Raw genomic sequence first — 220,599 nt, 5'->3', positions numbered from 1 at the left:
GTGACCACCACTTCGCCCACCTCGCCCTCGGGCACCGGATCGCCGGTGCCGGGGCGCACGATTTCCAGCAGCACCCCTTCGTCCAGCACCAGGCCCTGGCGCGCCACGGTTTCATAGGCGATCAGGCCCAGGTCGGCGGTGGCGTAGCACTGCAATGCCTGCATGCTCCGCTCTGCAAACCACTCGGCCAGGCTGGGCGGGCAGGCCTCGCCCGAGACCAATGCCTTCGTCATGAACGACAAGGCCACGTTCTTCTCGGCGGCCTTCTCCAGGATGATCTTCAGGAAGCTGGGCGTGCCCGCGTAGCCGGCGGGCTTCAGGTCGGCGATGGCTTCCACCTGCTGCTCGGTCTGGCCGGTGCCGCCGGGAAAGACGGTGCAGCCCAGCGCATGCGCGCCGCTTTCCATGATCGATCCGGCCGGCGTCATGTGGTAGCTGAAGCAGTTGTGCACCAGCTCGCCGGCACGAAAGCCGGCCGCGTACAAGGCGCGTGCCGTGCGCCAGTAGTCGGGCGCCGCGCCTTCGGGCTCGTAGAGGGGGCCCGGGCTGGCGAACACGCGACGCATCAGGGGGCCACGGCCGATGGCGGCAAAGCCACCGAAGGCATCGGTGGCGCGCGCCTCTTGCTGCAGCGCCAGCAACTCGGACTTGCGCGTCACTGGCAACTGGGCCAAGGCCTCGCGCGAATCGACCTGCGCGGCATCCACGTCGGCCAGGATGCGCGCGAAGGCCGGCGCGGCCTTCTGCGCATGCGCAATCTGCTTGCACAGCCGCTCCAGCAGCGTCCGCTCGCGCGCCTGCGGATCGCGGGTTTCCAGTGCGTCGTAGTGTTCGTTGTTGCTCATCATGCCAACCACCTCTTGCGGCGCTTGTAGCTCTTGACGTCCCTGAAGCTCTTGCGGTCGGCCCCGCCCACGCCCAGGTAGAACTCCTTGACGTCCTCGTTCTCGGCCAGGCTCTTCGCCTCGCCGTCCATCACCACGCGGCCGTTCTCCAGGATGTAGCCATAGTCGGCGTAGCGCAGCGCCATGTTGGTGTTCTGCTCGGCCAGGAGGAAGGTGACGCGTTCCTTCTCGTTCAGGTCCTTCACGATGCCAAAGACCTCGTCGACGATCTGCGGTGCCAGGCCCATGGAGGGCTCGTCCAGCAGCACCATCGTCGGATTGGCCATCAGCGCGCGGCCGATGGCGCACATCTGCTGCTCGCCGCCCGAGGTGTAGGCGGCCTGCGACGTGCGCCGCGTCTTCAGGCGCGGGAAGTAGGCGTAGACCTTCTCCAGCGTCTCGTTGATTGCTGCCTTGCCGTCTTCGCGGGTGTAGGCGCCGGTCATCAGGTTCTCTTCGATGGTGAGGTGGGCAAAGCAATGCCGCCCCTCCATCACCTGCACCAGGCCGCGCCGGACCAGCGCGGCCGGCGACAGCGCCTCGATGCGCTCGCCGCGCAACTCGATGCTGCCCTTGGTCACCGCGCCGCGCTCGCCCGCCAGCAGGTTCGACACCGCGCGCAGGGCGGTCGTCTTGCCCGCGCCGTTGCCGCCCAGGAGCGCCACGATCCCGCCCTCGGGCACCTGCAGCGACACGCCCTTGAGCACCAGGATCACGTGGTTGTAGATGACCTCGATGCCGTTGACGTCAAGAACGATGTTGGATGAAGGTGTATTGCTCATGATGTTCGGAAGAGCCCGGCAAAGCCGCGGCTCGCCAGAGCCGCCGCCCCTCCCGCCTGGCGGGAGGGGTTGGGGAGGGTGCTACATGACAGGTGGCACACCTCGCCCCGACTGAATGTCAGGCCTCAAGCCTGACATTCGGCCGGGGTACGAGGTGTCAGTTTCTTGTCGGCCGCGTACTTGGCCGCCGTGCTCTTCACCAGCGGCTTGATGATCTGCTCATCCGCCTGCAGCCAGTCGGAAGTGAACTTCCATTGCTTGCCATCCCAGGTATGGATGCGCGCCCACGAAGACCCCATGTGGTCGGTGCAGGAGGTGCTGATCGGGCGCATCACGCCGGCAAAGCCCAGCGCATCCAGCTTGGCCTGCGTCAGGTTCAGGTTCTCCAGGCCCCAGCGCACCTGTTCGCCGCTCATGACCTTGCCCTTGCCGAAGCGCTCCTGCGCCGTGCGGATGCCTTCCAGCGCCAGCATCGCGCTCATGGCGCCGCGCATGTAGAGCACCTGGCCGACTTCTTCCTTCGGCCCGGTGCCCTGGCCCTTGTCGTGCAGCTGCGCCACCACGTCCTTAACCAGCTTGGACTGCGGCTCGGCGCCGTGCTGCATGGTCACGGCGTTGTAGCCCTTGGCGCCTTCGCCCACGTCCTTCACGTCGGGCTCGGCGCCCGACCACCAGACGCCATACATCTTTTCGCGCGGGTAGCCGGTGGCTTGGGCTTCCTTGATCGCGGTGGAGTTCATCACGCCCCAGCCCCACAGCAGCGTGTAGTCGGGCCGGCTCTGGCGGATCTGCAACCAGGTCGCCTTCTGTTCCACGCCGGGCGCCGTCACGGGCAGCAGCTGCAGCTCGAAGCCGAGCAGCTTGGCGCGCTCCTGCAACAGCGGAATCGGCTCCTTGCCATAGGGGCTGTCGTGGTAGACCAGCGCGATCTTCTTGCCCTTGAGCTTGTCCAGCCCGCCTTCTTTCTTGCCGATGGCCTGCACGATGGCGTCGGCCGCCACCCAGTAGGTGCCGGCGATCGGGAAGTTCCACTTGAAGACCGTGCCGTCGGCGCTTTCGCTGCGGCCATAGCCCACCGTCACCACCGGGATCTTGTCGGCCGGCGCCTTTTCGGTGATGGCGAAGGTGGCGCCGGTGGACAGCGGCTGCACGAAGGAGGCACCACGGCTCTTCAGCCGCTCGTAGCACTCCACGCTGCGCGCCGTGTCGTAGCCGGTCTCGCATTCCTCATACGTGATCTTCACGCCGTTCAGGCCGCCGCGCGCGTTGGTCAGCTTGATGTAGTCCACGAAGCCATTGGCCCAGGGCGCGCCGTTGGGCGCATAGGCGCCGGTGCGGTAGGACAGGATGGGAACGAACTGCTCCTGCTGTGCGAATGCCGGTGCCGCCAGCCCGGCCAGCGTCGCGGCCACAGCGGCCGCCAGTGCGAGTGATTTCAGCTTCATGCTTGTCTCCTAGTTATGAGCACGCCAAGGTGCGAGTGACATCGAAAAACGAAATCAGTGGGGGAAAGGCCAGAGCCGAAGTTTCTGCTTGCCCGTGGACCAGAGCTTGGCCAGGCCGTGCGGTTCGACGATCAGGAACCACACGATCAGGCCGCCGAAAATCATCAGCTCGGCATGCGCGATGCCGGCGGTGGAGATCTCGATGCCGAAGATGCCCAGCAAGGCCGGCAGGAACTGGTTGAGCGCGATCGGCAGGATGACGATGAAGGCGGCGCCGAAGAAGCTGCCCATGATTGAGCCCAGCCCGCCGATGATCACCATGAACAGGAGGCGAAAGGAGTAGTCGACCGAGAAGGCCGAGGGCTCCCAGGCGCCCAGGTAGATGAAGGCCCACAGCGCGCCGGCAAGGCCGATGATGAAGGAGCTGACGGCAAAGGCGCTGAGCTTGGCGTACACCGGCCGGATGCCGATCACTGCCGCCGCCACGTCCATGTCGCGAATCGCCATCCACTCGCGCCCGATGGCGCCGCGCACCAGGTTCTTGGCCAGGGTGGCGATGATCACCAGCACGATCAGGCAGAAGATGTACTTGGAAAGGGCGCTCTCGATCGGCAGCCCGAACACCTGCAGGTTGGACACCGCCACCGAGCCCGAGGGCGTATCGAGCGTGAACCACTTGATGCGCAGGAACATCCAGTCGGCGAAGAACTGCGCCGCCAGGGTGGCCACCGCCAGGTACAGGCCGCGCACCCGCAAACTGGGCAGGCCGAAGATGATGCCGAACAGGGTGGCGCACAGCCCGCCCAGGATCAGCGCCGGAATGAGCGGCATGCCCGGGATGCGCACGAAAAAGTTGTAGGCGCCGTAGGCCCCCACCGCCATGAAGGCGCCCGAGCCCAGCGAAATCTGCCCGCAGTAGCCCACCAGGATGTTCACGCCCACCGCGGCCAGCGAGAAGATTAGGAAGGGAATCAGGATGGCGCGAAACAGGTAGTCGCTGGCCAGCATCGGCACGCCGACGAAGGCGAAGACCATCAGGGCGTAGATGAAGACCCGGTCCTGCAGGATCGGGAAGACCGCCTGGTCGGCGCGGTAGCTGGTCTTGAACTGACCGTTTTCTCTGTAGAGCATTTCGTTCAGACCCGGTCAATGATTTTTTCGCCGAAGAGGCCCTGAGGCCGGAACAGCAGGAACACCAGCGCCAGCACATAGGCAAACCAGATCTCGATGCCGCCGCCCACGTAGGGTCCGAGGTAGACCTCCGACAGCTTCTCGCCCACGCCGATGATCAGCCCGCCGATGATGGCGCCCGGCACCGAGGTGAGGCCGCCCAGGATCACCACCGGCAGCGCGCGCAGCGCCACCGTGGCCAGCGAGAACTGCACGCCCAGCTTGCTGCCCCAGATCATTCCGGCGACCAGCGCCACCGTGCCGGCCACGCACCAGACGATGACCCAGATGCGCGACAGCGGAATGCCGATCGACTGCGCCGCCTGGTGGTCGTCGGCCACCGCACGCAGCGCGCGGCCGGTGCCGGTCTTCTGGAAGAAGAGGGACAGCAGAGCCACCAGCGCGGCGGCGATCGCCGCGGCGATCACGTCTTCCTTGTTGATCAGCACGCCGCCCTGGAACATGGACTCCAGCATGAAGATCGGCTCCTTGGGCATGCCGATCTCGATGCGGTAGATGTTGCTGCCGAAGAGGGTCTGGCCCAGCCCGTCCATGAAGTAGGCGATGCCCAGCGTGGCCATCAAGAGCGTGGCGCCTTCCTGGTTCACCAGGTGGCGCAGCACCAGCCGCTCGATCAGCCAGGCCACCACGAACATCAGCGCGCCGGCCAGCACGAAGGCGGCAATGTTGGCGAACCAGGGGTTGTCGATGCCGGTCCACTTCGGCACCCACTCGGCAAAGCGCGCCATCGCCAGCGCCGCGAACAGCACCATGGCGCCCTGCGCGAAGTTGAACACGCCCGATGCCTTGTAGATCAGCACGAAGCCCAGCGCGATCAGCGCGTACAGCATGCCCACCATGAGGCCGCCGATGAAGGTCTCTAGAAAAAATCCCATGATCAGTGTTCCGTGCCGAGATAAGCCCGGATCACGTCCTCGTTGCCGCGCACGTCATCCGGGGTGCCGTCGCCGATCTTCTTGCCGTAGTCCAGCACCACCACGCGGTCGCTGATGTCCATCACCACGCCCATGTCGTGCTCGATCAGCACGATGGTGGTGCCGAACTCGTCGTTGACGTCGAGCACGAATCGGCTCATGTCCTGCTTCTCCTCGACGTTCATGCCAGCCATCGGCTCGTCCAGCAGCAGCACCTGCGGCTCCATGGCCAGGGCGCGGCCCAGGTCCACGCGCTTTTGCAGGCCGTAGGGCAGGCGCCCCACCGGTGTCTTGCGGTGCGCCTGGATCTCCAGGAAGTCGATGATGTGCTCGACGAACTCGCGGTGCGCCAGCTCTTCGCGCTCGGCCGGACCCCAGCGCAGCGCCTGCGCCAGGATGCCGCTCTTCATCTTGAGGTTGCGCCCGCTCATGATGTTGTCCAGCACGCTCATGCCCTTGAACAGGGCCAGGTTCTGGAAGGTGCGGGCCACGCCCATCTCCGCCACCTGGCGCGAGTTCATGTGCTTGAAGGTCTGGCCGCGAAAGGTGATGGAGCCGTGCTGCGGCGTGTACACGCCGTTGATGCAGTTGAGCATGGAGCTCTTGCCGGCGCCGTTCGGGCCGATGATGGCGCGCACCTCGTGCTCGCGCACGTCGAAGCTGATGTCGGTCAGCGCCTTCACGCCACCGAAGGCGAGCGAGATGTTCTGGATGTCCAGGATCACCTCGCCGATGCGGCGCTTGGCGCCCACTGGCGGCGCCAGCAGTTCACTGTCTTCGCTGCGTGCGTTCATGCGGCGGCCCTCACGGCTGGGAAGCGCTTGGCTTCGACGATCTTCAGGGTGGCGCTCACCGCGCCGCTGCGGCCGTCCTCGAACTTGACTTGCGTCTCGATGAACTGCTCGGTCTTGCCGCCATACAGCGCGTCGAGCAGCAGCGCGTACTTCTCGGCGACGAATCCGCGCCGCACCTTGCGCGTGCGGGTCAGTTCGTCGTCGTCCGGGTCCAGCTCCTTGTGCAGCACCAGAAAACGCGCGATCTGCGTGTCGGCCATGCCGTCCTCGGTCGCCAGGTCGGCATTCACCTTGCCGATGCACTCGGCAATCAGTGCCAGCACCTCGGGCTTGCCCGCCAGGTCGACGTAGCCGCCGTAGGGCAGGCCGCGCCGCTCGGCCCAGTTGCCCACCGCCTCGAAGTCGATGTTGATGAAGGCGCAGACCTCATCGCGGTCGTTGCCGAAGCACACCGCTTCCTTGATCTGCGGGAAGAACTTCAGCTTGTTCTCGATGTAGTTGGGCGCGAACATGGCGCCGCTCTTCATGCGGCCCACGTCCTTGGCGCGGTCGATGATGCGCAAGTGGCCTTCGCTGTCGAGCACGCCGGCGTCGCCGGTGTGAAAGAAGCCTTCGGCATCCAGCACCTCGGCAGTGGCCTCGGGCCGCTTGTAGTATTCCTTGAGCACCGACACGCCGCGCACCAGCACCTCGCCGTTGTCGGCAATGCGCAGCTCCATGCCCGGCGCCGCCGCGCCCACCGTCTGCAGCTTGACCTTGCCGTCGCGCTGCAGGCACACGTAGGCGCAGGTCTCGGTCTGGCCGTAGAACTGCTTCAGGTTGACGCCGATCGAGCGGTAGAAGCGGAACAGATCCGGCCCGATGGCCGCGCCGGCGGTGTAGGCCACGCGGATGCGGCTCATGCCCAGCACGTTGCGCAAGGGGCCGTAGACCGTCAGGTCGCCCAGCTTGTAGAGCAGCCGGTCTTTCAGGGCCACGGGCTCACCGTTGAGGATGTCGGCGCCCACCCGCTGCGCCAGCGCCATGAACCTGGCATAGAGCCAGCGCTTGGGTGCGGCCGCGTCTTCCATGCGGATCGACACCGCGGTGAGCAGGCCTTCGAAGGTGCGCGGCGGGCCGAAGTAGTAGCTGGGCCCGATCTCGCGCATGTCGTTCATCACGGTCTCGGTCGACTCGGGGCAGTTCAGGGTGAAGCCGGCCACCAGCCATTGCGCCACCGAGAACAGGTGGTCGCCCACCCAGGCCATCGGCAGGTAGCTCATGATGTTGTCGCCCGGGCTTAAGCCGTCGGTTTCCACGCCGCCGCGGCCCGCGGCGATGAAGCCCGCATGGGTCTGGCACACGCCCTTGGGGCGCCCCGTGGTGCCCGAGGTGTAGAGGATCACCGCCACATCCTCTGGCTGCACGCTGGCCACGGCCCGATCGAAGTAGCCGGCGTTCTTGGCGTCGAAGGCGCGGCCCAGTTCGCGCAGGGCGTCGAAGCTGATCAGGCCCGGCTGGTCGTAGTTGCGCAGGCCGCGCGGGTCGTCGTAGATGATGTGTGCAAGCTGCGGCCAGCTCTCGCGGCATTCCAGCAGCTTGTCGACCTGCTCCTGGTCTTCGACCATGACGAACTGGATGCCGGCGTCCTGCAGCATGAAGACCATCTCGCCCGCCACCGCGTCCTGGTAGAGCGGCACCGGCACGCCGCGCAGGCTCTGCGCCGCCGCCATCGCCATGTACAGGTGCGGCCGGTTGGCGCCGACGATGGCCAGGTTGTCCAGCGGCTTGAAGCCCAGGCTGGCCAGGCCGCAGGCGATCTCGCGCACCTCCTGCGCGCATTGCTGCCAGCTCCAGGTCTGCCAGATGCCCAGGTCCTTCTCGCGCATGGCGGGTGCGCCGGGCCGCTGTGCCGCATGTTCCAGCAGCAGCCGCGGAAAGGTGGTGGGTGACGATTTAGTGTTCAAGATGGCGCGAATGTAGGCCCGCGCTTTGACGCTCCGTTGTCGTTCCAACGACAATCCTAGGGACACTACTCCCCGGAGTTTCCCGATGCATGCAGGCATGGCGTCAGTCCCCATCCCGGCCTATCCCCGCGAGGCCAAGGAGAGCGCGTCCAGAAACGCAGGTTCGCTGCGCGAGCGCGTCCGTCCGGCCACCAGGGCCGAGCTCGACGGCGTGCCCTGGCTGCGCGCGCTGGCGCCGGCCGAGCGCGAGCGCGCCCAGGCCGCCATCGTGGTCGGCGACGCCGAGCCGGGCGACCTGGTGTGCCGCGTCGGCCGCCCGCCCACCTACTGGTTCGGCGTGATCGAGGGCCTCTTGAAGATGAGCAAGGACCGCGCGGACGGCAGCTCCATGACCTACAGCGGCCTGCCTTCGGGCGGCTGGTTCGGCGAGGGCACGGCGCTCAAGCGCGAGCCCTACCGCTACGACATCCTGGCGCTGCGCAAGAGCATCGTGGCCGGCCTGCCGATCGACGACTTCCACTGGCTGCTGGACCACTCGATCGGCTTCAACCGCTTCGTCATGAACCAGCTCAACGAGCGCCTGGGCCAGTTCATCGCGGCGCGCGAGGCGGACCGGCTCAACAACCCGGATGCGCGGGTGGCGCGCAACCTGGCGCAGCTGTTCAACCCGGTGCTCTTTCCCGGTGTCGGCCAGCTGCTGCGCATCACGCAGCAGGAACTGGCCTACCTGGTGGGCCTGTCGCGCCAGCGGGTGAACGAGGCGCTGCGCACCCTGCAGGCACGCGGCGCCATCGCGGTGGAATACGGCGGCGTGCGGGTGCTCGACCTGGAGGCGCTGCGCAGCGGCGGCGTTTTCGGCGAGCGATGATGCTGAACGCAGGGCCAAGGCCCTGCAAGCCCGCGCAGGCGGGGTTTATTTCGGGATCGCCGGCGTCCTTTCCACCAGCAGTTGCTGCGTCGCATATGAAACCCAGACCTTGCGCGAGCGAAGGAAGTCCAGGCCGAGAATGCCGTCGTACGGCTTGACGTGGATACCGGCAACCCTGAGCGGAACAGCGCCATAGGCGCTTTGCCCAATCTGGACGCGGCCAAAGCGCTGCGTGAAGTTGTCGATGGGCGAGCCACTGACGCCATAGCTGGTCGAGCGCGGCGCTTTGGCCTTCAGCCGATCGATGTCCAGGCCCAACTTGACCGCAGCGTCGAAGGTGATGGTGGAGAACGTTGCGCCGGTGTCCAGAGCCATCGTCAACGGCTTGCCGTCCACGACAACCGGCAGCGAGAGAATGTGCCTTGGGCTGACCTCCAGCACAACACTGTCATAGGGCTGCCGCCAAGGTTTGAACAGGGCGCTGCCGCGATCGCAGTTCTTCACCTTGTAGAGATTGAGGCGCTGGGCCGGAAAGTCGAATTCGACGTCGTACCGGGAGAGCAGTGATGCCCCAACGATTCCTCGCGAAGCGCCCGCCTTGCCCGCACCTGGGGTGCGGACAGCCATCGCAAGGTCGGTGTGCTCGGCGCCGGCAAACGCAAGCTGTGCGGCAGTGACATCCGCGCGAGCAGGTCCGGCCACGCCATCCACGCCGATCTGGCGGGCGCGGGTGCCTCTGCGCTCAGGCAACGCCAATTCGGCTGCGAGGCTGGCGTCGACAACGCTGTTCTCCGCGCCGGTGTCCACCAGAAACACTGCGTTGGCGTGCCCATTGATGGTGACGGGCAAATTGAACTGACCGCGTTCCTCGATCAGTTCCGATGTTCCGACCTGTTCGACACTGCACCCTTCGGCCTGGGCGAGGCCCAGTGCGCATGTGGCGACCAGGCCGATGGCGAAGGACTTCGCCCGACGCCAGTGGGGGCTCGCACCTGAGCCTGCTCGAGCGTCGCGAAGCACGGTGGCTCCAATGCGGGACGGCCAAGGTGCTGGAAATGGCGGCGCTGGCGACAATGACGGCGCGCGCGACGTTGCTCGCATGATGTTCCTCCCGGGACAGCACCCCTCGAACGTGCGGGGGTTCGGATGACTTGTGCCGCCGACCTTAAGGGGGCAAAGCCGCGTGCGTCAAGAAGACGGGTGCGACCGCCTCAAGCGATGACAAAGCGCAGCCGCCCGCGCATGATGGCGGCTTCGCCTGGACGAAGGAGAGGGATCATGATGTCGACGCTGCCTTGCACCGTGCGTTCGCTCGGCCTGGCTGCCACGCTGGCGGCTTGCGCGCCGCTGACCCTTGCGGCCGGCTTCAAGCTGGAAAGCCCGAGCATCAAGCCCGGCGCTACCCTGACCGATGCGCAGGTCTTCAACGGCTTTGGCTGCAGCGGCAAGAACATCTCGCCGGCCCTGAAGTGGAGCGGCGCGCCCAAGGACACCAAGAGCTTCGCGCTGACCGTGTACGACCCCGATGCACCCACCGGCTCGGGCTGGTGGCATTGGGTGGTCTACAACATCCCGGCCAGCGCCATCGAGCTGCCCGAGGGCGCCGGCACGGCCGAAGGCAAGGGCCTGCCGGCCGGCAGCCAGCAGGGCCGCACCGACTTCGGCACGCCCGGCTTCGGCGGCGCCTGCCCACCGCCGGGCGACAAGCCGCATCGCTACATCTTCACCGTGTACGCGCTCAAGGCCGACAAGCTCGACATTCCGCCGGGCGGCACCGCGGCCCTGGTGGGCTACATGATCAACGCCAACAAGCTGGCTTCGGCCACCTTCACGGCGAAATACGGACGCAGAAAATAGATGTCCTGGCAATTCCTGTTCGACACCGCAGTCGCCAATCTCACGGCGGCGCTGACCACGACCGAAGGCATCATCGCGGCCATCTCGGCGGCGATCGCGGGGGCCTTCGTGGTCGCCAGCACCTTCGTCAAGACGATGATTCCGTTGCGCTGTCTGGCGGTGGGCAGCAACCTGGGCTTCCTGGTCTACGGCGCGCTGCATCCGTCGCTGATCATGCTGGCGCTGCACGCGACGCTGCTGCCCATCAACATCTTTCGCACCGCGCAGATGGTGAAGCTGACGCGGCGGGTGAGCGAGGCGGCGCAGGCCAGCGACTTGTCGGGCGTCTGGCTGCGGCCCTACATGCGCAACCGCCGCTACCGGGCCGGGCACGTGCTGTTCCGCAAGGGCGACAAGGCCGACCACCTGTTCTTCCTGGCTTCGGGGCGCATCGAGTTCGTCGAGATCGGGCAGGTGATGGAAGCCGGCCGCCTGTTCGGCGAGATCGCCTTCTTCGCCCCGGACAAATGCCGCTCGCTGACGGCACGCTGCGTCACCGACTGTCTGGTGCTGCGCATCGACGAGCTGACCTTCAAGCAGTTGTACTTCCAGAACCCGGCCTTCGGCTTCGAAGTGGTGTCGCTGATTGCCGGGCGCCTGATGGCCGACCGGCACCGGCTGGAGGCGATGGTCGCTGCTGCCGGACAGACGGAGTCGGTGAGCCATGCAACCTGAGGCGGGTGCGGCCAGGCCCGAAAAGAGGAACTGGCGGCTTGGGATCGCCATCGCCCTGGTGGTGCTCTACGTGGGGGCCGGCGGCATCGCCAAGCTGGCCGGCGTGCCCTACGTGCACAGCAGCTTCCCCAAGCTGGGGCTGCCGCCGTGGTTCGGCTACTTCATCGGCGTGTGCGAGGTGCTGGGCTGCATTGCCCTCTTCGTGCGCCCGCTGCGCGCGCTGGCGGCAGCGGGCATCGGCATCATCATGGTGGGCGCGACCTACTACCACGCGACGTACACCCCGGTCGTCCAGGCCGCGCCGGCCTTCGTGCTGCTGCTTCTTTGCGTCTACATCTTGCTCGGATCCCGGACTGGTCAGGGCTCGCCAGCGCAAAGGTGAAAAGGTGATGGCCAGCCCCTGGGGTTCTATTTCAGGCGCTTGAGCAATTCGCCGGCGACGCCGATCGCCGATGCGGGGTTCTGGCCGGTGATCAGTTCGCGATCGATCACCACGTTCGAAGTGAATGGCACCTGGTTGCTGTTGTAGCTGCCGCCGGCCTGCTGCAGCGCGGTCTGCGGGTAGAACTTCATGACGCCACCCTGGAGCAGGCCCTTGGCCAGTTCCTCCTCCTCATTGCTGATCACGGTCATGCGGTAGCCCGCGTAGATCCAGTCGGGGCGCCGCTCGACCGTGCCGCGCGCCGCCAGCCGCGTCGTGAAGCCTTGCGCGTCGGGCAGGGTCGAGAGCAGGGCGATCGGTCCGTGACACACGAGCGCCGTGGTCTTGCTGCGTGCATGGAAGTCCGCGAGCAGCTTGCCCAGTTCGGGGTTGGTGAGCAGGTCCTGCATGGGCGCATGGCCGCCCGGCACGTAGACGGCGTCGAAGCGCGCGTAACCGATCTGCGCGACGCGCGACAGGCTGATCACCGGCGAGTCGGTGCGCGAGGTGAGCTTCAGCTTGTCCAGCAGCGCCTGGTGCGCCTTCAAGGCGGCTTCGTCGCCGTCGAAATACATCTTGTCGACCGAGGTGGCGTCCACGGTGGGCGCATTGCCTTTCGGGGTTGCGAAGCTCAGCTGGTGGCCGGCGTCGAGCAGCAGCTTCACCGGCTGCATCAGTTCGTTCAGGTAGAAGCCGGTGGCGAAGACCTTGCCGTCCTTCAGGTCGAGGTGATCGGAATCCGACAGCACGACCAGCACGTTGGCGGCCTGGGCACCGAGTGCGCAAAGTCCGAGCAACGTGGCGGCGACGAGGGGGCGGAGGTGCATGTGTTTCATGGAAGGCTTTCAGTGGAATCGCATCGCGCCCGGTTCTGGCGCAGTAGAGGATGGACTGAATGTATTGATGGCTCGCGCGGAGATAAACTGGTCTTCGGGGGAAAGATTTGTTCTTCAGGAGACCAGATGGGCCGGCGATTCGATCACCTCGCGGATGTGGAGACCTTCGTCACGGTGGTCGAGAAAGGCTCCATGACGGCGGGCGCCGTGGCGCTGGCGACCACGCCATCCGTGCTCAGCCGTGCGATCACGCGCCTGGAGACGCGGCTGGGCGTGCAACTGCTGCGCCGCACGACGCGGCGCCTGAGCCTCACCGAGCAGGGGCGGCTGTACCTGGAGCAGTCGCGCGCGGCGTTCGCGCTGATCGACGACGCCGAACGCGCGATGCAAGGGCAGGGCGACGAGCTCGCGGGCAGCGTTCGCCTGAGCGTTCCCACCACCTACGGGCATCACCGGCTGCCGGCGCTGCTGCAGCGGTTCTCAGCGCAATACCCCCAGGTGCGCGTCGAACTGAACATCACCAACCGGAACGTGGATCTCGTGGCCGAAGGCTATGACCTCGCGATCCGGCTCGGGCAACTGCCCGACAGCGGCCTGGTCGCACGCAAGCTCGAAGACGCGCCGATGTGCCTGATTGCGGCGCCGGGCTATGTCGCGCGCGCGGGCGCGCCCAGCCACATCGGCGACCTGGCGCAGCAGGCCTGCCTTCCGTTCGTGATGCCCAGCACCGGCCGTGTATCGCCCTGGCTCCTGCGGGAGGACGGGCGCGACGTGGACTGGACGCCCCAGGGCGGACTTCAGGTGTCGGACGATGTGCTGGGCGTGGTGTCGCTCGCGCTCGGTGGCTGCGGCATCTGCCAGACCTATGACTTCATCGCGCGCCCTCTCATCGCGCAGGGGCAGGCGGTCGAGGTCCTGACGCAGGCGCGCGGGCGGTCGCGGCCGTTTTCGGTGATCTACGCGCCGCACCGGCGGCTGTCGTCCGCGTCGCGGGCACTGATCGAATTTCTGGCGCTCTGAGGTCTGGTTGTCGCCCGCTGCTGACGGGCGCGGCGCGCCTCGCACGGCATGAAGTCCGATAGGCAAACGCTCGCTAGTGCAGCGCCATGCGGCGCGCCGCCTCCAGGATCACGTCCTCCGACGGCAGCTTGCCGATGCCGGCCAGGCCTTCGTGCTGGCACTCGATGTCGACCCAGCGCACGATGCCGTCGCGGTCGATCATGTAGAGCGCCTTGAGCTGTGGCCACTGGCGCTCGATGTCGGCCTCGTCGGTGGGCGTGTTCACGTAGCCGTCGAGCGCCTGCATCCTGGCCGCGACCTCCTGCAGCGGCAGCGGCTCGGGCAGGTCGCCGAAGGGGTTGACGCGCACCTCGCCCATGGCCTGCATCATCTCCGGCGTGGGTTCCGGCTTGGGCACGCGGAAGGCCCGGTGGATGCTCAGCGCCGGGTCGGAGGCCAGGCGCAGCGTGGTCGGCCGGAACTTGAAGTACACCCGGGCATGCACCGGATCGGTGGCCACCACGGCCAGGCTTTGCACGCCCAGTGCCTTGAGCTTGCCCTCCAGCGTGCCCAGCTGCACCAGCTGGCGGCGGCAGAAGGGGCACCACAGGCCGACCATCAGCGCCAGGAAGAGCGGACTCTTGCCGCGGTAGTCTTCCAGCGAGACGGTCTCGGGGCCGGCCACCGCCGGCAGCGCAAAGTAGGGAGCCGGCTCGCCGGGCGCGACGGGCGGGTCCATCGTCATGGATACGGAACTCATGGCGAGACTCCTTCTTAGCAAAGAAAAGGAAGCACCATCAGGGCGTCGGGCTCGAGGCCGGCGCGTTCGCAAAGCGCCTGGGCCTTGGCCAGCCAGGCCTCGGCTTGCTGCGGGCGGCCGGCGTCCAGATACAAGGTCGCCAAACCATCGTAGCAGGGAAAGAGCAGCTGAGGTTCGTTCACTTCCTCGGCCAATTGCAAGGCTTCGTTATAGGCGGCGAAGGCGCGTGCGTGGTCGCCATGGCACTGATGAATCTGGCCCAGAACGATCAGCGGCACCGCCAGGTGGTCGACCAATCCGAGCCGCCGATCCAGCTGCACGGCGGCCTGCGCCGCCTCGATGCCTTCGGCCTCGCAACGGTTGGTGAGCGCGCAATAGGCCACTGCCAGATTGGCGTACAGGCGCGACTGAAAGGCCAGGTCGCCCACCTTGCGCGCGGTCTCCAGCCCGCGCAGGCAGGTCTCGATGCTGCGCTGCGGATCCAGCGTAGCGTAGAGCACGCCCAGGTTGGTGTAGCCGCGGCAAGCCGCCTGCAGCAACTCGTGCGCCTCGGCCTGGGCGACGCTGGCCTCGATCCGCTCCACCGCCTCGGCAGGGCGGCCGAGCCGCGCCAGCGCCACGCCCAGGGTGTTGCTGGCCTCGGCCCGCACGATGGTGGCGGCGCGTGCGTGCTCGTTGTTGTTGTCCGCCGTGGCGCAGTCTTCGGCCGGCACTTCGGCCAGCGCGCGCTGCGCCCAGTTCAGGGCGCCCGGGTTGTCGCCGGCGCGGAAGGCGAGCCGGCCCAGCTCCTGGAACAGGTGGGCCCGCTCGATGGCGTCGCCGCTGTCGCCCAAGGCGGCCAGGCCGGCGTTGAAGCAGGCGGCGGCGCGCTCGCGCTCGCCGGCTTCCCAGTGCAGGCCGCCGGTCTTGCGCAGCACGCGGGCGGCGCGCACCGGGTCGTCGTGCGTGCCGCCACTTTCGTCGGTCAGCGCCTGTTCGATGGCGGCGTAGTGCGCCAGCGCTTCCTCGCGCCGGCCGGCCAGGCCCTGTAGGTCGGCCAGGCGTTCGCCGGCATCGAGCCGCAGGGCTGACGCCTCGCCGCCGGCCGCGGGCAAGGCCTCGTCCAGCGTGTGCAGCGCCCGCTGGTAGTGGCGCATGGCGTCCTCGTTGGCGTAGACGGCACGCGCCCAGTCGCCGGCTTGCAGCAGGTAGCGCGCGCCGCGCACCTTGTCGTCCGACAGGCTCCAGTGGTGGCCCAGCGCCTCCAGCTCGGCCAGGCGGCGCGGACTGCGCGTGGCCTCGTCGTCGCGCTTCGCTTCCTCCAGTGCGCGGCCCGCGCGCCCGTGCAGCGCGCTGCGGCGCGTCAGCAGCAGGTTCTGATAAGCCACCTCGTGCAAAAGGGCGTGGGTGAAGCGCCAGCGCGTGCCATCGCTCCTGGCTTCGGGGTGCAGCAGCTCGGCGCTCGCGAGGCTGGCGAGCGCCGCGTCGGTGGCCTCGGGCGGCGCGCTGGCAATGTGGCGCAGCAGGGCGGCGTCGAATTCGGCGCCCAGCACGGCGGCCTCCTGCAAGGTCTGGCGCTCTTCGCCGCCCAGCCGGTCGATGCGCGAGAGCAGCAGCCCGTACAAGGTGGGCGGCACGTCCAGCGTGGCGACGTCCGGCCCGCAGACCCAGCGCTCGCCCTGGCGTACCAGCCGGCCGGCGCCGGCCAGGCTGCGTACGATCTCCTCGACGAACAGCGGATTGCCGCCGGCGCGCGCCGCCACCAGTTCGCGCACCGGCGCCAGTTGCGCCTGGCCCGGGGTGCCCAGCAACTGGTCGACCAGGCGGCGGGTGTCGTCGGTGGCGAGCGGACCCAGTTCGACGCGCGTCTCCTGGGCCTTCAGCGCATGCACCGGTCGGGCATCGGGGCGCTGCGACAGCAGCAGCATCAGCGGCCGCTCGGCCAGGTGGTCCAGCACCTCGGCCAGCAGGTCGATCGAGGCCGCATCGGCCCAGTGCACGTCGTCCACCACGATCATCAGCGGCTGCTGCGCCAGCCGCCGTTCGAGCAGGGCGCGCGCCGCCAGGCTGATCTGGCGCTGCAGCTGCTCGGGCTCGATGTCCTGCGGGCGCCCTTCCTGAAGGCCCAGCAGGTAGTTGAGCACGCGCGCCACCGCTTCGGCCTCGCCGGCGTCGGCGCCGAGCGCGGCCAGGCCTTCCTGCAGCTTGTGCTGCGCCACCGCCAGCGAGTCGTCCCGCTCGACCCGGTAGGCATCGCGAAACAGGGCGCCGAAGGTGCCGTAGGTCGGCTCCCCCAGCGACGAGCAGCTGCTGCGGCGCACGCTGGTGGCGGCCAGCTGCGGCGCGCAATCGCGGCCCAGGCGCGCGAAGAATTCGGCCAGCAGGCGCGACTTGCCGGCGCCGGCCTCGCCCAGCAGGCAGACCAGTTGGGCGCTGCCGGCCTGCATGCGGCCAAAGGCTTGCAGCAGTTGTTCCAGGGCCTCGTCACGGCCCACCAACGGGGCCACCAGTCCCAGCTCGGCCAGTCCGCGCGGCGAGGCCGCGCTGTCGCGCGAGCCGATCACCCGGTACACCTGCATAGGCTGCGCCTTGCCGCGCAGGGCCAGCTCGGCCGGCGGCGCGAAGTCGAAGCGATGGCGCGCCAGCGCATGGGTGGCGGCGGAGACCAGTACCGTGCCCGGCTCGGCCGCGTTGAGCAGGCGCGAGGTCGCGTTGACGGTGTCGCCCGTCACCGCATAGCTGCCGCCGGCGCCTTGCCCCAGGCTGCCGGCCACCACCGCGCCGGTGTGCACGCCGATGTGCAGGGTCACCGGCCGCGACAGGCGCGCCGCCCAGCGGCGGCTGAGCGTGTCGATGCCGGCCAGCATGTGAAGGGCGGCGTCGATGGCGCGCACCGGGTCGTCCTCATGCGCGCGCGGTGCGCCGAACACCGCCATCACCGCGTCGCCGACGAACTTCTCGACGAAGCCGTCGTAGTGCGCCACCGCCTGGGCCATGACTTCGAACAGGGCGTTCTGGAAGGCGCGCAGGGTTTCGGGATCCAGGCCTTCGGCCAGCGAGGTGAAGCCGGTCAGATCGGCAAAGAGCACCGTGACCTGGCGCCGGTCGGCGGCCTGGGCGTCGTTGTCATTGGCGGCGGCGGGTTCGGGCGGCTTTTGCTGGGCCATGCCGCAGCGCGGACAAAAGGCAAAGCCCGCCTCCAGTGCCAGGCCGCAGCCGCGGCAGGCCAAGCCGACCTTTTGCCCGCAGCGCTGGCAAAAGGCCGCCCCCGGCAGCAGGGCGCCGCCGCAACTGGCACAGCATACAGGGTTGATGGCCGACATGGGCCTCCATGCTGCGCCTGTTCGGGCGCGGGCGCCAGGTTCCCAGGAGATGCCCCGTGGGCGCGCTCAGCCCTCGGTCTGGATCGTCTCGCCCTGCAGCTTGCCCATGTCCTGGATGTTGAAGCGGTGCTTGCGCCAGCCGCGCCAGGTGCGGCGCGCGTTGAACCAGGAGATCAGGTAGTACAGCGCCTTGAAGCGGCGCAGCCCCCACCACATCGGCGTTGCGCCGTAGATGTCGCCGGCCAGCAGCGACAGCAGCGCCTCCTTCACCCGCAGCGGATTGCGCGGGTGCATGAACATGTCGCGAATGGTCGGGTTGGTGGCGCGGTAGATGAACCAGGCGTACTCGCGCGGGCCCTTGCGCATGGTTTCCTCGAACTCGCGGCGCGCCTTGGCATGCGAGGCCGGGCGGTCCAGCGCGGTGGCCACCAGCTCGGCGCCGTCGAAGGCGCTGTGCATGGCCAGGTACACGCCCGAGGAAAACATCGGGTCGATGAAGGCGAAGGCATCGCCCAGCATCAGGTAGCGGTCGCCGGTGGCGTGGCTGCCGTTGTAGGAGAAGTTGCCGGTGGCATGCACCGCGTCGTCGATCAGCTCGCCGTTCTTCACCCGGTCGGCCAGCTCGGGGCACATGGCGAGGGTTTCGTAGAAGAATTCCTTCAGCGGCTTGCTGCTGCCCCGCGACTTCAGGTAGTAGGGCCAGCACACCGCGCCCACGCTGGTGCTGCCGTCGGCCAGCGGAATGAACCAGAACCAGCCATGCGGAAACCAGCAGATGCTGATGTTGCCCTCGCGCTTGCCTTCCAGCCGCCGCACGTTGCGAAAGTGCCCGAACAGGGCCGTGCTGTTGTGGTCCGGGTTCTTTTCCTTGCTGCGGAATTTGTTGGCCAGCACCGTGTCGCGGCCGCTGGCGTCGACCACAAAGCGGGCGTGCCAAGTGCGCCGCGTGCCGTCATCCAGCACGGCCTGGATGGTGGCGCCATCGTCGTCGAACTGCACGTCGCGCACCTTGCAGCCTTCCAGCGTGCGGGCGCCGCGCGTGGCGGCATTGCGGAACAGCAGCTCGTCCAGCTCGGAGCGGCGCACCTGCCAGGACGAGGGCATGGTCTTGTCCCAGGCGTCGGCAAATTCCACATAGCTGCGGTGTTCGTGCTCGATCGAGACGAACTCGATGCCCCACTTCTTCATGCCGATCTTGTCGACCTGATCGTGCACGCCCAGTTTTTCAAAGAGCTGGACATTGGCCGGCAGCAGCGATTCGCCGATGTGAAAGCGCGGGTGGTGCTCCTTCTCGACCAGCACCACGTCGCGCCCTTGCTGCGCCAGCAGGGCGGCGATGGTGGAGCCGGCCGGGCCGCCGCCGATGACGAAGACGTCGCAGCCCTCGATGGGCAGGCTGTCAGGCGCGGCTGCGGCTGCGGTGGTGGTGGTGGTGGTGGTGGGAGACTGGGACATGACCATGGGAATACGGGCGCTCGGGACGGCGGAGCAATTTCAACGGACCCGCAGGATAGCGCGCCGACGGCTCCACCAAAGAAGCAACCCGGTGACGCACAGGGAAGCCGTCAAAAGCCCCAGCGCGCAGACCAGCACCCGGCCCGCGAGCCCCAGCACCTTGCCCGAATGCAGCGGGTACTGCCAGATGAGAAAACGGTCTGCATGGGTCCCGCTCTCGTAGCCGTTCAGGCCCCTGGATTCGCCGGTCTGGTCGTCGATGAAGACCTGCTCGTAGCGCAGCCGCAGCACGCGCTCGCGCATGCCGTCCTCCTTGAAGGCGATGCGGTAGACGCCCTGTTGCGGCAGGTGCATGGCGTACCAGGGCAGGAAGTCCTGCGCCGCCACCGGCAGCAGCGGGCGTGCCCGCGCCAGCGCCTCCTGCACGCCAAGGGCCGGCGGGCGCTGCGCTGGCGCAGCAATGCGCGGCAAGGTTTGCGCCGGATTGGGCGTCAGCGTCCCGAACAGGGAGACCGCCGGCCTGAACACTTCCTTGCCCAGGCTGAAGTAGACGCCCGACATCGCCAGCACCAGGGCCACCGGCAGGCTCCACAACGCGACGGCCCGGTGCAGGTCGAAGTTGGTGCGCTGCCAGGCGGCGCCGCGCTTCACCTGCCAGGCAGGTTTCCAGCGCCGCCAGAAGTCGGCCAGCCGTGCGCTTGCGCCACTCGTCCGGTGACCAGGCAAGGGCTCGGCCTTCTTCTTCCTGCGGCGCGGCAGGGTGAGGAAGGTGCCGATCAGCGCGGCGCCCAGCCAGGCGAGCGCCACGCCGCCGGTCACCCACATGCCCCAGGGATCGGGCAGCTGCAGCTTGCGGTGCAGCAGGTACAGCATGCTCATCAGGTGCGGCCGGTCCAGGCGCAGGGCGCCCCAGCGTCGCTGGCCGAGCACCTCGCCGCTGCTCGGGTCGACCAGCAGCCGGTCGAAGGACAGCGCCAGGGGCTTGCCGCTTTCCGGATCGATGCGCGGCGCCACGCGCAGCTCCAGCGCATCGCCGGGCTTGCCGTCCAGCGGCAGGAAGCTCACCCGCAGGCGCGCATCGGCCTGCTCGACGCGCGCCACGAGTTCGTCCGGCGGCAAGGCCGGCCGCGTGTGGCCGGTGCGCAGCAGGGCCGGGTTGAGCCAGGCATCGAGTTCATGCTCGAAGGCGACCAGGCTGCCCGTCAGCGAGATGACGAGCAGCAGGGCCAGCATGGCCAGGCCGAGGTAGCGGTGCAGCGCGACCCAGAAGCCGCGCCGCGCGATGGCGACCAACTCAGAACTTCGCGCGCAAGGTCAGTTGCACCTCGCGGCCGGGGCCCGGCAGGACCAGGTTGTCCACCGAGCCGTGGCCCGAGATGTAGTAGTCCTTGTCGGTGATGTTCTTCAGGTTGAGCTGGACCTCGTAGCGCTCGGCCTTGTAGTTGGCCGCCAGGTCCGCCGTCATGTAGGCGGGCAGGGTCACGCGATTGGTCAGCGAGGCGTAGCGTTCGCCCACGTAGTTGAGGCCGCCGCCGGCACTGAAGCCGTGGCCCAGCTCCTTCATGGCCCAGACGAAGGCCGAGTTGCGCGGCGTCAGCGGCGCGGTCTGGCCCTGCACCGGGATCGGCGCGCCGATGGGCAGCTGCTGCTGGCTCACGGTGGCGATCGATTTCGTCATCTCGGCGTCCAGGAAAGCGTAGCCGGCGCTCAGGTCCCAGCGGCCCGGCAGGCGGCCGTTCAGGGCCAGCTCCAGGCCGTTGGTGCGCTGCGTGCCCACGTTGATCTGGCGGCGTGGATTGTTCGGGTCGGTGTTCTTCATGCCCGAGCGCTCCAGGTTGAACAGAGCCGTGGTGAAGTTGAGCTGGCCGTCCAGCAGCTCGAACTTGGCGCCGATCTCGCGGTTGACGGTGACCTCGGGGTCGGCGTCCACCGTGCTGGTGGACAGCGCGAAGTTCTCGCCCGAGGGCTGGAAGGAGCGGCTCCACGAGACGTAGTAGGACTGCGCCGGCGTCGGCTGCCACACCAGGCCGGCACGCGGGCTGAATTCGCGATCGGTGCGCTGGAGCGTGTCCAGCTTGCGCTCGAAGCTCGTCTCCTGCCGGTAGTCGTCATAGCGCAGGCCGACCAGCGCCTTCCATTGCGGCGACAGCGTGATCTGGTCCTGGAAGTACACGGCCGCGGTCTGGAACTCGCTGTCGCTCGGGATGGCGCTGTCGGCGGCGAAGGCGGCGGCCGGAATCGGCAGCGGGTCGACCACCGGGTTGAAGATGTTCACGCGCTGGTAGCCGACGTTGGACGACACGGTGTAGGCGCGCTTGCGCTGCACGCCCAGCTCGGCGCCCATCAGCCATTCCTGCTTGAAGCCGCCGAGCTCGTTGCGCCAGGTGAAGTCGGTCTGGTTGAACCAGCCGTCTTCATCCCGGTCGACGAAGCCGCGGGTGCGGCCCACGGTGAGCGCCACCGGGTCGGTGGTGCCGCTGGGCAGGGTGTTGTTGCGGTCCAGCTTGTAGTCGGAAAAGCGGGTGGTGTTGCGCACTTCCAGCGTGTCGCTGAAGCGGTGGTTCAAGGTGGCGGTGAAGCTTTGCACCTTGCTGGTGACGGTGTCGTCGCGCTTGGCGTTGGCCGAGCCGTAATAGGTGCCGCGCGGCACGTCGACCGGACGGCCGTTGAGCGCCGGTACGCCGAAGTCGGTCAGGCGCTCGTCGCGCAGGTTGGTGTATTGCAGCAGCAGATCCGTTTGCGGGCTGAACTTGATCGCCAGCGAGGGCGCAACGTTGTAGCGCTGCGTGAACTGCTGGTCGCGGTAGCTGTCGGAATCCTCGCCCGCCACGTTCAGGCGAAAGGCCATGGCTTCGCCGATGGGCGTGTTGAGGTCGGCGGTGGCGCGCGTGTAGCCGTTGCTGCCCACGCCGAGCGAGACCTCGCCGCCAAAGGGGCTGCCGAAGATCGGCTTCTTGGTCACGCGGTTGATGATGCCGCCCGAGGAGCCGCGGCCGTAGAGCACCGCGGCCGGGCCCTTGAGCACTTCCACCCGCTCGACGTCCGACAGGTCGCGGAAGTACAGCGCGTCGTCGCGCACGCCGTCCACGAACATGTCCGAAATGGCGCTGAAGCCGCGGATCAGCACCTGGTCGCGCTGGCCGTCGCCGTGGCTCATGCTCACGCCCGGCACGTTGCGCAGCGCCGCTTCCATCGAGGTGGCGTTCTGGTCCTCGATCAGCTGCTCGGTCACCACGTTCACGCTCTGCGGAATGTCGCGCAGCGGCGCGCTGCTCTTGGTGGCGCTGCGGGCGGCGGCCGGGGCGTAGCCCTTGTCTTCATCGGCGCTGACGGTCACTTCGCGCAGGCCCGCGCTGGCCGCGGGCGTTTGCGCCAGGGCGCTGCAGGACAGGGACGCCAGCACGGCGCTGGTCAGCAGCGAAAGGTGGAAACGGGGGCGCGGCGTCGGCGTGGAAGGCTTCATTGGATGCGTTTGGTGTGACGAAGAAGAGACGAGTGCACACACCGACGCGGCCGCGCATGCCGACGGCGACCGCGCAGAAAAAAGCGCGGATCGGCGGCATGCCCTGCCTTGAAGCTGGTTCTGGGTTGGGCTGTGGTGCCTTTTGTCGAAGACCGGCGAGCAGTCCTCCTTTTGGCGCCACGAATGACGGCCGCCCTGGAGCGGCGGGCTGGATTGTAAAGTTTTAATTAAGAATTGTTCGCATTTGTGGTGCTGACACAACGCGGGATCAGAAGGTCTTCTCAGCGTTCGAACAGGTTGCGCAGCGGCGTGAAGCTCCTGCCCTTCTTCGCCGATGCGCTTTGCGGCGCCGAGGTCTTGGCGCTGCCGGCGTAGGCCGAATCGCAGGGATGGGCGTCGGTCACCTGGCCCAGCAGCCGCTCGCCGATCAGGGTGGCGCCGCCGGTGGCCACGGCGGCGCCGATGTTGACCGCTTCGCGCGCGGTGCCGGCCAGATTCATCTGCACCTGCGGCGCCGCCAGCGGGCCGGCGATCTTCACCACGCCGGCAAAGGCGCTGGGGTCGAGCCCGGTGCCTTTCTTCACCGTGGGCCGCATGCCCAGCTCGATGCGCTCTGCGCCCAGATCGATGTTGCCGGACATCACGATGTTCACCCGCTCGCCCTCCACCGCGATGGAGCGGTCGACGTCGATGCGCCCGGCCGCAACCGGCAGCCGGGCGGCGGCGCACAGCACCCGGATCCTGTCGTCCGGGCGGCGCAGCGGCGTCAGGGCATGCAGCAGGGCCTCGACCAGATCGCCAGGGCCGCTGGCGCGATGGCCGGCCGACGAGGCCTCGCCCATGCGCAGCCGCACTTCGCCATTGAGCGAGGCCGCCAGCCGATGCGGCGAATGGCCGGCGCCGGACAGGCGCGCATCCACCTCGGTGCGCCCGCCGGAGATCACGGCTTCGCGCCGCGTCAGTGCCAGGAGCGCGTCCATGGCCACGCCGCGCGCCTTGAGCTGCAGGCTGACGCGCGGCGGCGCCTGCGCCATTTCCGGGTGCAGCGGCTGTTGCCATTGGCCCGATACCTTGAAGCTGCCGCGCGCCAGGCCAAAGGCCAGCTGCGACAGCTCGATGCGGTCGGGCCGGCTGCTGCCGCGGGCCTGCACCGTGGTCAGCTCCAGCCCGCCCGGTAGTACCAGTCGTTCGGCGCGCAACTCGGCCTGGATCGCCAGCTGGGGCAACTTGACGATGGGGAAGGGCGTGTCGGAGAACACGCGTCCTTCGGCCTTGGCGGCCGCCCCGCCGGGGGTGCGCTGCGGCGGGTAGAGCCGTGCCAGGTCCAGACCCTCGGCGCGCAGTGCCAGTTGCAGGCCCTGCGGCGTGGCGGCGCGGTCCCAGGCGATGCGCCCGGCGATGGCCTGGCCCTGGCTTTCCAGCGCGAAGTTGTCGATCTGCAGTTCGCGCGGACGCCAGGCCAGGTCGCCGCGCAGCTTGGCCGGCACCGGCAGGGGCAGGGCTACGCCCAGCATCTGCTGCAAGGCCTTGGTGTGCTGCACCTCGGCCTGCACCCGTAGTTGGGCCTGGCCGGCCGCCTCGTCCAGGCCCAGCTCGCCATCGACGCTGGCGCTGGCGCCTTCCATGCGCAGATCCAGGTCCAGCGGGATGCTCCGCTTGCCGCTGCGCTCGTCGCGCTGCACGCCGACGCCGCCTTTGGCGTGCAGCTTCTGCGCGCGCCAGGCGGCGTCCAGTTCGAGCTGCCAGGCATCGGGCGAGCGCGCCGGGTCGGGGTGCCGGGTCAGTTGCAGGGCGTCGATGTCCAGCGTTTCGCTGTGGCCGCTGCGGCCGCTGCGCCAGGTCAGCTGGCTGTCCTGGGCCGTGAGATCGGCCAGCGTCACGCGCACCGGGCTGCTGACGGTGCGCGGCGTGCCCGCCGCTTCGGCGGCCGGGGTGCTGCGCTGGAAGTTCCAGTTGCCCTGGCCGTCGGCGTTGGTCTCGAGCAGCAGATCGGCGCCGCTCACCTCGACGCGGCCGATCTCCACCCGCCGCTCCAGGAGCGGTGCCAGCGCCAGGTCGAAGCGCAACTGCGCGATGCGCGCCATGTCCGGGCGCGAACCCCAAGGCGCATTGCCAAGCCGCACGCCCTCGGCCACAAGGGCCAGGCGCGGAAAGAGCTTCAGGCGCACCGCGCCGTCGACCGCGAAATCGCGGCCGGTGGCGGCCTTCACCTCCTGCACCGCGCGCGCCATCACGGCGCCGCGGTCGACGCCCTGCACCAGCGCCCACAGCCCGCCGGCCAGCAGCAACACCAGCAGCAGGGCGCCCAACAGCAGGGCGCGCAGCCATTTCCATTTCATGCGGGGGGATCTCCTCGTGGGTGTCGGATTTTTACGCTTTCTTTATGCCCGCACCCTGGGTATCTGCCCTGTTTTTACGCGCGCAAGAGAAGACTCCGGCGCATCGAGTTTCGCTTTGAGGAGCAAAGAAATGGACATCGTATGGATTGCCGCCCTGGCCCTGTTCTGGGTGGCGCTGATCGTGGGGGTCCACGCACTGGCCCGGCTCGTGCGCCCGAAGGGAGAACGCGCGTGATCGGAATGGAAGTCTTGTATGGATTGGGCGGCCTGATCGCCGTGCTGCTGCTGGCCTACCTGGTCTTCGCCCTGATCTGCGCCGAGGAGTTTTGACATGACGACTTCTGCGTGGATTCTTCTGGCGGTCTTCCTGACGCTGCTGGGCCTCATGGCCTGGCCGCTGGGCAAGGCCTTGGCGGCACTGTGCGAGGGGCGCGTGGCGGCCTGGATGCAGCGTGTCGAGGCGCCGCTCTACAAGCTCGCCGGCGTGCGCGCCGGGGAGTCGATGCACTGGCGCAGCTATGCGCTGGCGCTGGTGGCTTTCAATGCGGTGGGCGTGCTGTTCGTCTATGGCCTGCAGCGCCTGCAGGGTGCGCTGCCCTTCAACGCGGCCGGCATGAGCGCCGTGTCGCCGGACTCGTCGTTCAACACGGCCGTCAGCTTCGTCACCAACACCAACTGGCAAGGCTATGCGGGCGAGGCCACCATGAGCCATCTGACCCAGATGCTGGGCCTGTCGGTGCAGAACTTCCTGTCGGCCGCCACCGGCATCGCGGTGGCCTTTGCACTGGCGCGTGGTTTCGCGGCGCGCGGAGGCGCACTGGGCAAGGAGCGCGGCCACATCGGCAACTTCTGGGTCGACGTGACGCGCATCACCGTCTGGCTGCTGCTGCCGATTTCCTTCGTCATCGCGATTTTCTTCGTGAGCCAGGGCGCGATACAGAACTTCGCGCCCAATCTCGACGTCGGCACGCTGGAGGCCGGCAAGCAGTCCATCGCCATGGGCCCGGTGGCTTCGCAAGAGGCCATCAAGATGCTGGGCACCAACGGCGGCGGCTTCTTCAACGCCAACTCGGCGCATCCCTTCGAGAACCCGACGGCCATCAGCAACCTGGTGCAGATGCTGGCGATCTTCCTGATCCCGGCCGCCCTGTGCTTTGCCTTCGGCCGCGTGGTCGGCGACCTGCGCCAGGGCTGGGCCATCCTGGCGGCGATGACGGTGATGTTCGTGCTCGCAGTGGTTGCGGTGATCTCCGCCGAGCATGCCGGCAATCCTTTGCTGAACACGCTGGGCGTCGACCAAGTTGCCAATGCCTTGCAGTCGGGCGGCAACATGGAAGGCAAGGAAGTGCGCTTCGGCATCGATGCCTCGGCCCTGTTTGCCGCCGTCACCACTGCCGCCTCCTGCGGTGCGGTGATCGCGATGCACGACGCCTTCACGCCCCTGGGCGGCATGGTGCCAATGGTGCTGATGCAGCTGGGCGAGGTGGTGTTCGGCGGCGTCGGCGCGGGCCTGTACGGCATGCTGATCTTCGCCATCCTGGCGGTGTTCATCTCGGGCCTCATGATCGGCCGCACGCCTGAATACCTGGGCAAGAAGATCGAGACGCATGAGATGAAGCTCATGTCGATCGCCATCCTGGTCACGCCGATCCTGGTGTTGGTGGGCACTGCCATCGCGGTGATCGCGGCGCAAGGCAAGGCCGGCATCGCCAACCCGGGCGCGCATGGATTCTCCGAAATCCTCTATGTCCTCACCTCGGCCGGCAACAACAACGGCAGCGCCTTCGCCGGCCTGTCGGCCAACACGCCCTTCTACAACGCGCTGCTGGCCGTGGCGATGTGGTTCGGCCGCTTCGGCGTGATCCTGCCCGTGCTGGCCATTGCCGGCGCGCTGGCGGCCAAGAAGCGCCTGCCTGTCACCGGCGGCACCATGCCCACGCACGGCCCGCTGTTCGTCACCCTGCTGATCGGCACCGTGCTGCTGGTGGGCCTGCTCAACTACGTTCCGGCCCTGGCCCTGGGCCCGGTCGTCGAACACCTGATGCTTTGGAAGTGAGCCGAGCCATGAGCAAACATGCCAAGACAACAATTTCCCTGCTCGACCCGGCGCTCGTGAAGCCGGCCCTGTGGGCCAGCGTTGCCAAGCTGAGCCCGAGCGTCCAGTGGCGCAACCCGGTGATGTTCGTGGTCTACATCGGCTCGATCATGACCACGGCGCTGTGGGCGCATTCGCTGCGCTACCCCGGCGACAGCGCCATGCCCAGCGCCTTTGTCGGCGCCGTGGCCCTGTGGCTGTGGTTCACCGTGCTGTTCGCCAACTTTGCCGAGGCGCTGGCCGAAGGCCGCAGCAAGGCGCAGGCGGCCAGCCTGCGCAGCATGCGCAAGGACAGCTGGGCCAAGAAGCTGCATGAGCCGGTGCACGGCGCGGCCTTCACGCCAGTGCGTTCGCTCGAGCTGCGCAAGGGCGATGTGGTGCTGGTGGAAGCCGGCGATTTCATCCCGCTGGACGGCGAAGTGATCGAAGGCGTGGCCTCGGTCGACGAAAGCGCCATCACCGGCGAATCGGCACCTGTGGTGCGCGAATCCGGCGGCGACTTCTCGGCCGTGACGGGCGGCACCCGCGTGCTGTCCGACTGGCTGGTGGTGCGCATCGCGGTGAATCCGGGCGAATCGTTCCTGGACCGCATGATCGGCATGGTCGAGAACGCCAAGCGCCAGAAGACGCCCAACGAGATTGCGCTGAACATTCTGCTGGTGGCGCTCACCATCGTGTTCCTGATCGTCACCGTGACCCTGCTGCCTTTCTCGATCTTCAGCGTCGAGGCGGCCGGTGCCGGCACGGTGGTGTCGCTCACCGCGCTGGTGGCGCTGCTGGTGTGCCTGATCCCGACCACCATCGGCGGCCTGCTGTCGGCCGTGGGCGTGGCCGGCATGAGCCGGATGATGCAGGCCAACGTCATCGCCACCTCGGGCCGCGCGGTGGAAGCCGCCGGCGACATCGATGTGCTGCTCCTGGACAAGACCGGCACCATCACCCACGGCAACCGCCAGGCCAGCGCCTGGTTCCCGGCGCCGGGCGTGTCGCAGGGCCGACTGGTGCGCGCGGCACTGCTGGCTTCGCTGCCCGATGAAACGCCGGAAGGCCGCAGCATCGTCGAGCTGGCTCGCCTGGGCGGCTCCGACACGTCGCCGGTGGCCAACATGCAGTTCCACCCGTTCACTGCGCAAACGCGCATGAGCGGCGTCGACCTGCCGTCTGGTCCGGACACGCAGGAAGCCGGCCCGGTGCTGCTGCGCAAGGGCGCGGTCGACGCGGTGCGCAAGCACGTGGAGCAGCTGCGTGGCGTGATGCCGGCCGAAGTGCTGCGCGCCGCCGACGACATCGCACGCCGCGGCAGCACGCCGCTGGCGGTGGCTCAGGGCGCACGGGTGATGGGCATCGTCGAGCTCAAGGACATCGTCAAGTCCGGCATCAGCGAGCGCTTTGCGCACCTGCGCCGCATGGGCATCAAGACGGTGATGATCACCGGCGACAACCAGCTCACGGCAGCCGCCATCGCGGCCGAGGCCGGCGTGGACGACTTCCTGGCCGAAGCCACGCCCGAAGACAAGCTGGCCCTGATCCGCAAGTACCAGGCCGACGGCCGCCTGGTCGCCATGACCGGCGACGGCACCAACGACGCCCCCGCGCTGGCCCAGGCCGACGTGGCGGTGGCCATGGGCAGCGGCACGCAGGCAGCCAAGGAGGCCGGCAACATGGTCGACCTCGATTCGAACCCGACCAAGCTCCTGGAAGTGGTGGAGACCGGCAAGGCCTTGCTGATGACGCGCGGCTCTCTCACCACCTTCTCCATTGCCAACGACGTGGCGAAGTACTTCGCCATCATTCCGGCGATCTTCGCCGCGACCTATCCGCAGCTGTCGGCACTCAACGTGATTCAGCTGGCCAGCCCTTCGTCGGCCATCCTGTCGGCGGTGATCTTCAACGCGTTGATCATCATTGCCCTCATCCCGCTGGCGCTCAAGGGTGTGCGCTACCGGCCCGTGGGCGCCGCCGCGCTGCTGCGCCGCAATCTGGCCATCTATGGACTGGGCGGCCTGGTGGTGCCTTTCGTCGGCATCAAGATCATCGACTGGCTGCTGACCGCGGCCGGTCTTGTTTGAGGACTTCCCATGAAGAACATTCTTCGTCCCGCGCTGGTGCTGTTCATGGCGCTGAGCGTTGTCACCGGCTTGCTGTATCCGCTGGCCGTCACCGGGGTCGCGCAGGCGGCCTTTCCGAAGCAGGCCAACGGCAGCCTGATCCAGGGCACCGACGGCAAGGCGATCGGCTCCGCGCTGATCGGCCAGGCCTTTGCCGACCCGAAAAATTTCTGGGGACGTCCCTCGGCCACCGCCGACCAGCCCTACAACGCCGTGGCCTCCGGCGGCGCCAACCAGGGGCCGCTGAATCCGGCCCTCGCGGATGCGGTGAAAGAGCGCATCCAGGCCCTGCGCGAGGCCGATCCGCAGCAGCGCGCCGAGGTGCCGGTCGACCTGGTCACCACCTCGGCCAGCGGACTCGATCCACACATCTCGCCGGCGGCGGCACGCTGGCAGATCGCGCGCGTGGCCAAGGCCCGCGGCGTGGCGCCCGAAGCGCTGGAAACGCTGGTGCAAAGCCACACGGAAGCGCCCATGCTGGGCTTCCTGGGCGAGGCCCGCGTGAACGTGCTGGAACTGAACCTGGCTTTGAACGGCGCGCCGATGCACTAATCTTGGCCAGTTGCCCATGCACGAACTCGCCCGCCCGAATCCCGACGAACTGATCGCGCAGATGCGCGCGCAGGAAGAGCGGGCGCGGCGCGGCAAGCTGCGCATCTATTTCGGCGCCAGTGCCGGCGTGGGCAAGACCTGGGCCATGCTGAGCGCCGCGCAGCGCGAGCGACAGGCCGGCCGCGATGTGGTGATCGGCGTGGTCGAGACCCACGGCCGCGCCGACACCGCGGCCCTTTTGGCCGGGCTCGAGCAACTGCCGCGGCGCGCCATGGCCTACCGCGGCCGGGTGCTTGACGAGTTCGACCTGGACGCCGCGCTGGCGCGCAAGCCGGCGGTGATCCTGGTGGACGAGCTGGCGCATTCCAACGTGGAAGGCTCGCGCCACGCCAAGCGCTGGCAGGACATCGAGGAGCTGCAGGCCGCCGGCATCGAGGTCTGGTCCGCGCTCAACGTGCAGCACCTGGAAAGCCTCAACGGGACCGTCGGTGCGATCACCGGCGTGCGGGTGCAGGAGACCGTGCCCGACGCGGTGCTGGATGAGGCGCAGGAGGTGGTGCTGGTCGATGCCACGCCCGACGAGCTGACGGCCCGCCTGGCGGCCGGCAAGGTCTATGTTCCGCAGCAGGCCGAGCGCGCGGTGCAGAACTTCTTTCGCAAGGGCAACCTGATCGCGCTGCGCGAGATCGCCTTGCGCCGCACCGCCGAGCACGTGGAAGACGACGTGCGCGGCTGGCGGGTGGAGCAGTCCAGCAGCCGGGGCGCCGCCGCGGCCGGACCGCTGGCGGCCTGGAACACCTCGGGCGAGATCCTGGCCTGCGTAGGGCCGCATGAAGAAGATGCGGCGCAGGCGGTGCGCACCGCGGCGCGCCTGGCCGGGCAGCTCAACGTGAACTGGCATGCGGCCTACGTGGAGACGCCGCCGCTGCAGCGCCTGCCGGCCGCCCAGCGCGACCGCATCCTGGCGGTGCTGGCGCTGGCCGAGGAACTGGGCGCCGGCACCGCGGTGCTGACCGGCGACAACGTGGCGCAGTCGCTGGCCGGCGAGGCGCAGCGCCTCAATTGCGCCACCGTGGTGCTGGGGCGGCCCGGCGAGCGCCAGGCCTGGCACCGCGGATGGACCTTTGCGCCGGGCATCGCGAGCCAGCTGGCGCGGCTGTCGCCCACCCTGGACATCGTCACCACCGGCACGGCCGGCAGCTCGCGCCGCCTGCCGCGCGCGCCGCTGGGCAGCACCGACGAGGCCGATGCCGACCGCCCGCGTGCGCATTGGCCGGGCTATGCCCTGGCGGTGGCGGCCAGCGTGCTGCTGACCTTGCTGGCATTGCCGCTGGCCCATGTGCTGGAAGGCGCCAACATCGTCATGCTCTACCTGCTGGGCGTGGTGGGCGTGGCGCTGCGCTTCGGGCGCGGGCCGGCCGCCTTCGCCGCCATGCTCAATGTGGCGGCCTTCGACTTCTTCTTCGTCGACCCGCGCCTGTCATTCAGCGTGAGCGACTGGCAGTACCTGCTGACCTTTGCCGTGATGAGCGCGGTGGGCCTTTTGATCGGCCAGCTCACCGCCGGCCTGCGCTTCGCCGCCGGCGTCTCGGCCAGCCGCGAGCGGCGCGCGCAATCGCTGTTCGAGCTGACGCGCGAGCTCTCGGCGGCGCTGCAGACCGAGCAGGTGGTGGCCATTGGCGCCAGTGCCGTGCAGCGCCACTTCGGCGGGCCGGCGGTGGTGCTGGCCACCGATGAGGGCGACCGGCTGGTCATGCCGGCGAGCCCGCCGGCGGGCTTCGACGCCAGCGTGGCCGACTGGGCCTTTCGCCATGGCCAGCCGGCCGGCCTGGCCACCGCCACCTTGTCGGCGCAAAGCTGGCACTACGTGCCGCTGAAGGCGCCGATGCGGGTGCGCGGCGTGCTGGCGCTGCAGCCGGCCCGTGCGCGCTGGCTGCTCATTCCCGAGCAGATGCAGCAGCTCGAAACGCAGGCGCGCCAGATCGCCATTGCGCTGGAGCGGGTGCACTACGTCGACGTGGCGCAGCGCGCGGTGGTGGAGATCGAATCGGAGCGCCTGCGCAATGCCTTGCTGGGCGCCATCTCGCACGACGTGCGCACGCCGCTCACGGCGCTGATCGCGCTGGCCGAATCGCTGCGCGACCTGCCCGAAGGCCGCGAGGCGCAGGCGGCGCGCGCCATCGTGGCGCAGGCGCACGAACTCAATGCGCTGGTGGGCAACCTCCTGGACATGGCGCGGCTGGAAAGCGGCGTGGCCGGCGGCGCCGTCAAGCTGCGGCGCGAATGGCAGTCGGTGGAAGAAACGGTGGGCGCCGCCATCCGCTCCGCGCGCACGGCGCTGGGCGGGCTCGCCGTGCAGACCCGGTTGCCGCCCGATCTGCCGCTGGTGGAATTCGACGCGGTGCTGATCGAGCGGGTGCTGGTCAACCTGCTGGAGAACGCCAGCAAGTACGGCGCGCCGCCCATCGTCATCTCGGCGCGCGTCACCGGCAGCGCGCTGCTGCTGGCGGTGCGCGACCATGGGCCCGGCCTGCCGGCCCGGCTCAAAGGCAGGGAGCACACCCTGTTCGACAAGTTCACGCGCGGCCAGGCCGAGTCGGCCACGCCGGGCGTCGGGCTGGGGCTGGCCATCTGCAAGGCGGTGGTGGGCGCGCACGGCGGCGAGATCGAGGCGGCGAATGCCGGTGACGACAACGGCGGCGGGGCAGAATTCACCGTGACCTTGCCGCGGCGCCCGCCGCCCGAAACCATCGAATCATGAGTAGTTCCCAAGCCACCGCCGTCGTGATCGAGGACGAACCGCAGATCCGCCGCTTCGTGCGCGGCGCGCTGGAGGACGAAGGCTGGCAGGTGCACGAGGCCGCCAGCTTGCGCGAGGGCCTGGCCGCCGCCGGCACGCGCCAGCCGGACCTGATCGTGCTGGACCTGGGCCTGCCCGACGGCGACGGCCTGAGCCTGATCCGCGACGTGCGCGGCTGGTCGGCGGTGCCGATCATCGTGCTGTCGGCGCGGTCCGACGAGGCCGACAAGATCGACGCGCTGGATGCCGGCGCCGACGACTACCTCACCAAGCCTTTCGGCACCGGCGAGCTGCTGGCCCGGGTGCGCGCCAACCTGCGCCGGCCGCGCGCGGCGGCCGGCAGCGAGGACGCGGCCGCGCCCTTTCGTTTCGGCGAGATCGAGGTCGACCGCGCCGCCCGCATCGTGCGCCGCGCGGGGGCCGAGGTGCACCTGACGCCCACCGAGTACCGGCTGCTGTCGGTGCTGGTCAACAACGCCGGCCGGGTGCTCACCCAGCGCCAGCTGCTGCGCGAGGTGTGGGGCCCCTCGCAGTCGGGCCAGAGCCACTACCTGCGCATCTACATGGGCCATCTGCGCCAGAAGCTGGAAGCCGACTCGGCGCAGCCGCGCCATCTGCTGACGGAGACGGCGGTCGGCTATCGGCTGGTGCCCTAGGAGCCTGCTCCTAGCGGCGCCTCTCGATCGCTCTCAATCGATCAGGAAGCCGCCGACCCGGCAGTCGCCCGCCGGGCAGTTGGCCGGCTTGACCGTCAGCTGGCGCTGCGTATTGCTGGGCAGGATGTAGTCGCCCAGCGCCGCGGTGCCGCCGGCGCCCAGGTTGTTGGCATTGCGCAGCCAGTCGCTGAGCGTGGCCTGCGGCGCCAGATTGTCGTAGTCGAAGGTGATGGGCGAGGCCTCGTTCTTCTCGTAGATGGCCACCCGCGCGTCGTTGTAGAGGTATTCGTTGTGGAAGAAGAAGCCGCGCGCGCCCTGGGCGTCGAGCTCGCTGATGAAGCCGCTGTCGCTGGTCGGCTGCGCCTTGAACTCGTAGCGCCAGGTGGCTGCGCTGCCGGTGTCCTTGGTGAAGATGTGATAGTCGACGTTGGCGATGCGGTACAGGTAGCTGCGCCCGCGATAGCCCGCCGCACCCTCGGCGTTGAGCAGGGCCAGGTCGTCGGCGCTGGTCACCTTTCCTTGCAGCAGGTGGTGCACGAAGGTGCTCGAGTGGCTGCTGTACTTGACGTAGACGGCATAGTTCTCGAACGTGGTCGGCGTGGGCAGCACCGCATAGATCGAGCTCAGGCGAAAGCCGCGTGCGCCCTGCGCATCGAGCTCGGCCAGGAAGTTGGCGGCGTCGGTGGGCGCCGGCTTGAGTTCATAGCTGTAGCTGCCCTCGCCGTCCTTGACGTAGAGGGTGGCGACCTCTGCGGTGGTGGCGCTCTGCGTGAAGGCAAGGCCGCCCTGGAAGCGGAAGCCCCGCGCGCCCTGGGCGTTGAGCTGCACCAGGAAATCGCTGCCGCTGGTGGGCGGTGTCAGCCCTTCGAACAGGAAGGTCGATGCCGGCGCGGGGGCCGGAGCAGGTGCTGGTGCCGGGGCGGGCGCCGGAGCGGGTGCCGGTGCCGGTGCAGGGTTGGCACCGGAGTTGTTGTCGCTGCCGCCTCCGCAGGCAACGAGGCTGGCGGCGGCCAGGATGGTGACGAGAAAGCGCTTGTCCATTGAACATCTCCCCTTGTGGTGAACGGACCGGTTGGAAAGGGGCGAAGACTAGGGACGCCTCCGGCTGGTTCCCAGTGCCGAAAGTCATGAACGTGCAGGCGTCACAAAGTGCGCCCGACGCGCGTGCTCAATCGTTCTTGTCGAGCCGCAGCGCCTGATACAGGCTGTCGCTGGACACCGGCTTGAACAGCAGCGGGATGCCGCACGCGCGCACCGGCGCGAGAAGCGCCGGGCCGATCTCGCCGGTGATCAGGAGCAGCGCCAGCCCCGTGTACTGCGCGCGCAGGCGCTGGCTCGCGTCCAAGCCGTCCTCGCCGTCGGCCAGCCGCAGGTCGCTGATCAGGAGCTCGTAGGGCCGCTCCTCGCGCAGGCCCTGGGCCAGCGCGCGTTGCGCTTCGTCCTCGTTGGCGGCCGCGGTGGCGTCGATGCCGGCCTGCCGCATCCAAGCCAGCATGGCCAGGCGGATGTCGGCCTCGTCGTCGAGCAGCAGCACGCGCCGCGGCAGCGCGGGCGCGCTCGGCGATGCGGGCGCTGGCGTCGGCGCCGGCGCCGGCACAGACGTTGGAGCCGGCGTCCGCGGCGCATGAACGCGCACGCGCGTGCCGAGCCCGGGCCAGGAATCCAGCTGCAGTTCGTGCGACAGCTCGCGCGCCAGCCGCCGCACGATCGACAAGCCGATGCCCAGGCCGCGCGAGCGATCGCGCCCCGGGTTGTTCGCCTGGTAGAACTCTTCGAACACGCGCGAGCGCAGCTCGGGCGCGATGCCGATGCCGCTGTCGCGCACCTCGATGCACACGCGCTTGCCGCGCAGGCGCGCCGTCACCAGCACGCCGCCCTGGTGCGTGTACTTGAGTGCGTTGTCCAGCAGGTTTGACACAAGGCGCTGCAGCAGCTGCGGATCGCTGCGCACCCACAGGCCGCTGGCGCGCAGCCGCAGCTGCAGGCCGGATGCCTGCGCGCGCGGCGCAAAGGTGTGTTGCAGGGTCATGAGCAGGGCATCGACCGACACCGGCTGCCAGTGCGGCTTGACCGAGCCGGCGTCCAGGCGCGCAATGTCCAGCAGCGAATCCAGCGATTGGCCCAGCGCGCGCACGGCGCGCATCAGTCCCTGGGCCGGCTCGGCTTGGGCGCCGCCTTCCAGCTCGTGCTCGAGCGCGCTGCCGAACAGCGCGATGGCATGCAGCGGCTGGCGCAGGTCATGGCTGGCGGCGGCCAGGAAGCGGGTTTTCTCCGCACTGGCCTGTTCGGTGGCCGCGACCTGCTCGGCCAGGCGCCTGGCCAGCGCCTCGTTCTCGAAGCGCAGCGCCAGCGCTTCCAGCAACTGCCGATGCTCCTGCGCGCCCACGCGCAAGGTCATGAAGACGTAGATGGCGATGAAGCAGGCCAGCAGCACATCCAGCAAGCCGCCTTTCCACAACAGCGCCGCAATCAGGCTCAGCATGGGCGGTAGCACATGGGCCAGGGTGGCGCCGCGCAAGGGGCGCAGCGACTGCACCGCACGCGCGCAGTTGCCCATCATCACGGCGGCAAGCACGCAAGTGACCGGCAGGTTGCCCACGGGCACGAAGACCCAGGGCACCAGGGCGTCGGCCAGGCCGAGCAGGACCGCCGCCCGGGTCGCGTGGCGCGCCCAGTACGGGCCACGCGCCAGCGGTTCGCTGCGTTGCCAGCGCCGCCAGCTCAGCAGCCACAGGTACAGCACGACGTGCCCCAGCACCAGCGGCAGCACCCAGGGGCTGTGCAGCGTGTAGTGCATGAAGGCGCCGATCACGCCAATGAAGATCAGCCGCCCCTTGAGCGTGGTGCCGACGATGTAGTAGACCAGCGCCAGCTGTTCGGCCAGGACCTTGGACTGCAGCGTGGCGTCGTTGTCGTCTCTGGGATGCAAGGCGCTGGACACCTTCAGCGCAGCCGGCTGATGAGTTGCGCGCGCGAGCGCACGCCGTGCAGCAGCAAGAGCGCCGACACATGGTTCTTCACCGTGCCTTCGCTGAGCTGGGCCAGCACGGCGATCTCCTTGTTGCTGCGGCCTTGCAGCACCCAGGCCAGCACCTCTGACTGGCGGCGCGTGAGGCTTTCCAGCGGGCCCGTGCGGGCCGCGTCGCCGACCGGCTGCGCCTTGAGCAGCCCCGAAGCGCGAACGAAGCTGAGCACTTCGCCCAGGTCGGCCGACTTGTGCAGGAAGGCCGCCACGCCCAGGGCGCGCGCCTGGGCGGCCTCGGCCTCGCTGGCCGAGCCGGACAGCACGGCCACGCGCGCGGACGGAAAGCGCCGCCAGAAGGTCGCCAGGCCCTCCAGCCCCTGCACGTCGGGCAGGGCCAGGTCCAGCAGCACCAGGCGGATCTTCGATTCGTGCCGGGCGTACAGGGCCAGGGCTTCGGCCAGGTTGGCCGCCTCCAGGATCTGCAACTGCTCTTCGGCCGGCGCGGCCTGATTGCGCAGGAGCGTGCGCAAGCCGAGCCGAATCAGCTCATGGTCGTCGACCAGCAGCAGCGCATCGCGCTCAGGTTTCGCTCCCCTCGGCCCCACAAAATCCATGCGTGGATCTTAAAGGGGGGAAGCCAAGCGCCTGAGCGAGAATTGTGCGCATGTCCGACGCCCAAGATCCCGTTCGCCTCAATAAGAGAATGGCCGAGCTCGGCCTGTGCTCGCGCCGCGAGGCCGACGAATGGATCGAGCGCGGCTGGGTGCGCGTGAACGGCGCGGCGGCGCCGATGGGCCTGAAGGTACTGCCGCAGGACCGCATCGAGGTCGACCCCAAGGCGCGCGGCCAGCAGGCGGCGCAGGTCACCATCCTCCTGCACAAGCCGGTGGGCTATGTGAGCGGCCAGGCAGAAGATGGCCACGAGCCTGCGGTGATGCTGATCAATCCGCGCACGCACTGGAAAGGCGACGGCAGCGGCCTGCGCTTTACGCCCACGCAGCTGCGCGGCCTGGCGCCGGCCGGGCGGCTGGACATCGACTCGGTGGGCCTGCTGGTGCTGACGCAGGACGGCCGCATCGCGCGCCAGCTGATCGGTGAAGACTCCGGTATGGAGAAGGAATACCTGGTGCGCGTGGCCTACGGCGCCGTCAACACCAACCCGCAGGCGGCGTTTCCGCCCGAACAGTTGCAGAAGCTGCGCCACGGCTTGAGCCTGGACGGCCAGCCGCTCAAGCGCGCCCAGGTCGATTGGCAGAACCCGGAGCAGCTGCGCTTCGTGCTGACCGAAGGCAAGAAGCGGCAGATCCGCCGCATGTGCGAGTTGGTCGGGCTCAAGGTGGTGGGCCTGAAGCGCATCCGCATCGGGCGCGTGGTGCTGGGGCATCTGCCGCAGGGGCAGTGGCGCTACCTGGCGCCGGGCGAGCGCTTCTGAGCCCCCAGGGCCGGGCCAGCCCGGCCCGCCCCCCGTGGGGGTCAAGCAAAGTGGCAAAGCCACATTTGCTTGAGATCGAGCGCGGCTTGCTCACTCGCCACTAAGAAATCCGCGCTAGGGTAGAGCGCGGCCGCGGCATATGGCTTGGCTGCCTGGAAAGGACGTTCACAGTGCGCGTGCTGGTGGCAGAAGACGACGAGATGATCGGCGCCAGCCTGGTGCAGGCGCTGGAAGGCGCGGGCTGGTCGGCTGACTGGGTGCGCACCGGCCCGCTGGCGCAGAGTGCGCTGGCCGACGGCGGCTACACCTGCGTGCTGCTCGATCTGGGGCTGCCGGCGCAGGACGGCACCGAGGTGCTGCGCTGCGCCCGCCAGCGCGGCGACACCACGCCGGTGATCGTGCTGACCGCGCGCGATCGGCTCGACGACCGGGTGCTGGGCCTGGACCTGGGCGCCGACGACTATCTGCGCAAGCCCTTCGAATTGCGCGAGTTGTTGGCACGCATGCGCGCCGTGGTGCGGCGGCGCGACGGCAGCGCGCATTCGCTGATCGGAAGCGGCGCGTTGCAGCTGGACCTGAGCACCCGCGAAGTCTTCGTCAACGGCCGCCGCGAGGCGCTGACGGCGCGCGAATTCGCCTTGCTGCACGCACTGCTGGAGCGCCCGGGCGCCATCCTGTCGCGCGAGCAGCTGGAGAACCGCATCTACGGCTGGGGCGAGGAAGTGACCAGCAATGCCATCGACGTGCTGATCCACGGCATGCGGCGCAAGCTCGGCGCCGAGGTGATCCGCAACGTGCGCGGGCTGGGCTGGCGCGTGCTGGCCGCCTGAGGAAAGGCGATGAGCCGACCGCATTCGCTGCGCCGCCAGCTCTGGTGGTGGCTGGTGGCCTTGTGCCTGGCGGCGACGGCCGTCACCGGGCTCCTGTCCTACCTGGCCTATGGCCGGCTGATCGGCTCCTTCATGGACGAGCAGATGCGGCTGACGGCCGAGTCCTACGCCGGCGGCCGGCCGGGCGTGCTGCAGCCGCTGGCCGACGTCAAGGCCGTGCGTGCCGGCAGCTTCGTCGTGCAGCTCTGGAGCGCCGACGGCCAGGAACTGCTGGCGAGTTCCTGGCCGGCGCTGGCACTGCCGCTGCAGGCCGAGCCGGGCTTGCACACCGTGGCCTGGGGCGCCACGGGCGACGAGCACTGGCGCGTCTACACCGCGCGGCCCGGGCCGCTGGCGGATCAGCCGCGCGTGCAGGTGGTGCAAAGCGCGAGCTTTCGCCAGCACCGGGCGACGCGGCGGGCCTTGCTGGAGAGCCTGCCGATCGTGCTGCTGCTGCCGATCCTGCTGCTGGTGCTCTGGCTGATCGTGGCGGCCGGTTCGCGCTCGCTGCGCGTGGTGGCGCGCGAGATTGCGGCGCAGGACGAGCACAGCCTGGCCGAGGTCCCGGTTCAGCGAGTGCCCGAGGAGATCGGCCCGCTGGTCGCCGCCTTCAACACCTTGCTGGCCCGGCTGCGCGACGCCTTCGCGGCGCAGCGCCGCTTCGTGCAGGATGCGGCGCACGAGCTGCGCACGCCCATCACGGCCATCGGCCTGCAGATCGAGAACCTGCGCGCGCTGATCCCGCCCGGCGAGGCCACCGAGCGCTTCGCGCAGCTGGAGGCCGGCGTGACGCGCGCGCGGCATCTGAGCGAACAGCTGCTGCACCTGTCGCGCCAGGACGCGCCGCGCCCGGCCGACGGCGCCGACGGTGTCGACCTGGCGGCGGTGCTGCGCGAGAGCGTCGGCCAGCTGATGCCGCTGGCCGACCGGCGCCATGTCGACCTCGGCTTCGAGACGGAAGCGCTGGGCCCGGTCGGTCCGCGGGTGGCGGTGCCGGTGGCCGAGCTGCGCAGCCTGTTCGACAACTTGATCGACAACGCGGTGCGCTACGCCCCTGACGGCAGCATGGTGGACGTGCGCCTGCATGCGATGCAGGGCCAGCCGGTGGTGGACGTGGTGGACAACGGCCCCGGCATCGCGCCCGAACTGATCGGCCGCGTGTTCGACCGCTTCTTTCGCGTGCCGGGTGCGCCATCCGGCGGCAGCGGCTTGGGCCTGGCCATCGCGCAGGGCGCGGCCAAGCGCCACGGGCTTCGCATCGAGCTGCGCAATCGGGACGACGCGAGGGGATTGATCGCGCGTGTGCACCTGCGCGCAGCAGCCTGAGGCGCCGGGTGGCGGGGCTCACGCTCAGCTCATTCTTCGCTCACTGCCAGCTCAGTCTTGTTGCCTAGAGTGGTCGCATCCGATCTTCCAACCAGGAGGCCACTATGCGCACTTCCCGCCAACTCATCTCCATGGCCCTGCTCGGCGGCCTGGCCGTCGTGGGCAGTGCAGGTGCACAGACACAACAGCAGCAGACCAGCGACGGCAGTGATTACCGTCCCATGCAACTGAATTCGCCCGAGCGCCCCGAAGTGAAGCGTGCTGCGATCGAGGCCGCACGCAGCCATGGCGGCGCCGGCAGCGAGAGCACCGGCGGTTCGACGGCGCCGGCGCCCACCAGTGCAGCGACCAATTCCGACGAAGTCCGGCAAGGCGCCATGAACGCAGCGCGTTCGCATGGCGGTGCGGGTTCGGAGTCGACCGGAAGCTCGACGGCCCCGCGGCCGCCAGCGCGTCCAGGCAGCTGAGGCAGCCTCAGGAACCCGGTTGTTGCGCGGGCGGCTCGATGAGCGCGCCGGGCACCACCAGCGTGGTTTCGCCCACGCGCTCGAAGCGGTAGTCGCGGCCGTTGAGCTGCACCGTCTTCATGTTGGTCCACACGCGGTACTGGTAGCCGCCGGGCACCGGGCTGGTTTCGAGAATGCGAAAAGACGGCCGCACCGTCAGCATGACGCCGAAGCCGGACGAAGCACTCTTGGCGCCCGCGGCCGGCGCCTGCGCCGCGCCCTGAAGCGGCAGCAGCAGGCTCGTGGCCAGGGCCGCGTGCAAATAGGGGTGGCCGAACAGTGCGCTGCTTCGCGACATGGGCGCTCCTCCCCCTGGGTGGACATCCGGAGACCGTTCCGCCGCCGCCAGCGCGGTGAGGCGAAGGCCGACGTCGGGCCTTCCCTCCGGCTGGGGGAGATGTTCGCGCTCCTCGCGATGGTCGGCAAGTGTGAACGGCATGACCCGTCCATGGTGCCCGCGGAAGCCGAGAATTTATTCCCCAAAGAGAGGCAGGTTTGGCGGCTTGTTGCCCGGATGGACCCGGGCCCCGCGCGTGCTAGCCGGCTGGCTGGCTGCCGTCAGTAAGTGACGTTGACCGTCACCACGTCCTTGTAGCTGTCCGCCTGCACATTGGGCAGCCCCGGCACGCGGCCATAGACGGTGAGGGACTGGGTGAGTCCGGTTCCAGTGCCCGATACGTCGTTGGCGGCAAGGCTGCCCCAGGCGATGCTGCGCGCGGCATTGCTGTACAGGCGGTACGGCACGGTGTCGGTATTGCCGGCGGTCTGTCCCTTCATGGCCGATGAGCCGCCGGTGTCGCCGTTGGATGGGATCAAGAGCACGTTATAGGCCGTCGGCTTGGAACAGATCACCCGGATGGTGGTCGTCGAGTCGATGTTGGTGGACGAGGCGATGCCGTCGACCGTGCCGAAATCCAGTGGGTCGGCCGAGACCAGGCAGCTCTTGACCACGTTGGCCGATGCGGTGAAGCCGAAAGTGCCGCCGTCGGTGCCAACGGAGGCACAGTCCCCCGGCACGGCGCCCGAACTGTTGGCAATGCCGTAGCGAAAGGCCGTGTGATTGCCGGTGAAGCTGCTCTGGTACAGGCCGGGCGGCAGGCCTGCCTGGCCGGTGTTGATCTGGCCGCGCAGGGTGAAGCTGCCGGTGGTCACGCTGGGCGTGAAAATGCTGACCCGTTGCGGCAGGGTCAAGGTGACATCAAAGGCGTCGGAAATCGGCTGGGTGGTAGAGCCCCAGATGGCCGAGGTCGCGCCCTGGTAGAACTGCACGTTCATCTCGTTGGCCGCGCCGTCGCGCAGGATGCGGGGATCCCAGTGCCCGCCGGCCGAAGCCTGGGAGGCGGAGCCGTCGCCGATGTTGAAGCAAAGGCGCGCGTAGCGCGCGTTGCCGTTGTCGTTGCTGCAGGTGTAGTTCAGCGTGGCGGACGCCGTGATCGTGCCGCCGCTCACCAGGTCGACATTGCCGAAGTTCAGCGCGGTCATGGTGGCCGAACAGGAGGGCGCGGCCGAGGCCTCGCGCGCCGGCAGGCCCCAGAACGCCGCGCACAGCAGCACGCCCATCAGCAGGTGCCGCCAGCGCTGTGAATCACTCATGTTCATCCTCACGGGATCTCCTTGACGCAGCGCAGCGGGCCGATCTGCGGAATGTCATTTCCATTCTTGACGTAGTCGAAGCGCGTGGCGCACAGGCCGGCCGGCGTCTGCACCTCGATCGTGTTGCGTGCCTCGAGCGTATCCAGGTAAGTGGCGCCATCGAAGCCCACTAGCGCCGTGCCGGCCTTGCCGTTGGCGCGCACCGCCGAGCCGACCGGCAGGAACTCGCCCTTTTCATCCACCAGGATCAGCGCCGCCGCGCGCACCGGCTTGACGCCGAATTCCACCAGCGTGCCGGCCCGGTCGGTCGGAGCGGCAACGGTTTTGACGCGCTCGACCCGCACGTCCGCCGGCAAATGCATCGGATCGATGGACAGCTGGTTGTTCTGATACGAATTGAGCGGCGTCACCAGCAGCATGCCCTTGCCGTCGGTGGTGCCGATCAGCCGGTTCTCCAGCTTGACCGGCACGCCGGCCATGCCGTCGGTGGAGACCACGGCAAAGCCGTCGTCGATGCGGCGTGCCGCAAAGGGTTGGCCACCCATGAAGACCAGCGAGCCGGTGGCGCCCGCATAGGCGTAGCTGCTGCCGCCGATCGCGTTGACGCCGGCCAGGGCGCGGCCGTAGCGGCCCAGGTAGTCGACCTCGGCAGCGCCGCCGTTGATGTCCTTGTCGCCATACTGGCCGGCAGCGCGCCAGCCGAAGCCGCCCTCGGTCGGCGCCGAGTGCTGCGCGTTGGCGGTATAGATGGTGCGGTCGCGGTCGTGCTGCGCGCCCACGCCGGTCGTGATGTTGCCGTCCAGCGCATAGGTGAAGCCGACGAAGACGCTGCTGTTCTTGCGCTCGTTCAAGTCCTGGTTGAGGCTGACGCTGACCGAGCCGCGCGCGCCCAGCGAGCGCGCCCAGTTGGCGGCCACGTAGCGCGTGGCCTGCTCGCCGGGGTAGCGCAGGTACAGGTAGCTCAGGCCGAAGCTGCCGAGTTGCTCGGTGCCGTAGCCGACCGATGCGCGGCCCGAGCGGTCGGGGCCTCGAGCGCCGTTGAGCGAGGCGACGTCGCGGTATTCGCCCTGGGTGCGCGTGCCTTCCAGTGCAAAGTTGAACTGGTTGCTGCGCCAGGAATAGCCGAGATTGAAAAGCGAGCCTTCCCGGCTCTCGTTGCGGCTGTGCGCGGCCGCGGCCGTGACCACGCCGGCTCGCGGGCCGATCAGATAGACCGCGCCGGCGCCGGCGGTGACGAGATCGCGCGTGCTTTCCGCGTGCGTCTCGATCGTCAGGCTGTTGTTCAGGCCGTAGCGCCAGGTTCCGCTGGCCGCCGGATCGTTGGCGTAGTCGAAGGAGCGGAAGCCGTAGTTCTGGCGTACCGCGCCGACGTCCACCGACCAGTCCGACAGCCCGGCCTGCAGCATGCGCTGCTGCACGTCGTAAAGCGAGTAGTCGAGCGTGGTGGCACGGCCGAAGGCGTCGGTCAGCACCACCTGGGCGTTGCCGGCGCCGCTGATGCCCGGCACGGTGTTGAGCTGGAAGGGGCCGGACGGCAACTGGCCGGTGTACTGCTTCATGCCGTTCACATACACCTCGACCTGCGAGGGCAGGGCGGCCGAGCCGAGGAAGGCCGGAATCGGCGTGGTGGTGCGGTAAGGCTGCAGCGCGAAGTTGCGCGACAGCTGCACGCCGCCGATCAAGGTGGGGCGCGACCAGGCCAGCGCGGCGGTGGTGGTGTCGCCCACCCGCAGGGTGACCATGTCCTCCGGGAAGGACCGGCTCCAGGTGGTGTCCAGCCGCACCGACTTCTGCTGCCAGCCGTCGAACTCGGTTCGGTTGCCTTGCGTCAGGAAGGTGTTGCTGAACACCGACTTGCCGCTGAAGGCGCGCAGCTCGGCAAAGGCATTGAGGCTGGTGCTGTCGTGCTGGCCCCGGGTGCCGTACAGGTCGTAGTTGAGCGCCAGGCCGGGCGAGGCATTGGCCTCGGGCACCGGGATCTCGTTGGTGTTCACCACCGTGCGTCCCTGCTGCAGTGCTTCGGCCGTGGCGGTGATTTCCACCGTCTGGCGCTGCGCGTTGTAGCGCACCACCACGCCGGGCAGGCTGTTCAGGCGAACCGGGTCGGTGGCGCTGGCCGGCAGCACGAAGCCCAACTGGCGGAGGGTGGCGGCGCTGGCCCAGAGTTCGCCGTCGCGCAGGCCGAACTGTACCAGGCCCCGCGTATTGCCGTTGAGCGTCAGCTCCAGGATCAGGTCGCCGCCGCGCGGCCCCGCCACCTGCGGGTCGGCCTGTGCCAGCAAGACCGTGTCCCGGGCTGCGTCCGGCCCCGCCGCCGCACCGGCGGGGTGGGCAGCGAGAGCGAACAGCAGGTAGGGGAGAAGTTGGTCAGCGCGCGGGCTCGATCGGCGGAAGGTTCTGCTGCGTCGCGCTGCCATTGATCAAGGTATCGAGGGTGCCGCCGGCGGCAAAGGTGGCGGCTGGTGGCTTGATCCGCCAGCGCATCTGGGCGCCCGGCAGGATGTAGCCCAGCAGGCCGGGGTGCACCTCGGTGCGGCGGCCGCGGCTGTCGGCAAATTGAAGGTCGGCCAGCTGGGCGTGCATGCCGCCGGTGTTGGCCACTTCGAGCACCGCGTTCGCGCCTTCGCGGCGCATCTTCCAGCTCAGTTGGGGACTGGCCCCGCTGGCCGGTGCCATGAAGACGGGAACCGAGTAGCGCAGCACGAACTGCACGCCCTTTTTCGGCCCGGTGTCGGGGACCGGCAACTCGTCGATGACCACGCGGTACGCGGCCTCCGAATTGGCAGGGGGCGGGCCCGTGCGGATCACGCGGATCAGCTGGCGGTCGCCGACCGCCAGCTGGATCATGGGCGGGCTGACCAGCACTTCGCGCGAGGGCGCTTCCTTGTCCTCGCCGTTTTCCTGGGTCCATCGATAGACCCGAACCTGCGCGGTGACGGGGATGTCGCCGGTATTGCTCAGCCACAGGCCTTCGGCGTTTTGCGTGGCCTGCAGGGTGAGCGAGGTGGGGGCGACCTGCAGACCGCTGGCATTGGCCTGGCCAAGGAGCACCGCGCCCAGGACAAGTAGCGCAAGCAGTCGAAGTCGCTTCACTGGACGAGTCTCTCGGAGTTCAGGGCTGATCAGTAACGAACGGTCACCGTGACGGTGTCCTTGTAGGCGTCAGGCGTGACGTTCATGCTCGGCACAGTGGCGTAGACGGTATGCGACTTCGCCGCGCCGTTGCCGGTGCCGCTGACGCCGTTGCCGACGGTCGTGCCGTCGGTATTGGTGTTGCCCCACACGGCGCCGGTCAGGCCGGTGGCCGAACGCAACTGGTAGCCCACGGTGTCGGTGTTGCCGGTCACGGGTGCCACATTCTGCGCGGCCATCACGCCGGCGCCGGCTGTGCTGCTGTTGCTGGGCGTCAGGCCGATGGTGTAGGGCGTGTTCTTCGAGCAGGTCACGCTGATGGTGTTGCTGTTCTGCAGGTTGGTGGCGGTGGAATCCTGCGAGCCGAAATCGATGTCGGAGCTTGCGCCAGCCAGCACGCTGCAGGCCTTCAGGACCGTCAGCTTGACGTCGAAGGTGGCGGTTGCTGGGTTGGTCGCGGCGAAGGCGGCGGCGGAAGCCAGGCTGGCGGCGACGGCGATGAGGAGAATCTTCTTCATGATGTTTTTTGCGACACTAGGGTTAACAATTGGAACTAAAGGCCACTCGAGCGGCGGAAGTGTAGGCAAGTTCCTACCTAGTTGTGGGTAGATTCATACAAATAGAATTCCAAACGTTAAAAAGCGCACGGCGCAGTTGTCACCAACTTGTGACGGTTTGCGAGCTGATGTGAACTGCCGCACGCCTGGGGCGGCAGGGGCGCCAAGCATTGAAAATGGGGCCCCTGCCACCATCTCGGTGGCACCGCGCGCCGACCACCCGAGTCGGTGACGTGCCTGACCCTTCCCGAAATCAAGTTCCCTTCCAAGAAGCCATGACCAGCCCGACCAGCAAACTCCCGTTCCAGGCCGAAGTTGCCCAACTCCTCCACCTCGTCACGCATTCGCTCTACTCGAACAAGGAAATCTTCCTGCGCGAGCTGATCTCGAATGCCTCGGATGCCTGCGACAAGCTGCGCTTCGAGGCGATCAACGACGGCAGCCTGTACGAGGACGCACCGGATCTGTCGGTGCACGTGTCTTTTGACGAAAGCAAGCGCACGCTCACGATTCGCGACAACGGCATCGGCATGTCGCGCCAGGAAGCCATCGAGCACCTGGGCACCATCGCCAAGAGCGGCACCAAGGAGTTCATGAGCCGCCTGTCGGGCGACCAGAAGCAGGACGCCCAGCTCATCGGCCAGTTCGGCGTGGGCTTCTATTCAGGCTTCATCGTGGCCGACAAGATCACGGTGGAATCGCGCCGCGCCGGCCTGCCCACGGATGCGGGCGTGCGCTGGGTGAGCAGCGGCGCCGGCGACTTCGAGGTGGAGAACATCGAGTGTGCCGAGCGCGGCACCCGCGTGATCCTGCACCTGCGTGAGGATGCGCAGGAGTATCTGAACGCCTGGAAGCTCAAATCCGTCATCGGCAAGTACTCCGATCACATCTCCCTGCCCATCCTGATGGAAAAAGAAGAGTGGAAGGAAGGCGAGAACGATCAGCCCGGCGCCATGGTGAAAACTGGCGAGTGGGAAGCCGTCAACAAGGCCAGCGCCCTGTGGACCCGCCCCAAGAAGGATGTCACGCCCGAGCAGTACACCGAGTTCTACAAGACCCTGAGCCACGACTTCGAGGCGCCGCTGGCCTGGAGCCACAACCGGGTGGAAGGCAGCACCGAGTACACGCAGCTGCTGTTCATCCCCGCCAAGGCGCCGATGGACCTGTGGAATCGCGAGCGCGCCTCGGGCGTCAAGCTGTACGTCAAGCGCGTTTTCATCATGGACGACGCCGAGGCGCTGCTGCCCAGCTATCTGCGCTTCGTGAAGGGCGTGATCGATTCGGCCGACCTGCCGCTCAACGTGAGCCGCGAGCTTTTGCAGGAAAGCCGCGACGTGAAGGCCATCCGCGAAGGCAGCACGAAGCGCGTGCTTTCCATGCTGGAAGACTTGGCGCGCCAGGAAAAAGAAGGCGAGAACGATGAGGAAAAGGCGAAATTCGGCGCGTTTTACGCCGAGTTCGGCGCAGTCCTCAAGGAAGGCCTGGGCGAGGACTTCGGCAACCGCGAGCGCATTGCCAAGCTGCTGCGCTTTGCATCGAGCAGCACCGACACCGTCAGCGTCAGCCTGGCGGATTACAAGGCGCGCATGAAGGAAGGCCAGGAGGCCATCTACTACATCACGGCCGACACCCTGGCGGCCGCCAAGAACAGCCCGCAACTCGAGATCTTCCGCAAGAAGGGCATCGAGGTGCTGTTGATGACCGACCGCGTGGACGAGTGGGCGCTGAACTACCTGAACGACTTCGATGGCACGCCGCTGCAAAGCGTCGCCAAGGGCGCGGTCGATCTAGGCAAGTTGCAGGACGAAGACGAGAAGAAGGCGGCAGAAGAAGCCGCGGAATCGTTCAAGCCGGTGCTGGAGAAGCTGAAGCAAGCGCTCAAGGACAAGGCCGACGACGTGCGTGTCACCACCCGCCTGGTCGATTCGCCCGCCTGCCTGGTGGTGAAGGACGGCGGCATGAGCACCCAGCTGGCCCGCATGCTCAAGCAGGCCGGCCAGCCGGTGCCCGAACTGAAGCCGGTGCTGGAAGTGAACGCCGAGCATCCGCTGGTGAAGAAGCTGGACGGCTCGGCTCATTTCGACGACCTGGCCCACATCCTGTTCGACCAGGCCCTGCTGGCCGAGGGCGGCCTGCCGGCCGACCCGGCCGCTTATGTGCGGCGCGTCAACGCACTGCTGGCCTGACCGTCGACCCCGCCCTGAAGGCGACGGCGCGAAGCGCCGAAATGCCGGTCCCGCACCGAGGAACCGGCTTTGCCGGGCCTCAGGTGGGGTCTCCCCCACGGGGGAATTACACGCAGCGAAGCGAAGTGAAAAGCCGGGGGGCTAATGCCCCCGCTTGAAGTACTGCACTTCGCGCTCGTGCTTCTCGGCCGCCTCGCGCGTGGCGAAGGTGCCGAGGTTGCGCCGCGTGCCGGTGCGCGGGTCGGTCTTGCGGGAGTACAGGCGGTATTCGCCGGAGGCGAGCTTGCGGATCATGGCGGGCTCCTGGGGTGCAAGTCAGAGACCAGTTGCCAGTTTGGGTCTGCCTGCGCGCACCGGATGTCGGACAGGTGCTGCCGCGCCTGTGAGCCTGGACGGCACGATTGGGGCCCGCTGGCCAAGGCCATCGACGGAGCCTCCCGGCACCGAGCGCGCCGGCGCTCTGATTCATGAAAGGCGCATCAGGTCCGGGCGATGTTCTTGCAACCATCGTTTCGTGTGCCCCAGCAATCGCGCGCCTGCGGCCATGCAGGCCTCGAGAGTGGCCGTGGAGACCGGATCGCCCTCATAGTCGCTGGCATTTCGCTGTCGGCGTAGCGCGTCCAGCACGATGATGTCCTGCTGCGTCACGCTCATCGTCGTGCCCAGGCTCTGGATGGCCGTCTGGTGATGACCAGGTTGACTGGTGGCTGTTCGAAAGCCGTTGGCCCACAAGCCCAGCATGGCGCACTGCATGATGGATTTGTAGGCCGCATCGAAGCGGTTGTCTGCGCTGACCTGCTCGATGCGCGCGTCCGTCAGGTTGCGGCGCGCGGCTTGCAGCAGCTTGGCAATGCCCGCTGCATCAGGTGTGTGGGCCTGCAGGCGTCCGATCGCCAACAAGTTCTGCAAACTCATGGTCATCTCCCTTCACGAATAGTTTTGGCTTTGCAAGCAGGTCGCGTGCAAACGCATCGCCTGTGCGCGCCCGGTTGGCAAATTCGTCGGGTGTGTAGAGCACTGGGTTGACCTCCCTGCCCAGAGCCTCGTGCAACGGGTACAGCGCCTGCGCCAACTCGGCAAACCCCACACTGCCAAGAACCAGCACGTCCACGTCGCTGTCCGCCGAGGGAGTGCCGCGCGCCATAGAGCCGAACACCAGTGCCACGCGAATCTGCGCAATGAGCGGCGTGAGCGCCTCGCGCAGCGCTGGCACCACGCCATGCGTCTTGCGGAAAAGGGATGCAAGGTCGTCAAACAGTGGATGCCTGGTATTGGCCTGGTAGCGCACTTGATTGCCCTGCTCACGGCGCAGAAGCAGGCTGGCATGCGTCAGCTTGTCCAGTTCTCGCGCCAGTGTGCCGGCGTGGCTGCCCGTGCGCCGCGCCAGCTCGCGCAGATGAAAAGCCGCTTGCGGTTCCAGCAGCAACACAGCCAGTGCCCGCTGTCTGGCGGCCGGAAACAGCAGATCCATCAAGGAAGAATTGTTGCTCATTAGGCGACGATTGTTGCTCTAAAGGCGACAACCCGCAAGCCTCTCTTGCGCCGCCCGCACCTGGGGAGATCAACCGTACAGCGGTTCCTCCGCCATCGCCTCGCACTGGTCCTGCAGCATCTGGATCTGGCCTTTCCAGTAGTCGCTGGAGCCGAACCAGGGAAAGTTGATCGGAAAGATCGGATCCTGCCAGCGCCGGGCCAGCCAGGCGCTGTAGTGGACGAGGCGCAGGGTGCGCAGCGGCTCGATCAGCGCCAGCTCGCGCCGGTCGAATTCGCGGAATTGCTCGTAGCCCTCGAGCAGGCCCGACAGCTGGCCGGTGCGCTGCGCCCGGTCGCCCGACAGCAGCATCCACAGGTCCTGCACCGCGAAGCCGGTGCGCGCGTCGTCCAGGTCGACGAAATGCGGGCCGCCGTCCGGCCGGTCGGTGGGCGTCCACAGGATGTTGCCGGGGTGGCAATCGCCATGCAGGCGCAGCTGGCGCATGCCGCCTTGCTTGCCGTCGTCGCCCGACAGGGCGGTGGCCGCGATCATTTCCAGCGCCTCGTTGCAGGCGATCTCCCAGTCGCGCTGCACGTCCAGCGGCACCATGTCGTTGCGCAACAGCCAGTCGCGCGAGGCGATGCCGAAGCCTTGCAAGTCCAGCGTCGGCCGCAGTGCGAAAGCCGCGCCGGCACCCACGGTGTGGATGCGCGCCAGAAAGCGGCCGATCCATTCCAGCACCTCGAAATCGTCCAGTTCCGGCGCGCGGCCGCCGCGGTAGGGGCTCACGCTGAAATCGAAGCCGGCATGCCGGTGCAAGGTGGCGCCTTCCAGTGTCAGCGGCGCCACCGCGGGCACTTCGGCGGCCAGCAGCTCGGCCGAGAAAGTGTGCTCTTCCAGGATCTGCGCTTCGCTCCAGCGGCCGGGCCGGTAGAACTTGGCGACCACGACGCGCTGGTCTTCCAGGTGGATCTGGTAGACGCGGTTCTCGTAGGAGCTGAGCGCCTGCAGGCGGCCGTCGCCATGCAGGCCGAGCGTGGCCAGCGCATCCAGCACCACGTCGGGCGTGAGCGTTTCGTAAGGGTGATGCGCCAATTCGGCGGCGGGGGAGGTCATGGCGCGATTGTCGCCCGCGCCTGGGCGACGATCAGCGTGCGTTGGGCTCGATCAGCGACAGGATGTGTCCCGCGCGCGGGTCGCTGCGGCCGGCGAGCACCTGCGCGTAGGCGGATTGCGCAGCCTGCGCGCCGCGGTGCTGCGTGGGCACGAGCCAGGGGGCGGCAGGGTCGCTCACCTTGGCGGTGAAGGCGCGCCAGGCGGTCATCAGCCGGTCGGTGAAGCCGGCGGCGCCCCAGTCGTCGTGGCGCTTCTTGATCTGGTTGGGCGCGAAGAAGAAGGTGGCGCGCGGGCCGGGCAGGTCCTTGGCGCCGCCGCCGATCTCATCGACATGCGTGCCGCCGATCACCGCGGAATGGCGCAGGTTGACAAAGCCGGTATGGATGGCGCGGCGCAGCTTGGCGCTGCCGGAAAAATCCACGTAGACGCAGGCGGTATCGGGTGCGATCCGGTCCAGCTCGTCATAGGCGAGCACGCGCGAATAGCAGCCCAGGCTTTCGCAGAAGGCCTTGTTGGCCGGCGAGGTCAGGCCGGTCACCTGGATGCCGGGGCGCTGCGCCAGTTGAAATGCGGTGCCGTAGGCGGTCTTGGCGGAGGCGCTCGACAGGATGACGCTGTCGGCGCCGAAGAATTCGTTGTCCGCCAGGAAGTCGTCGATCAGCCAGGAGGTGGTGAACAGCGGGCGCAGCAGCGCCTGGATGTCTTCGCTGTCCGCCGTGTAGAAGGGGTCGGACGCGCAGCGGTTGTAGCGGTTGTAGACCGCATGCAGCTCGCCGCGGTGCGCTGCGGCGTCGACAAAGCTGTCGGGCCGCAGGCGATCGGGTTGCAGCACCACCTGGTCGGCCAGCGGAAAGTAGCCATACAAGCGCTCGCCCACTGCCACGCCCGGATGCGCGGACTGCACCACCGCGCCAAAACCCCACACGGGAATCGTGCCCCAGCCTTCTTCGCCGGTCGGGAAGAAGCCCCAGTAGTTCATCGAATCACCGAAGGCGCCATAGGTGATGTTGTTCGAGGTGAGGGCGAAGGTTTCGATCCGGACGCGGATCTGTCCGGGCGCCAGCGGCGTGTCCGCGCTTTGGTGCAAGCGCGTGGTGGCCAGTGCGTCCTTGCGGGTCTGCAGGGTGATGGTGCGCATCGTCGGCTCCTTGCCTTGAGTGGTGAAAGAAGCTTAGCGCGCATGGGCGCCTTGACGGATGACGCGCATGTGTCCGGCGTCGCAAAGGCGACGCCGGACAAAGGGCTTCAAGCGAAGGCCAGCACCAGGGCCAGCGCAACGGCCGCCGGCAGCGCCTGCATGTAAAGGATCTTGCGCGCGGCGGTGAGCCCGCCATACACGCCGGCCACGATCACGCAGGCCAGGAAGAAGATCATGAAGGTGCGGTTCTGCGTGGCCAGGCCCCAGAACAGGCCCGCCGCCAGGAAGCCGTTGTACAGCCCCTGGTTGGCGGCCAGCACCTTGGTGGCGTCGGCCATCTGCTGCGTCTGGCCGAAGGCCCGCAAGCCGGCCGGCTTGTTCCACAGGAACATCTCCAGCACCAGGATGTAGACATGTTCGATCGCGACGAGGAATACCGCGACGTGGGCGACAAGCTTGGCCATGCTGCCTTAGGCGATGGTCAGTTCGACGTCGATGTTGCCGCGCGTGGCGTTCGAGTAGGGGCAGACCTGGTGGGCGGCGTCGACCAGCTTCTGCTTGGCGTCGGCGTCCAGGCCGGGCAGGGTGATGGCCAGCTTCACGGCGATGCCGTAGGCGGCGCCGCCGTTCGTCGGGCCCAGGGAAACGCTGGAGTCGATGGCCACGTCTTCCGGCACCTTCACGCCGATCTTCGGGCCGACGGCCTTCATCGCGCCGATGAAGCAGGCGGCATAGCCCACGGCGAACAGCTGCTCGGGGTTGGTGCCGGGCTTGCCGGAGCCGGGCGAGCTCAGCTTGACGTCGATGGCGCCATCGCTGGACTTGCCGGCGCCGTCGCGGCCGCCCACGGTGTGGGCTTGGGCGGTGTAGAGAACCTTGTCGAGTTGGGTGGTCATGTCGAGACTTCCTTGGGTTGGGGGAGGGTGGTTGGGGGAGAGAGAAAGAGATCAGGCTGCCTGGATGCGGTCGCGCAACTGCTGCACCTGGTGGGTGAGCGACACCAATTCGTCGACCGAGCATTGGCTGGCCGCCATCAGGCAGGCCGGCACCTTGGCGGCGCGCGCCTTCAGGCGGCGCCCGGCGGCGGTGAGGCTGATGTGCACGCGCCGCTCGTCCTTGACGTCGCGGATGCGGCTGACGTAGCCGGAGGCCTCCAGGCGCTTGAGAAGGGGCGTGAGGGTGCCGGAATCGAGCGACAGGCGCCGGCCCAGCTCGGACACCATGAGGCCGTCTTGTTCCCACAGCACCAGCATGACCAGGTACTGCGGGTAGGTGAGTTCGAGCTGCTCGAGCATGGGCTTGTACAGCCGTGTCATCGCCAGCGACGCCGAGTAGATGGCAAAGCACAGCTGGTTGTCGAGCCGCAGCATGTCGTCTGCGTTCGAGCTTGAAGAGGTGGGAGTCTTCGCTGGCATGGATTGAATTGTAGTGTTCAATTCAATTGTGCGCAATCTAATTGCCGACACAAACCCTGCGCAGTGCAGGGTCAAGGCGTCAGCGCCCCGTGAACCGGGAGGGCCGGCGCTCGATGAAGGAGCGCACGCCCTCGGCCGCGTCTTCGCTGTTGGACAGGCGCTTTTGCGTCTCGATGAAATCGGCCATGGCGGCCAGCGGACCGTGCTCCACGGCCTTCAGCACGTTCTGGCGCGTCGCCACCACGGCCAGCGGCGCCTGTGCGGCGATGCGCTCGGCAAGTCGCAGCGCCTCTTCCAGCTCCTGGCCCGCCGGCACCACCTTCTGCACGAAGTGGAGGCGCAGCGCCTCGGCGCTGCCGAACTCGTCAGCCGTGAGCAGATGCAACATTGCATTGCCCAGGCCCGCGCGCTCGGCCATGCGCAAGGTGGCGCCGCCGGTGGCCATGATGCCGCGCTGCACTTCCAGTTGCGAGAAGCGGCAGTCGTCGGCCGCGATCACGATGTCGGCGCCCAGCATCAGCTCGATGCCGACGGTGAAGGTGATGCCCTTCACCGCCACCACCATCGGCTTGGTGCGGCGCCGGTAGCCGGGCATGCCCAGGTCGTGCGGCTCCACCAGGCCGAAGGGCACCGCCTTCTCGCCGCGCTTCATGTATTCGGTGATGGCGGGCAGATCGAGCCCGGCGGTGAAATGGTCGCCAAAGGCATGCAGCACGCCCACCCGCAACTCCGGGTCGTCGTCCAGCCGGGTGTAGGCCTCTGCCAACTGGCGGAACATCGGCGCCGTCCAGCCATTGCGCTTGGCCGGGCGGTTGATGCCGATCAACAGCACGTGGCCGCGCACCTCGGTGTCGATGCAGCCTTCGGCCGGTGGGGTGGTGGGGGTGACGACGCTCATGGCCGCGTCTCAGTAGGTGTAGACACCACGGCCGGTCTTGCGGCCGAGCTGGCCGGCGGCCACCATTTCCTTCAGCAGCGGGCAGGGGCGGTACTTGGAATCGCCGAACTCCTCCAGGAACACCTCCATCACGGCCAGGCAGACGTCCAGGCCGATCATGTCGGCCAGCGCCAACGGGCCAATCGGCTGGTTGCAGCCCAGCTTCATGCCGGCATCGATGTCTTCCGCCGTGGCGACGCCCTCGGCCAGCACGAAGAAGGCCTCGTTGATCATCGGCACCAGGATGCGGTTGACCACGAAGCCCGGTGCGTTCTTCACCGTGATGGGCGACTTGCCCAGGCGCTCGGACAGGTCCTGCACCTTGTCGTGCGTCTCGTCGCTGGTGAGATAGCCGCGGATGATCTCCACCAGCGCCATCATCGGCACCGGGTTGAAGAAGTGCATGCCGATGAAGCGGTCGGGGCGTGAGGTCGACGCGGCCAGCTTGGTGATGGAGATCGACGAGGTGTTGGAGGCGATGATCACCTCGGGCGCCAGCATCGTGTCGATCTGCTGCAGGATCTTCAGCTTGAGCGCATGGTTCTCGGTGGCCGCCTCGATCACCAGCTGGGCCTCCTTCAGGTCCTCGTACTGGGTGGAGCCCTTGATGAGGGCCAGCGCGGCGCTCTTCTGCTCGGTCGTCAGCTTCTCTTTCTTGACCAGCCGATCCAGGCTGCTCGCGACGGTGGCGATGCCCTTGTCGACCGCGCCCTGCGAAATATCGATCATGACGGCGCGGATGCCCGCCACCGCGCAAGCCTGTGCAATGCCGTTGCCCATGGTTCCGGCGCCGATGATGCCGACGGTCTGGATGCTCATTGATTCACTCCTGGAAAGTAAGAAAACGAAACGGCGGACGCCTGGGTCCGCGTAGCCTTCCATTGTCGCGAACATCCGCTGATTTAAAGTCGCCGGCATGACCACCCTTGGCACTCCACTTTCCCCTTCTGCAACCCGCGTCATGCTGCTGGGCTCCGGCGAACTCGGCAAGGAGGTGCTGATCGCCCTGCAGCGCCTGGGCGTTGAGACCATCGCCGTCGACCGCTACGAGAACGCGCCCGGCCAGCAGGTGGCGCACCACGCGCGCACCATCACCATGAGCGACCCGGCCCAGCTCAAGGCCCTGATCGAGGCCGAGAAGCCGATGCTGGTGGTGCCCGAGATCGAGGCCATCGCCACGCCCATGCTGCAGGCGCTGGAAGAAGCCGGCGTGGTGCGCGTGATTCCCACCGCCCGCGCGGCACGCCTCACCATGGACCGCGAGGGCATCCGCCGCCTCGCCGCCGAGACACTGGGCTTGCCCACCAGCCCCTACAAGTTCTGCGACTCGCTGGACGAGCTGCAGGCCGCCATCGACGACGGCATCGGTTATCCCTGCGTGGTGAAGCCGGTGATGAGCAGCTCCGGCAAGGGCCAGAGCAAGATCGACGGGCCGGCGGACGTGCAGAAGGCCTGGGACTACGCCATGGCCGGCGGCCGCGTGAGCCACGGCCGCGTCATCGTCGAGGGCTTCATCGACTTCGACTACGAGATCACCCTGCTCACCGTGCGTGCCATGGGCGACAACGGCCACGTGCAGACCGCCTTCTGCGAACCCATCGGCCACCTGCAGGTGAGCGGCGACTATGTGGAAAGCTGGCAGCCGCATCCCATGGCGCCGGCCGCGCTGGAGAAGGCGCAAAGCATCGCCCAGGCCGTCACCACCGACCTGGGCGGCCAGGGGCTGTTCGGCGTGGAGCTGTTCGTCAAGGGCGAGCAGGTCTGGTTCAGCGAAGTGAGCCCGCGTCCGCACGATACCGGCATGGTGACCATGGCCACGCAGTGGCAGAACGAGTTCGAGCTGCATGCCCGCGCCATCCTGGGACTGCCGGTGGACACCAGCCTCAAGAGCCCGGGCGCCAGCGCCGTGATCTATGGCGGCGTGGACGCCCAGGGCATCGTCTTCGACGGCGTGGATCAGGCCCTGCGCGTGCCCGGCGTCGACCTGCGCCTGTTCGGCAAGCCCGAGAGCTTCGTCAAGCGCCGCATGGGCGTGGCCCTCGCGCATGCCGCCGACATCGACACCGCCCGCGACCGGGCGCGCGAGGCGGCCAGCCGCGTCAAGCCGCGCAGGCCCTAAGCAGCCAGTTTCCGCAAGAAGGCGGACCGCGCGCGGCCTAGGCTTGGCGCATGTCCGGCCCGACCCGATCCAAACCTTCCGTCGTTCGCATCGGCGGCGCCTCCGGCTTCTGGGGCGACAGCAGCGATGGCCCGCGCCAGCTTGTGGGCGATGGCCGGATCGATTACCTGGTTTTCGACTACCTGGCCGAGACCACCATGGCCGTGCTGGCTGCCGCGCGCCTGCGCAAGCCCGAGATGGGCTGGGCCACCGATTTCGTCGAGATCGCCATGCGCGATGTGATGGCGGACGCGCTGGCCAAGGGCATCCGCATCGTCAGCAATGCAGGCGGCATCCACCCCGAAGGCTGCGCCCAGGCGCTGCGCGCGCTGGCAGCCGAACTGGGCATCGAGGCGCGCATTGCCGTGGTCAGCGGCGACGATGTCAGCGGGCAACTGCCGCAACTGCGCGCCGCTGGCACCCGCGACCTGGGCAGCGGCGAGCCGCTGCCCGAGCGCATGGTGAGCGCCAGCGCCTATCTCGGTGCGTCGGCCATCCGCGATGCCTTGGCGGCCGGCGCCCAGGTGGTCATCACCGGCCGCTGCGTCGACAGCGCCGTCACACTGGGCCCGCTGATGCACGAGTTCGGCTGGGCCGAGGACGATTGGGACCGCCTGGCCGGCGGCAGCCTGGCCGGCCACATCATCGAGTGCGGCTGCCAGGCCACCGGCGGGCTGCACACCGACTGGCAAGAGATTCCGGATTGGGACCGCATCGGCTACCCGATCGTGCTGTGCCGCGAGGACGGCAGTTTTTCCGTGACCAAACCGCCCGGCACCGGCGGGCGCATGCTGCGCGCCGCGGTGGCCGAGCAGATGCTCTACGAGATCGGCGACCCCGGCGCCTACCAGCTGCCCGACGTGGCTTGCGATTTCCGCGCCGTGCGCATCGAGCAGGAGGACGCCGAGCACGTGCGGGTGAGTGGTGCCCGCGGCCGGCCGCCGGGCCCGCACTACAAGGTGTCGGCCACCGCGCAGGACGGCTGGCGCTGCGCCGGCAGCCTGGTCATCGTCGGCTTCGACGCGGCCGCCAAGGCGCGCCGCACGGCCGAGGCCATCCTGGCGCGCACGCGCCGCATCTTTGCCGAGCGCGGCCTGGCCGACTACCGCGCCACGTATGCGGAAGTGCTGGGCACCGAGGTGCTCTACGGCCCGCGCGCCGCCACTGGGGCGTCGCGCGAAGTGATGCTGCGCCTGGTGGTGGACCACGCGTCGCGCCAGGCCCTGGAGATCTTTGCGCGCGAGGTGGCGCCCGCCGGCACGTCCTGGGCGCCGGGCACCACGGGGCCCGGGGCAGGGCGACCGGGCGTCTCGCCGCTGATCAAACCCTTCGCCTTCTTCATCGACAAGTCGGCGGTACCGGTGCAGTTCGCGCTCGATGGTGGTGCACAGCAGTCGGTGCGCGTGCCGGCCGGTGGCGCTGGCATGCCCGCGCCTCCGTTGGCGCCACCGCCGCTGCTGGCCTGGCCCGACGATGCACCGCTGCGTGAAGTGCGCCTGATCGACCTGGCCTGGGGCCGCAGCGGCGACAAGGGCGACAGCGCCAACATCGGGCTGGTGGCGCGCCGGCCCGAATGGCTGCCGCTGCTGTGGCAGCTGCTGACGCCCGAGGCGGTGGGCGAGTGGCTGGCGCACCTGGCGCACGGCCCGGTCGAACGCTTCCACCTGCCCGGCATCGCGGGCATCAACTTCCTCCTGCACCAGGCGCTGGCCGGCGGCGGGCCGCGCTCGCCGCGCCTCGATCCGCTGGGCAAGGGCATGGCGCAGCTGCTGCTCGACATGCCCTTGCGCGTGCCGGCTGCGCTTCTCGCGGACATATAGGGAAAGTCCCCGCGAAGTGATGCACACCCGCGCCGCTACGATGCCGCCAGCGCTGTGCCGCCACCTCTTCTTGATGAGGTCGAGTGGCCTACACGCGCAATGCACAGGAGACCGAATGCAGGACGAAGGCATGGCGACGCTGCCCGGCAACGGCGGCCGCCTGATGTGGCTGACGACGCAGCGTGTGTTCTACGCGGGCCTGCTGGGTCCGGTGGCGGAGCGTGTCCTGGGTGGCTGGGGCCTCTATGTGTCCACGTCCGCGCACGACCCCATCCGCGTATGCATCGGTGGCGGTGCCTGGCAAAGCGGCGAGTTGCTGGTGGTGCCGCCGCAAGTGCCGCACCGGGTCGAAAGCGCCAAGCCGCTGGTGCTCAATCTGCTGATCGAGTCGGAGTCGGTCGACCCCGCGCGGCTGCCGGCTTTTTTCCAGCAGTGCGGCCGGGTCGAGGCGCCCGAGTTCGTGGCGCGCGTGCGTGCCGTGCATACGCGGCTGCTGGCCGCATCGGGCGGCCGCGAGCCCTTCGAGGGCTTCGATTTCGACCTGCTCTTCTTTGGCGAAGCACTGGCGCCGCGCACGCTCGACGCCCGCATCGGCCGCGTGATCGAACGCATCAGCGCCGACCCGGCGCAGCCCTTTGCGGCCGAGGACTGCGCACGCTCGGTGCACCTCTCGTTCTCGCGCTTTCTGCATCTGTTCAAGGAAGAGACCGGCGTGCCCTTTCGCAGCTTTCGCGCCTGGAAGCGGGCGCGCAGCCTGCTGCGCCACGTGCACCAGGCGAGCAGCCTGACCAACATCGCGCTCGACGCCGGCTATCCGGACGCCACGCACTTCAGCCACTCGATCCGCCAGGTCTACGGCCTGCGGCCCAGCCAGATCCTTGCCGGCTCGCGCCGCCTGGCGCTGCACGACGCGGCTGCGTCGCGTTGCCACTAGGACAGCGTTGCAAGTCCTCCAGCTTCTGCTTTCCGGCATTGCCCAGGGCTGCATCTACGGCCTGATCGCGCTGGGCTTCGTGCTGATCTACAAGGCCACCGAAACCGTGAGCTTCGCCCAGGGTGAGCTCATGATGCTGGGGGCCTTCTGCGCGCTGGCCGCCATGACCATGTTAGGCCTGCCCTTCTGGATGGCGGCGCTGCTTGCAGTGCTGGTCATGGCCCTCCTGGGCGTGCTGCTCGAGCTGGTGGTGATCCGCCCGGTGCTGGGCCAGCCGCAGTTCGCCATCGTGATGCTGACCATCGGCATCGGCTACGTGATGCGCGGCGTGATCACCATGGTGCCGGGCATCGGCACCGACACCCACACCCTGCCGGTGCCCTACAAGGACGAGGTCTGGAAGCTGGGCGCGCTGGTGCTCAACGTCGAGCAGATGGTGGTGGTGCTGGCCACCGCCGTGCTGTGCGCGCTGCTGTTCGTGATGTTCCGCTACAGCAAGCTGGGCATCGCGATGCAGGCCTCGTCGCAGAACCAGCTCGCGGCCTACTACATGGGCATTCCGGTGAAGCGGCTCAACAGCCTGGTGTGGGGGCTGGCGGCGGCGGTGGCCGCCATTGCCGGCATGCTGCTGGCGCCCATCACTTTCGTGCACGCCAACATGGGCTTCATCGGCCTCAAGGCCTTTCCGGCGGCAGTGGTGGGCGGCTTCGGCAGCCTGCCGGGCGCCATCGTCGGCGGGCTGGTGATCGGCGTGGTGGAGTCGATGGCGGGCTTCTACCTGCCCGACGGCTTCAAGGACACCGCGCCCTACATCGTGGTGCTGGTGATGCTGATGGTGAAGCCCAACGGCCTGTTCGGCGAAAAGCTGCGCAAAAAGGTCTGACCGGAAGAAAGAGTCTGATCCATGCGCTTCATCTTCAAGACCAGCTACGCCCAGGACATCGATCTCGCCAAGCATGGCGGCCAGGTGTTCTGGTATGGCCTGCTGTGCGTGCTGCTGCTGGCGGCTCCTTGGGTCGTCGACGAGTACTGGCTGGCCCAGCTGACCTTCGTGCTGATCTACGGCGTGGTGGGCCTGGGGCTGATGCTGCTGGCCGGCTTCACCGGGCAGTTCTCCCTGGGCCACGCGGCCTTCCTGGGCACCGGCGCCTACACGCAGGCGGTGCTGGCCAACATGGGCGTGCCCTTTCCCCTGGCGATGCTGGGCGCGGCAGCGCTGTCGGCGGCGGCGGGGGTGGTGGTGGGCTTGCCGGCGCTGCGGCTGAAGGGCATCTACCTGGGCATCGCGACCCTGTCCTTCGGCTTCATCGTGGAGGAGATCTTTGCGCGCTGGGAAAGCGTGACGGGCGGCAACTCCGGCCTGCACGTGAAGTCGCCGCAGATCTTCGGCTGGGAGCTGGGCTCGGGCAACGGCTTCTACTTCCTGTGCCTGCTGGTGGCGGTTCTGTGCACCCTGGCCATCCTGAATTTGCTGCGCTCGCCGACCGGCCGCGCCTTTGTCGCCATCCGCGATTCCGAGATCTCGGCGCAGAGCATGGGCATTCACCTGGCGCGCTACAAGACGATGTCCTTTGCCATCTCGGCGGCGCTGGCGGGCCTGGGCGGCGCCTTGTATGCGCACAAGCTGAGCTTCATCTCGCCCGATCAGTTCAACATCCTTCAGTCCATCGACCTGCTGCTGCTGGTGGTGATCGGCGGCCTGGGCTCGGTGCACGGCGCCTTCCTGGGTGCGATCTTCCTCATCTCGATGCCGCAGCTCATCGCCCTGTCGAAGGATTGGCTGCCGCCGGTGATCGGCCAGGCGCCCGGCCTGCAGGGCCTGGTGTACGGCCTGGTGCTGATCGCTTTCGTGCTGTTCGAGCCCCTGGGCTTCTACGGCCGCTGGCTCAAGATTCGTACCTGGCTGCAGCTGTTCCCGTTCTACCGGCGCGGCCTGTTCAAGCGCCAGAAGTCCTTCACCAAGTCGGACCGCCTCAGATGACAACGATGAGCGGCGACATCCTTCTTTCGGCCAGCAACCTGAGCGTTCGCTTCGGCGGCGTGCTGGCGGTGAACAAGGTGAGCTTCGACGTACGGCGTGGCGAGGTGTTCACCCTGATCGGGCCGAACGGCGCCGGCAAGACGACGGTGTTCAACCTGATCAGCCGCATCTACAACCCAAGCACCGGCGAGATCACCTGGAACGGCGACGCCGCCCCGATCGCGCTGACGCAACAGGCCCCGCACGCCATTGCGGCGCTGGGCATTGCGCGCACGTTCCAGAACATCGAACTCTTCGAGCACGCCACGGTCCTGCACAACCTGCTGATCGGCCGGCATGTGCACCGCCAGACCGGCTTCTGGGGCGAGATCTTCTTCACCGGCGCCACGCGCCGCGCCGAGATCGAGGCGCGCGAGAAGGCGGAGCGGGTGATCGACCTGCTGGATCTGCAGCACCACCGCGATTCGATGGTGGCCGGGCTGCCGTACGGCGTGCGCAAGGTGGTGGAGCTGGCGCGCGCCCTGTGCACCGAGCCCAAGCTGCTGCTGCTGGACGAGCCGTCGTCGGGCCTGAACGTGGAAGAGACGGCCGACATGGCCTTCTGGATCCAGGACATCCAGCAGGAGCTCGGCATCTCGGTGCTGATGGTGGAGCACGACATGTCGCTCGTGTCCAAGGTGTCGGACCGCGTGCTGGCGATGAACCAGGGCGAGGTGCTGGCCATGGGAACGCCGCGGGAAGTGCAGTCGGATGCGAAGGTGATCGAGGCGTACCTGGGAACCGTGGATGACGTGAGCGGATTGCGGAGGGCCGCATGAGCGCAGATGAAGCAAGCACCATCCTCCAACTGCTCAACGTCGAGAGCGCCTACGGTCCCATCAAGGCGATCCGCGGCGTGAGCCTGAAGGTGCGCAAGGGCGAGATCGCCACCGTGCTGGGCTCCAACGGCGCCGGCAAGACGACGATCCTGAAGACCATCTCCGGCATCATCGATCCGCGCAAGGGCAGCATCGAGTTCAAGGGCCAGAACATCACGGCCAAGGACCCGGCCTACATCGTGCAGCAGGGGCTGTGCCATGTGCCGGAGGGGCGCGAGGTGTTTCCGCTGCTCTCGGTGCACGACAACCTGCTGATGGGCGCCTACACCCGCAAGGACCGCGACGGCGTGGCGCGCGACATGGAGACGGTGTACGCCTACTTCCCCATCCTGCGCGAGCGCAGCGCGCAAGAGGCCGGGCTGCTCTCGGGCGGCCAGCAGCAGATGCTGGCCATCTCGCGCGCCATCATGGCCGCGCCCGAACTGATCCTGCTCGACGAGCCCAGCCTGGGGTTGAGCCCCAAGCTCACCAGGGAAATCTTCGAGATCGTGGTGCGCATCAACCGCGAGCGCGGCACCACCATCTTGCTGGTGGAGCAGAACGCCAACATGGCGCTCAATGCGTCCGACTACGGCTACGTGCTGGAGAACGGCCGCATCGTGCTGGAAGACAGCTGCGATCGGTTGCGCGAGAAAGATGACATCAAGGAGTTCTACCTCGGCATGAAGGACGACGGCGTGCGCGGCGAGCGGCGCTGGAAGAAAAAGAAGACGTGGCGATGACAACGCGGCAGCAGGAGGCAAGCGCATCATGAAAGGCCTTTGGGACACCCAGCACATCCAGCCGCGCAATGACGTGGTGGCGCCCGGCGAGACCATTCCCGCCGTGTTCTGGAACGCTGTCGCCGCGCGCGGCGACCAGGTCTGGATGCGCCAGAAAGAACTGGGCATCTGGCGCAGCTGGACCTGGCGGCAGACCGCTGACGCCGTGCGCGAGATTGCCGGCGGCCTGCTGGCCCTGGGCCTGGCGCCCGGCGACTGCGCCTCCATCCTGTCGAACACGGTGGTCGAATGGGTGCTGGCGGATGTGGCCGTGCTCAGCTGCGGCGGCGTTTCCAACGGCATCTACCCGACCGATGCTGCCTCGCAGGTGCACTACCTGTGCGAAGACTCGCACACCCGCGTGCTGTTCGTGGAAGACGACGAGCAGCTCGACAAGGCGCTGGAAGTGCGCAGCCAGCTGCCGCTGCTGCGCCAGATCATCGTGTTCGACATGGAAGGCCTGCGCGGCTTTCATGACCCGGGCGTGATGAGCCTGGATGCCCTGCGCGAACTGGGCCGCGAGTACCTGCAAAGCCATGCCAGTGCCATCGAGGAGCGGGTGGCGCAGTGCAAGCCGCAGGACCTGGCGATCCTGGTCTATACCTCCGGCACCACCGGCAAGCCCAAGGGCGCCATGCACAGCCATGCCGGCCTGGTCTACACAGCGCGCGGCTACAACACCCTGATCGCGCAGGACGAGCGCGACGAGCGCATGTGCTTTTTGCCGCTGTGCCACATCGCCGAGCGCATGGGCGGCGAGTACTTCGCCATGTACACCGGCTCCATCCTCAACTTCGTCGAGAACCCCGAGACCGTGCCGGAGAACGTGCGCGAGATCGCGCCCACCGTCTTCACGGCCGTGCCGCGGGTGTGGGAGAAGTTCTATTCGGGCGTGATGATCGCGCTGAAGGAAGCCAGCCGCGTGCAGCAGGCGGCCTATGCCTGGAGCATCGGCGTGGGCGAGCAGATTGCGCACAAGGTGATGGCCGGCGAGGCGGTGGGCGCGGGGCTCAAGCTCAAGTTCCGCATCGCCCGGGCCCTGGCGCTGGACAACGTGCGCAAGCTGATCGGGATTCACCGCGCGCGCTTCCTGGTCACCGGCGCCGCGCCGATCTCGCCCGAACTGGTCAAGTGGTACATGGCACTGGGCGTGCCCATGCTGGAGGTCTGGGGCATGACCGAGACCTGCGGCGCGTCCACCGGCATGCCGGTGGCGCGCATCAAGCCGGGGTCGATCGGCCCGGCAGCCGGCTACAACGAAGTGCGCATCGACCCGCAGACCGGCGAGATCCTGGTGCGCGGGCCCAACGTCTTCATGGGCTACCTGCATCTGCCGGAAAAAACCGCCGAGACCATCGACGCCGATGGCTGGCTGCACACGGGGGATGTCGGCAGCATCGACGATGAGGGTTTCCTGCGTATCACCGACCGCATGAAGGACATCATCATCACGGCGGGCGGCAAGAACGTCACGCCCAGCGAGCTGGAGAACGAACTCAAGTTCAGCCCTTACGTCACCGACGCGGTGGTGATCGGGGACAAGCGGCCCTACCTCACGGTGATCATCATGATCGACCAGGAAAACGTCGAGAAATACGCCCAGGACAACGACGTGCCCTTCAGCAACTACGAGAGCCTGACGCGCGCCCAGGAGGTGCAGGACCTGATCCAGGCCGAGCTGGACCGCGTCAACGCCAGGTTCGCGCGGGTCGAGCAGATCAAGAAGTTCTTCCTGCTCGAGACGCAGCTCAGCGCCGAGGACGAAGAGCTCACCCCCACCATGAAGCTCAAGCGCAAGCTGGTGCAGACCAAGTATGCACAGCGCATCGAGGCCATGTACCAAGGCTGATTTTTCTTGTTCGTCATCAATCCCAAGGAGACATCCGTATGAAGCAGAAGACATTCGCAGTCTGGTCGGTGGCGGCGGTCGCCGCGCTTTGCGCGGGGTTGGCAGGCGCCCAGCAGTCGCAGGGCGTGAGCAAGGACGAGATTCGCGTCGGCAGCATCCAGGATCTGTCGGGCCCGATCGCCGGTTACGGCAAACAGGCGCGCAATGGCATGCAACTGCGCGTGGACGAGGTCAACGAGCAGGGGGGTATCAACGGCCGCAAGCTCAAGCTGCTCGTTGAAGACTCGGCCTACGATCCCAAGAAGGCCGTGCTTGCGGCGCAGAAGCTGGTGAACCAGGACAAGATATTCATCATGGTCGGCCACATCGGCACCGCGCACAACATGGCGGCCATGCCGATTCAGTTCGAGAAGAACGTCGTCAACTTCTTTCCGCTGACTGGCGCGCGCGAGATGTACGAGCCCGTCCACAAGCTCAAGTACGCGCTGTTGGCGACGTACTACGACCAGATGCGCCTGGTGCTGCCCAAGGTCGTCAAGGACAAGGGCGCCAAGAAGGTCTGCACCATCTATCAGGACGACGAGTTCGGTCTCGAAGTGCAGCGCGGCGCCGAGGCAGGCCTGAAGACCGTGGGCATGGAAGTCACCGAGAAGACCTCCTTCAAGCGCGGCGCCACCGACTTCAGTTCGCAGGTCGCCAAGATGAAGGCTGCCAACTGCGACCTGGTGGTGCTCGGCACCATCATCCGAGAAACCATCGGCACTGTGGCCGAGTCGCGCAAGACTGGCTTCAACCCGACCTTCCTCGGCTCCAGCGCGGCCTACAGCGACCTGATCCACAAGCTCGGCGGCAAGGCGGTGGAAGGCGTCTACGCCACGCACACCGTGCAGAACCCCTATCTGGACGAAGCCTCGCAGCCGTTGCGATTTTGGGCGAACAAGTACAAGACCAAGTTCAACGAAGACCCGACCGTGTTCTCGGCCTACGGCTATTCGATCGTCGACGCCTTTGTCAATGCCGCGCAGAAGGCCGGTCCCAACCTCTCGACTGACAGCTTCATCAAGGCCATGGACGGCATGACTATCGACCCTGACATCTTCGGGAGCCCGAAGGCCACCTTCAGCGCTACCAAGCGCCTGGGCAGCGACCTGTCGCGCCTGTCGCAGATCCAGGACGGCAAGTGGAAGGTGGTGTCCGACTACGTGGCGCCCTGAGCAGCAGCAGCGAGCGAGCGATGTGGCACATCGCTGCGCAGCCCTCGGGTGATCCCTGAGTGCTGGCGCCGCATGTTCCGCTAGCCTCGTCACCTATCAAGAACAAGCCGAGAGACAAGAAGAATGCACAGTGCAATCGCAATGGTGGCCGTGGGCCTGGTGCTGGCCTGCGTGGTGTCCATCGCGTACCTTTATCGCCACCACAACAAGCTGAGCAAGGCGGCAATCGGCCAAGAAGGCGCGCCGGCGTCCCGGGACTAAGGACCTAGCGAGTGCGCGGCCGGCAACGCGGCCATTTCCTCACTGATCGACGCGCTCGTACTGCTCGACCTGGCAAGCCCAGGTCCCCGGCTGCGTGGCGCATGCTGAGGGGGCCGGCACCGGCGCGGCCGACGTGCAGCCCGCGAGGATGAGAACCATCAGCGAGGCGGCGCCAAGAATGAGTGCGCGAAACATGGCATGCACCATAGCAAACTCGAAGTCGGGGTGCGTGCGCATCGTTCCTGTGACATCGGCGTGCTGCGGGGTACGCCAAAGCGCGTCCTGTCCGCGGCAATTCGCGCCTGCGTGACCCCGTCCCGGGTCCGATCGGGCATCGGCTGTGGATGCCTCGACGCACCTTAGGTGTTGCCCCTCGGTCCCGATCCTTCCTCGAGTGGGTCCAAAGGGGGCGCCAGTCGCGCATCCGGCGGCCGCCCTGGTCCGCGCAGGATCAGCGCCGCCAGCAGTGCCGCCCCCAGCGCCACCGCGGCGCTGAGGTTGGCCGAAAGCTGGAAAGCCGCCGCAAAGGCCTCGCGCGAGGCGTCCAGCAAGGCAGGCCCCTGTGCACCTGGCAGTGTGGCCGCCGTGGCCGCCGCCGCCCCCAGGTTCTCACGCGCTGCCGCCAGCGCATCCGCCGGCAAGCCGCCCGGCGCCGTCTCGACCAGCGTGCGCCGGTAGATCGCCACGATCACGCTGCCGAGCACCGCGATGCCCAGCGCGCCACCCAGCTCCGAGCTGGTCTCCTGGATCGCCGCCGCGGCGCCGGCGCGCTCGGGCGGCGCCGCGCCGACCATCAGGTCGACCGCCAGGGTGAACACGAAGGCCAGGCCGAGTGACAGCAGCGCATAGGCGGCCACCAGCAGGGCGGGGCCATCGCCGCGTCCCGCCTGCGCCATCACGGCAAAGCCGGCGCTGGCCATCAGCAGGCCGCCGGCCACCACTCGGCCGGCGGGCAGCATGCGCACCAGGCGCGCCGCCAGCGTCGAGCCGATCACGAAGGCGATGCCGGAGGGCACGGTCCACAGCCCTGCGCTCAGGGGGCCGAGCCCCAGCACCAGCTGAAGGTACTGCGCCACGAACAGGAAGGCCGCAAAGGCCACGAAGAAGCCCAGCGTGTTGATCGTCAGGGCCGCGCAGAAGGCGCGCGTGCGAAGAAGATGCAGGTCGATCAGCGGGTCGGCCAGCCGGCCCTGGCGCCGCACGAAGGCGATGCCGATCAGCACGCCGGCCACCATGGACGCGAGCGCCACCACGCCCATGCCGCCTTCCGCGATGCGCTTGATGCCGTAGATCAGGCCCAGCACCGCCAGCAGCGACTGCGCCGCGCTGACCAGGTCGAGCCGTCCCGCGTTCTCGTCGCGGTACTCGGGCAGCAGCCAGGGACCCAGCGCAAGCAGCAGCACCATCACCGGCACGCTGACCAGGAACACCGAGCCCCACCAGTAGTGCTCCAGCAAGGCGCCGCCCACCAGCGGGCCGATGGTGCCGCCTACCGAGAAGCTGGCAATCCATACGCCGATGGCGACGCTGCGCTCGCGCGCGTCCAGAAACATGTTGCGGATCAGCGAGAGCGTCGACGGTGCCAGCGTGGCACCGGCCAGGCCCAGCAGCGCGCGGGTGGCGATCAGCATCGCGGCGCTGGTCGAGTAGGCCGCCAGCACCGAGGCCAGGCCGAAGCACAAGGCGCCGATCAGGAGCAGCTTGCGCCGCCCGATGCGGTCGCCCAGCGTGCCCATGGTGATCAGCGATGCGGCCAGCACGAAGCCGTAGATGTCGACGATCCACAGCATCTGTGCGCTGCTCGGGCGCAGCGCCGCGCTCAGGTGCGGCACCGCCAGGTTCAGCACCGTGAGATCCATTGCATAGATCATGCAGGGCAGCGCGATCACGGCCAGGCCGATCCATTCGCGCGCGCCGGCCTTGTGGGCGACGGTGCCGTTCATGGCGTCTGCTCCGGCGGCGCTATCGGCCGCACTTCGATGCTGCCGATGCGTGCCGACGGAATGCCGGAGGCGATGCGCACCGCCTCGTCGTCGTTCGCCGCCTCGACCAGGTAGAAGCCGCCCAGTTGCTCGCTGGTTTCGGCGAAGGGGCCGTCGGTGACGGACAGCTGGCCGCGGCGCACCCGCACGATGGCGGCCGTGTGCGCGGCCTCCAGCGCCTCCGTTTCCACCAGCTGGCCGCTGGCGCGCAGCGCATCGTCGTAGTCGAGATGGGCATTGACGAACTGCGGCATGTCCTCGGCTGGCACGCCGGCCATCTGCGCCTCGCTGGCATAGATCAGGCACAGGTATCTCATGGCGCCATCCTTTCCACCTTGGCGATCGGGCGCACCTCGATGCTGGCGTAGTGCGCCAGCGGCGTGCGTGCCGCGACCTGGATCGCGGCATTGAGGTCCGGCACGTCGATCAGCAGAAAGCCGCCGAGTTGCTCCCTGGTCTCGGCGAAGGGGCCGTCGCGCTGTGCCGTCCGGCCGTGGCGCAACTGCACCACCTTGGCCGCCTTCACGCGCTGCAACGCATGGGCCACCACGAGCTGGCCGCGCGCGAGCAGTTCCCCGTCGTACGCACGAGACTCACGCTCCAGCGCTGCGCGTGCAGTGGCCGACAGCGTGTCGAGCAATCCTTCGTCGAAGTGGACAAGGCAGAGGTATCGCATAGGCATCTCCTGGAAAAGAAAGCGAGGCCGTCGGTGTGACGGCATCACTGGTCGAATGGCCTCGGCGCTTTTCGACATCGACGCGCGGAAAAAATTTGTATCAGCGCGCCGGGCCCAGCGCGGCCAGCCGCTTCGCCAGGAAGGCGCGCTCCGGGCCTTGCCGTGCCAGCGCCAGCGCCCGTTGGTACGAGGCGCGCGCCTCCTCGATCCGGCCCAGGCGCCGGCACAGGTCGGCCCGCGCGGCATGCGCCAGGTGATAGTCGGCCAGCGCACCGCTGGCCAGCAGGGCGTCGATCAGCGCCAGGCCGGCCGCGGGGCCGTCGCGCATGGCAATGGCGACCGCGCGGTTGAGCGCCACCACCGGCGACGGCGCGGCCCGCAGCAGCAGGTCGTACAGGCCGGCGATCTGCGGCCAGTCGGTGGCCGCGGCGCTGGGTGCCTCGCCATGCACAGCCGCGATCGCGGCCTGCAGGGTGTAGGGCCCGAAGCGGCGCGAGCCCAGCGCCTGCTCGACCAGCGCGCTGCCCTCGGCGATCAGCGCCGCGTTCCAGCGGCTGCGGTCCTGTTCCTCGAGCAGCACCAGCTCGCCCTTGTCCGAGCTTCGTGCAGCGCGGCGCGACTCGTGCAGCAGCATCAGTGCGAGCAGTCCCATCACCTCGGATTCAGGCAGCAGCTGCAGCAGCAGGCGGCCCAGGCGAATCGCTTCGTCCGACAGGTCGGGCCGCGTGAGCGCCTCGCCGTCCGAGGCCGCGTAGCCTTCGTTGAACACCAGGTACACCACGCGCAGCACCGCGTCCAGGCGCTCGGGCAGCGCGGCGGGTCCAGGAACCTGGTAAGGGATGCGTGCCTCGCGGATGCGGGCCTTGGCGCGCACGATGCGCTGGGCCATGGTGGGCGCTGGCACCAGGAAGGCGCTGGCGATGGCTTCGGTGCCGAGGCCGCAGACCTCGCGCAGGGTCAGCGCCACCTGCGCGTCGGGCGCCAGCGCGGGATGGCAGCAGGTGAACACCAGGCGCAGGCGGTCGTTCTCCAGCAGCTCGTTCTCCGCATCCTGCGCGTCCCAGTCGGGGGCAGGGGCGGGCGCGGATTCCACCGCATCGCTCGCCTCGTCCCACGCACTGAATCGGGCCTGCCGGCGCAGGCCGTCGACGGCCTTGAATCGGCCGGCCGACACGATCCAGGCGCGCGGGTGTTCCGGGATGCCATCGGCCGTCCAGCGCTCCAGCGCCACGCGGAAGCCGTCGTGCAGCGCTTCCTCGGCCAGGTCGAAGTCGCCCAGCAGGCGCACCAGCGTGGCGAAGATGCGGCGGCCCTCGGTGCGGTAGAGCGAGTCGATCGCCTGGCGGACCGCGTCCGGGTTCGGCGGCGGGGTCAAGGGTCTCCCGCCGCGAAGTACGCAGGGCGCCGGTGGTCGAACTCCATGGGGCCTCCTTACGGGCCGGCCGCAACCGGGCCGGCACGAGCGCGCAATGTATCGGCAACGCGATGCGGGAGGTCAGCCCACCTCGGGAATTCCCTGCCGCGCCATGACTTGAATCCATGAGCCCAATCAAGATAATGCGCATTAGCAAAGTGCTAATACGCATCAGCAACCCATTTTTGCCTCATGTCCACAAGTCGTCGTCTTACCCAGCTCGACATCGCCAAGCTCGCCGGCGTGAGCCAGGCCACCGTGTCGCTGGTGCTCAACGGCGCTGAAAATGCGCTGGCGCGCATTCCGCAGGACACGCGCGAGCGGGTGCAGAAGATCATCCGCGAGACCGGCTACGTGCCCGACCCGATCGCCCGGCGCATGGCCAAGGGTTCCAACCGGATCCTGGGCGTGTTCACCTACGAGCCGGCCTTTCCGAGCGCGCAGGCCGACTTCTTCCTGCCATTTTTGTTCGGCATCGAGGAAGAGGCGCAGGCGCGCGGCTACGACCTGCTGCTGCTCACCGGCGCCGGGCAGGGCGCGCAGCGCAAGATCTTTGCGGAAGAGAGCCGGTTGCGCATTGCCGACGGCTGCATCGTGCTGGGCCGCTCCTTCGACCGCGCCGAACTGCAGCGGCTGGTGGCCGGCGACTACCCCTTCGTCGCCATCGGCCGGCGCGAGGACGCCGGCGCACCGGTGCCTTACGTGGGTGCCGACTACGCCACCGCCACCGGTCAACTGGTGCAGCAGGCGCGCGCGCTGGGCCACAGCCGACTGGCCTATCTGGGCCCGACCGAGACCGCCGAATCGACCGTCGACCGCTGGCGCGGCTTCCATGCGGCGCTGGGCGATGGTGTGCAGCTCGCGCTGCACCTGGCCGATACCGCCGGCAGCGACGACGCCTTGCTCGATGCAGTGCTGCAAAGCCAGGCCAGCGCCGTGTTCTGCGTCGAGCTGGCCGACGCGGTGCGGCTGGAAACGGCGGCGCACGCGCGCGGCCTGCGCTTTCCGGAGCATCTCTCGGTCATGGCGCTGGGCTCGCACATCCGGTCCGAGGGCAGCCGCACCCGCTTCGCCTCCTTCCTGATCCCGCGCGAGGAAATGGGGCGCCAGGCCACCGCGATGCTGGTGCGCCGCGTGGAAGGCGCTTCTTCACCCGGCGATGCGGTGCCGCAGGCGCTGTTGCCCTGCGAGCCGATCGCCGGCGACACGCTGGGGCCGGCACCCTGCTGATTCACGACGAGACGATACGAGCAAGACACGCATGCAAGAAGAACTGAAGACCGACATCCTCATCGTGGGCGCTGGCCTGGGCGGTGTGGCCGCCGCGCTGGGCGCACTGGAGGCGGGCCGCCGCGTGGTGATGAGCGAGGAATTCGACTGGATCGGCGGCCAGCTCACCAGCCAGGCGGTGCCGCCGGACGAGCACACCTGGATCGAGCAGTTCGGCGCCACGCGCCGCTACCGCGCCGTACGCCACGGCATCCGCCAGTACTACCGCGACCACTACCCGCTCACCGCTGCCAGCCGCGCCTGGGGCGAGCTCAACCCCGGCGCCGGCTGGGTCAGCCGCGTCTGCGCCGAGCCGCGCGTCGGCCTGGCGGTGCTCGAGGCGATGCTCGCGCCGCACCGCGGCAGCGGCCGGCTCACGCTGCTGCAGCCCTACCGCCCGGTGCGCGCCGACTGCGAGGGCGACAGCGTGCGCGCCGTCACCCTGCGCCATCGCGACAGCGGGCGCGAAGTGACGGTGGCCGCGAGCTACGTGATCGACGCCACCGAGCTGGGCGACCTGCTGCCGCTCACCGGCACCGAGTACGTCAAGGGCTTCGAGAGCCAGGCCGACACAGGCGAGCCGAGCGCGCCCCCCACCGCCCAGCCGGACAACGTGCAGGCGGTGTCGATCTGCTTCGCCATCGACCACGTGGACGGCGACCAGACCATCGACAAGCCGAAGAACTACGACTACTGGCGCGCCGTTCAGCCCAGCTTCTGGGGCGGGCCGTTGCTGGGCTTCAAGGCGCCGCATCCGCGCACGCTGGAGATCGCCCTGCGCACCTTCACGCCGAACCCCGACGACGATCCGCTGCTGGTCGATGCCGATCAGCGCAAGGGCGGCGGCGACCACAACCTCTGGACCTTCCGGCGCATCGCCGCGCGGCGCAACTTCGTGCCGGGTGCCTACGCCTCGGACATCTGCCTGGTGAACTGGCCCATGATCGACTACATGGAGGCTTCGATCATCGACCTCCCGGAGGACCAGAAGGCACAGCACCTGCAGCGCGCAGCCGAGCTCTCGCATTCGATGTTCTACTGGCTGCAGACCGAGGCGCCGCGCGAGGATGGCGGGCAGGGCTTTCGCGGCCTGCGCCTGCGCGGCGACATCACCGGCACCGAGCACGGCCTGGCGATGGCGCCCTACATCCGCGAGAGCCGCCGCATCCTGGGCGTGACGCGCGTCGTCGAGCAGGACCTGTCGTACTCGGTGCGCGGCGAGCAGGGCGCGCTGAAGTACCGCGACAGCGTGGGCGTGGGCATGTACCGCATCGACCTGCACCCTTCCACCGGCGGCGACAACTACATCGACGTGCCGGCCTGTCCCTTCGAGCTGCCGCTGGGTGCGCTGCTGCCCCGCCGCATGAAGAACCTGCTGGCCGGCGGCAAGAACATCGCCACCACCCACATCACCAACGGCTGCTACCGGCTGCACCCGGTGGAATGGAACGTGGGCGAGGTGGCCGGCATGCTGGCTGCGCACTGCCTGAACACCGGCGCGACGCCGCACCAGGTGCAGGCGTCCGACGCAAAGCTGGCCGACTTCCAGGCACAGCTCGAATGCGCCGGCGTGCAGCTGCACTGGCCCGACGTGCGCGCCTACTGATTCGCAACGACGCCCCAGCCATCAACGAAAAACAGGAGACGACCACCATGTCCACGCCCGACTTCCACAAGCGCACGCTGCTCGCATCCATCGCCGGCGGCCTCGCCCTGTCCTTCGCGCTCGCCGGCCACGCGGCGGCGCAGGAGGTCAACCTGCGCATGACGATCTGGAGCGCCAACGAGGCGCACCTCAAGCTCTTCAACGACATCGCCGCCGGCTTCAAGAAAGACAACCCGAACGTCAACGTGCGCTTCGAGCCGCTGCCCTTCGAGAACTACACCACCGCGCTGACCACGCAGATCGCCGGCGGCAACGCGCCCGACATGGCCTGGATCTTCGAGACCGCGGCGGCCGACTTCGTCAATTCGGGCGCGCTGGTGCCGCTCACGCCGGTGCTGACGGCGGCGCCGGGCTACAACCTGGCCGAGGTTCCCGCCAGCGCCACCGAGCGCTGGTCGAAGGACGGCCAGCTCTACGCCTTTCCCTTCTCCACCTCGCCCTTTGCCGTCTTCGCCAACAACGACCTGATCAAGAAGGCCGGCGCCAAGACGCCGGCCGAACTGATCGCCGCCGGCCAGTGGACCTGGCCCAACGCCATCGCCACCGCGCAGACGGTGGCCCAGTCGCAGCCCGGCAAGGGCGGGCTGGTGGTGCGCGACTTCAACTACCAGGCCTGGCAGTTCCTTTCGTCCGTCACCTACGGCTGGGGCGCCACGCCCTGGAGCGCCGACGGCAAGCGTTGCACCCTGGCCGACAAGCCCATGGTCGATGCCCTGACCTTCGTGCACGACGCGGTGTTCAACAGGAAGGCCATGCCCGGCCCGGGCCAGAACGTCGACTTCTTCGCCGGCGACGCGGCCATGACGATCACCCAGATCAGCCGCGCCTCGCTGCTGCCCAAGGACAAGCCCTTCAACTGGGACCTGGTGCCGCTGCCCAAGGGCCCGGTGGGCGAGTACGCGCTGATCGGCCAGGCCGGGGTTGGCGTGCTCAAGGCCGGCAAGAACGCGCCGGCGGCAACGCGGTTCGTCGCCTACATGACCAACCCGGAGAACTCGGCCAGGCTGGCGCAGTTCTTCCCCTCGGCGCGCAAGTCGCTGCTCAATGCAGAGACGCTGAGCAAGACCAATGCGCTGCTGACCAAGGCGCAACTCGACACGGTGGTGGTGTCGGGCATCTCCACCGGCAAGCTGATGCCCGGCCACACCGGCTTCGCGCGGCTGCAGCAGACGGTGCGCTCGGGCATGGACGCGGTGTGGCAGCGCGAAGCCAACATCCCGGCCGCGATGCAGTCGCTGTGCGGCCAGATCACGCCGCTGCTGGCGCAGTAGGCGGCAGCGAGGCAGGTTCCGGCATGGCGCTCGTCCACGACGGCGACCCACGGCCCGCGCCCGAGCAGCGCCGGCCCTTCTGGACCATCGCGCGGCGCGACAGCCTGGCCGGCTTCCTCTTTGCCGCGCCGCAGCTCGTGGGCATCGGCGTCTTCGTGCTGCTGCCGCTGGCGCTGGTGTTCTGGTACTCGCTGCACGAGTGGAACGTGCTGGCCAATACCTTCAACTACACCGGCACGCAGAACTACGAGCAGCTGCTGAACGACACGACGCTGGCGCGCGTGCTGGGCGCCACCGCGCTGTTCTCGGCCGGCCTGGTGGTGTTCAACCTGAGCCTGGCGCTGCTGCTGGCGGTGCTGCTCAACCAGAGGCTGGCCGGCATCACCGTGCTGCGCACCCTGTTCTTCTCGCCGGTGGTGGTGTCGCTGGTGGCCTGGACCATCGTCTGGGGCTTCCTGCTGCAGCACAACGGCGGCATCAACGGCACGCTGGCGCTGGTCGGTATCGAAGGGCCGAACTGGCTGCGTTCGCCCGGCACCGCCATGCTGTCGGTGATCGTGGTGCAGGTGTTCAAGAACGTGGGGCTGAACATGATCCTGTTCCTGGCCGCGCTGCAGGGCGTGCCGCGCGAGCTGTACGAGGCGGCGCGCATCGACGGCGCACCGGCCTGGCGGCAGTTTCGCCGCATCACGCTGCCGCTGATCAGCCCGACCATCCTGCTCACGTCGATCATCACCATCGTCGGCTCGCTGCAGGTGTTCGCGCAGATCGCGGTGCTGACGCAGGGCGGGCCAGGCGTCTCGACCACCGTGCTGGTGTACTACCTGTACCAGCAGACCTTCCAGTTCCATCGCTTCGGCTACGGCGCCACGCTGGCCGTGCTGCTGTTTGCCATCGTGGCGCTGCTGACGCTGGCGCAATGGCAGCTGCGCAAGAGGTTCGTCTTCCATGAACAGTGAGCTGTCGCCGCGCGTGAAGGTCGCGCTCTACGGGTTGATGTGCGTGCTGCTCATCCCCTTCGTCTTTCCGACCTGGTGGATGGTGACCTCGTCGCTCAAGCCGATCAGCGACATCTTCGTGTTTCCGCCGCAGCTCTTTCCCGCGCATCCGGACTGGAGCAGCTACCGCCAGGTCTTCACCATCCAGCCCTTTGCGCAGCAGTACTGGAACTCGGCGTACATCGCCGCGGTGGTCACTGCCGGCACGCTGGTGCTGTCGTCGATGGCCGGCTATGCCTTCGCGCGCATCCGCTTTCCAGGCGCCAATGCGCTGTTCGTGGTGGTGCTTACCGGCCTCCTGATTCCTTCGGAGGTGACCATCGTGCCGCTGTTCCAGATGTTCCTGAAGCTGGGGTTGGTCAACACGCATTGGCCGCTGATGCTGATTCCGATCTTCGGCGCGCCGAGCGTGTTCGCCACCTTCGTCATGCGCCAGTTCTTCATCACCTTGCCGCAGGAGCTGGAAGAAGCGGCGCGGGTGGACGGGCTGGGCCGATTCAAGATCTTTTGCACCATCGCGCTGCCGCTGGCGCGGCCGGCGCTGGCCTCGGTGGCGATCTTCACCTTTTTGCACAGCTGGAACCTGTACCTGGAGCCGATCGTGTTCCTGTCCACGCCCGGCATGTTCACGTTGCCGCAGGCGCTCACCCAGTACACCGACGCCTACGGCGGCCCAATGTGGAACATCCAGCTGGCGGCCGCCACGCTCACCGCGCTGCCGGTGCTGATCGTGTTCGTCATCGCGCAAAAGCAGTTCGTCGAAGGCCTGGCCCATACCGGGCTCAAGTGAAATCCATGGCAGAAGTTCAGCTCGCACAAGTCCAGAAGCACTACGGCGCCACCGCCGTCATCCACGGCATCGACCTGCAGATTCGCGACGGCGAGTTCGTGGCGCTGGTGGGCCCCTCGGGCTGCGGCAAGTCGACCCTGCTGCGCATGATCGCGGGACTGGAGCCTGTGAGCCATGGGCGCATCCACATCGGCGGGCGCGACGTGACCGACCTGGACCCGAAGGACCGCGACATCGCGATGGTGTTCCAGAACTACGCGCTCTATCCGCACATGACAGTGGCGGCCAACATGGGTTTCTCGCTGGAGCACCGCGGCCGCCCGAAGGCCGAGATCGTCGAACGCGTGCGCTGGGCGGCCGGCATCCTGGGGCTGGAACAACTGCTGGCGCGCTATCCGCGCCAGCTCTCCGGCGGCCAGCGCCAGCGCGTCGCCATGGGCCGCGCCATCGTGCGCAATCCGCAGGTCTTCCTGTTCGACGAACCGCTGTCGAACCTGGACGCCAAGCTGCGCATCGTGATGCGTGGCGAGATCAAGGCGCTGCACCAGAAGCTCAAGGCCACCACGGTCTACGTCACGCATGACCAGGTCGAGGCCATGACCATGGCGGACCGCATCGTGGTGCTCAACGCCGGTCGGGTCGAGCAGGTGGGCGAACCGCTCGCGTTGTTCGACCGCCCGACCAACCAGTTCGTGGCTGGCTTCATCGGCTCGCCTGCGATGAACTTCATCGCCGGACGCTGCACGCCACAGGGCTTTGCGCTGGAAGGCGGCGTGGTGCTGCCGGTGCCGGCGCCAGCCGCCGTGATGCACGCGGGCCGTGCGGTGGTGTGCGGCATCCGGCCCGAGCATTTCGAACCCTGCGCCGCCGGCGAAGGCGTGCCGGCGCAGGTGCAGGTGGTGGAGCCGCTGGGCTCCGAGACCCAGCTCAACCTGCGGCTGGGCGATGCGCAGGTGATCGCACTCATCCGCGACCGCATGGCCGCGGCGCCGGGCGACGTCCTGCACCTGCGGCCCAAGGCGGGCGCCTTGCATCTCTTCGATGCAGCAAGCGGACAACGCCTGGACCTCGAAGGGGTCGCCTGAACGGCTGCCGGGGCGGACCCCGGCGCCGCAGATCCACGGCGACTTGCGCTGACCCCCGCCTCGGCGGATATTGGCACCATGTCCGTCCTATCCCGCGCCGATGCCGTGGCCGCCTGGTGGGTAGCGCTGCGTCTTCGTCGCCTGTGGGTGCTGCTGGCCTTGGGCTTGCTGTTGCATGTGCTGCCCGGCTTCAGTCCCGCGGCCCATGCACAGCCCGGTTCGACGGCCGCCGACAAGCGCATCGCCCTGGTCATCGGAAACTCGCGGTATCCGAAGTTTCCGCTCAGCAACCCGGAGAACGACGCCCGGCTGATCGCCGCCAAGCTGCGCACGCTGGGCTTCGAGGTCAGCGAGCACTACAACCTCAACGTGCTTCAGTTCCGGCGCGCCTTGCGCGACTTTGCGCGCAAGGTTGCGCAGGACGACGCGACCGCGGTGCTGTACTACGCCGGCCACGGCGTGCAGATCGATGGCCGCAACTACCTGCTGCCGGTGGACATCAACCTGCGCGACCAGGAAGAGGTGAAGGACGAATCGGTCGACATCGATGAGCTCTTTCTCTCCCGCATCGACAAGGTCGGGTCCTTCCCGCGCATCGTGATCCTCGACGCCTGCCGCAACAACCCCTTTGCCGGCAAGACCCGCAACATCCGCTCGGCCGGCGGCCTGGCCGAGATGGGCGCACGCGGCACCTTGATCGCCTTTGCCTCGGCGCCCGGTGCGCCGGCCGAAGACGGCCCCGACGGCGGCAACAGCATCTATACGCGCAGCCTTGCCGATGAATTGACCGTGCCCGGCGTCGAGGTCGAGCAGATGTTCAAGAACGTGCGGGTGAAGGTGCTGCGCGACACGCAGGGCCGCCAGCTGCCGTGGGTCAACACCTCGCTCACCTCGGACTTCAGCTTCAACCCGGCTCGGGCGGGTCGGCCGGCAACGCAGCAGACAGCCCGACCAACGCCGGCTGCGGCACCGCCGCCGCCGAAGGACATCGAGACGGCGCTGGAGCGGGCCCGCCGCGAGCGCGATTCCGAGGCCACCGCGGTGCCACCCGCCACAGCGCCGGCACCTGCCGCGCCTGCACCGCGGCCGGCTGCCGCGCCACCCGCCGCGCCGCCCGCCGCTGTGGCGGCCATCGCGCCTTCCGCACCGGCGGCGCTGCCTGGTGCGGTCCCCCTGCAATCACCCGCCGCACGCCAATATCTCAGCCGCGACGAACTGCAGCCACTGCTGATCGGCAAGTCGCACGGCTTCGAGGATGGCGGCCCCGGTGAGCTGATGCGCTGGGAGCTGCGCAGCAGCGGCCTGGTGTACTACAACAGTCAGAGCGTGGGTCGGGCCGGCGTCAACGGCGCCGGCCGCTGGGAGCTGAAGGACGACGGCAGCCTGTGCGTGCGCTTCAACGCCGCGCCGCCGCTGAATCCGGGCCAGGCGCGCCGGCCGGACAGCGGCTGCTGGTTGTTCTTCCGCGAGGGCGAGAGGCTGATGCGCGTCGGCGCCGCTTCGTCACCGGGTCAGCCACAGGTCCAGATCCTCAACCTGCGCTGAGCCGCCGCCCGGACATCTCTTCAGTGCTCCACGGCGCGTCGCGTGACCCGCGCCCCATGAAACCGCCACAACCGAGGCCAGTAGCGCCGCGGAACCGGCTTCGCCGGGCCGCAGGGGCTGCCCCCTTGAGGGGGTACTCGGCTACACGAAGTGAGCCGATACGGGGGTGGGACTAATTTGTCGCGAAGCAGTAGAGCAGCCCGTCGCCGCCGGTGCTGCGCAGCGCCTGTTGGCTGCAGCCGCCACGCGACTGGTGCGAGGAATTCCACGAGGTGGCCCAGGGGTCGCCGGTCGGGCCCATGCGGTCGTGGTGGCCCACCACCGCCACGCCGTCGCTGCCGCTCTGGGTCCAGTTGCTGCAGGTCTTGTCGCCGTCGCCGGGCGAGAAGGCGGTGCCGTCGGCGCGCGAGCCGGTCAGGATGTCGTGGCGGTTGGTCGTGTCGCTGCGGCCTTCGACCGTGCCGCCCTTCTCGTTGAGCGCCGTGAGCTTGGTGACGTTGTTGTTGGCGCTGTGCAGGTGATCGACGCTGCTGCCGATCACCACGCCCTTGATGTTGGTCCAGGGCCCCTTGCCAATGCGGTCGCGCGCGTTCACCGTCGGCACGTTGTCCTTGGCCTGGGTGCTGAGGTAGGCGCGCCAGGTCTTGCTTCCCGCGCCTGCCGCAGCGGCCAAGGTCTGGCAATGGCGGTCAGCGCCGGCCAGGCCGCCCAGGTCGGCGCCCTTGCCGCCGCCCACGCTGGTCACGAAGAAGCTCATGCCACCCGGGCCACCGGACTGCTGTGCCGTGGCGCAGGCCGCGACGACGATGGGAATGCCGATCAGCAGCGCCTTGCGGCGCCAGGAGAGGTGTTGCTTTGCCATGATGTTCTTCCTTGCTGGGTTCTTGATGGATTGAACTTGCATCGTCCGCGGCCCGGCCTGGAGCGCCGGGCCGCGCGGATTATTGAACCGGCGCAATGGGTTGAACAGGGGGCGCGCCCGTGACCGCGCTCGAAGTGGTGTCAGCGCGCCCAGCGCAGCACCTGCGCGTCCAGCCGGCGCGCGGTCTCGATCAACAGCGCGCGGCTGGCCGGATGCAGCGGGGGGAAGGGATGGCGCGGCGCTTCGCAGGCGATCACGCCGCCTTCCTTCATCAAGGCCTTGGCAGCCAGCGGGCCGCATTGGCGGTTCTCGAGATTGATCAAGGGCAGCCAGCGCTCGTAGGCCGCGATGGCGTCATCGCGCCGGCCATCGCGCCAGGCGTCCAGGATCGGGCGGATTCCGTCCGGATAGCCACCGCCGGTCATGGCGCCCGTGGCGCCTGCCTCCAGGTCGGGCAGCAGGGTGATGGCTTCTTCGCCGTCCCACGGGCCCTCGATGGCGTCGCCGCCCAGGCGAAGCAGCTCGCGCAGCTTGGCGGCGGCACCGGCCGTCTCGATCTTGAAGTAGCTCACCTGCTCGATCTCGCGTGCCATCCTGGCGAGGAAGGCGGGCGACATGGGCGTGCCGGCGGCCGGCGCGTCCTGGATCATGATGGGGATGTCGACCGCGTCCGACAGCCGCGCGAAGAAATCGTGGATCTGCGGCTCCGGCACGCGGAAGGTGGCGCCGTGGTAGGGCGGCATCACCATCAGCATGGCCGCGCCCATGTCCTGGGCGCGGCGGCTGCGCTCGGCGCACACACGGGTGCTGAAGTGGGTGGTGGTCACGATCACCGGCACGCGGCCGTTCACATGCTCCAGCACCGTGCGGGTCAAGAGTTCGCGCTCGTCGTCGGCCAGGAGGAACTGCTCGGAAAAGTTGGCCAGGATGCACAGGCCGTCGGAGCCGGCATCGATCATGAAGTCGACGCAGCGCTTCTGGCTCGCCAGGTCGAGCGCGCCGTGCTCGGTGAAGGGCGTGGGCACCACCGGGAAAAGGCCCTGGTAGCGCGCGCGGGTGCTCGTCTCGCTCATTCGATGATCTCGAACTGGTCCAGGTAGTCGCGCTTGAGCGTCAGGCCCAGGCCCGGCTTGTGGTCGTCCAGTTGCAGATGGCCCCGGTCGGCCACCGGCTCGCCGTCGAAGATGTAATAGAACAGCTCGTTGCCCACCTCGACGTCGTGCATCGGGAAGTACTCGCTCATCGGCGAGGCCAGCGAGCTCATCGTCAGGTGGTAGTTGTGCATCTGGCCGGCATGCGGCACCACCGGCACGCTGAAGGCCTCGCACAGGGCGTTGATCTTGTGCGCCGCGGTGATGCCGCCGACGCGGTTGGTGTCGTACTGCACCACGCTCACCGCCTTGCGCTCCAGCAGTTGCTTGAAGCCGTACAGCGAGAACTCGTGCTCGCCGCCCGAGATCGGAATGCTGGTCAAGGCGTTCAGCTCGGCATAGCCGTCGATGTCGTCGGCAATCACCGGCTCTTCCACCCAGCGCGGCTGGAACTTCTCCAGCTTGGGCAGCATGCGCTTGGCGTACTCGACGTTCCAGCCCATGTAGCACTCGAGCATCAGGTCGTTGTCGTCGCCGATCACTTCGCGCAGCGCTTGCACCGCCTTCAGGTTTTCCGCGACGCCCTGGGTGCCGTGCTGCGGGCCGTAGCCGAAGCGCGACTTGAACATGGTGAAGCCCTGGTCCAGGAACTTTTGCGCCTCGGCCTGCATGGCATCGAGGTCGGTGCGGTAGAGCTTGGAGTAGTAGCAGGGGATCTTTTCCTTGGTGCGTCCGCCCAGCAGCTTGAACACCGGCTTGCCGGTGGCCTTGCCCAGGATGTCCCAGATCGCGATGTCCACGGCCGAGATGGCGGCCATGGTGATGCCCTTGCGGCCCCAGGCATGCGTGGCGCGGTACATGCGCTGCCACAGGTACTCGTAGTCCCATGGGTCCTGGCCGATCACCAGCGGCGCCAGGTACTGGTCGATGATCGCCTTGGCGATGCTCGGCGCCAGTGCGACGTTGCCCAGTCCGACGATGCCGTCATCGGTCTCGATCTCCACCACGGTCCACGCGTGAAAGCGGAAGGTGCTCATGGTTTCCTGCGGCGCGTACAGCAGGTCCATCGCGTTGGAGCAGAAGTTGCCTTGCGGCGGAACGGTCTTGCCTTTCCATTGGTAGACGCGGGCGCGGACGGATTTGATCTTCATGGTGAGTGTGTGATGGAAGCGATGGGTTGTGGTTGATTGAAATCAGGCGGTCGCGGCCTGGCGGTGTGCATGGCCCATGTGGGCCGCGATGACAAAGGCCTGCCAGCTCGCCTCCACGCTGGCCAAGCCCCGGCCCGCGATGTCGTAGGCGGTGCCGTGCGCCGGCGTGGTGATGGGAATGGGCAGCCCGCCCTGCACGGTGACGCCGCGCTCGAAGCCCATCAGCTTGATCGCGATCTGCCCCTGGTCGTGGTACATGGTCACGATGGCCTGGTACTCGCCCGCCCGCGCCTTCAGGAAGATGGTGTCGGCCGGAAAGGGGCCGTGGAAGGGCGCCTCGGTCGGCCAGTCGCGCGCCTGCAGCGCCTGCACCGCGGGGACGATGGTGTCGATCTCCTCGCGCCCGCACACGCCGCCGTCGCCGCCGTGCGGGTTGAAGGCCGCGATCGCCACCTTGGGCTGGGCGTAGCCGCTGGTCAGCAGCGAGCGGTAGATCAGCTCCGCCGCCTGCGCGATGCGCTCGCGGGTGATGTAGCGGGCGGCATCCCGTGTCGGCACATGCGAGGAGATGCGCGAGGTCCACAAGTCGCCCAGCGTGTTGAATTCGCAGAAGTAGCCGGTCACGCCGAGGTAGTCGGCAAAGTGGTGCAGCTCGTCCTCGTGCCGCATGCCGCCGAGCTTCATGGCCTGCTTGTTCAGCGGTGCGAAGCAGATGGCATCGACCTCGCCGGCCAAGGTTGCATCCATGCAGCGATCGAGCACCTGCAGCACCGAGCGGCCGCCCGCCGCCTCGGCCCGGCCGCGATGCACCTGCGCCGCCTCGACGCTGTGCACCGGCAGGAAGGCCGCAAGCCGTGTGTCGGCCCGCGCGCGCACCGCGCCAAAGGCGGGTACTTCCTCGGTCGCGACCTGCACGCCGGCCATGCGCTGGCCTTCCTCCCACAGCCAGCGGTCGCCCACCAGCACGACATTGGCGCGCTGGCAGGCCTCGGGTCGGGCCAGCAGGCGTGCGATCAGTTCGGAGCCGATGCCGGCGGGGTCGCCCAGGGTCAGCGCGACGACGGGAAGGTGCGTGTTCATGTTCAATCGACTCGAATATTGTTTTTCTTGATCAGCTCGCCGAAGCGCTTGTATTCGGCGGCGTGGAACTGGGCGAACTGCGCTTGCGTCATCGGCGTGATCTCCGCGCCGATGGCTTCCAGCCGGGTCCTGGTCTCGGGCATCGCCAGTACCTGGTTCACCGCCTCGTGCACCTTGTCCTGCACGGCCTTGGGCGTGGCGGCCGGCATGTAGATGCCGTACCAGGCACTCATCTCCACACCGGCAACGCCGGCTTCGGCCATGGTCGGCACGCCGGGCAGTTGCGTGTTGCGCCTGGCGCTGGTGACGGCCAGCGGGCGCACCTTGTTGTTCTTGATCTGGCCGAGCACCGAAGGCAGGGTGTCGAAGCTCATCTGCACCTGGCCGCCGACCAGGTCGACCAGCGCAGGCCCGCTGCCTTTGTAGGGCACATGCGTGATGTCGATGCCGGCTGCGTCCTTGAACATTTCGGCCGCGATGTGCTGGGTGCTGCCCGCCCCGCTGGAGGCGTAGTTCAGCTTGCCGGGCTCGGCCTTGGCCAACCTGACCAGCCCCGCCACCGAATCGGCCGGCAAGGCGTTGTTGACCACCAGCACGTTGGGCACCGCACCGACAAAGGCGATCGGCACTAGGTCGCGGTTGCTGTCGTAGCCTAGCTTGAGCAGGTGCGGCGCGATCGCGTGCGCTGTCACCACGCCCATCACCAGGGTGTGGCCGTCGGTGGACTTGGCGGCGGCGTCTGCCGCCAGCGTGTTCGAGGCGCCCGGCTTGTTCTCGACCACCACCGCCTGCTTGAGCAGCGGACCGAGCCGGTCGCCCACGGCACGTGCCATGGCGTCGGTGCCGCCGCCCGGCGCCGAGCCCACGAGGATGCGGACACTGCGCGTGGGCCATTCCTGCTGCTGAGCCTGGGCGGGAGCGCCAAGGGCGGACGCGAGCGCAAGCGCCGCCGCCGTGGCCGCGGCCATTCGATGTTTCATGGGTTGTCTCCTTCTTGTGTGCGAAGCGAATCGATGGCCGGATCGTAGGAAGGCGGTCTGATTCCGTAAACTGAAAGCTTGTGATGAATCAATAGCCTCAGGTGATCAATCATGGGTTCCATCGACCGCCAGCAAAGTACGCCCCAATTGCTCAATCGGCTGCGCATGCGCCAGCTGGCGCTGATGCTCGCCATCGACGAGAAGCGCACCCTGCGTGCCGCGGCCGTCCAGCTGGGCATGACCCAGCCCGCTGCCACCAAGATGCTGCATGAGCTCGAGAACGCGCTCGGCCAGCCCTTGTTCGAACGCGTGGGCCGGGGGCTGCAGCTCAACGATGCAGGCGCGCGTGTCACCGGCTACTTCAAGGGCATCCGCGGCAGCATGGAGGCGCTCAACCGCGAGCTGGGCGAACTGCGCCTGGGAAGCGCCGGCAAGTTCTCGGTGGGCAGCATCATGGCGGCCTCGCCGGGCCGGCTGAGCGATGCCTTGCTGGGCTTGAAGCAGCAGTTTCCGCTGCTGGCCGTCGAGATCGCGGTCGACACCAGCGATCGCCTGCTGGCCCAGTTGCGCGAAGGCGTGCTGGAGGTGGTGGTGGGGCGGCTCGTGGGCCAGCCGCAGTTCGAGGTGGATTTCCGCCCCATCGAGGACGAGGGCCTGGCGGTGGTGGTCGGCAAGCACCATCCGCTGGCGCGCAAGCGGCGTGTCGAATTCGAAGCGCTGCTGGCCTACGGCTGGATCCTGCAGCCTCTCGGCAGCCCCATGCGCGACGTGATCGAGCACGAGTTTCGCGACCACCACGCGGCCCTGCCGCCGGGCCTGATCGAGACCGGCTCGATCCTCACCACCGTCAACCTGATCCGCCGCTCCGAGCTGGTGGCGGTGATCCCGGAAGCCATGGCGCGGCGCGATGCGCAGCACGGCTTGCTGCACATCGTCGACTACCGCATCCGCCAGCAGCTGCCGGCCTACGGCAGCCTGGTACGCAAGGATTGGCCGATTGGCAAGCCGGCCGAAGCCTTCCTGCGCCTGCTGCATGGCGAGCAGGCCGCGAAAGGCCCAGCCGCTGCGTCGGCTCAGGCGCGGCCTGGCCGCTCCAGCAGCGTCCGGATGGCAGCGTCGGTGCGGTCGTAGTCGCCCTCGCCGAAGTGCCGGTAGCGGATGCGCCCACGGCCATCAACGAGATAGGCCGCGGGCCAGAAGCGGTTGTCGTAGGCCTTCCAGGTGGCGTAGTCGTTGTCCAGCGCCACGGGGTGCTTGACGCCGTGGCGCTTGATCGCGGCCTGCACGTTGGCCGGGGCGCGTTCGAACGCGAACTCCGGCGTGTGTACGCCCACCACCACCAGCCCCGCGTCTGCGTAGCTGGCGGCCCAGCGGTTCACGTGCGGCAGGGTGCGCAGGCAGTTGATGCAGGCGTAGGTCCAGAAGTCCACCAGCACCAGGCGCCCGCGCAAACCGTCCAGCGACAGGGCCGGCGAGTTGAACCACTGCGTGATACCGCGGAAGTCCGGCGCGGCCCCCCAGTCGTGCAGGCCATCGGGCGCCGCGGTGGCGGCAAACGGGAGGCCGGCCATGGCCGCGAGAAAGGTGCGCCGGCGTAGCGTTGGGTTGTCGTGTGCCATGGTCAGAGCCCTCCGGTCAGTGACGGATAGAAGTCCGACAGCCACAGCGTCACCAGGGTGTCGTACTGAAGAAAGGTCAGGAGCCCCACGAGCGCCACCACCACGCCCATGACCTGCTGCAGTCTGTGCATGTGCCGTGTCAGCGTGCGAACCCGTGTCAGGGCCCACTGTCCGCCGTAGGCGATGCCCAGCATCGGCAATGCCGCACCAAGCGAGTACAGGCCCAGCAGCCCGGCCGCCTGGCTCCAGTGCGGCTGGGAGGCCACCAGCGTCAGGATGGAGGCGAGCACCGGGCCGGCGCAAGGTGTCCACACCGCGCCGAGCGACACGCCAACCAGGATCCCGCCTGCCCAACCGGGGCCGGCGCGGTCGCCCAGGCTGCTCACGCGGTTGAGCAGGCCGCTGGCGGAAGCGCTCAGCCGCTGGAACGGCTGCGGCCAGACCATGCACAGACCGAACAGCACCAGCATCAGTGCCGCGGCATCGCGCACGGTCTGCTGCTCCAGCCCGAGCAGCTGCTGCACCGAGCCGAACACCAGCGCCAGCAGCGTGAACGAGATTGCGAAGCCGGCCGCGATGAACACCGGCCGCGTGCCACCCGGCCCGCCCGCCGCCGAGGCGCCCAGCACCACCGGCAGCAGTGGCAGCACACAGGGCGCGCCCACGGTGAGCAGCCCGGCTGCAAAGGCCAGCCCGGGTTCCGCAAGAACGGGCGCCATCAATTGGCCTCCTGGCTGCTGGCGGCCGCGCGGTGCCAGAGTTGCGTCTTGCCAAAGAGCGGCAGCACCACGTAGGGGCGCACGAGCAACTGCCCTGGTCCGTCCATGGCCAGGTTCACGCTGTAGTGCCTGCCGTTCTCGCGGTTGTAGATCTGGCCGCGAAGCGCCTCGTCGCCCGCGGGCTGCAGATCCGTCAGGATCTTCATGCCCAGGACGGGGCGTTTGTCGGCAGGGTCCATCGGCGCACCGGGCGCGCTCATCGAACGCTGGGCGAGCTCGCGCACCACCGTGCCGCACAGCAGCGGCGCGTCGGCGCACGGGGCGATCTCGACCTCGAGGTTGCCCGATTCGGTGATCCAGCGTCCCATTTGCGCCGGCTGTGCCATGGCCAGGGGCGCGGCGATGGTGGAGGCGGCCGCCAGCGTGGCGCCAAGAAGGAAGACGGGTTTCATGCGGGCTCCTGTGTTGTTGAATGCCTGCATTGAGCCGGCCGCGCGTATCCGCGGCTTGTCGGCGGCGGCGAGATTTGTACGCGCAGATGTCAATCCGTGCGGCCGGACAAAGTGCGATACAAAACCGCCTTCCCCCGCCCGGGTCCTGGCACCGCGCTCAGGTACAAAGCAGGCATGAACCGGCAGGACCACATCCTCATCGTCGACGACGACTCCGAGATCCGCGAGTTGCTCACGCAATACCTCGCGCGCCAGGACCTGAAAGCCACGGGGGCTGCCGACGGCCGCGAGATGCGCCGCGTGCTGGCGCGCGAACGCGTGGATCTGCTGGTGCTCGACCTGATGCTGCCCGGCGAGGACGGCATCAGCCTGTGTCGCGAGCTGCGTGCCCCCGGCCAGCCGCCGTTGCCGATCATCATGCTCAGCGCCCGCGCCGACGAGGCCGACCGCATCCTGGGGCTGGAGCTCGGCGCCGACGACTACCTCCCCAAGCCCTTTGCCGCGCGCGAGTTGTTCGCGCGCATCCGTTCGGTGCTGCGCCGCACCCGCATGCTGCCTCCGCCCATCGCGGCGGAGGTGCCACAGGCGCTCCTGCGCTTTGGCGACTGGACGCTGGACACGGTGGCGCGCCACCTGATGGACCGCGATGGCACCGTGGTGTCGCTGTCCGGCGCGGAATATCGTCTGCTGCGCGTGCTGCTCCAGCACCCGCAACGCGTCCTCACCCGCGACCAGCTGCTGAACCTCACCCAGGGGCGCGACGCCGAGGCGTTCGACCGTTCGATCGACTTGCTGGTCAGCCGCCTGCGCCAGCGGCTGCGCGACGACACGCGCGAGGCGCGCTACATCAAGACGGTGCGCAACGAGGGCTACGTGTTTTGCGCCGCCATCGCGGCTGCGGGGGCCGAATGAGCTGGCCGCGCACCCTCTTTGGCCGGCTCATGCTGATCCTGTTCGCCGGACTCGCCGCCGCGCACGTCCTGACCTTCGGCTTCGTGCTGGGCGAGCGTGGGTTGGCGATGCGCGGGATGATGGTGTCTTACGCCGCGGCCGACATTGCCAGTTCGGTGGCGATGCTCGATCGCCTTCCTGCGGTCGAGCGCGAGGCCTGGCTGCCCCATCTGCAGCGGCCCAACTACCGGGTGTCGATGGGCGAAACGGCGAGCGCGCCACGCCAGCAACGCGCGCCGGACACCTCGCCCTTGTCCGAGGCCGTGACGCAAACCCTGAAGCAGGTACTGCCCGCACAGGCCTTGCGGGTCACCGACCCTGGCCTGCCGGGCATCTCGATGCGGCTGCATCTGCGCCTGCAGGACGGCACACCTCTTGCCGTGGACCTGATCCAGCGCGGCTTGTCGGTATCACCCTGGGTTGTCGGCACCCTGGTCCTGCAACTGGTCGTTCTCGCGGCCCTGTGTTGGCTGGCGGTGCGGCAGGCCGCGCGGCCGCTGGCGCAGCTGGCCGCCGCCGCGGGCACCCTGGATCCGGCACGGCCGGCTGCGCCATTGCCCGAGAACGGTCCGCGAGAAGTCAGCCAGGCCGCGGCCGCATTCAATCGCATGCGCCAGCGCATCGACGAGCACCTGGCCGAGCGCACCCAGATGCTCGCTGCGATCTCGCACGACCTGCAGACCCCGATCACGCGCATGCGGCTGCGGGCCGATCTCTTGTCCGACACGACCATGCGAGACAAGCTGCATGCCGACCTCGGGCAGATGCAGCACCTCGTGGAACAGGGGCTGGCCTATGCGCGCACATCCCATGCCGCCCTGGAAGCGCAAGCGCGCACCGACCTCGTGGCGTTGCTCGAAAGCATCGTTGCCGATTACCAGGACGCAGCGCAGCCGGTGCATTGGCTGGGCAGCCCGCCATGTACCGCGCATACCCGGCCGCAGGCGCTGCGCCGCGTGGTCGGCAACCTGATCGACAATGCACTGAAGTTCGCCGGCGAGGCGGAAGTGGCCCTGACCCTGCAAGAGGGCTGCCCCGTGATCCAGGTGCTCGATCGCGGCCCGGGCATTTCAGCCGATGAAGTGTCCAAGGTCATGCAACCTTTCTACCGCATCGAGGAATCACGCAATCGAGCGACCGGCGGAACGGGCCTTGGCCTTGCCATCGCACAGCGGCTTGCACAGGCCTGCCATGCGACGCTGGTCCTTGCGCCTCGCGCGGGCGGCGGGTTGTCGGCAAGTGTGCAGTTCCGGATGGAATGAGCGGACCCAAAAAAGAAAAAGGCGCGACTTGCGCCGCGCCTTTTTTTGCGTGAAGCCTGAGGCCGGTCAGACCGCCATGATCGAGACCGACTTGGCCACCAGGTAAGCCTCCATCGCCTCCGGCCCGCCTTCCGAGCCGTAGCCCGAATCCTTCACGCCGCCGAAGGGCGCTTCCGGCGTGGGGGCCGCGGGCTGGTTGATCCACAGCATGCCCACTTCCATCTGCTGCGCCAGCTGGTGCGCGTTCTTGATGGACTGGGTGAAGGCGTAGCCGGCCAGGCCGAAGGGCAGGCGGTTGGCTTCGGCAATGGCTTCGTCCAGCGTCTCGAAGCCGCGGATGGCGGCGATCGGGCCGAAGGGCTCGTTGTTGAACACGTCGGCTTGCAGCGAGACCTCGTCCAGCACGGTGGGGGCGAAGAAGTTGCCTTCGCTGCCCACGCGCTCGCCGCCCGTGAGCACCTTGGCACCGGTGGCGCGGGCGTCGGCCAGGATCTTGTCCATGGCGGCGATGCGGCGCGAATTGGCCAGCGGGCCCAGCGTGGTGCCTTCGGCCAGGCCGTCGCCCAGCTTGAGCTTTTCGGTCTGGGCCGTCATGGCCTTGGCGAACTCGGCGCGGATGCTGTTGTGCACCAGGAAGCGGGTCGGCGAGATGCAGACCTGGCCGGCATTGCGGAACTTGGCCGCGCCGGCGGCCTTCACGGCCAGTGCGATGTCGGCATCGGCCGCCACGATCACCGGGGCGTGGCCGCCCAGCTCCATGGTGGCGCGCTTCATGTGCTGGCCGGCCATCGCGGCCAGCTGCTTGCCCACCGGAGTGGAGCCGGTGAAGGTCACCTTGCGGATGATCGGATGCGAGATCAGGTAGCTCGAGATCTCGGCCGGGTTGCCATACACCAGGCCCACCACGCCGGGCGCAATGCCGGCGTCGACAAAGCACTGCAGCAGGGCGGCCGGCGAGGCCGGGGTCTCCTCGGGCGCCTTCACCAGGAAGGAGCAGCCGCTGGCCAGCGCCGCGCCCAGCTTGCGCACGATCTGGTTGATCGGGAAGTTCCAGGGCGTGAAGGCGGCGACCGGGCCCACCGGCTCCTTGATCACCAGCTGCTGCGCGTTGATGTTGCGCGAGGGGATGATGCGGCCATAGGTGCGGCGGCCCTCGTCGGCAAACCATTCGATGATGTCGGCGCCGGCAATCGCTTCGCCGCGCGCTTCGACAAAAGGCTTGCCCTGTTCCTGCGTGAGGATGCGTCCGATGTCTGCGGCGCGCTCGCGCAGCAGGCCGGCGGCCTTGCGCATGATGATGGCGCGCTCGTTGGCGGGCGTCTTGCGCCACTTCTCGAAGCCGGCCTGGGCGGCCGCCAGGGCGCGGTCCAGGTCCTTGATGCTGGCGTGGGCCACCTTGCCGATGGCCTTGCCGGTGGCCGGGTTGACCACGTCCTGGGTCTTGCCGCCTTCGGCGTCGCACCATTCGTTGTTGATCAGGAGTCGGGTGTCGGGATAGCTGGTCGTCGTCGTCATGCGTTGGTCTCCAATCCAAAGGGGGGTGATCTCTCAGGTACGGCGCGCGGCACGGGCTTGGCGCAGGGGCGCCAGCAGGGGCTTCAGGCCGTTGTGGTCGATTTCATGCATCAGCTGCAGGAGCCGGCCGATCTCGCCCTTTGGGAACCCTTCGCGCGCAAACCAGGTGAGGTAGTTGCCGGGCAGGTCGGCGATCACGCAGCCCTTGTGCTTGCCAAAAGGCATCGCAAGGCTGACCAGACGTTCGAGGTCTTCCGGCTTCATCTCTCGGGGATTTGGGGACGCGGGGGAACGAAAAAAGGGCGATCTCTGCCCCCATCATAGGGGCGCCGGCAAAGGCCCCCGGGCCGGCGGGTCAGCGCTCAGGCGGCCGTGGCGGCGTCGTGCAGGGGGCGGCCCCAGCCCTGCGGCAGGGCATGCAGCACCGTCCGCGCGTCGAGCGAAGCAATCGCCACCGCGGCGTCGGCGGGGATGCGGCCCTGGGCCAGCAGCGCCTGGTAGCGCAGCGCGCACACGCGCAGGAAAGAGGCGAAATTGCCCATCCCCTCGCCGCGCGCCGCCGCCAGTTCGTCGTACAGCTTCTCGATCAGCTGCACCACGCCCATGCCGTCACGCTGGGCGATTTCGTCCAGCACCTGCCAGAACAGGTTCTCGAGCCGGATGCTGGTGACCACGCCGTGCAGCCGCACCGAGCGGGTGCGGCTCTCGTAGCTTTGCGGGTCGGCGCTGATGAAGATTTCGCACATGGCGGCGCGCTCCTCTCGGGTGGATGAGCCGTCACTCTAGCGCAGCGGGTCAGCCCTCGATGCGCGTGCCCAGCACTTTGAGAAACTGGCCGATCCAGGCCGGGTGCGCCGGCCACGCGGGCGCCGTGACCAGGTTGCGGTCGGTCACCGCCTGGTCGACCGCGATGCCCATGTATTCGGCGCCGGCCAGCTCCACCTCGACCTGGCAGGCCGGGTAGGCCGATACCTTGCGGCCCTTCAGCATGCCGGTGGCAGCCAGCAGCTGCGCGCCGTGGCACACGGCGGCCAGTGGCTTGTCGGCAGCCAGGAAGTGCTGGGTGATCTCCACCGCCCGCGCGTTCATGCGCAGGTACTCGGGCGCGCGGCCGCCGGGAATCACCAGCGCGTCGTAACTTTCGGGGCGCACGTCGGCGAAGGTGGCGTTGAGCGTGAAGCGGTGGCCGGGCTTTTCGCTGTAGGTCTGCGCGCCTTCGAAATCGTGAATCGCGGTGTAGATCCAGTCGCCGGCCTTCTTGTCCGGCGCCACCGCGTGCACCGTGTGGCCGACGGCGGACAGCGCCTGAAAGGGCACCATCGTCTCGTAGTCTTCGGCGTAGTCGCCGCACAGCATCAGGATCTTGCGTGGCATCGAGCGTCTCCTTCTTCTTTGAAGATCAACAATCGGGCGGATCGGCAAGGTTGCGGAACACCGCCTGGGCCCATTGTTGGGAGGCTCGTGGCATCGGTGGTAGCACTGGGCTGTGACCCGACGGGCGGCTGAGGTCGCCTGCGTTTCAGCGCAACACCAGCACCGGCAAGGTCGAGTGCGTCAGCACATGCTGGGTCTCGCTGCCCATCAACAGCCGATTCAGGCCCTTGCGGCCGTGCGAAGCCATCACGATCAGGTCGCACTTGTGCTTCTTCGCGGCGGCGATCAGGGCTTCGGCCACCAGGTCGGAGCTCAGCGAAGCGGTCTTCACCTGCACGCCGGCGGCACGCGCGCGTTCGCTGACGGCGTCGAGCTTCTTCTGCGCGTCCTGCGCCCATCGACCTTCGATGGTGGCGATTTCGTCGGGCGAGAAGCCGACTGCGCCTTCGAAATAGCTCGTGGGATAGCGTGGCACCACCGTCACCGCCAGCAGCTCGGCCTCGTGGGTGGCGGCGAGCGAGATGGCGCTGGCCACCGCCTTTCTGGACAGCGTGGAACCATCGGTGGCTACCAGGATGCGTTTGAACAGCATGGGCCCAGCGTAGGCCGTGGCGTCGACCTGGCCTTGACGCAGATCAACACGGCGCATGCGCACGCCGCATAGCCTCGCTGCATGCCTGCTTCCCTTGCGCTCGATCCGGCTGGTCGCGCCGGCGACGACGGCGCCGCGGCGACAGCGCAGGCGCGCGGCGACTGGCGCCTGCTCGACGAGCCGGACCAGTGGTCCTTCTTCAGCCGCCCGCTGGGCAATGCCGTTGCCCAGCCCGGCGAGCGGTCCGCGCAGCGCTGGGAATCGCAATTCGTCATCGAGGGCATGCATTGCGCCGCCTGCGCCTTCAATGTGGAAGCGGCGCTGGCGCGCCTGCCGGGCGTCGAGCGGGTCGACGTCGACGGGGCCGGCCGGCGTGCCCGCATCCGCTGGTCGGACGCAGCGGCCCGGCCTTCGCAATGGCTGGAGGCCGCCGCCCGGGCCGGCTACGGGCTGGTGCCGGCGGGTGACCTGCAGGCCCGCGCACGCCGGCTGCGCGAAGGGCGGCTGGCGCTGTGGCGCTGGCTGGTCGCGGGCTTTTGCATGATGCAGGTGATGATGTACGCCTACCCGGCGTACACCGCGCGCCCGGGCGAGCTGGCGGCCGACAGCGCGCAGCTGCTGCGCTGGGCCTCCTGGGTGCTCAGCCTGCCGGTCCTGCTCTTCTCGTGCGGGCCCTTCTTTCGCGGCGCACTGCGCGACCTGCGCCACGGGCGCATCGGCATGGACCTGCCGGTGGCCCTGGGCATCGCCATCACCTTTGCCGTCAGCAGCGTCGCCACCTTCGACCCCGCCGGGCCGCTGGGCGCGCAGGTGTACTTCGATTCGCTCACCATGTTCGTGTTCTTCCTGCTCACCGGCCGCTGGCTGGAGTCGCGCTTGCGCGAGCGCACGGCCGGCGCGCTGGAGGGGCTGCTCAACCGCCTGCCCGACAGCGCCGAACGGCGCGCGCCCGACGGCCTGGGCTTCCAGCGCGTGCCGGTGCAGCGCCTGCGCCCCGGCGACGTGCTGCGCGTGCTGCCGGGCGAGCGCTTCGTTGCCGATGGCGTGCTGGTCGAGGGCGACACCGCGGTCGACGAGGCCCTGCTCAGCGGCGAGTCGCGCCCGCAGGCGCGCGCCTGCGGCGAGCACGTGCTGGCCGGCAGCCACAACCTGTCGTCGCCGGTGTGCATGCGGGTGGACTCGGTGGGGGAAGACACGCGCTTCGCCCGCATCGTCGCCCTGATGGACGGCGCTGCGCTCAGCAAGCCGCGGCTGGCGCGGCTGGCCGATCGGGTGGCGCGGCCTTTCCTGGTCGTGGTGCTGGCGGCGGCGGCACTGGCCGCCGCCGGGTGGTGGCCGGCGGGCCCCGGCCAGGCGCTGATGGTGGCGGTGGCCGTGCTGATCGTGACCTGCCCATGCGCGCTCTCGCTCGCCACCCCGGCCGCCATGCTGGCCAGCGCCGGCGCGCTGGCCCGGCGCGGCCTGCTGGTGCGCGAGCTGCAGGCGCTGGAGGCGCTGGCCGGCGTTGACACCGTGGTGTTCGACAAGACCGGCACGCTCACCCGCGACACGCCGCGTCTGACGCGCATCTACTGCCGGCAGGGCATGCGCCCGCGCGAGGCGCTGGAGCGCGCCGCCGTCATCGCCGCCGCCTCGCTGCACCCGGCGGCGCGTGCCCTGGTAGCGGCCTGGCGCGCCGCACCGCAGCCCACGCTGGGCGAGTGGACGCTGCTGCAAGCCACCGAGCATGGGGGCCTGGGGCTGGATGCGCGGCTCGCCCGCGGCGCGCGAAGTGGCGCTCCTTCCAGCCGGATGCGCCTGGGTGCCGCCGCCTTCTGCGACGTCTCGGCGCTTCCGCTCGAGGCGACGCAGGTGCATCTGGCCGATGAAAAGGGCTGGGCCGCCAGCTTCGTGCTGACCGAGGATCTGCGTGCCGACGCCGCCGACACGGTCGCGCTGCTGCGCGGGCGCGGCCTGGATGTGCACCTGCTGTCCGGCGACCGGGTCGGCGCGGCGCGGGCGCTGGCCGCGCGCGTGGGCATCCGGCACGTGCAAGGCGGCTGCGCGCCGGAAGACAAGCTGCGCTACCTGAAGACCTTGCAAGCGCAGGGTCGACGCGTGCTGATGGTGGGCGACGGCCTCAACGACGGGCCGGTGCTGGCGCGTGCCGATGCCTCGCTGGCTTTCGGCACCCAGGCGGCGCCGCTGACGCAGGCCCGGGCCGACTTCATCGTGCTGGGTGACGAGCTGCGCGTGATCGACAAGGCCTGGCTGCAGGCACGCGCCACCATGCGTGTGGTGCGGCAGAACCTGGCCTGGGCCGCGGCCTACAACCTCCTGTGCATTCCGCTCGCGCTGGCCGGCTGGCTGCCGGCCTGGCTGGCCGGCCTGGGCATGGCGGCCAGCTCGCTGGTGGTGGTGGCGAACGCGGCGCGCCTGACGTCCGCACGCAAGGCCGGGCCCTGATGGACATCCTGTTCCTGCTCATCCCCTTCTCCGTCGGCCTGGTGCTGCTGGTGCTGGCAGCGCTGTTCTGGGCGGTGGAGCGTGGCCAATTCGACGACGTCGAGCGCGAAGGCGAGCGCATCCTGCACGGCGATTGATCTGCATCAAAGGGGCCTGGCAAGGGCCCGTCGACACTGGCCGCAACCCCGACGACAGACAGCAGAAGAACGGAAGACCAGGCCATGCAAGACGCAAGCGACTCCCCCACGGCGATCTATCACGACACAGTGGTGCGCCAGCTCGCCTTCATGTCCGTCGTGTGGGGCGTGGTCGGCATGCTGGTGGGGGTGGTGATCGCCTCCCAGCTGACCTGGCCCGAGCTCAACCTGGGCATTCCCTGGCTCAGTTACGGGCGCCTGCGGCCGCTGCACACCAACGCGGTGATCTTCGCCTTCGGCGGCTGCGCGCTGATGGCCACCAGCTTTCACGTGGTGCAGCGCACCTGCCAGACGCGGCTGTTCGCGCCGGGCCTCGCGTCCTTCGTGTTCTGGGGCTGGCAGGCCATCATCGTGGCGGCAGCCATCAGCCTGCCGCTGGGTTACACGCGCGGCAAGGAATACGCCGAGCTGGAATGGCCCATCACCATTGCCATCGCGGTGGTCTGGGTGGCCTACGCCATCGTCTTCTTCGGCACCATTGCCAAGCGCAAGGTGCGCCACATCTACGTGGCCAACTGGTTCTACGGCGCCTTCATCATCGCGGTGGCGCTGCTGCACATCGTCAACGGCGCCTCGATGCCGGCCGGCTGGATGAAGAGCTACTCGGTCTATGCCGGCGTGCAGGATGCGATGGTGCAGTGGTGGTACGGCCACAACGCGGTGGGCTTCTTCCTCACGGCGGGCTTCCTCGGGATGATGTATTACTACATCCCCAAGCAGGCGGAGCGTCCGGTGTATTCGTACCGGCTGTCGATCGTGCACTTCTGGGCGCTGATCTTCACCTACATGTGGGCCGGCCCGCACCACCTGCACTACACCGCCTTGCCCGACTGGACCCAGTCGCTGGGCATGGTGTTCTCGCTGATCCTCCTGGCGCCCAGCTGGGGCGGCATGATCAACGGCGTGATGACCCTGTCGGGCGCCTGGCACAAGCTGCGCACCGATCCGATCCTGCGCTTCCTGATCGTGTCGCTGTCCTTCTACGGCATGTCGACCTTCGAGGGGCCGATGATGTCGATCAAGACGGTCAACTCGCTCAGCCACTACACCGACTGGGGCATCGCCCACGTCCACTCGGGCGCGCTCGGCTGGGTCGGCTTCATCACGATGGGATCGCTCTACTACCTGATCCCGCGCCTGTACGGCCGCACCGCCATGTACAGCGTGCCGGCCATCGAGCTGCACTTCTGGATCTCCACCATCGGCGTGGTGCTGTACATCGCCGCGATGTGGATCGCCGGCGTGATGCAGGGCCTGATGTGGCGCTCCATCAACCCGGACGGCACCCTGGCCTACACCTTCGTCGAGAGCGTGAAGGCGACTTTTCCCTTCTACCTGCTGCGCCTGATCGGTGGCCTGCTGTACCTCAGCGGAATGCTGGTGATGGCCTGGAACGTCTGGATGACCGTCATCACCGGCAGCTCGGCGCGCGCCGTCGTGCCGCCGCTGGTCCCGGCCCACGCCTGAGTGCCTGCAAGAAGAAAGAAAGCCACGCCATGACAACGCCTAACGATTCCAGCGCCGCCGGCAGCGGCAGCAGCACCGGCTTCAGCCACGAGAAGATCGAGACCAACAACTTCCTGATGATCGTGCTGATCCTGATCGTGGTGGCGATCGGCGGCGCGGTCGAGATCGTGCCGCTGTTCTTCCAGAAATCCACCACCGAGCCGATCGCCGGCATCAAGCCCTACAGCGCGCTGCAGCTGGCCGGTCGCGATGTCTACCTGCGCGAGGGCTGCTACGGCTGCCACTCGCAGATGATCCGGCCCTTCCGCTCCGAGACCCTGCGCTACGGCCACTACTCGGTGGCCGGCGAGTTCGTCTACGACCACCCTTTCCAGTGGGGCAGCAAGCGCACCGGTCCCGACCTGCACCGGGTGGGCGGACGCTACAGCGACGAGTGGCACCGCATCCACCTGAACAATCCGCGCGACCTGGTGCCCGAATCCAACATGCCGGCCTACCCCTGGCTGGACAAGACCCTGGTCGATGCGCAAGCCATGCCGGCCCGCATGCGCGCACTGCGCCGGGTCGGCGTGCCCTACAGCGACGAGGAGATCGCCGCCGCGCCCAAGCAGGTGGAAGGCAAGACCGAGATGGAAGCCACCATCGCCTACCTGCAATCGCTCGGCCTGGCGCTGAAGTAGCAAAGAAGAAAAGGAGTCACGCCATGGACCTCAACAGCCTGCGCATCGGCGCCACCGTCGCCTGCTTCCTGCTCTTCCTCGGCATCGTGCTGTGGGCCTACGCGCGGCGCAACGCGGGCCGCTTCGAAGAGGCCGCCCGGCTGCCCTTCGAGGCTGGCGATGAATGAGAAGAAACAAGGAGCCGTGCGATGAGTGACTTCCTGAACGCCTTCTGGGCCGACTACGTCGCGGTGCTCACCCTCGCGAGCATCGCCGCCTGCGCGCTGCTGCTGTGGGTCACCGCCCGCAAAAAAGTGGCCCTCAGCGCGGACAACACCACCGGCCACGTCTGGGACGAGGACCTGCGCGAAGCCAACAACCCGCTGCCGATGTGGTGGGTGGGCCTGTTCGTCATCACCATCGTGTTCGGCCTGGGCTACCTGGTGCTCTATCCGGGCCTGGGCCGCAGCGACGGCAAGCTGGAATGGAGCGCGCAGCAGCAGTACCGCAGCGAGCGCGCCCTGGCCGACCAGGCCATGGTGCCGATCTATGCGGGCTTCCAGGGCCTGCCGATCGAGCAGATCGCCGGCGACGCCAAGGCAAAGGCCATCGGCGAGCGCATCTTCATGAACAACTGCGCCCAGTGCCACGCCTCGGATGCGCGGGGCAGCCGCGGCTTTCCCAACCTGAGCGACACCGACTGGCTGCATGGCGGCAGCCCCGATGCCATCGTGCAGAGCATCACCAAGGGCCGCGCCGGCATCATGCCGCCGATGTCCGCCGCCGTCGGCACACAGGAAGAGGTACGCAACCTCGCGCAGTACGTGCTGAGCCTGTCGGGCCGCGCCACCGATTCGGTGCGCGCCGGGCTGGGCAAGTCCAAGTTCTCGGCCTGCGCGGCCTGCCACGGCGTGGGCGGCGTGGGCAACGCGGCCCTGGGCGCGCCGCGCCTGAATGACGACATCTGGCTGCACGGCTTCGGCGAGGACGCCATCGTCGCCATCATCAACAAGGGCCGGCACAACATCATGCCGGCGCAGGAGGAGCGCCTGACCGAGGCGCAGATCCAGGTGGTGGCGGCCTATGTCTGGGGCATGTCGAACAAGCCGGCGGCCAAGCCAGCGCCCTGAAGAGGATTCGCGCACCACCATGGTCCAGGCAGCCGGTCAGCCGCAGCGCAAGAACATCCCGATCATCCCGATCGCGCCGGATGGGGCGCTCGCCGAAGTAGGGCTCTATGCCCGCTCGCGCAAGATCTATCCGCGCACCATCAGCGGTCGGTTCAATCGCTGGCGCTGGGCGCTCGTTTTCGCGACACAGCTCTTCTTCTACGGCATGCCCTGGGTGCAGTGGGGCGGGCGGCAGGCGCTGCTGTTTGACCTGGCGGGGCGGCGCTTCTACATCTACGGGCTGGTGCTCTATCCGCAGGACCTGATCTACCTGTCGGGCCTCCTGGTGCTGTCGGCGCTGTCGCTGTTCCTGTTCACCGCGGTGGCCGGTCGGCTGTGGTGCGGCTATGCCTGCCCGCAGACCGTCTACTCCGAGATCTTCCTGTGGGTGGAGCGCCATATCGAGGGTGAGCGCAGCGCCCGCATGCGGCTGGACGGCGCCAGCTTCTCGGCGGAGAAGCTGGTCAAGAAATGGCTCAAGCACCTGGTGTGGCTTGGAATTGCCCTGTGGACTGGCTTCAGCTTCGTCGGCTACTTCACGCCGATCCGCGAGCTGGGCCTGGCCTTCCTGCAGACGCGCATGGGCGGCTGGGAAGTGTTCTGGGTGATCTTCTACAGCCTGGCCACCTACGGCAATGCCGGCTTCCTGCGCGAGCAGGTGTGCAAGTACATGTGTCCCTATGCGCGCTTCCAGGGCGCCATGTTCGACCACGACACCCTGGTCGTGAGCTACGACGCCGCACGCGGCGAGCCCCGCGGCCCGCTGGTCAAGGGACAAGCGGCGAGCACCGGCAAGCCCCTTGTTGGCGACTGCATCGACTGCACCTTGTGCGTGCAGGTCTGCCCCACCGGCATCGACATCCGGCGCGGCCAGCAGTACGAATGCATCGGCTGCGGGCTGTGCGCGGATGCCTGCGACCAGGTGATGGCGCGGATCTCTCGCCCGCGTGGCCTGGTGCGCTACGCCACCGAGAACGCGCTGGCCCACGGCTGGAATCGGGCCCACATGCTGCGCCGGGTGCTGCGCCCGCGCGTGCTGATCTATGGCGCAGTGCTGTTGGCCCTGTCCATCGGCCTGCTGGCCAGCCTGGTGGTACGCATGCCGCTCAAGGTGGACGTGGTGCGCGACCGCGCCGCGCTGGCGCGCATCGTGGCGGGCGGCCAGTTGGAGAACATCTACCGCCTGCAGTTCATGAACGCCACCGAACGCGATCAGGTTCTGCGCGTGCAGGTGCACGGCCTGCCCGGCCTGCGCGTCGCTTCCGAGGATCTGTTCGAGGTCGGTCCGGCGCAGGCGCGCTGGGTGGCCGTGCGGCTGCAATTGCCGGCCGAGCAGGCCACGCCCGGATCGCATCCGGTGTACTTCGATGTGGGCGATGCCGACGGCAGCCTGCATGTGTCCGAGAAAGCCATCTTCCTGGTGCCGCGATGAACAAGACCCCCTCCGATCCCGCAGGCGCCCCCCAGCCCTGGTGGAAGTTCCCCATGATGTGGCTGGTGCTGGGCCTGCCGGCCGCGGTGATCATGGCCGGCTTTGCGACCTTGTGGATTGCCATGGCGCGGCCCGATGCGGTGGTCGATCCCGACTACTACCGCAAGGGTTTGGAGCTGGGCCGGAGCGGGCGCGGTGTCGTCGTCGACAAGGCGCAATTGCCGGCCCAGGTCGGGCGCAATCACGCGGTGACGCCTGGCAAGGATCCCGTTCAAAGATAAGCGGGAATCAAGGACTGAGCATCCGCTGCAGCGCCCCTGCATCCAGGATGCGCAGGTGCCGCTGGCGCACTTCGAGGATGCCGTCGTCCATGAACTTGGACAGCGTGCGGCTCACCGTCTCCAGCTTCAGCCCCAGGTAGCTTCCGATCTCTTCGCGCGACATGCGCAGCAGCACCTCGGTACGCGAGAAGCCGCGTGCATGCAGGCGCTGCACCAGGTTCAGCAGGAACACGGCCAGCCGCTCCTCGGCGCGCATGCTGCCCAGCAGCAGCATCACGCCGTGCTCGCGCACGATCTCGCGGCTCATGATCTGGTGCACATGGCGCTGCAGCGCCGGTACTTCGCGCGACATGGCCTCGATGCGGTCGAAGGGAATCACGCACACCTCGGCATCTTCCAGGGCCACCGCGTCGCAGCTGTGGAACTCGTTGACGATGCCGTCCAGGCCCATGATCTCGCCGGCCATCTGGAAGCCCGTCACCTGGTCGCGCCCGTCCTCGCTTGCCACCCGGGTCTTGAACACGCCGGTTCGGATGGCATAGAGCGACGTGAACTTCTCGCCGTTGTGAAACAGCAGCTCGCGCCTGCGCAGGCGCCGGCGCAGCGAGACCAGGCCGTCGATGCGCTTGAGCTCGTCGGGCTGCAGCCCGGCGGGCATGCACAGCTCGCGCAGGTTGCAGTTGGAGCAGGCGACCTGAATGGAAGGCTTGTTGCAGATCATGCTGCGGTCATTCTCACGGTGCCTGGGCACGCGAGGCTTGATGCACGTCAAGGCAGGGCAGGCGGCTTGCCTTCACATTGCTTCGCATGCAAGCAGCCCAAATTTCCAGCCCGGCGCTGCCGGACAGCCTCCATTTGCCGGTCTCTCCGGCGCAACTCAAGCGCTTCGAGGTGAGCGGGCCGCGCTACACCTCCTACCCGACCGCCGACCGCTTTGTCGAAGCCTTCGACGACGAGGACTACGCCCGCGCGCTGCGGCACCGGCGCAACGCCGGGGCGCAGCAGGCGGCGCCTTTGTCGCTGTACGTGCACATCCCGTTTTGCGCGTCGCTTTGCTACTACTGCGCCTGCAACAAGATCATCACCCGCCACCATGATCGCGCTGACCGCTACCTGAATTACCTGGCGCGAGAGGTCGAGCTGCAGGTCGAGCAGCTGGGGCGCGGCCTGCCGGTCAGCCAGCTGCACCTGGGCGGCGGTTCGCCCACCTTCCTGGACGACGCGCAGCTGGGCCGGCTGATGGGACTGCTGCACGGCGCCTTCAGCTTCCTGCCCGAAGCCGAGCGCTCGATCGAGATCGACCCGCGCACGGTCGATGCCAGGCGGCTGCAGAACCTGGTCGAGCTGGGCTTCAACCGCCTGAGCTTCGGCGTGCAGGACTTCGACCATGCCGTGCAGCAGGCGGTGCATCGGGTGCAGCCGGCGACGCAGGTGGCCGAGCTGATGGCGGCGGCGCGCGACCTGGGCTTCGGCTCGATCAACATGGACCTGATCCTCGGTCTGCCGCGGCAGACGCAGGACAGCTTGGAGCACACCCTCGAAGAGGTCTGCCGGCAGCGGCCCGACCGCATCGCGCTCTATGCCTACGCGCACCTGCCGGAGCGCTTCAAGGCGCAGCGGCGCATCCATGTCGAGCAGCTGCCCAGCGCACCAGACAAGGTGCAGATGCTGTCGCGCGCCATCGCCACGCTGTGCGCGGCCGGCTACGTCTACATCGGCATGGACCATTTCGCGCTGCCCGACGACCCGCTTGCCGTCGCCAAGCGCCAGGGCCGGCTGCACCGCAACTTCCAGGGCTACAGCACGCAGCCGGACTGCGACCTGGTGGCGCTGGGCGTGTCGGCCATCGGCCACATCGGCGCCACCTACAGCCAGAACGCCAAGACCCTGGATGCCTACTACGATCATCTGGACCAGGCCCGGCTGCCGGTGGAGCGCGGCCTGGCGCTGACGCGCGACGACCTGCTGCGCCGCGCCGTCATCATGGCCATCATGTGCCAGGGCAAGGTGGACTTCGGCGCCATCGGTCAGGCGCACCTGGTGGATTTCGTCGACCATTTCGCGCCCGAGCTGGCAGCCCTGGGCCCGCTGGTGGCGCAAGGCCTGGTGAAGCTGCGCGACCACGAACTGGAAGTGACCGAGACCGGCTGGTTCTTCGTGCGCGCCATCGCCATGGTGTTCGACCGATACCTGCAGGCCGACCGCAACCGGGCGCGCTTCTCGCGCATCGTTTGATGATGTTGGAACAGGCGCCCCTGATCGGCGCGGCCCTGCTGATGGGGCTGGCCGGCGGCCCGCATTGCGTGGCCATGTGCGGCGCGCCTTCCACCGGCCTGATCCGCCTGGTTCGGGTGGTGCCGAACGATGCGGCCGGTGCCTGTGCGCGTGCCGCGCCGTCCGGCCTGGCCCTCTTTCACACGGGTCGCCTCGTCAGCTACGCGCTGGCCGGTGCGCTGGTGGCGGGTGTCGCGCAAGCACTGGCCCTGGCGGCCGAGCAGGTGGCGGCGCTCAGTCCGCTCTGGGTACTGCTGCATGCGGCCATCCTGGCCTGGGGCCTGGCCTTGCTGGCACTGGGCCGGCAGCCGGCCTGGGCGCATGGCCTGGGCCGCGCGCTGGCGCGCCGCCTGGCGTCCCATGGCACAAGCGGTGCCGGCCGGCGCTTACTGGCCGGCGGGGCGCTGTGGGTGCTGATGCCTTGCGGCCTGCTGTATTCGGCGCTGGCGCTGGCCAGCCTGGGCAACGGGCCGTTGCAAGGTGGCCTGGCGATGCTGGCCTTTGCCCTGGGCAGCGGCGCCGCCCTGAGCCTGGCGCCCTGGCTGTGGCAGCGGCTGCATGCGCGGCTACCGCGCGGCGAAGGCTGGGGCACGCGCGCCGCCGGCCTGCTGCTGGCACTGCTGGCGCTCGATGCGTTGTGGATGGACCTGGGGCGGCAAGTGGCGCAGTGGTGCGCCTGAGCAGCCGAACTTCAAGGCAGCGGAATGAACAGGCGCGCCAGCAAGGCGCGCAGCCCCAGCCAGACCACCGCCGCGCCCGAGAGCAGCAACAGGGCCAGCAGGCTCAACAGGTTCCAGCCCGAGTCGTGGCGCTGCTCGTCCACGGCGAAGGGATCAAGCAGCATCGCGCTTGCAGGTGCGAACACCCAGCACCGTGTAGAGCGGACAGACCGACACGAGCCCGGTGACCAGCGGGAGCACGCCCACATAGCCCCACGCGCCGATGGCGTCGGTGAGGGTGAGCGACAGGAGCAGGAGGCCCAGGCCGATGCGCAGGGCGCGGTCCAGGCTTCCGACATTGGGCTTCATGGGGGCTTGCTCCTTGGGTAGCGGTGACGAATGGGATGCCCATCGTGCCCGTTCGGCCCGGCCCCGGCCTTGCGCTGGATCAAGAACGCGTGCTGCCGCCGTGCCGTGGCGCCGGCCGCTTCAGTGCATCTGGGTGGGACGCACGTCCGGCCAAGCCGTCTCGCGGCCCATCATGGCGCGGGCATACAGGTAGTTGTGCCGCGCCCGCCCGCCGAGGCTGTCCATGTCGACATGGCCGGCGGCGTCGCGGGGGAACGCATAGCCGCGATGGCCGTCGCACAGTGGGTCGAAGCGCAATTCCCAGCCGGTGGAGTAAGAAGAGGCGTTCATGGCGGTCTCCTTCGGGATCGCGCGGGGCGCGCACCTGGTGCGCGGCCCTTGATTCGAAGCGTAGAGCAGCGCCGTCAACCGTCATTGAACGGCCGGAATCGTTGCGCAACATCGTGTCAACCGGGCGTGACGGCCGCGTCGCGCGGATTCACGGCGCGAACGCCTGGAGCCGGGGAATCCTGCGAACGACGGCCTTCTCCGCCTCGAGCAGCAACAGAAGCACGCCGCCCGCGCCGCCCGCGAGCAGGAGATCGGCCGCTGCCAGGGGTTGTGTCGCGAAAAGCCGGTTCATCGCCGGCGCATAGGTGAAAGCCAGTTGCACCGCCGCCAGCCCCCCCAGCGCCGCCAGCACCGCCGGCGTACCCAGCGCACCGCGCAGCGTGAGCGATCGGGTGCCGAGAAAGCGCACGCTGAACAGGTAGGCCACTTCCATGGCCATCACCGCGTTGATGACCAGCGTCCGGGCGGTGTCGAGGCCATCGCCACGGCCCAGCATGTGGAACAGCAGTCCCAGTGTCACGCCGGAAAAGACCAGAGACACCAGCACGACGCGCCAAAGGATGAATCGCGAGAGCAGAGGCGCATCGGCATGCCTGGGCGGGCGGGCCATCACGCCGGGTTCGGGCGGCTCGAAGGCCAGCGCCAGGCCGAGCGTGACCGCGGTGATCAGGTTCACCCAGAGGATCTGCGCCGCGCTCATCGGCAGCGGGATGCCCAGCAGAACGGCGATCACCACGGCCAGCACCTCCCCGCCATTGGTCGGCAGCGTCCAGGCGATGACCTTGCGGATGTTGTCGTACACGGTGCGGCCCTCGTGCACCGCGTTCACGATGGAGGCGAAGTTGTCGTCGAGCAGCACCATCTCGGAAGCCTCCTTGGCCGCCTCGGTGCCCTTGATGCCCATCGCCACGCCGACGTCGGCCTGCTTGAGCGATGGCGCGTCGTTCACGCCGTCGCCGGTCATCGCCACCACGTGTCCTCGCGACTGCAGGGCCCGCACGATGCGCAGCTTGTGTTGCGGACTGGTGCGCGCGAACACGTCGGTCTGCTCGACAAGCTCCGGCAGCGCGGCATCCGCCACCGCATCCAGCCGGGCCCCGGTCAGTGTGCGCGGCGCGTCGCTCAAGGCGAGCTGCCGCGCAATGGCCGTCGCGGTGTCCGCGTGGTCGTCCGTGATCATCTTGACGCCGATGCCGGCCGCCTTGCATTGCGCGATCGCGTCCCGGGCCTCGCGGCGCGGCGGATCGATGAAGCCCACGAGTCCGAGCAGCTCGACGCCGCCGGCCACGTCGTCGAAGTGCAATCGCGCATGCCCCGTTGGCAGCCGCCTGGCGCCAAAGCCGAGCACGCGCTCGCCGTTCGCGGCGGCCTCGGTGAGCGCTGCCGCCCAACGCGCGCGCGCGGCGCCGGGCATGGGCTGCGCCATCTCCAGCAACTGCTCGGGAGCGCCCTTGACGAAGACGACTGGCTCGCCTGCAGGGTGGCCACGGTGTAGCGTGGCCATGAAGCGGTGACCGGCATCGAACGGGATCTCGTCGACGCGCGGCCATTCGGCACGCTCGTGGGCCGGATCGAGCCCGGCCTTGCCGGCCAGTGCGAGCAGCGCCCCTTCCATGGGGTCTCCCGCGACGCTCCACACGCCGCCGCGCTCGTGCAGGATGGCGTCGTTGCAGAGCACCGCGCAGCGCAGCAGCGCAGCAGCGCCGCCGCGCCGCCGCGCCGGCCAGTGCATCGGCATCGTCCGCCCCCTCGCCGGCGCGCAGGTAGCCGTGCGGCGCGTAGCCATCGCCATCGACCAGCAAGGTGTGCGCCGGCCCGATGACGCGACGTGCCGTCATCTCGTTGCGGGTCAGGGTGCCCGTCTTGTCCGAGCAGACCACGGACGTGGCGCCGAGCGTCTCCACGGCGGGCAGCCGCCGGATCACCGCATTGCGCGCGGCCATGCGCTGCACCCCGACGGCCAGCGTGATCGTGATGACGGCGGGTAGCCCCTCGGGGATCACACCGACCGCCAACGCGACCACGGCCATCAATGCGTCTACCCAGTTCCAGTCGCGGATCCACACGGCGTAGGCAAAGAGCATGGCCGAGCCGACCGCCACGAGCGCGGTGAAACGGCGGCCGAACCGGTTTACCTGGCGCAGCAGGGGCGTGGTGAGCGGCTCTACCGATGACAGCAGGCTGCCGATGCGCCCCAGCTCGGTGCCCGGGCCGGTGGCGACGACAACGCCGCTCGCCTGGCCGGCTGCGACCAGCGTGCCGGAGAACGCCATGCTGTGGCGATCCCCGAGCGAGGCATCGTGCGCTGCCGGGTGTTCCTGCTTCTGGGCGGCGACCGATTCCCCCGTGAGCAGGGCCTCGTCGATCAGGAGGCCCCGCGCCCGCAGCAGTCGCAGGTCCGCCGGCACCCGGTCGCCCGCTTCGAGCAGCACCACGTCGCCCGGGATCAGGTCGGCAACCGGCACGCGCATCCGGCTGCCGTCGCGAAGCACATGGGCATGCGGCGAGATCAGCCGCCGGATGGCGGCAAGGGCGTTTTCCGCCTTGCCCTCCTGCAGGAAACCACGATCGCATTGACCAGCACGACGGCGACGATGACCGTTGCATCGAGCCCGTGCCCCAGCACGGCTGCTGCTGCGGCGGCGACCAGCAGCGCATGGATCAGGGTGCTCTGGAACTGCGAGAAGAAGCGGACCAGGGGATGGCGGGTGGGCGGCGGCGGCAGGGCGTTGGGACGGTGGACCGCCAGGCGAGAGGCGGCCTCGGCCAGGCTGAGGCCGCCCTGGCGGCTGCCCAGCGCGCCGAGCACGTCGTCGCCGGCGCGGGCGTGCCATTTCGGATCGCCAGAAATATCCTGGCTGTCTGTTTGGTGGACCGGCACCTGCGCACGGCACCGTTCGATCATGGGGTGATCGCCACCTTCAGCACACCGTCGCGCTGGTGCCCGAAGAGGTCGTACGCCTTCTCGATGTCGTCGAGCTTGAATCGATGCGTCACCATCGGGCCAAGGTCGACGCGACCGGATTGGATGACCGCCATGAGGCGGCGCATGCGCTCTTTGCCGCCCGGGCACAACGTGGTCACGATCTGATGATCGCTCAGGCCCGCTGCGAAGGCGCCGAGCGGGATATTTAGGTCGCTGGAATAGACACCCAGGCTCGACAGCGTTCCGCCAGGCCGCAGGACCCGCAGGCAGGCCTCGAATGTCGACTGAGTACCCAGGGCCTCGATCGCCACATCCACGCCCCGGCCATTGGTGAGGCGCATGATTTGCTCGACGGGGTCCTCCGCGCTGCCGTCGATCACATGATCGGCCCCCATGCGCCTGGCGATCTCCAGTCGGCCCGAGAGCCGATCCACGCCGATGACCGTCGTCGCGCCGCTCAGCTTGGCCCCCGCGGTGGCGCACAGGCCAATCGGACCTTGCGCGAACACCGCGACGGTGTCGCCGATGCGGATGCCCGCCCGCTCGGCCCCGCCGAATCCGGTCGACACGATGTCCGGACACATGAGCACCTGCTCGTCGGTGAGTTCATCCGGCACCGGCGCCAGGTTGGCCATGGCGTCGGGCACAAGAACATACTCCGCCTGACAGCCGTCGATCGTGTTGCCGAACTTCCAGCCGCCCATTGGCTTCCAGCCGTGCGCCGTGCCGGCGCCGTCCTGCGAGCATGCGCCGCAGAGGCAGGCGTTGCTCCAACCGCTAGGCGTAATGGCCCCCGCGATCACTCGCTGGCCCTCGCGAAAGCCCAGGACGGCGGAGCCCAGTTTCTCGATCACGCCTACCGGCTCATGACCGATGGTCAAGCCGTTGGCAACCGGGTACTCGCCCTTCAGGATATGGATGTCGGTCCCGCAGATCGTCGTCGTGGTCACTCGCATCAATGCATCGAGCGGTCCGATGTCCGGAATCGGCTTCTCGTCCAGCACGATGCGGCCGGGTTCCACAAAAATTGCTGCTTTCATCTTCGGCATCTGGCATCCTCCAATTCGAGTGCCGGCGCTGCACTACGCACCGGCTATTTCACTGTAGGAAGGAAGTTGCCGGCAGGCCTTGCGCGGCGTCAAGGCCGGCTGGCACTGCGTTGACGAAGATCGTTGAATGGCTGCGCAGAACATCGATAGAACGCTCGTCGCGGCGCTGCGCAAGCGCCTCCAGGCCGAGTCGGGACAGGATGTGGCGCTCGTCGAGACTCACCTCTCCTGGGTGCTGCTGACCCCCGCGCTGGCCTACAAGCTGAAGAAGCCGGTGCGCCTGCCTTTCGTCGACTTCAGCGCGCTTGCCGCGCGCAGGCATTTCTGCGAGGAGGAATTGCGGCTCAACCGGGCGCTGGCGCGCGGTCTCTACCTTGGCGTGGAGCCTGTCTGCGGCACCCGCGCGCGGCCGCGCATCGGCGGGGAGGGCGAAGCGATCGACTACCTGGTGTGCATGCGCCGCTTTTCGGAAGGTGCGTTGCTCGGCGAATTGCTGCAGTCGGGCCGACTGGGCCTGGCCGAATTCGACGCTTTCGCGGTGCGCCTGGCGGCTTTTCATGGCGCTGCGTCGGTGGCGCCCGAGCTGTCGACCTTCGGCGCGCCCGAGGAGATCGAGCGGATTGCGCTGGAGACGCTCGGCCGGCTCGGGGAGGCCCATTGCGACGGCGTGCGCCTGGCGGCCCTGCAGCATTGGCTTCGCGAGCGCGCGCAAGACCTGCACATGACCTGGCTGCAACGAAAGCGCGGCGCATCGGTGCGCGAGTGCCACGGCGACCTGCACCTGGCCAACGTGGTGCGGTTGGAGGGCGAACTGCTGCCCTTCGACTGCGTCGAGTTCGATCCGGCGCTGCGCTGGATCGACGTGATGAGCGACCTGGCCTTTCTCTCCATGGATCTGAAGGCCCACGGCCGCGCCGACCTGGCGTTCCGATTCCTCGACATCTACCTGCAGCACAGCGGCGACTACGAAGGCCTGCCGGTGCTGCGCTTCTACGAGGTGTACCGGGCCCTCGTGCGCGCGCTGGTCGGGTGCCTGCGGCGCCAGGAGGCGGGCGCCGATGTCGCGGCGGGCGAGCCCGACTACCTGGCCTGTGCCGAACAGATCGCCCGCGGCGCGGATGGCGGCCCGCGCCTGCTGATCACCCATGGCTTCTCCGGCGCGGGCAAGTCCACGGTGGCGGGGCAGTTGCTGGAAGCGGCCGGCGCGATCCGCATCCGCTCCGATGTGGAACGAAAGCGCCTGTTCGGCCTGGGCGCCCTGCAGCGCTCGACCGGCCAGGAGCTGGACATCTACACGCCCGAGGCAACCCGGCGCACGTTCGCGCGGCTGGCCGATGCGGCACGCGCCTCCCTGCTGGCCGGCTATCCGGTGATCGTCGACGCGGCCTTTCTGCGGCATGCCGAGCGGGCGACCTTCCGCGCCTTGGCCGCGTCCCTGCGGGTGCCCTTCGCCATCCTGGACCTGCGGGCCGATGCCCGGTTGCTGCGCCACCGCGTAGCCGCGCGCGATACCGGACGCAGCGATGCGTCGGAAGCAGACCTGGCCGTGCTCGAGCGCCAGTTTGCCTTCCACGAGGCGCTGGACGCCCGGGAACTGGCAGCCTGCATCGTGGTCGATGCGCGGGAGCCGACCGATGCCGCGGCGCTGCATGCGTGCTGGACGCGAGCCCTGCATCAAGCCTAGGTCAGCGCCAGCACCACGCGTCGCGTGTCCGAGGCCACCGGCTCGCTGCCGTCGTCGGCAAAGCCCATGGCCCGCGCCAGCTGCAGCATTGCCGTGTTCTCGCGCAGGACCACGCCCACCAGCCGTGCAATGCCGCGCGAGCGCCCATGCTCGATCAAGAGGCCCAGCAGCAGCGAGCCCAGGCCCCGGCCCTTGAGGTCGGAGCGAACCAGCAGGGCGAACTCGGCCTCCACCTGGTCCGGGTCGCTCACCGTTCGGCCCACGCCCAGCGTTTCGACTTCGCCCTGCGCGTCGAGGGCCTCGACGATGAATGCCATCTCGCGGTCGTAGTCGATCTGGGTGAGCCGCGCCAGTTCGCTGCGCGGCAACTCGCGGCGGGTCTGGAAGATGCGCATGCGGATGTCCTCGGGCTCGATGCGCTGCAGGAACAGCAGGTGCTGCGCCTCGTCCTCCGGACGGATCGGCCGCACGGTGACGGGCCGGCCGCGCCAGTCCAGCCGGCGCACCCACTCGTCGGGGTAAGGCAGGATCGAAAAGCGCTGCGCGCCCGACACCGGCTCGCGGGCCACCCGGATGCGGGCGTCCAGCGCGAGCACGCCGGCCTCGTCCGCCCACAGCGGGTTGATGTCCAGCTCGGCCAGCAGCGGCTGCGCGGCCAGCAGTTGCGAGACGGCGATCAGCACGTCGTACAGCGCCTCCATCTGCGCCGGCGGATGCTCGCGCCAGCCATCCAGCAGGCGTGCCACGCGGGTGCGCGACACCAGTTCGCGCGCCAGGCTGCGGTTGAGCGGGGGCAGGGCGACGGCGCTGTCGGCCAAGACCTCCACCGCCGTGCCGCCCTGGCCGAACAGGATCACCGGGCCGAACACCGCGTCGACGCTGGCGCCGACGATCAGTTCCCGGGCATGCGGGCGCTGCGCCATCGGCTGCACGGTGAAGCCGGCAACGTGCGCCTGCGGCCGGGCAGCGGCCACCGCCTGCTTCATCGCGACCACCGCCTGCGCCAACGCGTCGGGGTCGGACAGGCCCAGTCGGACGCCGCCGACGTCCGACTTGTGCGTGATATCGGGCGAGCGGATCTTCAGCGCGACCGGATAGCCCAGTTCGGCGGCCGCGGCCAGCACTGCCTTCGTGTCGGCCGCCACGGCCAGCGTGCGCACCACCGGCACGCCGTAGGCGCGCAGCACGGCTTTGGCTTCCTCCTCGTCCAGCCATTCGCGGCCTTCGGCCCGTGCCTGATCCAACAGGCGGCGGGCGGCGGCGCCGTCGGGCGGCGCGTTCCCGCTGGCGGCCGGGGCCTCCATCAGCATGCGCTGGTTGCGCCGGTAGGTCTGCAGCATGGCAAAGGCATGCACCGCCTCTTCCGGCGTGGCGTAGTCGGGGATGCGCGCCGCCTCGAACAGCTGGCGCGCCGGCGCCACCGCCGCGTCGCCCAGCCAGCAGCCCATCACGCGCGGCGCCGCCTGGCGCGCCAGCGGCAGGCAGGCGCGCGCGATGTCGTCGCTGCGCACGATGGCGGTGGGCGCATGCATGAAGAGCACCGCGCCCGCGGCCGGGTCGGTCAGCAGCGCCGAGAGGGTGGCGGTGTAGCGCTCCAGCGGCGCGTCGCCGATGATGTCCACCGGGTTGGCGTGGGACCAGTTGGGCGGCAGCACCGCATCGAGCCGGTGCAGCAGTTCGGGACTCGGTTCGGCCAGCGTGACGCCCTCGCGCGCCGCCGCGTCGGCCGCCATCACGCCGGCGCCGCCGCCGTTGGTCATGATGGTGAGCGTCTCGCTCTGGTTGCCGCGAAAGAGCGCCAGGGTCTCGGCCGCGCCGAAGAGCTCCTGCAAGGTGTCCACCCGCAGCATGCCGGCGCGCCGGATCGCCGCGTCGTACACCTTGTCGGAACCGGCCAGGGCCCCGGTGTGCGAGGCTGCGGCGGCAAGGCCGTTTCCGGCGCGGCCGGCCTTGACCACGATCACCGGCTTGTTGCGCGCCGCGGCCCGGGCCGCCGACATGAACTTGCGCGGCGCCTCGACCGACTCGATGTACAGCAGGATCGCGCGGGTCTGCGCGTCGCTCGCCAGGTGATCGAGCAAGTCGCCGAAGTCGACGTCGCAGTGCTCGCCCAGCGACACCAGCCGCGACAGCCCGATGCCGCGGCTGCGCGCCCAGTCGAGCATGGCCGTGACCAGCGCGCCCGACTGCGACACGAACGCCACCTCGCCGGGCAGCGCATCGGCATGCGCGAAGCTGGCGTTCAGGCCGATGTGCGGGTTGAGAACGCCGATGCAGTTGGGGCCCAGCAGGCGCATCAGGTACGGGCGCGCGGCGTCCAGCGTCGCCTGCTTCTGCGCGGCATCCAGCCCGGCGGTCACGATCACCGCCGCGCGCGTGCCCAGTGCGCCCAGCTGCGCCACCAGCGGCGCGATGGTGGCTGGCGGCGTGCACAGGACGGCCAGCTCCGGCGCAGCGGGCAGCATCGCGGCGCTGGCGTAGAGGGGCACGCCATCGAGTTGCGCGTGCTTCGGGTTCACGCCCCACACCGGGCCCTGGAAGCCGCCGGCGCGCAGGTTGCGCCACACGGTGGCGCCCACGCTGCCGGCGCGCTGGGAGGCGCTGAACAGCGCCACCGAGGCGGGTGAAAGCAATCGATCGAGGTGGCGGATGGTCAAGTGGATCGCTCCGAAGTCTGGCGGCCATCTTGCGCAGGCCGGCGGGTCGACCCCTTGATCGGCATCAAGCCGCCGGCGTCGACGCGGTGCCGCTGAACCCAAGCCATGCCCGCGACAACCCCGACGGGCGGGGGGTCTGCGTGCACCGCGTGCGGCTCGCCTCGCTCGAGCACCATCACCAGGAGAACCCGTCGAGCGAACGGGCTCAGGCCGTATACAGACGGACGAACAACCAGGCAACCAAGCCGGCCAGACACACCCAGCACAGCCAGAAGAGCGCTCGTTCCCACCATAGGGGCTCGCGCTCGACAGCTTCCAGGCGGTGTTTGAGGGTCATGCCCGTCCCGTGAACCAGGATGCCGGCCACGAGGATGGGGATTGCGAATCCGCGAAGGACGTTCGGCACCAGCAAGGCCAGGCCGGCGCCCAGAACAATGGCGCCGAGCCCTGAGGCGAGCTCGGCGGCCTTAGCCGTTGCGCGGGCCATCGTCGTCCCGGCTCTCGCCGTGTGCGTGGCCGCCGTGGCCGTGTCCGCGGTGCATGAAGATGTGCATCAACGGGCACGCGGCCAGGAATGCAAAGGGAAGCAGCGCCAGCATGTGGTCCTTGTGTGCGACCCATAGATAGATGCTCGCGACCACGGCGATGAGGGTCGAGACGACTCCCAAGGGTGTCTTCCAGAAAGAAGGGCGTGCGTGCTGCTGGTCCATAGTGGGCTCCTAAACCAACCGCAGCATGGGCCAGCGGCAGAGCGGGAACTTGAGCTGCATCAACTGCGGGCCCGAAGCTGATGCAAGGCCCGAAGCAAGGCGACAACGTGTGCTTCACGGCCGAGAAGAAAGACGGCACGTACATGGTCACCGCCATCGAGGCGGCGAAATAGATTGCATGGGGTTCAGCTCACATTGATGCATGTCAATGGGCTGGGTTGGCGCACCCGTAATGTGGAGCTCCGGCATTCCATGTCCCACAGTCAACCGTAAAGGAAGTCCCATGAAGCTCATTTCACGCGTAGCGCCCCTGGTTTCATCTGCGCTTTTGGTCGTCGTGCTGACCGGCTGTGCCGCTGCTTCTCAGAAGAGCGACGCCCATGCTCACGCGGACATGGGCGCGATGGACACGCAAGCCATGTGCGAAAAGCACAAGCAGATGATGAGTGGCAAGCCCTCCGCAGAACAGCAAGCGATGATGCAGGAGCACATGAAATCCATGACGCCGGAGATGCGCCAGCGCATGCAGGCAATGCACGAGAAGTGCAAGTAGGCGGCTGGCCCGTCAGCCGTGCAGCTCGCCCATTTCCGCGAGCAGCGCAGCTTGGACCAGGCGCAGGTGGTTGTCGGCGCGGCGAGCGTCGTCGAGTTCGACGCCGCGTGCCTGCAGCGGCCAGCGTGCGGGCTGCGTCGCGTCGACCACGAAGGTGGCGTCCTCGCAGGCCTCGCGCCCGGCGTCGGTGCCCAGGACGTCGAAGCCAAGGTCGCGTGTTGCGGTCAGGAAGACTCGGGCGCGCGGGCTGTCCGCGTCGCCGAGGAGGCAGACCGACAGCGGCGCTTGCGCCGGCAGCGGGTGTTCGTAGAGCGTCATCAGATCGGCCAGGGCGCACACGCGGTGTTGCTCGCCGCCCAGGCCTTCGGTGACCGGCACGCCGGCACAGCGGGCGATCCGCTGCGGCACCAGCGCCGGCAAGAATTCGCAGTCGATCGCGTCATACATCCGCCCAAGGGCGCCGGCCAGCGCCTCGATGTCGCGCGCCTGGGCGTCGGCGTGATGGCTGTAACGCACCAGCGCCACCTGGGCACCGAGCTGGATGGCGGCTGCCTGCAGCAGTGCCGATTCGGGGCCGGGCGGGCATGCCATCAGCAGCGCCAGGTTCTTCCCGCGCAGGGGCTGGTAGGAGGGGCGCGCACGCAGCTCGGCGCGGACCCGCCGGGCGGCCTCGAACAAGGCCAGGATGCTGGCGACCGCCGGCGGCCAGTCGGGCAGCCGGCGCAACGAAGATGATGAATGAGGGGAGTGCACGTACGCAACGGTAGGCACTCGGCCGGCCGACCTCTTGATCGCCATCAAAGGACGCTCGCTTCCGAGGCAAGAAACACTGTGGACACAAACTATTCACGCACTGTTACCCAACACCGGGGAACTGTCGCCGGCCAGTTGCGGTGGCTTTCTACGCTTGCGTCCATTCCCACCAGGAGCCAGCGATGAACGAAGCGACCCCAGCCACCGCGTCATGGAACGTCGACGTCGGCAGCATTGCCGGTATGCTGCAGCTGCTCCAGCAGAGCCTGCCGATCCACAAGCGCCTGGTGCACGCGGGCGACACGGTGTACCGGGTGGGCCAGGACTTCGGCTGCCTCTATGTGGTGAACACCGGCTTCTTCAAGATGGTCAACCTGTCCGGCGAAGGGCGCGAGCAGGTGGTGGCGCTGCATTTCAAGGGCGACTGGATGGGGCTGGACGGCATCGCCAGCGGCCACTACGGCTGCGACGTGGTGGCCATGGACACCGGCGAGGTCTGGTCGATCCGCTACGACGCGCTGCTGCAGGCCGGCCTGCGCACGCCGGCCCTGCTCACGGCCCTGCACGGCGCCATGAGCCGGGCGCTGACGCGCGACCACGACTCCCTGCTGTCGCTGTGCACCTTGCCGGCCGACGCGCGCGTGGCCGGCTTCCTGCGCTACTGGGCCGACGCCCTGGACCAGCGCGGCCTGCGCACCGACCAGTTCACCCTGCGCATGACGCGCGCCGAGATCGGCAACTACCTGGGCATGACGCTCGAATCGGTCAGCCGCGCGCTGTCGCGGCTGGCCCGCGGCGACGTGATCCGCTTCACCGACAAGGCCCGGCGCGACATCCACATCCCGCAGGTCGAGGCGCTGACGCACTTCATCCAGGCGGCAAGCACGCAGCCGCTGGGCGCGGCCTGCCACTAGCAGGCTAGGCAGAAGCAGCGCCCAGCACCCGCAGCATCGCCCGCTCCAGGTCGGCGCGGGTGTAGGGCTTGGACAGCAGTTCCCATTCGTGCGGCCCCTCCAGCAGATCGCTCGAATAGCCCGACATCAGCAGCACCGGCAGTCCCGGCAACTGGGCCCGTGCCACCTCGGCCAGTTCGGTGCCGCGCATGCCGGCGCCGAGCACGATGTCGCTGAGCAGCAGGTGCACCGGGGTGTCGGAGTCCAGCACGGCCAGTGCGTCGTCCGCGCTGGCGCAGTCGATCACTTCGCAGGCCATGGCGGCCAGGAAGGCCTGCACGACCTGCCGCACCTCGGTGTCGTCTTCCACCAGCAGCACCCGCAGGCCCGGAGGCACGCGGCCGGGCCGCGCGCCCTCGGGTGGCGTGCCGATCGCGGCCGGCGCGTCGACCCGCGGCAGGTACAGGGTCACGCTGGTGCCGGCGCCGGGGCTGCTGTCCAGGGCCACGGTGCCGCCCGATTGCGTGGCGAAGCCGTAGACGGTGGACAGGCCCAGGCCAGTGCCGCGGCCGGCCTCCTTGGTGGTGAAGAAGGGCTCGAAGGCGCGCTCGCGGACCGTTTCGGGCATGCCGACGCCGGTGTCCGAAATGGCGATCGCGACGTAGCCGCCGGCGGCCGGCGCCGCCGGTCCTTCGGGGGCCGGCACGGCCGGCAGCGTGTCCACCGCGCGGCACGTGATCGCAAGCGTGCCGCCCTGCGGCATCGCGTCGCGCGCGTTGATGGCCACGTTCAGCAGGGCCGACTCGAGTTGCACCGGGTCGGCCAGGCAATGCAGGGCTTGCGCGTCGAGGCTGATCGTCAGGCGCTGGTCCAGCGTGCGCCGCAGCATGTCGGTGAGCGAGTTCAGCAGGGCCAGGGTGTCGACCACGGCCGGCTGCAGCACCTGCCGCCGAGAGAAGGCCAGCAGCTTGCCGGTGAGCTCGGCGCCGCGCCGGGTCGCGCGGGAGGCGGCGTTCACCACCTGGCGCACCAGCGGATCCTGCGCGTAGGCCGGCGCGTCCTCCAGCACCTGCAGGTTGCCCGAGATCACGGTCAGCAGGTTGTTGAAGTCGTGCGCCACGCCACCGGTGAGTTGGCCCACCGATTCGAGCCGCTGCGCATGCTGGAGCGCCTCTTCGCTGCTGCTACGCTGGAGCACCGTGGCCAGCATGCTGGACAGCGACTCCAGGAAGCGCACCTCGTCCTCGCCGAAGCGCCGCGGCGTGCGCGAGCGCACGGTCAGGGCGCCAAGGGTGCGCCCGCGGTCGGACAGCGGCACCGAAAGCTCGCAGACGAAACCGGCACGCCGGTACGGCGCCGCCATCGCAAAGCCGCCTTCCTGCCCGTCGCCGCTCACCAGCACCGGACGGCCCTGCGCCACCACGTGGCCGGCCGGCGACCCCGGCTCGATCGCCAGGCGGTCGCCAACGGCTTCCTCCGGCAGCAGGCCGATGCCCGCGGAGATGCGCAGTTCGCGCCCGTTGGGCTCCAGCATGAGGATCTTGGCCATCTCAACCTGCAGCGCCTCGGCCGCGAGCGCCGGCGTTCGCGCCATGAGCGTTTGCGTGTCCGGCGCGTCCACCGCCAGCCGGCCGAACTGGGCCACGTGCTCGGCGTAGCGCGCGCGCTGCAGCGCCTGCTTGACGCGCGGGTACTCGGCCACGCTGCGGATCGCGGCGACCACGTAGGGCAGGCCGTGGTCCTGCAGGGGGCTCAGGGCGATCTCGACCATCACCTCGCTGCCGTCGCGGCGCCGCGCCACCAGGTCGATTTGCGTGCCCATGGGCCGGGCACGCGGCTGGGTCGCGTAGGCCTGCCGGTAGGCCGCATGGCGCGGCCGGATCGCGTCGGGTACCAGCTGATCGACCGGCAGGCCTTCCAGCTCCGCCGCCGCATAGCCGAGCAGCTCGACCGCCATCGGATTGGCCAGGCGGATGACGCCCTGCCGGTCGACCAGCAGCAGCGCATCGGGGTAGGCGGCGAACAGCGAGCGGAATACCGCTCCGCTGTCCATGCCCGGCAGGGATGGCCCAGGTGTCATCAGGCGGCCTCGACTTTCGGCACCAGGACATAGCCGGCGCCCCGCACCGACTTGATGATCTGCGGGTTGTTGGGGTCGCTCTCGATCTTGCGCCGCAGGCGGCCGATCTGCACGTCGATGGTGCGATCGAAGGGGCCGGCATCGCGGCCGCGCGTGTGCTCCAGCAGGAAGTCGCGTGACAGCACGCGGCCCGGGTGGTTGGCCAGGGCGCACAGCAGGTCGAACTCGCCGGCGGTCAGCGCCACTTCCTCGCCGCGCGCGTCGAGCAGCCGGCGCGCCGCGGTGTCAAGTTGCCAATCGGCAAAGCGCAGCACCGTCTTCGCTGCTGATACCGGCGCCGCTGCCGGCACCGGCGGCGCGAGCCGGCGCAGCACCGCCTTGATGCGCGCCAGCAGTTCGCGCAGCTCGAAGGGCTTGGTGACGTAGTCGTCGGCGCCGACCTCCAGGCCCACCACCTTGTCGACCGAGTCGCCGCGGCCGGTCACGATCACCAGGCCGCAGCGCCAGTGCTCGCGCAGCTGGCGCGCGATGGCAAAGCCGTCCTCGCCGGGCAGGCCGAGGTCGAGCAGCACCAGCTGCGGGGTGTCGCTTGCCATCAGCGCCATGAGGGCGCTGCCGCTATGCACCTGGCTGACCCGGAAGCCGTGCGTGGCGAGATAGCCCGCCAGGAGCTGCGTGATGTCGGGCTCGTCGTCGAGAACCGCGAGGTGGATGTTGGGAGTGCTCACGCCGGCGATGGTAGTCGCCGGCGCGCCATGCTTCAACGCGGTCCAGGGGCCGCTTCCATCGCCGCCTGGCAGGCGGCGCAGCGGATCGCGAAGGGCTGCGCCAGCAGGCGATCACGGGCGATTTCCTGGCCGCAGTCGATACAGATGCCGTAGCGCCCATCGGCCAGGCGCTGGATCGCCTGCTCGATGGCTTGCAGGCGGGCGCGGTCGATCGCGGCCTCGGCGAAGCGCAGATCCTGCTCGCGCTCGGCCTCGGCCTGGTCGGCGTGGGTGTGGACCTCGCCAGCGCCGGCCCAGGATTCGGGCTGAACGGGAGCGGTCGGTCCCGCCAGTTCGTCCAGCACCTGTCGTCTCATGAGCTGCAGGCGCCGGGCCAGGGCGTTGCGCTCCTCGTTGCTGAGCCGTCGTTCGCGGGTCATGGTGCGTGCTCCTTCTCTTCAGATCGCTTGCGGCGACAGGCCCGCCGGCGGCGCGCGCCGCTTCGAGTCCAGCGCATTGCGCAGTTCGCCGGCGAAGGACCGCAGGCGCGCACGGCAATCGCCTTGCTCCACCTCTTGCATGGTGAAGACGGCGCTGTGGATCGGCGCGCGGCCGAGCAACTGCCCGACCTCGGCCACGGCATTGGGTGCGCCCGCGCCGCCCATCACCGAGATCACCGCCACTTCCGGCAGATGGTCGCGGCGCCGAGTGACAAAGCTGCGCATGGGGCTGGCGAGGCGGAACGCCCAGATCGGGGAGATCAGCACCACGGCCTCGTACTTGAGTGGTGGCGCACCGTTGTAGCGAATCTCCGGCGTTCGCCTCAGCAGCGAATCGAGCACGCAGCGCCAGTAGCCAAGCTTGCCGCCGCGCGGGCGCGCCAGCGTGATCTCGCCCCTGTGCCAGCCTTGCAGGCTGCACAGCTCGCGCGCCAGGTACAGGCAAGTGCCGGCATAGGAATAGCAGATCACCAGGATCTTGCTCATGGATCAACCTCTCGGAACGCCTCTTCAGGCCATGTGCTTGCCGCCGTTGACCGGCAGCGTGATGCCGCTGATGAAGCCAGCCTCGTCGGCCGCCAGGAACACCACGCAACGCGCGACCTCCTCGGTGCGCGCCGGGACCCGTTGGCCAGGATCTCGATGTTGCGGGCCTCGCGCTGGGCCTGGCGCTGCAGCGCGCTTTCGATCTTCGCCTCGACGTCGGCCGGGGTGAACTTGGGCCGGACCACCACCTGGTTGGCCAGACTCCTGACCCCGAGGAGGTGGCGCACGGAGTCTTCCGCGGCCTGGCGCTGGTACTGCCATTCGACCTGGCCGCTGAGCGTGACGCAGCCGTCCTCGACCATCACGCGGATCTTGTTGTCGGGCACCAGCACATACCATTCGAGGCCACGCTCGGCGGCCAGCGCGATCTCGGCGTCGGTGCGCTCGAGGTCGCCAGGCAAATTGACGCTCATCTCCACGGCCAGGGCCTTCACGCCCTTGACCCGTTGCGCGGCGCGCTCGATCGCGTATTTCTGCGCGTAGCTGGCGGGGTGCCCGGTCAGCGTGACCACGCCGTCCTGGACGATGACGCCGACCGGGGTGCTTCTGGCGACGGGGTCCCAGTCCAGTTCGGCCATCACGTCGTTCTTGAGGTTGAGATCGGATTTCATCGTGACTTCCTTTCCGTGGGAGACCACATTCTTGGATCGCACGGTGCGTAGCGCCTTGATCTGGCGCAATGCCTGTGGGGCGCGACCGCGATGCCCACCAGGTCGGCAACGGGAACGGCGGGCGAGACGGCCCGCCAGTCCTCATCCGTCAGCAGTTTCGCGGCACGCGACAGGATGGACGTCGCCGCAAGAAGAATGGTTCTCATGCTGGACTGCATGTGTCGATTGCCGCGCTACATCGCCTCGGCAGGGTCGGCTCGGATGACCTCCGCCCCGCGCGGTGGTGCTGGCCAATACAGCACGGCCTGCGTCGGCGTGGCACCGACCCGGACTGTCTGGCTGCGCGAAACGCCTTCCCAGGTTGCGATCACGGTGTAGCTGCCCGGTGCCAGGGCGATGTAGACCAGCGGGCCGCAATCCTGGCAGACCAAGGTGGTGCGCGCCTGGCCGGCATGCTGCAGGCTCACCGCCAGGCCCGCGATGTAGCCGCCGGTGCCCGCCTGGGCAAAGGCAAGATGCAGGCTGTAGAGGCTGCGGATGGCCCGCATTTCCGCTCGACCTTCGCTGCTGATGCCACCGCTGGCGTAGGTGCCCGGAGGCAGCAGCGGCTGTGCGGCGACGCTGGCACAAAGAGAGCCGAGCAGGCCCAGGAACATCAGGGTGTGCAGCAGCGTCCGGATTGGGCCGGCGCATGTCATCTCAGGCCGCCTGCGGCGCCAGCCCATCCGGCTGGGCGTCATGCTTGGCTTCTTCGGCGGCGCGCAGCGCGTTGCCGAAGTCGCGCAGTCGCTGCTCGCAGCTGCCGTTTTCCACCGAGTCCATGGTGAAAGCCGTGCGCATCACCGGCGCGCGGCCGATCAGCCGCGCCACCTCGGCCACCGCGTTGGGCGCGCCCGCGCCGCCCATGACCGAGATCACCGCGACGTCCGGCAGGTGCTCGCGCCGCGTGGTGATGAAGCTGCGCATCGGGCCGGCCAGGCTGAAGGCCCAGATCGGCGACACCAGCACGACTGCTTCGAAGTCGCGCGGGAAGGGGCCCTCGTAGTGGACGAGCGGCTGCCGGCGCAGGACGGAGTCGAGCACGCAGCGCCAGTAGCCGGCGTTGCCGGTGCGCGTCTGCGCCAGGCGGATTTCGCCCATCTGCCAGTCCGGTTGCTGGCTGCACAACAGCTTGGCGAGACGGGTGCAGGTTCCGGAGTAGGAAAAAACGACCACCAGAAAATCTTGCTCATCGCGTATCTCCTTGTCTCATGCCATGTACTTGCCGCCGTTGACCAGTAGCGTCTCCAGTGGCGAACATGGCGGTGTCCACGTAGCCCGGCGCGATCCGCTTGGCGGTGATGTTGCGTGGCATTCATTCATTCGGCGTCGTGGGCATGGCGCACGAGCAGGACCGGGATCGGGCTCGCGCGCACTACCATGTCGGCATCGCTGCCCAGCGCCACGCGGCTGAAGCCGCGCCGGCCATGCGTACCCATCACGATGAGATCGCAGCCCGACTCCTTGGCTTCGGCGATCACCGCGTCGGCAATACGACCCTTCGTCACTTCGCGCAGGCTGATCTGGGCTTCGACATCGCTGGCCAGGGCCACTGACTTGGCCTTGTCCAACATCTGCCGCGCGAACTCGCGCAGCGCCTGCATCGACTTCTCGAAACTGACGACGGTGGACATCTCCATCAGGATCGGGAAATCGTCGATCACATGCAAAAGGCGCAACTGGCCCGGCGTCTTGAGCTCCTTGGCCAGGCGAATCGCTTCCCGCAGGCCGCGCTGGGCGGTGTGGCTGCCGTCCAGCGGCACCAGAATCTTGCTGTACATGACATGGGTCCTTATCTGGCCGATGCTGTTGAAGGGCTCTCGCCGGGCAGGCGCGGGAGGTTGCAGGATTCTTGGCGCGGCCCGGACGGGGCACCTTGCGCCAGGTCAAACCCCGGCGCCGCGGGCTGCGGCCGCGCGCTTGATGCAGGTCAAGGCGGCCGGCGACGCGCCCATGGAACATCGCCCTATCCGCAAGGAAAAAAGGAACATGAGATGAAGATACTTCTGGCCGTCGACGGCAGCGACTACTCCCGCCGAATGCTGGACTACATCGTCCAGCACACCAGTACCTTTGGTGGCGACAACCAGTTCACCGTGCTCAACGCGGTGCTGGCCGTGCCGCACCGGGCGGCCGCCTTCGCCGGCCCGGACGTGGTGCACACCTACTACGCGGACGAGGCGCGCACGGTGCTCGATCCCATCCGCGCCTTTCTCGCGCAACACGACATCGAGGCGAGCTACGAACACAAGGTGGGTCATCCGGCCGGCGAGATCGCCAGGTACGCCGAGGAGGGCAAGTTCGACATGGTGGTGATGGGCTCGCACGGCCAGAACGCGCTGAAGAACCTGGTGCTGGGCTCGGTTGCCACCCAGGTGCTGGCGGCCTGCAGCGTACCGGTGCTAATCGTGCGCTGACGCGCCCTCGGGCGGCGGACGGCGCCGCCGCGCTCAATCCACGCGTTCCGGTTGCACCATCCACTCGTGCCTCTTCACAAGGGTGTATCCGCCTGGATCGCGCGATTCAGAGGGCGTTGATCGGAATCTTCAGGAAGGAAACACCGTTGTCCTCCTTTGGCGGCATCTCCCCGGCGCGCACGTTCACCTGGACCGCCGGCAGGATCAGCACCGGCATTTCCAGGGTGGCGTCTCGCCGGGTGCGCATGGCGACGAACTCTTCCTCGGAGACGCCGTCGTGGAGGTGGATGTTCTTTTCGCGTTGCTCGGCCACGGTGGTCTCGAAGGCGACGGGCCGGCCGTCCGGCGGATAGTCGTGGCACATGAACAGGCGCGTCTGCGGCGGCAGCGCGAGGATCTTGCGCACGGATGCGTAGAGCGTGTGTGCGTTCCCGCCGGGGAAGTCGCAGCGCGCCGTGCCCACATCCGGCATGAACATCGTGTCGCCGACGAACACCGCGTCGCCGATGCAATAGGCGATGTCCGCGGGCGTGTGGCCGGGGACGCGCAGCACGTGTCCCGTGAGCTCGCCGATGCGCAATTCCTCGCCGTCGCGAAACAGGTGATCGAACTGCGAGCCATCCTGGCGGAAGGCCGGCTCGAGATTGAAGATGCCCTTGAAGACCTTCTGCACCGTCGCGATGTGCTCGCCGATGCCGGTGCGCCCTCCCAGCTTCGCCTTGAGGTAGGGCGCCGCGGTCAGGTGGTCGGCATGCGCGTGGGTCTCCAGGATCCACGCCACCCGCAGGCGGTTGGCCTGCACATACTCGATCACCTTGTCGGCGGACGCGGTGCGGGTGCGGCCCGACTTGGGATCGTAGTCGAGCACCGAGTCCACGATGGCGCAGGCCGTGCCCGGGCCTTGGTGCACGACGTAAGTGACGGTGCAGGTGGCCTGGTCAAAGATTCCGTGGACCTGGGGGCAGCGGGGCTGGAACATGACGGCTCCTTTCACCTAAGTTTCTAATAATATATTGCGTGATAGATTGCAAATCAATAGACTATCCACAAATTAACTGACACGAGCACCATGACTGCCACCGCCTTGCCTCTTTCCCTCGCGCAGATGCAGGCCGCCGCGCGCCAGGCCTGTGGCCTTCTGAAAGTGCTGTCCAACCCGGACCGGCTGCTGATCCTTTGCTATCTCTCGCAGGGGGAAGCGCGCGTCGGCGAGCTCGAGGAGGCGCTCGGGATCGTGCAGCCCACGTTGTCGCAGCAGCTGACCGTGCTGCGCGATGAGGAACTCGTGACCACCCGGCGCGAGGGCAAGAACATCCACTACTCGCTGGCGAGCGACAAGGCGATGGCCGTGATCGAAACCCTCTACCTGCAGTTCTGCGCCGCCGACGTTTCCCCCGCCAAGGGCCGGGCGCGTGCCAAGTCCAAGTCCAAGGAGTGACGCCATGAGCATCGACTGGACCCATTTCACGCCCTGGGCGTCGCTCGCGGGCGGCATGCTGCTAGGCGTGGCCTCTGCGATCTTCATCCTGTTCAACGGCCGCATCCTGGGCATCAGCGGCATCGTGGGCGGACTGCTCTCGCCGCGCTCAGGCGATAGCGGCTGGCGCATCGCCTTCCTGCTAGGGCTGCTCGCCGCGCCCGCCACGTTCGCGCTGCTGGCACCCGTGGGCTTCCTGCCGGCACCACGCATCGGCGCCGGCTACGGTGCCATCGTCGCCGCTGGCCTGCTGGTCGGCTTCGGTACCCGCTATGGCTCGGGCTGCACCAGCGGCCACGGCGTGTGCGGACTGTCCCGCCTGTCGCCCCGCTCGCTGGTGGCCACCCTGGCCTTCATGGCAGCGGGCTTCCTGACCGTTTTCCTGATCCGTCACCTGTGAGGAGCCCCGCATGAATCGCACGATTGAATTTCTCGTCGGCCTGCTGTTCGGCTGGGGCCTGCTGCTGTCCGGCATGACCGATCCGGGCAAGGTCCAGGGCTTCCTCGACCTGTTCGGTACCTGGGATCCCTCGCTCGCCCTCGTGATGGGTGGGGCAATTGCTGTGGGCGTGTTCGCCTTCGCGCTCGCCAAGCGGCGGTCCACCGCCTTTCTCGGCGGTGCCATGCAGATGCCGGCCTCGCGCAGCATCGACAAACGGCTCGTGGTCGGTTCGCTGATCTTCGGCGCCGGCTGGGGTCTGGCCGGCTTCTGCCCGGGCCCGGGCATCGTTGCCATGGCCGCCGGCGAGTTCAAGGCGGCGGTCTTCGTGGCCGCGATGGTGGTGGGCATGCTGGGCTTCCGGCTCCTGGATCAGGCGGCCGGCAAGCCAGCGAAGGGCAAACACGCCCCCTGAGGCACACGGCAGCGACCCGCGCGGCCTCCCGCGCTAGCCGCGCGAAACGCCTCCCAGACGGCGCAGCAAGGCTTGGGAGCGCGGCAGGTCGCGCAACAAGGGCGGCACCGACAGCGCCAGCAGCAAGGCCGCCAGCGGCACGACGCAGATGAAGCCTGCGTACTTGAAGCCCAGCGCCCCGCTGAGCCCGCCCAGAACGAACATGCCCAGCAGGCCGCCGCTCATGCACAGCCGCTTCCAGTGGCGCTCGGCCTGCAAGTGCGAAGGTGCGGCCCCGTGGCGCGTCCAGTAGAACCACTTGCCGACCTCCATGCCGAAGTCGGTGATGTTGCCGGTCATGTGGGTGGTCCGCACGCTGCCGCCCGAGGTCTTGGAAGCTACCGCGTTCTGCAAGCCCATGATGAAGGACAGCAGCAGCACGGTGATCGGCACCGCGAAGGGCGTCGGCCAGCTGAGCGTGACCGCGCCGGCCAGTCCAAAGGGAAACATCAGCGCCGCCTCCAGCAGCAGCGGCAGGGCATAGACGCCATGCAGCCGGTGCGCGCGGCTCCAGTTCACCAGAACGGCGCAGACCGCCGCTCCGCTCGCGAAGGCCAGGATCGCCCCCAGCGCATTGAGCACCAGCGTTCTGTTGCCAAGCACCAGGCCGTCGGCCACCTGCGAGGCGAAGCCGGTCATGTGCGAGGTGTACATGTGCAGCACCAGGAAGCCGCCGGCATTGACGGCGCCGGCATTGAAGGCCAGCAGCAAGCCCAGCACCTGGTTGGTGGATGGGGCCCGGTGGCGGTTGGTGAGCAATCGGATTCGGCGCATGGTCGTGTGGTGTGCGACGAGCCAAGCACGATCCGGACCGCCGCGAGAGATACGATCTGATCATCACACAGCCGCCCGCCGCCTCAGTGCGCGCTGGCGCCGGCCGCACCGATGCCGGTCTCCGAGCGCACCTGCTGCGCCAGGAAGCCGCTCTTGTCGGTGCGGGCCCGCGTGCTGGCATCCAGCAGCGAGACCAGCCAGATCGTGGCAAAGGCGAGGCTCATCGAGAACAGGCAGGGCGAGGCATAGGGGAACAGGGAGGAGCCGGCCGGATGGCCCAGCGTGGCCTCCCACACCGAGGGCGAGACGACGGTGAGTGCCACCGAGGAAATCAGCCCGACGAAGCCGCCAGTCACCGCGCCGCGCGTGGTGCAGCCCTTCCACAGCACCGACATGAAGAGCACCGGGAAGTTGGCCGAGGCCGCGATGGCGAAGGCCAGCGACACCATGAAGGCAATGTTCTGCTTCTCGAACACGATGCCCAGCAGCACCGCGACGATGCCCAGCGCCACCGTGGTGATGCGCGAGACGCGCAACTCGGCGGCGCTGTCCGCCTTGCCCTTCTTGAACACCGTGGCGTACAGGTCGTGCGAGACCGCCGAGGCGCCCGACAGCGTGAGCCCGGCCACCACCGCCAGGATGGTGGCGAAGGCCACCGCCGAGATGAAGCCTAGGAACACGTTGCCGCCCACCGCATTGGCCAGGTGGATCGCGGCCATGTTGCCGCCGCCCACCAGCGCGCCCTTGGCGTCCGCGAACTGCGGATTGGTCAGCACGAAGGTGATGGCGCCGAAGCCGATGATGAAGGTCAGCAGGTAGAAGTAGCCGATCCAGCCGGTGGCCCACATCACCGACTTGCGCGCCTCCTTGGCGCTGGGCACGGTGAAGAAGCGCATCAGGATGTGCGGCAGCCCGGCGGTGCCGAACATCAGCGCCATGCCGAAGGAGATGGCCGAGATCGGGTCCTTCACGAAGTTGCCCGGGCCCATGATCGAGCGCCCGATGGTCGCCGCAACCTCCGCCGTCTTGCCCTGCGACAGCGCCAGGTCGGTCTTGACCTTGACCGCGCCGGCGAACATCGCCTCGGGGCTGAAGCCGAAGTGCCACAGCACCGACAGCGCCATGAAGCTGGCGCCGCCCAGCAGCAGGCAGGCCTTGATGATCTGGACCCAGGTGGTGGCCGTCATGCCGCCGAACAGCACGTAGACCATCATCAGCGAACCGACGATCGCCACCGCCACCCAATACTCCAACCCGAACAGCAGTTTGATGAGCTGGCCGGCGCCCACCATCTGGGCGATCAGGTAGAAGGCCACCACCACCAGGGTGCCGGAGGCGGCGAATACCCGCACCGGTGTCTGCTTGAAGCGGAAGGCCGCCACGTCGGCAAAGGTGAACTTGCCCAGGTTGCGCAGCCGCTCGGCCATCAGGAAGGTGATCACCGGCCAGCCGACCAGGAAGCCGATGGAGTAGATCAGCCCGTCGTAGCCGGCCGCCATCACCGCTGCCGAGATGCCCAGGAAGGAAGCCGCCGACATGTAGTCGCCGGCGATCGCCAGGCCGTTCTGGAAGCCCGTGATGCCGCCGCCGGCGGTGTAGAAGTCCGCCGCCGAGCGGGTGCGCTTGGCGGCCCACTTGGTGATGTAGAGCGTGCCCAGCACGAACACCGCGAACATGCTGATCGCGGTCCAGTTGGTGGCCTGCTTTTGCGCCTGGCCGAGGTCGGCCCCGGCGGCCAGGGCCGCGGCGCTGGCGGCCAGCAATGCCGTGACGAGGAGCGCCATGCGGGCGCGAAGGGCGGCGGTTCTCATTTCGATGCTCCCTTGACGACGCGGTCCGACAGGGAGTCGAACTCCGCATTGGCGCGCCGCACGTAGTAGGCGGTGATGGCGATGGTGAAGACGATCACGCCGAAGCCGATCGGAATGCCCAGGGTGGTGACGCCGTCGCCGATGGGCGTGGCCAGGAAGGGCTTGTTGAAGGCCACCAGCAGGATGAAGCCGTAGTAGACGAGCATCATCAGCGCGGTGAGCACCCAGCCCAGGCGCGAGCGCCTGTCCTTGAGCAGCTGGTAGTGAGATTGGCTGGCGATGCGCCGGGCCAGGTCGTCGTCCATGGCGGTCTCCTTGCGAGGGTGGTGTTGGGCCTGGGCCGATTGGAAGGCGCGCCGCCGCCGGGATCCTTGCGCCAGCGCAAGGTTTGCATGCGCACCTTGGCCGACCATGCGGGCGTCTTCCCCCACCCCCCATTGCCCAAGGAGCGCTGCATGAACTCGCCGGACCGCCAGCTGGAATCCTCCATCTATCCGCCGCCACCCGCGTTGGCGCAACATGCCCACGTGGCGGGGCGCGCCGCCTATGACGCGCTGGTGGCCGAAGCGGAAGAAGACCACGAGGCCTACTGGGCCCGCCTGGCGCGCGAGTTCGTGCACTGGAAGCACCCCTTCAAAAAGGTGCTGGGCAGCGAGAAGGCGCCGCACTACAGCTGGTTCGAGGACGGCACCCTCAACGTCTCGTGGAACTGCCTGGACCGCCAGGTGGCCGAGGGCCGCGGCGACAAGGTCGCCATCGTGTTCGAGGCCGACGACGGCCAGGTCACGCGCACCACCTATGCGCAGCTGCTGGCCATGACCTGCCGCCTGGCCAATGCGCTGAAGGCCCAGGGCGTGAAAAAGGGCGACCGGGTCGCCATCTACATGTCGATGTCGGTGGAGGCGGTGGCGGCGATGCAGGCCTGTGCGCGCATCGGCGCCATCCACACCGTGGTGTTCGGCGGCTTCTCGGCGCATTCGCTGCGCGACCGCATCGCCGACACCGGGGCGGTGCTGCTGATCACCGCCGACGAACAGCTGCGCGGCGGCAAGGCCCTGCCGCTCAAGGCGATCGCCGACGAGGCGCTGGCGCTGGGCGGCTGCGAGGCGGTGCGCAGCGTCATCGTGTATCGCCGCACCGGAGGCGCCATCGCCTGGTCGGCGCGCGACCACTGGCTGCACGAGCTCATGGCCACGCAAGCCGAGCATTGCGAGCCCGAATGGGTGGGCGCCGAGCATCCGCTCTTCCTGCTCTACACCTCCGGCTCCACCGGCAAGCCCAAGGGCGTGCAGCACAGCAGCGGCGGCTACCTGGTCCAGGCGGCGGTGACCATGAAGTGGACCTTCGACATGCACGACGACGACGTGTTCTGGTGCACCGCCGACATCGGCTGGGTCACCGGCCACAGCTACATTGCCTATGGGCCGCTGGCCATCGGCGCCACCGAGATCGTGTTCGAGGGCGTGCCCACCTATCCGGACGCCGGCCGCTTCTGGAAGATGATCGAGCGCCACAAGGTCACCGTGTTCTATACCGCCCCCACGGCCATCCGTTCGCTCATCAAGGCCGCCGAGAGCCATGCCGAGGTGCACCCGGACCGCTTCGACCTGTCCAGCCTGCGCGTGCTCGGCTCGGTGGGTGAGCCGATCAACCCGGCCGCGTGGGAGTGGTACCACCGGAACGTGGGGGGAGGGCGCTGCCCGATCGTCGACACCTGGTGGCAGACCGAGACCGGGGCGCAGATGATCACGCCGCTGCCCGGCGCGACGAAGCTGGTGCCCGGCTCGTGCACCTTGCCCTTCCCGGGCATCGCGGCCGCCATCGTCGACGAACTGGGCGAGGACGTGCCCAACGGCCAGAGCGGCCTGCTGGTGATCAAGAAGCCATGGCCGGGCATGATCCGCACCATCTGGGGCGACGACGAGCGCTACCGCTCGAGCTACTACCCGGCCGAACTGCGTGGCTACTACCTGGCCGGCGACGGCGCGGCGCGCGACCGCGCGACCGGCTACTTCACCATCGGCGGGCGCATCGACGACGTGCTGAATGTCAGCGGGCACCGCATGGGCACCATGGAGATCGAATCGGCCCTGGTGGCCTGCACCGAGCTGGTGGCCGAGGCGGCCGTGGTTGGGCGCCCGGACGAGACCAGCGGCGAGGCCATTTGCGCCTTTGTCGTGCTCAAGGGTGCGCGCCCGCACGGCGAGGCGGCCGACAAGCTGGCGGTGCAGCTGCGCAACTGGGTGGGCAAGGAGATCGGGCCGATCGCCAAGCCCAAGGACATCCGCTTTGCCGACAACCTGCCCAAGACCCGCAGCGGCAAGATCATGCGGCGCCTGCTGCGCTCGGTGGCCAAGGGCGAGGCGGTGACACAGGACGTGTCGACGCTGGAGAACCCGGCCATCCTGCAGCAGCTGTTCGAGACGCACTGAGCGGGGGCTGCCATGTACCAGCGCATCCTGGTTCCCATCGACGGCAGCGAGACCTCCACGCGCGGCCTGGACGAGGCGCTGCGCCTGGCCCAGCTCAGCCACGGGCAAGTGCGCCTGGTGCACGCCATCGACGAGCTGAAGTACGTGAACGGCTTCGAGACCTTCGCTGCCTACAACAGCGACGTGATCCCGCTGATGCGGGAGTCCGGCGCTCGGATCCTGCAGGCGGGGCGCGAGCGTGCCGCGCGCGCGGGCGTCGAGGCCGATGCCCGGCTGTTCATGCCCGTGGCCGATCGCGTGTGCGACGTGGTGGCCGAACAAGCCAGGTCCTGGAAGGCCGACCTCATCGTGATCGGCACGCATGGCCGGCACGGGGTGGCGCGCGTGCTCCTGGGGAGCGACGCGGAGCAGATCCTTCGCGTCGCGCCCGTGCCCGTGCTGCTGGTGCGGACCCAGCCGCCCGGGCAGGACGCGCCCTGACTACTGCAGCCCGGCGAGCACCAGCACGCCGGTGGCCAGCAGTGTGAGGGCCATGAAGGCGATGGCCTGCAGCGCGGGATGGAGGCGAGGGGACGAGTCTTGCATGACGGTACTTCCGCCGGCTTACTCGATGGCCAGTGCGCCGGTGACAACGCTCACGCGGCCAGCCAATGCAGGGGACTCGTCCGAACGCGGCGCGGGCTCGGGCGGACGCACCAGCAGCACCGGCACCGGCGCGGTGCGCAGGATGCTCTCGGCGCCGCTGCCCAGCACCAGGCGGCCGATGCCGCGCCGGCCGTGCGTACCCACCACGATCAGGTCGGCGGGCCAGTTGCGCGCCTCGGCCGCCACCACGTCGGGCAGCTTGCCGTTGAAGCTTTCGTGCAGCACGCCTTCGACCTGCACGCCCGCAGCGGCAGCGGCGTGCTTCGCGTCGTCCAGGAGGCGCGTGCCTTCTTCGCGCAATGCGTTCAGCCAGTCACCTGGATGGCCTGCATAGGCATCCAGCGCCAGAGCAAAGGACAGGTCGTCGATCACGTGAAAGACGCGCAGCCGGCCGCCGCTGAGCTGCGCCAGGCGGATTGCTTCGTCGAGGCCGGATCGGGCGGTGTCGCTGCCGTCGATCGGTACAAGAATTCGCTGGTAGATGGACATGTCGGGCCCCTCGGGTTGTTGACAGGTCCATCCAGTATGGAAAGCGGCAACGCCCCGCGCCTTGATATGGCGCAAGGCTCGAGCGTCTTGTGGCCCCAGGGCCTTTCCTTGATCTGGAACAAGGCCGCCACAGGCCGGATGCGCGACCCTGCGCACATCGACCTGATCGAGGAGCGCAAGATGCATGAAACCACCCGAATCATTCGCGACGAGCATGCGGCCCTGGCGGCCATGCTGCGTTCCATACTTCTGCTGCTGGCCGAGCACCGCCGCAAGAAGACCCTGCCTGACTTTGCCTCGCTGCGGGCCATGCTCTTCTACGTGGACGAGTTCCCGGAAAAGCGCCATCACCGCAAGGAGTCGGAGCTGCTGTTTCCAAGGCTGCGCGCGCGCACGCCCATTTCGCGCGACCTGCTGGACCGGCTGGACGATGACCATGACCGCGGCGAGCGCAAGATCCGGAACGTGGAGCATGCCCTGCTGGCCTTCGAGATGCTTGGCGAATCGCGGCGCGAGCAGTTCGAGACCGCGGTCGAGCGCTATGTGGACTTCTACCTGGCCCACATGGCGGTGGAAGAGCGCGAGATCCTGCCGCTGGCCGAGCGCGTGCTGAGCGATGCGGACTGGGCCGAGCTCGACCGGGCTTTCCTGGCCAACCGCGACGCCTTGGCCGGCTGCGAGCCGGAGGAGGAATACCGCCAGCTCTTCACCCGCATCGTCAACCGCGTGCCGTCGCCGATTGGCCTGGGACCGGAGGCGCGACCCCGGTCAGCAGGCTTCGAAGCTTGAGGAACGCCAGTCCCGCCATCACCGCGTCGTTCAATGCATCGTGGGATTCCCGCGTCGGGAGTGCGAGGTCGTTCAGCATCGTGGCGAAGCGCAGATCGATGGTGCCTCCGCGCTCGAGCGCCGGCCGCTGGCGATTCTTGAAGTCGTAGTACATCGCGGAAACCTCGATCTTGCGCTGCGGCAGGCGTATGCCGAGCAGGGGCCAGATCTCGCGGTTGATCATCGCGACATCGAACTCCAGGTAGTAGCCGACCAGAGGCCGGCTGCCGATGAAGGTCAGCAGCTGATGCATGGCCTGCGCCGGCGCCAGGCCCTGCGCGACATCGCGCTCGCGCAGGCGATGCACGCGCACGCTGTCGGCCGTCAGTGCGCGCTCGGGTCGCACCAGCAGTTCGAGCCGCTGGCTGGTCAACAGGCGGTTTCCGACGATGCGCACCGCACCGATCGAGACGATCCGGTCCTTGCGCACGTCAAGCCCCGTGGTCTCGCAGTCCAGCGCCACCCACTCGCCCTGCGGGGGCGGATCGAACATGAACGCGTACTGCGTGTCGGCCAGGTGATAGAGCAGCCAGCGGCGGCGCAGCTCGGCCAGCCAGTGCGCCATCACATCGCCTCGAGATGGAACTGGTGCCGCATCAGCGCCTTGAAGCGCTTGACCACGGCGAGCGCGTCTTTCAGGAGGTCCCGCTCGAGGCTGCTCAGGCGGTCGGTGCGCACGCCGCCGCTCACGGCCCTTCCGGTGTCCAGTTCGGCCAAGCCGGCCTTCAGCTTCAGGGTCATCAGGAACTGAAGACTGTCGAGGATGTCGGCCGCCAGTCCGGGCGCCAGCCGGCCTGCCGCCACCAGGGCGTCCAGGCGCGCCGCGGTGCCGGTCGCCTTGACGTGCTCGCGCAGTGCGAGGCTACGTACGCCGTGCACGATCGGGAAGATGCCGGCCTTCTTCAGGTCGAGCATGGGCTTGTCGTGCTCGCCGATCAAGGGCAGGCGGCTCCACCAGCTGCCGGCTTCGTCGGGAAAGGCGTCGATGGCGGCGGCAAAGCGGCCCAGCAGCGCGTCGTCCGCCGCGACCCGCCGATCGACTTCGTCGCGCAGGCTGCCCAGCAGCGAGGCGTCGCCCGCGACCGCATGCGCATCGACGAAGATCGCCAGCGCCATCAGGCCTTCGGCGTCGGGCCGCAGCAGCCAGCCGCGAACGGTCGCCGCGAAGTCGCTCGCGCTGCGCCGCCAGGCCGGATTGCTGACCATGATCCCGCCAGGGCAGTCGGGGTATCCGAAAGTGCGCAGGGCCTGCGAGAAGCGGCGGCACGCCGCTTCCACCGCGGCGCCGTCCAGCGCCGCGCCGTCGCGCAGGATCAGGCCGTTGTCCTGGTCGGTCTTGAGCAATTGCTCGCCGCGGCCTTCGCTGCCCATCACGAAGAGGCAACTGTCGGCGACCAGTTCGGGTGGCGCTACCAGCTGCCAGGTGCGCTCGAACAGCTTGGCGTTGAGTGCCTGCACGACCTTGCCGATCTGCCCCATGCCCGTGCCGCCGCGATGCAGGAGCGCGACGAAGCGGGTGATTCTTGCGGCCTGGGCCTGCAGCGCATCCAGATCCTGCGCTTGCACGATCTGCACCGTGATCAGGTAGGAGTGGTTCGACAGAAAGCTCAGCAGATCGAGCTGTTCGAGCAGGCCGATGACGCGGCTGCCTTCGGCGACGACCAGCCGGTGCACCTGGTGCTGGATCATCAGTGCCAGCGCGTCGAACAGGGGCGTGTCGGGCGCGATGGTCACGAGCCGGAACGTGGCCAGCTCACCCACCGGCAGCGCGTCGAGCGGCCGCCCGTCGAGGATGGCGCGCTGCAGGCCGGTATTGGTGAAGATGCCCAGGCGCCCGGCGTCGCGCACCAGCACGCTGCTGGTCTTGCGCGCCTGCATCAGTGCCGCGACACCGACGACGGACGTGCCGGCGTCGACGACATGCGCTGGCCGCAGGTAGGCCTCGCCCACCCGCTGCAGAGTCAGCGCCAGCATCTCGCGCTGGCTGTGCCGCTGCGCCAGCGCACCGAGCTTGTCCGACAAGTCCGAGAACAGCAGTGCACCGAAGCTCGCATTGCCCGCGATCAGCGTGTTGACTGCGTCCTTGGCCAACTGGTAGGCCACCACTTCCTCGGCGGCGATGAAGCGGCTGCTGGCGCGCCCTGCCACCAGCGCGCGCCCGTCGAAGCAGTCATTGGGGCCGTACGCGGCCACGGCTTCGTCGCCATCGAGCTGCGAGACGTGGCCCTTGATGATGACGAACAGGTGCGTCGGCGCCATGCCGGGCTCGAGCAAGGTCTCGCCTTCGCGAAAGTAGGCAATGTCGACGTTGTCGCGCACCACGCGCTGCTCGGCCGCGTCGAGGCAATCGAACGGCGAAGCCGAGAAGTCGAATGCGTTAGGCATGGTTCACCACGGTGACGCATGCTATGGCCGGACGGGCGCCGGCATCCTTGATATGGCGCAAGTCACTGGCGCACAATGAACGCTCATGCGCAGCCAACTTCTTCTACTGCCAGCGATGCTGGCCGGGTTCTTCCTGGCTTCGTCGGGCGCGGCTGCCGAGGTGCTGCGCTGCGAGGACGCGGCCGGCAAGGTGAGCTACACCGACGGCGCCTGCCCCGCGGGCACCCGGCCGCAACGCAGTGTCTCCACCCAGGCGCCGGTCAGCGTGCTGCCGGATCCGCAGGGCGATCGCGCCAGGGCCGCCCGCGAGCGCGAAGCCCAGGACAGCGCCGCGCTGCGCCCGCCGCCGCCATCGGCTCCCACCGGCGCGGTCATCATCGACGGGCGCGGCAGCGGCCCCAGCGAGCGCACCGAGGCGCAGCGCTGGGACACCGACCGTGGCAGCGATCCGGTGCTGGCCGACGAAGGCTACTACCCCTATCCCTATCCCTACGCGGGCGGCGTCAACCGCCCGCCGCGCGACATGCGTCCGCGCATCCGCAACTGCGACGCGACCGGCTGCACCGACACGCAGGGCAACACCTACAACCAGAACAGCGGACAACTGGACCGCTACCGGAGCATCGACGGCAAGACCTGCCGGCCGGTGGGCACGACCACGGTCTGCCGGTGAGCACTTTTTCTGGAGCTGCTCCATGAACACAACACTGTCCTGCCCGCGCGTTGCCCCGCCCCGCTCGACGGCGCCGCCGGGGGACAAGCGTCGTCTGCTGTCCGTTTTCCTTCTGATGGCGTGTGCCGGATGGGCGTCGAATGCCGCGCATGCGCAAGCCAGTGCATCGAGTGAAACGCGCGCCGGCGACTGGCGCTATTCGCTGTCGGTGTACGGCTACCTGCCGAGCATCAGCGGATCGTCCAGCGTCCCGACCTCACCCGGTGGACCGACGCTCGACGTCAGTGCCAGCAAGATCGTCGACTCGCTGAAGTTCACCTTCATGGGCGCCTTCGACGCCCACAACGGCCGGTGGGGCGTGTTCACCGATTTCATCTATCTCGACCTGGGCAACACCCAACAAGGCAGCCGCGATTTCACGATCGGCCACCAGGCGATTCCTGCCAACACCTCGGCCGACCTGAGCTGGGATCTCAAGGGTGTCCTGTGGACCGTGGGCGGGCAGTACCGCCTGGCCTCCGATGCCAGGCTGACCGTGGATGCGCTGGCCGGTGCGCGCCTTCTATCCATGAAGCCGTCGCTGGCCTGGAACATCCACGGCGATCTCGGCCCGATCTCGACGGCGGGGCGCACGGGCAGTTCGGAAGCCAGCGAAACGCTGTGGGATGGCATCGTCGGCGCCAAGGGCCGGTATGTGCCGAGCGATTCCGGCAAATGGTCCTTGCCCTTCTACGTCGACGTGGGAACGGGCCAGTCGCGTCTTACGTGGCAGGCGGCGGCGGGCGTCAGCTACGCGTTCTCCTGGGGCGAGCTCACCGGGATGTGGCGCCATATCGACTACGACATGAAATCGAACAGCGGTCCGCTGGAGGACCTGCGTTTCGACGGGCCGATGCTCGGCGCGACCTTCCGTTGGTAAGGGCGCCCTGACTGGCGGGGCTACGGCGAATCGGCGCGAAAGCCCGAGAGCTTGATGACGGGCGCCCAGCGGGCGATGTCCGCCGCCAGAATCGCCTTGAGGGCCTCGGGAGTGGTGCCGGTAGGCTCGACGCCAAGATCGCGCATCAACTTGCGCGTGTCCGCCGATTGGACCGTGGCCGCGAGGGCGGCCGACCACCGGTCGATCACTGGCTTGGGCGTCTTGGCCGGCGCAAAGATACCCACCCAACCCGTCGCCTGGACAGCGGGGTAGCCCTGCTCGGCAAAGGTGGGGATGTCGGGCAACCGGGCCAGTCGGCGGGCGCCCGACGTGGCGATGATCCGCAGTCGCCCCGCGCGGTGCAGATCGATCAGGTCGGACACCACCGAGATGCCTGAGGGGACGGTGCCTTCGATCAGGTCGATCGACATCGGGCCGAATCCCTTGTAGGCGATGTGCGTCATCTCGACCCCGATCGCGCGCGCCATCATGACCCCCAGAAAGTGGGGCAGTGTTCCGGCACCGGGACTTCCGTAGAAGGCCTTGGAAGGATGCGCCTTCTGCCAAGCGACGTATTCGGGCAAGCTTTGCGCCGGATGGCTGGTAGGCACTGCCAACGCGTACTCGTAGGTGGCGATCTGCGACACGGGGACGAAGTCGTGCGTCGGGTCGTAGCGGACATCCTTGTAGATCAGCGGAGCCAGCACCGGTACCGCGATGGGCAGGTATCCCATCGTCGTGCCATCGGGTGCCGCGCCCTTGAGCGCCAGGGCGGCGATGCGCCCACCGGCGCCTGGCCGTTCTTCCACGAATACCTGCTGTCCGAGCTGGCCGCGCAGATGTTCGGCCAGGTGGAAGGCGACTGTCCTGCCCGAGCCACCCTCGAAGGCGAGCAGGATCTTGGCGGGGCCTGGGCTTGCATCCTCGGCGCTCGCGTCGACGCCAAGACCCGAGGACAGGCCCACAACGATGATCGACAGAATGATCCGCACCCAACCCATGCCATCTGCTCCCGGGCTCGTCCTTGGCTCGAACGGCGGACCGGAGGATACTCTCGCCGAGCCATTCAGCGCTGCATGAACGAGCCCCAAACATCCCTGACCGTCGATCTGCTGCGCTTCGAGAGTCTGCTGTCCGAGCTGTCGGCGGACTTCATCGACCTTGCGCCGCAGCACATCGACCGTGCCATCCAGGACAGCCTGGAGCGCATCGTGCAAGCCTTGCAGATCGAGCGGTGCACCCTCAACCGGCTCTATCCCTTGACCGGCTGGATCGAAGTCACGCATTCGTTTGCAGTGGACGGTGTTGAGCCGGTCGCTCGTTCGCTGCCGGCTCGCTCCATGTTTCCGTGGGTCTCGTCCAGGGCGTTCCAGAACCTCGCCACGGTCTTCGAGCGGCTCGACGACCTGCCGCCCGAGGCGAGCGTCGACAAGCAAAACTATCGCAGGATCGGCCTCAAGTCCCATGTGACCATGCCCATCGTCGTCGCTGGGGAATTGCACGGCTCGTTGAGCTTCGGCTGCATTCGTGCCGAACGCAAATGGCCCGACGGTCTGTTGAAACGGCTGCGGCTGCTGACGCAAATCTTCGGTAGCGCCCTGGCCCGCAAGCAGACGCAGGAAGTGCTGGACATTGCGATCGGATTCGAACGCTTGGCCAGCAGCATTCTGGCCTCCCTGGTGCTGGTCAAGCCAGGCGACGAAGGCAGCGCCATATTGCTGGGCCTGCAGCAGATCGGCGAGTTCGTCGGGGCCGAACATGTCTCGCTCTGGGCGTACGACGGGGTCGCGCACTTCGTTCCCACCCGGCGCTGGGATGCGCGGGGCTTCGCTTCCCCCACGTCTGCGGAAATGTCCAGCATGCCCCCCTGGATCAATGCTCAAGTTGCTGCCGGTCAGGTCGTCCGCGTGCCAGCGGTTGCCGATCTCTCGGCCATGGCGCCGAGGGACTGCCTTGCGCTGAAGGCCGAGGGCGTGCGGTCTTTGATGGTCGTCCCGATCGCGGTGGCCGGGCGGGTTGCGGGTGCGCTGTCGCTTGCGAGCCTGCGGCGCGAGCACCAATGGCCCGATGCGCTGACGCCGGGTGTCGGCCTGCTGGCCGAGGTCTTCGCCAGCCTGCATGCGCGGGAGGCGGCCGAGCGGCGCAAATTTGCCGCGGAGGTCGAGGCTGCCCACTGGCGCGAACGCCTGGCCCATCTGGTGCGCGTGCACACGGCAGGAGAAATGTCGGTGGCGCTTGCCCACGAGATCACCCAGCCGCTGGGCGCCATCGAGAACTACGCGCTGGCTGCTCGCCGGCGCGCAGGGGAGGCCGCGCCCGACCTGCCGCGCATTGTCGAATTGCTCGACAAGGTGATTGGCCAGACCACGCGTGCCGGGGACGTGGTGACGCGCATGCGCAGCATGGCGCAACGGCACGAATTGGAGCCCAAGGCCATCGATCTGGAGCGCGCGATCGGTGAATGCGTCGGCACGGTGAAGATGGATTGCGAGTTGCGCGACATCCGCATCGAGCTGGCTCCCGCGCCGTCCTTGCCGATGGTTGTGGTCGACGAGATCCATCTGCAGCAGGTCGTGCTGAACCTGCTGCGCAATGCCATGGAGGCGATCGAATTGGCGCCGGCGGGCGGCGCACGAGCGATCACCGTCGCGGCCCGCCTCCAAAGCTGCGACGAAGTGCTGATTGAGGTGGCCGACTGCGGCACCGGGATCGCGGAAGGCGACCTGGAGCGCGTTTTCGAATCCTTCTACTCCACCAAGTCCGGCGGCCTGGGCGTGGGCCTGGCCATCTGCCGCAAACTGATCGAATCCCATGGCGGCAAGTTGTGGGCGTCGCACCGCGAAGGGGGCGGTGCGCTGTTCAGCTTCACCTTGCCACTGGCTGTTCGCTAGACTAAAACCCATGTCCGATCCCACCGTTTTCATCATCGACGACGACGAGGCCTACCGGGATTCGGTGTGCGAACTGCTGAACTCGGTCGGGTTGCCCGCGGAGACTTTCAACTCGGCCATCGATTTCCTGGCAGCCTTCGACCCCGCGCGGCCCGGCTGCCTGGTGCTGGATGTGCGCATGGCGCGCATGAGTGGCCTGGCCCTGCAGGAGCGTTTGGCGGCCATGGCTGCGCGCATCCCTATCGTCTTCATCAGCGGCCACGGCGACATCGCGATGGCGGTCAAGGCTGTCAAGGACGGGGCGGTGGACTTCGTCCAGAAGCCCTATCGGGAGCAGCAGTTGCTCGACGCCATCGACGAGGCGCTGCGCCGCGACGCGCAGCAGCGTGCGCCTGCGCAGGATGCCAGCCCGGGCCTGCTTGCACGCGTCCAGGCGTTGACGGCACGCGAGAGCGAGGTGATGTCGCTCGCTCTCAAGGGCTGGTCGAGCAAGGTCATTGCCAAGGAACTGGCCATCAGCCACCGCACCGTCGAGCAGCACCGCAGCCGGTTGCTCGAGAAGCTGGGTGTGGCCTCGATCAGCGAGCTGATGCGCCTTCGCCTCGACCAGCCAGCCGAATAGCGCAGCAGAGGGCTGCGCACCACGTACGTGGACTGCGTGGCCGCCCGGATGGCTCCCCTGTTCGTGCCCGGTCACCATGGACCCTCCGAAGAGGGAGTCATGCCAATCACCGCCTATGTCGTTGCCGCCGAGGCTGCCGAGCGAACGTGGATCGATGCGGCGCTCGCGCAAGGATCCGGCATCGACATCGTGTTTTCCGACGATGGCGCATCTCTGCTGGACCGTCTGCCAACTGGCCTCAGCTGCGTGATTGCAATGGCCGATCTCGATGAGGCCGCGACGCTCGCCCTGGTGCAGGAACTGAAGCGGCGCGACGCCAAGCTGCCGGTGATCGTGCTGGGCCCGCACAGCGCCTTTCGCACGGCGGTCGAGATTGCCCGGCTCCCCGCCACCGATTTTCTGGAGCGCCCGGTCAGCGCGCACCAGCTGCGCGCGGCCGTGCGGGCTTGTTTTTCGGTCAACACGGGCGCCCAGGCGTGAGACGTTCGGTGTTGCTCAAACGGCCGCCCATACGGCGACTCACCGACGACCACTTACGACCACTTACGTGCAAGGCGTGTCGTGCAGCGCCATCGAGGCAATGCATACCAAAGACCAGTTCCCGATGGAGCCGCCTTCTGATACAAGCTCACGGCGCAAAGGGCGACCCCGCCCTTGCCCATACGACGAAAGGAACACGTCCGTGAAAACTGCTTCAAAGATCCTGGCTGCAGGGCTGATGAGCCTGGCGGCACTATCGGCAAGCGCCCAGCAGAGCAAGCCCAACATCATCCTGCTTGTCTCGGACGACACGGGATACGGTGATCTGGGGCCCTATGGCGGCGGCGAGGGGCGAGGCATGGCCACGCCCAACATCGACCGGCTGGCCAACGAGGGCATGACCTTCTACTCGTTCTACGCGCAGCCCAGCTGCACGCCGGGGCGCGCGGCCATGCAGACCGGGCGCATTCCCAACCGCAGCGGCATGACCACCGTGGCCTTCCAGGGCCAGGGCGGCGGCCTGCCGGCAGCCGAATGGACACTGGCCTCGGTGCTGAAGACGTCCGGCTACAAGACCTTCTTCACCGGCAAGTGGCACCTGGGCGAGGCCGACTACGCCATGCCCCACGCGCAGGGCTACGACGAGATGCGCTACGTCGGGCTGTACCACCTGAACGCCTACACCTACGCGGACCCGACCTGGTTCCCGGACATGAGCGACGAGCTGCGCACGATGTTCAAGAAGGTCACGATCGGATCGATTTCCGGCAAGGCGGGCCAGAAGTGGACGGAAGACTTCAAGATCAACGGCCAGTACGTCGACACGCCCACCGCGAAGACGCCTGACTATCCCAACGGCGTGGTCGGCATCCCGTACTTCGACGGCTATGTGCAGAAGGCGGCGATGGAATACCTGGACCAGGCCGCCAAGTCGAAGGAACCCTTCTTCATGAACGTCAACTTCATGAAGGTGCACCAGCCGAACCTGCCGCACCCGGACTTCCGCGGAAAGTCGGCGTCCAGGTCGAAGTACGCCGACTCGGTGGTCGAGCTCGATGCCCGCATCGGCGCCATCATGGACAAGGTGCGCGCCCTGGGCCTGGACAAGAACACCCTGGTTTTCTACACCACCGACAACGGCGCCTGGCAGGACGTCTATCCGGACGCGGGCTACACGCCCTTCCGCGGCACGAAGGGGACGGTGCGCGAAGGCGGCAACCGCGTGCCGGCCATCGCCTGGATGCCCGGCAAGATCAAGCCCGGCACGAAGAACCACGACATCGTCGGCGGCCTCGACCTGATGTCGACCTTTGCAGCCGTCGGCGGCGCCAAGCTGCCGGAGAAGGACCGCGACGGCAAGCCGATCATCTTCGACAGTTTCGACATGTCGCCGGTGCTGTTCGGAACCGGCAAGTCCAAGCGCAACGAGTGGTTCTTCTTCACCGAGAACGAGCTGACCCCCGGCGCCGCGCGGGTGGGCAACTACAAGGCGGTGTTCAACCTGCGCGGGGACAACGGCGCATCGACCGGCGGCCTGGCGGTCGACACGAACCTGGGCTGGAAGGGCGCGGAGAAGTACGTGGCCACCGTGCCCCAGGTCTTCGACCTGTGGCAGGACCCGCAGGAGCGCTACGACCTCTTCATGAACAACTACACCGAGCGCACCTGGACCCTGGTGACCATCAACCAGGCGATCACCGAGAAGATGAAGACGTACGTCAAGTACCCGCCGCGCAAGCTGCAAAGCGAGGGCTACTCAGGCCCCATCACCCTGACGCAGTACCAGCGCCTGGCCAACGTGCGTGAAGCGCTCGAGAAGGAAGGGTTCAAGCTGCCGATGCCGAACGGCAATTGACGTGGTGTCGGCGCGCAGGGCCGGGGCGGCGCTGCCCTCCCGCGCGCCGGCCTCACCAGCCCATCTGCCTGGCTGCGAGCTCCTTCATGATTTCCTCGGCGCCGCCGCCGATCATCATCACCTTGACCTCGCGGTAGATGCGCTCGCTCACCGTGCCGCGCATGAAGCCCATGCCGCCCAGGACCTGCACGGCGGCGTCGGCGCAGAACTGCATGGTCTGCGTCGCGTGGTTCTTCAACAGGCACACCTGCGACACCCATTCCGGCGCGTTGACGATGCCCTGCGCCTCCAGCGCATCGCCTTGCGCTGCCACCGATTCGAGCCAGGCCTCGGTCGATGCAATGCGCATCTGCATGTCGACCAGCTTGTGGCGCACCGCCTGGTGCCCGATGAGCGGGCCTCCAAAAGCCTGGCGCTGGCGTGCCCAGGCCAGGGCCTCGTCCAGGCAGGCCTGGGCAAAGCCCAGCGCCGCCGCGGCCAGGCCGAAGCGCTCGCCGTTGAAGTTGGCCATGATCATGCGAAAGCCCGCGCCCTCGGCGCCCAGCAGGTAGCGAGCCGGCACGCGCACGCCGTCGAAATGCAGCTGCGCGGTGTCGGAGCATTGCCAGCCCATCTTGGCCAGCCGGGTGCGCCGGATGCCCGGCAGGTCGCCGGGCACCAGCAGCATCGAGATGCCGCCGGCGCCGCGCGAGGCCGGCTCGGTGCGCACGGCCAGCGTCAGCCAGTCGGCGCGCATGCCGGAAGTGATGAAGGTCTTCTCGCCGTCGACGATGTAGTGCTCGCCCTCGCGCCGCGCCGTCGTGCGCAGCGCCGCCACGTCGGAGCCGCCGCCCGGCTCGGTGATGGCCAGCGCGGCGATCTTCTCGCCGGCCAGCACGGACGGCACCACTTCGCGCTGCACCGCTTCGCTGCCATGCGCGATCACCGGCGGCAGGCCGATGTTGTGCGAGAACAGGCTGGCCAGCACGCCGCCGCTCGCGCCATGGCGCGCCAAGGCGACCCACACCGGCAGCTTGAGCGAGAGCGAGGCCGGCGTGCCGCCCAGCGCCTCCGGATAGCCGATGCCCAGAAAGCCCAGTTCGCCGGCGCGCTGGTACAAGGCGCGCGGGAACTCGCCGGCATCGTCCCAGGCCGTGGCGTGGGGCGCGATCTCGCTCTTGGCAAAGCGCGCGACCGAATCGGCCAGCGCCTCGCGGGTGGCGCGCAGGTCCTCGTTCATTCGACTAGCCGCGCGGCGGCCGCTTGGCAATGCCCATGGTCTTGGCCAGGATGCCCAGCATCACCTCGTCGGCGCCGCCGCCGATGGAGCCCAGCCGGCCGTCGCGGAACAGGCGCGACACGCGGTTCTCCCAGGTGAAACCCATGCCGCCCCAGAACTGCAGGCAGGTGTCGGACACCTCGCGCGTCAGCCGCCCGGTCTTGAGCTTGGCCATGGACGCGAGCTCGGTCACGTCTTCGCCCTGCACATGCAGGTCGCAGGCGCGGTAGGTGAGGGCGCGCAGGGCTTCCACCTCGGTCTTGAGCTCGGCCAGCTTGAACTGCACCCATTGCTGGTCGGCCAGGGTGCCGCCGAACAGCTGGCGCTGCTGCGCCCATTCGATGGTGTCGGCAATGCACTGCTCCATCGGCGCCAGCGAACTGGCGGCGCACCACAGCCGCTCTTCCTGGAACTGCTGCATCTGGTAGACGAAGCCCTGGCCTTCCTCGCCGATGCGATTGCGCTGCGGCACCCGCACGTTGTCGAAGTAGATGAGGCCGGTGTCGCTGGAATGCATGCCGATCTTGCGGATCTTCTTGGCCTTCTCGATGCCGGGCGAATCCATCGGCACCATGACGAGCGACTTGTTGCGATGCGCGGGACCGTCGCTGGTGTTGACCAGCATGCACATCCAGTCGGCCTGCAGGCTGTTGGTGATCCACATCTTCTGGCCGCTGATGAGGTAGTCGTCGCCATCCTTGTGGGCGTAGCTCTTCAGGCCCGCCACGTCGCTGCCGGCGCCGGGTTCGCTGACGCCGATGCAGCCCACCGTCTCGCCGGCGATGGCCGGCGCCAGGAACTCGCGGCGTAACTCGTCGCTGCCGAAGCGGGCCAGCGCCGGTGTGCACATGTCGGTCTGCACGCCGATCGCCATCGGCACGCCGCCGCAGCTCACATGGCCCAGCGCTTCGGTGAAGGCCATGGCGTAGGAATAGTCCAGGCCGGCGCCGCCGTAGGCCTCGGGCTTGTTCAGGCCCAACAGGCCCAGCGCGCCGAGCTTCCTGAAGACCTCGTGCGCCGGGAACATTTCGGCTTCTTCCCATTCGTCCACATGCGGGTTGATCTCCGTGTCGATGAAACGGCGCATCGTCTTCTGGATTTCGAGGTGTTCGTGGGTGTAGTGCATGGCGATGTCTCCATCAGTTCTGTTCTTTGAAAATCTTCGGCATCACGGCCCGGTGAAAGCCGTCGAAGGGCCGCACTGCGGCGCGCTGGCGCACATCGGCATCCGGCGTTGCCATCGGCCAGCCCATGCGCACCTGCGGCCGGGCACCGTCCACCCGCAGCACCGCGCCGCTGATGAAGGCCGCCGCGGGGCAGAGCAGAAAGACCACCGCCGCCGACGTCTCTGACTCGGTGCCGAAGCGGCCGGCCGGCACCGTGCGCGGCATGGCGCGCAGCATGTCGCCGGCCTCGGGTGGGTAGTGGTCCATGCCGCTGGAGGCGATGTAGCCCGGCGCCACCGCGTTCACCCGCACGCCCTGCGCCGCCCATTCCAGCGCTGCGGTCTCGGTGAAGCTGACCATGCCGGCGCGCGCCGCGCCGCTGTGGCCCATGTTGGGCATGGAGCCCCACATGTCGGCCACGATGTTCACGACCGAGCCGCCCTGGTGCTGCATGGCTTGCGTGAAGCATTCGCGCGCCATCAGGAAGCCGCCCGTGAGGTTGGTGTCGATCACCGCGCCCCAGCCCTTGGCCGAAATGGACGCGAGCGGCGCGATGTACTGGCCGCCGGCGTTGTTGACCAGCGCGTCGATGCGGCCGTGCGCGGCCAGCACCTGGCCAACTGTGGCGCGCACCGCTTCTTCGTTGCGGATGTCGCAGGCGGCGATGCTGGCGCGGCCGCCGTCTTCCTGGATCTCGGCCTGCACCGCCTGCAGCTTCTCGGCCTTGCGCCCCACCAGCACCACGTGGGCGCCCAGGGCCGCCAGTTCGTGCGCGCAGCAGCGGCCGATGCCGGAGCCGCCGCCGGTGACGATGGCCACCTGCCCCTTGAACAGGCCGGGGGCGAAGACGGATCGGTAAGGGGTGGCGGATGTCATCGCATGCCTCGTGTTCGTGTCTCTGGCTTCAGGGTAGCGCAGCCACTTGCGCCACCACTTGGCGCAGGGTGACCTGCTCGCCCAGCGCGACGTGCAGCGCGGCCAATCGGCCCGCGTGCGGCGCGCAGTGCAGATGTTCCATCTTCATCGCCTCCAGGGTGACCAGGGGCTGGCCGGCAGCGACCAGATCGCCTTCGGCGGCCAGCAGTGCCGTGACGCGGCCGCTCATGGCGGCGCGCAGCAGGCCATCGCCGGCGCTGTTGTCCGTGCCCTCGGGCGGCGCCAGCGAGGTGTCGCGCAGTTCGTGGGCGCGGCCGGCGATGTGCAGCAGCAACCGGTCGCCGGCGCGGGCACAGACCAGCGGCGACTGCACGCCGTCTTCTTGCAAGACGAGCAGCCGGCCTTCGCCCGGATGCGCAAGCGCGATTTCCACCGGCGCCGCGCCGTCGAGGGCGACCGCGTAGCGCCCGTGCGCCACGCGCCGCACCCGGGCCTGGTGGGCATGGCCATCCAGCACAAAGCGCAGCGGTGCCGCCAGCGTGTGGGCCAGCGGCGAGGGTGCGCGCTGGCTGCCGGCCTGAAGCACGGCGGCAGCCAGCACAGCCACTTTGGCCCGGGCCTGCGCATCGTCAGCCAGCAGTTCGGCTTGATGCTGCCCGATGAAGGCCGTCGTTGCGTCGCCGGCCGCAAAGACCGGATGCGCCAGGCAGCGCTGCAGGAAGTGCTGGTTCGTTTCCACGCCCAGCACCACCGTGTCGGCCAGCCCCGCAAGCAGGCGCTGGCGGGCCTCGGCGCGCGTCGCGCCATGGGCAATCAGCTTGGCGATCATCGAGTCGTAGTAGGGCGGCACTTCGCTGCCTGAGCGCAGCGCATGCTCCACCCGCAGCGATGGCGATGGCTGCCACAGCGCGAGAGCGCCGCTGTGCGGCATGAAGTCTTCGTGCGGGTTCTCGGCGCACAGCCGCACCTCGATGGCATGGCCCTCGAAGCGCACATCTTCCTGCCGCAGCAGCAAGGGCTCGCCGGCCGCGATGCGCAGCTGAAGCGCCACCAGGTCCAGCCCGGTCAACGCTTCGGTCACTGGGTGCTCCACCTGCAGCCGCGTGTTCATTTCCATGAACCAGAAGCCGCCCTTGGCGTCGAGCAGAAATTCGAGCGTGCCCGCGCCTTCGTAGCCGATGGCGCGCACCGCCGCCAGCGCCGCCTCGCCCATGCGCTCGCGCAGCGCGCGCGATACCGCCGGCGAGGGCGCTTCTTCGATGATCTTCTGATGGCGCCGCTGTACCGAGCAGTCGCGCTCGCCCAGGTGGATGGCATGGCCGTGGCGATCCGCCATCACCTGGATCTCGATATGGCGCGGCGCCTGTACGGCGCGCTCCAGGATCACGGTGGCATCGCCAAAGGCATGCAGCGCTTCGGACTGTGCGCTTTGCAGCAGCGCGTCGAACTGCTGGGGCGCGCTGACGAGCCGCATGCCGCGCCCGCCGCCGCCCGCCGTGGCCTTGATCATCAGCGGCCAGCCGAGCTGCTGCGCCTCGCGCTTCAAGGTGGTGGCGCTCTGATCCTCGCCCTGGTAGCCGGCAATGCAGGGCACGCCGGCCGCCTGCATCAGGCGCTTGGCGCCGGCCTTGTCCCCCATGGCGCGGATCGCTTCGGGCGAGGGGCCGACGAAGACCAGGCCGGCATCGCAACAGGCCTGGGCGAAGGCGGCGCTCTCGGCCAGGAAGCCATAGCCGGGATGTACCGCGTCGGCGCCGGTGGCGCGTGCTGCCGCCAGGATGGCGTCGATGTTCAGGTAGCTCTGGGCCGGCAGGGCCTCGCCGATGCATACGGCCTCGTCGGCTTGCTGGACATGAGGGGAATCCGCGTCGACCGTGGAATGCACCGCGACCGTTCGCAGGCCCATGGCCTTGGCCGTGCGCATCACCCGCACGGCGATCTCGCCGCGGTTGGCAATCAAGAGCTTCTGGAACGTGGCCCCCACGCCCGTCATGGCCGCGCCACCGAAAACTGCATGGCTTGGGGCATGCGGCGCTCGCTGCTGCGGCACACGGCGAACAGTTCGGCCAGCACCGCCCGCGTGTCGCGCGGATCGATCACGCCATCGTCCAGCAGCAGCGCGCTGGTCGTGAACACGCTCATCTGCCGCTCGAAGCGCTCGACGATCTGCTGCTGCATGGCCTCCAGCTTGGCCGGGTCGGCCGTGCCGCCCTTGCGGGCGAGGCCGGCCTCCATCACGATGGCCATGGTCCTGGCGGCCTGCTCGCCGCCCATCACCGCGGTGCGCGCGTTGGGCCATGACAGGGCAAAGCGCGGCGCAAAGCCGCGCCCGCACATGCCGTAGTTGCCGGCGCCGTACGAGGCGCCGCAATGCAGGGTGATCTGCGGCACCGTCGCATTGGTCACGGCCTGGATCATCTTGGCCCCGTGCTTGATGATGCCGGCCTCCTCGTGCGCTACGCCCACCATGTAGCCGGTGATGTTCTGCAAGTAAAGGAGCGGGGTGCGCGACTGGCAGCAGGCCTGGATGAAGTGTGTGGCCTTCACCGCGCCATCCGAATCGATGGGGCCGTTGTTGGTGATCACGCCCAGCGCATGGCCTTCCAGCCGGATGTGGCCGCAGACGGTGGCGCTGCCGTAGTTCTCGGAAAAGGGCAGGAACTCGGAGTTGTCGGCAATGCGCGCGATCACCTCGCGCATGTCCACCGGCCGCTTGGGGTCGGCCGGCATGACGCCAGCCAGGTCTTCGGCATCGAAGCGCGGTGGCCCGAAGGCGCGCGCCGGCGCGTCGCCGCGCCGTTCCCAGTCGATGCCGGCCAGGATATCGCGCGCGATGCGGATGGCATCGCGGTCGTCTTCGGCCAGGTAGTCGCCCAGGCCCGACACATGGGTGTGCATCACCGCGCCGCCCAAGGCTTCCTCGGTGGCGATCTCGCCGGTAGCGGCCTTCAAGAGGGGCGGGCCTGCCAGGAAGGCGCGCGAGCGGCCGCGCACCATCACGATGTAGTCCGACAGGCCGGTCTGGTAGGCGCCGCCCGCGGTGGAGGAGCCATGCGTCACCGTCACCACCGGCAGCCCGGCGGCCGACATGCGCGCCAGGTTGCGAAAGATCTGGCCGCCGCGCACGAACTCCTCGACCCGGTACTGCATGAGGTTGGCGCCGGCGCTTTCCACCAACTGCAAGAAGGGCAGCTTGTTCTCCAGCGCGATCTCCTGCATGCGCAACTGCTTGTCCAGTCCCATGGGCTGCAGCGCGCCGGCGTCGATGCCGGAATCGGACGCGCACACCATGCATCGAATGCCCGAGACGTAACCGATGCCGGCGATCACGCCGCCGCCAGGCACGCTCTTGTCCAGGTCGGGGTTGTCGCGGCCCAGGCCGGCCAGGGTGCAAAGGGGGATGAAAGGCGCCCCGACGTCCAGCAACAGCGCGATGCGTTCGCGCGGCAACAGCTGGCCGCGCTTGGCAAAGCGCTCGGCCGAGGCCTGCGAGGCCGCCGCCGACCGCGCCTCATGCGCACGCACTTGCGCCAGCAGGGCCAGCATGCTGGCGCGCTGCGCTTGAAAGTCCGTGCTGGAAGGGTGAAGACGGGATTCGATGACGGGCATGGCGTGTTGTGCAGGCGCAAGGCGCTTGCAGCACTCTAGGCCCACCTCGCAGCGCGCGCTTGCGGCAAGTGGCTACCTCAGCTGCCGCGCCGGTAGGCGCCGGGCGCGCTGCCGGTCCAGCCCTTGAAGGCCCGTTGAAAAGCCGCGCTGTCGGCAAAGCCCAGCTCGAAGGCCAGGGCCGCGAGCGGCACCGTGCTGGTGTTCAGGCGGACGATCGCGCTGTCACGGCGCAGTTCGTCCTTCAGGGATTGAAAGGAACAGCCTTCGCTGGCCAGGCGCCGCTGCAGCGTGGAGGTCGACATGTGGAGCGCCGTTGCCGTCGCCGCAAGATCGGGCCACGCCGGCTTGGCGCTTTGCAGGTGATCCCGCACGCGATCGCTGACCGCTTCGTCGCCGCGTCGCGGCACGATCACCTGGGAGTGCGCTTCGGCCAGGAAGGCGCGCAGCGCGGCCTCGCTGCGCCGGACCGGCGCCTGCAGCCACGCCGCATCGAACCACAGCGCCGAACGGCCGCACTCGAAGCGCATCGGTGCCGGAAAAACCTTGCTGTAGAGGCCTGCATACGGCGGGCTCGCAAAGGCGAAATCGAAGCGCGCGGCGGGCAGGCGGCCGCCCGCCAGCCAGGCCAGCACGCGCCAGAAAACGCGCAGCAGAAGCTCGTGCGTAAACGGTGGGTACGCCGCCGCGGGGTGGGTGAAGTGCAGCGCCACACCGGCCAGCGCGCCTTCGCGCACCGGCTCGAGCAGCACGTCGTCCTGCAGCAGGCGAAAGGTGTGCGCCACGCGGTGCAGCGCGCGATCGAGCGTGCCGGCGCTGATCGCCGAGCGCGTCATCAGGGCCAGGCTGCCGCGCTTGAGCGGCCGCGCGAGGAAGCCGAGGCATTCGTCATCCAGCCGATCCATCAGCAGGCGGAACAGCGCCACGTACTGGTCCGAGGTGACGCGCACCGGCTTGCGCAAGCAGTTCCGGCGCGATGCCCGCGCCGGCGAGCAAGGCTTCGCACGACTGGCCGCGCGCCTGTGCCCCGGACAGCATGCCCTGCACGAAGACCATCGGAATGGTGACCGGAGCACGCAGCATTTCAAGCAGAGGGGGCGGGTTGGGTGGATTGAGGTCTTTTGCCATTCGATCGACGCAATGCGCCATCGCGCGGACCGGCGGCAATTTCTACCATGAGCACACACGACAAAGAGGCCAAGGATTCCCGAGGCCGGAAGGAGACAAACAGCATGTACCTCACTCAAGCCTTGCACCGCGCGGCTCAGCAGCACCCCGATCGCATCGCGGTGCGCTTCGGCGAGCGTCAGCGCAATTTCCGCGAGTTCGCCGACCGCGTGGCGCGCCTGGCCGGCGCCTTGCGCAAGCTCGGCATGCAGACCGGCGACCGGGTCGCGATGCTGTCGCTCAACTCCGACCGCTACCTCGAATACCAGATGGCCGTGCCTTGGGGCGGTGGCGTGCTGAATCCCTGCAACATCCGCTGGTCGGCCGCGGAAATCCTCTACTCGCTGAACGATTCGGGCTCGACGATTCTTCTGGTCGATTCGACCTTCCGCCCGATGGTCGAGCAGTTCCGCGGCGACGCGGCGAGCCTGCGCGAGGTGATCTATTGCGGCGACGGCGATGCGCCGGACGGCATGCACGGCTACGAGGCGCTGCTCGCCGTCACCGACCCGGTCCCCGATGCGTTGCGCCGCGGCGACGACCTGGCCGGCATCTTCTACACCGGCGGCACCACTGGCTTTCCCAAGGGCGTGATGTTGAGCCACGGCAACCTCTGCAGCTCGGGCCTGGCCTTGCATGCGGAGGGGCTCGCCACGCAGGGCGGCACCTACCTGCACGCGGCGCCGATGTTCCACCTGGCGGATATGGGAATCTCCATGCCGCACTGGATCGAGGGCAACACGCACGCCATCGTCCCGGCCTTCAATCCCGAGCTGGTGCTGGACGCGCTGGAGCGCGAGCGTGTCACCCACGTGCTGCTGGTGCCCACCATGATCCAGATGCTGGTCGATCACCCGGCCATGAAGAAGCCGCGCGACCTGGGCGCGCTCCAGTCCATCGGCTACGGCGCCTCGCCAATCTCCGAAGCGGTGATCGAGCGCGCCATGGCGGCGCTGCCCGGCGTGGCTTTCGTGCAGGCCTACGGCATGACGGAACTGTCGCCTCTGGCCACCATCAACCCCGCCTGGTACCACACGCCGGAAGCCCGCAAGCTCGGCAAGCTGCGCTCGGCCGGCCGCGCCAGCTTCATCTGCGAGGTGAAGATCCTCGACGCGCTTGGCGTCGAGGTGCCGCGCGGCACCGTGGGCGAAGTCGTGGTGCGCGGCCCCAATGTGATGCAGGGCTACTGGAACCAGCCCGGCCTCACCGCCGCGGCGCTGCAGGGCGGCTGGATGCACACCGGCGACGGCGCCTGGATGGACGACGACGGCTTCATCTTCATCGCCGACCGGCTCAAGGACATGATCATCAGCGGCGGCGAGAACGTCTATTCGGCCGAGGTCGAGAACGCCCTGGCCCAGCATCCCGCCATTGCGGCTTGCGCGGTGATCGGCGTGCCGAGCGACGAATGGGGCGAGGCGGTGCATGCGGTGGTGGTGCGCAAGCCCGATCACGCGGTTTCGGCAGAGGCGCTGATCGCGCATTGCAAGGAGCTGATCGCCAACTACAAGTGCCCGCGCAGCGTGGAATTCGTCGACGCGCTGCCCTTGTCCGGCGCCGGCAAGGTGCTGAAAACCAAGCTGCGCGAGCCCTACTGGCAAGGCCGCGAGCGTGCGGTCGCGTGAAGCGGTGCCCCGCTTCTCCTCGCTTCCTTCTTCTTCCCACTTCAGGAGTCTTCCATGAGCCGTGACGCTGTCGTCGCCGGGGTCGGCATGATCCCCTTCACCAAACCCGGGGCCAACGAGCCCTACCCGCAGATGGCCGCCAAGGCCACACGGCAGGCGCTGGCCGACGCCGGCATCGGCTACGACGCCGTGCAGCAGGCCTATGTGGGCTACGTCTACGGCGACTCAACCTGCGGCCAGCGCGCGCTCTACGAGGTGGGCATGACCGGCATCCCGGTCATCAACGTCAACAACAACTGCTCCACCGGTTCGACGGCGCTGTTCCTGGCGCGCCAGGCCGTGGCGAGCGGTGCCGCCGATTGCGTGCTGGCGCTCGGCTTCGAGCAGATGAGCCCGGGTGCCCTGGGCGCCAAGTTCGACGATCGGGCCAGCCCCTTCGAGCGCTTCGACCAAGCCACCGATGAGCTGGTCGAGGTCGACTTGCCGCTGGCGCTGCGCTACTTCGGCGGCGCCGGCCTGGCGCACATGAAGGAGTTCGGCACCCGGGTCGAGACCTTCGCCAAGATCCGGGCCAAGGCCAGTCGCCATGCCGCGAACAACCCGTTGGCGCTGTTCCGCACCGTGGTCACCGAAGAAGAAGTGATGGCCTCGCCCATGATGTGGCCCGGCGTGATGACCCGGCTGATGGCCTGTCCGCCCACCTGCGGCGCCGCCGCGGCCATCGTCTGCTCAGAGGCCTTTGCGAAGAAGCATGGGCTGGACGCGAGCGTGCGCATCCGCGCCCAGGCCATGACCACGGACGTCCCCGCCGCCTTCGACGCTCGCGACATGCGCGAGGTGGTCGGCTTCAGCATGACGCGCAACGCGGCGCAGCAGGTGTACGAGGCGGCCGGCATCAGCCCGCGGGACATCGACGTGGTCGAGCTACACGACTGCTTCGCCCACAACGAACTGATCACCTACGAAGGCCTGGGTCTGTGCCCGGTGGGCGGGGCGGAGAAGTTCGTGGTGGACGGCGACAACAGCTACGGCGGCAAGTTCGTCACCAACCCTTCGGGCGGCCTCTTGAGCAAGGGCCACCCGCTGGGCGCCACCGGCCTGGCGCAATGCACCGAGCTGGTCCAGCAGTTGCGCGGCACCGCCGGCAAGCGCCAGGTCGAAGGCGCGCGGCTGGCGCTGCAGCACAACCTGGGCCTGGGCGGCGCCTGCGTGGTGACGCTGTACGAACGCGTTTGACATCCACAGGAGCGACCATGATCGACAAGAAATGGATCGGCCACGAGCTGCCCGCCTCGGTGCTGCCCATCGAGCGCAGCCGGCTGCAGTTCTTTGCCAAGGCGATCGGCGAAACCGATCCCGTCTACACCGACCAGGCGGCCGCGCGCGACGCCGGCTACCCCGACCTGCAGGCGCCGCCGACCTTCCTGTTTGCGGCCGAACTCGACTCGGGCGCCTCGGACCGCCTGCTGGCGGACTTGGAAATTCCGCTTGCCAAGCTGTTGCACGGCGAACAGAGCTTCAGCTACCACCGCCCGGCCTGCGTGGGCGACACGGTGACCGTGCGTTCCACCGTCACGGACATCTACGACAAAAAGAACGGCGCGCTGGAGTTCGTCGTGAAGACATCGCGCGCCACCAATCAGAAGGGCGAGCTGGTGGCCGAGCTGCGCACCGTCATCGTCTGCAGGAACTGACCGGAGACCGACCATGCAAACCCCCACTTTCGACAGTGTTCAAGTCGGCGACGCGCTGCCGGCGCTGCAGCTGCCGCCTGTCAGCCGCGCGGCACTGGCCCTGTTTGCCGGTGCCTCGGGCGACCACAACCCGATCCACATCGACGCCGACTTCGCGCGCAAGGCCGGCATGCCCGATGTTTTCGCGCAAGGCATGCTGGGCATGGCCTGGCTCGGCCGCCTCGTCACTGGCTGGGCACCGCAGAGCCGGCTGCGCCGCTTCGAGGCGCGCTTCCAGGGCATCACGCACCTGGGAAACGCGATGCGCTGCACCGGCCGCGTGATCGAGAAGCTCGAGCACGAAGGCGAACGCTGCGTGCGCATCGAGCTGCAGAGCGCCAACCAGTTCGGCCAGACCAAGATCGTCGGCGAGGCGCTGGTTGCGCTGCCTTGACCTCAATGTCCTTTGTTGAAGAGAGATCCACCATGACACCCAAACTCGAAGGCAAGGTCGCCCTCATCACCGGTTCGGGCCGCGGCATCGGCCGCTCGATCGCGCTCAAGCTGGCCAGCGAAGGCGCGCGTATCGTCGTCAACGACCTCGACGCCGAACCGGCGCAGGAGGTGGTGCAGGCCATCCGTGATGCCGGCGGCCAGGCCGTGGCCTGCGTCGGCAGCGTCACTGCGTCGGACTTTGCCGAGCGCTTCATCGGCACGGCCGTCAACGAATACAAGGGCCTCGACCTCATCATCAACAACGCCGGCTATACCTGGGACAGCGTGATCCAGAAGATGAGCGACGAGCAGTGGTACGCGATGATGGACTGCCACCTCACCGCGCCCTTTCGCATCCTGCGGGCCGCCCAGCCGGTAATCCGGGCACTGTCCAAGGCCGAGTCCGATGCCGGCCGGCGCGTGGTGCGCAAGGTGGTCAACATCTCGTCGGTGGCCGGCCTGTTCGGCAACGCGGGGCAGACCAACTATTCCGCCGCCAAGGCCGGCATCGTCGGCATGACGCAGACCCTGGCCAAGGAATGGGGGCGCATGAACGTCACCGTCAACTGCGTGGCCTACGGCTTCATCAGGACGCGGCTCACCACCAGTGCCGCGGGCGAGTCCACCGCCAACATCGAAGGGCGCGAAATCAAGCTCGGCGTCAATCCCGAGCTGATGGCGATGATGGAGCGCAGCATCCCGCTCGGCCGGGGCGGCACACCCGACGAGGCCGCGGGCGCCGTGTACCTGCTGTGCATTCCCGAGTCCGACTATGTGAGCGGCCAGACGCTGATGTGCAGCGGCGGCCTCACGGGCATCTGAGCGATGGCCGCACTCGTCCGGCGCACGCTGCGCGAAGGCGTGGTCACGCTCACGCTCGAGCGGCCCGAGGTGCTCAACGCGCTCGGGCCGGCGCTGAGCACCGAGCTCCTCGAAGTCTTTCGCGCCAGCGCGGCCGACGATCGCACGCGTGCGATCGTGCTGACCGGTGCCGGTCGCGCCTTTTCAGCCGGCGGCGACATCGGCTGGTTCGGCGAGCTGCTGCCAGGCGGCCCGGCCCATGTCCAGCAAGAGATTGCGCGCTTCATGGAGGAGATCGGCAATCCGCTGACGCAGGCCATCGCGCAATGCCCGGTGCCCGTGGTCTCGGCGGTCAATGGCCCCTGCGCCGGCGGTGCCGTCGGCATCGCGCTGGCGGCCGATGTCGTGCTGGCGGCGCGTTCGGCCTACTTCCTGGTGCCCCAGGTGCAGCAACTTGGCTTGGTCCCCGATCTGGGCGCGACCTGGGTGCTGGCTCGGCAGCTCAGTCGCAGCCGGGCGCTGGGTACGGCCTTGCTCGGCGATCGCATCGATGCCGGGCAGGCCGAGCAATGGGGACTGATCTGGCGCTGTGTGGACGATGCCGATCTGCCCGAGCAGGCGCAACTGCTGGCGCAGCGCCTCGGCAGGGTGCCGGCGGCAGCGGTGCGGGATACGCGCACCCTGGTCGACGCGGCGCCCGCGAACGCGCTGGCACGACAACTGGCCGACGAACGTGCGGTTCAGCGCCGGCATGTGGCCGGTGAATTCTTCAACACGGCCTGCGCGCGCTTCCTGGCGCGCGCCAAGCAAGACTGAGCAAGGAGCCACGACATGCTGCCCCAGTTGTACCGCCATCGATGGATGGACGATGAAATCGAAGCCTTTCGCGAGCAGGTTCGCCGCTACGTGGTCGCAGAGTTGGCGCCGCAACTGGACGGCTGGCGACGCCAGGGATTCGTTCCGCGCGAGGTCTGGCGTCCCTTCGGCGAAATGGGTTTCCTGTTGCCTGAACTGGACGAGCGCTATGGCGGCGCCGGTGCCACCCTGGCCTACCAACTGGTCGTGCAGGACGAACTGGCCAAGGCGGAGGTTCCCGCCAACACGGCCGTGCACAACCTGGCCGCGCACTACATCCTCGACTACGGCAGCGACGCGCAAAAGCAGCGCTGGCTGCCCAAGCTGGCCAGTGGCGAGATGCTGGCCGGCATCGCGCTCACCGAGCCCGGCTGCGGCTCCGACCTGAAGGCGCTGCGCACCCGCGCCCGGCGCGACGGCGAGCACTATGTGATCGACGGCGCGAAGACCTTCATCACCAACGGCTTCAGCGCCAACCTGCTGGTGGTGGCCGTGCGCACCGGCGAGGCCGGCAGCCGCGGCGTGTCGCTCGTGGTGCTGGAGACCGAAAACCTGCCGGGCTTTCGGGTCGGCCGCCGGCTGGAAAAGCTGGGCCAGCATGCCTCCGATACCGCCGAGCTGTTCTTCGACGGCGTGCGCGTTTCGCTCGACCAATTGCTGGGGGAAGTGGAAGGCCAAGGCTTTGCACAGCTGATGAGCCAGCTGCCCTACGAGCGCATGCTGCTGTGCGTGCCGGCGGCCGCCGTGATCGAGCGCGCGGTCGAACTGACGGTGGACTACACGCAGCAGCGCAAGGCCTTCGGCCAGACGGTGTTCGATTTTCAGAACACCCGCTTCAAGCTGGCCGAATGCGCCACCTTGGCCCATGTGGCACGCAGCTTCGTCAACGACTGCGTCCAGCGCCTGGTCGACGGCACGCTCGAGCCCGAGGCGGCCTACATGGCCAAGCTGTGGTGCTCCGAGCAGCAGGGCAAGGTGGTCGACGAGTGCCTGCAGCTGTTCGGCGGCTACGGCTACATGGCCGAATACCCGATCGCGCGGCTCTACGCCGACTCGCGCATCCAGCGCATCTACGGCGGCACCAGCGAGATCATGAAAGACCTGATCGCACGCAAGCTCGCGCCATGAAGCCGGCGCCGCGCTTCCTGCCGCTGGTAAACAGGCGCTGAATCAGGGCGCGAGCGCCACGGGTTGCGGCGTCGCCGTGGCCGCTTCGGCGTCCACCCAGGCCTGCAGCCCGCCGCGCAGCGGCCGTACCCGCACGAAGCCATGGCGCGCCAGCACGGCCGCGGCCTTGGCGGCGGAGATGTCGTTGGGGCAATCGCAATACAGCACGATCTGGCGGTCGCGCGGCAGTTGCGGCACGTGGCGCTCGATGCCCTCCGGATGCAGCGGCAGGGCGCCCGGAATGCGGCGCGGGTCGATGGTGGTGGCGGCTTCGGAGCGCACGTCGATGACGACGGGCACATCCTCGCCCGCCAGCAGTGCACGCAATTCGTCGACGGTGATGCGCTCGGCGTTCAGGTCGCGCAGCGCCGAGCGGCGGCGCCACCAGCGCACGCCGACGCCGATGATGATCAGCGCCACCAGCAGGGCGCCGCCCACCGCGCCGGCGTTGGCCATCGCGTCCAGCACCTCTTGAATCTGCTGCGAGAAGACCCAGCCCAGCCCCACGAAGACGACGGTCCAGACCAGGCCGGCGAGGGCGTCGAAGAGGGTGAAGCGCAGCAGCGGCATGTGCAGCGCGCCGGCCATGGGCGGCGCCACCACCGACACGCCCGGCACGAACTTGGCCGCCAGCAGCGAGGTGCCGCCCCAGTCGGTGATCAGGGTTTCGCTGCGGCGCACGCAGGTGTCGGGCGACATCGAGACCTTGCACAGAAGGCGCATCACCCGGTAGCCGAAGCGCCGGCCGGCGTAGTACCAGGCGCCGTCGCCCAGCAAGTTGGCCAGCACCGCCGCGCCCAGGATGGCGGCCAGCGACAGCTGGCCCGCCGCCACCAGGCCGCCCGCCACCACCAGCACGGCCGAGGCCGGCACCGGCGCGCCCAGGCGCGCCGCCAGCGTAGCGAGAAAGACCACAGCCACGCCATGCTGGGTGGCCAGATCGAGAAGGTCCTGCATGGTCGGCAATCTAACGCCTTGGCAGAGCCCTTGCGAACCTTGCGACAAACCGCGCGCAGCTTGCTAGCATCGCCGCCCATGACCCAGCTGCACGCCTTCGCCCATTGCCTGGCTGTTGCCACCATCACACTGGCCCTGGCCGCCGGCGCCCGCGCGCAAGACAGCTCGGAAGAGCTGGCCAAGAAGCTGTCGAACCCGGTCGCCGCGATGATCAGCGTGCCGCTGCAATACAACTACGACCAGAAGTACGGCGACGGGCGCACCGGCCACAAGTCCTACTTGAACCTGCAACCGGTGATCCCCTTCTCGATCGGCCCGCAGTGGAATCTGATCAGCCGGACCATCGTCCCGCTGATCGACCAGAACACGCCCGGCATCAACCAGTCGGGCGTCGGCGACATCACCCAGAGCTTCTTCTTCTCGCCCAAGGAGCCGACGGCCGGCGGCCTGATCTGGGGCGTGGGGCCGGTTATTTACCTGCCCACCGGCACCGACCCGCAACTGAGCGCGCGCAAGTGGGGCGCCGGCCCGACCGCCGTGGTGCTCAAGCAGGACGGGCCGTGGACCTATGGCGCGCTGGTCAATCACATCTGGGGCTTCGGCGGCGTCGAAAGCCGGCCCGGCTTCAGCAGCACCTTCCTGCAGCCCTTCCTTTCGCACACCACGAAGGACGCCTGGACCTTCACCGTCAACTCCGAATCCAGCTACGACTGGAAGAACAAGGAATGGTCCGTGCCGGTCAACCTGATGGTGGGCAAGCTGGTGAAGTTCGGCAATCAGCCGGTGAGCTTCACCGGCGGCCTGCGCTACTGGGCCGACAGCCCGGACAACGGCCCGCATGATCTGGGCTACCGCTTCGTCGTGACCTTCCTGTTCCCGAAGTAGCGCGTCAAGTCAGCCGGCGCAGGCGGCCGCGCGTGCCAGCAGCAGCTCGCGTTCGCGCCGATTGCGGGTGAGCTGGGCGGCGCGTTCGAATTCCTGCCGCGCGTCGTCGCGGCGGCCCAGCTTGTCGAGCAGGTCGCCGCGCACGGCCGGCAGCAGGTGGTAGTCCTTCAGGGCGCCGTCGGCGACCAGCGCGTCGACCAGGGGCAGGGCGGCGGCCGGGCCCTCGGCCATCGACACCGCGACCGCGCGGTTGAGCGCCACCACCGGCGACGGCTCGATCGAACCCAGCGCGGCGTACAGCGCGGCGATGCGCGCCCAGTCGGTGTCCTTGGCCTCCAATGCCCGCGCATGGCAGGCCGCGATGGCCGCCTGCAGCGCGTAGGAACCGAGCGTGCCGCCAGGGCCTTCGGCACGGGCCAGCGCGGCCAGGCCGCGGCGGATCAGCAACTGGTCCCAGCGCGAACGGTCCTGGTCCAAGAGCAGGATCGGCGCGCCGTGCCTGTCGGTGCGCGCGGCCGAGCGCGAGGCCTGGATCTCCATCAGCGCCACCAGGCCGTGCACCTCCGGCTCCTGCGGCGCCAGCTCCGCCAGCACGCGGCCCAGGCGCAGCGCTTCGGCGCACAGGGTGGGGCGCATCCAGTCGTCGCCGGCGGTGGCGGCGTAGCCTTCGTTGAAGACCAGGTAGATCACTTCAAGCACCGAGGCCAGGCGCGGCGCCAGCTCTTGCGCACGCGGCACTTCGTAAGGCACCTTGGCATCGCGCAGCCTGGCCTTGGCGCGCACGATGCGCTGGGCAATGGTGGGCTCCGGCACCAGGAAGGCGCGGGCGATCTCGTCGGTGCTGAGGCCTCCCAGCACACGCAAGGTGAGCGCCACCCGCGCCTCGCGCGTGAGCACCGGATGGCAGGCGGTGAAGATCAGGCGCAGCAGGTCGTCGTCGATGTCCTCGTCGGCCGCTTCCTCTGGCCCGGGCGCCATCGGCTCGCCGCCCAGCGCCTCGATGGTGTGGGCGATTTCCTCGTGCTTGAGCGCCATCATCTGGCTGCGGCGCAGCCAGTCGAGCGCGCGATGCTTGGCGGCGGCGGTGAGCCAGGCGGCGGGGTTGTCGGGGATGCCCTCGCGCGGCCATTGCTGCAGGGCCGACACCAGCGCGTCTTGCGCCAGTTCTTCGGCCACGCCGACGTCGCGCACCATGCGCGCCACCACCGCGACGATGCGGGCCGACTCGATGGGCCAGACGCCGGCGATGGTGCGGCGTGTTTCTGTCACAGCGTGCGGCCGGCCACGGCGACGATGAAGACCAGCACGCCCAGCCACAGGTTGACGAACACCAGTTGCCGGATGCTGGCCAGCGCCGACGCGGCGGCCTTCCAGTCGCTGGCCGCCACCTTGTCGACCAGGCGTGGATAGTGGCGCCAGCGCACGATGCCGAAGATCACGATCATCAGCAGCGCAATGCCCAGCATCGCGTGGACATGCCAGCGCACTGCGCCCATGCCGCCGGCCAACGCCACCATGCCGAAGCCGGTGATGAGAAGAAGCGCAATGGCCGCGATCACCCAGCGGAAGAAGCGGCCCAGCGCATCGGACAGGAAACGCAGGCGAAAGGGCGACTCCAGCACATCCACCGCGGCAGGCCGCACGGAGAAATGAAAGGTGGCCATGCCGCCCACCCACAGCGCGGCAGCGAGCAGGTGAAGGCACAGGAGGATCGGGGTGGTGTGGGGCGGCATGGGGTGCTTGTCTTGTTCGAGGCGCGTGATCATCGGTGCACTGTCAGCCTTGTCAAGTAAGCTGGTGCTCAATCCAACAGGAGTCATGCCATGCTGCATCCCCAGGCCCGCGCCTTGATCGACATGATGGCCGCGCGTGGCGTTCCGCCGACGCACACGCTGGTGCCCGAAGAAGCACGCCGCCTGTACCGCGAGAGGCGCACTTTCACGCAGCCCGAGCCGCCGGCGGTGGCGCGGGTGGAGGCGCTTGAAGCATCGGGCCCTGCCGGAACAATTCCGCTGCGCTTGTACGCGCCGGTTGCGTGTGGCCAGCAGAAGCGCTTGCTGCCGGTGCTGGTGTATTTCCATGGTGGCGGCTGGGTCATCGGCGACCTGGACACGCACGACACCCTGTGCCGTCAGCTGGCCAACGAAGCCGGGTGCGCGGTGGTGTCGGTGGACTACCGGCTGGGGCCCGAGCATGCATTTCCCGCCGCGGTGGACGACTGCATCGCAGCGACCCAATGGATTGCGCAAGCAGCCGAAGGACTGGGCCTGGATGCATCGCGCCTGGCGGTGGGCGGCGACAGCGCCGGCGGCAACCTGGCGGCCGTGGTCGCCATCGCGCTGCGCGACGATGTGGAGCAGCCGCTGCCGCATCCGATCAAGTTCCAGCTGCTGATCTATCCCGCCACCGACATGCGCCGCTGCGCCTCGTCGCACAGCACCAACGGCGAAGGCTATGTGCTGACGCGCGACACCATCAGCTATTTCCACGACCACTACATGGGCGCCGGCACGGAACTGGACATGGACTGGCGCTGCTCGCCGCTGCTGCACAAGGACCTGCGCGGGCTGCCGCCGGCGCTGGTCGTCACCGCCGGCTACGACCCGCTGCGCGACGAGGGACAGCAGTACGCGCAGCGCCTGAGCGAGTCAGGCGGCCAGTCGAGCCTGGTGAACTTCGAGCGGATGATTCACGGCTTCATCCTGATGGGGAAGGTGCTGGAGGAGGCGAACACGGCGGTGGGCCTGTGTGCGCTGGAGTTGAGGCGGGCCTTGGCCTGAGGCCTGGCGCTTCATGCGCTGGCCGGGTGAAGACGTCGACCACCAAGGCTTGATCGGCCAGAAGGCACAGTGCTAGATTGCTGGCACATCTGGGCATTTCTTTCTCGGCTGTGCAGATCCAACCACCATGCTGCGACGCGCACTTCTCGTGGCCGCCTTTCTGGTCGGAACAGTTGCCTGGATTGCCCTCATCCACTGGATGACTGGCCTGGAAAGCAAGCCGCCGCCCTACCTGGACATCGAGCTTTCCGAAGTCCCGAAGGGGAGCCCGAAGTTCTATTCGTTTCACGGCACGCCGCTCGCCCTTGTGCGCACGACCGATGAGATGCTCGATGACCTTCAGGCGCATACCGCTCACACCTGGAACCAGCGCCCGATCGAAGCGAGCCGTCCTGCGTTCTTCGTCTACTCACTGGTGAATCCGAGCGATGGGTGCGAGATCGAGCACCGGCCCAAAGGCGCCGAGCGCTACGCCCCGGAACGCCCGTGGCAGGGCGGCTACTTCGACCCCTGCCGCTTCGGCGAATGGGACTACGCGGGGCGCGCGATCAAGCAGTACGCCGACCAGGATGCGTCGCGGCTGCATATGGCTGATCTCGACGTGCCGGATTTCGAGTTGAGGGAGCAGAACGTCCTTCGGATCACCGGGGTTTCGAAGCGATAGATGGCGCGAGGCCTCCGTGTCGTCACGGCATCGACGTCTTCGGATGCTTGTCGCTATCTGATTGCCACCGTTTCGGATCTGTCGGGTAGCCAGCCACCACCCAGTGCCTTGAAGGCAGTGACCGCGGCGCGTGCTGATTCGGTTTGCGCCCGGACTCGCGCATCGGAGGCGCGCAGCAGGCTTTCATCGGCTTGCAGGACTTCGATCAGACTGACGACACCCTTTTGATAGGCCGCAAACGAAGCGCCTCGCGCGCGGCCGAGCGAATCTACGCCCTGGGCGAGTACGGCAACCTGCTCCTCACGCTTGACCAGGGCCGAAAAGGCGTTTTCCACGTCTTCAGTGGCCCGCAATGCGGCAAGCCGATACGCAGCCAGCATCTCGGCCTCCTGGCCCTTGGCCAGATCGATCTGCGCGTTGATGCGGCCAAAATCGAACAGACGCCAGCGCAGACCCAGCACGCCGGCGGCCTGGCTGGCGCCGCTGGTGAAAAGATTGCCGCCGGACACCGCTGTCGCGCTGCCGATCAGTCCACCCAGGGAGAGCTTGGGGTAGTACTCGGCAATGGCGACGCCAATGCGCGCGTTCGATGCGGCCAGGCGGCGCTCGGCCACGATCAGGTCGGGTCGGCGCCTGAGCAACGCACTCGGCGATCCGGTGGCCGCGATCTTCGGGGCCACCGGGAGGGCGCCAGGTTCAGCCAACTCCACCCGATGCGTGCCGGGCGGCGAGCCCAGCATCACGTCGAGTGCGTTCATGGCTGCGTCCAGACCCGTCTCGAGCGCCGGTACGGAGGCTTGAACTTGGGCAAGTGCGCCTTCGGCCTGCCGTACTTGAAGTTCGGCCGCCAGCCCCTTGTCATGCAGACGGTTGATGGTCGAGAGCAGTTCCTGCTGCGTCTGCACTTGCTGTTGAGCAACTTTCAGACGGGTTTGCAATCCACGGATGCCGATGTAGATGTCGGCGGTCTGTGCCGCCACGGCCAATTGCGTCGCCGCGGCGCCAGCTTCCGAAGCCTGGTACTCGGCAAACGCCGCTTCTCGTCCACGGCGCAGGCCTCCGAACAAGTCCAGTTCCCAGCCCGCGCCGACATTGACCTCGTAAGCATTGCCGTAGCGGTCGAAACCGGGTGTCGAATTCAAGACTTGCCCCAAGGAAGTTTCGACGGATTGGTAGGCCCTGGCTGCTTGGCCGGTGACATTGCCGGAAGGCAGCAACGCGGCATTCGCCGCGCCAAGTCCGGCACGCGCTTGAGCGACGCGAGCGGATGCCTGCGCGAGATCGAGATTCTGTTCCAGCGCAAGCGTGACGAATCGAGTCAGTTGCGGATCACCGAAACCCGTCCACCATGTGGTGAGGTCGGCATTGATCGTCGCGTGCCGCCGCTCTACTGCGTCCTGGCCCTGGAAGCGCTCCGGCATGGGCACATCGGGCCCGAAGTAGTCGGGGCCGACGGCGCAGCCTGCCGACAAGCTGGCAACAATGAGTGCGGCAAGGGCATGTTTGGGCAGCATGGGGCTTCTTCCTTGGGTGAGTGACTATATTACCATATGGTCACTCGTTGTCCAATCGTTGCGGTTGGCGTAAGCTGGGCCCCATGAAGAAATCCAGTGCTTATGCCGTTTCGGCCCGGGGCCCGGCCGACCACGAGGTGCGAGATCAAATCGTTGTCGCAGCCACCGAGCACTTCAGCCGCTACGGCTACGAGAAAACGACCGTCTCCGATCTCGCCACGGCCATCGGCTTTTCCAAGGCTTACATCTACAAGTTCTTCGAGTCCAAGCAAGCCATCGGCGAGATGATCTGCGCGAACTGTTTGCGCAAGATCGAAGCCGAGGTCGGCGCGGCTGTTGCGCAGGCCGATTTGCCGCCGGAGAAGTTGCGGCGGATGTTCAAGGCCATTACGGAGGCGAGTCTTCGTTTGTTTTACCAGGACCGCAAGCTTTACGAGATTGCCGCATCGGCCGCGACAGAGCGCTGGCAGTCGGTGCTTGCCTATGAAGAGCGCATCCAGAAATTGCTTCGGGACGTCTTGCAGGAAGGGCGGCAGGCCGGGGACTTCGAGCGCAAGACGCCGCTGGACGAGACGGCGATGGCGATCTACCTGGTGATGCGCCCCTACCTCAACCCTGTGCTCTTGCAACATAGCTTTGACTACAACAAAGAGGCGCCGGCGCATCTCTCCAGCTTGGTTCTCCGCAGCCTGTCCCCTTGAGTCTTGTGACTATTGACTAGTTTAGTCACTGGTACCATAATGAAGGTCCTGACTTCTTTGTCAAAGGGGGACTTTCATGCGCCGGCGTTGCTTCGCTACATCTGCAGCTATTTGTGCATTGCCGTTGGCGTTGGTCGCTTGCGGCGAAAAGGCGCCAACCGATCCGCGCACCGAGGCGCCGCTGGTGCGTGCCGCCACCGTCCAGGGGGCAATCCCTGCGTCACGTTCGTTCACGGGAACCGTGGCCGCGCGGGTGCAGAGCGACTTGGGGTTTCGCGTCTCCGGCAAGCTGCTGGAGCGGCTTGTGGATGCCGGGCAAACCGTCAAGCGCGGCCAGCCGCTCATGCGCATGGATCCTGTCGACCTGAAGCTTGCTGCGCATGCACAGCAAGAAGCGGTCGCCGCCGCGAGAGCGCGGGCGCAGCAGACCGCGGAGGATGAAGCCCGGTACCGCGACCTGCGCGGTACCGGCGCCATATCGGCTTCGACCTACGACCAGGCCAAGGCCGCGGCGGATGCCGCCAAAGCCCAGCTCAACGCAGCCGTTGCCCAGGCCGACGTTGCCCGCAATGCGAGCCGCTATGCGGAGCTGGTGGCCGATGGCGATGGTGTCGTCATGGAGACGCTGGCCGAGCCCGGCCAAGTCGTGAACGCGGGACACACGGTGGTGCGCCTGGCCCGCGCCGGGCGTCGCGAGGCCGTTATCCAACTGCCGGAAACCTTGCGCCCCGTGGTCGGTTCCACCGGGCAAGCCACGCTCTTCGGCAAGGAAGGCGTGAGCGTTCCGGCCCAACTCCGGCAGATCTCGGATGCTGCGGACCGACTCACCCGCACCTTCGAGGTGCGGTACGTTCTGGACGGGGAGCTGGCCAATGCACCGTTGGGCGCCACAGTCACGATCCAGATTCCGGATGGGCATCCCTCCGTGCAAGGCGGCTTGCAGGTGCCGATTGGCGCTCTGTTCGATGCAGGCAAGGGGCCGGGCGTGTGGGTCATCAATGGCGACCCCGCGAAAGTTAGCTGGCGGTCGGTCGAAGTCCAGCGCCTGAATGACGATGGTGCACGTGTCGCCGGCCAGATCAGGCAAGGCGATCGGATCGTTGCGCTCGGCGCGCATCTGCTGCGCGAAGGCGAACAGGTCCGGGTGGCCGTGCAAGCCGCCACCGCCGCGACCGAGCGAGTCGCCCCGTGAGCGAAGGCCGTTTCAACCTCTCGGCACTCGCCGTACGCGAGCGCGCCATCAGCTTGTTCCTGATCATTCTGATCTCGCTGGCCGGGGGAGTCGCCTTCTTCAAACTCGGCCGGGCCGAAGACCCCGCCTTCACGATCAAGGTGATGACGATCATCACTGCCTGGCCCGGCGCCACCGCGCAGGAGATGCAGGATCAGGTCGCCGAGAAGATCGAAAAGCGCATGCAGGAACTGCGCTGGTACGACCGCACCGAGACCTACACCCGCCCTGGTCTCGCCTTCACCACGCTGAGTCTGCGCGACAGCACGCCCCCGTCGCAAGCGCAGGAAGAGTTCTACCAGGCCCGCAAGAAGCTCGGCGACGAGGCGCACAACTTGCCGCCCGGCGTGATCGGGCCGTTTCTCAACGACGAGTACGCCGACGTGACCTTCGCCCTGTTCGCGCTCAAGGCCAAGGGTGAGCCACAGCGCTTGCTGGCACGGGACGCCGAGACGCTGCGCCAGCGGCTCTTGCATGTGGCGGGCGTGAAGAAGGTCAATATCGTCGGCGAGCAGCCGGAGCGCATCTATGCCGAGTTTTCGCATGAGCGCTTGGCGACCCTGGGTGTCGCACCCCAGGACGTGTTCGCCGCCCTCAACAGCCAGAATGCCCTGACGCCGGCCGGCTCCGTGGAGACCCAAGGACCGCAGGTGTTCATTCGCCTGGACGGCGCCTTCGACGAGTTGCAGAAGATCCGCAACACGCCCGTCGTGGCACAGGGGCGCACGCTGAAGCTATCGGACATCGCCACGGTCAAGCGCGGCTATGAAGATCCGGCGACCTTCATGATCCGCAACGGCGGCGAGCCGGCCCTGCTGCTGGGCATCGTCATGCGCGAGGGCTGGAACGGGCTCGACCTGGGCAAGGCCCTGGATGACGAGGTCAGCGCAATCAACGCCGAGCTGCCGCTGGGCATGAGCCTGACCAAGGTGACGGACCAAGCGGTCAACATCAGCGCTGCGGTCGATGAGTTCATGGTCAAGTTCTTCGCCGCGCTGCTGGTGGTCATGCTGGTGAGCTTCGTGAGCATGGGCTGGCGTGTGGGCCTCGTGGTCGCCGCCGCCGTTCCGCTGACACTGGCGGTGGTCTTTGTGGTGATGCTCGCGACTGGCAAGAACTTCGACCGCATCACCCTGGGATCCCTGATCCTGGCACTGGGCCTCTTGGTGGACGACGCCATCATCGCCATCGAAATGATGGTCGTGAAGATGGAAGAGGGCTACAGCCGCGTCGCCGCCTCCGCCTATGCCTGGAGCCATACCGCAGCGCCCATGCTCTCGGGCACGCTGGTCACCGCCGTCGGCTTCATGCCCAATGGCTTCGCCCGGTCCACGGCGGGCGAGTACACCAGCAACATGTTCTGGATCGTCGGCATCGCGCTGATCGCGTCGTGGGTGGTCGCGGTGATCTTCACGCCCTACCTGGGCGTCAAGCTGCTGCCCGAATTCAAGAAGGTCGAAGGCGGCCACGACGCGATCTACGACACGCCCCGCTACAACCGCTTCCGTCAGCTGCTGGGCCGCGTCATCACGCGCAAGTGGCTGGTCGCCGGTTCGGTCGTGGGCCTCTTCGTCTTGGCCGTACTCGGCATGGCGCTGGTCAAAAAGCAGTTCTTTCCGATCTCCGACCGCCCTGAAGTTCTGGTCGAGGTGCAGATGCCCTACGGCACGTCGATCGTCCAGACCAGCGCCGCCACGGCGAAGGTGGAAGACTGGCTGGCCAAGCAAGAGGAAGCCAAGATCGTCACCGCCTACGTCGGCCAGGGTGCGCCGCGCTTCTACTTCTCGATGGAACCGGAGCTGCCCGATCCGGCCTTTGCCAAGATCGTGGTGCGCACGGACAACCAGGACGAGCGCGAGGCGTTGAAACACCGACTGCGACAGGCCATCGCCGACGGTCTCGCCTCCGAGGCGCGCTTGCGCGTCACGCAGCTCGTATTCGGCCCGTATTCGCCGTTCCCGGTTGCCTACCGGGTCACTGGCCCTGATCCGGACAAGTTGCGCGAGATCGCGGCTGACGTGCAGCAGGTCATGGATGCCAGTCCGATGATGCGCACGGTCAACACCGACTGGGGCACGCGCGCGCCCACGCTGCACTTCACCTTGCAGCAGGACCGGCTGCAGGCCGTGGGCCTGAGCTCCAGCGCCGTTGCGCAACAACTTCAATTCCTGCTCAGCGGCATCCCAGTGACCCCCGTGCGTGAGGATATTCGCACCGTGCAGGTCGTCGCACGCTCGGCCGGCGACATCAGGCTCGACCCGGCCAGGATAGGAGACTTCACGCTGGCCGGCGCCAACGGGCAGCGCATACCGCTGTCACAGGTGGGCAAGGTCGATGTGCGCACGGAAGAACCGATCATGCGCCGGCGCGACCGAGTGCCGACGATCACCGTCCGGGGCGACATCGCCGATGGCTTGCAGCCGCCGGACGTATCCGCAGCCATCACCCGGCAGCTCCAGCCCATCATGGAGAAACTGCCAAGCGGCTACCGCATCGTGGAGGCTGGCTCCATCGAGGAATCAGGCAAGGCGACCGCAGCCATGCTGCCGCTCTTCCCCATCATGCTGGCCATCACCCTGCTCATCATCATCTTGCAGGTGCGCTCGATCTCCGCAATGGTCATGGTCTTCCTGACCAGCCCGCTGGGACTGATCGGCGTCGTGCCAACCCTGCTTCTGTTTCACCAGCCGTTCGGCATCAATGCGCTGGTCGGCTTGATCGCGCTGTCGGGAATTCTGATGCGCAACACGCTGATATTGATCGGGCAGATCCACCACAACGAACAGGCGGGATTGGATCCATTCCGCGCGGTCGTCGAGGCCACCGTGCAGCGTGCCCGACCGGTGATCTTGACCGCCTTGGCCGCGATCCTGGCCTTCATTCCACTGACCCATTCGGTGTTCTGGGGGGCGCTCGCCTACACGCTGATAGGCGGGACCTTTGCGGGGACGATCATGACCCTGTTGTTCCTGCCGGCCATGTATTCGATCTGGTTCAGGATCAGGCCCGGCACCGTGCATTGAAAAGAAAAGGAATTGCTATGTCGGCTTCGACAGTTGTTGTCATTACCGGTGTGTCATCGGGCATTGGACGTGCCGCCGCCGAGCAGTTTGCCAAGCGGGGTTGCCGCGTATTCGGCACCGTGCGCAGCATCGGCAAAGCGGTCCCACTGCCCGGCGTCGATCTTGTCGAGATGGATGTTTGCGACGGCGCTTCCGTTCAACGCGCAATCAAATTCATCATCGACCAGACCGGCCGCATCGAAGTGTTGGTCAACAACGCGGGAATGAACATGATCGGCGCGGTGGAGGAAACAACGACCACCGAGGCCGCATCGCTGTTCGACACCAACGTGTTCGGCATATTGCGCACGACACAGGCGGTACTCCCGCACATGCGAGCGCAACGTCGCGGAAGGATCGTCAATGTCAGCTCCGTGCTCGGCTTTCTGCCGGCTCCGTACATGGGGCTTTATTCGGCCTCCAAGCATGCTGTGGAGGGGCTGTCCGAAACCCTGGATCATGAGGTGCGTCAGTTCGGCATCCGCGTCACGCTGGTTGAACCGTCCTTTACCAGGACCAAGCTGGAAGCCAATTCGCCTCAGGCAAAGTCGAAAATCGACGACTATGACCGCGAACGTGACATCGCAACGCGCGCTGTCGCTGAAAGTGTCAACGGCGCACCTGAACCCTCTGACGTGGCAAGCACGATCGTCGAAGCGGCGCTTGGCACGTGGCGCATGCGCCGCACTCCGGCCGGACAGGCATCCCTCTTGAGCAAATTACGCCGCTTCATGCCGGCAGGCCCTGTCGATGCAAGCCTGAGAAAAACGCTCGGCCTGGCCTGAAAACCCTGCCTCGATCTCCATGGAAAGGCGACATTGATGGACAGCCTGGAGCTTTTGCGAACCTTCAGCGAGATTGCAATTTCCGGCAGCTTTTCTCGCGCCGCGGAGCGCCTCGAACTGTCGCGAGGCACCGTGAGCAAGTACGTGTCGGCACTGGAGAATCGCTTTGGTGTCCGCTTGCTGAACCGGACCAGCCATGCCGTCAGCCTGACGGATGCAGGCGTATTGCTGCTTGAACGAAGCAAGCCGATATTGGAGCTGGCGGAGCTGACGCAGGCAGAACTCCAGGATCGAGCGGTAAACCCTCGCGGACGGCTGCGCATTTCTGCGCCGCACGGTATTGATCAGACGGAGCTTCCAGCACTGATGAATTCCTTTCTGGGACACTATCCGCAAGTCAGCATCAGTGTCGTTCTGACCAATCGCACGGTCGACTTGGCGGGCGAAGCCATTGATATAGCCTTGCGGGTCGGACCGGCTGCCAATGAGAACCTCATTGTTCGAAAACTGCTTCCATTGAATTTGACCGTCTGTGCTGCCCCCATGTACTGGAAGAGGTACGGGATTCCAGCTCACCCTCGTGAGCTTGCCAATCACAACGCATTGGTCAGCACGCAACTCGATCCTCTGCCGGCGTGGCGTTTTGAAGTCGAAGGCGAACCATTGGAAGTTGCAGTGCAAGGTCGACTGGACGCGACGGAGGCCAGTCCCTTGATTCAAGCTGCATTGCAGGGGGCGGGCGTCCTCTACCTGCCTTCAATCATGCTGCAGCCGTACATGGAGAGCGGTCGTCTCGTTCCAGTTCTGTCGGAGTTCGCTCGAGGCGACATGTGGCTCTCGGCCGCCTACCTGCAGCGCCGACACAACACGGCAGTTCAGCGCGCCTTTATTGATTTCCTCGAAAGTCGGATCAAACCCGACAGAGCGCTGAGCCAAAGCGCTCGATAGGCGAAGGAGCAGAGCCTACTTGCTCGGGTTGAGCAGGAACTTGGTCCCCGTGGCCCGCTGGTTGTAGACGGCGATGACGTCGAGGTCGAGCGCCTCGGCCAGCGAAATCTCTTTGGAATAGTGGCTGGCAAAGGTGGTCTTCAGCTCCGCCGCCACGCGATCTTTCAGCGCCTGCACCGTCGCCGCGCCGGCTTTCTGCAGAAACGGAAACAGCAGCCAGCCGCCCATGCCCCAGGCCATGCCGAAGTTGCGATTGAACTCGGTGGGCCGCGTGTCCAGGCCGCCGTATAGGTACACCTGCTTGTGCGTGGTCGATCCGTAACGGCTGTATTCCTTGGCGTTGCGGTTCAGCGCCGCTTCCATGCAGCCCAGGATCTGGCCGGCCAGCGGACCACCGCCAGTCGCGTCGAAGGCAATGGTGGCGCCGGTGGCGGCCAGCGCATCAGTCAGGTCTTGCAGGAAAGTGGGCGCGCTGCTGTCGCACACGTACTGGGCGCCCATGCCCTTGAGCAGCGCCACCTGCTCGGGCTTGCGCACGATGTTCACCAGCGCCACGCCGTCTTTCATGCAGATGCGGTTCAGCATCTGGCCCAGGTTGGACGCGGCGGCCGTGTGTACCAGCGCCGTGTGGCCTTCGCGCCGCATGGTCTCGACCATGCCCAGGGCGGTGAGCGGGTTGACGAAGCACGATGCGCCTTCGGTCGTGCTCGCGTCCGCCGGCAGCACCAGGCATTGCGCCATCGGCACGGCCCGCAGCTGCGAATACATGGCACCGCCAATGGCCGCCACCTTCTTGCCCAGCAAGGCCTGGGCGGCGGGGGACGAGCCGGCCTCGATCACCACGCCGGCGCCTTCGTTGCCCACCGGCATCGATTGATCCAGCCGCGATGCCATGGCGCGCATGGCGGCGCCTTCGGGCACCTGCGCCGTCACCACGGGCCGGCCGGCGCTGTCCTTCGATGCCTTGGCCGTGCGCATGTCGGCGGTGCCAAACAGCAGGCCCAGGTCCGAGGGGTTGAGCGGCGAGGCCTCCATGCTGATCAGCACTTCGTCGGCGCCCAGCGCGGGCAGCGGCGTGTCGACCAGCGAGAGTTCGAGTTCGCCGCTCTTCTTGATGAGCGAGCGCAGCTGCAGATTGGTGGCCATGGTGTTTCTCCTGTGGGTCTGTCAGAGCCAGGTGCCGCCGCTCGGCATCTGGATGGTGGTGTCGGGCGTGCCGCCGACGAAGAAGCCGCCGATGATGATGCTCAGGATCGAGATGAACAGGCTGGCGAACACGGCGGTCCAGAAGCCCGACACCTTGAAGCCCTTCACGAAGAAGGCGACCAGCAACAGCACCAGCGCATTGATCACCAGCAGGAAAAGGCCGAAGGTCAAAAGCGTGAGCGGCAGTGTCAGCACGATCAGCAGCGGCTTGACGATGGCATTGGCAAAGCCCAGCAGCAGGGCCGAGATGATCAGCGAGCCGCTGCTGTCGAACTTGAGCCCCTTGCTGAACACCAGGCTGGCGATCCACAGCGACACACCGGTGATGGCCCAGTGCAGGAAGAAGGCGGTGAGGTTTTCGAACATCTTTTGTTGTTGTCGAGCTTGTCGTTTACTTGGCAAATCGCTTGCGCGTGAGCGCCAGCGCGATCCAGAAGGCGATGACGGTGTAGGCCACCAGCACCAGCGCATGCTGCAGCCAATTGGCGGGCCACTCGTCCATGAAGAGCGGCCGCACCAGCGCCACTGCGTTGGCCAGCGGCAGCCAGTTGGCCACGGCGCGCACCACGTCCGGCAGTTGCTCCAGCGGAAAGAACACGCCCGACAAGAACATCATCGGCGTCATGAACAGGGTGAAGTAGTAGGTGAAGAAGTCGTAGCCCTTGGCCATCGCGTTGAAGATGAGGGCGATGCACGAGAAGGTGACGCCCACGCCTACCAGCACGAACCAGGCAACGATCAGCTTGGGGCTGTGGCTGATGTTCAGCGCCAGCATCACGAACAGGATGGCGGTGGTGGTGAAGATGGCCTTGAAGCCGGCCCACAGCATCTCGGCCAGCACGATGTCGTCCAGCCCCACCGGCGCGTTCATGATGCCGTCCCAGGTCTTTTGCACGTGCATGCGCGAGAAGGCCGAGTACAGCGCCTCGAAAGACGCCGCGTTCATCGCGCTCATGCAAATGGAGCCACTGGCCAGGAACAGGATGTAGGGCACCGTTGTGCCGTTCACCGACACGGTGCCCACCAGCGCGCCCATGCCGTAGCCAAAGGCCACCAGCCAGATCAGCGGCTCGGCGATGTTGCCGATCAGGCTGGGAATGGCGAGCTTGCGCCACACCAGCAGATTGCGCAGGAACACCGGCCACCAGCGCAAGGTGAGCTGCGGCGGGCGCCAGAACGATGGGGTGATGGGCGCGGTCAGCGTGTCGGTCGTCATTTGTCTAGCCGTCCTCTCGGATCTGTCGGCCGGTGAGCTTGAGGAACAGGTCCTCCAGGTTCGCCGGCCGGTGGAAGGTTCGCAGGCCGCTGTGTTCACTGAGCGCCTCCAGCAGCCGGCGCGCATCCTGCGTGTAGAAGAACACCGTCTCGCCGCTCACTTCCACGCGGGCGGCAAAGTCCTTCAGTGGCGACTGCGCCAGGTGCAATGCGCCATTGCCGTAGACCTCGACCACATCGGGCTCCAGGTGCTGCTTGATCAGTTCGCGCGGCCGGCCTTCGGCGATCTTCTTGCCGTGGTCCAGCACGATCAGGCGCGAGCACAGGCGTTCGGCCTCGTCCATGAAGTGGGTGGTGAGAAGGATCGACTTGCCTTGCTGCAGCAGCACCTGCAGCCGCTCCCACATCAGGTGCCGGGCCTGCGGATCGAGGCCGGTGGTGGGCTCGTCCAGCATCAAGAGCTTGGGGTCGTTCACCAGCGCGCGCGCCAGTGAGAGGCGCCGCCGCATGCCGCCCGACAACTCGCCCGGCCGCGCGTCCGCCTTGTGCGAGAGCGCGGCAAATTCAAGCAACTTGGGAACGCGCGCCGCCATCGTCTTCTTGTTGATACCGAAGTAGCGGGCATAGACGATCAGGTTCTCGGCGCAGCTGAAGTCCGGGTCCAGCGTGTCGAACTGGCTCACCACGCCCAGCTGCGCCTTGATGGTCCGTGCGTCCTGCGGCATGACATGGCCCAGCGCCTCGATGCGCCCGGCGTCGGGGTCGGTGAGCCCCAGGCACATGCGGATGGTGGTGGTCTTGCCGGCGCCGTTGGGGCCGATCACACCCAGGCATTCGCCCGCGCCGATGTGGAAGGACAGGTCGTTGACGACTGTCTGTTCGCCATAGCGCTTGCTGAGCTGGTGAGCTTGGAAGATGGATTGCGTCGTCACACGAGGCATTGTGGCGTAGCCCCGCCGCCCCGCCCTGGCTTGGGTCTATCCGTGCGCTTGCGCAGAAAAGACCGGCATGCGGCCGTTGGCTGAAGGCCGATAGCGCCATTGGGCGGGCAACGCTTGCCGCGTGCGCAGGCGCGTGTCGCGCAGCGCTTGCAATCCGGCGGCCGCAATGGTCTGGGCCAGCGCCTGGCCCGGACAGGCATGCACGCCATGACCAAAACCCAGCAGCCGGCGGTCGGTGCGCGCCAGGTCGAAGCGGTCCGGCATCCGGTTCAGGGCCGGGTCGCGATGCGCCGAGCCCAGCAGCACCAGGATGCCGTCGCCGGCAGCCAGCCGTGTTCCGGCCACGGTCGCGGGCTCGGCCACGAAGCGGCGTGTGTTCTGCACCGAGGGATCGTGGCGCGCCACCTCGGCCACGATGTCCGTGGCTTGCGACTGGCCGGCCAGCCAGTCTTCGTACAGGCCCGGTTCGCGCCGCAAGGCCACGACGCTGTTGCCGACCAGGCCAGCCGTGGCCTCGCAGGTCTGCGAGAGAAAGCCGACCAGGTTGGACAGCAGCACGCGCCGCTGCACGGCTGGCGCTTGGCGTGCCTCGTTGCAGACGGCGGCCAGCGCACTGCCGGGGCGGGGCGCTTCCATCAGCCGCTCGAAACGCTGCAGCAGTGTGCTTGCGGCCGCGCTGGAGGCTTGCAGCTGCGCCTCGCTCGACAGGGGCGAGAGGCAGGCGACGAAGTCGCGCGTCCAGCGGGCCAGTGCCGGCAGCTGCGCCGAATCGAAGCCCAGCAGGGCGGCCACGGCGCTCACCGGCATGGCCAGGCAGAAGTCGTCCAGCGACGCGGTGTCGATGCCGCCGGCCACCTGCAAGGCGAGCCGATGCGCTGCGTCCAGCTTCACGCCCGCCAGCGCGCGCTGCAGCACCGGCCTGTGCGCCGCATGTAGGGGGCCGTCGTTCATGCGCACCAGCTGCGAGAACAGCTCGCCGGCGGGCGTGCCGACCATGGCGCGCGGCACCGGCTCGGCCGGCGGACGCACGCGCAGGGCCGGGTGGCCCAGCACCTCCATCACCACCTCGGCGCGGCTGGCGACCCACAGGCGCAACGGCTCGTTGTAGGCTAGGGGCGGCCCGCCGCGCAGCTGGGCGTAGTAGGGGTACGGGTCCGGGTGCGCCGCCGCGGCGACGGGGTGGGGAATCGGGTCCTGTGGGTTCATGGGCGTTAGTCTGCCGGGCCGCCAGAATCGATGCTTCGTCTACGATCGAAGCATGGATGCCGACCTCGTCGCCACGCGTCTCGCCCAGCTTGCCGCCGCGATCGCGGAGCCGGCCCGCGCCCGCATGCTGTGCAGCCTGCTGGATGGCCACGCGCGCACCGCCACCGAGCTGGCGGCCGTGGCCGAAGTGGCCGCCTCCACGGCCAGCGTGCACCTGGCGCGGTTGCGCGAGCAGAAGTTGGTCGATGCATTGGCGCAGGGCAAGCACCGCTACTTTCGGCTGGCCGGCCCCGAGGTTGCGGCTGCGCTGGAAAGCCTGCAGGTGCTGGCCGGCGTGCCGCAGGCCGGCTTCCAACCCAACACCCCGAGCCGCCTGCGGGCGGCGCGCACCTGCTACGACCACATGGCCGGTGCGGCCGGCGTCGCGCTGCACGACCACCTGCAGCGCCAGGGCTGGCTGCACAGCAGCGACGGCTCCAGCTACGAGCTCACGGCGGATGGCGCGCGCGCCATGGAAGGCTGGGGCGTCGACGTGGAGGCGGCACGTGCCAAGCGCCGCCGCTTCGCCTGCGCCTGCCTGGACTGGAGCGAACGCCGCCCGCACCTGGGCGGCGCGCTGGGCGCGGCGTGGCTCGATCTTTCGCTGCGGCGCGGCTGGGTCAAGCCCGACCTGGACAGCCGGGCCTTGTCGCTCACGCCTAAGGCGCGGCGGGAGGTGCCGGCGCTGTTTGGCGTGGGCTGACGGCCGTCATCCCCCGGCGCGCTTGACCGTCATCCCTTGTTTTTGCAGCAGCGCCATCACCGTCTCGCGGTGATCGCCCTGGATCTCGATCACGCCGTCCTTCGTGGTGCCGCCCGAACCGCAGGCCGACTTGAGCGCTTTGCCCAGCAGGGCCAGGGCCGCATCGTCGAGCGCCACGCCTTTGACCACGGTCACGCCCTTGCCTTTGCGGCCCTTGGATTCCAGCGACACCCGCACAATGCCGTCTGTGGCGGTCCGAGCCGCCGCCTTCTGCTCTTCCCGGCAGGTGCAGGCGGCAACAGGCTGGCCGCAACCGGGGCAGATCCGACCGCTTTCGGTGGAGTACACCAGGCGGCTGCCCGCTTCCGATTTTTTCGACATCGTCATTTCCCTCATTCCCCTCTCTACCTATGCCCTTTGCAACGCTCGGCCTGATGCCCGCCCTGGTCCACGCGGCCGGCGAAGTGGGCTATTTCACGCCCACCCCGATCCAGCAAGCGGCGATCCCGGCCATCTTGAATGGCCAGGACGTGCTGGGCCTGGCCCAGACCGGCTCGGGCAAGACTGCGGCATTTTCGCTGCCCTTGCTGCAGCGCTGGGCCCAGGCGCCGCGGCACCGCTCGCGCCGCACCGTCCATACCCTGGTACTGGTGCCCACGCGCGAACTGGCCGCCCAGGTGGGCGAGACGCTGCGCCTGCTGTCGGTGCGCCTGCATGAGCGTCCGAAGATTGCCGTGCTGTTCGGCGGCGTCTCCATCAACCCGCAGATGATGGGCTTGCGCGGCGGCGCCGACATCGCGGTGGCCACGCCGGGCCGGCTGCTCGACCTGCTGGAGCACAACGCGATCAAGCTGGATGGCGTGCAGGCGCTGGTGCTGGACGAAGCAGATCGCCTGCTCGACCTGGGCTTTGCCGAGGAGCTGAACCGCTTGCTGGCCGCGCTTCCGCAAAAGCGCCAGAACCTCTTTTTCTCGGCCACCTTCGCGCCGGCGGTCGAGGCGCTGGCCACGCAACTGCTGAACGACGATCCGCTGCGCATCGAGGTCGAGGCCACGCCCGAAACCACACCCGACATCGCGCAGCGCGCGATCGAGGTCGATGCCGGCCGCCGCACCCAGCTGCTGCGCCACCTGCTGGACCAGGAGAAATGGCCGCGCGTGCTGGCCTTCGTTGCCACCAAACATGCCGCCGAGGTGGTGGCCGACAAGTTGCGCAAGGTCGGCATTGCGGCCGAGCCCTTCCACGGCATGCTGGGCCAGGGCAAGCGCAATCAGGTGGTGCAGGACTTCAAGGCCAGCCGACTGCAGGTGGTGGTGGCCACCGACCTGGCGGCGCGCGGCATCGACATTGCACAGTTGCCGGTGGTGGTGAACTACGACCTGCCGCGCTCAGCCAGCGACTTCGTGCACCGCATCGGCCGTACCGGCCGCGCCGGCGAAAGCGGCCTGGCGCTGAGCTTCATACCGGCCGACAGCGAGGCGCACTTTCGCCTGATCGAGAAGCGCCAGGGCCTGCACGTGCCGCGCGAGCGCATCGCGGGCTTCGAGCCGGACGAGGTGGCGCCCTCACCATCGCCGTCCGAGGGTGCAGCGGGCGGCATCAAGGGCCGGCGGCCCAGCAAGAAGGACAAGCTGCGCGCTGCCGCTGCGCGAGGAGCGCTACCATGAGCCTTCGCTGGCTGGACTTCGACTACAGCGAAGGCGACGACGGCACCGGTGTGTTCGACGCCATGGCCTCGGTCGAGCTGCAGCACGCGTTCGAGGTGCAAGCGGAAATCGACGCCGTGCTGGCCTGGGCCGAGGCGAACTTCGCCGGCCGCCGCGCGCCGGTCGAGGAGGGCGGCGAGTGGGACGCCGAGCTGCAGGTGAGCGACGAAGAGACGCACCCGCCGCGCCGCTGCTTCAGCCTGACGATTGGCGGCACCCTGGCCTTCTGCCAAGCCTTGGGCGAGCGCTTTGGGTAAGTCACCCGCTCGAAAAATGGATCCACCTATGGAATCAGTCAGTGCCGTCGCTTTCGACGAGTCCTACTATCAGCGCTACTACTTCGACCAGAAGACCAAGGTGGCTGACCCGCAGCACGTCGAACGGCTCGGCGCCTTTGTCTGCGCCTATCTGAAATACCTGCGCGTGCCTGTGCGCCGGGTGCTGGACGTAGGCTGCGGCGTCGGGCTGTGGCGCGGCATTGTGGCGCGGCACTTCCCGCAAGCCAGCTATTGCGGCGTGGAGTTCAGCGAGTACCTTTGCGAACGCTACGGATGGGAGCGCGGTTCGGTGGTGGATTACCAGGCGCCGAAACCATTCGACTTCGTCATCTGCCAGGGCGTGCTCGCGTACCTGAGCCCGCCAGACTTGAAGCGCGCGCTGCACAACCTTGGAACGCTGAGCAAGGGCGCTCTGTACATGGAGGTCGTGACGCGTGAGGACTACGACCGCGACATCGTGGACGAAGACCTGACCGACCCGCAGCTCTTTCGCCATCGTGCCGAGGTATACCGCCGTGGCCTGTCGCAGCAGTTCAAGGAGATGGGCGGCGGCGTGTGGCTCAGCCGGCGATCAGACGTGCCGGTATTCTCGCTGGAGTGCGCGGCAGAGTGACTGTGACGCCAGGCGTTTTGCGGCGGCATCTGCTGATGCCTGCAAAATGAGCTCTTGCGAAAGAAGAAAGGAACGGCAATGAGCACCTTGTCCGCCAAGATCAAGGAAGAGTTCCTCGCGGTGCTTCCGCCGACGATCTTCTTCTTCATCGCGCTGCACCTCATTGCCGTTGTGCGAGTGTTGCTGGTCATGGATACCGGGATCGGAGTCCGCACGACGATGTCCATTGCCGTCGCGGCGCTCATTCTCGGAAAGGCCGTGCTGCTTGCAGACATGCTGCCCCTGATCAATCGCTTTCCTGACAAACCGTTGATCTACAACGTCGCCTGGAAGACGACGATCTATCTCATGGTGGCCACCATCATTCACTATCTCGAGCGGCTCTTCGATTTTTCGCGTCAGGCCGGCGGGCTGGTCGCAGGCCAGCACAAGCTGCTCGCCGAGATCGTCTGGCCGCACTTCTGGGCCATTCAGATCCTTGTCTTCATGCTCGTCCTGATCTACTGCGCGACCCGCGAACTGACGCGAGTGATCGGCAAGGACAAGGTGCTGCAGATCTTTTTCGGATCACCTCGGATTTCAGCGAACTGACCAATTTCACATGGGGGCCCGCGCGATGGGGAGCGCCCGCACTCGCGCCTACTGAAACGCCACTTCCGCGAAGCTGCGCAGCTTGCGGCTGTGCAGCCGGCTCGAGCCTTCGCGGCGCAGGATGTCGATGGCCGCCATGCCGATGCGCAGGTGCTGCTCGACCCGTTCGCGATAGAAGTGGTTGGCCATGCCGGGCAGCTTGATGTCGCCGTGCAGCGGCTTGTCGCTCACGCACAGCAAGGTGCCATAGGGCACCCGAAAGCGGAAGCCGTTGGCGGCGATGGTGGCGCTTTCCATGTCCAGCGCGACCGCGCGGCTCTGGCTGAAGCGGCGCTGCGGCTGGTTGCCCGGCAGCAGCTCCCAGTTGCGGTTGTCGGTGCTGGCCACGGTGCCGGTGCGCATGATCCTCTTCAGGTCAGGCCCGCTCACCTGCGTGATCTGCTCCACCGCCTGCTCCAGCGCCAGCTGAATCTCGGACAGCGCGGGGATCGGCACCCACAGCGGCAGCTCTTCGTCCAGCACGTGGTCCTCGCGCACGTAGGCGTGCGCCAGCACGTAATCGCCCAGCTGCTGGCTGGGGCGCAGGCCGGCGCAGTGGCCCAGCATCATCCAGGCATGCGGGCGCAGCACGGCGATGTGGTCGGTGATGGTCTTGGCATTGGCCGGGCCGACGCCGATGTTGACCATGGTGATGCCGCTGTGGTCCTCGCGCACCAGGTGGTAGGCCGGCATCTGCGGCAGCCGCGGCGGCGGCGTGCCCTGGGTGCCGTCGAGCAGGGCGGCAAATTCCTCGGAGCAGGCGCCAGCGGCCAGCCCGCGCCGGCGCGTCACCACGTTGCCCGGCTCGATGAAGGCGATGTACTCGCTCTTCGGGTCGGTCATGGCCTCGCGCCCCAGCCGCACGAACTCGTCGATATAGAACTGGTAGTTGGTGAACAGCACGAAGTTCTGGAACCAGTCGGGCGCGGTGCCGGTGTAGTGGCGCAGCCGGTGCAGCGAATAGTCCACCCGGGCGGCGGTGAACAGCGACAGCGGCTGCGCCTCGCCCGGCTTGGGCTCGTAGGTGCCGTTGGCGATGCCGTCGTCCATCGCGCCCAGGTCGGGCAGGTCGAACACGTCGCGCATCAGGGCGCGGCGCTCGGCGCTCATCTGGCCTTCGATGTGGTCGTTCTCGGCAAAGGAGAAGTGGATCGGGATGGGCTGGGTGCTGGTGCCCACCTCCAGCTCGATCCGGTGGTTTTCCAACAGCAGGCGGAACTGTTCGGCGTAGTAGCTGCGAAACAGGTCGGGCCGGGTCAGCGTGGTCTCGAACCGTCCGGGCCCGGCAACGAAGCCGTAGGACAGCCCCGCGTTGGCAACCGCCGCCGCGGGCCGCGAGGCGGTGTGCGTGTGCACCCGCACGAAGGGGTAGCAGGCGCGCACCCGGCCCGGCATGGTCTCGCCGGCCACGAAGCCCATCATCGCGTTGCGCAGGTGCGTGAGGCCGGTGCGGTAGATGTGCTCGACCTGGTCCAGGGCGGCATTGGCATCGTCGAAGCGCTGGGGGGCAATGAATTCGGGCATGTGCGACATATGAATCCATTGTGCAACGCCACTGCGTCGCTGGCTTGCGGCCGAACTTTTTAGCCTACGCTGGGCTCGCGCATCGTGACGAACTCTTCCGCCGAGGTGGGGTGGATGCCGATGGTGCGGTCGAAGTGCGCCTTGGTGGCGCCAGCTTGCATCGCCACGGCAAAGCCCTGCACGATCTCGCCGGCGTCGGCACCCACCATGTGCAGGCCGACCACGCGGTCCGAATCGTTTTCCACCAGGAGCTTCATGAAGGTGCGCTCGCTGCGCCCCGAAAGCGTGTGGCGCAGGCTCTTGAATTCGGTGCAGTAGACGGTGATCTTGTCATCGCCGAAGCGCACGCGCGCCGCGCGTTCCGTGTAGCCGCAGGTCGCGATGTTGGGGTGCGTGAAGACGGCCGTCGGCACGAAGTCGTAGTCCGGCGGCTGGCGCGGGCCGGCGCGCCGCTTGGGGTCGGGAAAGAGCGCGTCCACCACCACCATGGCCTCGGCCAGCGCCACCGGCGTGAGCTGCAGCCGGGTTGAGACGTCGCCCAGCGCGTAGACGGTGGGCACCGAGCTGCGGTACTGCGCGTCGACGCGGATGGCGCCTTTCTCGTCCAGCTGCACGCCGGCCGCGTCCAGCCCCAGGCCCTCGGTGTTGGGCACGCGGCCGGTGGCGAAGAGCACGGCGTCGGCGCGCAGGTCCTGGCCGCGGTCGAGCATCAGCACCAGCTCGGCGCCGTCGCGCCGGATCGAGCTCACCTGCACGTTGAAGCGGATGTCCACGCCGGTCTTGACCATCTCGGCGGCGACGAAATGGCGCAGGTCTTCATCAAAACCGGTCAGCACATGGGCGCGGCGCTGCAGCTGCGTGACCTGGGCGCCCAGGCCGTTGAAGATGGAGGCGAACTCGCAGGCGATGTAGCCGCCGCCCGCCACCACCAGGCGCTTGGGAAAGGGCTCCAGATCGAACATGGCGTCGGACACCAGCGCATGTTCGCGCCCCGGAAACTCGGGCACGAAGGGTCGGCCGCCGGTGGCGACGATCACATGCTGCGCCGTGTGGCGCTCGCCGTTCACCTCGATGGTGTGGGCGTTGTCCACGAAGCGGGCGTGCCCGCGCAGCACGCGCACACCCGGCCCGTTGAGCAGGTTGAGGTAGACCTCGTTGAGGCGGCCGATCTCCTTGGCGCGCTGCGCCTTGAGGTGCCGCCAGTTGAAGGTCGGCGCTTCGGCCAGATGCCAGCCGTAGCCTTCGGCCTCTTCGAAAGCCTCGGCATAGCCCGCCGCGTAACTGTAGAGCTTCTTGGGAATGCAGCCGACGTTGACGCAGGTGCCGCCCAGGGCGCCGGATTCGGCCAACGCCACGCGGGCGCCGCGCGCCGCCGCCATGCGCGCGGCGCGAACGCCGCCGCTGCCGCCGCCGATGACGAAGAGATCGAAGTCGTTGGGAGAAGAAGTGCGCATCGGGGTCCTCCGGAGCGGCTGACTGTAGCCGCATGCCGGGGACCGCGCTGCCGGTGCTCAGGGGCGCTGTTGCTGCTGCTGCGGATCGTTCGACTGGGGACCGCCGCCGCGTTGGCGCTGTTGCTGCGCCTGCTGCTGTTGCTGCTGCTGCTGGCGCTGTTGTTGCTCGCGTTGCCGGGCCTGCTGTTCGGCCTGTTGCTGCATCTGCTGCTGTTGTTGTTGCTGCCGCGCCGCCTGGTCGGCCTGGCGCCGCATCTGTTCCTGTTGCTGCTGTTGTTGTGCCTGGCGCTGCGCTTGGGCCTGCTGCTGTTCCATCTGGCGGCGCATCTGCTCCTGTTGCTGCTGCGCTTGCATCTGCGCCGCGCGCTGGGCTTGTTGCTGCTGCATCTGCTGCGCCTGTTGCTGCTGGGCCTGGCGCTGGGCGTTGGCCTGCTGCTGCTCGGCCTGGCGCCTCATTTGTTCCTGTTGCTGTTGCTGCGCCTGGCGCTGCGCTTGTGCCTGCTGCTGTTCAGCCTGTCGCCGCATCTGCTCCTGTTGTTGCTGCTGGGCCTGACGCTGGGCTTGTTGTTGCTGCTGGGCCTGACGCTGGGCTTGTTGTTGCTGCTGCTCGGCCTGGCGGCGTGCCTGTTCCTGCTGCTGCGCTTGCTGCTCCATCTGACGCCGCGACTGCTGCGCCTGCTGCTCCTGCTCCGCCTGGCGCCGGGCCTGCTGCTCTTGCTGCCGAGCCTGGCGCTGCGCGTTTTCCTGCTGCTGTTCGGCCTGGCGCCGCATCTGCTCTTGCTGTTGTTGCTGCTGCTGTGCCTGGCGCTGCGCATGGCCCTGCTGCTGCTCAGCCTGGCGGCGCGCCTGTTCCTGCTGCTGCGCTTGTTGTTCCAACTGACGGCGCGATTGCTGCTCCTGCTGCTCCGCCTGGCGCCTGGACTGCTGCTCCTGCTGCCGAGCCTGCCGTTGCGCGTTTTCCTGCTGCTGCTCGGCCTGGCGCCTCGCCTGCTCTTGCTGCTGCTGTGCCTGCTGCTGGTTGCGCAGTTGCTGCTGCTCCTGCATGCCACGGCGTTGGGCGTCCTGCTGATCGCGGGCCGCCCGCTCCTGCAGTTCCTGCTGGCGCTGCGCGGATCGAGCTTGATCGCGCTGCTCGCGTTGTTGCTGTTGCTGCCCTTGCGGCTCGAAGCGCTGGCGCCACTCCGGCTGCTGCCGTGCCTGGATCGCCGCGGGCGGTACCGCCGACGAGCGCCGGCCCGCGAATCCCATGGCGGCGGCCGCGCCGCCAGGGCTGGTGGTGGCACCCACCGCCGGCAATTGAACCGGCGGGCGGGGCAGCACTTGTGCCTGGTTCAGGACTCGCGGATCGGGCGGCCGCACATGGTCGCGCCGGCTGATCGGGCCGCGGCCGAAGCGGTTCGCCGGCACGGCGGTCACGGCGTTGGGGATGCCGCGGTTGGCATAGGCGGGCACGTCGCGCGGGGCGATCACCACGCGGTTGGCGCGTTCGATGTAGCGGTCGCTGGCGCGGTAGGCGGGCCGCCAGCGGTCGCCCGGCGCCAGCGGGAACCAGCCGACCGCCGGCTGGCTGCCGCGCACCGTGAAGCTGGCGCCTGGCTGGCCGCCAACGAAGGCCACCAGCGCCGGCGAATACACCGGACGCACGTGCCGTTGGCCGGGTACCCAGCACCAGCGTGCGCCGATGCGCGTCCAGCGGCCGTAGTGGAAAGGCGCGAAGCCCCAGGGGGCGCGGTCGACCCAGGTCAGGCCCCAGGGCGCCACGACGATCCAATAGCCGTCGCTGTACGGCGCCCAGCCGGGCGCGACCTGGCGCGGATACCAGACGGCGCCGTAGCCCGGCTCGGTCTGCCACTGCCCGTACGCGTCGAGTTGCTGATAGCCCGGCATTTCGGGCGACACGTAGCGTGCCGACTGCGACCGCTCTTCGGCCTGGTTGCGCGCCGCCAGCCAGCGCTCGAAGTCGTCGGACAGGGCCTGCGGCGCGCCGCCCGGCGCCAGGTCACGCCCGACAAAGACGGCCTGCTGCCGGCTGCCAAGTTCCTGCACCTGCCCGTTGGCGCCATAGACGGTGACGCTGCCCTGGGCCACCATGATCTGCGTGCTGTCGGCCGCAGGATCGACCAGCACGCGGTAGTCGCCGGGCGCGCGCACCTCCATGCGCAGGTTGCCGGTGCCCAGCTCGATGCGCTGATCGGCCAGGTCCTCGCGCACCCGCAGCTGCAGGCGGCCCTGCTGCACCGTGACGCGCAGCGACTGGTCGCCGAGTTCGTCGAAGGCCAGATCGGTCTGCCCATCCATGCGCAGCGCGTTGGCGCCGACATAGATCTCGGCGCGGCCGTTGCGGTCGACCCACAGGCGGTCGCCCTGGGTCAGCGGGCGGTTGGGAATGATGTCGTACCAGCTGTCGTCGCCGGCCGGCGACATGCTCAGGGTGCCCTGCTGGTGATTCAGGTAGGCCACGCGCCCGGGCGGGTCGGCGTCCTGGGCAAAGGCCTGCAGCGCCAAGCTGGCAGCCATCAGCAGCGCAAGGCATCCAAAAAGGGCTCGCAGCGTTCTCATATACCCCTTGGAACGTGCGAGCCGCGGCGTCGGCTGTCAGCCGACGCCTCATTTCGTGTCGCTCACTTGTAAAGAAGCTGCGGCAGCCACAGGCCAATTTGTGGCCAGATGTAAAGCAGCACGATCGCGATCACCTGGATGCCCATGAAGGGCAGCATGCCCAGAAAGATCTGGTTGAGCGTCACGTGCGGCGGGCTCACGCCCTTCAGGTAGAAGGCCGCCATCGCCACCGGCGGCGACAGGAAGGCGGTCTGCAGATTCATCGCGACCAAGAGGCCGAAGAACAGCGGGTCGACGCCGAAGTTGTCCAGCAAGGGGATGAAGATCGGCATGAAGATCACGATGATCTCGGTCCACTCCAGCGGCCAGCCCAGAAGGAAGATGATCACCTGGCTGAGCACCAGGAACTGCACCTTGCTCAGGTTCATGCTGAGCACCCATTCCTCCACCAGCGCCTGCCCGCCCAGGAGGGCAAAGGCGGCCGAGAAGATGGCCGAGCCGACGAACAGCCAGCACACCATGGCCGAGGTCTTGGCGGTGAGAAAGACCGATTCCTTCAGCACGCTCATGGTCAGGCGCCGGTAGGCCGCCGCCAGCAGAAAGCCGCCCAGCGCGCCCATGGCGGCCGCCTCGGTCGGCGTCGCCAGGCCCAGCACGATGGAGCCCAGCACCGCCAGGATCAGGATCATCAGCGGGAAGAAGGACGCCAGCAGCATCTTGAAGATCTCGAGCCGGGCGAAACTCAGGAACAGGTAGAACAGCGCGACGATGGCGCCGAGGACCGCGAAGCAGGCCCACCACCAGGTCGGCGCGGGCTGGGTCTTGGCACCTTCGGGCGCCGCTGGCGCGCCCGGCGCCTCCTGCGCGGTGGCGGCCGCCGCCGCCGGTGGCTGCTGTGCCGCGCTGGCGCCGGGCGGCTCGGCCAGGCCCGCGCCGGCCCCTGGTGGCTCTTGCAGGCCGCCTCCTTCCGAGGGGGGCTCCTGCAGGCCGCCTCCTTCGGACGGGGGCTCCTGCACGCCGCCTCCTTCGGACGGGGGCTCCTGCACGCCGCCGGCCGCGCCCTCTGCGGCGCTGCCACGCTCGCTGCCGATTTCCTGGATCTCGTACTCGGCAGCCGCCCGCACCGTGGTCACGGCCTCGTAGCTCGTGATGGCCGCCAGCGCGAACAGCGCCCCTGGCAGCAGCACGATGCCGAGCTGCTTGAGCAGATGCGACAGCGGCACGCCGGCATTGCGCTTGCCCTTCATCGCGCCGATGAGGCCTGCCAGCGCATGCTTGCCGCCGTCCAGCGTGATCTGCCGGGTCAGCGGCGGCAGCGTGACGGCGCGGTCGGCCGCCGACAGCGGCGGCGCCCAGGCCGGCTTGATCCAGGCCACCAGGATCACGTACACCACGTAGAGCGAAGCCAGCATCACGCCCGGGAAGAAGGCGCCCGCATAGAGCTGCACCACCGACACGCCGGCCGTGGCGCCGTAGACGATCAGCAGCACCGAGGGCGGAATCAGGATGCCCAGGCAGCCGCCGGCGGTGATGGAGCCGGCCGCCAGCGGAATGCTGTAGCCGGCGCGCAGCATGGCCGGCAGCGCCAGGAGGCCCATCAGCGTGACCACCGCGCCGACGATGCCGGTGGCGGTGGCGAACACCGTGCAGGTGACCAGGGTGGCCACCGCCAGCGCGCCGGGCAGGCGCGCCATCGCCAGGTGCAGGCTCTTGAACAGTGTCTCGATCAGGTTGGCGCGCTCCACCAGATAGCCCATGAAGACGAACAGCGGCACCGCGATCAGCACGTCGTTGGCCATGGTCTTGTAGGCCGCCTGCACCATCAGGTCGAGCGTGTGCGTGGTGTTCCTGTCGTAGGCAAACCAGGTGAAGATCATTCCCATGCCCATCAGCGTGAAGGCGGTGGGAAAGCCCAGCATGATGGCCACCACCACCAGCGACAGCATCAACAGGCCCAGGTGGCCGTTGGTGATGGTGTCGGCGCGCAAGAGCACGATGGCCGCTCCGGCCACGACGATGGCCATGAAAGTCAGGCCGAACCAGAGTTCCTTGCGGATCTTCATGCCTTGCCCTCCTTGGCTACCACCACCTGGTCGAGCGCCTGGATGTCGGCGTCCTGAACATGGACCATCTCCTTGAGCTTCTCCACGTCCACTTCCTCCACGTCCTGCTCGCGCGAAGGCCACTCGCCCGCCTTGATGCACTGCACGCAGCGCACGATCTCGACCAGGCCCTGCAGCAGCAGGGTGATGCCCGCCAGCGGAATGATGTACTTGAAGGGGTACAACGGCAGCGGCTCGGCCGAGAAGGTCTGCTCGCGGATGGCCAGCGACTCGCCGGCATAGATCCAGCCGGCCCAAGTCAGCGCCACGATGCCGGGCAGGAAGAACAGGATGTAGAGCGTCAGGTCGATGATGGCCTGCGTGCGCGGCTGGAAGAAGCCATACAGCACGTCGCCGCGCACGTGGCCGTTCTTGCTCAGCGTGTAGGCGCCGGCCGTCATGAACATGGTGCCGTACAGCATGATCTGCGCGTCGAGCACCCAGGCGTGCGGACGGTTGAGCACGTAGCGCGAGAACACTTCCCAGCTGATCAGCAGCGTGAGCCCGACGGCGCACCAGGCGAAGGTCTTGCCGATCCAGGTCGAGAAGCGGTCGACCCGCAGGAGAAAAGATTGCATGGCGAATCCCGGCGGCCATCGGGCCGCATAAAGGAAGGGGCACCCTGGGTGCCCCTCGTCGTCGATACCGGCAGCTTCAGCTCTTCTTGGTGCCGAAATAGTGGTTGTAGGCCATCTTGAAGTCAACCGTGTAGTCGTTGGCCCACTGGCCTGCGCGCTGGGCAAAGGCCTTCTGCGAGTCGAGCACCTTCTTGAACATCGGGTTCTCGGTCGATTTCTTGGCGATCGTCTTGTCCCACGATACGAGCTGCGCGCGAAGAATGGCGTCGGGCGTCTTGTAGAACTTGACGCCGGCCTTCTTCAGCTCGATGTAGTCCTGCGAATTGCGCTCGATCGCCTTCCAGCTCATGTCGGCGCTGGCGGCCTGCACGCCATACTCGATGATCGCCTTCAGCTCGGCGGGCAGCGCCGCAAGCTTGCCCTTGTTGAACAGGATCTCGAACTGCTCGCCCGACTGATGAAAGCTCTGCAGCATGCAGTTCTTCGACACGTCCGGGAAGCCCAGCACGCGGTCGCTGGAGGCGTTGTTGAACTCGGCCGCGTCGATCAGGCCGCGGTCCAGCGCCGGCACGATCTCGCCGCCCGGCAGCGGGTTGACCGCCACGCCCATGTCGGTGAACACGTCCACCGCCAGGCCCACGGTGCGGAACTTGAGGCCCTTCATTTCCTCGGCCTTGGCCACCGGCTTCTTGAACCAGCCCAGCGGCTGCACCGGCATCGGGCCGTAGAGGTAAGAGGCCACGTCCAGGTTGAGGCTCTTGTAGATTTCATCCAGCAGCGCCTTGCCGCCGCCGTAGTTGTGCCAGGCCAGCACCATGTTGGCGTCCATGCCGTAGCCGGGGCCGGAGCCCCATAGCGCCAGCGCCGAGTTCTTGCCGTACCAGTAGGCCACCACGCCATGGCCGCCATCGAGCGTGCCCTTGGCCACGGCGTCGAGCAGCTGGAAGGCCGGCACCACCGAGCCGGCCGGCAGCACCTCGATCTTCAGGCGGTTGCCCGCCATGTCATTCACCTTCTTGGCGAAGTCCTGCGCGTACTCATGGAAGATGTCCTTGGCCGGCCAGGTGCTCTGGAAGCGCAAGGTGGCGGTCTGCGCCATGCTGACCATGGGGGCGGACATCGCTCCGGCTGCCACGGCGGCGCCCTTGAGCAGACTGCGGCGGCGGGTCGACTTGTTCACTGTCATTGCACGTGTCTCCGTTGAAGATGGGATGCAGGGAAGAGAGGGGAGTCCAGCCGTCATCTTTGAACCCGTGACCATTCGTGACAAAGAGGGTTTTCACGAAGGGTCGAGAATTGAATGCGTACGAGGCGGGTGCGCGCAGCCCAATGCAATCCAAGCCTCGGCAGAAACCCTAGAACCTGAGGACGAAACGAGATGACGACGAAGCCTGATTCGACGATGGAACCCCAGCGCCAGGGCGTGCGCCCGGCCGAGGGCTATGCCGGCGACGTGACGCCGGAACAGGCCGCTGCCTGGGTGGCCCAGGGCGAAGCCGTGCTGGTCGATGTGCGCAGCGATGCCGAACGCGAGTGGGTCGGCTTCGTGCCCGGCGCGCTGAACCTGGCGTGGAAGCAGTGGCCGGGCATGGCGATGAACCCCGGCTTCGACGAAGCCCTGCGCGCTGCCGTGCCTGCGGGCAAGAAGGTGGTGATGCTTTGCCGCAGCGGCGTGCGATCGATCTCGACGGCGCGCCGGGCGACCGAACTGGGCCTTGAGGCCTACAACGTGCTGGAAGGTTTCGAAGGCGATGCTGACGGTGAAGGGCATCGCGGCAACAAGGGCGGCTGGCGCTACCGCGGCCTCCCTTGGAAGCAGAACTAAAGCTTCGGGATGCGCAGCTTCTGGCCCGGATAGATCTTGTCCGGGTGCGACAGCATCGGCTTGTTGGCCTCGAAGATCGCGTTGTACTTGTTGGCGTCGCCGTAGTACTTCTTCGAGATGGCCGACAGCGTGTCGCCCTTGGCGACGTCGTGATATTGCGCCTCTTCGGCCGGCGGAGCGTTGAGCAGGTTCTCGACCGACACCACGCCGCTCACGTTGCCGGCCGCCAAGCTCGCCTTTTCGCTCGCTTCCTGGCTGGGCGCGTCACCTTGCAAGGTGACCTTGCCCGAGGCGCCGTCGAACAGCACCATCAGGTTGGGAATGCCCAGGTTCTGCTTGTCGATATTGGTCTTGATCGCGGCCGATGCAGCGGCATTCGCGTCTGCCGGCGGCGTGGCGGCGTTGGCCGACGAACCACCGAACAGCTTTTCGCCGGCTTCCTTGATGAAACTGAGCAATCCCATGCGACTTCTCCTTGGATAACGAGGTTGTTGGAAGGGGGAGCGCGCCACTGTAGCGGCGAAACGTGACGGTTGCGAACTTTGCGCTTGGCCGGAACGCAAGCAAATGCAAGCAAGCCGATGGCGTCATCCAATGGCCATAATGCCGCGCATGGGATTCCTGGCGATCGATATCGGCAACACCCGGCTCAAGTGGTCCATGTTCGAGGCAGCACGCCCCGGCGCCGCGCTATTGGCCCATGGCGCCGAGTTTCTGGACCACATCGAGCGGCTGGCCGAAGGCCCCTGGGCCGAGCTGCCGGCGGCCACCTCGATGCTGGGGTGCGTGGTGGCCGGCGACGCGGTGCGCCGGCGCGCCGAAGAGCAGATCCACGAACGCTTCGACTGCGCCGCGCGCTGGGTGGTGCCCACCCTGGCCGAGGCCGGCATCGTCAACGGCTACGACCATCCGACGCGCCTGGGCGCAGACCGCTGGGTCGCCATGATCGGCGCGCGCCACCGCATGCTGGCCGAAGGCCCGGCGCGGCCGATGGTGGTGGTGCTGATCGGCACCGCGGTCACGGTCGAGGCGGTGGACCCCGATGGCAAGTTCCTGGGCGGCCTGATCCTGCCGGGACACGGCATCATGCTGCGCGCGCTCGAGTCCGGCACCGCCGGCTTGCACGTGCCCACAGGCGACGTGGTGCAGTTCCCCACCAACACCAGCGACGCGCTCACCAGCGGCGGCACCTACGCCATCGCCGGCGCGGTGGAGCGCATGGTGGCGCATGTGCGCGAGCACTGCGGCGCCGATCCGGCGCGCTACATGACCGGCGGCGCCGGCTGGAAGATGGCGCCGTCCATGTCGACCGAGTTCCAGCTCGTTGAAAGTCTCATCATGGATGGCCTCTTGGTCATCGCCGAGCAACGCGCGAACCTTTGACCTCCCGGCTTTTCACTTCGCTTCGCTGCGTGTAATTCGCCACCTCCCGAGGAGGGGACCCCACCTGCGGCCCGGCAAAGCCGGTTCCGCGGTGCGTGGCCTGAAAAAGAGCAGTCGTTCAGCTTGCGGTCAATCCGTCCACGGCCTGGAACATGGCTTGGCGTGCCTGGCTGATGATCTGGCCCTTCCACGCATCGGTGTCCGTGTAGAAGGCTTCCAGCATGCGCGCGCGGATCGACGCCGCGAGTTCGGGCGAGGCCTGGCCCGCATGCTTGTGCAGCCAATGGTCGGCGCGCAGCGCGCCGGTGACTTCCAGCATCGGCAGGGTGCCGTATTCCAGCGCGATGGCGGTGAACTCGGCCTCTGGGCATTCTTCGTAGATCGAATTCCACATCAGCCCGTTGAGCAGGGCCGAGCTGGAAGAGCCGTCGTAGGTCGAGGTGACCGGCGCCTGCTCGCTGCCCCACCAGGCATTGGCGCGCGCATAGGCCGCCTGGTCGTCCTTGCAGGCAAAGATGCGCTCGCCGTGGCCGTTGGGCCCCAGGCCGGTGTGCAGGTCGATCCAGGCGAGGCTGTGCGCGGCTTGCGCATGCGCGCGCAGCACCTGGCGGAAGGTCTTGTTGCTCCAGGTCGGCGCCGTGCCGCCGTAGAAGAGGCCATCGGCAAACTGGTACTGGCCGGCGGTGACGGCCGCCTGGTAGGCCTTGATGCCGTGCTCGCCGATCCAGGCATCGATGGCGGCCTGGTTTTCCGCCGTCGGCGGCCATTGCTCGGGCAGCAGCAGCGGGTGCAGCTGCGCGTAGTCTTCGTTGACCGGCAGCGGCCGGCCGCTGCCGAAATCGAAGAAGTTGCGATTCAGGTCCACGTTCTCCTGCGTGACCCGGCGGCCATGCGAGAAGCCATGCGGATTGAGCGCATGCACGTACAGCACCGCGACGCCGGCGGCGCGCGCCTTCTGCCGCCACTCTTCGTCATGCAGCGCGAACACCTGCACGCCGCTGCCGCAGTGGCCTTCCACGCCGTGGCAGGCGCTGGTGACGAGCAGCAGGTGCCGGGCTTCGGGGCTGCCGTCCAGGGCGACGTCCATCGACAGCTCTTCGCCGCCTCGGCCCTTGAGAGGATGGCGATGCGCTTTCACTGGCACGCCGGCCGCCAGGCAGGCCTGCAGGAATTTCTGGCGCGCTTGTGCGTAGCTGGGCGAAAAAGCCTCCACCACGCCGATCATTCCTGGCCCCCGCGCGGGGTGTTCAGGAACTGCTCGGCCAGCTGCACCCAGCAGGTGGCGCCCAGCGGAATCAAGCCGTCGTTGAAGTCGTAGCTCGCGTTGTGCAAGGTGCAGGGGCCGGCGCCGTGGTGCATGTCGCGGTGCATGCCGTCGCCGTTGCCGATCCAGGCATAGGCGCCGGGTTTGGCCTGCAGCATGAAGGAGAAGTCTTCGGCCGTCATGGCACCGTCCTGGCGCAGCACGTTGTCCTCGCCGACGATGCCGGCCATCACGCGCCGTGCGAAGTTGGCCTCGGCCTCGGTGTTGATGGTGGGCGGGTAGGTTCGCACGAAGTTGAAGTCGCACTTGGCACCGTGCGCCGCGCAGATGCCTTCGGCGATTTCCTTCATGCGCTTCTCGATCAGGTCGAGCACCTCCAGCGTGAAGGTGCGCACCGTGCCCTTGAGCTCGCAGTTGTCGGGCGTCACGGTGGGCGCCTCGCCGGCATGGAACATGGTGGTGGAGATCACGCCCGATTCGGTGGGCTTCATGTTGCGGGTGAGGATGGTCTGGAAGGCCATCACCATCTCCGCGCCGATCGGCACCGGATCGATGCTGGTGTGCGGCAGCGCCGCATGGCCGCCCTTGCCACGGATGGTGATGTGGAACTGGTTGCTCGAGGCCATCACCGGCCCCGGGCTCACGGCGAACTGGCCGGCCTCCATGCCGGGCCAGTTGTGCATGCCGAACACGGCCTCCATCGGGAATTGGTCGAACAGGCCGTCCTTGATCATTTCGCGCGCGCCGCCGCCGCCTTCTTCGGCTGGCTGGAAGACGAGGTAGACCGTGCCGTCGAAGTTGCGGTGCCTGGCCAGGTGCTGCGCGGCCGCCAGCAGCATGGCGGTGTGGCCGTCGTGGCCGCAGGCGTGCATCTTTCCTTTGATGGTGCTGGCGTGGGCGAAGGTGTTGAGCTCGGTCACCGGCAGCGCATCCATGTCGGCGCGCAGGCCGACGGCGCGCGTGCTCGTCCCGTTTTTCACGATCCCCACCACGCCGGTGGTGCCCATGCCGCGGTGGATGGGGATGCCCCATTCGGTGAGCTTGGCGGCCACCAGGTCGGCGGTGCGCACTTCCTCGAAGCACAGCTCCGGATGGGCATGAATTTCACGTCGCAGTGCGGCGATGCCCGACGCCTGGTCGACGAGTGAATCGATGAGTTTCATGGGCACAGTCTAGCCCTTGGCCAGGGGGCTTGCCGGCATTCAAGCGACTTGTCGGACAATGCTTCGCATGCCCCATGTCCTCTCGACCCGCGCCCTGGAAATGGCCCAGACCCTGGTGCGGATGAACACCGTGAGCAGCCACAGCAACCTCGAGCTGATCCACTACGTGCGCGACCATCTGCACGGCCTGGGGGTGCGCAGCCGCCTCACCTGGAACGCCGACAAGACCAAGGCCAACCTGTTCGCCACGCTGGGTGCCGGCAAGCCCTCTGGAATCATCCTTTCGGGCCATACCGACACCGTGCCGTGGGACGGGCAGCAGTGGACCGTGGCCCCGCTCTCGGGCAGCGTGCAGGACTGGCCGGGCGAAGAGCAGGCGGACGGCCGCGTGGACCAGATCGGCCCGCGCTTGTACGGCCGCGGCAGTGCCGACATGAAGGCCTTCATTGCCATCGCGCTGGCCAATGCGGAGCGCTTTCTGGAAAGCGAATCGCCTTTCGCCGTGCACTTCGCCTTCAGCTACGACGAGGAGGTGGGGTGCTTCGGCGTGCGCGAGCTGATCGCCGACATGAAGGAGGCCGGCGTCAAGCCGCTGGCCTGCATCGTCGGCGAGCCCACCAGCATGGTGCCGGCCATCGCCCACAAGGGCGTGTACCGCTGGCGCTGCTGCGTGCGCGGAAAAGAGGCGCATTCTTCGCTCACGCCGCAATCGGTCAACGCGATCGAGATGGCGGCGCGGCTGGTGGGCAAGGTGCGCGACATGGCCGAGAGCTTCGAGCACCACGAGCCGCGCTACGAGGGTTTCGACGTGCCCTTCAGCACCGCCAGCGTCGGCCAGTTCCATGGCGGCATTGCCGACAACGTGGTGCCGCGCGACGCCGAGTTTCGCTATGAATTTCGCAACCTGCCCACGGCCGACGCGCTGGCCATGCAAAAGGAAGTGCTGGCCTATGCCCAGCAGCTGGAGGCGGGCATGAAGAAGGTGGCGCCGGACGCCGGCGTGCGCTTCGAGACCATTTGCGAGATCCCCAGCTTCCTGGCCGCGGCGCACGACCCGGTCACCCGGCTGGCGCAGCGCCTGTCGGGCCACAACGAGACCACCCTGGTGGCCTTCGGCACCGAGGCCGGCATCTTCAAGGGCGCCGGCATCCCCACGGTGGTGTGCGGGCCCGGCAGCATCACCCAGGCCCACCAGCCGGACGAGTACGTCACGCTGGAGCAACTGGCGCGCTGCGAAGTGTTCATGCGCGGCCTGGCGCTGACGCGCGAGCTGGGCTGAGCCGGCGGCGCGGATGGTGGCTGCGGCGCAAGAAGACCTTCAGGCCCGGCGCCTCGCGCAGATGAAGCGCATCGCCCTCGGCTTGCTGGGCGCGGCCGCCTGCGTCTATGCGCTGGCCACGGCGATGGAAGGCCGGCACGTGACCTGGGGCTATGTGGCAGCCTTTGCCGAGGCGGCGATGGTGGGCGCGATGGCCGACTGGTTCGCGGTGGTGGCGCTGTTCCGCCACCCGCTGGGGTTGCCCATTCCGCACACGGCCATCATTCCGGCGAACAAGGCGCGCATCGGCGCCAACCTGGCCGGCTTCATCTGCAACAACTTTCTGTCGACGCCGCAGGTGCTGGCCAAGCTGGAGCAGTTCGATCCGGCTGGCCGGCTGGCGCAATGGCTGGCGCAGGCGGCCAGTGGGCAGCAGCTGGGCCGCCTGGGCGTGGCGGCGGCGCGCTACGGGCTTTCGGCCTTCGACGACGAACGGGTGCGGGCCTTCCTGGGGCAAGCGGCCTCGGCGGGCCTGGCCAAGGTCGATCTGTCGGTGCTGGCCGGGCAGGCGCTGGAGGCATTGACCGAGGGCGGGCGCCACCAGGCGCTGCTGGACGACGTGCTGCGGCAGGTGGCGACGCTGGTCGAAGGCGAGGCGGTGCAGGAGCACATCACCGACGCCATTGCGCGCGAGATCAAGGCGCTGCGCTATGTCGGCCTGGACCAGGTGGCGGCGCGCATGGCCACGCGCAAGGTGGTGGCGGTGGTGGCCAACACCATCGGCGACCTGGCGGCGCAGCCGGAGCATCCGCTGCGGCTGCGCTTCGACGCCTTCACGCATGACTTCATCGAGCGGCTGCAGCACGATCCGGCGTTTCACGCGCGCGGCGAGAAGCTGCGCGCCGACCTGCTGGCGCATCCGGCCCTGGGCGAATATCTGCATGGCTTGTGGGGCGAGCTGCTGGGCTGGCTGCATGCCGACCTGGGGCGGCCCGAATCGTCCATCGGTGCGCGCATCGCGGAGTTGGCGCAGGCCCTGGGTCAGCGGCTGGAGGCCGACGAGGCCATGCGCCGCTGGATCAACGAGCAGATCACCGGCGCCGCGCCGCTGGCGATCGAGCGCTACCGCGAGGACATCCGGCGCTACATCGTCGAGCGGGTCGACGCCTGGAACACTGACGAGATGACGCAGGAGCTGGAGCGCAACGTGGGGCGGGATCTGCAGTTCATCCGCATCAACGGTACGTTGGTGGGGGGGCTGGTGGGGCTCTCCATCCACGCGGCCACCCTGTGGCTGCGCGGCTGAGTCCCTAGACGCGGATGCGGCCGTCGCCGGTGATCATCGACAGCTCGACGAACTTCGACGCCACGTGATTGCGCGGCGAGAAGGACACATCGAAGCCGCCGAATTGCTGGCGCTCGATGCTTTCCAGCCCGGCGATCAGGCCGTCGCGGTTGACGCCGCGGCCCGGCGCGCGGCGCAGGCCTTCGGCCAGCACCTTGGCCGCCAGGTAGCCTTCCATGCTGGAGTAGTTGATGTTGCCGGCGCCGGCCTTGCGCACGGCTTCGGCAAATTCGCGGGTGATGGCATTGGCCGAGTTGTAGGGCGACGGCACGACCTGCGACACCACCACGCCGGCGCCGTCCTTGCCCAGCTCGTCGGCCAGCGCCTGCGTGCCGACGAAGGACACGTTGTAGAAGGTGCCGCCGTAGCCTGCCTTGCGCGCTTCGCGGATGAAGGCGGCGCAGGATTTGTAGGCGCTGATCTGCACCACCGCGTCCGGGCGCGCGGCCACCAGCGTCTTCACGGCGGCTGCCACGTCGACGGTGTTGCGTTCCACCGTGGCCTGCGCGACCGGCTTCAGGTTCTGTTGCGACAGCGCCAGGGTCACGCCGTCAAGGCCGGCCTTGCCATAGGCGTCGTTCTGATAGAAGACCGCGATCTTCTTCAGGCCAAGGTGGGTCAGCTGCTTGACGATCAGCCCGGTCTCGTCGTTGTAGGAGGCGCGCAGGTGGAACACATTGCGCTGGAAGGGCTCGCGCAGCCCCATGGCGCCGGTGAAGGGCGCGATGAAGGGCACCTTGGCGCTCACCGCCAGCGGCAGCGCGGCCAGGCTGGTGGGGGTGCCGATGTAGCCGAAGAGGGCGAATACGTCGTCTTCGATCAGCTTTTTGGTGTTGGCGGCGCAGCGGTCGGGCTCGTAGCCGTCATCCAGGAACTTGATCTCGACGCGGCGTGCGCCGGCCTGGGCGTTGTGCTGGTCGAACAGCAGCTTGGCGCCCTGGTAGAACTGGATGCCCAACTGGGCCGCCGGCCCGCTGAAGGCGGCCGACTGGCCCAGCACGATCGGGGCCTCGGACTGCGCGCGCGCGACGCCCTGAAACCCTGCCAGCGCAGCGGCGCCCGCCGCGATGGAAAATTGCCTGCGATTCAGCGTCATCGTAAAAACCCTTTTGCGCTGCCCACGGCGCATCAATCAACTACACAAAAACCACATGGATCTCGCCCCGGCCACATCCGAGACGCCTTCCCCCGCGCACACCGTGCGGGGCGCATGCCCGCACGACTGCCCCGACACTTGCGCACTCGTCACCACGGTGAAGGAGGGCGTCGCCGTCAAGCTTCAGGGCAACCCCGAGCACCCGCACACCGCCGGCGTGTTGTGCACCAAGGTTTCGCGCTATATCGAACGCAACGAACATGCCGGCCGGCTGGTGCAGCCGATGCGGCGCAACGGTCCCAAGGGCAGCGGCCGATTCGAGCCGGTGAGCTGGGACGAAGCACTGGACGACATTGCGGCCCGCCTGACGGTTTTGAAAGGTATCAATCCTGAAACGATTGTGCCGTACAGCTACGCGGGAACCATGGGTTTGGTGCAAGGCGAATCGATGGACCGTCGCTTTTTCCACAAGCTCGGCGCGTCGCTGTTGGACCGCACCATCTGCTCCACCGCCGGGGGTGAGGCCTTCGGTTTTACTTTGGGCGGCAAGGTGGGAATGCGGGTCGAATTTTTCAGCGAGGCCAAGCTGATCCTGATCTGGGGCAGCAACTCGATTGCCAGCAATCTGCACTTCTGGCGCCATGCCCAGGCAGCCAAGCGCGCCGGCGCCAGGCTGGTGTGCATCGACCCGCGCAAGACCGAGACGGCCGACAAGTGCGACGAGCACATCGCGCTCTTGCCCGGCACCGACGCGGCACTGGCCCTGGCGCTGATGCACGAGTTGATCGTCAACGACTGGCTGGACCACGACTACCTGGCGAACTACACGCTAGGCTGGGAGCAGCTGCGCGAGCGCGCGCTGCAGTGGCCACCGGCGCGCGCGGCGCAGGTGTGCGGCGTGCCCGAGGCACAGATCGTCGAGCTGGCGCGCGCCTACGGCACCACCAAGCCGGCCGCGATCCGCCTGAACTACGGCATGCAGCGGGTGCGCGGCGGCGGCAATGCGGCGCGCGCCGTGGCCTGCCTGCCGGCGCTCACCGGCGCCTGGCGCCATCGCGCCGGCGGCGTGCTGTTGAGCAGCTCGGGCCAGTTCCCGATCGACCGGGCGGCGCTGCAGCGGCCCGACCTGCTGGCCGGGCGCACGCCGCGCACCATCAACATGAGCACCATCGGCGATGCGCTGCTGGACGAGGCCAACCCGATCAAGGCGCTGGTGGTCTACAACAGCAACCCGGTGGCGGTGGCGCCCGAATCGGGCAAGGTGGTGGCCGGCTTCGAGCGCGAGGATCTGTTCACCGTGGTGATGGAGCAGTTCCAGACCGACACCGCCGACTACGCCGACTATCTGCTGCCCGCCACCACGCAGCTGGAGCACTGGGACATCCACTTCAGCTACGGCCACACCGACGTGTTGCTCAACCAACCGGCCCTGGCGCCGCGCGGCCAGGCGCGCAGCAACACCTGGGTGTTTCGCGAGCTGGCCAGGCGCATGGGCTTCGACGAGCCCTGCTTTTCCGACGACGACGAGGCGCTGTGCCGCGCCGCCTTTGCCGCCGGCAGCATCGACTACGAGCAACTGCAGGCCCAGGGCTTCACCAGCCTGCGCCTGCCCGAGGCGCCGTTTGCGCAAGGCAATTTCCCCACGCCTTCGGGCAAGTGCGAGTTCTACAGCGAGCGGCTGGCGGCCATGGGGCAGGACGGCTTGCCCGACCACCTGCCCAACCACGAGCCGGCCGGCAGTTCGGCGGCCTATCCGCTGGCCATGATCTCGCCGCCGGCGCGCAACTTTCTCAACTCCAGTTTTGTCAACGTGGCGAGCCTGCGTGCCATCGAGGGCGAGCCGCTGCTGGAGATCCACGAGGCCGATGCGGCCGAGCGCGGCATCCAGAGCGGCCAGGTGGTGCGCATCTTCAACCAGCGCGGCGAGCACCGCTGCCGCGCCGAAGTGTCGCGTCGCGCCCGGCCTGGCGTGGTGCACGGGCTGGGCATCTGGTGGCGCAAGCTCGGGCTGGACGGCAGCAACGTCAACCAGCTCACCAGCCAGCGCCTGACCGACATCGGCCGCGGCCCCACCTTCTACGATTGCCTGGTGCAGGTGGAGCCGGTGCTGGGCGCGGCCGATCAAGCATGACTGCGTTGCAGTCCCCCAGAGGGGGAAGGAGCAAGACGGCTCTTTTATCGAGCCTGATCGGCGCCACAGCTCTTCTGGTGGGCTGCACCGGCTGTACCAACCTGGGCTACTACTGGCAGGCCGCCACCGGCCACGCCGACCTGATGCGCGCCGCCAAGCCGGTGCCGCAGTGGTTGGAGGACCCGGCCACGTCCCAGGCGCTGAAAGACCGGCTCGAACTGGCGCAGCGCATTCGCCGCTATGCGAGCAGCGCGCTGAGCCTGCCCGACAACAGGAGCTACACCGCCTATGCCGACCTGAAGCGCCCGGCGGCGTTGTGGAACGTGGTGGCGGCGTCGCCTTACTCGCTGACCCTGCACACCTGGTGCTTTCCGGTGGCGGGCTGCGTCGGCTACCGCGGCTACTACGCGCTGGACGACGCCCAGGCCGAGGCGCAGCGGCTGCGGGCGGGGGGGCTGGAGGTCGCGGTGTACCCGGTGCCGGCCTACTCGACCCTGGGCCTGCTCAACTGGGCCGGTGGCGATCCGCTGCTGTCGTCCTTCATCGGTTATCCGGAGGGCGAGCTGGCGCGCATCCTGTTCCACGAGCTGGCGCACCAGGTGGTGTACGTGGCGAACGACACCACCTTCAACGAATCCTTCGCCACCGCGGTCGAGCGGCTGGGCGGCGAGCGCTGGCTGAGCACGCAGGCCGGCGCTGCCGCCCGCGAGGACTATGCCCGCTTCGATGCGCAGCGGCGCGCCTTCCGCCTGCTGGCGCTGGACACGCGCGCCCGCCTGCAGGCGGTGTATGCATCGAAGGAGGTCGCGGCGCAGGATTGGCCGGCAGTGGAGGCGCGCAAGCGCGCGGTGATGGAGGAGTTCCGCGCCCGCTATGCCGACTTGCGCGCCGGCTGGAGCGGGCCGCGCCAGAACGCCTACGACGCCTGGGTGGCGCGCGCCAACAATGCGCTGTTTGGCGCCCAGGCCGCCTACGATGAGCAGGTGCCGGGCTTCGAGGCGCTGTTCAGGGCCGAGAGCCGCGCCGGCGGCGACCCCTGGCCGCGCTTCTTCGCCCGGGTGAAGGAGCTGGCGGCGCAGCCCAAGGACGAGCGCGACGAGCAGTTGCGCGGCGGGCTACCGCAGCCACAACAGAACGCGTTGGGCCAATAGAAGAAGCGTCAAGCAAAGAACAACAAGACTGGAGACATCGGTGCCTGAAATCCACATCGAGCGCAGCCACGAGCTGGGCATGCAGAAAGCGCGCAAGGTCGCGGCGCAATGGGCCGAGCGGGTCGAGCAGGCGCACGGCGTGCGCTGCACTCACACGCAGGGCCGGGGCGAGGACGTCATCGTGATCAGCCGCGCCGGCGTGCACGGCACCGCCAGGGTGACCGGCAAGCGCTTCGAGCTGGACATGAAGCTGGGCTTTCTGTTCGGCCTGTTCAGCCAGCGCATCAGCGAGGGGGTGGCGCGCGAACTGGACGGCCTGCTGGGCGCGGCGAGCGCGCCGCCGGCCAAGCCGGTGCGCGCCAAGGCGGCTGCGGTGAAGAAGCCTCGCGCAAGTTCAGCAAAGCGCTGAAAGGCCGGTAGGCCTTTTTTACCCGCGCAGGGACTCGATCAGGTCAATGTAGCCCTGCTTCGCCTGATCGCTGGTCAGGCCCTTGTTGGCCGTCCACGCATCCCACTTGGCGCGGGCCACGAAATCGCTGAAGCTGGGTTTCTTCTCGGCGTTGTCGCCCAGTGTGGCCTGCTTGTACAGGCCGTAGATCTTCAGCAGCGTGGCGTTGTCGGGCTTCTCGGTCAGCAGCTTGGAATTGGCTTCGGCGGCTTCGAACAGGCTTTGCAGATCGGACATGGCGGGCGCTCTTTCTTGCCCCTTGAGGGGCGTCAAAAAGCGCCGATTGTGCTTGATCGCTCAGTCCGCCAGGCTCGCCTTGGCCAGTTCCACATCCAGCCGCTCGCGCGCATCGGCCGGCATGCAGGCCGCGGCCTGCTCGAACAGGCGCGTGGCCTGGGCCTGGTGCGAATCGCCGTGCAGCATCTGCAGGCCGTGCGCATATTCCATCAGGCCGCTGGCCGAGTGCGGGTTGAGCGCCAGCCCGCGCTCGAAGAACTCGATGGCGGTATCCAGCCGCACGCCGTAGGTCATGCGGCCCACCAGGGTGCCGACCTTGTCGATCACCTCGGCGTGGAAGGCGCCGAGTGCCAGGTGCGCATCGGCATGCGTCGGCTGCAGCTCGATCACCCGCTCCAGCGCGTCCTTGACCTTGCCGCCCAGCCCCTGGGCCAGGGCGCGGGCCACGCTGACGCCCTGGCTGTAGCGGCCCAGCGCGTAGGCGTGCCAGTAGTGGGCCTGGCAATCGTCGGGGTCCGCCTGCGCCTGCTCGCCGGCGCGGTCGGCCACCTCGCGCAGCAGCGCCTGACGAATCGCTTCGCGCGGCTCCAGGTAGTTGGCGTAGATGGCGATGGCGCGGTTGGCCAGCGCCAGGCCCTCGCGGCCGCCGAACGCAAGGCCGATCGCGGCGGCCTGCTCGAAATCGCCGCCGTGGTAAAGCGCCCAGCCATCGAGCAGGGTGCTGCCGGAAGGGGGAGGATCGAAGTCGCCCTGGCCGGCCTGCAGGCGGCGCCATTGGGCCAGCACGGAGGAGGCGTCGAAGCGCGGCACGCCGCGAAGGTCCATGCGCGTCCAGGGATCGGCCTTGGCTCCCGCTGCGCCGGACTGCGCTTGTTGTTGCGGTTGCTGAAGGAGCGAGAGAGGGGCGATCTTGGGGTCGGGCATGGTGCGCGGCTACCTCGCTCAATCTGCTTTGCTTGTGGTGAATCAGGTGGGCGCAAGGGCCGGGGAGGGCGCCGATGACGAGGTCGCCGGCAGTGAATCGTTGTTGTCCGCCGCGCCGCCCGCGTAGGCCTCGCTCAGCGCCAGCAGGTGCAGGCGCTGTTCGGGGGCCAGGTAGGGCGCCAGCAGCCGCAGCGTGTGATAGGCCCCGCGCAAGAGCGCGCCCTGGGCTTGGGCAGGCTCCAGCGCCTCGCGTGGATTGCGAACGTATTCGTAGCTCAGCCAGTAAGTGAGCACTACCACCATGCTCTGGGCCAAGGCGTCGACTTCGCGCGGATCGATGGCCAGGTGGCCGGCCCGGCTCATGCCGGCCACCAATGCGCGAATGGCGCGGGTCTTGTCGGCCAGTACCTGCTGCAGCTGGGTTTCGATGTGGCGGTTCTTGGTCAGCAGGTCGTTCAGGTCGCGGTAGAGGAAGCGGTAGCGCCAGATCAGCTCGAACAGGCTGTGCATGAAGAACCAGGCGTCTTCCACGTCCTGCACGCCGTCGGCCGCCTGCAGCAGCGGCTTGAGCTCGTGCGCGTAGCCGGCGTAGAGCCGGTTGACCAGCTCGTCCTTGGCCGGGTAGTGGTAGTAGAGGTTGCCGGGGCTGATGCCCAGTTCGGCGGCGATCAGGGTGGTGGGAACGTTCGGTTCCCCGAACCGGTTGAACAGGTCCAGCGAGGCTTCAAGGATGCGTTGCGCGGTGCGGCGTGGCGCTTTCTTGGTGGCCATTCTTTGTTCTGCCAAGCACGTCTGGTGGTCTCTTTGCTGTCTCCTGAAAAGACACTCTAGCGCAAAGGGTGGCCCAAGGGGAGGCTCGGGGATTCCCCCGGGCCGCTCCCTGTTGCCGCGGCCGGGCCGCTATTTCTTCTGTTGCTTGGCGCTGGCCGCCGCGCGGCGCGAGGGCTTGACCATGCCGGCGGTGCTTTTCGCCGCTGCTGAAGCGGTGCCGGTCTTGTGCGTGCCGGCCTTCTTGCGGGCGGCAGTGGCCCCGCGGGGCCCTTGCCCCTGAGCGACGAGCAGTTGCGCCTCCAGCGCCTCGATGCGTGCCTGCAAGACGGCGACGTCCTGCGCGGTCGGGATACCGAGCTTTTCGAGCGCACGGGCGACCCGTTCCTCGAAGATGTTCTCCAGCTTGCCCCAGCCCCCGGTCGCCTTGGCGCCGAACTCGCTGGCAAAGCCGGCCATGCGCGCCTGCGCCTGCGCCAGGCCTTCTTCGGCGGCATGCTGGGTTTTCTTCTGCACGCTGGCGCCGTCCTTGACCAGCGCCTCGAAGGCCTTGCTGCCTTCTTCCTGCATCTTGGCGAAGGCGCCCAGGCCGGCTAGCCAGATTTGTTGGGCGGAGTCTTTGATGCGGTCGGTGGGATTGGGTGGAGATTCGGAATCGGACTGCTTCATGGAAACTTCTCCGGGAGGTTCTTGGCTTCAGTGCAAATTTCTTCTGCGATTCTCTGGTTGGATGGGCCGTTCCTAGCGAACAAGGTCTCTGATCCAGCGCAACGGTGCGGTCATGCGCCAACTGGTGCTGGCATGCATTCGGGCAAGAGTTGTTTCGGTCTCTTGCCTGGCCACTTCAAGGCGGGAACGCAACTCGGTGGCCTCATCTTCCGCTCTTTCTAAATCAATCTCACGTCGTGCCAGCGCAGCATTGCACTCCTCCAGCGAATCGACTGTTGCGGTGTACTGCTGCGTCGTTCGCTCGATAGCCAATGCGTGGTCCTTTATCAATTGGGCTTGTGCCTCCACGCGTACGACAAGGCTGGTGGTCATGCCCTCGACTTCTCGTTTCAACAATTCGATCTCAGACTTGTGATCGGACGACTGCGCTTGTGAGGCCGCGGCCTCCTTCTGCAATTGGCGTATCTGCGCGCTTGGCGGCGTGGCGGAGACAAGCGGATTGCGCACGCCCCCCATCACCTTGCGTCCCGGCGTATGCGGCCAACGATGGAACCAAGACTCAAACGTGTCGATTTCCCAGCGCTCGACTGGAAGCCCCACTTCTCGTACCGCGAGATTGAAAGAGAGCTGGTCGCGCCTGGAATACCGCATTACGTGTAGCGCCCAAAAGTCCATGACGCGTCTGACTGTTGGGTTGAGGTGGTCACGCAGAAGTACACCAGTCCAATAGGGTCTTTCTTCGAGGGTGGATTCGCCATAGCTGAGATAGTGATTCAGCTGCTCGAAGATGCGGCTTTGATCGTCGAACCCAACTCTCGCGACCTCGATGAATTCGTCCATCACGCTGTCACGAAAGCTATGGGTTGGTACCGACAGGCCTGAAGACCATCCATACTTGCTGATGATGCTTTCGGGCGCTTGTTTGAGAATGACGGAGTTGTCGATGTACAGCGATCGATGATAGGCGTCCAGCGACGGGAGCATGTGCGGGCAGATCTTCAGCAAGCGCTGGCTTCGAATCGGATCCATGCTGAACGCTGCCGAGACTTGGACGACCTGCCAAGTTTCGCTTTTCAGGTTTGGATTGTCGGTCAGACATATGAATGGAATGGCCGACTGGCGAGACACGCTCTGCTCGTTGAGCGGCTCATAGTCGCCCATCATCACGGTGTAGACGCAGACCGTCGGTTCATTGGGAGGAGGTGACTGATTCATGGCTTACTTCTACTTGCGGCGACGCCGCACTACGATGTCCTGAAAATGGAATGCGCCCAAGCCGAGCACGCGTCTCAGCCGCTCCGATCCGCCGTGAATCGGAATGAGCTGGCCGGTCATCGGATCGAAGACTTCCGGTTGGAAGTGTGCGATCAGCCAATCAATGTCCGACAGCGGCAAGTGCAGAACCTCAACTAGGCAGGCAAAGTCTTCCAGTTGATCAAGCATGTCGCCGAGGCCGCGCAGCACGTCACATTCGGCGCCCTCCACGTCGATCTTGAGCAGGAGTCGTTTGGCCGTTGCGGGCTGTCGATCATCGAGGATCGCCGCCAGCGTGGTGGTCCGGACCTCGAACTGTTGTAGCCGGTGGTCCTGGCCCTCAGGGTGCGCCTCGATGCCCAGGCGGCTCAGGCCGGACCATGTTAGGTCCGCGCTCAGCATCGCAGAGCCTTCGGTCGCGGACAAGGCGGCCGATACGATCTGTACCGGTAGCGCCGCTTCCTTCATGGTTCGAGTCAGGATCGGCGTGAGCAGAGGGTTGGGTTCCACGGCAAACAGAGCCGCGCCGTCAGGCACATCGAGGTTGACGAGCATCTCGCCATAGTTGGCGCCCACATCAATGATGTGCGTCCAGCCTTCCGATGCCAGCACTTGCCATGCTCTAAGCGAGTTCGGATTGACATTGCCTTGAAACTCGCGCAATCGCTTGCCCCGCTCATCCTCGGGCAGCACATAGATGCGGCGACCGTTGCGGCAAACGGCATGGATTTCTGATTTCGTGTTCATGAGAGGTTCGGGTTTTGCGTTCTCGATTGGGCGTTCAGTTGGAGGAGCCGGAGCCGGAGCCGGAACCGGGTGCCTTGAAGGCGCCGAGGCTGGTGAACCAGGTCTGGTCGGACGTAGATTCGGATGCCCGCTGCTTGTCCATGCTCGGCCTCCTCAAAATCGGGGATGTGTCGACTCTAGAAGAAGTGGCGGCGAATTTTCAGGCGGTATCGCCCTGGCTCGACGCATCAGCCAAGAGTAAGGATGTTGCGCAAGATTTGTTAGCGTTTCGATACAAAGGTGGATGTGATAATCGCCCAACTGTCGGTAGTCGACTGTCCAAAAATGAGAGGGACTTGAATGATTTTGGTGACCGGCGGTGCCGGCTTTATTGGCGGCAATTTTGTCCTCGACTGGATCGCAAACAGTGATGAGGCCGTCGTGAATCTCGACAAGCTGACCTATGCCGGCAACCTCGAGACGCTGTCTTCGCTGAGCGGCAGTGCCAAACATGTCTTCGTGCGAGGCGACATCGGCGCCAGTGACCTAGTCGACAAGCTGCTGTTGGAGCATAAGCCTCGCGCCATCATCAACTTTGCCGCCGAATCGCACGTGGATCGCTCGATCCACGGCCCGGAAGATTTCGTGCAAACCAACGTGCTGGGCACCTTCCGCCTTCTCGAAAGCGTGCGCGGCTACTGGAGCGGTTTGCCGGCAGACCAGAGGGCCGCCTTCCGCTTCCTGCACGTGTCGACCGACGAGGTCTACGGTTCGCTCTCGCCGACCGATCCGGCCTTCACCGAAGAGAACACGTACGAGCCCAACAGCCCGTACTCGGCCAGCAAGGCGGCCAGCGATCATCTGGTGCGCGCCTGGCATCACACCTACGGGCTGCCGGTCCTGACGACCAACTGCTCGAACAACTACGGGCCCTTTCATTTCCCCGAAAAGCTCATCCCCCTGATGATCGTCAACGCGCTCGCCGGCAAGCCCTTGCCGGTCTATGGCGACGGCATGCAGGTGCGCGACTGGCTCTATGTGAAGGACCATTGCAGCGCGATCCGCCGCGTGTTGGACGTCGGCAAGCTCGGCGAGACCTACAACGTGGGCGGCTGGAATGAGAAGCCCAATATCGAGATCGTGAAGACGGTCTGCGCCCTGCTTGACGAACTCAAACCGCGTGCCGACGGCAAACGTTACGCCGAACAGATCAGCTATGTGGCCGACCGGCTTGGTCACGACCGTCGCTACGCCATTGACGCGCGCAAGCTGGAGCGCGAACTGGGCTGGAAGCCGGCCGAGACGTTTGATTCCGGCATTCGGAAGACCGTCGAGTGGTACCTGGCCAACGGCGAATGGGTGCGCAACGTGCAAAGCGGCGCCTATCGTGAGTGGGTGCAAAAGCAATACGCCTCCGAGGTGAAGGGCGCGACATGAAGGTGCTGCTGCTGGGCAGGGGCGGGCAGGTCGGCTGGGAACTGCAGCGTAGCTTGGCGCCACTGGGCGAACTGGTGGCGCTGGACCACGACAGCGTCGACTTTCCAGCGGACTTCAGTCGACCTGAGGAGTTGGCCGAGACCGTGCTCGCGATCCGGCCCGACGTGGTTGTCAATGCGGCAGCCCACACTGCCGTAGACAAGGCCGAGGGCGAGCCTGAGCTGGCGCGCAAGCTCAATGCCACCTCGCCAGGTGTGCTGGCCGGGGCCGCGCAGAAGGTCGGCGCGTTGATGGTGCACTACTCGACGGACTATGTTTTCGATGGGAGTGGTAGCACGCCGTGGTGCGAAGAAGATGCCACGGGGCCATTGTCTGTGTACGGGCAAACCAAGCTCGAAGGCGAGCAGCTTGTGGCGCGCAACTGCGCCAACCATCTGATCTTCCGGACCAGTTGGGTCTATGCCGCGCGCGGTGGCAACTTTGCCAAGACCATGCTGCGGCTCGCCAAGGAGCGCGAAAGGCTCACTGTCATCGACGACCAGTACGGTGCGCCGACTGGCGCCGAATTGCTGGCCGACGTGACAGCGCATGCCATCCGACAGGCCTTGGACCAGCCGGCCAAAGCGGGCCTGTATCACCTAGTTGCAGCGGGTGAGACCACGTGGTGCGGCTATGCCAGATTCGTCCTTGAGCAGGCGCAGGCGGCTGGCATCTATCTCAAGGCGACTTCTCAAGCTGTTGAGGCGGTGCCCACGAGCGCTTTTCCTACGCCGGCCAAGCGCCCCCATAACTCAAGATTGAATACTGCCAAGCTTCGGTCAACCTTCGGCCTGAACCTGCCGCATTGGCAATCGGGCGTGGCGAGGATGCTGCGGGAAACCTTATGACGAACCGAGACCCGGAAAAACACACAACACGACGCAAGGGCATCATTTTGGCGGGTGGCTCAGGGACTCGCTTGCACCCCGCCACCTTGGCGATGAGCAAGCAACTGCTCCCGGTGTATGACAAGCCGATGATCTACTACCCGCTGAGCACGCTGATGCTGGGCGGCATCCGAGACATTCTCGTTATCAGCACGCCACAAGACACGCCGCGCTTTCAGCAACTGTTGGGTGACGGCAGTCAATGGGGCATCAACCTGCAATATGCCGTGCAGCCCAGTCCGGACGGCTTGGCGCAGGCGTTCATCATTGGCGACAAATTTATCGGCAACGCGACGAGCGCGCTGGTGCTGGGCGACAACATTTTCTATGGGCACGACTTCGTGAATCTGCTCCAGAGCGCTGACGCTCATCAGAATGGGGCCACGGTGTTTGCCTATCACGTGCACGATCCGGAGCGCTACGGCGTCGTCGCCTTTGACGCCGATGGAAAGGCCAGCAGCATCGAGGAAAAGCCAGCGCAGCCCAAGAGCAGCTACGCGGTCACCGGGTTGTATTTCTATGACAACCAAGTCGTCGACATCGCCAAGGCCGTCAAGCCTAGCGCGCGAGGTGAACTGGAAATCACGGCGGTCAATCAGTCCTACCTGGAACGTGGTCAACTCAACGTGCAAATCATGCAGCGCGGCTATGCCTGGCTGGACACCGGAACGCACGAGAGCTTGCTGGAGGCGGGGCAGTTTATTGCGACGCTTGAGCATCGGCAGGGCCTGAAGATCGCATGCCCTGAGGAGATTGCCTGGCGCCACGGCTTCATTGATGTCGAACAGCTTGCGCGCCTTGCGGCACCCCTGCAGAAGAACGGCTATGGCAAGTACCTGACGCAGCTTCTGATGGACGAGGTGCGGTCGTGAAGGCAACGCCAACTTCCATTCCAGACGTTCTCGTCTTCGAGCCCAAGTTGTTTGGCGACGCGCGCGGTTTCTTTTGCGAGAGCTTTAACCAAAAGGTCTTTGACGAGGCGGTTGGTCGGCCTGTGACTTTCGTGCAGGACAATCACTCTCGATCCGCCAGGGGAGTCTTGCGGGGGTTGCACTACCAGATTCAGCAGCCGCAGGGCAAACTGGTAAGGGTGACTCGCGGCGTGGTGTTCGATGTGGCGGTCGATATTCGCAAGTCGTCACCGGCATTCGGAAAGTGGGTGGGCATCGAGCTGAGCGAGCACAACCACAAGCAATTCTGGGTTCCGCCAGGCTTTGCGCACGGATTCCTGGTGCTGAGCGAATCGGCCGACTTCCTCTACAAAACCACCGACTACTACGCGCCCCCATACGAGCGGAGCATCGCTTGGAACGATCCCGCGCTTGGCATCGAATGGCCGGACATTGGCATGGCCCCCGTCCTTTCCGCGAAGGACGCTGTCGGCGCCTCTCTTGGAAATGCAGAGACTTTTCCCTGACTAGGCCATCCGCAGGTTCTTTTTCAGGAAGTCCTCGTAGGCCATCCGGATTCCTCCTTCCAGGGTGACCTGCGGGCGCCAGCCCAACGCATGCATACGCGAAACGTCGAGGAGCTTTCTTGGCGTTCCGTCCGGCTTGCTTCGGTCGCATCTGATTTCGCCTTCGAAGCCGACGATGCGCGCTACCAATGTGGCCAGCTCAAGAATGGAAAGGTCCTCGCCGGTTCCGATGTTGATGTGGCTTTCCATGGTTTCCGTGTTTGCCGCGTATGCCTCGCGCGGCAACTGCATCAGGTGGACGCAACCACGGGCCATGTCGTCCACGTACAGGAATTCCCGCTTTGGGGTGCCGCTGCCCCAGATGGTGACTTCGCGCGCGCCCGTTTGCTTCGCTTCGTGGAAGCGGCGAAGCAATGCGGGCAGCACGTGGCTGTTGTCCTTGTGATAGTTGTCGCCCGGGCCATAGAGATTGGTCGGCATGACGCTTCTGAAGTCGCAGTCGTACTGCCGGTTGTAGCTCTCGCATAGCTTGATGCCGGCGATCTTTGCAATCGCGTACGGCTCATTGGTGGGCTCCAGCTTGCCGGTGAGCAATGCACTCTCGTTTATTGGCTGCGACGCCAGCCGCGGATAGATGCAACTTGAACCCAGCAAGAGCAGCTTGCGCACACCGGCGCGCCACGCCTCGTGGATCACATTTGCCTCGACCATGAGGTTCTCGTAGATGAATTCCGCGGGGTAAGTGTTGTTGGCATGAATTCCGCCGACCTTGGCCGCCGCGAGGTATACCTGCTCGGGACGCGCAATCTCAAAGAATTTGCGGACCTCCGCTTGGTCGGTTAGGTCGAGTTCTGACCTGGCACGAGTGATTAGGTTTCGGTGCCCTTGCTGTGCGAGACAGCGGGTGATTGCCCCACCTACCATGCCAGCGTGCCCGGCGATGTAGATGCGGTCGTTCAGTTCGTTCATGAGGTCGCTTTCAATCTGACTTGGCCGGCACACCGAGTCCGTTGCTCAACTTTGCTATCGAGATAGTTTCGCCTCCATTGCATAGTTGCGTTGTCAGCCAGAGCGGTGGGCCGAGCCCTAGAGAAGGGCAATCTTAAACGCGGTCTCCTGGGGAGTGTTGCTAGGTCGGCACGCAGCCGGCGGAGCGGCGGCGCCGTCCTACATTGCGTCACCCGCCGCCGAGGTGGGAGGTCCGTTAACGTATAAACGTAGGGTCACGCCTAACATCGCAAACGCGCCGAGGCTGGCGCGACAACTGTCAGGCTTCGCTCTTCGACGGGACCCAGCGCGGCGAATGCCGCGAGAGTGCAATCCCGCTGCAAGCAACGCACATTTAAGTAAAACGACGTAATGAATTCTGTTCGAAATGAGTCCTCCCCGGAACTGGCGTTCGCAGGGGCGCTTTCCCCTGCCGCGTTCATCCTTCCGGGCACAAAGCTCGCCTCAACTTGGCTAGAGCACACGCCATTTGCACTTTGGCTTGTCGAGGCACTCAGGCCCGCTCGCTTCGTTGAATTGGGCACGTTGCATGGAGTTTCCTATTTCACTTTTTGCGAGGCGGTGCAACGCCTCGGCTGCGGCACGCGTTGCTTCGCAATCGACACTTGGGCAGGCGACGAACACACGGGCTTCTACGACGAGGCGGTCTGGCGCCATGTCTCTGAACTGAACAGGAGCAACTACGCCGCTTTTTCCACCTTGCTCAGAAGAACCTTTGATGACGCCCTGGTGGAGTTCCCAGATGGCAGCATTGATCTGCTTCACGTTGACGGCCGTCACTTTTACGAGGACGTCAAACATGATTTCGAAAGTTGGATTCCCAAGCTGACTCCATCCGCAGTGGTCATCTTCCACGACACCAATGTTCACGAAAGAAACTTTGGGGTGGCGCGCTACTGGCGCGAACTGAAGGGGCAGTACCCGACCTTCGAGTTCGACCATGGAAGTGGATTGGGAGTCCTGGCGTTCGGCCAAGTCCCGCCTGGATTGAATGGGCTGTTTGCAGCATCGCAAGACCCTGTCAGGAGCGCTGCGGTGCGTACGGCGTATGCGCGATTGGGCGCAGCGGTTGCGGATCGCCTATCGCTTCGTCACGAAGAGAGCCTCGTCGCGCGTTTGCGATCGGACATTGCGATCGTTCAGGCGGATGGCGCGGCATCGGCGTCGGAGGTTGTTCGCCTGACCGAGAGCCTTCAGTCCGAAGCGCAGGCTTCGACGACACTGAGAGCCCAACTCGAGCAAGCCCTGGCGGAGCAGAAGGTCTACACCGAGCAAGCCTTGACGAAGCAGAAGGTCTACACCGAGCAAGCCTTGACGAAGCAGGGGGCCGACTATGAGCAAAGGATCGAGGTCCTGCGCGGGCGACGTGTCGCGCTGGAGGCGGAGGTCGAGCGCTTCCAGCACGAAGCTAGGGGTCACGACGCCGCCGCGGCAAATCTGCGCGTCGAGTCTGAGCGGCTCGCTGGCGAAGTGGCCGAGTTGCATCAGCTGGTTGACGCGCTGCGCAACTCGACCAGTTGGCGAATCACTGCCCCGATGCGTTGGCTGACCGGTCATTTTCGGCGACCCACTCGCTTGGTGCGGCGCGCACTGGGTGCGTTGCGACGTGGTCAGGTCGGAGCGCAGGTGCGCAAAGCGATTCACGATGTGCATGCTTGGCGCGAGTTAGGAGCTTCCTGCTTGCTCGACCGCGATTGGTACCTGGGCACATACCCTGACGTGGCGAACCAAGGTCGGGACGCGTTGTGGCACTTCATCAGAAGCGGCGCGGCAGAAGGTCGTCAGCCCTCCGCACTGTTTGATGTCCGCTGGTACCTCGACATGAACCCGGACGTCAGGGACGTCGGCGTCAATCCGCTCTTGCACTACCTACGCTCGGGAGCGGCGGAGGGTCGCGACCCGAGCCCGGGGTTTGATTCTGATTGGTACTTGTCCGCCTACAAAGACGTCGCAGCGGCAGGCATCAATCCACTGGCTCACTATCAAGCATTCGGTAAGGCGGAAGGGCGCCTTCCGAAGCTGCCGCAATCGCAGGCTGAGGTGAGAGTGCGCGCGCCAGGCTCCTCGCCAAAGTTCAAATTCGAGCCGCTGATCTCCATAGTGACCCCCGTTTACAACGTGGAAGGACGCTGGCTGAGGCGCGCCATTGAGTCGGTCCAGGCGCAGACCTATGCAAAGTGGGAGTTCTGCATTTGCGACGATGGGTCGACGAATCCGGACACCATCCAGACGTTGGCCGAGTTGGAGAGTCATGATTCGCGCATCCGGGTGGTCCGTCCAGGGTGCAATGCCGGCATCTCAAGAGCCACGAATCAAGCGCTGGAGCTTGCGGGCGGGGAGTTCGTCGCCCTCTTGGACAACGACGATGAGCTGACGGCGGATGCTCTGGAGACCTGTGTCGCGGTGCTGAACCGAAACCCGTCCATCGACGTCATGTACAGCGATGAAGACAAACTGGACGCTTCTGGGCAATGTGAAGAGCCCTTCTTCAAGCCTGACTGGTCGGCCCATCTTCTGCGGGAGGTGATGTATGTGGGACATCTTCTGGTGGCGCGGCGAAGCCTGGTTCTCGAAGTGGGAGGGTTGGATGCCACTTACGATGGCGTCCAGGATTTCGAGCTCATGCTGCGCCTTTCGGAGCGCACCCGTAACATCCATCACGTCCGCAAGATTCTCTACCATTGGCGGCGAATCCCCGGCAGCGTTGCTGATCACAGCGATGCCAAGCCCGGGTTGGGGCTCAAGCAAGTGGCGGCGGTGAACGCGCACTTGGCGCGACTGGGTGAAAGGGCGCGGGCCGTGCCGCATCCCAACCTGCAGCACAGAGCCGTGATTCAGCCCGAAGCGCGTAGCCAGTTTCCGAAGATTTCCATCGTGATTCCTACGAAGGATGCCGGCGAGCATATCTCGCGCTGCCTCGATTCGATCTACGCGAAGACCGCCTATCCGGATTTTGAAGTCGTAGTCGTCGACAACGGGACGACCGACCCCGTCGCTTTGGCGGCGATGCAGCGTCACCCGATTGTTCACGTCCCATTCGTTGAGCCCTTCAACTTCTCGCGGGCAAACAACGTCGGGGTGGCCGCGGCGAGCGGCGAAATTCTCGTTCTGCTCAACAACGATACGGAGGTCGTGCGAGAAGACTGGCTTGAGCAAATGGCCTACCTTCTCGAGCAACCAGAGGTCGGTGCTGTCGGGCCGCTGCTGCTGTACCCGGATGGCACGGTGCAGCACGCGGGCGTGGCACTTGGTATGCGCGGTACGGCCGATCACGTCATGCGGTGCCTGACTGCTGATGCCGATGGCTACTTCGGGGCGCTTGCATGCACGCGAGAGGTGTCGGCCGTCACCTTTGCCTGCGTCATGCTTCGCAAGGTGGACTATCTCGCGGTCGGCGGACTGGTGGAACTCTATCGAACCCACTACCAGGACGTGGATCTTTGCCTACGCCTGATAGGGATCGGTCGCAAGATTCTCTATACCCCGCGTACGCGACTTGTTCACTACGAAAGCGCGACCCGTGGCACTACCTATGACCACATGGACAGAGCACTCTTTCTTGACGCATGGGCAGACAAGCTTGCAGAGGGCGACCCGTACTCCCGCTGGGAGCCGGAAGCCCGCAGTGCCGAGGCACTCGCATGAACTTGCTCTTCGTCCAACACAACGCGCTATGGAGCAATAGCGGAATCCATGTGACCAGTTTGGCCAATGGACTGACGGAGTTGGGTGTCAACGTTGTGGTGGCTGTGCCCACTGACGCTGATCGCAAGGCGCCAGATTGCCCAATTGCGTTCAAGGTCGTCACATGGGCCGAAGCCGAATGCGCCCGCTTCGACGATGGCTGCGGGCCGGACTTGATCCACGCATGGACACCGCGGCAACATGTGTCGGCCGCTGCGCGCCGCATTGCCGCTTCCAATCAATGCCGCTATGTGGTGCACCTCGAGGACAATGAGCATTCGTTGGCGGCGTCCGCGCTGAGCCTGAGCATCGAACAGCTTCTGGCGCGCGCGAAAGACAATCTGTCTGTTCCGGGGAACCTGGCGGAACCAGGGGACATGCATCGCTTTCTCTGCGAGTCGGCAGGGGTCACCGCGCTTGTCGATACCCTGTTGGAGTTCAAGCCCGGACAACTGCCAGGCATTGAGATTCCGCCGGCCGCCGACGACTCGATGTTCTACCCGCGCCCGACCGATGAGGCGGTGCGCTCGTCGCTCGGCGTGGCAGGGGATACGAAGCTGCTCGTCTATCACGGAAATACGCACTTCGCCAACGTAAAGGAGGTGCGCGCCCTGTACCTTGCCGTTGCCGCGCTGGCCCAGCAAGGACGCAACATCAAGTTGATCCGGCTTGGCTCGGATTTCGCTGAAATCGTTCCGGAGGAATTGAAAGAACTTGAGCAATACATCGTCAAGGTCCCGTTCCAGGCCCGTGAACGACTGCCGCTGTACTTGGCGCTGGCCGACGTTTTCGTCCAACCTGGCCGGATCGATGCGTTCAACGCCTATCGCTTTCCTTCGAAGCTGCCAGAGTTCTTTGCCATGGGGCGTCCGGTGATCTTGCCGGCGACGAACATCGGCTTGCGGGTAAGAGACGGCGAAGAAGGCCTGCTATTGCATACCGGCGATGCAATCGAGATTGCTCGCGCCATCGAACAAGTGCTCGATTCGCCTGAGCTGGCAACAAGACTGGCGACCGGCGCCAGGCGATTCTACGAGCGAGAGCTGAATTGGAAGAAGAGCGCGAGCAGCCTGCTCGAGTTCTATCAACGCCTTGGCGCAGAGTGAGCCATGACTTGCAAAGTGATGCCGGATTGAGGCGGGCGGCTGAGTACTATTGCAATCGGCGGGCGCCGCCCACTCTCGTGATCGGACGCGACCGGCAGCTCAGTGCTTACTCCCCGAGTAGTCAGCCGGGGGCGGCGGACGTCCCGTCCAGCATGCGCTGGATCAGCGCGGGCAGGTTGGTGTGCACCGGATCGACACCCTTGGACCTCAAGAGAGCATTCAATTTTTCTGGGCTGCCGCAGAGGCGGTGTACTTCGTTGGGCCGAACGAGCGAAGGGTTTACGGAGACTTGCACTGAGCGGCCGCTCAAGCGGCTGAAGATATCAATCACTTCCTGCAGGCGATATGGCTGACCTGAGCACACGTTGTAGGTCTCTCCTGCGACCCCGTGTTCCAGAAGCTGGAGATAGGCGTGGCAAACCATGTGCACATCGTTAAACTCGCGCTCCACCTGCAGGTTCCCAAGTGCAATAGTGGGCAGGCCTCGAGCAAAGTGAGCAGCCAACTTGGGAACGACGAAGTTGGGGTCCTGTCCTGGGCCGGTGTAGTTGAAGGGCCGGGTGATCACGATGCTTAGCCGGTCCATGTAAGTGCGAGCCATGAGTTCCATGGCGAGCTTGCTCATGGCGTAGTGGTTGACCGGCGCAGGTGGCTGCGTCTCGACGATGGGTGACTGCTCGGTATTGCCATAGACGTTTGCGCTACTCGCTAACAGCACGATACGCGGCGGCGTTTCGAGCTGAGCAAGGGCATCCAGCAGGTTTGTGGTTCCAACCGCGTTGACTGCGTAGAAGGCATCCTCATGGGTGTGTCCCACGAAACTAATGGCGGCCAGATGCACCACCGCCTGTGGCCGCGCCGCCTTCACTTCCGTCGCAAGCGCCTCGGCATCAGTGAGATCGGCTCGCAACGGAACGACCTCATGCCCTCCGGCCATTGCCATCTCGGCAAAAGGCTGTCCGGTGAAGCCGCCTGCGCCAGTGAGGAGAATCCTCAAAATGAAAAGCCCAGCTTGTTGCGCCGCAGGTCCGCCTCCACCATCATCTGGCACAACTGCTCCAGCGTGGTCGTGGGCGCCCAGCCTAGCTTGGCCTTGGCCTTGGCCGGGTTGCCAATGAGCAGCTCGACTTCCGCTGGGCGGTAGAACTTCGGGTTGATGCGCATCACGGTCTTGCCCGTGGCGGTGTCCACGGCTGATTCGGCTTCGGCGCTACCCTTGAATTCCACTTCCATGCCCGCGCCCTTGAATGCCATGCGTACGAAGTCGCGCACGGTTTCGGTGCGGTTGGTGGCCAGCACAAAGGTGTCGGGTTCGTCGGCTTGCAGCATGCGCCACATGCCTTCCACGTATTCCTTGGCGTAGCCCCAGTCGCGCTTGGCGTCGAGGTTGCCCAGCTCCAACACGTCCAGCTTGCCGAGCTTGATCTTCGCCACGCTATCAGTGATCTTGCGCGTCACGAACTCGCGCCCGCGCAAAGGGCTTTCATGGTTGAACAGGATCCCGCTGGATCCGAAGATGCCGTAGCTCTCGCGGTAGTTCACCGTGATCCAGTGCGCATACAGCTTGGCGACGCCGTAGGGGCTGCGCGGATAGAAGGGGGTGTCTTCCACCTGTGGAATGGCCTGGACCTTGCCGAACATTTCCGAGGTACTGGCCTGGTAGAAGCGGATTTTGGGGTTCACTAGGCGGATCGCCTCGAGCAGATTAAGAGCGCCAATGGCGGTGATCTGCGCAGTGGTGGTGGGCTGGTCGAAGCTCACACCCACGAAGCTTTGTGCCGCCAGGTTGTAGACCTCGCCCGGGGCCGTGTCCTTGATCAGACTGAGCGAGCTACCTAGATCGGTCAGGTCGTACTCCACCAGGTGCAAATCGGGATGGTTCTGAATCCCGAGTTCCTCGATGCGCCAGAAGTTGACCGAACTGGTGCGGCGATAGGTGCCGTAGACCACATAGCCTTTGCTCAAAAGAAGTTCGGCCAGGTAGGCCCCGTCTTGCCCTGTGATGCCGGTCACGACCGCGCGCTTTGATGTCATGAATCCCTCAAATGTCAAATAGTCCGGGCACGCCCGCCAGGGCGCGTGCGAAAGCAGGGATTCTGCCCGATCGCGCGGGACCGCCCGCGCCTTGTAGGTGTGTCTTTGGATGCAGTTGGTAACACTTACGTCGGCGAGAATTTGCGCTTGCTGCCAGGGGTCGCCGGTCGAGGCGACCCAATTCAGAACAAGGAACCAATGCCCCATCTCGCGCCGCTGCAAACCACTGAGGAGATCGTCCTTCATGCCCTTGGCGGCATCGACCGCTTTTTTCGACTCGAAGTGTCCGCAGGGGCGCGGCTGGAAAGTGCGGAGGTCGGGGCCGTCAGCCTGGTGCCGGCAGAGGCGCAAGTGGAGGTAGAGGCGCGGGCCGGAAGTGCCGCCGCGCTGTCGACCGGCACCGGGCAACTGTGGGTGCGTGCGGACTTCGTCGGGCCCGAATCTCACGCAGGTGGGCGGGAACCTGCACCGACTGGCGCCGTCGATATGCCGCGAGACGCCAACTTGGGAGAGGCGCTGTCACGGCTGGTGCCGCCGGGGCAGGCACTACACCTGCTGAGGCTGAGGTGCGATCGGCCCAGTGCCGTGCTGGCCGGGAATGACCTGCAGGCGCACCGGCCCTGGATCATTGCGCTTGCCGGCGCGCCTCGCGGCATCGATGGCGGAGCGCACGACCTGCTGCAGAGCAGTGGCTATCGGCTGGTCGGCGCCTTGGACGCGGAGCGCATCTATGTGGCGAGCGAACGGACGGATCTCGTCGAGCGCTTGGAACTGGTCTGCGGCGCTGCGCCGGCGGCCGGCGATCCAAGTGCTGACATCCAGTTGCTGAAGGAGCGCTTGGCGCAGGCGCAGCGGCTGGAATTCGAAACGCGTGTCAAGGCGAATGCCCCAGTCCGGGCGCGCGAGGCACCCGCCAAGGATCTGGACGACGCGCAACTGGAACTGTTGGCCCAACAGCGCGCCATGATGGGTTCTGCCGCCTGGCGGCTGGCGTCCACGCTGCAGCGGGTTTCAGGCAAGTTTCCGCCGCCGGTGCGGCGGCTTGCCAAGCGGACGCTGCGCGCCGCCTGGTGGACGGTGACTCCGCATCGCTACGGCGAGCGCTGGAACTATCTGCGTGCGCGCTGGGCAGAGCCCGAGGGCGTGCCGCAAATCCCGACGGAAGCTGAACCGCCGATTGCCCGTGCCGGGACCACGTATGGTGATTGGACTTCTCGCGTCGAGAGCCGTTCGGCGCTGGTGCTGCGCGCCAAGGACGCCCCCTTGCTGGCCAGCCTGTTGTTGTCCGGTGAGGCGGTCGAGCCAGCTGCGGTGCGGCGCACCGTCGAGTCGTTGCGCCGACAGTCGCAGGCAGCATGGGAGTTGATCGCCTGCGCGCCAATACCGCCCGCGCTGCGTGAGCTGGCGCAGCGAGATGCCCGAATCCGGCTCGTCGAATTTGATGGCCTGGCCGGCGCGCTCAGGCACGCCAAGGGCCAGTTCATCGCCTTCGTCGATGTCGGCGACGTGCTCGCCGAACACGCGCTCAATGAACTGGCCGCAGCGCTGAGGGGCAATCCGGGAGCCAGCATCCTCTATGGCGACGAAGACATGCTGGACGCCGATGGCCGGCGCACCGCCCCTTGCTTCAAGCCCGGCTGGTCGCCTGATCTGCTGTTTGCCCACAACTATTTCGGGCGCTTGTGCTTTCTGCGGCGCGAGCTGGTGGCATCCGCCGGCGGTTTGGCGATCGATGCCGGCGTCGCGTTTGAATGGGACCTGAACCTGCGCTGCAGCGACTTGACTCAGGACATCGTGCGCATTCCTAAGGTGCTGTGCCATCGAGGGGCGGCCGCGCGGCTGCAACGGCCGGCGCCGGGCTCGTCCGGCTCGGCAGATCATCGGGCGGTATTGGCCCGCTACTGGGCGCGCCATGGCTTCGAAGCGACCATCCAGACCCAGCCGGACGGAACACAGCGCGCCGTTTGGAGTACGCCGGCGCAAGCGCTTGTGTCGGTGATCATCCCGACCAAGGACAAGGTCGATCTGCTTCGAATGTGCGTGCAAGGCCTGCTGGATCGCACCGACTACGACAACAAGGAAATCATCATTGTCGATACCGGCTCCACCGAGCCGCAGACACATGACTATTACGCCGAGCTTGCCGCCAACCCGGCGGTGCGCATTGTGCGGTTCGAGCGGCGCTTCAACTATTCGGCCGCCTGCAACTATGGCGCCGCCTGTGCGCAAGGTGAATTGCTCCTGTTTCTCAACAACGATATCGAGGTTGTCCATAGCGATTGGCTGGCCGAAATGGTGCGCTTTGCGCAGCGCCCAGGCGTCGGCGTGGTGGGGACTCGCCTGGACTATCCAACGGGGGAGCTGCAGCACGCCGGGGTGGGGATCGGGCCCCATTTGTGCGCCCTCATGTACCGCAGCGCCGAGGCAGAAGCTTGGGGCCTGTTTGGTTCTGCCAACCACCCGCGCAACTGGCTGGCCATCATGGGAGCCTGCCAGTTGGTGCGGCGCGACGTATTCGAGCGCGTGGGCGGCTTCGACGAAGCCTATCTGGTCGCCATGAGTGACGTGGCGTTGTGCTTGCAGGCTTGGCGCCTGGGCTATCGCACTGCCTACGCGCCACAGGCACGACTGATCCACCACGAAGGCGCGACGCGCGGCAAGAGCAACCCCCAAGACGACGTGCGCCGCATCGCCGACGACATTCGTCTGCTGGGCATCGACGACGATCCCTACCTGCATCCGGAGCTCGACGGCCACGCCGCGATTCCCGCGCTACGCTCGGCCGCCGCTGCACCCGGTCCGCGGCAGGTGTTGAAAGAGCGCGTCGCGGCCGATGGCTCGATTGTCTTGCCTGTGCTCGCGCTCGACTTGTGCGTGGACGGCGATTGCATCGCAGCAGCCGAAGCGCCCCGCGATCAGGTGCTGTGGTTGCCGCAGGCGGCTCATTCGGTCAACGACAAGTGGTCGGCGGCCCGCTGGTGCCTGGACCAGCTGCGCCACAGCGAGGCGATTCGTGACGCCTTCCCGTTGGCATTGTCGCAAGGCGCCCAAGGCGATTTCCCGGGCTGGCTGCGCGAAGGCGGGGCGGCCGCCCTGGGGCTGGGCGAGGCCGGGCTGGCCGCCATCGAGGCGCTCTTTTCACAGGACCTCGCCACGCGGGCGCGCCAGGCATTTCTGCAACACCCTGAAGTGCGCGATGCGCTACCGCATGGCCTCACGCCGGCCGGACGCGCCTTGTTGCTCCGTTGGTTCATGCGCCACGGCCGAGCGGATGCCGGGTTGCGGCTCGAGGAGGTCTGGTGGCTGTTGTGGCAGGCGGCGGAAGAACCGGCCCAGGAGCTGATGAACGCCTGGCGCTTCACGCCGGAATGGCAACGCATGTACCCCGATGGCAACACGGCATTTGGCGCGCAGGCCTTTGCGGCCTGGTTCAAGGCGACCTTCCGCGCCAGCGGCAATTGGACCGACCCCTCGCGCTGGCCACTGGAGCCCTCTGCCGCCATTCAGATCCGGCAGGCCTATCTTGCGCGCCAGCCCTGGCGGGCGCGCTTCCCAATGGCTCTGCACGATGCTGCCGAGGCCGGCGAACTCGTCGACTGGCTGAGTGGCCCCGGCGCGGGATTGTCCCGGGAGACGCGCGACTGGTGCAACGCTCTGGACCGGGATGCCATTGGGCGAGAGCTTGTCGCTCCAGGTGTCAACGTCATCGGCCATTTCTGTTACCCCTCGGGCTTGCGCGTTTCGGTGGAGGCGCTGGTCGGGGGCTTGCAACAAGTGGGCGTCCAAACTTCTCTGCGCGACATCCGAACCGACCGCAAGGACGATCCGCACCACGCGAACTTCGGCGGCATGGAGGTTTTCGACGCCACCATCATCCATACCCAGCCGGAGCCCTTCTTCGATTCGGCCTACGCGCTCGCGGATGTCGCACGGCGCAGCCCTCGCAGTTACCGCATCGCCTACTGGTACTGGGAATTCGACTCGATCCCCGAGTCCTGGCTTGCGCACGCGGATCAGGTCGACGAGGTGTGGGCCGCCACCGAATTCGTCGCCAAGGGGTTGCGCGAGCGCCTGTCCCTGCCCGTGAGAACGCTGTTCCCTGGCGTGAAGTTGGGCGAGTACAAGCAGCGGCCGCGTGAATACTTCGGCCTGGATACGGACAAGTACACCTTCCTGTTCACCTTCCACATGATGAGCATCATGGAGCGTAAGAACCCGCTGGGGCTCATCCGCGCGTTCAAGCTCGCCTTCAAGCCGGATGAGCCGGTATGCCTGGTCTTGAAGACATCCTTCGGCGATCGGCATCCGGTGCAGATCCAGGAACTGCATCGCGCGGCCGAAGGCGGCAACATCAAGATCATCGATGCGGTCTACAGCCCGGACGAAGTGCTGTCCATCATGGACTGTTGCGACGCCTACGTGTCGCTGCACCGAAGCGAGGGGCTGGGTTTGACCATGGCCGAAGCGATGCTGATGGGCAAGCCGGTGATTGCCACCAACTTCTCGGGCAACGTCGACTTCATGAACGACGACAACAGCCTGCTGGTGCCCTACAAGCTCGAAAAACTGGGGCGCCCCATTCCGCCCTACGACGCGGATTTCGAGTGGGCCGAACCTTCGGTCGAGCATGCTGCGAAATACATGCGGCGCGTATTCGACGACCAGGCATGGGCCAAGGAATTGGGCGCCCGCGCGAAGGCGAGTGCGCTGGCGAATCTGTCATTGGAGAGCGCTGGCCATCGTGTCGCAAGACGCCTTGAAGAAATCCGATCTCTCAGAACACAAAGCTTTTCATCATGAAGGCCATTGCCAAGTCGATTCTGCGCCCGGCTTGGAGGCCGATCAGGCGCAAGATCCAGCAGCTTGTCGATACCGCGCTGGCGTCGCGCCTGTCGCCAGGCGGCACGCTGGACGCAGCACCTGAGGCTCTCGCCGCGCTCGTTCATCGGCAAGGCCAGGAGATCGATGCGCTGCGAAGCGAGCTCAAGGCGCTTCGCAGTTCCACCTTCTCGCCTGATCCGAGCTGGAGCCAGGCGCCTCAGGAATCCCCTTTTTTCGCCTACTCCAACTGCCAGGCGGCCGACTTCTACCATCCGCGCTTCATTGCGTTGTGCAAGCTCATCGGCGAACGGCCTCGTTTCCACCGCAAGCAATGGGAGTGGGTGTTCGTCCTGCACAAGTTGCTTGAATCAGGGGTCATCAAGGCCGGCGCGCGTGGTCTCGTGTTTGGCGTGGGGCGCGAGCCTCTGCCAGCGACCTTTGCGTCGCTGAACGCATTCGTCACCGCGACCGACGCGCCGCTCGACATGCCGACGGCAACCTCCTGGACCACCACCAATCAGCACAGCGCCAGCCTCGATGCGCTGGCCTATCCCGAGATCGTGCCGACCGACAAGCTGCGCCAGCATGTCGTGCACGACTACTGCGACATGAACGCGATCGATCCGAAGTTTCGGGGTTTCGATTTCAACTGGTCCAGCTGCTGCTTCGAGCATCTGGGGTCGCTCGAGGTCGGCGTTCAGTTCGTGATCAATGCTGTCGAGAAGACGCTCCGTCCGGGTGGCGTGGCCGTCCACACCACTGAGTTCAATGTGTCGTCAAACGAGCAAACGCTCGAAGTTGGCGAAACGGTGATTTACCGTAAGCACGCGGCGAACACATCTTGACGATGGCCGCAACGGACGGCAGCGTGCGTGACGGGGTGGTCAGCTTTGCTGCCAGCGATGCGGCAGCAGTTCGTCGATGCGGCTGTGTGGGTGCGTCGGTA

General features: G+C 67.4%; 211 protein-coding genes and 1 pseudogene (1 of these 212 only partly in view). 97 read left to right on the top strand and 115 right to left on the bottom strand.

Annotated features, from left to right (window positions below; translation table 11 throughout):
- The 7 genes from ACIPRI_RS17140 to ACIPRI_RS17110 form a co-directional block, all read right to left on the bottom strand.
- Positions 1-845, bottom strand: partial view of a phenylacetate--CoA ligase family protein gene (locus ACIPRI_RS17140; protein ID WP_446622781.1) — the 5' portion only. Its footprint begins 412 nt before the window's first position; the window shows 845 of its 1,257 coding nt (coding positions 1-845); the start codon lies at positions 843-845; its stop codon lies off the left edge, out of view.
- Positions 845-1,666 (bottom strand): ABC transporter ATP-binding protein, encoded by an 822-nt coding sequence (locus ACIPRI_RS17135; protein ID WP_446622670.1) that lies wholly within the window; start codon positions 1,664-1,666, stop codon positions 845-847. Before ACIPRI_RS17135 ends, ACIPRI_RS17140 begins: the two co-directional genes overlap by 1 nt.
- Before the next feature lie 125 nt (positions 1,667-1,791).
- Entirely contained in the window at positions 1,792-3,111 is a 1,320-nt protein-coding gene (locus ACIPRI_RS17130) for an ABC transporter substrate-binding protein (RefSeq protein ID WP_446622669.1), read from the bottom strand.
- Between the two features lie 54 nt (positions 3,112-3,165).
- Positions 3,166-4,242, bottom strand: a complete 1,077-nt coding sequence (locus ACIPRI_RS17125) for a branched-chain amino acid ABC transporter permease (protein ID WP_446622668.1) — start codon at positions 4,240-4,242, stop codon at positions 3,166-3,168.
- 5 nt (positions 4,243-4,247) lie between these two features.
- Positions 4,248-5,177, bottom strand: a complete 930-nt coding sequence (locus ACIPRI_RS17120) for a branched-chain amino acid ABC transporter permease (RefSeq protein WP_446622667.1) — start codon at positions 5,175-5,177, stop codon at positions 4,248-4,250.
- A gap of 2 nt (positions 5,178-5,179) precedes the next feature.
- A complete protein-coding gene (locus ACIPRI_RS17115; RefSeq protein WP_446622666.1) occupies positions 5,180-6,010 on the bottom strand; it encodes an ABC transporter ATP-binding protein in 831 nt (276 codons plus the stop codon).
- Positions 6,007-7,956 (bottom strand): AMP-dependent synthetase/ligase, encoded by a 1,950-nt coding sequence (locus tag ACIPRI_RS17110; protein ID WP_446622665.1) that lies wholly within the window; start codon positions 7,954-7,956, stop codon positions 6,007-6,009. The genes ACIPRI_RS17115 and ACIPRI_RS17110 overlap by 4 nt, the downstream gene beginning before the upstream one ends.
- A 97-nt stretch (positions 7,957-8,053) precedes the next feature.
- Between ACIPRI_RS17110 and ACIPRI_RS17105 the strand changes: the two genes are divergently transcribed.
- Positions 8,054-8,824, top strand: coding sequence for a Crp/Fnr family transcriptional regulator (locus ACIPRI_RS17105; RefSeq protein ID WP_446622664.1), 771 nt, complete (start codon positions 8,054-8,056; stop codon positions 8,822-8,824).
- Between the two features lie 45 nt (positions 8,825-8,869).
- Here the strand turns inward: ACIPRI_RS17105 and ACIPRI_RS17100 are convergent, their stop codons facing one another.
- Positions 8,870-9,844, bottom strand: coding sequence for an aspartyl protease family protein (locus ACIPRI_RS17100; protein ID WP_446622663.1), 975 nt, complete (start codon positions 9,842-9,844; stop codon positions 8,870-8,872).
- 258 nt (positions 9,845-10,102) lie between these two features.
- Between ACIPRI_RS17100 and ACIPRI_RS17095 the strand changes: the two genes are divergently transcribed.
- Genes ACIPRI_RS17095 through ACIPRI_RS17085 form a run of 3 tightly spaced genes read left to right on the top strand, consistent with a single transcriptional unit; the run spans position 10,103 to position 11,777 of the window.
- Entirely contained in the window at positions 10,103-10,681 is a 579-nt protein-coding gene (locus ACIPRI_RS17095) for a YbhB/YbcL family Raf kinase inhibitor-like protein (protein WP_446622662.1), read from the top strand.
- Entirely contained in the window at positions 10,682-11,395 is a 714-nt protein-coding gene (locus tag ACIPRI_RS17090) for a Crp/Fnr family transcriptional regulator (RefSeq protein ID WP_446622661.1), read from the top strand.
- Positions 11,385-11,777, top strand: a complete 393-nt coding sequence (locus ACIPRI_RS17085; RefSeq protein WP_446622660.1) for a DoxX family protein — start codon at positions 11,385-11,387, stop codon at positions 11,775-11,777. Before ACIPRI_RS17090 ends, ACIPRI_RS17085 begins: the two co-directional genes overlap by 11 nt.
- 26 nt (positions 11,778-11,803) lie before the next feature.
- Here the strand turns inward: ACIPRI_RS17085 and ACIPRI_RS17080 are convergent, their stop codons facing one another.
- A complete protein-coding gene (locus ACIPRI_RS17080; RefSeq protein ID WP_446622659.1) occupies positions 11,804-12,643 on the bottom strand; it encodes a type 1 glutamine amidotransferase domain-containing protein in 840 nt (279 codons plus the stop codon).
- A 135-nt stretch (positions 12,644-12,778) separates the two neighbouring features.
- On the opposite strand from ACIPRI_RS17080, the gene ACIPRI_RS17075 reads away from it, so the two are divergent.
- The gene (locus ACIPRI_RS17075) at positions 12,779-13,672 is read left to right on the top strand and encodes a LysR family transcriptional regulator (RefSeq protein ID WP_446622658.1); all 894 of its coding nucleotides are present in this window, start codon (positions 12,779-12,781) and stop codon (positions 13,670-13,672) included.
- Positions 13,673-13,745: 73 nt separating this feature from the next.
- Here ACIPRI_RS17075 and ACIPRI_RS17070 read toward each other — a convergent pair whose 3' ends face one another.
- From ACIPRI_RS17070 to ACIPRI_RS17045, 6 genes are all read right to left on the bottom strand, one after another.
- Positions 13,746-14,411: a redoxin domain-containing protein gene (locus ACIPRI_RS17070; RefSeq protein ID WP_446622657.1), complete on the bottom strand. Its 666-nt coding sequence runs from the start codon at positions 14,409-14,411 to the stop codon at positions 13,746-13,748.
- 14 nt (positions 14,412-14,425) lie between these two features.
- Positions 14,426-17,713: an adenylate/guanylate cyclase domain-containing protein gene (locus ACIPRI_RS17065; RefSeq protein WP_446622656.1), complete on the bottom strand. Its 3,288-nt coding sequence runs from the start codon at positions 17,711-17,713 to the stop codon at positions 14,426-14,428.
- Between the two features lie 66 nt (positions 17,714-17,779).
- Positions 17,780-19,168, bottom strand: a complete 1,389-nt coding sequence (locus ACIPRI_RS17060) for an NAD(P)/FAD-dependent oxidoreductase (RefSeq protein WP_446622655.1) — start codon at positions 19,166-19,168, stop codon at positions 17,780-17,782.
- 39 nt (positions 19,169-19,207) lie between these two features.
- Positions 19,208-20,461, bottom strand: a complete 1,254-nt coding sequence (locus ACIPRI_RS17055; protein ID WP_446622654.1) for a PepSY-associated TM helix domain-containing protein — start codon at positions 20,459-20,461, stop codon at positions 19,208-19,210.
- Position 20,462: 1 nt separating this feature from the next.
- Positions 20,463-22,631 carry a TonB-dependent receptor gene (locus ACIPRI_RS17050; RefSeq protein ID WP_446622653.1) on the bottom strand — a complete coding sequence of 723 codons (2,169 nt, stop codon included), beginning with the start codon at positions 22,629-22,631 and terminating at the stop codon, positions 20,463-20,465.
- A gap of 281 nt (positions 22,632-22,912) precedes the next feature.
- Positions 22,913-24,970 carry an AsmA family protein gene (locus ACIPRI_RS17045; RefSeq protein ID WP_446622652.1) on the bottom strand — a complete coding sequence of 686 codons (2,058 nt, stop codon included), beginning with the start codon at positions 24,968-24,970 and terminating at the stop codon, positions 22,913-22,915.
- 231 nt (positions 24,971-25,201) lie between these two features.
- Here ACIPRI_RS17045 and kdpF point away from each other — a divergent pair, with 231 nt between their 5' ends.
- Genes kdpF through kdpE form a run of 6 tightly spaced genes read left to right on the top strand, consistent with a single transcriptional unit; the run spans position 25,202 to position 33,181 of the window.
- Positions 25,202-25,300: a K(+)-transporting ATPase subunit F gene (gene kdpF / locus ACIPRI_RS17040; protein WP_068642048.1), complete on the top strand. Its 99-nt coding sequence runs from the start codon at positions 25,202-25,204 to the stop codon at positions 25,298-25,300.
- A gap of 1 nt (position 25,301) precedes the next feature.
- On the top strand, positions 25,302-27,026 hold the full coding sequence (gene kdpA / locus ACIPRI_RS17035; protein WP_446622651.1) for a potassium-transporting ATPase subunit KdpA: 1,725 nt from the start codon (positions 25,302-25,304) through the stop codon (positions 27,024-27,026).
- An 8-nt stretch (positions 27,027-27,034) separates the two neighbouring features.
- Positions 27,035-29,134, top strand: coding sequence for a potassium-transporting ATPase subunit KdpB (kdpB, locus tag ACIPRI_RS17030; RefSeq protein WP_446622650.1), 2,100 nt, complete (start codon positions 27,035-27,037; stop codon positions 29,132-29,134).
- A gap of 9 nt (positions 29,135-29,143) precedes the next feature.
- Positions 29,144-29,725, top strand: a complete 582-nt coding sequence (kdpC, locus tag ACIPRI_RS17025; protein ID WP_446622649.1) for a potassium-transporting ATPase subunit KdpC — start codon at positions 29,144-29,146, stop codon at positions 29,723-29,725.
- 16 nt (positions 29,726-29,741) lie between these two features.
- The gene (locus ACIPRI_RS17020; protein WP_446622648.1) at positions 29,742-32,486 is read left to right on the top strand and encodes a DUF4118 domain-containing protein; all 2,745 of its coding nucleotides are present in this window, start codon (positions 29,742-29,744) and stop codon (positions 32,484-32,486) included.
- Positions 32,483-33,181 carry a two-component system response regulator KdpE gene (gene kdpE, locus ACIPRI_RS17015; RefSeq protein ID WP_446622647.1) on the top strand — a complete coding sequence of 233 codons (699 nt, stop codon included), beginning with the start codon at positions 32,483-32,485 and terminating at the stop codon, positions 33,179-33,181. The genes ACIPRI_RS17020 and kdpE overlap by 4 nt, the downstream gene beginning before the upstream one ends.
- A gap of 33 nt (positions 33,182-33,214) precedes the next feature.
- Here the strand turns inward: kdpE and ACIPRI_RS17010 are convergent, their stop codons facing one another.
- From ACIPRI_RS17010 to ACIPRI_RS17000, 3 genes are all read right to left on the bottom strand, one after another.
- Positions 33,215-34,222 carry a hypothetical protein gene (locus ACIPRI_RS17010; RefSeq protein WP_446622646.1) on the bottom strand — a complete coding sequence of 336 codons (1,008 nt, stop codon included), beginning with the start codon at positions 34,220-34,222 and terminating at the stop codon, positions 33,215-33,217.
- 127 nt (positions 34,223-34,349) lie between these two features.
- Complete coding sequence (locus ACIPRI_RS17005) at positions 34,350-36,110, bottom strand: ATP-binding response regulator (RefSeq protein ID WP_446622645.1); 1,761 nt, start codon at positions 36,108-36,110, stop codon at positions 34,350-34,352.
- A 14-nt stretch (positions 36,111-36,124) separates the two neighbouring features.
- A complete protein-coding gene (locus tag ACIPRI_RS17000; protein ID WP_446622644.1) occupies positions 36,125-36,760 on the bottom strand; it encodes a response regulator transcription factor in 636 nt (211 codons plus the stop codon).
- A gap of 50 nt (positions 36,761-36,810) precedes the next feature.
- Here ACIPRI_RS17000 and ACIPRI_RS16995 point away from each other — a divergent pair, with 50 nt between their 5' ends.
- The 4 genes from ACIPRI_RS16995 to ACIPRI_RS16980 all read left to right on the top strand — a co-directional run bounded on the left by ACIPRI_RS16995 (position 36,811) and on the right by ACIPRI_RS16980 (position 40,240).
- Positions 36,811-37,578 carry a pseudouridine synthase gene (locus ACIPRI_RS16995; protein ID WP_446622643.1) on the top strand — a complete coding sequence of 256 codons (768 nt, stop codon included), beginning with the start codon at positions 36,811-36,813 and terminating at the stop codon, positions 37,576-37,578.
- A gap of 170 nt (positions 37,579-37,748) precedes the next feature.
- Positions 37,749-38,408, top strand: a complete 660-nt coding sequence (locus ACIPRI_RS16990) for a response regulator (RefSeq protein WP_446622642.1) — start codon at positions 37,749-37,751, stop codon at positions 38,406-38,408.
- 9 nt (positions 38,409-38,417) lie between these two features.
- On the top strand, positions 38,418-39,773 hold the full coding sequence (locus tag ACIPRI_RS16985) for a sensor histidine kinase (protein WP_446622641.1): 1,356 nt from the start codon (positions 38,418-38,420) through the stop codon (positions 39,771-39,773).
- A gap of 104 nt (positions 39,774-39,877) precedes the next feature.
- Positions 39,878-40,240: a hypothetical protein gene (locus ACIPRI_RS16980; protein WP_446622640.1), complete on the top strand. Its 363-nt coding sequence runs from the start codon at positions 39,878-39,880 to the stop codon at positions 40,238-40,240.
- Positions 40,241-40,247: 7 nt separating this feature from the next.
- Here ACIPRI_RS16980 and ACIPRI_RS16975 read toward each other — a convergent pair whose 3' ends face one another.
- The 5 genes from ACIPRI_RS16975 to ACIPRI_RS16955 all read right to left on the bottom strand — a co-directional run bounded on the left by ACIPRI_RS16975 (position 40,248) and on the right by ACIPRI_RS16955 (position 45,522).
- Complete coding sequence (locus ACIPRI_RS16975; RefSeq protein WP_446622639.1) at positions 40,248-40,577, bottom strand: hypothetical protein; 330 nt, start codon at positions 40,575-40,577, stop codon at positions 40,248-40,250.
- 260 nt (positions 40,578-40,837) lie between these two features.
- A complete protein-coding gene (locus tag ACIPRI_RS16970; protein WP_446622638.1) occupies positions 40,838-41,872 on the bottom strand; it encodes a Csu type fimbrial protein in 1,035 nt (344 codons plus the stop codon).
- An 8-nt stretch (positions 41,873-41,880) separates the two neighbouring features.
- Positions 41,881-44,154: a fimbria/pilus outer membrane usher protein gene (locus ACIPRI_RS16965; RefSeq protein ID WP_446622637.1), complete on the bottom strand. Its 2,274-nt coding sequence runs from the start codon at positions 44,152-44,154 to the stop codon at positions 41,881-41,883.
- Positions 44,155-44,239: 85 nt separating this feature from the next.
- Complete coding sequence (locus tag ACIPRI_RS16960) at positions 44,240-44,965, bottom strand: fimbrial biogenesis chaperone (RefSeq protein WP_446622636.1); 726 nt, start codon at positions 44,963-44,965, stop codon at positions 44,240-44,242.
- Between the two features lie 29 nt (positions 44,966-44,994).
- Entirely contained in the window at positions 44,995-45,522 is a 528-nt protein-coding gene (locus tag ACIPRI_RS16955; protein WP_446622635.1) for a Csu type fimbrial protein, read from the bottom strand.
- 314 nt (positions 45,523-45,836) lie between these two features.
- On the opposite strand from ACIPRI_RS16955, the gene htpG reads away from it, so the two are divergent.
- A complete protein-coding gene (htpG, locus tag ACIPRI_RS16950; RefSeq protein WP_446622634.1) occupies positions 45,837-47,747 on the top strand; it encodes a molecular chaperone HtpG in 1,911 nt (636 codons plus the stop codon).
- Between the two features lie 141 nt (positions 47,748-47,888).
- On the opposite strand, the gene ACIPRI_RS16945 is transcribed toward htpG, so the two are convergent.
- The 10 genes from ACIPRI_RS16945 to ACIPRI_RS16900 all read right to left on the bottom strand — a co-directional run bounded on the left by ACIPRI_RS16945 (position 47,889) and on the right by ACIPRI_RS16900 (position 54,646).
- Positions 47,889-48,041, bottom strand: a complete 153-nt coding sequence (locus ACIPRI_RS16945) for a hypothetical protein (protein WP_446622633.1) — start codon at positions 48,039-48,041, stop codon at positions 47,889-47,891.
- Between the two features lie 171 nt (positions 48,042-48,212).
- The gene (locus ACIPRI_RS16940; protein ID WP_446622632.1) at positions 48,213-48,668 is read right to left on the bottom strand and encodes a DNA-binding protein; all 456 of its coding nucleotides are present in this window, start codon (positions 48,666-48,668) and stop codon (positions 48,213-48,215) included.
- Positions 48,610-49,239 (bottom strand): nucleotidyltransferase domain-containing protein, encoded by a 630-nt coding sequence (locus ACIPRI_RS16935; protein ID WP_446622631.1) that lies wholly within the window; start codon positions 49,237-49,239, stop codon positions 48,610-48,612. Before ACIPRI_RS16935 ends, ACIPRI_RS16940 begins: the two co-directional genes overlap by 59 nt.
- 69 nt (positions 49,240-49,308) lie before the next feature.
- Positions 49,309-50,337 (bottom strand): serine/threonine protein kinase, encoded by a 1,029-nt coding sequence (locus ACIPRI_RS16930; RefSeq protein ID WP_446622630.1) that lies wholly within the window; start codon positions 50,335-50,337, stop codon positions 49,309-49,311.
- Positions 50,338-50,368: 31 nt separating this feature from the next.
- A complete protein-coding gene (locus ACIPRI_RS16925) occupies positions 50,369-51,475 on the bottom strand; it encodes a DUF2855 family protein (RefSeq protein WP_446622629.1) in 1,107 nt (368 codons plus the stop codon).
- A 107-nt stretch (positions 51,476-51,582) separates the two neighbouring features.
- Positions 51,583-51,939 (bottom strand): DUF1304 domain-containing protein, encoded by a 357-nt coding sequence (locus ACIPRI_RS16920; protein ID WP_446622628.1) that lies wholly within the window; start codon positions 51,937-51,939, stop codon positions 51,583-51,585.
- Between the two features lie 6 nt (positions 51,940-51,945).
- A complete protein-coding gene (locus ACIPRI_RS16915; protein ID WP_446622627.1) occupies positions 51,946-52,371 on the bottom strand; it encodes an organic hydroperoxide resistance protein in 426 nt (141 codons plus the stop codon).
- 51 nt (positions 52,372-52,422) lie between these two features.
- Entirely contained in the window at positions 52,423-52,890 is a 468-nt protein-coding gene (locus ACIPRI_RS16910; protein ID WP_446622626.1) for a MarR family winged helix-turn-helix transcriptional regulator, read from the bottom strand.
- A 79-nt stretch (positions 52,891-52,969) separates the two neighbouring features.
- On the bottom strand, positions 52,970-53,788 hold the full coding sequence (locus ACIPRI_RS16905; RefSeq protein ID WP_446622625.1) for a crotonase/enoyl-CoA hydratase family protein: 819 nt from the start codon (positions 53,786-53,788) through the stop codon (positions 52,970-52,972).
- Between the two features lie 9 nt (positions 53,789-53,797).
- The gene (locus tag ACIPRI_RS16900; protein WP_446622624.1) at positions 53,798-54,646 is read right to left on the bottom strand and encodes a 3-hydroxybutyryl-CoA dehydrogenase; all 849 of its coding nucleotides are present in this window, start codon (positions 54,644-54,646) and stop codon (positions 53,798-53,800) included.
- 97 nt (positions 54,647-54,743) lie between these two features.
- Here ACIPRI_RS16900 and purT point away from each other — a divergent pair, with 97 nt between their 5' ends.
- From purT to ACIPRI_RS16850, 10 genes are all read left to right on the top strand, one after another.
- A complete protein-coding gene (gene purT, locus ACIPRI_RS16895; protein WP_446622623.1) occupies positions 54,744-55,946 on the top strand; it encodes a formate-dependent phosphoribosylglycinamide formyltransferase in 1,203 nt (400 codons plus the stop codon).
- 50 nt (positions 55,947-55,996) lie between these two features.
- Positions 55,997-57,805 (top strand): acyclic terpene utilization AtuA family protein, encoded by a 1,809-nt coding sequence (locus ACIPRI_RS16890; RefSeq protein ID WP_446622622.1) that lies wholly within the window; start codon positions 55,997-55,999, stop codon positions 57,803-57,805.
- A 115-nt stretch (positions 57,806-57,920) separates the two neighbouring features.
- On the top strand, positions 57,921-58,739 hold the full coding sequence (locus ACIPRI_RS16885; protein WP_446622621.1) for a helix-turn-helix domain-containing protein: 819 nt from the start codon (positions 57,921-57,923) through the stop codon (positions 58,737-58,739).
- 7 nt (positions 58,740-58,746) lie between these two features.
- A complete protein-coding gene (locus tag ACIPRI_RS16880; protein ID WP_446622620.1) occupies positions 58,747-59,622 on the top strand; it encodes a branched-chain amino acid ABC transporter permease in 876 nt (291 codons plus the stop codon).
- Between the two features lie 21 nt (positions 59,623-59,643).
- Positions 59,644-60,720 carry a branched-chain amino acid ABC transporter permease gene (locus ACIPRI_RS16875; RefSeq protein WP_446622619.1) on the top strand — a complete coding sequence of 359 codons (1,077 nt, stop codon included), beginning with the start codon at positions 59,644-59,646 and terminating at the stop codon, positions 60,718-60,720.
- Positions 60,721-60,725: 5 nt separating this feature from the next.
- Positions 60,726-61,538, top strand: a complete 813-nt coding sequence (locus tag ACIPRI_RS16870; RefSeq protein WP_446622780.1) for an ABC transporter ATP-binding protein — start codon at positions 60,726-60,728, stop codon at positions 61,536-61,538.
- Positions 61,535-62,320 (top strand): ABC transporter ATP-binding protein, encoded by a 786-nt coding sequence (locus ACIPRI_RS16865; protein WP_446622618.1) that lies wholly within the window; start codon positions 61,535-61,537, stop codon positions 62,318-62,320. Before ACIPRI_RS16870 ends, ACIPRI_RS16865 begins: the two co-directional genes overlap by 4 nt.
- Before the next feature lie 28 nt (positions 62,321-62,348).
- Entirely contained in the window at positions 62,349-64,208 is a 1,860-nt protein-coding gene (locus tag ACIPRI_RS16860) for an AMP-dependent synthetase/ligase (RefSeq protein WP_446622617.1), read from the top strand.
- Between the two features lie 38 nt (positions 64,209-64,246).
- Positions 64,247-65,422: an ABC transporter substrate-binding protein gene (locus tag ACIPRI_RS16855; RefSeq protein ID WP_446622616.1), complete on the top strand. Its 1,176-nt coding sequence runs from the start codon at positions 64,247-64,249 to the stop codon at positions 65,420-65,422.
- 123 nt (positions 65,423-65,545) lie between these two features.
- Positions 65,546-65,683 (top strand): hypothetical protein, encoded by a 138-nt coding sequence (locus tag ACIPRI_RS16850; RefSeq protein ID WP_446622615.1) that lies wholly within the window; start codon positions 65,546-65,548, stop codon positions 65,681-65,683.
- Positions 65,684-65,722: 39 nt separating this feature from the next.
- On the opposite strand, the gene ACIPRI_RS16845 is transcribed toward ACIPRI_RS16850, so the two are convergent.
- From ACIPRI_RS16845 to ACIPRI_RS16825, 5 genes are all read right to left on the bottom strand, one after another.
- Positions 65,723-65,878 (bottom strand): hypothetical protein, encoded by a 156-nt coding sequence (locus ACIPRI_RS16845; protein ID WP_446622614.1) that lies wholly within the window; start codon positions 65,876-65,878, stop codon positions 65,723-65,725.
- 164 nt (positions 65,879-66,042) lie between these two features.
- Complete coding sequence (locus tag ACIPRI_RS16840; protein WP_446622613.1) at positions 66,043-67,626, bottom strand: MFS transporter; 1,584 nt, start codon at positions 67,624-67,626, stop codon at positions 66,043-66,045.
- Positions 67,623-67,982, bottom strand: coding sequence for a YciI family protein (locus tag ACIPRI_RS16835; RefSeq protein ID WP_446622612.1), 360 nt, complete (start codon positions 67,980-67,982; stop codon positions 67,623-67,625). Before ACIPRI_RS16835 ends, ACIPRI_RS16840 begins: the two co-directional genes overlap by 4 nt.
- Entirely contained in the window at positions 67,979-68,341 is a 363-nt protein-coding gene (locus tag ACIPRI_RS16830) for a YciI family protein (RefSeq protein ID WP_446622611.1), read from the bottom strand. Before ACIPRI_RS16830 ends, ACIPRI_RS16835 begins: the two co-directional genes overlap by 4 nt.
- 100 nt (positions 68,342-68,441) lie before the next feature.
- Positions 68,442-69,716: an RNA polymerase sigma factor gene (locus ACIPRI_RS16825; RefSeq protein ID WP_446622610.1), complete on the bottom strand. Its 1,275-nt coding sequence runs from the start codon at positions 69,714-69,716 to the stop codon at positions 68,442-68,444.
- Positions 69,717-69,947: 231 nt separating this feature from the next.
- Between ACIPRI_RS16825 and ACIPRI_RS16820 the strand changes: the two genes are divergently transcribed.
- The 7 genes from ACIPRI_RS16820 (at position 69,948) to ACIPRI_RS16790 (ending at position 78,379) form a co-directional block, all read left to right on the top strand.
- Entirely contained in the window at positions 69,948-70,985 is a 1,038-nt protein-coding gene (locus ACIPRI_RS16820) for a LacI family DNA-binding transcriptional regulator (RefSeq protein ID WP_446622609.1), read from the top strand.
- Positions 70,986-71,016: 31 nt separating this feature from the next.
- Entirely contained in the window at positions 71,017-72,630 is a 1,614-nt protein-coding gene (locus ACIPRI_RS16815; RefSeq protein WP_446622608.1) for an FAD-dependent oxidoreductase, read from the top strand.
- Between the two features lie 47 nt (positions 72,631-72,677).
- A complete protein-coding gene (locus ACIPRI_RS16810) occupies positions 72,678-73,961 on the top strand; it encodes an ABC transporter substrate-binding protein (protein ID WP_446622607.1) in 1,284 nt (427 codons plus the stop codon).
- A 23-nt stretch (positions 73,962-73,984) separates the two neighbouring features.
- Positions 73,985-74,920, top strand: coding sequence for a carbohydrate ABC transporter permease (locus ACIPRI_RS16805; RefSeq protein WP_446622606.1), 936 nt, complete (start codon positions 73,985-73,987; stop codon positions 74,918-74,920).
- Positions 74,910-75,749, top strand: coding sequence for a carbohydrate ABC transporter permease (locus ACIPRI_RS16800; RefSeq protein WP_446622605.1), 840 nt, complete (start codon positions 74,910-74,912; stop codon positions 75,747-75,749). Before ACIPRI_RS16805 ends, ACIPRI_RS16800 begins: the two co-directional genes overlap by 11 nt.
- 5 nt (positions 75,750-75,754) lie before the next feature.
- Positions 75,755-76,834, top strand: coding sequence for an ABC transporter ATP-binding protein (locus ACIPRI_RS16795; protein WP_446622604.1), 1,080 nt, complete (start codon positions 75,755-75,757; stop codon positions 76,832-76,834).
- Between the two features lie 78 nt (positions 76,835-76,912).
- On the top strand, positions 76,913-78,379 hold the full coding sequence (locus tag ACIPRI_RS16790) for a caspase family protein (RefSeq protein WP_446622603.1): 1,467 nt from the start codon (positions 76,913-76,915) through the stop codon (positions 78,377-78,379).
- Between the two features lie 172 nt (positions 78,380-78,551).
- On the opposite strand, the gene ACIPRI_RS16785 is transcribed toward ACIPRI_RS16790, so the two are convergent.
- The 5 genes from ACIPRI_RS16785 to ACIPRI_RS16765 form a co-directional block, all read right to left on the bottom strand.
- Entirely contained in the window at positions 78,552-79,241 is a 690-nt protein-coding gene (locus ACIPRI_RS16785; protein WP_446622602.1) for a hypothetical protein, read from the bottom strand.
- Between the two features lie 140 nt (positions 79,242-79,381).
- Complete coding sequence (locus ACIPRI_RS16780) at positions 79,382-80,314, bottom strand: dihydrodipicolinate synthase family protein (RefSeq protein ID WP_446622601.1); 933 nt, start codon at positions 80,312-80,314, stop codon at positions 79,382-79,384.
- Positions 80,311-81,483 (bottom strand): L-rhamnonate dehydratase, encoded by a 1,173-nt coding sequence (locus tag ACIPRI_RS16775; RefSeq protein WP_446622600.1) that lies wholly within the window; start codon positions 81,481-81,483, stop codon positions 80,311-80,313. The genes ACIPRI_RS16780 and ACIPRI_RS16775 overlap by 4 nt, the downstream gene beginning before the upstream one ends.
- A 42-nt stretch (positions 81,484-81,525) precedes the next feature.
- Complete coding sequence (locus ACIPRI_RS16770) at positions 81,526-82,563, bottom strand: 4-hydroxythreonine-4-phosphate dehydrogenase PdxA (protein WP_446622599.1); 1,038 nt, start codon at positions 82,561-82,563, stop codon at positions 81,526-81,528.
- A 2-nt stretch (positions 82,564-82,565) separates the two neighbouring features.
- Positions 82,566-83,543: a Bug family tripartite tricarboxylate transporter substrate binding protein gene (locus tag ACIPRI_RS16765; protein WP_446622598.1), complete on the bottom strand. Its 978-nt coding sequence runs from the start codon at positions 83,541-83,543 to the stop codon at positions 82,566-82,568.
- A gap of 111 nt (positions 83,544-83,654) precedes the next feature.
- Between ACIPRI_RS16765 and ACIPRI_RS16760 the strand changes: the two genes are divergently transcribed.
- Positions 83,655-84,674: a LysR family transcriptional regulator gene (locus ACIPRI_RS16760; RefSeq protein ID WP_446622597.1), complete on the top strand. Its 1,020-nt coding sequence runs from the start codon at positions 83,655-83,657 to the stop codon at positions 84,672-84,674.
- Here ACIPRI_RS16760 and ACIPRI_RS16755 read toward each other — a convergent pair.
- From ACIPRI_RS16755 to ACIPRI_RS16745, 3 genes are read right to left on the bottom strand one after another with little or no spacing between them, the layout of a single operon-like run.
- Positions 84,617-85,162: a thioredoxin family protein gene (locus ACIPRI_RS16755; protein WP_446622596.1), complete on the bottom strand. Its 546-nt coding sequence runs from the start codon at positions 85,160-85,162 to the stop codon at positions 84,617-84,619. The genes ACIPRI_RS16760 and ACIPRI_RS16755 overlap by 58 nt on opposite strands.
- A gap of 2 nt (positions 85,163-85,164) precedes the next feature.
- On the bottom strand, positions 85,165-85,881 hold the full coding sequence (locus ACIPRI_RS16750) for a cytochrome c biogenesis CcdA family protein (protein ID WP_446622595.1): 717 nt from the start codon (positions 85,879-85,881) through the stop codon (positions 85,165-85,167).
- Positions 85,881-86,333 (bottom strand): DUF2147 domain-containing protein, encoded by a 453-nt coding sequence (locus ACIPRI_RS16745; RefSeq protein WP_446622594.1) that lies wholly within the window; start codon positions 86,331-86,333, stop codon positions 85,881-85,883. The genes ACIPRI_RS16750 and ACIPRI_RS16745 overlap by 1 nt, the downstream gene beginning before the upstream one ends.
- A gap of 174 nt (positions 86,334-86,507) precedes the next feature.
- Between ACIPRI_RS16745 and ACIPRI_RS16740 the strand changes: the two genes are divergently transcribed.
- Both ACIPRI_RS16740 and ACIPRI_RS16735 read left to right on the top strand, forming a co-directional pair.
- The gene (locus tag ACIPRI_RS16740; RefSeq protein ID WP_446622593.1) at positions 86,508-87,245 is read left to right on the top strand and encodes a response regulator; all 738 of its coding nucleotides are present in this window, start codon (positions 86,508-86,510) and stop codon (positions 87,243-87,245) included.
- Positions 87,242-88,546, top strand: a complete 1,305-nt coding sequence (locus ACIPRI_RS16735; protein WP_446622592.1) for a sensor histidine kinase — start codon at positions 87,242-87,244, stop codon at positions 88,544-88,546. The genes ACIPRI_RS16740 and ACIPRI_RS16735 overlap by 4 nt, the downstream gene beginning before the upstream one ends.
- Before the next feature lie 66 nt (positions 88,547-88,612).
- On the opposite strand, the gene ACIPRI_RS16730 is transcribed toward ACIPRI_RS16735, so the two are convergent.
- The 5 genes from ACIPRI_RS16730 to ACIPRI_RS16710 all read right to left on the bottom strand — a co-directional run bounded on the left by ACIPRI_RS16730 (position 88,613) and on the right by ACIPRI_RS16710 (position 92,024).
- On the bottom strand, positions 88,613-90,061 hold the full coding sequence (locus ACIPRI_RS16730) for an NAD-dependent succinate-semialdehyde dehydrogenase (RefSeq protein WP_446622591.1): 1,449 nt from the start codon (positions 90,059-90,061) through the stop codon (positions 88,613-88,615).
- Between the two features lie 33 nt (positions 90,062-90,094).
- Entirely contained in the window at positions 90,095-90,325 is a 231-nt protein-coding gene (locus ACIPRI_RS16725) for a DUF3820 family protein (RefSeq protein WP_446622590.1), read from the bottom strand.
- Between the two features lie 98 nt (positions 90,326-90,423).
- Positions 90,424-90,807, bottom strand: coding sequence for a ribbon-helix-helix domain-containing protein (locus ACIPRI_RS16720; protein ID WP_446622589.1), 384 nt, complete (start codon positions 90,805-90,807; stop codon positions 90,424-90,426).
- Between the two features lie 49 nt (positions 90,808-90,856).
- Positions 90,857-91,435 carry a DJ-1/PfpI family protein gene (locus ACIPRI_RS16715; protein WP_446622588.1) on the bottom strand — a complete coding sequence of 193 codons (579 nt, stop codon included), beginning with the start codon at positions 91,433-91,435 and terminating at the stop codon, positions 90,857-90,859.
- Positions 91,436-91,580: 145 nt separating this feature from the next.
- Positions 91,581-92,024, bottom strand: coding sequence for a universal stress protein (locus ACIPRI_RS16710; RefSeq protein WP_446622779.1), 444 nt, complete (start codon positions 92,022-92,024; stop codon positions 91,581-91,583).
- A gap of 84 nt (positions 92,025-92,108) precedes the next feature.
- On the opposite strand from ACIPRI_RS16710, the gene ACIPRI_RS16705 reads away from it, so the two are divergent.
- From ACIPRI_RS16705 to ACIPRI_RS16670, 8 genes are all read left to right on the top strand, one after another.
- Positions 92,109-94,472, top strand: coding sequence for a heavy metal translocating P-type ATPase (locus tag ACIPRI_RS16705; RefSeq protein WP_446622587.1), 2,364 nt, complete (start codon positions 92,109-92,111; stop codon positions 94,470-94,472).
- On the top strand, positions 94,472-94,609 hold the full coding sequence (gene ccoS / locus ACIPRI_RS16700) for a cbb3-type cytochrome oxidase assembly protein CcoS (protein WP_446622586.1): 138 nt from the start codon (positions 94,472-94,474) through the stop codon (positions 94,607-94,609). The genes ACIPRI_RS16705 and ccoS overlap by 1 nt, the downstream gene beginning before the upstream one ends.
- Positions 94,610-94,693: 84 nt before the next feature.
- Positions 94,694-96,136 (top strand): cytochrome-c oxidase, cbb3-type subunit I, encoded by a 1,443-nt coding sequence (gene ccoN / locus ACIPRI_RS16695; protein WP_446622585.1) that lies wholly within the window; start codon positions 94,694-94,696, stop codon positions 96,134-96,136.
- 29 nt (positions 96,137-96,165) lie between these two features.
- Positions 96,166-96,816 carry a cytochrome-c oxidase, cbb3-type subunit II gene (ccoO, locus tag ACIPRI_RS16690; protein ID WP_446622584.1) on the top strand — a complete coding sequence of 217 codons (651 nt, stop codon included), beginning with the start codon at positions 96,166-96,168 and terminating at the stop codon, positions 96,814-96,816.
- Between the two features lie 23 nt (positions 96,817-96,839).
- A complete protein-coding gene (locus ACIPRI_RS16685; RefSeq protein WP_446622583.1) occupies positions 96,840-96,983 on the top strand; it encodes a cbb3-type cytochrome oxidase subunit 3 in 144 nt (47 codons plus the stop codon).
- 21 nt (positions 96,984-97,004) lie between these two features.
- Positions 97,005-97,925, top strand: coding sequence for a cytochrome-c oxidase, cbb3-type subunit III (gene ccoP, locus ACIPRI_RS16680; RefSeq protein ID WP_446622582.1), 921 nt, complete (start codon positions 97,005-97,007; stop codon positions 97,923-97,925).
- 19 nt (positions 97,926-97,944) lie between these two features.
- On the top strand, positions 97,945-99,396 hold the full coding sequence (gene ccoG, locus ACIPRI_RS16675) for a cytochrome c oxidase accessory protein CcoG (RefSeq protein ID WP_446622581.1): 1,452 nt from the start codon (positions 97,945-97,947) through the stop codon (positions 99,394-99,396).
- Positions 99,393-99,677, top strand: a complete 285-nt coding sequence (locus tag ACIPRI_RS16670) for a FixH family protein (protein ID WP_446622580.1) — start codon at positions 99,393-99,395, stop codon at positions 99,675-99,677. Before ccoG ends, ACIPRI_RS16670 begins: the two co-directional genes overlap by 4 nt.
- A 7-nt stretch (positions 99,678-99,684) precedes the next feature.
- Here ACIPRI_RS16670 and ACIPRI_RS16665 read toward each other — a convergent pair whose 3' ends face one another.
- A complete protein-coding gene (locus ACIPRI_RS16665) occupies positions 99,685-100,398 on the bottom strand; it encodes a helix-turn-helix domain-containing protein (protein ID WP_446622579.1) in 714 nt (237 codons plus the stop codon).
- An 86-nt stretch (positions 100,399-100,484) separates the two neighbouring features.
- Between ACIPRI_RS16665 and hemN the strand changes: the two genes are divergently transcribed.
- On the top strand, positions 100,485-101,912 hold the full coding sequence (hemN, locus tag ACIPRI_RS16660; RefSeq protein WP_446622578.1) for an oxygen-independent coproporphyrinogen III oxidase: 1,428 nt from the start codon (positions 100,485-100,487) through the stop codon (positions 101,910-101,912).
- Positions 101,912-102,631: a sulfite exporter TauE/SafE family protein gene (locus tag ACIPRI_RS16655; RefSeq protein ID WP_446622577.1), complete on the top strand. Its 720-nt coding sequence runs from the start codon at positions 101,912-101,914 to the stop codon at positions 102,629-102,631. The genes hemN and ACIPRI_RS16655 overlap by 1 nt, the downstream gene beginning before the upstream one ends.
- Positions 102,632-102,642: 11 nt before the next feature.
- Here ACIPRI_RS16655 and ACIPRI_RS16650 read toward each other — a convergent pair whose 3' ends face one another.
- The 7 genes and pseudogenes from ACIPRI_RS16650 to ACIPRI_RS16620 form a co-directional block, all read right to left on the bottom strand.
- The gene (locus ACIPRI_RS16650; RefSeq protein WP_446622576.1) at positions 102,643-102,795 is read right to left on the bottom strand and encodes a hypothetical protein; all 153 of its coding nucleotides are present in this window, start codon (positions 102,793-102,795) and stop codon (positions 102,643-102,645) included.
- A complete protein-coding gene (locus ACIPRI_RS16645; protein ID WP_446622575.1) occupies positions 102,785-102,979 on the bottom strand; it encodes a YgaP family membrane protein in 195 nt (64 codons plus the stop codon). Before ACIPRI_RS16645 ends, ACIPRI_RS16650 begins: the two co-directional genes overlap by 11 nt.
- Before the next feature lie 120 nt (positions 102,980-103,099).
- Complete coding sequence (locus tag ACIPRI_RS16640) at positions 103,100-103,309, bottom strand: hypothetical protein (RefSeq protein ID WP_446622574.1); 210 nt, start codon at positions 103,307-103,309, stop codon at positions 103,100-103,102.
- Between the two features lie 148 nt (positions 103,310-103,457).
- Positions 103,458-105,047, bottom strand: a complete 1,590-nt coding sequence (locus ACIPRI_RS16635) for an HAD-IC family P-type ATPase (RefSeq protein ID WP_446622573.1) — start codon at positions 105,045-105,047, stop codon at positions 103,458-103,460.
- 139 nt (positions 105,048-105,186) lie between these two features.
- Positions 105,187-105,819: pseudogene (locus ACIPRI_RS16630) on the bottom strand (P-type ATPase); the annotation flags it as partial.
- Positions 105,819-106,214 (bottom strand): cation-transporting P-type ATPase, encoded by a 396-nt coding sequence (locus ACIPRI_RS16625; RefSeq protein ID WP_446622572.1) that lies wholly within the window; start codon positions 106,212-106,214, stop codon positions 105,819-105,821. The gene ACIPRI_RS16625 and the pseudogene ACIPRI_RS16630, both read right to left, overlap by 1 nt.
- On the bottom strand, positions 106,211-107,284 hold the full coding sequence (locus tag ACIPRI_RS16620) for an NAD(P)-dependent alcohol dehydrogenase (protein ID WP_446622571.1): 1,074 nt from the start codon (positions 107,282-107,284) through the stop codon (positions 106,211-106,213). The genes ACIPRI_RS16625 and ACIPRI_RS16620 overlap by 4 nt, the downstream gene beginning before the upstream one ends.
- A 127-nt stretch (positions 107,285-107,411) precedes the next feature.
- Between ACIPRI_RS16620 and ACIPRI_RS16615 the strand changes: the two genes are divergently transcribed.
- Positions 107,412-108,968, top strand: coding sequence for a bifunctional aminoglycoside phosphotransferase/ATP-binding protein (locus ACIPRI_RS16615; RefSeq protein ID WP_446622570.1), 1,557 nt, complete (start codon positions 107,412-107,414; stop codon positions 108,966-108,968).
- Here the strand turns inward: ACIPRI_RS16615 and ACIPRI_RS16610 are convergent.
- The 3 genes from ACIPRI_RS16610 to ACIPRI_RS16600 form a co-directional block, all read right to left on the bottom strand.
- Positions 108,965-111,625, bottom strand: coding sequence for a bifunctional acetate--CoA ligase family protein/GNAT family N-acetyltransferase (locus ACIPRI_RS16610; RefSeq protein WP_446622569.1), 2,661 nt, complete (start codon positions 111,623-111,625; stop codon positions 108,965-108,967). The genes ACIPRI_RS16615 and ACIPRI_RS16610 overlap by 4 nt on opposite strands.
- 205 nt (positions 111,626-111,830) lie before the next feature.
- Positions 111,831-112,112: a hypothetical protein gene (locus tag ACIPRI_RS16605; RefSeq protein ID WP_446622568.1), complete on the bottom strand. Its 282-nt coding sequence runs from the start codon at positions 112,110-112,112 to the stop codon at positions 111,831-111,833.
- Positions 112,093-112,335, bottom strand: coding sequence for a DUF2933 domain-containing protein (locus ACIPRI_RS16600; protein WP_446622567.1), 243 nt, complete (start codon positions 112,333-112,335; stop codon positions 112,093-112,095). The genes ACIPRI_RS16605 and ACIPRI_RS16600 overlap by 20 nt, the downstream gene beginning before the upstream one ends.
- A gap of 283 nt (positions 112,336-112,618) precedes the next feature.
- On the opposite strand from ACIPRI_RS16600, the gene ACIPRI_RS16595 reads away from it, so the two are divergent.
- Positions 112,619-112,888, top strand: a complete 270-nt coding sequence (locus tag ACIPRI_RS16595; protein WP_446622566.1) for a hypothetical protein — start codon at positions 112,619-112,621, stop codon at positions 112,886-112,888.
- Between the two features lie 12 nt (positions 112,889-112,900).
- Here the strand turns inward: ACIPRI_RS16595 and ACIPRI_RS16590 are convergent, their stop codons facing one another.
- Positions 112,901-113,659 carry a hypothetical protein gene (locus tag ACIPRI_RS16590; protein ID WP_446622565.1) on the bottom strand — a complete coding sequence of 253 codons (759 nt, stop codon included), beginning with the start codon at positions 113,657-113,659 and terminating at the stop codon, positions 112,901-112,903.
- 164 nt (positions 113,660-113,823) lie between these two features.
- Here ACIPRI_RS16590 and ACIPRI_RS16585 point away from each other — a divergent pair, with 164 nt between their 5' ends.
- Entirely contained in the window at positions 113,824-114,555 is a 732-nt protein-coding gene (locus tag ACIPRI_RS16585; RefSeq protein WP_446622564.1) for a Crp/Fnr family transcriptional regulator, read from the top strand.
- A 4-nt stretch (positions 114,556-114,559) separates the two neighbouring features.
- Here ACIPRI_RS16585 and ACIPRI_RS16580 read toward each other — a convergent pair whose 3' ends face one another.
- The 8 genes from ACIPRI_RS16580 to ACIPRI_RS16545 form a co-directional block, all read right to left on the bottom strand.
- Positions 114,560-116,614, bottom strand: coding sequence for a PAS domain S-box protein (locus ACIPRI_RS16580; protein ID WP_446622563.1), 2,055 nt, complete (start codon positions 116,612-116,614; stop codon positions 114,560-114,562).
- Positions 116,614-117,342 carry a winged helix-turn-helix domain-containing protein gene (locus ACIPRI_RS16575; protein ID WP_446622562.1) on the bottom strand — a complete coding sequence of 243 codons (729 nt, stop codon included), beginning with the start codon at positions 117,340-117,342 and terminating at the stop codon, positions 116,614-116,616. The genes ACIPRI_RS16580 and ACIPRI_RS16575 overlap by 1 nt, the downstream gene beginning before the upstream one ends.
- A 32-nt stretch (positions 117,343-117,374) precedes the next feature.
- Positions 117,375-117,761, bottom strand: coding sequence for a TraR/DksA family transcriptional regulator (locus ACIPRI_RS16570; RefSeq protein WP_446622561.1), 387 nt, complete (start codon positions 117,759-117,761; stop codon positions 117,375-117,377).
- A gap of 18 nt (positions 117,762-117,779) precedes the next feature.
- Positions 117,780-118,307 carry a flavodoxin family protein gene (locus tag ACIPRI_RS16565; RefSeq protein WP_446622560.1) on the bottom strand — a complete coding sequence of 176 codons (528 nt, stop codon included), beginning with the start codon at positions 118,305-118,307 and terminating at the stop codon, positions 117,780-117,782.
- Complete coding sequence (locus tag ACIPRI_RS16560) at positions 118,304-118,978, bottom strand: BON domain-containing protein (RefSeq protein WP_446622559.1); 675 nt, start codon at positions 118,976-118,978, stop codon at positions 118,304-118,306. The genes ACIPRI_RS16565 and ACIPRI_RS16560 overlap by 4 nt, the downstream gene beginning before the upstream one ends.
- A 233-nt stretch (positions 118,979-119,211) precedes the next feature.
- Positions 119,212-119,676 carry a hypothetical protein gene (locus ACIPRI_RS16555; protein ID WP_446622558.1) on the bottom strand — a complete coding sequence of 155 codons (465 nt, stop codon included), beginning with the start codon at positions 119,674-119,676 and terminating at the stop codon, positions 119,212-119,214.
- A 1-nt stretch (position 119,677) separates the two neighbouring features.
- Positions 119,678-120,193, bottom strand: a complete 516-nt coding sequence (locus ACIPRI_RS16550) for a flavodoxin family protein (protein ID WP_446622557.1) — start codon at positions 120,191-120,193, stop codon at positions 119,678-119,680.
- 143 nt (positions 120,194-120,336) lie between these two features.
- Positions 120,337-120,798 (bottom strand): universal stress protein, encoded by a 462-nt coding sequence (locus ACIPRI_RS16545; RefSeq protein WP_446622556.1) that lies wholly within the window; start codon positions 120,796-120,798, stop codon positions 120,337-120,339.
- 213 nt (positions 120,799-121,011) lie between these two features.
- On the opposite strand from ACIPRI_RS16545, the gene ACIPRI_RS16540 reads away from it, so the two are divergent.
- Positions 121,012-121,434 carry a universal stress protein gene (locus ACIPRI_RS16540; RefSeq protein ID WP_446622555.1) on the top strand — a complete coding sequence of 141 codons (423 nt, stop codon included), beginning with the start codon at positions 121,012-121,014 and terminating at the stop codon, positions 121,432-121,434.
- A gap of 106 nt (positions 121,435-121,540) precedes the next feature.
- On the opposite strand, the gene ACIPRI_RS16535 is transcribed toward ACIPRI_RS16540, so the two are convergent.
- On the bottom strand, positions 121,541-122,413 hold the full coding sequence (locus tag ACIPRI_RS16535; protein WP_446622554.1) for an MBL fold metallo-hydrolase: 873 nt from the start codon (positions 122,411-122,413) through the stop codon (positions 121,541-121,543).
- Positions 122,414-122,503: 90 nt separating this feature from the next.
- Between ACIPRI_RS16535 and ACIPRI_RS16530 the strand changes: the two genes are divergently transcribed.
- The 3 genes from ACIPRI_RS16530 to ACIPRI_RS16520 are packed head-to-tail and all read left to right on the top strand — an operon-like array spanning position 122,504 to position 123,765.
- Entirely contained in the window at positions 122,504-122,872 is a 369-nt protein-coding gene (locus tag ACIPRI_RS16530; RefSeq protein ID WP_446622553.1) for an ArsR/SmtB family transcription factor, read from the top strand.
- Positions 122,873-122,876: 4 nt separating this feature from the next.
- Positions 122,877-123,311 carry a YeeE/YedE family protein gene (locus ACIPRI_RS16525; RefSeq protein ID WP_446622552.1) on the top strand — a complete coding sequence of 145 codons (435 nt, stop codon included), beginning with the start codon at positions 122,877-122,879 and terminating at the stop codon, positions 123,309-123,311.
- Positions 123,312-123,321: 10 nt separating this feature from the next.
- Complete coding sequence (locus tag ACIPRI_RS16520) at positions 123,322-123,765, top strand: DUF6691 family protein (RefSeq protein WP_446622551.1); 444 nt, start codon at positions 123,322-123,324, stop codon at positions 123,763-123,765.
- 33 nt (positions 123,766-123,798) lie between these two features.
- Here the strand turns inward: ACIPRI_RS16520 and ACIPRI_RS16515 are convergent, their stop codons facing one another.
- The 3 genes from ACIPRI_RS16515 to ACIPRI_RS16505 all read right to left on the bottom strand — a co-directional run bounded on the left by ACIPRI_RS16515 (position 123,799) and on the right by ACIPRI_RS16505 (position 126,694).
- Positions 123,799-124,578, bottom strand: coding sequence for a YoaK family protein (locus ACIPRI_RS16515; RefSeq protein WP_446622550.1), 780 nt, complete (start codon positions 124,576-124,578; stop codon positions 123,799-123,801).
- Between the two features lie 83 nt (positions 124,579-124,661).
- Positions 124,662-126,389, bottom strand: a complete 1,728-nt coding sequence (locus ACIPRI_RS16510; RefSeq protein ID WP_446622549.1) for a cation acetate symporter — start codon at positions 126,387-126,389, stop codon at positions 124,662-124,664.
- Positions 126,386-126,694, bottom strand: coding sequence for a DUF485 domain-containing protein (locus tag ACIPRI_RS16505; RefSeq protein WP_446622548.1), 309 nt, complete (start codon positions 126,692-126,694; stop codon positions 126,386-126,388). The genes ACIPRI_RS16510 and ACIPRI_RS16505 overlap by 4 nt, the downstream gene beginning before the upstream one ends.
- A 150-nt stretch (positions 126,695-126,844) precedes the next feature.
- Here ACIPRI_RS16505 and acs point away from each other — a divergent pair, with 150 nt between their 5' ends.
- Together acs and ACIPRI_RS16495 are read left to right on the top strand one after the other, a co-directional pair.
- Positions 126,845-128,821 (top strand): acetate--CoA ligase, encoded by a 1,977-nt coding sequence (acs, locus tag ACIPRI_RS16500; protein WP_446622547.1) that lies wholly within the window; start codon positions 126,845-126,847, stop codon positions 128,819-128,821.
- Between the two features lie 12 nt (positions 128,822-128,833).
- Positions 128,834-129,301, top strand: coding sequence for a universal stress protein (locus ACIPRI_RS16495; RefSeq protein WP_446622546.1), 468 nt, complete (start codon positions 128,834-128,836; stop codon positions 129,299-129,301).
- A gap of 123 nt (positions 129,302-129,424) precedes the next feature.
- Here the strand turns inward: ACIPRI_RS16495 and ACIPRI_RS16490 are convergent, their stop codons facing one another.
- Entirely contained in the window at positions 129,425-129,949 is a 525-nt protein-coding gene (locus ACIPRI_RS16490; protein ID WP_446622778.1) for a universal stress protein, read from the bottom strand.
- Between the two features lie 144 nt (positions 129,950-130,093).
- Between ACIPRI_RS16490 and ACIPRI_RS16485 the strand changes: the two genes are divergently transcribed.
- Positions 130,094-130,744: a hemerythrin domain-containing protein gene (locus ACIPRI_RS16485; RefSeq protein ID WP_446622545.1), complete on the top strand. Its 651-nt coding sequence runs from the start codon at positions 130,094-130,096 to the stop codon at positions 130,742-130,744.
- Here the strand turns inward: ACIPRI_RS16485 and ACIPRI_RS16480 are convergent.
- A complete protein-coding gene (locus ACIPRI_RS16480; RefSeq protein ID WP_446622544.1) occupies positions 130,674-131,348 on the bottom strand; it encodes a 3'-5' exonuclease in 675 nt (224 codons plus the stop codon). The genes ACIPRI_RS16485 and ACIPRI_RS16480 overlap by 71 nt on opposite strands.
- The gene (locus ACIPRI_RS16475; protein ID WP_446622543.1) at positions 131,348-133,168 is read right to left on the bottom strand and encodes a DUF294 nucleotidyltransferase-like domain-containing protein; all 1,821 of its coding nucleotides are present in this window, start codon (positions 133,166-133,168) and stop codon (positions 131,348-131,350) included. Before ACIPRI_RS16475 ends, ACIPRI_RS16480 begins: the two co-directional genes overlap by 1 nt.
- An 85-nt stretch (positions 133,169-133,253) precedes the next feature.
- On the opposite strand from ACIPRI_RS16475, the gene ACIPRI_RS16470 reads away from it, so the two are divergent.
- On the top strand, positions 133,254-133,841 hold the full coding sequence (locus ACIPRI_RS16470) for a DUF4124 domain-containing protein (protein ID WP_446622542.1): 588 nt from the start codon (positions 133,254-133,256) through the stop codon (positions 133,839-133,841).
- Positions 133,842-133,863: 22 nt separating this feature from the next.
- A complete protein-coding gene (locus ACIPRI_RS16465; RefSeq protein ID WP_446622541.1) occupies positions 133,864-134,760 on the top strand; it encodes a hypothetical protein in 897 nt (298 codons plus the stop codon).
- 20 nt (positions 134,761-134,780) lie between these two features.
- Here ACIPRI_RS16465 and ACIPRI_RS16460 read toward each other — a convergent pair whose 3' ends face one another.
- A complete protein-coding gene (locus ACIPRI_RS16460; RefSeq protein ID WP_446622540.1) occupies positions 134,781-135,761 on the bottom strand; it encodes a tripartite tricarboxylate transporter substrate-binding protein in 981 nt (326 codons plus the stop codon).
- Between the two features lie 75 nt (positions 135,762-135,836).
- On the opposite strand from ACIPRI_RS16460, the gene ACIPRI_RS16455 reads away from it, so the two are divergent.
- From ACIPRI_RS16455 to ACIPRI_RS16440, 4 genes are all read left to right on the top strand, one after another.
- Complete coding sequence (locus tag ACIPRI_RS16455) at positions 135,837-137,651, top strand: sensor histidine kinase (protein ID WP_446622539.1); 1,815 nt, start codon at positions 135,837-135,839, stop codon at positions 137,649-137,651.
- Between the two features lie 10 nt (positions 137,652-137,661).
- Complete coding sequence (locus ACIPRI_RS16450) at positions 137,662-138,273, top strand: response regulator transcription factor (RefSeq protein ID WP_446622538.1); 612 nt, start codon at positions 137,662-137,664, stop codon at positions 138,271-138,273.
- A 99-nt stretch (positions 138,274-138,372) separates the two neighbouring features.
- On the top strand, positions 138,373-138,753 hold the full coding sequence (locus ACIPRI_RS16445) for a response regulator (protein ID WP_446622537.1): 381 nt from the start codon (positions 138,373-138,375) through the stop codon (positions 138,751-138,753).
- Between the two features lie 202 nt (positions 138,754-138,955).
- Positions 138,956-140,608: an arylsulfatase gene (locus ACIPRI_RS16440; RefSeq protein WP_446622536.1), complete on the top strand. Its 1,653-nt coding sequence runs from the start codon at positions 138,956-138,958 to the stop codon at positions 140,606-140,608.
- Between the two features lie 52 nt (positions 140,609-140,660).
- On the opposite strand, the gene ACIPRI_RS16435 is transcribed toward ACIPRI_RS16440, so the two are convergent.
- The 7 genes from ACIPRI_RS16435 to ACIPRI_RS16405 all read right to left on the bottom strand — a co-directional run bounded on the left by ACIPRI_RS16435 (position 140,661) and on the right by ACIPRI_RS16405 (position 148,642).
- Positions 140,661-141,827 carry an acyl-CoA dehydrogenase family protein gene (locus tag ACIPRI_RS16435; protein ID WP_446622535.1) on the bottom strand — a complete coding sequence of 389 codons (1,167 nt, stop codon included), beginning with the start codon at positions 141,825-141,827 and terminating at the stop codon, positions 140,661-140,663.
- A 4-nt stretch (positions 141,828-141,831) separates the two neighbouring features.
- Entirely contained in the window at positions 141,832-142,992 is a 1,161-nt protein-coding gene (locus ACIPRI_RS16430) for an acyl-CoA dehydrogenase family protein (RefSeq protein ID WP_446622534.1), read from the bottom strand.
- A gap of 13 nt (positions 142,993-143,005) precedes the next feature.
- Complete coding sequence (locus ACIPRI_RS16425; protein WP_446622533.1) at positions 143,006-143,908, bottom strand: SDR family oxidoreductase; 903 nt, start codon at positions 143,906-143,908, stop codon at positions 143,006-143,008.
- A gap of 28 nt (positions 143,909-143,936) precedes the next feature.
- Entirely contained in the window at positions 143,937-145,901 is a 1,965-nt protein-coding gene (locus ACIPRI_RS16420) for an acetyl/propionyl/methylcrotonyl-CoA carboxylase subunit alpha (RefSeq protein WP_446622532.1), read from the bottom strand.
- Positions 145,898-147,517 carry an acyl-CoA carboxylase subunit beta gene (locus ACIPRI_RS16415; protein WP_446622531.1) on the bottom strand — a complete coding sequence of 540 codons (1,620 nt, stop codon included), beginning with the start codon at positions 147,515-147,517 and terminating at the stop codon, positions 145,898-145,900. Before ACIPRI_RS16415 ends, ACIPRI_RS16420 begins: the two co-directional genes overlap by 4 nt.
- A 77-nt stretch (positions 147,518-147,594) precedes the next feature.
- A complete protein-coding gene (locus ACIPRI_RS16410; RefSeq protein ID WP_446622530.1) occupies positions 147,595-148,464 on the bottom strand; it encodes an AraC family transcriptional regulator in 870 nt (289 codons plus the stop codon).
- Positions 148,403-148,642, bottom strand: coding sequence for a hypothetical protein (locus ACIPRI_RS16405; protein ID WP_446622529.1), 240 nt, complete (start codon positions 148,640-148,642; stop codon positions 148,403-148,405). The genes ACIPRI_RS16410 and ACIPRI_RS16405 overlap by 62 nt, the downstream gene beginning before the upstream one ends.
- A gap of 104 nt (positions 148,643-148,746) precedes the next feature.
- Between ACIPRI_RS16405 and ACIPRI_RS16400 the strand changes: the two genes are divergently transcribed.
- The 7 genes from ACIPRI_RS16400 to ACIPRI_RS16370 are packed head-to-tail and all read left to right on the top strand — an operon-like array spanning position 148,747 to position 155,258.
- Positions 148,747-150,306 (top strand): long-chain-fatty-acid--CoA ligase, encoded by a 1,560-nt coding sequence (locus ACIPRI_RS16400; protein ID WP_446622528.1) that lies wholly within the window; start codon positions 148,747-148,749, stop codon positions 150,304-150,306.
- A gap of 54 nt (positions 150,307-150,360) precedes the next feature.
- Positions 150,361-151,542, top strand: coding sequence for a lipid-transfer protein (locus tag ACIPRI_RS16395; RefSeq protein WP_446622527.1), 1,182 nt, complete (start codon positions 150,361-150,363; stop codon positions 151,540-151,542).
- 17 nt (positions 151,543-151,559) lie between these two features.
- Positions 151,560-152,000 carry a MaoC family dehydratase N-terminal domain-containing protein gene (locus tag ACIPRI_RS16390; RefSeq protein ID WP_446622526.1) on the top strand — a complete coding sequence of 147 codons (441 nt, stop codon included), beginning with the start codon at positions 151,560-151,562 and terminating at the stop codon, positions 151,998-152,000.
- A gap of 13 nt (positions 152,001-152,013) precedes the next feature.
- Positions 152,014-152,433, top strand: coding sequence for a MaoC family dehydratase (locus tag ACIPRI_RS16385; RefSeq protein ID WP_446622525.1), 420 nt, complete (start codon positions 152,014-152,016; stop codon positions 152,431-152,433).
- Between the two features lie 32 nt (positions 152,434-152,465).
- Entirely contained in the window at positions 152,466-153,296 is an 831-nt protein-coding gene (locus ACIPRI_RS16380; RefSeq protein ID WP_446622524.1) for an SDR family NAD(P)-dependent oxidoreductase, read from the top strand.
- A 3-nt stretch (positions 153,297-153,299) separates the two neighbouring features.
- Entirely contained in the window at positions 153,300-154,091 is a 792-nt protein-coding gene (locus ACIPRI_RS16375; protein ID WP_446622523.1) for an enoyl-CoA hydratase/isomerase family protein, read from the top strand.
- A gap of 15 nt (positions 154,092-154,106) precedes the next feature.
- Positions 154,107-155,258, top strand: coding sequence for an acyl-CoA dehydrogenase family protein (locus ACIPRI_RS16370; protein WP_446622522.1), 1,152 nt, complete (start codon positions 154,107-154,109; stop codon positions 155,256-155,258).
- A gap of 42 nt (positions 155,259-155,300) precedes the next feature.
- On the opposite strand, the gene ACIPRI_RS16365 is transcribed toward ACIPRI_RS16370, so the two are convergent.
- The gene (locus ACIPRI_RS16365) at positions 155,301-156,254 is read right to left on the bottom strand and encodes a VTT domain-containing protein (RefSeq protein WP_446622521.1); all 954 of its coding nucleotides are present in this window, start codon (positions 156,252-156,254) and stop codon (positions 155,301-155,303) included.
- Between the two features lie 78 nt (positions 156,255-156,332).
- Between ACIPRI_RS16365 and ACIPRI_RS16360 the strand changes: the two genes are divergently transcribed.
- Complete coding sequence (locus ACIPRI_RS16360; RefSeq protein WP_446622520.1) at positions 156,333-157,139, top strand: transporter; 807 nt, start codon at positions 156,333-156,335, stop codon at positions 157,137-157,139.
- Positions 157,140-157,148: 9 nt separating this feature from the next.
- On the opposite strand, the gene ACIPRI_RS16355 is transcribed toward ACIPRI_RS16360, so the two are convergent.
- Both ACIPRI_RS16355 and ACIPRI_RS16350 read right to left on the bottom strand, forming a co-directional pair.
- Positions 157,149-158,408, bottom strand: coding sequence for an RNA polymerase sigma factor (locus tag ACIPRI_RS16355; RefSeq protein WP_446622519.1), 1,260 nt, complete (start codon positions 158,406-158,408; stop codon positions 157,149-157,151).
- Entirely contained in the window at positions 158,405-158,905 is a 501-nt protein-coding gene (locus tag ACIPRI_RS16350; RefSeq protein ID WP_446622518.1) for a CopD family protein, read from the bottom strand. Before ACIPRI_RS16350 ends, ACIPRI_RS16355 begins: the two co-directional genes overlap by 4 nt.
- A gap of 57 nt (positions 158,906-158,962) precedes the next feature.
- On the opposite strand from ACIPRI_RS16350, the gene ACIPRI_RS16345 reads away from it, so the two are divergent.
- Both ACIPRI_RS16345 and ACIPRI_RS16340 read left to right on the top strand, forming a co-directional pair.
- Entirely contained in the window at positions 158,963-159,919 is a 957-nt protein-coding gene (locus ACIPRI_RS16345; protein ID WP_446622517.1) for an alpha/beta hydrolase, read from the top strand.
- A 127-nt stretch (positions 159,920-160,046) separates the two neighbouring features.
- Positions 160,047-160,583: a hypothetical protein gene (locus tag ACIPRI_RS16340; RefSeq protein ID WP_446622516.1), complete on the top strand. Its 537-nt coding sequence runs from the start codon at positions 160,047-160,049 to the stop codon at positions 160,581-160,583.
- A 53-nt stretch (positions 160,584-160,636) separates the two neighbouring features.
- On the opposite strand, the gene ACIPRI_RS16335 is transcribed toward ACIPRI_RS16340, so the two are convergent.
- Entirely contained in the window at positions 160,637-162,097 is a 1,461-nt protein-coding gene (locus ACIPRI_RS16335) for an efflux transporter outer membrane subunit (RefSeq protein WP_446622515.1), read from the bottom strand.
- An 83-nt stretch (positions 162,098-162,180) separates the two neighbouring features.
- Between ACIPRI_RS16335 and ACIPRI_RS16330 the strand changes: the two genes are divergently transcribed.
- The 5 genes from ACIPRI_RS16330 to ACIPRI_RS16310 all read left to right on the top strand — a co-directional run bounded on the left by ACIPRI_RS16330 (position 162,181) and on the right by ACIPRI_RS16310 (position 168,824).
- The gene (locus ACIPRI_RS16330) at positions 162,181-162,798 is read left to right on the top strand and encodes a TetR/AcrR family transcriptional regulator (RefSeq protein ID WP_446622514.1); all 618 of its coding nucleotides are present in this window, start codon (positions 162,181-162,183) and stop codon (positions 162,796-162,798) included.
- A 76-nt stretch (positions 162,799-162,874) separates the two neighbouring features.
- Positions 162,875-163,990 carry an efflux RND transporter periplasmic adaptor subunit gene (locus ACIPRI_RS16325; protein ID WP_446622513.1) on the top strand — a complete coding sequence of 372 codons (1,116 nt, stop codon included), beginning with the start codon at positions 162,875-162,877 and terminating at the stop codon, positions 163,988-163,990.
- A complete protein-coding gene (locus tag ACIPRI_RS16320; protein WP_446622512.1) occupies positions 163,987-167,052 on the top strand; it encodes an efflux RND transporter permease subunit in 3,066 nt (1,021 codons plus the stop codon). Before ACIPRI_RS16325 ends, ACIPRI_RS16320 begins: the two co-directional genes overlap by 4 nt.
- Before the next feature lie 17 nt (positions 167,053-167,069).
- On the top strand, positions 167,070-167,876 hold the full coding sequence (locus ACIPRI_RS16315) for an oxidoreductase (RefSeq protein WP_446622511.1): 807 nt from the start codon (positions 167,070-167,072) through the stop codon (positions 167,874-167,876).
- Between the two features lie 36 nt (positions 167,877-167,912).
- Entirely contained in the window at positions 167,913-168,824 is a 912-nt protein-coding gene (locus tag ACIPRI_RS16310; protein ID WP_446622510.1) for a LysR family transcriptional regulator, read from the top strand.
- A gap of 15 nt (positions 168,825-168,839) precedes the next feature.
- Here ACIPRI_RS16310 and ACIPRI_RS16305 read toward each other — a convergent pair whose 3' ends face one another.
- From ACIPRI_RS16305 to ACIPRI_RS16285, 5 genes are read right to left on the bottom strand one after another with little or no spacing between them, the layout of a single operon-like run.
- On the bottom strand, positions 168,840-169,970 hold the full coding sequence (locus ACIPRI_RS16305) for a zinc-binding dehydrogenase (protein ID WP_446622509.1): 1,131 nt from the start codon (positions 169,968-169,970) through the stop codon (positions 168,840-168,842).
- A 21-nt stretch (positions 169,971-169,991) separates the two neighbouring features.
- On the bottom strand, positions 169,992-170,396 hold the full coding sequence (locus ACIPRI_RS16300) for a phage holin family protein (RefSeq protein WP_446622508.1): 405 nt from the start codon (positions 170,394-170,396) through the stop codon (positions 169,992-169,994).
- 25 nt (positions 170,397-170,421) lie between these two features.
- Positions 170,422-171,246: an ABC transporter permease gene (locus ACIPRI_RS16295; protein WP_446622507.1), complete on the bottom strand. Its 825-nt coding sequence runs from the start codon at positions 171,244-171,246 to the stop codon at positions 170,422-170,424.
- 4 nt (positions 171,247-171,250) lie between these two features.
- Positions 171,251-172,186 carry an ATP-binding cassette domain-containing protein gene (locus ACIPRI_RS16290; RefSeq protein ID WP_446622506.1) on the bottom strand — a complete coding sequence of 312 codons (936 nt, stop codon included), beginning with the start codon at positions 172,184-172,186 and terminating at the stop codon, positions 171,251-171,253.
- 36 nt (positions 172,187-172,222) lie between these two features.
- On the bottom strand, positions 172,223-173,392 hold the full coding sequence (locus ACIPRI_RS16285; protein ID WP_446622505.1) for a cytochrome P450: 1,170 nt from the start codon (positions 173,390-173,392) through the stop codon (positions 172,223-172,225).
- A gap of 52 nt (positions 173,393-173,444) precedes the next feature.
- Here ACIPRI_RS16285 and ACIPRI_RS16280 point away from each other — a divergent pair, with 52 nt between their 5' ends.
- On the top strand, positions 173,445-174,134 hold the full coding sequence (locus ACIPRI_RS16280) for a helix-turn-helix domain-containing protein (RefSeq protein WP_446622504.1): 690 nt from the start codon (positions 173,445-173,447) through the stop codon (positions 174,132-174,134).
- 6 nt (positions 174,135-174,140) lie between these two features.
- Here the strand turns inward: ACIPRI_RS16280 and ACIPRI_RS16275 are convergent, their stop codons facing one another.
- Positions 174,141-174,521 (bottom strand): translation initiation factor Sui1, encoded by a 381-nt coding sequence (locus tag ACIPRI_RS16275; protein WP_446622503.1) that lies wholly within the window; start codon positions 174,519-174,521, stop codon positions 174,141-174,143.
- A 23-nt stretch (positions 174,522-174,544) separates the two neighbouring features.
- Here ACIPRI_RS16275 and ACIPRI_RS16270 point away from each other — a divergent pair, with 23 nt between their 5' ends.
- The 4 genes from ACIPRI_RS16270 (at position 174,545) to ACIPRI_RS16255 (ending at position 177,322) form a co-directional block, all read left to right on the top strand.
- Positions 174,545-175,801, top strand: a complete 1,257-nt coding sequence (locus tag ACIPRI_RS16270) for a DEAD/DEAH box helicase (RefSeq protein ID WP_446622502.1) — start codon at positions 174,545-174,547, stop codon at positions 175,799-175,801.
- Positions 175,798-176,097, top strand: a complete 300-nt coding sequence (locus ACIPRI_RS16265) for a hypothetical protein (protein ID WP_446622501.1) — start codon at positions 175,798-175,800, stop codon at positions 176,095-176,097. The genes ACIPRI_RS16270 and ACIPRI_RS16265 overlap by 4 nt, the downstream gene beginning before the upstream one ends.
- Positions 176,098-176,125: 28 nt before the next feature.
- Positions 176,126-176,731, top strand: a complete 606-nt coding sequence (locus tag ACIPRI_RS16260) for a class I SAM-dependent methyltransferase (RefSeq protein WP_446622500.1) — start codon at positions 176,126-176,128, stop codon at positions 176,729-176,731.
- Between the two features lie 78 nt (positions 176,732-176,809).
- Positions 176,810-177,322: a hypothetical protein gene (locus ACIPRI_RS16255; protein WP_446622499.1), complete on the top strand. Its 513-nt coding sequence runs from the start codon at positions 176,810-176,812 to the stop codon at positions 177,320-177,322.
- A 48-nt stretch (positions 177,323-177,370) separates the two neighbouring features.
- On the opposite strand, the gene ACIPRI_RS16250 is transcribed toward ACIPRI_RS16255, so the two are convergent.
- From ACIPRI_RS16250 to ACIPRI_RS16225, 6 genes are all read right to left on the bottom strand, one after another.
- Positions 177,371-178,894, bottom strand: coding sequence for an AMP nucleosidase (locus tag ACIPRI_RS16250; protein WP_446622498.1), 1,524 nt, complete (start codon positions 178,892-178,894; stop codon positions 177,371-177,373).
- A 50-nt stretch (positions 178,895-178,944) separates the two neighbouring features.
- Positions 178,945-180,339: a glutathione-disulfide reductase gene (gene gorA, locus ACIPRI_RS16245; RefSeq protein ID WP_446622497.1), complete on the bottom strand. Its 1,395-nt coding sequence runs from the start codon at positions 180,337-180,339 to the stop codon at positions 178,945-178,947.
- A 57-nt stretch (positions 180,340-180,396) separates the two neighbouring features.
- On the bottom strand, positions 180,397-182,856 hold the full coding sequence (locus ACIPRI_RS16240) for a DUF6600 domain-containing protein (RefSeq protein ID WP_446622496.1): 2,460 nt from the start codon (positions 182,854-182,856) through the stop codon (positions 180,397-180,399).
- A gap of 104 nt (positions 182,857-182,960) precedes the next feature.
- On the bottom strand, positions 182,961-184,961 hold the full coding sequence (locus ACIPRI_RS16235; RefSeq protein ID WP_446622495.1) for a TRAP transporter large permease subunit: 2,001 nt from the start codon (positions 184,959-184,961) through the stop codon (positions 182,961-182,963).
- Positions 184,958-185,578, bottom strand: a complete 621-nt coding sequence (locus ACIPRI_RS16230; RefSeq protein WP_446622494.1) for a TRAP transporter small permease subunit — start codon at positions 185,576-185,578, stop codon at positions 184,958-184,960. Before ACIPRI_RS16230 ends, ACIPRI_RS16235 begins: the two co-directional genes overlap by 4 nt.
- Before the next feature lie 76 nt (positions 185,579-185,654).
- Complete coding sequence (locus ACIPRI_RS16225; RefSeq protein WP_446622493.1) at positions 185,655-186,764, bottom strand: TRAP transporter substrate-binding protein; 1,110 nt, start codon at positions 186,762-186,764, stop codon at positions 185,655-185,657.
- A gap of 192 nt (positions 186,765-186,956) precedes the next feature.
- Here ACIPRI_RS16225 and ACIPRI_RS16220 point away from each other — a divergent pair, with 192 nt between their 5' ends.
- Positions 186,957-187,403, top strand: coding sequence for a rhodanese-like domain-containing protein (locus ACIPRI_RS16220; RefSeq protein WP_446622492.1), 447 nt, complete (start codon positions 186,957-186,959; stop codon positions 187,401-187,403).
- Here ACIPRI_RS16220 and lysM read toward each other — a convergent pair.
- On the bottom strand, positions 187,400-187,867 hold the full coding sequence (gene lysM / locus ACIPRI_RS16215; protein WP_446622491.1) for a peptidoglycan-binding protein LysM: 468 nt from the start codon (positions 187,865-187,867) through the stop codon (positions 187,400-187,402). The two genes, ACIPRI_RS16220 and lysM, sit on opposite strands and share 4 nt — an antisense overlap.
- A 148-nt stretch (positions 187,868-188,015) precedes the next feature.
- Between lysM and ACIPRI_RS16210 the strand changes: the two genes are divergently transcribed.
- Positions 188,016-188,786 carry a type III pantothenate kinase gene (locus ACIPRI_RS16210; RefSeq protein WP_446622490.1) on the top strand — a complete coding sequence of 257 codons (771 nt, stop codon included), beginning with the start codon at positions 188,016-188,018 and terminating at the stop codon, positions 188,784-188,786.
- Between the two features lie 118 nt (positions 188,787-188,904).
- Here ACIPRI_RS16210 and ACIPRI_RS16205 read toward each other — a convergent pair whose 3' ends face one another.
- Positions 188,905-190,011, bottom strand: coding sequence for a M14 family metallopeptidase (locus ACIPRI_RS16205; protein WP_446622489.1), 1,107 nt, complete (start codon positions 190,009-190,011; stop codon positions 188,905-188,907).
- Positions 190,008-191,213 (bottom strand): M20 aminoacylase family protein, encoded by a 1,206-nt coding sequence (locus ACIPRI_RS16200; protein ID WP_446622488.1) that lies wholly within the window; start codon positions 191,211-191,213, stop codon positions 190,008-190,010. The genes ACIPRI_RS16205 and ACIPRI_RS16200 overlap by 4 nt, the downstream gene beginning before the upstream one ends.
- Positions 191,214-191,280: 67 nt before the next feature.
- On the opposite strand from ACIPRI_RS16200, the gene argE reads away from it, so the two are divergent.
- Both argE and ACIPRI_RS16190 read left to right on the top strand, forming a co-directional pair.
- Positions 191,281-192,492 carry an acetylornithine deacetylase gene (argE, locus tag ACIPRI_RS16195; protein ID WP_446622487.1) on the top strand — a complete coding sequence of 404 codons (1,212 nt, stop codon included), beginning with the start codon at positions 191,281-191,283 and terminating at the stop codon, positions 192,490-192,492.
- A gap of 61 nt (positions 192,493-192,553) precedes the next feature.
- Complete coding sequence (locus ACIPRI_RS16190; protein ID WP_446622486.1) at positions 192,554-193,777, top strand: DUF445 domain-containing protein; 1,224 nt, start codon at positions 192,554-192,556, stop codon at positions 193,775-193,777.
- Positions 193,778-193,781: 4 nt separating this feature from the next.
- Here the strand turns inward: ACIPRI_RS16190 and ACIPRI_RS16185 are convergent, their stop codons facing one another.
- Positions 193,782-194,912, bottom strand: coding sequence for an ABC transporter substrate-binding protein (locus ACIPRI_RS16185; protein WP_446622485.1), 1,131 nt, complete (start codon positions 194,910-194,912; stop codon positions 193,782-193,784).
- A gap of 55 nt (positions 194,913-194,967) precedes the next feature.
- Between ACIPRI_RS16185 and ACIPRI_RS16180 the strand changes: the two genes are divergently transcribed.
- From ACIPRI_RS16180 to ACIPRI_RS16170, 3 genes are read left to right on the top strand one after another with little or no spacing between them, the layout of a single operon-like run.
- Positions 194,968-197,043, top strand: coding sequence for a molybdopterin-containing oxidoreductase family protein (locus ACIPRI_RS16180; protein ID WP_446622484.1), 2,076 nt, complete (start codon positions 194,968-194,970; stop codon positions 197,041-197,043).
- Positions 197,040-198,194, top strand: a complete 1,155-nt coding sequence (locus tag ACIPRI_RS16175) for an aminopeptidase (RefSeq protein ID WP_446622483.1) — start codon at positions 197,040-197,042, stop codon at positions 198,192-198,194. The genes ACIPRI_RS16180 and ACIPRI_RS16175 overlap by 4 nt, the downstream gene beginning before the upstream one ends.
- Before the next feature lie 40 nt (positions 198,195-198,234).
- A complete protein-coding gene (locus ACIPRI_RS16170) occupies positions 198,235-198,603 on the top strand; it encodes a polyhydroxyalkanoic acid system family protein (protein ID WP_446622482.1) in 369 nt (122 codons plus the stop codon).
- 18 nt (positions 198,604-198,621) lie between these two features.
- Here ACIPRI_RS16170 and ACIPRI_RS16165 read toward each other — a convergent pair whose 3' ends face one another.
- The 6 genes from ACIPRI_RS16165 to ACIPRI_RS16140 all read right to left on the bottom strand — a co-directional run bounded on the left by ACIPRI_RS16165 (position 198,622) and on the right by ACIPRI_RS16140 (position 203,241).
- A complete protein-coding gene (locus tag ACIPRI_RS16165) occupies positions 198,622-198,879 on the bottom strand; it encodes an acyl-CoA-binding protein (RefSeq protein ID WP_446622481.1) in 258 nt (85 codons plus the stop codon).
- A gap of 60 nt (positions 198,880-198,939) precedes the next feature.
- Positions 198,940-199,803, bottom strand: coding sequence for a hypothetical protein (locus ACIPRI_RS16160; protein WP_446622480.1), 864 nt, complete (start codon positions 199,801-199,803; stop codon positions 198,940-198,942).
- 42 nt (positions 199,804-199,845) lie between these two features.
- Positions 199,846-200,574, bottom strand: a complete 729-nt coding sequence (locus ACIPRI_RS16155; RefSeq protein WP_446622479.1) for a TetR/AcrR family transcriptional regulator — start codon at positions 200,572-200,574, stop codon at positions 199,846-199,848.
- A gap of 129 nt (positions 200,575-200,703) precedes the next feature.
- On the bottom strand, positions 200,704-201,240 hold the full coding sequence (locus ACIPRI_RS16150) for a phasin family protein (RefSeq protein WP_446622478.1): 537 nt from the start codon (positions 201,238-201,240) through the stop codon (positions 200,704-200,706).
- A 72-nt stretch (positions 201,241-201,312) separates the two neighbouring features.
- On the bottom strand, positions 201,313-202,455 hold the full coding sequence (locus ACIPRI_RS16145; RefSeq protein WP_446622477.1) for a glycosyltransferase domain-containing protein: 1,143 nt from the start codon (positions 202,453-202,455) through the stop codon (positions 201,313-201,315).
- A gap of 9 nt (positions 202,456-202,464) precedes the next feature.
- Positions 202,465-203,241: an FkbM family methyltransferase gene (locus ACIPRI_RS16140; RefSeq protein WP_446622476.1), complete on the bottom strand. Its 777-nt coding sequence runs from the start codon at positions 203,239-203,241 to the stop codon at positions 202,465-202,467.
- Positions 203,242-203,580: 339 nt separating this feature from the next.
- On the opposite strand from ACIPRI_RS16140, the gene rfbB reads away from it, so the two are divergent.
- The 4 genes from rfbB to rfbC are packed head-to-tail and all read left to right on the top strand — an operon-like array spanning position 203,581 to position 207,000.
- On the top strand, positions 203,581-204,657 hold the full coding sequence (rfbB, locus tag ACIPRI_RS16135; RefSeq protein ID WP_446622475.1) for a dTDP-glucose 4,6-dehydratase: 1,077 nt from the start codon (positions 203,581-203,583) through the stop codon (positions 204,655-204,657).
- Positions 204,654-205,544: a dTDP-4-dehydrorhamnose reductase gene (gene rfbD, locus ACIPRI_RS16130; RefSeq protein WP_446622474.1), complete on the top strand. Its 891-nt coding sequence runs from the start codon at positions 204,654-204,656 to the stop codon at positions 205,542-205,544. The genes rfbB and rfbD overlap by 4 nt, the downstream gene beginning before the upstream one ends.
- Positions 205,541-206,455, top strand: a complete 915-nt coding sequence (gene rfbA, locus ACIPRI_RS16125; RefSeq protein WP_446622473.1) for a glucose-1-phosphate thymidylyltransferase RfbA — start codon at positions 205,541-205,543, stop codon at positions 206,453-206,455. Before rfbD ends, rfbA begins: the two co-directional genes overlap by 4 nt.
- Positions 206,452-207,000 (top strand): dTDP-4-dehydrorhamnose 3,5-epimerase, encoded by a 549-nt coding sequence (gene rfbC / locus ACIPRI_RS16120; RefSeq protein WP_446622472.1) that lies wholly within the window; start codon positions 206,452-206,454, stop codon positions 206,998-207,000. The genes rfbA and rfbC overlap by 4 nt, the downstream gene beginning before the upstream one ends.
- Here rfbC and fcl read toward each other — a convergent pair whose 3' ends face one another.
- Positions 207,001-207,969 carry a GDP-L-fucose synthase gene (gene fcl, locus ACIPRI_RS16115; RefSeq protein WP_446622471.1) on the bottom strand — a complete coding sequence of 323 codons (969 nt, stop codon included), beginning with the start codon at positions 207,967-207,969 and terminating at the stop codon, positions 207,001-207,003.
- Between the two features lie 390 nt (positions 207,970-208,359).
- On the opposite strand from fcl, the gene ACIPRI_RS16110 reads away from it, so the two are divergent.
- Both ACIPRI_RS16110 and ACIPRI_RS16105 read left to right on the top strand, forming a co-directional pair.
- The gene (locus ACIPRI_RS16110; RefSeq protein ID WP_446622470.1) at positions 208,360-211,653 is read left to right on the top strand and encodes a glycosyltransferase; all 3,294 of its coding nucleotides are present in this window, start codon (positions 208,360-208,362) and stop codon (positions 211,651-211,653) included.
- A complete protein-coding gene (locus ACIPRI_RS16105; RefSeq protein WP_446622469.1) occupies positions 211,650-212,798 on the top strand; it encodes a glycosyltransferase family 4 protein in 1,149 nt (382 codons plus the stop codon). Before ACIPRI_RS16110 ends, ACIPRI_RS16105 begins: the two co-directional genes overlap by 4 nt.
- A gap of 121 nt (positions 212,799-212,919) precedes the next feature.
- Here ACIPRI_RS16105 and ACIPRI_RS16100 read toward each other — a convergent pair whose 3' ends face one another.
- Positions 212,920-213,795, bottom strand: a complete 876-nt coding sequence (locus ACIPRI_RS16100; protein ID WP_446622468.1) for a GDP-mannose 4,6-dehydratase — start codon at positions 213,793-213,795, stop codon at positions 212,920-212,922.
- Complete coding sequence (gmd, locus tag ACIPRI_RS16095; protein ID WP_446622777.1) at positions 213,792-214,832, bottom strand: GDP-mannose 4,6-dehydratase; 1,041 nt, start codon at positions 214,830-214,832, stop codon at positions 213,792-213,794. Before gmd ends, ACIPRI_RS16100 begins: the two co-directional genes overlap by 4 nt.
- Before the next feature lie 198 nt (positions 214,833-215,030).
- On the opposite strand from gmd, the gene ACIPRI_RS16090 reads away from it, so the two are divergent.
- Positions 215,031-219,632, top strand: coding sequence for a glycosyltransferase (locus ACIPRI_RS16090; protein ID WP_446622467.1), 4,602 nt, complete (start codon positions 215,031-215,033; stop codon positions 219,630-219,632).
- Positions 219,629-220,498, top strand: coding sequence for a hypothetical protein (locus ACIPRI_RS16085; protein WP_446622466.1), 870 nt, complete (start codon positions 219,629-219,631; stop codon positions 220,496-220,498). Before ACIPRI_RS16090 ends, ACIPRI_RS16085 begins: the two co-directional genes overlap by 4 nt.
- Positions 220,499-220,599 lie beyond the last annotated feature (101 nt).

Source organism: Variovorax sp. LARHSF232 (assembly GCF_052871435.1).
This window is presented reverse-complemented; position numbering and strand designations above follow the sequence as displayed.

Bases quoted from the DNA above. Each gene is read 5' to 3' on its own strand.
- ACIPRI_RS17135 (WP_446622670.1), bottom strand. From the start codon at position 1,666: ATGAGCAATACACCTTCATCCAACATCGTTCTTGACGTCAACGGCATC.
- ACIPRI_RS17130 (WP_446622669.1), bottom strand. From the start codon at position 3,111: ATGAAGCTGAAATCACTCGCACTGGCGGCCGCTGTGGCCGCGACGCTG.
- ACIPRI_RS17125 (WP_446622668.1), bottom strand. From the start codon at position 4,242: ATGCTCTACAGAGAAAACGGTCAGTTCAAGACCAGCTACCGCGCCGAC.
- ACIPRI_RS17120 (WP_446622667.1), bottom strand. From the start codon at position 5,177: ATGGGATTTTTTCTAGAGACCTTCATCGGCGGCCTCATGGTGGGCATG.
- ACIPRI_RS17115 (WP_446622666.1), bottom strand. From the start codon at position 6,010: ATGAACGCACGCAGCGAAGACAGTGAACTGCTGGCGCCGCCAGTGGGC.
- ACIPRI_RS17105 (WP_446622664.1), top strand. From the start codon at position 8,054: ATGGCGTCAGTCCCCATCCCGGCCTATCCCCGCGAGGCCAAGGAGAGC.
- ACIPRI_RS17095 (WP_446622662.1), top strand. From the start codon at position 10,103: ATGATGTCGACGCTGCCTTGCACCGTGCGTTCGCTCGGCCTGGCTGCC.
- ACIPRI_RS17090 (WP_446622661.1), top strand. From the start codon at position 10,682: ATGTCCTGGCAATTCCTGTTCGACACCGCAGTCGCCAATCTCACGGCG.
- ACIPRI_RS17085 (WP_446622660.1), top strand. From the start codon at position 11,385: ATGCAACCTGAGGCGGGTGCGGCCAGGCCCGAAAAGAGGAACTGGCGG.
- ACIPRI_RS17080 (WP_446622659.1), bottom strand. From the start codon at position 12,643: ATGCACCTCCGCCCCCTCGTCGCCGCCACGTTGCTCGGACTTTGCGCA.
- ACIPRI_RS17075 (WP_446622658.1), top strand. From the start codon at position 12,779: ATGGGCCGGCGATTCGATCACCTCGCGGATGTGGAGACCTTCGTCACG.
- ACIPRI_RS17070 (WP_446622657.1), bottom strand. From the start codon at position 14,411: ATGAGTTCCGTATCCATGACGATGGACCCGCCCGTCGCGCCCGGCGAG.
- ACIPRI_RS17065 (WP_446622656.1), bottom strand. From the start codon at position 17,713: ATGTCGGCCATCAACCCTGTATGCTGTGCCAGTTGCGGCGGCGCCCTG.
- ACIPRI_RS17060 (WP_446622655.1), bottom strand. From the start codon at position 19,168: ATGTCCCAGTCTCCCACCACCACCACCACCACCACCGCAGCCGCAGCC.
- ACIPRI_RS17050 (WP_446622653.1), bottom strand. From the start codon at position 22,631: ATGAAGCCTTCCACGCCGACGCCGCGCCCCCGTTTCCACCTTTCGCTG.
- ACIPRI_RS17045 (WP_446622652.1), bottom strand. From the start codon at position 24,970: ATGAAATGGAAATGGCTGCGCGCCCTGCTGTTGGGCGCCCTGCTGCTG.
- kdpA (WP_446622651.1), top strand. From the start codon at position 25,302: ATGACGACTTCTGCGTGGATTCTTCTGGCGGTCTTCCTGACGCTGCTG.
- kdpB (WP_446622650.1), top strand. From the start codon at position 27,035: ATGAGCAAACATGCCAAGACAACAATTTCCCTGCTCGACCCGGCGCTC.
- kdpC (WP_446622649.1), top strand. From the start codon at position 29,144: ATGAAGAACATTCTTCGTCCCGCGCTGGTGCTGTTCATGGCGCTGAGC.
- ACIPRI_RS17020 (WP_446622648.1), top strand. From the start codon at position 29,742: ATGCACGAACTCGCCCGCCCGAATCCCGACGAACTGATCGCGCAGATG.
- kdpE (WP_446622647.1), top strand. From the start codon at position 32,483: ATGAGTAGTTCCCAAGCCACCGCCGTCGTGATCGAGGACGAACCGCAG.
- ACIPRI_RS17010 (WP_446622646.1), bottom strand. From the start codon at position 34,222: ATGGACAAGCGCTTTCTCGTCACCATCCTGGCCGCCGCCAGCCTCGTT.
- ACIPRI_RS17000 (WP_446622644.1), bottom strand. From the start codon at position 36,760: ATGGATTTTGTGGGGCCGAGGGGAGCGAAACCTGAGCGCGATGCGCTG.
- ACIPRI_RS16995 (WP_446622643.1), top strand. From the start codon at position 36,811: ATGTCCGACGCCCAAGATCCCGTTCGCCTCAATAAGAGAATGGCCGAG.
- ACIPRI_RS16985 (WP_446622641.1), top strand. From the start codon at position 38,418: ATGAGCCGACCGCATTCGCTGCGCCGCCAGCTCTGGTGGTGGCTGGTG.
- ACIPRI_RS16980 (WP_446622640.1), top strand. From the start codon at position 39,878: ATGCGCACTTCCCGCCAACTCATCTCCATGGCCCTGCTCGGCGGCCTG.
- ACIPRI_RS16975 (WP_446622639.1), bottom strand. From the start codon at position 40,577: ATGTCGCGAAGCAGCGCACTGTTCGGCCACCCCTATTTGCACGCGGCC.
- ACIPRI_RS16970 (WP_446622638.1), bottom strand. From the start codon at position 41,872: ATGAGTGATTCACAGCGCTGGCGGCACCTGCTGATGGGCGTGCTGCTG.
- ACIPRI_RS16955 (WP_446622635.1), bottom strand. From the start codon at position 45,522: ATGAAGAAGATTCTCCTCATCGCCGTCGCCGCCAGCCTGGCTTCCGCC.
- htpG (WP_446622634.1), top strand. From the start codon at position 45,837: ATGACCAGCCCGACCAGCAAACTCCCGTTCCAGGCCGAAGTTGCCCAA.
- ACIPRI_RS16945 (WP_446622633.1), bottom strand. From the start codon at position 48,041: ATGATCCGCAAGCTCGCCTCCGGCGAATACCGCCTGTACTCCCGCAAG.
- ACIPRI_RS16940 (WP_446622632.1), bottom strand. From the start codon at position 48,668: ATGACCATGAGTTTGCAGAACTTGTTGGCGATCGGACGCCTGCAGGCC.
- ACIPRI_RS16935 (WP_446622631.1), bottom strand. From the start codon at position 49,239: ATGAGCAACAATTCTTCCTTGATGGATCTGCTGTTTCCGGCCGCCAGA.
- ACIPRI_RS16930 (WP_446622630.1), bottom strand. From the start codon at position 50,337: ATGACCTCCCCCGCCGCCGAATTGGCGCATCACCCTTACGAAACGCTC.
- ACIPRI_RS16925 (WP_446622629.1), bottom strand. From the start codon at position 51,475: ATGCGCACCATCACCCTGCAGACCCGCAAGGACGCACTGGCCACCACG.
- ACIPRI_RS16920 (WP_446622628.1), bottom strand. From the start codon at position 51,939: ATGGCCAAGCTTGTCGCCCACGTCGCGGTATTCCTCGTCGCGATCGAA.
- ACIPRI_RS16915 (WP_446622627.1), bottom strand. From the start codon at position 52,371: ATGACCACCCAACTCGACAAGGTTCTCTACACCGCCCAAGCCCACACC.
- ACIPRI_RS16910 (WP_446622626.1), bottom strand. From the start codon at position 52,890: ATGCCAGCGAAGACTCCCACCTCTTCAAGCTCGAACGCAGACGACATG.
- ACIPRI_RS16905 (WP_446622625.1), bottom strand. From the start codon at position 53,788: ATGAGCGTCGTCACCCCCACCACCCCACCGGCCGAAGGCTGCATCGAC.
- ACIPRI_RS16900 (WP_446622624.1), bottom strand. From the start codon at position 54,646: ATGAGCATCCAGACCGTCGGCATCATCGGCGCCGGAACCATGGGCAAC.
- purT (WP_446622623.1), top strand. From the start codon at position 54,744: ATGACCACCCTTGGCACTCCACTTTCCCCTTCTGCAACCCGCGTCATG.
- ACIPRI_RS16890 (WP_446622622.1), top strand. From the start codon at position 55,997: ATGTCCGGCCCGACCCGATCCAAACCTTCCGTCGTTCGCATCGGCGGC.
- ACIPRI_RS16885 (WP_446622621.1), top strand. From the start codon at position 57,921: ATGCAGGACGAAGGCATGGCGACGCTGCCCGGCAACGGCGGCCGCCTG.
- ACIPRI_RS16875 (WP_446622619.1), top strand. From the start codon at position 59,644: ATGCGCTTCATCTTCAAGACCAGCTACGCCCAGGACATCGATCTCGCC.
- ACIPRI_RS16870 (WP_446622780.1), top strand. From the start codon at position 60,726: ATGAGCGGCGACATCCTTCTTTCGGCCAGCAACCTGAGCGTTCGCTTC.
- ACIPRI_RS16865 (WP_446622618.1), top strand. From the start codon at position 61,535: ATGAGCGCAGATGAAGCAAGCACCATCCTCCAACTGCTCAACGTCGAG.
- ACIPRI_RS16860 (WP_446622617.1), top strand. From the start codon at position 62,349: ATGAAAGGCCTTTGGGACACCCAGCACATCCAGCCGCGCAATGACGTG.
- ACIPRI_RS16855 (WP_446622616.1), top strand. From the start codon at position 64,247: ATGAAGCAGAAGACATTCGCAGTCTGGTCGGTGGCGGCGGTCGCCGCG.
- ACIPRI_RS16850 (WP_446622615.1), top strand. From the start codon at position 65,546: ATGCACAGTGCAATCGCAATGGTGGCCGTGGGCCTGGTGCTGGCCTGC.
- ACIPRI_RS16845 (WP_446622614.1), bottom strand. From the start codon at position 65,878: ATGTTTCGCGCACTCATTCTTGGCGCCGCCTCGCTGATGGTTCTCATC.
- ACIPRI_RS16840 (WP_446622613.1), bottom strand. From the start codon at position 67,626: ATGAACGGCACCGTCGCCCACAAGGCCGGCGCGCGCGAATGGATCGGC.
- ACIPRI_RS16835 (WP_446622612.1), bottom strand. From the start codon at position 67,982: ATGAGATACCTGTGCCTGATCTATGCCAGCGAGGCGCAGATGGCCGGC.
- ACIPRI_RS16830 (WP_446622611.1), bottom strand. From the start codon at position 68,341: ATGCGATACCTCTGCCTTGTCCACTTCGACGAAGGATTGCTCGACACG.
- ACIPRI_RS16820 (WP_446622609.1), top strand. From the start codon at position 69,948: ATGTCCACAAGTCGTCGTCTTACCCAGCTCGACATCGCCAAGCTCGCC.
- ACIPRI_RS16815 (WP_446622608.1), top strand. From the start codon at position 71,017: ATGCAAGAAGAACTGAAGACCGACATCCTCATCGTGGGCGCTGGCCTG.
- ACIPRI_RS16810 (WP_446622607.1), top strand. From the start codon at position 72,678: ATGTCCACGCCCGACTTCCACAAGCGCACGCTGCTCGCATCCATCGCC.
- ACIPRI_RS16805 (WP_446622606.1), top strand. From the start codon at position 73,985: ATGGCGCTCGTCCACGACGGCGACCCACGGCCCGCGCCCGAGCAGCGC.
- ACIPRI_RS16800 (WP_446622605.1), top strand. From the start codon at position 74,910: ATGAACAGTGAGCTGTCGCCGCGCGTGAAGGTCGCGCTCTACGGGTTG.
- ACIPRI_RS16795 (WP_446622604.1), top strand. From the start codon at position 75,755: ATGGCAGAAGTTCAGCTCGCACAAGTCCAGAAGCACTACGGCGCCACC.
- ACIPRI_RS16790 (WP_446622603.1), top strand. From the start codon at position 76,913: ATGTCCGTCCTATCCCGCGCCGATGCCGTGGCCGCCTGGTGGGTAGCG.
- ACIPRI_RS16785 (WP_446622602.1), bottom strand. From the start codon at position 79,241: ATGGCAAAGCAACACCTCTCCTGGCGCCGCAAGGCGCTGCTGATCGGC.
- ACIPRI_RS16780 (WP_446622601.1), bottom strand. From the start codon at position 80,314: ATGAGCGAGACGAGCACCCGCGCGCGCTACCAGGGCCTTTTCCCGGTG.
- ACIPRI_RS16775 (WP_446622600.1), bottom strand. From the start codon at position 81,483: ATGAAGATCAAATCCGTCCGCGCCCGCGTCTACCAATGGAAAGGCAAG.
- ACIPRI_RS16770 (WP_446622599.1), bottom strand. From the start codon at position 82,563: ATGAACACGCACCTTCCCGTCGTCGCGCTGACCCTGGGCGACCCCGCC.
- ACIPRI_RS16765 (WP_446622598.1), bottom strand. From the start codon at position 83,543: ATGAAACATCGAATGGCCGCGGCCACGGCGGCGGCGCTTGCGCTCGCG.
- ACIPRI_RS16760 (WP_446622597.1), top strand. From the start codon at position 83,655: ATGGGTTCCATCGACCGCCAGCAAAGTACGCCCCAATTGCTCAATCGG.
- ACIPRI_RS16755 (WP_446622596.1), bottom strand. From the start codon at position 85,162: ATGGCACACGACAACCCAACGCTACGCCGGCGCACCTTTCTCGCGGCC.
- ACIPRI_RS16750 (WP_446622595.1), bottom strand. From the start codon at position 85,881: ATGGCGCCCGTTCTTGCGGAACCCGGGCTGGCCTTTGCAGCCGGGCTG.
- ACIPRI_RS16745 (WP_446622594.1), bottom strand. From the start codon at position 86,333: ATGAAACCCGTCTTCCTTCTTGGCGCCACGCTGGCGGCCGCCTCCACC.
- ACIPRI_RS16740 (WP_446622593.1), top strand. From the start codon at position 86,508: ATGAACCGGCAGGACCACATCCTCATCGTCGACGACGACTCCGAGATC.
- ACIPRI_RS16735 (WP_446622592.1), top strand. From the start codon at position 87,242: ATGAGCTGGCCGCGCACCCTCTTTGGCCGGCTCATGCTGATCCTGTTC.
- ACIPRI_RS16730 (WP_446622591.1), bottom strand. From the start codon at position 90,061: ATGACGACGACGACCAGCTATCCCGACACCCGACTCCTGATCAACAAC.
- ACIPRI_RS16725 (WP_446622590.1), bottom strand. From the start codon at position 90,325: ATGAAGCCGGAAGACCTCGAACGTCTGGTCAGCCTTGCGATGCCTTTT.
- ACIPRI_RS16720 (WP_446622589.1), bottom strand. From the start codon at position 90,807: ATGTGCGAAATCTTCATCAGCGCCGACCCGCAAAGCTACGAGAGCCGC.
- ACIPRI_RS16715 (WP_446622588.1), bottom strand. From the start codon at position 91,435: ATGCCACGCAAGATCCTGATGCTGTGCGGCGACTACGCCGAAGACTAC.
- ACIPRI_RS16705 (WP_446622587.1), top strand. From the start codon at position 92,109: ATGCCTGCTTCCCTTGCGCTCGATCCGGCTGGTCGCGCCGGCGACGAC.
- ccoS (WP_446622586.1), top strand. From the start codon at position 94,472: ATGGACATCCTGTTCCTGCTCATCCCCTTCTCCGTCGGCCTGGTGCTG.
- ccoN (WP_446622585.1), top strand. From the start codon at position 94,694: ATGCAAGACGCAAGCGACTCCCCCACGGCGATCTATCACGACACAGTG.
- ccoO (WP_446622584.1), top strand. From the start codon at position 96,166: ATGACAACGCCTAACGATTCCAGCGCCGCCGGCAGCGGCAGCAGCACC.
- ACIPRI_RS16685 (WP_446622583.1), top strand. From the start codon at position 96,840: ATGGACCTCAACAGCCTGCGCATCGGCGCCACCGTCGCCTGCTTCCTG.
- ccoP (WP_446622582.1), top strand. From the start codon at position 97,005: ATGAGTGACTTCCTGAACGCCTTCTGGGCCGACTACGTCGCGGTGCTC.
- ccoG (WP_446622581.1), top strand. From the start codon at position 97,945: ATGGTCCAGGCAGCCGGTCAGCCGCAGCGCAAGAACATCCCGATCATC.
- ACIPRI_RS16670 (WP_446622580.1), top strand. From the start codon at position 99,393: ATGAACAAGACCCCCTCCGATCCCGCAGGCGCCCCCCAGCCCTGGTGG.
- ACIPRI_RS16665 (WP_446622579.1), bottom strand. From the start codon at position 100,398: ATGATCTGCAACAAGCCTTCCATTCAGGTCGCCTGCTCCAACTGCAAC.
- hemN (WP_446622578.1), top strand. From the start codon at position 100,485: ATGCAAGCAGCCCAAATTTCCAGCCCGGCGCTGCCGGACAGCCTCCAT.
- ACIPRI_RS16655 (WP_446622577.1), top strand. From the start codon at position 101,912: ATGATGTTGGAACAGGCGCCCCTGATCGGCGCGGCCCTGCTGATGGGG.
- ACIPRI_RS16650 (WP_446622576.1), bottom strand. From the start codon at position 102,795: ATGCTGCTTGATCCCTTCGCCGTGGACGAGCAGCGCCACGACTCGGGC.
- ACIPRI_RS16645 (WP_446622575.1), bottom strand. From the start codon at position 102,979: ATGAAGCCCAATGTCGGAAGCCTGGACCGCGCCCTGCGCATCGGCCTG.
- ACIPRI_RS16640 (WP_446622574.1), bottom strand. From the start codon at position 103,309: ATGAACGCCTCTTCTTACTCCACCGGCTGGGAATTGCGCTTCGACCCA.
- ACIPRI_RS16635 (WP_446622573.1), bottom strand. From the start codon at position 105,047: ATGCCGATGCACTGGCCGGCGCGGCGGCGCGGCGGCGCTGCTGCGCTG.
- ACIPRI_RS16625 (WP_446622572.1), bottom strand. From the start codon at position 106,214: ATGATCGAACGGTGCCGTGCGCAGGTGCCGGTCCACCAAACAGACAGC.
- ACIPRI_RS16620 (WP_446622571.1), bottom strand. From the start codon at position 107,284: ATGCCGAAGATGAAAGCAGCAATTTTTGTGGAACCCGGCCGCATCGTG.
- ACIPRI_RS16615 (WP_446622570.1), top strand. From the start codon at position 107,412: ATGGCTGCGCAGAACATCGATAGAACGCTCGTCGCGGCGCTGCGCAAG.
- ACIPRI_RS16605 (WP_446622568.1), bottom strand. From the start codon at position 112,112: ATGGCCCGCGCAACGGCTAAGGCCGCCGAGCTCGCCTCAGGGCTCGGC.
- ACIPRI_RS16600 (WP_446622567.1), bottom strand. From the start codon at position 112,335: ATGGACCAGCAGCACGCACGCCCTTCTTTCTGGAAGACACCCTTGGGA.
- ACIPRI_RS16595 (WP_446622566.1), top strand. From the start codon at position 112,619: ATGAAGCTCATTTCACGCGTAGCGCCCCTGGTTTCATCTGCGCTTTTG.
- ACIPRI_RS16585 (WP_446622564.1), top strand. From the start codon at position 113,824: ATGAACGAAGCGACCCCAGCCACCGCGTCATGGAACGTCGACGTCGGC.
- ACIPRI_RS16580 (WP_446622563.1), bottom strand. From the start codon at position 116,614: ATGACACCTGGGCCATCCCTGCCGGGCATGGACAGCGGAGCGGTATTC.
- ACIPRI_RS16570 (WP_446622561.1), bottom strand. From the start codon at position 117,761: ATGACCCGCGAACGACGGCTCAGCAACGAGGAGCGCAACGCCCTGGCC.
- ACIPRI_RS16565 (WP_446622560.1), bottom strand. From the start codon at position 118,307: ATGAGCAAGATCCTGGTGATCTGCTATTCCTATGCCGGCACTTGCCTG.
- ACIPRI_RS16560 (WP_446622559.1), bottom strand. From the start codon at position 118,978: ATGAAATCCGATCTCAACCTCAAGAACGACGTGATGGCCGAACTGGAC.
- ACIPRI_RS16555 (WP_446622558.1), bottom strand. From the start codon at position 119,676: ATGACATGCGCCGGCCCAATCCGGACGCTGCTGCACACCCTGATGTTC.
- ACIPRI_RS16545 (WP_446622556.1), bottom strand. From the start codon at position 120,798: ATGTACAGCAAGATTCTGGTGCCGCTGGACGGCAGCCACACCGCCCAG.
- ACIPRI_RS16540 (WP_446622555.1), top strand. From the start codon at position 121,012: ATGAAGATACTTCTGGCCGTCGACGGCAGCGACTACTCCCGCCGAATG.
- ACIPRI_RS16535 (WP_446622554.1), bottom strand. From the start codon at position 122,413: ATGTTCCAGCCCCGCTGCCCCCAGGTCCACGGAATCTTTGACCAGGCC.
- ACIPRI_RS16530 (WP_446622553.1), top strand. From the start codon at position 122,504: ATGACTGCCACCGCCTTGCCTCTTTCCCTCGCGCAGATGCAGGCCGCC.
- ACIPRI_RS16525 (WP_446622552.1), top strand. From the start codon at position 122,877: ATGAGCATCGACTGGACCCATTTCACGCCCTGGGCGTCGCTCGCGGGC.
- ACIPRI_RS16520 (WP_446622551.1), top strand. From the start codon at position 123,322: ATGAATCGCACGATTGAATTTCTCGTCGGCCTGCTGTTCGGCTGGGGC.
- ACIPRI_RS16515 (WP_446622550.1), bottom strand. From the start codon at position 124,578: ATGCGCCGAATCCGATTGCTCACCAACCGCCACCGGGCCCCATCCACC.
- ACIPRI_RS16510 (WP_446622549.1), bottom strand. From the start codon at position 126,389: ATGAGAACCGCCGCCCTTCGCGCCCGCATGGCGCTCCTCGTCACGGCA.
- ACIPRI_RS16505 (WP_446622548.1), bottom strand. From the start codon at position 126,694: ATGGACGACGACCTGGCCCGGCGCATCGCCAGCCAATCTCACTACCAG.
- acs (WP_446622547.1), top strand. From the start codon at position 126,845: ATGAACTCGCCGGACCGCCAGCTGGAATCCTCCATCTATCCGCCGCCA.
- ACIPRI_RS16495 (WP_446622546.1), top strand. From the start codon at position 128,834: ATGTACCAGCGCATCCTGGTTCCCATCGACGGCAGCGAGACCTCCACG.
- ACIPRI_RS16485 (WP_446622545.1), top strand. From the start codon at position 130,094: ATGCGCGACCCTGCGCACATCGACCTGATCGAGGAGCGCAAGATGCAT.
- ACIPRI_RS16480 (WP_446622544.1), bottom strand. From the start codon at position 131,348: ATGGCGCACTGGCTGGCCGAGCTGCGCCGCCGCTGGCTGCTCTATCAC.
- ACIPRI_RS16475 (WP_446622543.1), bottom strand. From the start codon at position 133,168: ATGCCTAACGCATTCGACTTCTCGGCTTCGCCGTTCGATTGCCTCGAC.
- ACIPRI_RS16470 (WP_446622542.1), top strand. From the start codon at position 133,254: ATGCGCAGCCAACTTCTTCTACTGCCAGCGATGCTGGCCGGGTTCTTC.
- ACIPRI_RS16465 (WP_446622541.1), top strand. From the start codon at position 133,864: ATGAACACAACACTGTCCTGCCCGCGCGTTGCCCCGCCCCGCTCGACG.
- ACIPRI_RS16460 (WP_446622540.1), bottom strand. From the start codon at position 135,761: ATGGGTTGGGTGCGGATCATTCTGTCGATCATCGTTGTGGGCCTGTCC.
- ACIPRI_RS16455 (WP_446622539.1), top strand. From the start codon at position 135,837: ATGAACGAGCCCCAAACATCCCTGACCGTCGATCTGCTGCGCTTCGAG.
- ACIPRI_RS16450 (WP_446622538.1), top strand. From the start codon at position 137,662: ATGTCCGATCCCACCGTTTTCATCATCGACGACGACGAGGCCTACCGG.
- ACIPRI_RS16445 (WP_446622537.1), top strand. From the start codon at position 138,373: ATGCCAATCACCGCCTATGTCGTTGCCGCCGAGGCTGCCGAGCGAACG.
- ACIPRI_RS16435 (WP_446622535.1), bottom strand. From the start codon at position 141,827: ATGAACGAGGACCTGCGCGCCACCCGCGAGGCGCTGGCCGATTCGGTC.
- ACIPRI_RS16430 (WP_446622534.1), bottom strand. From the start codon at position 142,992: ATGCACTACACCCACGAACACCTCGAAATCCAGAAGACGATGCGCCGT.
- ACIPRI_RS16425 (WP_446622533.1), bottom strand. From the start codon at position 143,908: ATGACATCCGCCACCCCTTACCGATCCGTCTTCGCCCCCGGCCTGTTC.
- ACIPRI_RS16420 (WP_446622532.1), bottom strand. From the start codon at position 145,901: ATGACGGGCGTGGGGGCCACGTTCCAGAAGCTCTTGATTGCCAACCGC.
- ACIPRI_RS16415 (WP_446622531.1), bottom strand. From the start codon at position 147,517: ATGCCCGTCATCGAATCCCGTCTTCACCCTTCCAGCACGGACTTTCAA.
- ACIPRI_RS16405 (WP_446622529.1), bottom strand. From the start codon at position 148,642: ATGGCAAAAGACCTCAATCCACCCAACCCGCCCCCTCTGCTTGAAATG.
- ACIPRI_RS16400 (WP_446622528.1), top strand. From the start codon at position 148,747: ATGTACCTCACTCAAGCCTTGCACCGCGCGGCTCAGCAGCACCCCGAT.
- ACIPRI_RS16395 (WP_446622527.1), top strand. From the start codon at position 150,361: ATGAGCCGTGACGCTGTCGTCGCCGGGGTCGGCATGATCCCCTTCACC.
- ACIPRI_RS16390 (WP_446622526.1), top strand. From the start codon at position 151,560: ATGATCGACAAGAAATGGATCGGCCACGAGCTGCCCGCCTCGGTGCTG.
- ACIPRI_RS16385 (WP_446622525.1), top strand. From the start codon at position 152,014: ATGCAAACCCCCACTTTCGACAGTGTTCAAGTCGGCGACGCGCTGCCG.
- ACIPRI_RS16380 (WP_446622524.1), top strand. From the start codon at position 152,466: ATGACACCCAAACTCGAAGGCAAGGTCGCCCTCATCACCGGTTCGGGC.
- ACIPRI_RS16375 (WP_446622523.1), top strand. From the start codon at position 153,300: ATGGCCGCACTCGTCCGGCGCACGCTGCGCGAAGGCGTGGTCACGCTC.
- ACIPRI_RS16370 (WP_446622522.1), top strand. From the start codon at position 154,107: ATGCTGCCCCAGTTGTACCGCCATCGATGGATGGACGATGAAATCGAA.
- ACIPRI_RS16365 (WP_446622521.1), bottom strand. From the start codon at position 156,254: ATGCAGGACCTTCTCGATCTGGCCACCCAGCATGGCGTGGCTGTGGTC.
- ACIPRI_RS16360 (WP_446622520.1), top strand. From the start codon at position 156,333: ATGACCCAGCTGCACGCCTTCGCCCATTGCCTGGCTGTTGCCACCATC.
- ACIPRI_RS16350 (WP_446622518.1), bottom strand. From the start codon at position 158,905: ATGATCACGCGCCTCGAACAAGACAAGCACCCCATGCCGCCCCACACC.
- ACIPRI_RS16345 (WP_446622517.1), top strand. From the start codon at position 158,963: ATGCTGCATCCCCAGGCCCGCGCCTTGATCGACATGATGGCCGCGCGT.
- ACIPRI_RS16340 (WP_446622516.1), top strand. From the start codon at position 160,047: ATGCTGCGACGCGCACTTCTCGTGGCCGCCTTTCTGGTCGGAACAGTT.
- ACIPRI_RS16335 (WP_446622515.1), bottom strand. From the start codon at position 162,097: ATGCTGCCCAAACATGCCCTTGCCGCACTCATTGTTGCCAGCTTGTCG.
- ACIPRI_RS16330 (WP_446622514.1), top strand. From the start codon at position 162,181: ATGAAGAAATCCAGTGCTTATGCCGTTTCGGCCCGGGGCCCGGCCGAC.
- ACIPRI_RS16325 (WP_446622513.1), top strand. From the start codon at position 162,875: ATGCGCCGGCGTTGCTTCGCTACATCTGCAGCTATTTGTGCATTGCCG.
- ACIPRI_RS16315 (WP_446622511.1), top strand. From the start codon at position 167,070: ATGTCGGCTTCGACAGTTGTTGTCATTACCGGTGTGTCATCGGGCATT.
- ACIPRI_RS16310 (WP_446622510.1), top strand. From the start codon at position 167,913: ATGGACAGCCTGGAGCTTTTGCGAACCTTCAGCGAGATTGCAATTTCC.
- ACIPRI_RS16305 (WP_446622509.1), bottom strand. From the start codon at position 169,970: ATGGCCACCAATCTGCAGCTGCGCTCGCTCATCAAGAAGAGCGGCGAA.
- ACIPRI_RS16300 (WP_446622508.1), bottom strand. From the start codon at position 170,396: ATGTTCGAAAACCTCACCGCCTTCTTCCTGCACTGGGCCATCACCGGT.
- ACIPRI_RS16295 (WP_446622507.1), bottom strand. From the start codon at position 171,246: ATGACGACCGACACGCTGACCGCGCCCATCACCCCATCGTTCTGGCGC.
- ACIPRI_RS16290 (WP_446622506.1), bottom strand. From the start codon at position 172,186: ATGCCTCGTGTGACGACGCAATCCATCTTCCAAGCTCACCAGCTCAGC.
- ACIPRI_RS16285 (WP_446622505.1), bottom strand. From the start codon at position 173,392: ATGAACCCACAGGACCCGATTCCCCACCCCGTCGCCGCGGCGGCGCAC.
- ACIPRI_RS16280 (WP_446622504.1), top strand. From the start codon at position 173,445: ATGGATGCCGACCTCGTCGCCACGCGTCTCGCCCAGCTTGCCGCCGCG.
- ACIPRI_RS16275 (WP_446622503.1), bottom strand. From the start codon at position 174,521: ATGACGATGTCGAAAAAATCGGAAGCGGGCAGCCGCCTGGTGTACTCC.
- ACIPRI_RS16270 (WP_446622502.1), top strand. From the start codon at position 174,545: ATGCCCTTTGCAACGCTCGGCCTGATGCCCGCCCTGGTCCACGCGGCC.
- ACIPRI_RS16265 (WP_446622501.1), top strand. From the start codon at position 175,798: ATGAGCCTTCGCTGGCTGGACTTCGACTACAGCGAAGGCGACGACGGC.
- ACIPRI_RS16260 (WP_446622500.1), top strand. From the start codon at position 176,126: ATGGAATCAGTCAGTGCCGTCGCTTTCGACGAGTCCTACTATCAGCGC.
- ACIPRI_RS16255 (WP_446622499.1), top strand. From the start codon at position 176,810: ATGAGCACCTTGTCCGCCAAGATCAAGGAAGAGTTCCTCGCGGTGCTT.
- ACIPRI_RS16250 (WP_446622498.1), bottom strand. From the start codon at position 178,894: ATGTCGCACATGCCCGAATTCATTGCCCCCCAGCGCTTCGACGATGCC.
- gorA (WP_446622497.1), bottom strand. From the start codon at position 180,339: ATGCGCACTTCTTCTCCCAACGACTTCGATCTCTTCGTCATCGGCGGC.
- ACIPRI_RS16240 (WP_446622496.1), bottom strand. From the start codon at position 182,856: ATGGCTGCCAGCTTGGCGCTGCAGGCCTTTGCCCAGGACGCCGACCCG.
- ACIPRI_RS16235 (WP_446622495.1), bottom strand. From the start codon at position 184,961: ATGAAGATCCGCAAGGAACTCTGGTTCGGCCTGACTTTCATGGCCATC.
- ACIPRI_RS16230 (WP_446622494.1), bottom strand. From the start codon at position 185,578: ATGCAATCTTTTCTCCTGCGGGTCGACCGCTTCTCGACCTGGATCGGC.
- ACIPRI_RS16225 (WP_446622493.1), bottom strand. From the start codon at position 186,764: ATGACAGTGAACAAGTCGACCCGCCGCCGCAGTCTGCTCAAGGGCGCC.
- ACIPRI_RS16220 (WP_446622492.1), top strand. From the start codon at position 186,957: ATGACGACGAAGCCTGATTCGACGATGGAACCCCAGCGCCAGGGCGTG.
- lysM (WP_446622491.1), bottom strand. From the start codon at position 187,867: ATGGGATTGCTCAGTTTCATCAAGGAAGCCGGCGAAAAGCTGTTCGGT.
- ACIPRI_RS16210 (WP_446622490.1), top strand. From the start codon at position 188,016: ATGGGATTCCTGGCGATCGATATCGGCAACACCCGGCTCAAGTGGTCC.
- ACIPRI_RS16205 (WP_446622489.1), bottom strand. From the start codon at position 190,011: ATGATCGGCGTGGTGGAGGCTTTTTCGCCCAGCTACGCACAAGCGCGC.
- ACIPRI_RS16200 (WP_446622488.1), bottom strand. From the start codon at position 191,213: ATGAAACTCATCGATTCACTCGTCGACCAGGCGTCGGGCATCGCCGCA.
- argE (WP_446622487.1), top strand. From the start codon at position 191,281: ATGCCCCATGTCCTCTCGACCCGCGCCCTGGAAATGGCCCAGACCCTG.
- ACIPRI_RS16190 (WP_446622486.1), top strand. From the start codon at position 192,554: ATGAAGCGCATCGCCCTCGGCTTGCTGGGCGCGGCCGCCTGCGTCTAT.
- ACIPRI_RS16185 (WP_446622485.1), bottom strand. From the start codon at position 194,912: ATGACGCTGAATCGCAGGCAATTTTCCATCGCGGCGGGCGCCGCTGCG.
- ACIPRI_RS16180 (WP_446622484.1), top strand. From the start codon at position 194,968: ATGGATCTCGCCCCGGCCACATCCGAGACGCCTTCCCCCGCGCACACC.
- ACIPRI_RS16175 (WP_446622483.1), top strand. From the start codon at position 197,040: ATGACTGCGTTGCAGTCCCCCAGAGGGGGAAGGAGCAAGACGGCTCTT.
- ACIPRI_RS16165 (WP_446622481.1), bottom strand. From the start codon at position 198,879: ATGTCCGATCTGCAAAGCCTGTTCGAAGCCGCCGAAGCCAATTCCAAG.
- ACIPRI_RS16160 (WP_446622480.1), bottom strand. From the start codon at position 199,803: ATGCCCGACCCCAAGATCGCCCCTCTCTCGCTCCTTCAGCAACCGCAA.
- ACIPRI_RS16155 (WP_446622479.1), bottom strand. From the start codon at position 200,574: ATGGCCACCAAGAAAGCGCCACGCCGCACCGCGCAACGCATCCTTGAA.
- ACIPRI_RS16150 (WP_446622478.1), bottom strand. From the start codon at position 201,240: ATGAAGCAGTCCGATTCCGAATCTCCACCCAATCCCACCGACCGCATC.
- ACIPRI_RS16145 (WP_446622477.1), bottom strand. From the start codon at position 202,455: ATGAATCAGTCACCTCCTCCCAATGAACCGACGGTCTGCGTCTACACC.
- ACIPRI_RS16140 (WP_446622476.1), bottom strand. From the start codon at position 203,241: ATGAACACGAAATCAGAAATCCATGCCGTTTGCCGCAACGGTCGCCGC.
- rfbB (WP_446622475.1), top strand. From the start codon at position 203,581: ATGATTTTGGTGACCGGCGGTGCCGGCTTTATTGGCGGCAATTTTGTC.
- rfbD (WP_446622474.1), top strand. From the start codon at position 204,654: ATGAAGGTGCTGCTGCTGGGCAGGGGCGGGCAGGTCGGCTGGGAACTG.
- rfbA (WP_446622473.1), top strand. From the start codon at position 205,541: ATGACGAACCGAGACCCGGAAAAACACACAACACGACGCAAGGGCATC.
- fcl (WP_446622471.1), bottom strand. From the start codon at position 207,969: ATGAACGAACTGAACGACCGCATCTACATCGCCGGGCACGCTGGCATG.
- ACIPRI_RS16110 (WP_446622470.1), top strand. From the start codon at position 208,360: ATGAATTCTGTTCGAAATGAGTCCTCCCCGGAACTGGCGTTCGCAGGG.
- ACIPRI_RS16105 (WP_446622469.1), top strand. From the start codon at position 211,650: ATGAACTTGCTCTTCGTCCAACACAACGCGCTATGGAGCAATAGCGGA.
- gmd (WP_446622777.1), bottom strand. From the start codon at position 214,832: ATGACATCAAAGCGCGCGGTCGTGACCGGCATCACAGGGCAAGACGGG.
- ACIPRI_RS16090 (WP_446622467.1), top strand. From the start codon at position 215,031: ATGCCCCATCTCGCGCCGCTGCAAACCACTGAGGAGATCGTCCTTCAT.
- ACIPRI_RS16085 (WP_446622466.1), top strand. From the start codon at position 219,629: ATGAAGGCCATTGCCAAGTCGATTCTGCGCCCGGCTTGGAGGCCGATC.